Annotated in this window: 221 protein-coding genes, 6 tRNA genes, 1 other RNA gene and 2 pseudogenes (2 of these 230 running past the window's edge); 104 read left to right on the forward strand and 126 right to left on the reverse strand. The window is 70.5% G+C overall.

What is annotated here, in order from left to right:
• The 3 genes in view from HNP44_RS02785 to HNP44_RS02795 are tightly spaced (each overlapping or abutting the next) and all read left to right on the forward strand, a layout consistent with a single transcriptional unit that may run on beyond the window.
• Nucleotides 1-804, forward strand: the 3' portion of a protein-coding gene (locus HNP44_RS02785) for a CoA transferase subunit A (protein ID WP_259141565.1). Its footprint begins 66 nt before the window's first position; 804 of the gene's 870 nt are visible here — the last part of the coding sequence; the start codon falls outside the window, past its left edge; it ends in the stop codon at nt 802-804.
• A complete protein-coding gene (locus HNP44_RS02790; RefSeq protein WP_259141564.1) occupies nt 801-1544 on the forward strand; it encodes a CoA-transferase subunit beta in 744 nt (247 codons plus the stop codon). The genes HNP44_RS02785 and HNP44_RS02790 overlap by 4 nt, the downstream gene beginning before the upstream one ends.
• Entirely contained in the window at nt 1541-2599 is a 1059-nt protein-coding gene (locus HNP44_RS02795) for an NAD(P)H-dependent flavin oxidoreductase (RefSeq protein ID WP_259141563.1), read from the forward strand. Before HNP44_RS02790 ends, HNP44_RS02795 begins: the two co-directional genes overlap by 4 nt.
• A gap of 215 nt (nt 2600-2814) precedes the next feature.
• Here HNP44_RS02795 and HNP44_RS02800 read toward each other — a convergent pair whose 3' ends face one another.
• From HNP44_RS02800 to HNP44_RS02815, 4 genes are read right to left on the reverse strand one after another with little or no spacing between them, the layout of a single operon-like run.
• Complete coding sequence (locus tag HNP44_RS02800; protein WP_259141562.1) at nt 2815-3978, reverse strand: acetyl-CoA C-acetyltransferase; 1164 nt, start codon at nt 3976-3978, stop codon at nt 2815-2817.
• On the reverse strand, nt 3975-4580 hold the full coding sequence (locus tag HNP44_RS02805) for a TetR/AcrR family transcriptional regulator (protein ID WP_259141561.1): 606 nt from the start codon (nt 4578-4580) through the stop codon (nt 3975-3977). Before HNP44_RS02805 ends, HNP44_RS02800 begins: the two co-directional genes overlap by 4 nt.
• Complete coding sequence (locus tag HNP44_RS02810) at nt 4573-5361, reverse strand: SDR family oxidoreductase (RefSeq protein WP_374758721.1); 789 nt, start codon at nt 5359-5361, stop codon at nt 4573-4575. Before HNP44_RS02810 ends, HNP44_RS02805 begins: the two co-directional genes overlap by 8 nt.
• Nucleotides 5358-6518 carry an acyl-CoA dehydrogenase family protein gene (locus tag HNP44_RS02815; protein WP_259141560.1) on the reverse strand — a complete coding sequence of 387 codons (1161 nt, stop codon included), beginning with the start codon at nt 6516-6518 and terminating at the stop codon, nt 5358-5360. Before HNP44_RS02815 ends, HNP44_RS02810 begins: the two co-directional genes overlap by 4 nt.
• A 112-nt stretch (nt 6519-6630) precedes the next feature.
• Between HNP44_RS02815 and HNP44_RS02820 the strand changes: the two genes are divergently transcribed.
• From HNP44_RS02820 to HNP44_RS02845, 6 genes are all read left to right on the forward strand, one after another.
• Nucleotides 6631-8157, forward strand: coding sequence for a FadD3 family acyl-CoA ligase (locus HNP44_RS02820; RefSeq protein ID WP_259141559.1), 1527 nt, complete (start codon nt 6631-6633; stop codon nt 8155-8157).
• On the forward strand, nt 8154-9062 hold the full coding sequence (locus HNP44_RS02825) for an enoyl-CoA hydratase (RefSeq protein ID WP_259141558.1): 909 nt from the start codon (nt 8154-8156) through the stop codon (nt 9060-9062). The genes HNP44_RS02820 and HNP44_RS02825 overlap by 4 nt, the downstream gene beginning before the upstream one ends.
• Nucleotides 9062-10222 carry an acyl-CoA dehydrogenase family protein gene (locus HNP44_RS02830; protein ID WP_259141557.1) on the forward strand — a complete coding sequence of 387 codons (1161 nt, stop codon included), beginning with the start codon at nt 9062-9064 and terminating at the stop codon, nt 10220-10222. The genes HNP44_RS02825 and HNP44_RS02830 overlap by 1 nt, the downstream gene beginning before the upstream one ends.
• Nucleotides 10219-11232, forward strand: a complete 1014-nt coding sequence (locus tag HNP44_RS02835) for an acyl-CoA dehydrogenase family protein (protein WP_259141556.1) — start codon at nt 10219-10221, stop codon at nt 11230-11232. Before HNP44_RS02830 ends, HNP44_RS02835 begins: the two co-directional genes overlap by 4 nt.
• Nucleotides 11229-12269: an acyl-CoA dehydrogenase family protein gene (locus tag HNP44_RS02840; RefSeq protein ID WP_259141555.1), complete on the forward strand. Its 1041-nt coding sequence runs from the start codon at nt 11229-11231 to the stop codon at nt 12267-12269. The genes HNP44_RS02835 and HNP44_RS02840 overlap by 4 nt, the downstream gene beginning before the upstream one ends.
• Nucleotides 12270-12338: 69 nt before the next feature.
• Nucleotides 12339-13253, forward strand: coding sequence for a class I SAM-dependent methyltransferase (locus HNP44_RS02845; RefSeq protein WP_259141554.1), 915 nt, complete (start codon nt 12339-12341; stop codon nt 13251-13253).
• A gap of 1 nt (nt 13254) precedes the next feature.
• On the opposite strand, the gene HNP44_RS02850 is transcribed toward HNP44_RS02845, so the two are convergent.
• The 5 genes from HNP44_RS02850 to hsaA all read right to left on the reverse strand — a co-directional run bounded on the left by HNP44_RS02850 (nt 13255) and on the right by hsaA (nt 17432).
• A complete protein-coding gene (locus HNP44_RS02850) occupies nt 13255-13818 on the reverse strand; it encodes a peroxidase-related enzyme (RefSeq protein ID WP_259141553.1) in 564 nt (187 codons plus the stop codon).
• Between the two features lie 71 nt (nt 13819-13889).
• Nucleotides 13890-14462: a 3-hydroxy-9,10-secoandrosta-1,3,5(10)-triene-9,17-dione monooxygenase reductase subunit gene (gene hsaB / locus HNP44_RS02855; RefSeq protein ID WP_259141552.1), complete on the reverse strand. Its 573-nt coding sequence runs from the start codon at nt 14460-14462 to the stop codon at nt 13890-13892.
• A complete protein-coding gene (gene hsaC, locus HNP44_RS02860; protein ID WP_259141551.1) occupies nt 14462-15367 on the reverse strand; it encodes an iron-dependent extradiol dioxygenase HsaC in 906 nt (301 codons plus the stop codon). The genes hsaB and hsaC overlap by 1 nt, the downstream gene beginning before the upstream one ends.
• Before the next feature lie 17 nt (nt 15368-15384).
• Entirely contained in the window at nt 15385-16254 is an 870-nt protein-coding gene (hsaD, locus tag HNP44_RS02865) for a 4,5:9,10-diseco-3-hydroxy-5,9,17-trioxoandrosta-1(10),2-diene-4-oate hydrolase (protein WP_259141550.1), read from the reverse strand.
• A 2-nt stretch (nt 16255-16256) separates the two neighbouring features.
• Complete coding sequence (gene hsaA, locus HNP44_RS02870; RefSeq protein WP_259141549.1) at nt 16257-17432, reverse strand: 3-hydroxy-9,10-secoandrosta-1,3,5(10)-triene-9,17-dione monooxygenase oxygenase subunit; 1176 nt, start codon at nt 17430-17432, stop codon at nt 16257-16259.
• Between the two features lie 160 nt (nt 17433-17592).
• Between hsaA and HNP44_RS02875 the strand changes: the two genes are divergently transcribed.
• From HNP44_RS02875 to HNP44_RS02905, 7 genes are all read left to right on the forward strand, one after another.
• Nucleotides 17593-19074, forward strand: a complete 1482-nt coding sequence (locus HNP44_RS02875; protein WP_259141548.1) for an FAD-dependent oxidoreductase — start codon at nt 17593-17595, stop codon at nt 19072-19074.
• A gap of 219 nt (nt 19075-19293) precedes the next feature.
• Nucleotides 19294-19728, forward strand: a complete 435-nt coding sequence (locus HNP44_RS02880) for a hypothetical protein (RefSeq protein WP_259141547.1) — start codon at nt 19294-19296, stop codon at nt 19726-19728.
• Nucleotides 19729-19899: 171 nt separating this feature from the next.
• Nucleotides 19900-21621 (forward strand): 3-oxosteroid 1-dehydrogenase, encoded by a 1722-nt coding sequence (gene kstD / locus HNP44_RS02885; RefSeq protein WP_259141546.1) that lies wholly within the window; start codon nt 19900-19902, stop codon nt 21619-21621.
• Nucleotides 21618-22790 (forward strand): 3-ketosteroid-9-alpha-hydroxylase subunit A, encoded by a 1173-nt coding sequence (locus tag HNP44_RS02890; RefSeq protein WP_259141545.1) that lies wholly within the window; start codon nt 21618-21620, stop codon nt 22788-22790. The genes kstD and HNP44_RS02890 overlap by 4 nt, the downstream gene beginning before the upstream one ends.
• A 4-nt stretch (nt 22791-22794) precedes the next feature.
• Nucleotides 22795-23115: a hypothetical protein gene (locus tag HNP44_RS02895; protein ID WP_259141544.1), complete on the forward strand. Its 321-nt coding sequence runs from the start codon at nt 22795-22797 to the stop codon at nt 23113-23115.
• Nucleotides 23116-23130: 15 nt separating this feature from the next.
• On the forward strand, nt 23131-24213 hold the full coding sequence (locus HNP44_RS02900) for a ferredoxin--NADP reductase (protein ID WP_259141543.1): 1083 nt from the start codon (nt 23131-23133) through the stop codon (nt 24211-24213).
• Nucleotides 24214-24248: 35 nt separating this feature from the next.
• Entirely contained in the window at nt 24249-25106 is an 858-nt protein-coding gene (locus HNP44_RS02905; protein ID WP_259141542.1) for a MaoC/PaaZ C-terminal domain-containing protein, read from the forward strand.
• A 78-nt stretch (nt 25107-25184) separates the two neighbouring features.
• Here HNP44_RS02905 and HNP44_RS02910 read toward each other — a convergent pair whose 3' ends face one another.
• Both HNP44_RS02910 and HNP44_RS02915 read right to left on the reverse strand, forming a co-directional pair.
• On the reverse strand, nt 25185-25601 hold the full coding sequence (locus tag HNP44_RS02910) for a nuclear transport factor 2 family protein (RefSeq protein WP_259141541.1): 417 nt from the start codon (nt 25599-25601) through the stop codon (nt 25185-25187).
• Between the two features lie 9 nt (nt 25602-25610).
• A complete protein-coding gene (locus HNP44_RS02915) occupies nt 25611-26477 on the reverse strand; it encodes a TIGR03619 family F420-dependent LLM class oxidoreductase (RefSeq protein ID WP_259141540.1) in 867 nt (288 codons plus the stop codon).
• Between the two features lie 99 nt (nt 26478-26576).
• Between HNP44_RS02915 and HNP44_RS02920 the strand changes: the two genes are divergently transcribed.
• Genes HNP44_RS02920 through HNP44_RS02940 form a run of 5 tightly spaced genes read left to right on the forward strand, consistent with a single transcriptional unit; the run spans nt 26577 to nt 32122 of the window.
• Complete coding sequence (locus tag HNP44_RS02920) at nt 26577-28853, forward strand: acyl-CoA dehydrogenase (RefSeq protein WP_259141539.1); 2277 nt, start codon at nt 26577-26579, stop codon at nt 28851-28853.
• Complete coding sequence (locus tag HNP44_RS02925; RefSeq protein ID WP_259141538.1) at nt 28850-29848, forward strand: bifunctional MaoC family dehydratase N-terminal/OB-fold nucleic acid binding domain-containing protein; 999 nt, start codon at nt 28850-28852, stop codon at nt 29846-29848. Before HNP44_RS02920 ends, HNP44_RS02925 begins: the two co-directional genes overlap by 4 nt.
• 58 nt (nt 29849-29906) lie before the next feature.
• Complete coding sequence (locus tag HNP44_RS02930) at nt 29907-30323, forward strand: MaoC family dehydratase (protein WP_310437651.1); 417 nt, start codon at nt 29907-29909, stop codon at nt 30321-30323.
• Nucleotides 30320-31492, forward strand: a complete 1173-nt coding sequence (locus HNP44_RS02935) for a lipid-transfer protein (protein WP_259141537.1) — start codon at nt 30320-30322, stop codon at nt 31490-31492. Before HNP44_RS02930 ends, HNP44_RS02935 begins: the two co-directional genes overlap by 4 nt.
• 3 nt (nt 31493-31495) lie before the next feature.
• Nucleotides 31496-32122 carry a PaaI family thioesterase gene (locus tag HNP44_RS02940; RefSeq protein WP_259141536.1) on the forward strand — a complete coding sequence of 209 codons (627 nt, stop codon included), beginning with the start codon at nt 31496-31498 and terminating at the stop codon, nt 32120-32122.
• 66 nt (nt 32123-32188) lie between these two features.
• On the opposite strand, the gene HNP44_RS02945 is transcribed toward HNP44_RS02940, so the two are convergent.
• Nucleotides 32189-32932 (reverse strand): hypothetical protein, encoded by a 744-nt coding sequence (locus HNP44_RS02945; protein ID WP_259141535.1) that lies wholly within the window; start codon nt 32930-32932, stop codon nt 32189-32191.
• Nucleotides 32933-33089: 157 nt separating this feature from the next.
• Nucleotides 33090-33572: an SgcJ/EcaC family oxidoreductase gene (locus HNP44_RS02950; RefSeq protein ID WP_259141534.1), complete on the reverse strand. Its 483-nt coding sequence runs from the start codon at nt 33570-33572 to the stop codon at nt 33090-33092.
• A 275-nt stretch (nt 33573-33847) separates the two neighbouring features.
• Between HNP44_RS02950 and HNP44_RS02955 the strand changes: the two genes are divergently transcribed.
• The 4 genes from HNP44_RS02955 to HNP44_RS02970 all read left to right on the forward strand — a co-directional run bounded on the left by HNP44_RS02955 (nt 33848) and on the right by HNP44_RS02970 (nt 36301).
• Nucleotides 33848-34768, forward strand: a complete 921-nt coding sequence (locus HNP44_RS02955; protein ID WP_259141533.1) for an SPFH domain-containing protein — start codon at nt 33848-33850, stop codon at nt 34766-34768.
• The gene (locus HNP44_RS02960; protein ID WP_259141532.1) at nt 34768-35022 is read left to right on the forward strand and encodes a hypothetical protein; all 255 of its coding nucleotides are present in this window, start codon (nt 34768-34770) and stop codon (nt 35020-35022) included. The genes HNP44_RS02955 and HNP44_RS02960 overlap by 1 nt, the downstream gene beginning before the upstream one ends.
• A gap of 87 nt (nt 35023-35109) precedes the next feature.
• Entirely contained in the window at nt 35110-36099 is a 990-nt protein-coding gene (locus tag HNP44_RS02965; RefSeq protein ID WP_259141531.1) for an ABC transporter substrate-binding protein, read from the forward strand.
• A gap of 129 nt (nt 36100-36228) precedes the next feature.
• A tRNA-Thr gene (locus HNP44_RS02970) sits at nt 36229-36301 on the forward strand.
• Between the two features lie 485 nt (nt 36302-36786).
• Here HNP44_RS02970 and HNP44_RS02975 read toward each other — a convergent pair.
• From HNP44_RS02975 to HNP44_RS02995, 5 genes are all read right to left on the reverse strand, one after another.
• A complete protein-coding gene (locus tag HNP44_RS02975; RefSeq protein ID WP_259141530.1) occupies nt 36787-37791 on the reverse strand; it encodes a hypothetical protein in 1005 nt (334 codons plus the stop codon).
• Nucleotides 37792-37958: 167 nt separating this feature from the next.
• Nucleotides 37959-39185 carry an oxidoreductase gene (locus HNP44_RS02980; protein ID WP_259141529.1) on the reverse strand — a complete coding sequence of 409 codons (1227 nt, stop codon included), beginning with the start codon at nt 39183-39185 and terminating at the stop codon, nt 37959-37961.
• A gap of 5 nt (nt 39186-39190) precedes the next feature.
• Nucleotides 39191-39955, reverse strand: a complete 765-nt coding sequence (locus HNP44_RS02985; protein ID WP_259141528.1) for an acetoacetate decarboxylase family protein — start codon at nt 39953-39955, stop codon at nt 39191-39193.
• Entirely contained in the window at nt 39952-40752 is an 801-nt protein-coding gene (locus HNP44_RS02990; protein WP_259141527.1) for an SDR family NAD(P)-dependent oxidoreductase, read from the reverse strand. Before HNP44_RS02990 ends, HNP44_RS02985 begins: the two co-directional genes overlap by 4 nt.
• Entirely contained in the window at nt 40749-42173 is a 1425-nt protein-coding gene (locus tag HNP44_RS02995) for a flavin-containing monooxygenase (RefSeq protein WP_259141526.1), read from the reverse strand. The genes HNP44_RS02990 and HNP44_RS02995 overlap by 4 nt, the downstream gene beginning before the upstream one ends.
• Nucleotides 42174-42371: 198 nt before the next feature.
• On the opposite strand from HNP44_RS02995, the gene HNP44_RS03000 reads away from it, so the two are divergent.
• The 3 genes from HNP44_RS03000 to HNP44_RS03010 are packed head-to-tail and all read left to right on the forward strand — an operon-like array spanning nt 42372 to nt 44867.
• Nucleotides 42372-43007, forward strand: coding sequence for a TetR/AcrR family transcriptional regulator (locus HNP44_RS03000; RefSeq protein WP_259141525.1), 636 nt, complete (start codon nt 42372-42374; stop codon nt 43005-43007).
• A gap of 36 nt (nt 43008-43043) precedes the next feature.
• Nucleotides 43044-43613 (forward strand): TetR/AcrR family transcriptional regulator, encoded by a 570-nt coding sequence (locus HNP44_RS03005; protein WP_259141524.1) that lies wholly within the window; start codon nt 43044-43046, stop codon nt 43611-43613.
• Between the two features lie 51 nt (nt 43614-43664).
• Nucleotides 43665-44867 carry a cytochrome P450 gene (locus HNP44_RS03010; protein ID WP_259141523.1) on the forward strand — a complete coding sequence of 401 codons (1203 nt, stop codon included), beginning with the start codon at nt 43665-43667 and terminating at the stop codon, nt 44865-44867.
• A 7-nt stretch (nt 44868-44874) separates the two neighbouring features.
• Here HNP44_RS03010 and HNP44_RS03015 read toward each other — a convergent pair whose 3' ends face one another.
• Together HNP44_RS03015 and HNP44_RS03020 are read right to left on the reverse strand one after the other, a co-directional pair.
• On the reverse strand, nt 44875-45456 hold the full coding sequence (locus tag HNP44_RS03015) for a hypothetical protein (protein ID WP_259141522.1): 582 nt from the start codon (nt 45454-45456) through the stop codon (nt 44875-44877).
• 30 nt (nt 45457-45486) lie between these two features.
• Nucleotides 45487-46443 (reverse strand): arsenic resistance protein, encoded by a 957-nt coding sequence (locus HNP44_RS03020; protein WP_259141704.1) that lies wholly within the window; start codon nt 46441-46443, stop codon nt 45487-45489.
• Nucleotides 46444-46495: 52 nt separating this feature from the next.
• Here HNP44_RS03020 and HNP44_RS03025 point away from each other — a divergent pair, with 52 nt between their 5' ends.
• The 3 genes from HNP44_RS03025 (at nt 46496) to HNP44_RS03035 (ending at nt 51066) form a co-directional block, all read left to right on the forward strand.
• A complete protein-coding gene (locus HNP44_RS03025; protein WP_259141521.1) occupies nt 46496-47740 on the forward strand; it encodes a PucR family transcriptional regulator in 1245 nt (414 codons plus the stop codon).
• A gap of 130 nt (nt 47741-47870) precedes the next feature.
• Complete coding sequence (locus tag HNP44_RS03030; RefSeq protein ID WP_259141520.1) at nt 47871-49364, forward strand: flavin-containing monooxygenase; 1494 nt, start codon at nt 47871-47873, stop codon at nt 49362-49364.
• 82 nt (nt 49365-49446) lie between these two features.
• Nucleotides 49447-51066, forward strand: a complete 1620-nt coding sequence (locus HNP44_RS03035) for a serine/threonine-protein kinase (protein ID WP_259141519.1) — start codon at nt 49447-49449, stop codon at nt 51064-51066.
• Here HNP44_RS03035 and HNP44_RS03040 read toward each other — a convergent pair.
• Nucleotides 51063-52283 carry a DNA polymerase III subunit delta' gene (locus HNP44_RS03040; protein ID WP_259141518.1) on the reverse strand — a complete coding sequence of 407 codons (1221 nt, stop codon included), beginning with the start codon at nt 52281-52283 and terminating at the stop codon, nt 51063-51065. The genes HNP44_RS03035 and HNP44_RS03040 overlap by 4 nt on opposite strands.
• Before the next feature lie 52 nt (nt 52284-52335).
• Here HNP44_RS03040 and HNP44_RS03045 point away from each other — a divergent pair, with 52 nt between their 5' ends.
• Nucleotides 52336-53865, forward strand: coding sequence for an adenylate/guanylate cyclase domain-containing protein (locus tag HNP44_RS03045; RefSeq protein ID WP_310437652.1), 1530 nt, complete (start codon nt 52336-52338; stop codon nt 53863-53865).
• Here HNP44_RS03045 and topA read toward each other — a convergent pair whose 3' ends face one another.
• The 3 genes from topA to HNP44_RS03060 all read right to left on the reverse strand — a co-directional run bounded on the left by topA (nt 53866) and on the right by HNP44_RS03060 (nt 57925).
• The gene (topA, locus tag HNP44_RS03050) at nt 53866-56805 is read right to left on the reverse strand and encodes a type I DNA topoisomerase (RefSeq protein WP_259141517.1); all 2940 of its coding nucleotides are present in this window, start codon (nt 56803-56805) and stop codon (nt 53866-53868) included.
• A gap of 171 nt (nt 56806-56976) precedes the next feature.
• The gene (locus HNP44_RS03055; protein WP_259141515.1) at nt 56977-57555 is read right to left on the reverse strand and encodes a hypothetical protein; all 579 of its coding nucleotides are present in this window, start codon (nt 57553-57555) and stop codon (nt 56977-56979) included.
• Between the two features lie 166 nt (nt 57556-57721).
• Entirely contained in the window at nt 57722-57925 is a 204-nt protein-coding gene (locus HNP44_RS03060) for a cold-shock protein (protein ID WP_068523077.1), read from the reverse strand.
• 367 nt (nt 57926-58292) lie between these two features.
• Here HNP44_RS03060 and HNP44_RS03065 point away from each other — a divergent pair, with 367 nt between their 5' ends.
• Complete coding sequence (locus HNP44_RS03065; RefSeq protein WP_259141514.1) at nt 58293-60608, forward strand: DEAD/DEAH box helicase; 2316 nt, start codon at nt 58293-58295, stop codon at nt 60606-60608.
• A 1-nt stretch (nt 60609) separates the two neighbouring features.
• Here the strand turns inward: HNP44_RS03065 and HNP44_RS03070 are convergent, their stop codons facing one another.
• Nucleotides 60610-60939: a TfoX/Sxy family protein gene (locus tag HNP44_RS03070; protein WP_259141513.1), complete on the reverse strand. Its 330-nt coding sequence runs from the start codon at nt 60937-60939 to the stop codon at nt 60610-60612.
• Nucleotides 60940-61000: 61 nt separating this feature from the next.
• On the opposite strand from HNP44_RS03070, the gene HNP44_RS03075 reads away from it, so the two are divergent.
• On the forward strand, nt 61001-61489 hold the full coding sequence (locus HNP44_RS03075; protein ID WP_259141512.1) for a tetratricopeptide repeat protein: 489 nt from the start codon (nt 61001-61003) through the stop codon (nt 61487-61489).
• Between the two features lie 173 nt (nt 61490-61662).
• Here HNP44_RS03075 and HNP44_RS03080 read toward each other — a convergent pair whose 3' ends face one another.
• The 7 genes from HNP44_RS03080 to ssd are packed head-to-tail and all read right to left on the reverse strand — an operon-like array spanning nt 61663 to nt 66270.
• The gene (locus HNP44_RS03080) at nt 61663-62052 is read right to left on the reverse strand and encodes an Rv3654c family TadE-like protein (protein ID WP_259141511.1); all 390 of its coding nucleotides are present in this window, start codon (nt 62050-62052) and stop codon (nt 61663-61665) included.
• A complete protein-coding gene (locus tag HNP44_RS03085) occupies nt 62049-62426 on the reverse strand; it encodes a TadE family type IV pilus minor pilin (protein WP_310437660.1) in 378 nt (125 codons plus the stop codon). The genes HNP44_RS03080 and HNP44_RS03085 overlap by 4 nt, the downstream gene beginning before the upstream one ends.
• The gene (locus HNP44_RS03090) at nt 62381-62575 is read right to left on the reverse strand and encodes a DUF4244 domain-containing protein (protein WP_224648440.1); all 195 of its coding nucleotides are present in this window, start codon (nt 62573-62575) and stop codon (nt 62381-62383) included. Before HNP44_RS03090 ends, HNP44_RS03085 begins: the two co-directional genes overlap by 46 nt.
• Before the next feature lie 23 nt (nt 62576-62598).
• On the reverse strand, nt 62599-63201 hold the full coding sequence (locus HNP44_RS03095; protein WP_259141509.1) for a type II secretion system F family protein: 603 nt from the start codon (nt 63199-63201) through the stop codon (nt 62599-62601).
• Complete coding sequence (locus HNP44_RS03100; RefSeq protein ID WP_259141508.1) at nt 63198-63992, reverse strand: type II secretion system F family protein; 795 nt, start codon at nt 63990-63992, stop codon at nt 63198-63200. The genes HNP44_RS03095 and HNP44_RS03100 overlap by 4 nt, the downstream gene beginning before the upstream one ends.
• Nucleotides 63989-65170 (reverse strand): TadA family conjugal transfer-associated ATPase, encoded by a 1182-nt coding sequence (locus HNP44_RS03105; RefSeq protein WP_259141507.1) that lies wholly within the window; start codon nt 65168-65170, stop codon nt 63989-63991. The genes HNP44_RS03100 and HNP44_RS03105 overlap by 4 nt, the downstream gene beginning before the upstream one ends.
• Nucleotides 65167-66270 (reverse strand): septum site-determining protein Ssd, encoded by a 1104-nt coding sequence (gene ssd, locus HNP44_RS03110; protein ID WP_259141506.1) that lies wholly within the window; start codon nt 66268-66270, stop codon nt 65167-65169. The genes HNP44_RS03105 and ssd overlap by 4 nt, the downstream gene beginning before the upstream one ends.
• A 139-nt stretch (nt 66271-66409) precedes the next feature.
• On the opposite strand from ssd, the gene HNP44_RS03115 reads away from it, so the two are divergent.
• A complete protein-coding gene (locus tag HNP44_RS03115; protein WP_259141702.1) occupies nt 66410-67240 on the forward strand; it encodes an HAD family hydrolase in 831 nt (276 codons plus the stop codon).
• A 461-nt stretch (nt 67241-67701) separates the two neighbouring features.
• Here HNP44_RS03115 and HNP44_RS03120 read toward each other — a convergent pair whose 3' ends face one another.
• The 5 genes from HNP44_RS03120 to HNP44_RS03140 are packed head-to-tail and all read right to left on the reverse strand — an operon-like array spanning nt 67702 to nt 73764.
• A complete protein-coding gene (locus tag HNP44_RS03120; RefSeq protein WP_259141505.1) occupies nt 67702-68439 on the reverse strand; it encodes an oxidoreductase in 738 nt (245 codons plus the stop codon).
• Nucleotides 68440-68478: 39 nt separating this feature from the next.
• Complete coding sequence (locus tag HNP44_RS03125; RefSeq protein WP_259141504.1) at nt 68479-70257, reverse strand: dipeptide ABC transporter ATP-binding protein; 1779 nt, start codon at nt 70255-70257, stop codon at nt 68479-68481.
• Entirely contained in the window at nt 70257-71207 is a 951-nt protein-coding gene (locus HNP44_RS03130; RefSeq protein ID WP_259141503.1) for an ABC transporter permease, read from the reverse strand. Before HNP44_RS03130 ends, HNP44_RS03125 begins: the two co-directional genes overlap by 1 nt.
• Nucleotides 71200-72126 (reverse strand): ABC transporter permease, encoded by a 927-nt coding sequence (locus tag HNP44_RS03135; RefSeq protein WP_259141502.1) that lies wholly within the window; start codon nt 72124-72126, stop codon nt 71200-71202. The genes HNP44_RS03130 and HNP44_RS03135 overlap by 8 nt, the downstream gene beginning before the upstream one ends.
• Before the next feature lie 6 nt (nt 72127-72132).
• Nucleotides 72133-73764, reverse strand: coding sequence for a peptide ABC transporter substrate-binding protein (locus HNP44_RS03140; protein ID WP_259141501.1), 1632 nt, complete (start codon nt 73762-73764; stop codon nt 72133-72135).
• A 224-nt stretch (nt 73765-73988) separates the two neighbouring features.
• On the opposite strand from HNP44_RS03140, the gene acs reads away from it, so the two are divergent.
• From acs to HNP44_RS03160, 4 genes are read left to right on the forward strand one after another with little or no spacing between them, the layout of a single operon-like run.
• Nucleotides 73989-75935: an acetate--CoA ligase gene (acs, locus tag HNP44_RS03145; RefSeq protein ID WP_259141500.1), complete on the forward strand. Its 1947-nt coding sequence runs from the start codon at nt 73989-73991 to the stop codon at nt 75933-75935.
• 35 nt (nt 75936-75970) lie between these two features.
• Nucleotides 75971-76822, forward strand: coding sequence for an ABC transporter permease (locus HNP44_RS03150; RefSeq protein ID WP_259141499.1), 852 nt, complete (start codon nt 75971-75973; stop codon nt 76820-76822).
• A complete protein-coding gene (locus HNP44_RS03155) occupies nt 76815-77642 on the forward strand; it encodes an ABC transporter permease (RefSeq protein ID WP_259141498.1) in 828 nt (275 codons plus the stop codon). Before HNP44_RS03150 ends, HNP44_RS03155 begins: the two co-directional genes overlap by 8 nt.
• Nucleotides 77639-78598, forward strand: coding sequence for an ABC transporter ATP-binding protein (locus HNP44_RS03160; RefSeq protein WP_259141497.1), 960 nt, complete (start codon nt 77639-77641; stop codon nt 78596-78598). Before HNP44_RS03155 ends, HNP44_RS03160 begins: the two co-directional genes overlap by 4 nt.
• Here HNP44_RS03160 and HNP44_RS03165 read toward each other — a convergent pair.
• Nucleotides 78571-79095 (reverse strand): nuclear transport factor 2 family protein, encoded by a 525-nt coding sequence (locus tag HNP44_RS03165; RefSeq protein ID WP_259141496.1) that lies wholly within the window; start codon nt 79093-79095, stop codon nt 78571-78573. The genes HNP44_RS03160 and HNP44_RS03165 overlap by 28 nt on opposite strands.
• A gap of 57 nt (nt 79096-79152) precedes the next feature.
• On the opposite strand from HNP44_RS03165, the gene mug reads away from it, so the two are divergent.
• Nucleotides 79153-79752 (forward strand): G/U mismatch-specific DNA glycosylase, encoded by a 600-nt coding sequence (mug, locus tag HNP44_RS03170; protein ID WP_259141495.1) that lies wholly within the window; start codon nt 79153-79155, stop codon nt 79750-79752.
• Here the strand turns inward: mug and HNP44_RS03175 are convergent.
• Together HNP44_RS03175 and HNP44_RS03180 are read right to left on the reverse strand one after the other, a co-directional pair.
• Nucleotides 79709-80605, reverse strand: coding sequence for a 2-dehydropantoate 2-reductase (locus HNP44_RS03175; RefSeq protein ID WP_259141494.1), 897 nt, complete (start codon nt 80603-80605; stop codon nt 79709-79711). The genes mug and HNP44_RS03175 overlap by 44 nt on opposite strands.
• A 3-nt stretch (nt 80606-80608) precedes the next feature.
• Nucleotides 80609-81928 (reverse strand): MFS transporter, encoded by a 1320-nt coding sequence (locus HNP44_RS03180; protein ID WP_259141493.1) that lies wholly within the window; start codon nt 81926-81928, stop codon nt 80609-80611.
• 79 nt (nt 81929-82007) lie between these two features.
• Between HNP44_RS03180 and nhaA the strand changes: the two genes are divergently transcribed.
• The 3 genes from nhaA (at nt 82008) to HNP44_RS03195 (ending at nt 84804) form a co-directional block, all read left to right on the forward strand.
• Entirely contained in the window at nt 82008-83222 is a 1215-nt protein-coding gene (nhaA, locus tag HNP44_RS03185) for a Na+/H+ antiporter NhaA (RefSeq protein ID WP_259141492.1), read from the forward strand.
• Nucleotides 83223-83319: 97 nt separating this feature from the next.
• Nucleotides 83320-83814, forward strand: a complete 495-nt coding sequence (locus HNP44_RS03190; protein ID WP_259141491.1) for a phage holin family protein — start codon at nt 83320-83322, stop codon at nt 83812-83814.
• Between the two features lie 24 nt (nt 83815-83838).
• The gene (locus tag HNP44_RS03195) at nt 83839-84804 is read left to right on the forward strand and encodes an alpha/beta fold hydrolase (protein WP_259141490.1); all 966 of its coding nucleotides are present in this window, start codon (nt 83839-83841) and stop codon (nt 84802-84804) included.
• A 46-nt stretch (nt 84805-84850) separates the two neighbouring features.
• On the opposite strand, the gene HNP44_RS03200 is transcribed toward HNP44_RS03195, so the two are convergent.
• Genes HNP44_RS03200 through nth form a run of 4 tightly spaced genes read right to left on the reverse strand, consistent with a single transcriptional unit; the run spans nt 84851 to nt 88213 of the window.
• Entirely contained in the window at nt 84851-86050 is a 1200-nt protein-coding gene (locus HNP44_RS03200) for a MarP family serine protease (protein WP_259141489.1), read from the reverse strand.
• The gene (locus HNP44_RS03205) at nt 86047-86757 is read right to left on the reverse strand and encodes an NUDIX hydrolase (protein ID WP_259141488.1); all 711 of its coding nucleotides are present in this window, start codon (nt 86755-86757) and stop codon (nt 86047-86049) included. Before HNP44_RS03205 ends, HNP44_RS03200 begins: the two co-directional genes overlap by 4 nt.
• Nucleotides 86754-87446: a TlpA family protein disulfide reductase gene (locus HNP44_RS03210; protein ID WP_259141487.1), complete on the reverse strand. Its 693-nt coding sequence runs from the start codon at nt 87444-87446 to the stop codon at nt 86754-86756. The genes HNP44_RS03205 and HNP44_RS03210 overlap by 4 nt, the downstream gene beginning before the upstream one ends.
• Nucleotides 87443-88213 carry an endonuclease III gene (nth, locus tag HNP44_RS03215; RefSeq protein ID WP_259141486.1) on the reverse strand — a complete coding sequence of 257 codons (771 nt, stop codon included), beginning with the start codon at nt 88211-88213 and terminating at the stop codon, nt 87443-87445. The genes HNP44_RS03210 and nth overlap by 4 nt, the downstream gene beginning before the upstream one ends.
• Nucleotides 88214-88288: 75 nt before the next feature.
• On the opposite strand from nth, the gene HNP44_RS03220 reads away from it, so the two are divergent.
• Both HNP44_RS03220 and HNP44_RS03225 read left to right on the forward strand, forming a co-directional pair.
• A complete protein-coding gene (locus HNP44_RS03220; protein ID WP_259141485.1) occupies nt 88289-88504 on the forward strand; it encodes a hypothetical protein in 216 nt (71 codons plus the stop codon).
• A 195-nt stretch (nt 88505-88699) separates the two neighbouring features.
• The gene (locus HNP44_RS03225) at nt 88700-89374 is read left to right on the forward strand and encodes a Crp/Fnr family transcriptional regulator (protein WP_068523121.1); all 675 of its coding nucleotides are present in this window, start codon (nt 88700-88702) and stop codon (nt 89372-89374) included.
• A gap of 59 nt (nt 89375-89433) precedes the next feature.
• Here HNP44_RS03225 and HNP44_RS03230 read toward each other — a convergent pair whose 3' ends face one another.
• The 3 genes from HNP44_RS03230 to HNP44_RS03240 are packed head-to-tail and all read right to left on the reverse strand — an operon-like array spanning nt 89434 to nt 90895.
• Nucleotides 89434-90273 carry an MBL fold metallo-hydrolase gene (locus tag HNP44_RS03230; protein ID WP_259141484.1) on the reverse strand — a complete coding sequence of 280 codons (840 nt, stop codon included), beginning with the start codon at nt 90271-90273 and terminating at the stop codon, nt 89434-89436.
• Nucleotides 90270-90734, reverse strand: coding sequence for a RidA family protein (locus tag HNP44_RS03235; protein ID WP_259141483.1), 465 nt, complete (start codon nt 90732-90734; stop codon nt 90270-90272). The genes HNP44_RS03230 and HNP44_RS03235 overlap by 4 nt, the downstream gene beginning before the upstream one ends.
• Entirely contained in the window at nt 90731-90895 is a 165-nt protein-coding gene (locus HNP44_RS03240) for a DUF4177 domain-containing protein (RefSeq protein WP_259141482.1), read from the reverse strand. Before HNP44_RS03240 ends, HNP44_RS03235 begins: the two co-directional genes overlap by 4 nt.
• A gap of 139 nt (nt 90896-91034) precedes the next feature.
• Between HNP44_RS03240 and HNP44_RS03245 the strand changes: the two genes are divergently transcribed.
• Both HNP44_RS03245 and HNP44_RS03250 read left to right on the forward strand, forming a co-directional pair.
• Complete coding sequence (locus tag HNP44_RS03245) at nt 91035-92075, forward strand: ArsA family ATPase (protein WP_374758724.1); 1041 nt, start codon at nt 91035-91037, stop codon at nt 92073-92075.
• A complete protein-coding gene (locus HNP44_RS03250; protein WP_259141481.1) occupies nt 92072-93172 on the forward strand; it encodes an ArsA family ATPase in 1101 nt (366 codons plus the stop codon). The genes HNP44_RS03245 and HNP44_RS03250 overlap by 4 nt, the downstream gene beginning before the upstream one ends.
• Nucleotides 93173-93277: 105 nt before the next feature.
• Here the strand turns inward: HNP44_RS03250 and HNP44_RS03255 are convergent, their stop codons facing one another.
• Nucleotides 93278-93592, reverse strand: a complete 315-nt coding sequence (locus HNP44_RS03255) for a WhiB family transcriptional regulator (protein WP_224650628.1) — start codon at nt 93590-93592, stop codon at nt 93278-93280.
• A gap of 244 nt (nt 93593-93836) precedes the next feature.
• On the opposite strand from HNP44_RS03255, the gene HNP44_RS03260 reads away from it, so the two are divergent.
• Nucleotides 93837-96362: a penicillin-binding protein gene (locus tag HNP44_RS03260; RefSeq protein ID WP_259141480.1), complete on the forward strand. Its 2526-nt coding sequence runs from the start codon at nt 93837-93839 to the stop codon at nt 96360-96362.
• A 145-nt stretch (nt 96363-96507) separates the two neighbouring features.
• Here HNP44_RS03260 and HNP44_RS03265 read toward each other — a convergent pair whose 3' ends face one another.
• Nucleotides 96508-98157, reverse strand: coding sequence for an acyl-CoA dehydrogenase family protein (locus HNP44_RS03265; protein WP_259141479.1), 1650 nt, complete (start codon nt 98155-98157; stop codon nt 96508-96510).
• Between the two features lie 557 nt (nt 98158-98714).
• Between HNP44_RS03265 and HNP44_RS03270 the strand changes: the two genes are divergently transcribed.
• Complete coding sequence (locus tag HNP44_RS03270) at nt 98715-99434, forward strand: PaaX family transcriptional regulator (RefSeq protein WP_259141478.1); 720 nt, start codon at nt 98715-98717, stop codon at nt 99432-99434.
• Here the strand turns inward: HNP44_RS03270 and HNP44_RS03275 are convergent, their stop codons facing one another.
• The 3 genes from HNP44_RS03275 to HNP44_RS03285 form a co-directional block, all read right to left on the reverse strand.
• Nucleotides 99435-99665, reverse strand: a complete 231-nt coding sequence (locus HNP44_RS03275; RefSeq protein ID WP_224648277.1) for a hypothetical protein — start codon at nt 99663-99665, stop codon at nt 99435-99437. It lies immediately after the preceding gene.
• A 185-nt stretch (nt 99666-99850) separates the two neighbouring features.
• Entirely contained in the window at nt 99851-100618 is a 768-nt protein-coding gene (locus HNP44_RS03280; RefSeq protein ID WP_259141477.1) for a crotonase/enoyl-CoA hydratase family protein, read from the reverse strand.
• On the reverse strand, nt 100615-101406 hold the full coding sequence (locus tag HNP44_RS03285; RefSeq protein WP_259141476.1) for a thioesterase family protein: 792 nt from the start codon (nt 101404-101406) through the stop codon (nt 100615-100617). The genes HNP44_RS03280 and HNP44_RS03285 overlap by 4 nt, the downstream gene beginning before the upstream one ends.
• 90 nt (nt 101407-101496) lie before the next feature.
• Here HNP44_RS03285 and HNP44_RS03290 point away from each other — a divergent pair, with 90 nt between their 5' ends.
• Nucleotides 101497-102105 carry a class I SAM-dependent methyltransferase gene (locus tag HNP44_RS03290; RefSeq protein ID WP_259141475.1) on the forward strand — a complete coding sequence of 203 codons (609 nt, stop codon included), beginning with the start codon at nt 101497-101499 and terminating at the stop codon, nt 102103-102105.
• Between the two features lie 36 nt (nt 102106-102141).
• On the opposite strand, the gene HNP44_RS03295 is transcribed toward HNP44_RS03290, so the two are convergent.
• Both HNP44_RS03295 and HNP44_RS03300 read right to left on the reverse strand, forming a co-directional pair.
• On the reverse strand, nt 102142-103020 hold the full coding sequence (locus HNP44_RS03295; protein WP_259141474.1) for a dihydrodipicolinate synthase family protein: 879 nt from the start codon (nt 103018-103020) through the stop codon (nt 102142-102144).
• A 24-nt stretch (nt 103021-103044) separates the two neighbouring features.
• Nucleotides 103045-103824 (reverse strand): aldolase, encoded by a 780-nt coding sequence (locus tag HNP44_RS03300; RefSeq protein ID WP_259141473.1) that lies wholly within the window; start codon nt 103822-103824, stop codon nt 103045-103047.
• A 143-nt stretch (nt 103825-103967) separates the two neighbouring features.
• Here HNP44_RS03300 and HNP44_RS03305 point away from each other — a divergent pair, with 143 nt between their 5' ends.
• Both HNP44_RS03305 and HNP44_RS03310 read left to right on the forward strand, forming a co-directional pair.
• Nucleotides 103968-104537, forward strand: a complete 570-nt coding sequence (locus HNP44_RS03305; RefSeq protein WP_259141472.1) for a helix-turn-helix domain-containing protein — start codon at nt 103968-103970, stop codon at nt 104535-104537.
• Nucleotides 104534-104968 (forward strand): hypothetical protein, encoded by a 435-nt coding sequence (locus HNP44_RS03310; protein WP_259141471.1) that lies wholly within the window; start codon nt 104534-104536, stop codon nt 104966-104968. The genes HNP44_RS03305 and HNP44_RS03310 overlap by 4 nt, the downstream gene beginning before the upstream one ends.
• A gap of 21 nt (nt 104969-104989) precedes the next feature.
• Here HNP44_RS03310 and HNP44_RS03315 read toward each other — a convergent pair whose 3' ends face one another.
• The 6 genes from HNP44_RS03315 to HNP44_RS03340 all read right to left on the reverse strand — a co-directional run bounded on the left by HNP44_RS03315 (nt 104990) and on the right by HNP44_RS03340 (nt 109611).
• Complete coding sequence (locus HNP44_RS03315; protein WP_259141470.1) at nt 104990-106363, reverse strand: MFS transporter; 1374 nt, start codon at nt 106361-106363, stop codon at nt 104990-104992.
• Nucleotides 106364-106402: 39 nt separating this feature from the next.
• Nucleotides 106403-107239, reverse strand: a complete 837-nt coding sequence (locus tag HNP44_RS03320) for a hypothetical protein (protein WP_259141469.1) — start codon at nt 107237-107239, stop codon at nt 106403-106405.
• 158 nt (nt 107240-107397) lie between these two features.
• Nucleotides 107398-107628, reverse strand: coding sequence for a hypothetical protein (locus tag HNP44_RS03325; RefSeq protein WP_259141468.1), 231 nt, complete (start codon nt 107626-107628; stop codon nt 107398-107400).
• A 149-nt stretch (nt 107629-107777) separates the two neighbouring features.
• Nucleotides 107778-107915: a hypothetical protein gene (locus HNP44_RS03330; protein WP_259141467.1), complete on the reverse strand. Its 138-nt coding sequence runs from the start codon at nt 107913-107915 to the stop codon at nt 107778-107780.
• A 153-nt stretch (nt 107916-108068) separates the two neighbouring features.
• Nucleotides 108069-108584: a S1 family peptidase gene (locus HNP44_RS03335; protein ID WP_259141466.1), complete on the reverse strand. Its 516-nt coding sequence runs from the start codon at nt 108582-108584 to the stop codon at nt 108069-108071.
• Nucleotides 108585-108954: 370 nt separating this feature from the next.
• Nucleotides 108955-109611, reverse strand: coding sequence for a DUF805 domain-containing protein (locus tag HNP44_RS03340; protein ID WP_259141465.1), 657 nt, complete (start codon nt 109609-109611; stop codon nt 108955-108957).
• Nucleotides 109612-109799: 188 nt separating this feature from the next.
• Here HNP44_RS03340 and HNP44_RS03345 point away from each other — a divergent pair, with 188 nt between their 5' ends.
• Entirely contained in the window at nt 109800-110480 is a 681-nt protein-coding gene (locus HNP44_RS03345; RefSeq protein ID WP_259141464.1) for a phosphate signaling complex PhoU family protein, read from the forward strand.
• Between the two features lie 198 nt (nt 110481-110678).
• A complete protein-coding gene (locus HNP44_RS03350) occupies nt 110679-111575 on the forward strand; it encodes an alpha/beta fold hydrolase (protein WP_259141463.1) in 897 nt (298 codons plus the stop codon).
• A 21-nt stretch (nt 111576-111596) separates the two neighbouring features.
• Here the strand turns inward: HNP44_RS03350 and HNP44_RS03355 are convergent, their stop codons facing one another.
• The 3 genes from HNP44_RS03355 to HNP44_RS03365 all read right to left on the reverse strand — a co-directional run bounded on the left by HNP44_RS03355 (nt 111597) and on the right by HNP44_RS03365 (nt 113244).
• A complete protein-coding gene (locus HNP44_RS03355) occupies nt 111597-112025 on the reverse strand; it encodes a hypothetical protein (RefSeq protein ID WP_259141462.1) in 429 nt (142 codons plus the stop codon).
• Between the two features lie 139 nt (nt 112026-112164).
• A tRNA-Pro gene (locus HNP44_RS03360) sits at nt 112165-112238 on the reverse strand.
• Nucleotides 112239-112293: 55 nt separating this feature from the next.
• Complete coding sequence (locus HNP44_RS03365) at nt 112294-113244, reverse strand: metallophosphoesterase (RefSeq protein ID WP_259141461.1); 951 nt, start codon at nt 113242-113244, stop codon at nt 112294-112296.
• 53 nt (nt 113245-113297) lie between these two features.
• On the opposite strand from HNP44_RS03365, the gene HNP44_RS03370 reads away from it, so the two are divergent.
• On the forward strand, nt 113298-113762 hold the full coding sequence (locus HNP44_RS03370) for a GatB/YqeY domain-containing protein (RefSeq protein WP_259141460.1): 465 nt from the start codon (nt 113298-113300) through the stop codon (nt 113760-113762).
• Entirely contained in the window at nt 113762-114265 is a 504-nt protein-coding gene (locus HNP44_RS03375; protein ID WP_259141459.1) for a hypothetical protein, read from the forward strand. Before HNP44_RS03370 ends, HNP44_RS03375 begins: the two co-directional genes overlap by 1 nt.
• 1 nt (nt 114266) lies before the next feature.
• Here the strand turns inward: HNP44_RS03375 and HNP44_RS03380 are convergent, their stop codons facing one another.
• The 4 genes from HNP44_RS03380 to HNP44_RS03395 all read right to left on the reverse strand — a co-directional run bounded on the left by HNP44_RS03380 (nt 114267) and on the right by HNP44_RS03395 (nt 115960).
• Nucleotides 114267-114623, reverse strand: coding sequence for a fluoride efflux transporter FluC (locus HNP44_RS03380; protein ID WP_259141458.1), 357 nt, complete (start codon nt 114621-114623; stop codon nt 114267-114269).
• Nucleotides 114620-114985, reverse strand: coding sequence for a fluoride efflux transporter FluC (locus tag HNP44_RS03385; RefSeq protein ID WP_259141457.1), 366 nt, complete (start codon nt 114983-114985; stop codon nt 114620-114622). Before HNP44_RS03385 ends, HNP44_RS03380 begins: the two co-directional genes overlap by 4 nt.
• A 16-nt stretch (nt 114986-115001) precedes the next feature.
• Entirely contained in the window at nt 115002-115427 is a 426-nt protein-coding gene (locus HNP44_RS03390) for an organic hydroperoxide resistance protein (RefSeq protein WP_068525953.1), read from the reverse strand.
• A gap of 113 nt (nt 115428-115540) precedes the next feature.
• Complete coding sequence (locus HNP44_RS03395) at nt 115541-115960, reverse strand: Fur family transcriptional regulator (RefSeq protein ID WP_259141456.1); 420 nt, start codon at nt 115958-115960, stop codon at nt 115541-115543.
• 237 nt (nt 115961-116197) lie between these two features.
• Between HNP44_RS03395 and HNP44_RS03400 the strand changes: the two genes are divergently transcribed.
• From HNP44_RS03400 to HNP44_RS03445, 10 genes are all read left to right on the forward strand, one after another.
• Nucleotides 116198-117043, forward strand: a complete 846-nt coding sequence (locus tag HNP44_RS03400; protein WP_259141455.1) for a LysR family transcriptional regulator — start codon at nt 116198-116200, stop codon at nt 117041-117043.
• Nucleotides 117040-117942: a serine hydrolase gene (locus HNP44_RS03405; RefSeq protein WP_259141454.1), complete on the forward strand. Its 903-nt coding sequence runs from the start codon at nt 117040-117042 to the stop codon at nt 117940-117942. The genes HNP44_RS03400 and HNP44_RS03405 overlap by 4 nt, the downstream gene beginning before the upstream one ends.
• Before the next feature lie 72 nt (nt 117943-118014).
• Complete coding sequence (locus HNP44_RS03410) at nt 118015-119787, forward strand: penicillin-binding transpeptidase domain-containing protein (protein ID WP_259141453.1); 1773 nt, start codon at nt 118015-118017, stop codon at nt 119785-119787.
• Between the two features lie 65 nt (nt 119788-119852).
• The gene (locus HNP44_RS03415; protein WP_259141452.1) at nt 119853-120143 is read left to right on the forward strand and encodes a hypothetical protein; all 291 of its coding nucleotides are present in this window, start codon (nt 119853-119855) and stop codon (nt 120141-120143) included.
• A gap of 14 nt (nt 120144-120157) precedes the next feature.
• Nucleotides 120158-120748 carry a phosphoribosylanthranilate isomerase gene (locus HNP44_RS03420; RefSeq protein WP_259141451.1) on the forward strand — a complete coding sequence of 197 codons (591 nt, stop codon included), beginning with the start codon at nt 120158-120160 and terminating at the stop codon, nt 120746-120748.
• 51 nt (nt 120749-120799) lie between these two features.
• Nucleotides 120800-121444: a hypothetical protein gene (locus HNP44_RS03425; RefSeq protein ID WP_259141450.1), complete on the forward strand. Its 645-nt coding sequence runs from the start codon at nt 120800-120802 to the stop codon at nt 121442-121444.
• Between the two features lie 88 nt (nt 121445-121532).
• The gene (locus HNP44_RS03430) at nt 121533-123002 is read left to right on the forward strand and encodes a PepSY-associated TM helix domain-containing protein (protein ID WP_259141449.1); all 1470 of its coding nucleotides are present in this window, start codon (nt 121533-121535) and stop codon (nt 123000-123002) included.
• A 63-nt stretch (nt 123003-123065) separates the two neighbouring features.
• The gene (locus HNP44_RS03435) at nt 123066-123569 is read left to right on the forward strand and encodes a ferritin (protein WP_259141448.1); all 504 of its coding nucleotides are present in this window, start codon (nt 123066-123068) and stop codon (nt 123567-123569) included.
• Between the two features lie 96 nt (nt 123570-123665).
• Nucleotides 123666-124301, forward strand: coding sequence for a TetR/AcrR family transcriptional regulator (locus tag HNP44_RS03440; RefSeq protein WP_259141447.1), 636 nt, complete (start codon nt 123666-123668; stop codon nt 124299-124301).
• 18 nt (nt 124302-124319) lie between these two features.
• Nucleotides 124320-125834 (forward strand): ArnT family glycosyltransferase, encoded by a 1515-nt coding sequence (locus HNP44_RS03445; RefSeq protein ID WP_259141446.1) that lies wholly within the window; start codon nt 124320-124322, stop codon nt 125832-125834.
• 36 nt (nt 125835-125870) lie between these two features.
• Here the strand turns inward: HNP44_RS03445 and HNP44_RS03450 are convergent, their stop codons facing one another.
• Nucleotides 125871-127097: a Glu/Leu/Phe/Val dehydrogenase dimerization domain-containing protein gene (locus HNP44_RS03450; RefSeq protein ID WP_259141445.1), complete on the reverse strand. Its 1227-nt coding sequence runs from the start codon at nt 127095-127097 to the stop codon at nt 125871-125873.
• 142 nt (nt 127098-127239) lie between these two features.
• A complete protein-coding gene (locus HNP44_RS03455; protein WP_259141444.1) occupies nt 127240-127749 on the reverse strand; it encodes an Lrp/AsnC family transcriptional regulator in 510 nt (169 codons plus the stop codon).
• 155 nt (nt 127750-127904) lie between these two features.
• Here HNP44_RS03455 and hppD point away from each other — a divergent pair, with 155 nt between their 5' ends.
• From hppD to fahA, 4 genes are read left to right on the forward strand one after another with little or no spacing between them, the layout of a single operon-like run.
• The gene (gene hppD / locus HNP44_RS03460; RefSeq protein WP_259141443.1) at nt 127905-129149 is read left to right on the forward strand and encodes a 4-hydroxyphenylpyruvate dioxygenase; all 1245 of its coding nucleotides are present in this window, start codon (nt 127905-127907) and stop codon (nt 129147-129149) included.
• A 27-nt stretch (nt 129150-129176) separates the two neighbouring features.
• The gene (locus HNP44_RS03465) at nt 129177-130367 is read left to right on the forward strand and encodes a homogentisate 1,2-dioxygenase (RefSeq protein WP_259141442.1); all 1191 of its coding nucleotides are present in this window, start codon (nt 129177-129179) and stop codon (nt 130365-130367) included.
• Nucleotides 130364-131209, forward strand: coding sequence for a hypothetical protein (locus tag HNP44_RS03470; RefSeq protein ID WP_259141441.1), 846 nt, complete (start codon nt 130364-130366; stop codon nt 131207-131209). Before HNP44_RS03465 ends, HNP44_RS03470 begins: the two co-directional genes overlap by 4 nt.
• Nucleotides 131206-132402 (forward strand): fumarylacetoacetase, encoded by a 1197-nt coding sequence (gene fahA / locus HNP44_RS03475; RefSeq protein ID WP_259141440.1) that lies wholly within the window; start codon nt 131206-131208, stop codon nt 132400-132402. The genes HNP44_RS03470 and fahA overlap by 4 nt, the downstream gene beginning before the upstream one ends.
• Before the next feature lie 71 nt (nt 132403-132473).
• Here the strand turns inward: fahA and HNP44_RS03480 are convergent, their stop codons facing one another.
• Both HNP44_RS03480 and HNP44_RS03485 read right to left on the reverse strand, forming a co-directional pair.
• Entirely contained in the window at nt 132474-133499 is a 1026-nt protein-coding gene (locus HNP44_RS03480) for an aspartate-semialdehyde dehydrogenase (RefSeq protein ID WP_259141439.1), read from the reverse strand.
• 2 nt (nt 133500-133501) lie between these two features.
• A complete protein-coding gene (locus HNP44_RS03485) occupies nt 133502-134767 on the reverse strand; it encodes an aspartate kinase (RefSeq protein WP_259141438.1) in 1266 nt (421 codons plus the stop codon).
• A gap of 151 nt (nt 134768-134918) precedes the next feature.
• Here HNP44_RS03485 and HNP44_RS03490 point away from each other — a divergent pair, with 151 nt between their 5' ends.
• Entirely contained in the window at nt 134919-135716 is a 798-nt protein-coding gene (locus HNP44_RS03490) for a hypothetical protein (RefSeq protein WP_259141437.1), read from the forward strand.
• Nucleotides 135717-135763: 47 nt separating this feature from the next.
• On the forward strand, nt 135764-136984 hold the full coding sequence (locus tag HNP44_RS03495) for a mannosyltransferase family protein (RefSeq protein ID WP_259141436.1): 1221 nt from the start codon (nt 135764-135766) through the stop codon (nt 136982-136984).
• Nucleotides 136985-137085: 101 nt separating this feature from the next.
• Here HNP44_RS03495 and HNP44_RS03500 read toward each other — a convergent pair whose 3' ends face one another.
• From HNP44_RS03500 to HNP44_RS03510, 3 genes are read right to left on the reverse strand one after another with little or no spacing between them, the layout of a single operon-like run.
• The gene (locus HNP44_RS03500) at nt 137086-137289 is read right to left on the reverse strand and encodes an MbtH family protein (RefSeq protein ID WP_224648152.1); all 204 of its coding nucleotides are present in this window, start codon (nt 137287-137289) and stop codon (nt 137086-137088) included.
• Nucleotides 137290-137339: 50 nt separating this feature from the next.
• Nucleotides 137340-138179 carry an ABC transporter permease gene (locus tag HNP44_RS03505; protein ID WP_259141435.1) on the reverse strand — a complete coding sequence of 280 codons (840 nt, stop codon included), beginning with the start codon at nt 138177-138179 and terminating at the stop codon, nt 137340-137342.
• Nucleotides 138176-149437, reverse strand: coding sequence for a non-ribosomal peptide synthetase (locus tag HNP44_RS03510; protein WP_259141434.1), 11262 nt, complete (start codon nt 149435-149437; stop codon nt 138176-138178). Before HNP44_RS03510 ends, HNP44_RS03505 begins: the two co-directional genes overlap by 4 nt.
• 556 nt (nt 149438-149993) lie before the next feature.
• Here HNP44_RS03510 and leuA point away from each other — a divergent pair.
• Entirely contained in the window at nt 149994-151862 is a 1869-nt protein-coding gene (gene leuA / locus HNP44_RS03515) for a 2-isopropylmalate synthase (RefSeq protein WP_259141433.1), read from the forward strand.
• A gap of 394 nt (nt 151863-152256) precedes the next feature.
• Here leuA and HNP44_RS03520 read toward each other — a convergent pair whose 3' ends face one another.
• The 3 genes from HNP44_RS03520 to HNP44_RS03530 form a co-directional block, all read right to left on the reverse strand.
• Nucleotides 152257-153423 (reverse strand): globin domain-containing protein, encoded by a 1167-nt coding sequence (locus HNP44_RS03520; protein WP_259141432.1) that lies wholly within the window; start codon nt 153421-153423, stop codon nt 152257-152259.
• Between the two features lie 97 nt (nt 153424-153520).
• Nucleotides 153521-154327, reverse strand: coding sequence for an SDR family oxidoreductase (locus HNP44_RS03525; protein WP_259141431.1), 807 nt, complete (start codon nt 154325-154327; stop codon nt 153521-153523).
• Nucleotides 154324-156036 (reverse strand): FAD-binding dehydrogenase, encoded by a 1713-nt coding sequence (locus tag HNP44_RS03530; protein ID WP_259141430.1) that lies wholly within the window; start codon nt 156034-156036, stop codon nt 154324-154326. The genes HNP44_RS03525 and HNP44_RS03530 overlap by 4 nt, the downstream gene beginning before the upstream one ends.
• A 91-nt stretch (nt 156037-156127) precedes the next feature.
• On the opposite strand from HNP44_RS03530, the gene HNP44_RS03535 reads away from it, so the two are divergent.
• On the forward strand, nt 156128-156709 hold the full coding sequence (locus tag HNP44_RS03535) for a TetR/AcrR family transcriptional regulator (RefSeq protein WP_259141429.1): 582 nt from the start codon (nt 156128-156130) through the stop codon (nt 156707-156709).
• Nucleotides 156710-156841: 132 nt separating this feature from the next.
• Here the strand turns inward: HNP44_RS03535 and HNP44_RS03540 are convergent, their stop codons facing one another.
• Nucleotides 156842-157732: a LysR family transcriptional regulator gene (locus tag HNP44_RS03540; protein WP_259141428.1), complete on the reverse strand. Its 891-nt coding sequence runs from the start codon at nt 157730-157732 to the stop codon at nt 156842-156844.
• 21 nt (nt 157733-157753) lie between these two features.
• Entirely contained in the window at nt 157754-158476 is a 723-nt protein-coding gene (locus HNP44_RS03545) for an SDR family oxidoreductase (RefSeq protein WP_259141427.1), read from the reverse strand.
• 137 nt (nt 158477-158613) lie between these two features.
• On the opposite strand from HNP44_RS03545, the gene HNP44_RS03550 reads away from it, so the two are divergent.
• Nucleotides 158614-159606 carry an EamA family transporter gene (locus HNP44_RS03550; RefSeq protein ID WP_259141426.1) on the forward strand — a complete coding sequence of 331 codons (993 nt, stop codon included), beginning with the start codon at nt 158614-158616 and terminating at the stop codon, nt 159604-159606.
• A gap of 90 nt (nt 159607-159696) precedes the next feature.
• Here HNP44_RS03550 and HNP44_RS03555 read toward each other — a convergent pair.
• A pseudogene (locus HNP44_RS03555) lies at nt 159697-160269 on the reverse strand (class I SAM-dependent methyltransferase); the annotation flags it as partial.
• Here HNP44_RS03555 and HNP44_RS03560 point away from each other — a divergent pair.
• The 4 genes from HNP44_RS03560 (at nt 160268) to HNP44_RS03575 (ending at nt 163247) form a co-directional block, all read left to right on the forward strand.
• Complete coding sequence (locus tag HNP44_RS03560) at nt 160268-161509, forward strand: Mur ligase family protein (protein ID WP_259141425.1); 1242 nt, start codon at nt 160268-160270, stop codon at nt 161507-161509. The pseudogene HNP44_RS03555 and the gene HNP44_RS03560 overlap by 2 nt on opposite strands.
• Nucleotides 161510-161535: 26 nt before the next feature.
• Complete coding sequence (locus tag HNP44_RS03565; RefSeq protein WP_259141700.1) at nt 161536-162243, forward strand: type 1 glutamine amidotransferase; 708 nt, start codon at nt 161536-161538, stop codon at nt 162241-162243.
• A 306-nt stretch (nt 162244-162549) separates the two neighbouring features.
• Entirely contained in the window at nt 162550-162840 is a 291-nt protein-coding gene (locus HNP44_RS03570; RefSeq protein ID WP_259141424.1) for a type II toxin-antitoxin system Phd/YefM family antitoxin, read from the forward strand.
• Complete coding sequence (locus HNP44_RS03575) at nt 162840-163247, forward strand: type II toxin-antitoxin system VapC family toxin (protein WP_259141423.1); 408 nt, start codon at nt 162840-162842, stop codon at nt 163245-163247. Before HNP44_RS03570 ends, HNP44_RS03575 begins: the two co-directional genes overlap by 1 nt.
• On the opposite strand, the gene HNP44_RS03580 is transcribed toward HNP44_RS03575, so the two are convergent.
• Genes HNP44_RS03580 through HNP44_RS03605 form a run of 6 tightly spaced genes read right to left on the reverse strand, consistent with a single transcriptional unit; the run spans nt 163248 to nt 165954 of the window.
• Complete coding sequence (locus HNP44_RS03580; RefSeq protein ID WP_259141422.1) at nt 163248-163772, reverse strand: methylated-DNA--[protein]-cysteine S-methyltransferase; 525 nt, start codon at nt 163770-163772, stop codon at nt 163248-163250. It abuts the gene before it with no gap.
• A 1-nt stretch (nt 163773) separates the two neighbouring features.
• Nucleotides 163774-164262 carry an SRPBCC family protein gene (locus HNP44_RS03585; RefSeq protein WP_259141421.1) on the reverse strand — a complete coding sequence of 163 codons (489 nt, stop codon included), beginning with the start codon at nt 164260-164262 and terminating at the stop codon, nt 163774-163776.
• 9 nt (nt 164263-164271) lie between these two features.
• A complete protein-coding gene (locus HNP44_RS03590; protein ID WP_259141420.1) occupies nt 164272-164415 on the reverse strand; it encodes a hypothetical protein in 144 nt (47 codons plus the stop codon).
• A gap of 32 nt (nt 164416-164447) precedes the next feature.
• A complete protein-coding gene (locus HNP44_RS03595; protein WP_259141419.1) occupies nt 164448-164996 on the reverse strand; it encodes a uridine kinase family protein in 549 nt (182 codons plus the stop codon).
• A gap of 3 nt (nt 164997-164999) precedes the next feature.
• Nucleotides 165000-165653 carry a recombination mediator RecR gene (recR, locus tag HNP44_RS03600; protein WP_224650758.1) on the reverse strand — a complete coding sequence of 218 codons (654 nt, stop codon included), beginning with the start codon at nt 165651-165653 and terminating at the stop codon, nt 165000-165002.
• A 10-nt stretch (nt 165654-165663) separates the two neighbouring features.
• Nucleotides 165664-165954 (reverse strand): YbaB/EbfC family nucleoid-associated protein, encoded by a 291-nt coding sequence (locus HNP44_RS03605; RefSeq protein ID WP_259172174.1) that lies wholly within the window; start codon nt 165952-165954, stop codon nt 165664-165666.
• A gap of 111 nt (nt 165955-166065) precedes the next feature.
• On the opposite strand from HNP44_RS03605, the gene HNP44_RS03610 reads away from it, so the two are divergent.
• Nucleotides 166066-166890 (forward strand): Rv3717 family N-acetylmuramoyl-L-alanine amidase, encoded by an 825-nt coding sequence (locus HNP44_RS03610; protein ID WP_259141416.1) that lies wholly within the window; start codon nt 166066-166068, stop codon nt 166888-166890.
• Nucleotides 166891-166914: 24 nt separating this feature from the next.
• On the opposite strand, the gene HNP44_RS03615 is transcribed toward HNP44_RS03610, so the two are convergent.
• Nucleotides 166915-167673, reverse strand: a complete 759-nt coding sequence (locus HNP44_RS03615; RefSeq protein WP_310437653.1) for a pseudouridine synthase — start codon at nt 167671-167673, stop codon at nt 166915-166917.
• Nucleotides 167674-167881: 208 nt separating this feature from the next.
• Nucleotides 167882-168331, reverse strand: a complete 450-nt coding sequence (locus HNP44_RS03620) for an SRPBCC family protein (protein WP_259141415.1) — start codon at nt 168329-168331, stop codon at nt 167882-167884.
• A 135-nt stretch (nt 168332-168466) separates the two neighbouring features.
• Between HNP44_RS03620 and HNP44_RS03625 the strand changes: the two genes are divergently transcribed.
• Both HNP44_RS03625 and HNP44_RS03630 read left to right on the forward strand, forming a co-directional pair.
• Nucleotides 168467-169918: an FAD-binding oxidoreductase gene (locus tag HNP44_RS03625; protein ID WP_259172168.1), complete on the forward strand. Its 1452-nt coding sequence runs from the start codon at nt 168467-168469 to the stop codon at nt 169916-169918.
• Between the two features lies 1 nt (nt 169919).
• Entirely contained in the window at nt 169920-171221 is a 1302-nt protein-coding gene (locus tag HNP44_RS03630; protein WP_259141414.1) for a class I SAM-dependent methyltransferase, read from the forward strand.
• Between the two features lie 29 nt (nt 171222-171250).
• On the opposite strand, the gene HNP44_RS03635 is transcribed toward HNP44_RS03630, so the two are convergent.
• The 7 genes from HNP44_RS03635 to ffs form a co-directional block, all read right to left on the reverse strand.
• Nucleotides 171251-173584: a DNA polymerase III subunit gamma and tau gene (locus HNP44_RS03635; RefSeq protein ID WP_259141413.1), complete on the reverse strand. Its 2334-nt coding sequence runs from the start codon at nt 173582-173584 to the stop codon at nt 171251-171253.
• Nucleotides 173585-173673: 89 nt separating this feature from the next.
• Entirely contained in the window at nt 173674-174258 is a 585-nt protein-coding gene (locus tag HNP44_RS03640; protein WP_259141412.1) for a hypothetical protein, read from the reverse strand.
• Between the two features lie 128 nt (nt 174259-174386).
• Entirely contained in the window at nt 174387-175856 is a 1470-nt protein-coding gene (phoA, locus tag HNP44_RS03645; protein ID WP_259141411.1) for an alkaline phosphatase, read from the reverse strand.
• Nucleotides 175857-175921: 65 nt separating this feature from the next.
• Nucleotides 175922-177145 (reverse strand): threonine/serine exporter family protein, encoded by a 1224-nt coding sequence (locus HNP44_RS03650; RefSeq protein ID WP_259141410.1) that lies wholly within the window; start codon nt 177143-177145, stop codon nt 175922-175924.
• Nucleotides 177135-178439 carry a glycosyltransferase 87 family protein gene (locus tag HNP44_RS03655; RefSeq protein ID WP_259141409.1) on the reverse strand — a complete coding sequence of 435 codons (1305 nt, stop codon included), beginning with the start codon at nt 178437-178439 and terminating at the stop codon, nt 177135-177137. Before HNP44_RS03655 ends, HNP44_RS03650 begins: the two co-directional genes overlap by 11 nt.
• Before the next feature lie 30 nt (nt 178440-178469).
• Nucleotides 178470-179756: an aminotransferase class I/II-fold pyridoxal phosphate-dependent enzyme gene (locus tag HNP44_RS03660; protein ID WP_259141408.1), complete on the reverse strand. Its 1287-nt coding sequence runs from the start codon at nt 179754-179756 to the stop codon at nt 178470-178472.
• Between the two features lie 34 nt (nt 179757-179790).
• Nucleotides 179791-179885: signal recognition particle sRNA small type (gene ffs / locus HNP44_RS03665), an RNA gene on the reverse strand.
• Nucleotides 179886-179946: 61 nt separating this feature from the next.
• Between ffs and HNP44_RS03670 the strand changes: the two genes are divergently transcribed.
• Nucleotides 179947-180035: transfer RNA gene (locus HNP44_RS03670), tRNA-Ser, on the forward strand.
• A gap of 41 nt (nt 180036-180076) precedes the next feature.
• On the opposite strand, the gene HNP44_RS03675 is transcribed toward HNP44_RS03670, so the two are convergent.
• Nucleotides 180077-180256, reverse strand: coding sequence for a hypothetical protein (locus HNP44_RS03675; protein ID WP_259141407.1), 180 nt, complete (start codon nt 180254-180256; stop codon nt 180077-180079).
• 153 nt (nt 180257-180409) lie between these two features.
• On the opposite strand from HNP44_RS03675, the gene HNP44_RS03680 reads away from it, so the two are divergent.
• A complete protein-coding gene (locus HNP44_RS03680) occupies nt 180410-181945 on the forward strand; it encodes a PE-PPE domain-containing protein (RefSeq protein WP_259141406.1) in 1536 nt (511 codons plus the stop codon).
• Nucleotides 181946-181949: 4 nt separating this feature from the next.
• On the opposite strand, the gene HNP44_RS03685 is transcribed toward HNP44_RS03680, so the two are convergent.
• The 6 genes from HNP44_RS03685 to HNP44_RS03710 all read right to left on the reverse strand — a co-directional run bounded on the left by HNP44_RS03685 (nt 181950) and on the right by HNP44_RS03710 (nt 187318).
• Nucleotides 181950-182591: an SRPBCC family protein gene (locus HNP44_RS03685; RefSeq protein WP_259141405.1), complete on the reverse strand. Its 642-nt coding sequence runs from the start codon at nt 182589-182591 to the stop codon at nt 181950-181952.
• On the reverse strand, nt 182588-182938 hold the full coding sequence (locus HNP44_RS03690; protein WP_259141697.1) for an ArsR/SmtB family transcription factor: 351 nt from the start codon (nt 182936-182938) through the stop codon (nt 182588-182590). The genes HNP44_RS03685 and HNP44_RS03690 overlap by 4 nt, the downstream gene beginning before the upstream one ends.
• A gap of 73 nt (nt 182939-183011) precedes the next feature.
• The gene (locus tag HNP44_RS03695; protein WP_259141404.1) at nt 183012-184535 is read right to left on the reverse strand and encodes an esterase-like activity of phytase family protein; all 1524 of its coding nucleotides are present in this window, start codon (nt 184533-184535) and stop codon (nt 183012-183014) included.
• Nucleotides 184536-184584: 49 nt separating this feature from the next.
• Complete coding sequence (locus HNP44_RS03700) at nt 184585-185673, reverse strand: DNA polymerase domain-containing protein (RefSeq protein WP_259141403.1); 1089 nt, start codon at nt 185671-185673, stop codon at nt 184585-184587.
• Nucleotides 185673-186701 (reverse strand): ATP-dependent DNA ligase, encoded by a 1029-nt coding sequence (locus tag HNP44_RS03705; protein ID WP_259141402.1) that lies wholly within the window; start codon nt 186699-186701, stop codon nt 185673-185675. Before HNP44_RS03705 ends, HNP44_RS03700 begins: the two co-directional genes overlap by 1 nt.
• Before the next feature lie 80 nt (nt 186702-186781).
• Nucleotides 186782-187318 carry a DinB family protein gene (locus tag HNP44_RS03710; RefSeq protein WP_259141401.1) on the reverse strand — a complete coding sequence of 179 codons (537 nt, stop codon included), beginning with the start codon at nt 187316-187318 and terminating at the stop codon, nt 186782-186784.
• 61 nt (nt 187319-187379) lie between these two features.
• On the opposite strand from HNP44_RS03710, the gene HNP44_RS03715 reads away from it, so the two are divergent.
• Nucleotides 187380-188330, forward strand: coding sequence for a helix-turn-helix transcriptional regulator (locus HNP44_RS03715; RefSeq protein ID WP_259141400.1), 951 nt, complete (start codon nt 187380-187382; stop codon nt 188328-188330).
• 9 nt (nt 188331-188339) lie between these two features.
• Nucleotides 188340-189197 (forward strand): tRNA glutamyl-Q(34) synthetase GluQRS, encoded by an 858-nt coding sequence (gene gluQRS / locus HNP44_RS03720; protein ID WP_259141399.1) that lies wholly within the window; start codon nt 188340-188342, stop codon nt 189195-189197.
• Here gluQRS and HNP44_RS03725 read toward each other — a convergent pair.
• The 4 genes and pseudogenes from HNP44_RS03725 to HNP44_RS03740 form a co-directional block, all read right to left on the reverse strand.
• Nucleotides 189186-189404 carry a hypothetical protein gene (locus tag HNP44_RS03725; protein WP_259141398.1) on the reverse strand — a complete coding sequence of 73 codons (219 nt, stop codon included), beginning with the start codon at nt 189402-189404 and terminating at the stop codon, nt 189186-189188. The two genes, gluQRS and HNP44_RS03725, sit on opposite strands and share 12 nt — an antisense overlap.
• A 57-nt stretch (nt 189405-189461) precedes the next feature.
• Nucleotides 189462-190451 (reverse strand): GlxA family transcriptional regulator, encoded by a 990-nt coding sequence (locus HNP44_RS03730; RefSeq protein ID WP_259141397.1) that lies wholly within the window; start codon nt 190449-190451, stop codon nt 189462-189464.
• Between the two features lie 34 nt (nt 190452-190485).
• On the reverse strand, nt 190486-191787 hold the full coding sequence (gene tgt, locus HNP44_RS03735; protein WP_374758742.1) for a tRNA guanosine(34) transglycosylase Tgt: 1302 nt from the start codon (nt 191785-191787) through the stop codon (nt 190486-190488).
• A 555-nt stretch (nt 191788-192342) separates the two neighbouring features.
• Nucleotides 192343-194784 (reverse strand): annotated as a pseudogene (locus tag HNP44_RS03740) (MMPL family transporter); the annotation flags it as partial.
• On the opposite strand from HNP44_RS03740, the gene HNP44_RS03745 reads away from it, so the two are divergent.
• Complete coding sequence (locus tag HNP44_RS03745; protein WP_259141396.1) at nt 194775-195164, forward strand: hypothetical protein; 390 nt, start codon at nt 194775-194777, stop codon at nt 195162-195164. The pseudogene HNP44_RS03740 and the gene HNP44_RS03745 overlap by 10 nt on opposite strands.
• On the opposite strand, the gene HNP44_RS03750 is transcribed toward HNP44_RS03745, so the two are convergent.
• Nucleotides 195151-195987, reverse strand: a complete 837-nt coding sequence (locus tag HNP44_RS03750) for an arylamine N-acetyltransferase family protein (protein WP_259141395.1) — start codon at nt 195985-195987, stop codon at nt 195151-195153. The two genes, HNP44_RS03745 and HNP44_RS03750, sit on opposite strands and share 14 nt — an antisense overlap.
• 111 nt (nt 195988-196098) lie before the next feature.
• On the opposite strand from HNP44_RS03750, the gene HNP44_RS03755 reads away from it, so the two are divergent.
• Nucleotides 196099-196764 carry a DUF2306 domain-containing protein gene (locus HNP44_RS03755; protein WP_259141394.1) on the forward strand — a complete coding sequence of 222 codons (666 nt, stop codon included), beginning with the start codon at nt 196099-196101 and terminating at the stop codon, nt 196762-196764.
• Here HNP44_RS03755 and HNP44_RS03760 read toward each other — a convergent pair.
• The 3 genes from HNP44_RS03760 to HNP44_RS03770 form a co-directional block, all read right to left on the reverse strand.
• A tRNA-Ser gene (locus HNP44_RS03760) sits at nt 196746-196833 on the reverse strand. The two genes, HNP44_RS03755 and HNP44_RS03760, sit on opposite strands and share 19 nt — an antisense overlap.
• A 46-nt stretch (nt 196834-196879) precedes the next feature.
• Nucleotides 196880-197314: a nucleoside deaminase gene (locus HNP44_RS03765; protein ID WP_259141695.1), complete on the reverse strand. Its 435-nt coding sequence runs from the start codon at nt 197312-197314 to the stop codon at nt 196880-196882.
• Nucleotides 197315-197343: 29 nt separating this feature from the next.
• Entirely contained in the window at nt 197344-197862 is a 519-nt protein-coding gene (locus tag HNP44_RS03770; protein WP_259141393.1) for a tRNA adenosine deaminase-associated protein, read from the reverse strand.
• Between the two features lie 85 nt (nt 197863-197947).
• Between HNP44_RS03770 and HNP44_RS03775 the strand changes: the two genes are divergently transcribed.
• On the forward strand, nt 197948-198910 hold the full coding sequence (locus HNP44_RS03775; RefSeq protein WP_259141694.1) for a prephenate dehydrogenase: 963 nt from the start codon (nt 197948-197950) through the stop codon (nt 198908-198910).
• On the opposite strand, the gene HNP44_RS03780 is transcribed toward HNP44_RS03775, so the two are convergent.
• The 3 genes from HNP44_RS03780 to HNP44_RS03790 form a co-directional block, all read right to left on the reverse strand.
• Nucleotides 198911-199525: a putative glycolipid-binding domain-containing protein gene (locus tag HNP44_RS03780; protein ID WP_259141392.1), complete on the reverse strand. Its 615-nt coding sequence runs from the start codon at nt 199523-199525 to the stop codon at nt 198911-198913.
• A 120-nt stretch (nt 199526-199645) separates the two neighbouring features.
• Nucleotides 199646-200038 (reverse strand): RidA family protein, encoded by a 393-nt coding sequence (locus HNP44_RS03785; protein ID WP_259141391.1) that lies wholly within the window; start codon nt 200036-200038, stop codon nt 199646-199648.
• Nucleotides 200039-200040: 2 nt separating this feature from the next.
• A complete protein-coding gene (locus HNP44_RS03790) occupies nt 200041-200481 on the reverse strand; it encodes a DUF6918 family protein (RefSeq protein ID WP_259141390.1) in 441 nt (146 codons plus the stop codon).
• 243 nt (nt 200482-200724) lie between these two features.
• Between HNP44_RS03790 and HNP44_RS03795 the strand changes: the two genes are divergently transcribed.
• The 3 genes from HNP44_RS03795 to exaC all read left to right on the forward strand — a co-directional run bounded on the left by HNP44_RS03795 (nt 200725) and on the right by exaC (nt 205596).
• Nucleotides 200725-202707: a CocE/NonD family hydrolase gene (locus HNP44_RS03795; RefSeq protein WP_374758726.1), complete on the forward strand. Its 1983-nt coding sequence runs from the start codon at nt 200725-200727 to the stop codon at nt 202705-202707.
• Between the two features lie 31 nt (nt 202708-202738).
• On the forward strand, nt 202739-203971 hold the full coding sequence (locus HNP44_RS03800; RefSeq protein WP_259141388.1) for a GAF domain-containing protein: 1233 nt from the start codon (nt 202739-202741) through the stop codon (nt 203969-203971).
• A 101-nt stretch (nt 203972-204072) separates the two neighbouring features.
• On the forward strand, nt 204073-205596 hold the full coding sequence (exaC, locus tag HNP44_RS03805; RefSeq protein WP_068526037.1) for an acetaldehyde dehydrogenase ExaC: 1524 nt from the start codon (nt 204073-204075) through the stop codon (nt 205594-205596).
• Nucleotides 205597-205696: 100 nt separating this feature from the next.
• Here the strand turns inward: exaC and HNP44_RS03810 are convergent, their stop codons facing one another.
• Nucleotides 205697-206824 (reverse strand): GGDEF domain-containing protein, encoded by a 1128-nt coding sequence (locus HNP44_RS03810; RefSeq protein ID WP_259141387.1) that lies wholly within the window; start codon nt 206822-206824, stop codon nt 205697-205699.
• 404 nt (nt 206825-207228) lie between these two features.
• Here HNP44_RS03810 and HNP44_RS03815 point away from each other — a divergent pair, with 404 nt between their 5' ends.
• A complete protein-coding gene (locus HNP44_RS03815; protein WP_259141386.1) occupies nt 207229-207978 on the forward strand; it encodes a hypothetical protein in 750 nt (249 codons plus the stop codon).
• A 241-nt stretch (nt 207979-208219) separates the two neighbouring features.
• Nucleotides 208220-208930: a phosphatase PAP2 family protein gene (locus HNP44_RS03820; protein ID WP_259141385.1), complete on the forward strand. Its 711-nt coding sequence runs from the start codon at nt 208220-208222 to the stop codon at nt 208928-208930.
• On the opposite strand, the gene HNP44_RS03825 is transcribed toward HNP44_RS03820, so the two are convergent.
• The 7 genes from HNP44_RS03825 to HNP44_RS03855 form a co-directional block, all read right to left on the reverse strand.
• Complete coding sequence (locus tag HNP44_RS03825) at nt 208878-209288, reverse strand: carboxymuconolactone decarboxylase family protein (RefSeq protein WP_259141384.1); 411 nt, start codon at nt 209286-209288, stop codon at nt 208878-208880. The two genes, HNP44_RS03820 and HNP44_RS03825, sit on opposite strands and share 53 nt — an antisense overlap.
• Before the next feature lie 78 nt (nt 209289-209366).
• Nucleotides 209367-209747: a DUF779 domain-containing protein gene (locus HNP44_RS03830; protein ID WP_259141383.1), complete on the reverse strand. Its 381-nt coding sequence runs from the start codon at nt 209745-209747 to the stop codon at nt 209367-209369.
• A 163-nt stretch (nt 209748-209910) separates the two neighbouring features.
• Nucleotides 209911-211191 (reverse strand): alpha-hydroxy-acid oxidizing protein, encoded by a 1281-nt coding sequence (locus HNP44_RS03835; protein ID WP_259141382.1) that lies wholly within the window; start codon nt 211189-211191, stop codon nt 209911-209913.
• 152 nt (nt 211192-211343) lie between these two features.
• Nucleotides 211344-211416, reverse strand: a tRNA-Arg gene (locus tag HNP44_RS03840).
• Nucleotides 211417-211454: 38 nt separating this feature from the next.
• Nucleotides 211455-211546 (reverse strand) — tRNA-Ser (locus HNP44_RS03845).
• A 130-nt stretch (nt 211547-211676) separates the two neighbouring features.
• On the reverse strand, nt 211677-212198 hold the full coding sequence (locus tag HNP44_RS03850) for a hypothetical protein (RefSeq protein WP_259141381.1): 522 nt from the start codon (nt 212196-212198) through the stop codon (nt 211677-211679).
• Between the two features lie 71 nt (nt 212199-212269).
• On the reverse strand, nt 212270-212830 hold the full coding sequence (locus HNP44_RS03855; RefSeq protein WP_259141380.1) for an RNA polymerase sigma factor: 561 nt from the start codon (nt 212828-212830) through the stop codon (nt 212270-212272).
• A gap of 115 nt (nt 212831-212945) precedes the next feature.
• Between HNP44_RS03855 and HNP44_RS03860 the strand changes: the two genes are divergently transcribed.
• The 8 genes from HNP44_RS03860 to HNP44_RS03895 all read left to right on the forward strand — a co-directional run bounded on the left by HNP44_RS03860 (nt 212946) and on the right by HNP44_RS03895 (nt 217164).
• Nucleotides 212946-213422 (forward strand): Asp23/Gls24 family envelope stress response protein, encoded by a 477-nt coding sequence (locus HNP44_RS03860; RefSeq protein ID WP_259141379.1) that lies wholly within the window; start codon nt 212946-212948, stop codon nt 213420-213422.
• Nucleotides 213419-213742 (forward strand): hypothetical protein, encoded by a 324-nt coding sequence (locus tag HNP44_RS03865; protein ID WP_259141378.1) that lies wholly within the window; start codon nt 213419-213421, stop codon nt 213740-213742. The genes HNP44_RS03860 and HNP44_RS03865 overlap by 4 nt, the downstream gene beginning before the upstream one ends.
• Nucleotides 213739-213924: a DUF2273 domain-containing protein gene (locus tag HNP44_RS03870; RefSeq protein ID WP_259141377.1), complete on the forward strand. Its 186-nt coding sequence runs from the start codon at nt 213739-213741 to the stop codon at nt 213922-213924. Before HNP44_RS03865 ends, HNP44_RS03870 begins: the two co-directional genes overlap by 4 nt.
• Nucleotides 213925-213926: 2 nt before the next feature.
• Nucleotides 213927-214754, forward strand: a complete 828-nt coding sequence (locus HNP44_RS03875; RefSeq protein WP_259141376.1) for a hypothetical protein — start codon at nt 213927-213929, stop codon at nt 214752-214754.
• A complete protein-coding gene (locus tag HNP44_RS03880; RefSeq protein ID WP_259141375.1) occupies nt 214751-215341 on the forward strand; it encodes an alkaline shock response membrane anchor protein AmaP in 591 nt (196 codons plus the stop codon). Before HNP44_RS03875 ends, HNP44_RS03880 begins: the two co-directional genes overlap by 4 nt.
• A 2-nt stretch (nt 215342-215343) precedes the next feature.
• Nucleotides 215344-215553 (forward strand): CsbD family protein, encoded by a 210-nt coding sequence (locus tag HNP44_RS03885; protein WP_259141374.1) that lies wholly within the window; start codon nt 215344-215346, stop codon nt 215551-215553.
• A gap of 88 nt (nt 215554-215641) precedes the next feature.
• Nucleotides 215642-216733: a histidinol-phosphate transaminase gene (hisC, locus tag HNP44_RS03890; RefSeq protein WP_259141373.1), complete on the forward strand. Its 1092-nt coding sequence runs from the start codon at nt 215642-215644 to the stop codon at nt 216731-216733.
• Entirely contained in the window at nt 216730-217164 is a 435-nt protein-coding gene (locus HNP44_RS03895) for an acyl-CoA thioesterase (protein WP_259141372.1), read from the forward strand. The genes hisC and HNP44_RS03895 overlap by 4 nt, the downstream gene beginning before the upstream one ends.
• On the opposite strand, the gene HNP44_RS03900 is transcribed toward HNP44_RS03895, so the two are convergent.
• From HNP44_RS03900 to HNP44_RS03910, 3 genes are all read right to left on the reverse strand, one after another.
• Complete coding sequence (locus HNP44_RS03900) at nt 217137-218366, reverse strand: hypothetical protein (RefSeq protein ID WP_259141371.1); 1230 nt, start codon at nt 218364-218366, stop codon at nt 217137-217139. The two genes, HNP44_RS03895 and HNP44_RS03900, sit on opposite strands and share 28 nt — an antisense overlap.
• Nucleotides 218347-219489, reverse strand: a complete 1143-nt coding sequence (locus tag HNP44_RS03905; RefSeq protein ID WP_259141370.1) for an acyltransferase family protein — start codon at nt 219487-219489, stop codon at nt 218347-218349. Before HNP44_RS03905 ends, HNP44_RS03900 begins: the two co-directional genes overlap by 20 nt.
• A gap of 77 nt (nt 219490-219566) precedes the next feature.
• Nucleotides 219567-220532 carry a GlxA family transcriptional regulator gene (locus tag HNP44_RS03910; RefSeq protein WP_259141369.1) on the reverse strand — a complete coding sequence of 322 codons (966 nt, stop codon included), beginning with the start codon at nt 220530-220532 and terminating at the stop codon, nt 219567-219569.
• Nucleotides 220533-220560: 28 nt separating this feature from the next.
• Between HNP44_RS03910 and HNP44_RS03915 the strand changes: the two genes are divergently transcribed.
• A complete protein-coding gene (locus HNP44_RS03915) occupies nt 220561-221886 on the forward strand; it encodes an MFS transporter (RefSeq protein WP_374758728.1) in 1326 nt (441 codons plus the stop codon).
• A 52-nt stretch (nt 221887-221938) separates the two neighbouring features.
• On the opposite strand, the gene HNP44_RS03920 is transcribed toward HNP44_RS03915, so the two are convergent.
• On the reverse strand, nt 221939-222496 hold the full coding sequence (locus tag HNP44_RS03920) for a DUF6578 domain-containing protein (RefSeq protein ID WP_259141368.1): 558 nt from the start codon (nt 222494-222496) through the stop codon (nt 221939-221941).
• A 195-nt stretch (nt 222497-222691) separates the two neighbouring features.
• Nucleotides 222692-223399 carry a hypothetical protein gene (locus HNP44_RS03925; RefSeq protein WP_259141367.1) on the reverse strand — a complete coding sequence of 236 codons (708 nt, stop codon included), beginning with the start codon at nt 223397-223399 and terminating at the stop codon, nt 222692-222694.
• Nucleotides 223400-223565: 166 nt separating this feature from the next.
• On the opposite strand from HNP44_RS03925, the gene HNP44_RS03930 reads away from it, so the two are divergent.
• Nucleotides 223566-223598 carry the 5' end (the start) of a MaoC family dehydratase N-terminal domain-containing protein gene (locus HNP44_RS03930; RefSeq protein WP_259141366.1) on the forward strand. 525 nt of this gene lie beyond the right edge of the window, so the window shows 33 of its 558 coding nt (coding positions 1-33); the start codon lies at nt 223566-223568; the stop codon falls past the right edge of the window.

Genomic DNA, 223598 nt, shown 5'->3' on the forward strand with positions numbered 1-223598 from the left:
ATCGGAGGCTGGGGCTCGCGGCGCAAGCCGATGGCCCTGGTGCGCGCGATCCTGCGCTCCGACCTCAAGGACCTGACCGTGGTGTCCTACGGCGGCCCCGACGTCGGCCTGCTCGCCGCGGCCGGGAAGATCCGGAAGCTGGTCTTCGGCTTCGTCACCCTCGACACCGTGCCCATCGACCCGAATTTCGCGCGCGCCCGCCAGTCCGGCGCGATCGAGGTCGCCGAGTGGGACGAGGGCATGTTCGCCGCCAGCCTGAAGGCCGCGGTGCAGCGCCTGCCCTTCCTGCCGATCCGCGCCGGCCTCGGCTCCTCGGTCATGGACGTCAATCCGGACCTGCGCACCATCGTCTCCCCCTACGCCGACGGCGAGGAACTGGTGGCGGTCCCGGCACTGCGGCTCGACGCCGCGCTCGTGCACATGAACCGCGCCGATGCGCGCGGCAACGCCCAGTACCTGGGCCCCGACCCGTATTTCGACGACGACTTCGCGCTCGCCGCCGACCGGTGCTACGTCTCCTGCGAGCGGATCGTCTCAACCGAGGAGCTGGTGGCCGGCGGCCCCGTGCAGTCGCTCATCATCAACCGCAGCGCCGTGGCGGGAGTGGTGGAGACGCCGAACGGCGCGCATTTCACCACCGCCGCCCCCGATTACGGGCGAGACGAGAAGTTCCAGCGGCACTACGCCGCGAGCGCCAAGGATCGCGCCGCGTGGGCCGCGTTCGAGCAGCGGTTCCTCTCCGGCGACGAAGCGCGCTACCAGGCTGAGGTGGCCGCATGGGCGGCGGAGGAGACGACCAAATGACCGACATCACCCGCGCCGAGGTCTGCGTGACCGCGATCGCCGATCTGTTCCGCGGCGACGGCGAGATCACCGCCAGCCCTATGGGCCTGATCCCGTCGCTGGGCGGGCGCCTCGCGCGCCTGACCTTCGCCCCCGACCTGCTGCTCTCCGACGGAGAGGCCTACCTCGTCGCCGATGCGGCGAATCCGTCCGCCGGCATCGAGGGCTGGCAGCCCTTCAAGAAGGTGCTCGACGTGGTGGTCCCGCACGGCAAGCGCCACGTCATCATGGGCGCCAGCCAGATCGACCGGTACGGCAACCAGAACATCTCCGCGATCGGCGAGCACCGGGCGCCGTCGCGCCAGTTGCTCGGCGTGCGCGGCGGACCCGGCAACACCGTGAACAACCGGACCTCCTACTGGATCCCGAAGCACTCGACGCGCGTCTTCGTGGACACCGTCGACGTCGTCAGCGGCGTGGGATACGACCGGGCACGCGCGGCCGGGACGACCGCCTCGCGGTTCCACGACATCCACCGCGTGGTCACCGATCTCGCGGTCCTCGGCTTCGACTACGACGGCACGATGACGCTGCTGTCGGTGCATCCCGGCGTCACGGAGGACCAGGTGCGCGAAGCCACCGGCTTCGCCCTCACCGGCACCGGCGTGCCGGAGACCCGCGTGCCCACCACCGAGGAGCTCGATCTGATCCGCACCGTGGTGGACCCGAAGAACCTGCGCAGCAAGGAGGTCCCGGCATGACCTTGCGGACCCGCTTCACCGAGCTGGTCGGCGTCGAGCACCCCGTGGTGCAGACCGGCATGGGCTGGGTCTCCGGCGCCCACCTGACCGCGGCCACCGCGAACGCCGGTGGGCTGGGGATCCTCGCATCCGCGACGATGACCTACCCCGAGCTCGAGGCCGCGATCCTCAAGACCAAGGAGCGCACCGATAATCCCTTCGGCGTCAACCTCCGCGCCGATGCGGAGGACGCGCAGCAGCGCGTGGACCTCCTCATCCGCGAGGGCGTCAAGGTGGCCTCGTTCGCGCTCGCGCCGAAGCCGGACATGATCGCCAAGCTCAAGGACGCCGGGCTCGTGGTGATTCCGTCGGTGGGCGCGGCACGGCACGCGGAGAAGGTGGCCTCGTGGGGCGCCGACGCCGTGATCGTGCAGGGCGGCGAGGGCGGTGGCCACACCGGCGGCGTTGCCACCACGTTGCTCCTGCCGTCGGTCCTCGACGCCGTGGACATCCCCGTCGTCGCCGCCGGCGGCTTCTTCGACGGCCGCGGCCTCGCTGCGGCACTCGCCTACGGCGCCTCCGGCGTCGCCATGGGCACCCGATTCCTCCTCACCCGGGACAGCCGGGTCCCCGAGTCGGTGAAAGCCGAGTACCTGCAGCGCGGCCTCGGCGACACCGTCGTCACCACCAAGGTCGACGGGATGCCGCACCGGGTCCTACGCACCGCGCTGGTCGACGCACTCGAGCGTTCGCACGGCGTCGCGACGCTCGCACACGCCGCCCTCAACACAGTCCGCTTCCAGGCGCTGACCGGCATGTCCTGGAAAGGCCTCGTGGGCGAGGGACTCGCGATGAAGAAGAGCGGCGAACGCTCGTGGAGCCAGCTCATGATGTCGGCGAACACGCCGATGCTGTTGCGCGCCGGTCTCGTCGAGGGAAACACCGACGCGGGGGTCCTCGCCTCGGGCCAGGTCGCCGGGATCATCGACGACCTTCCGACGGTGGCCGACCTCATCGCCCGCATCGTCGTCGACGCGGAGTCGCGGCTCGACGAACTGGCACGACTGCGCGCCTGATCCCGCCCCGCCGCGGCGACGCGTCGGGGAACGGGGCACGGGCCGGCGGCGGATTCTGCGGAGGACCCCCGCCGCCGGTCCGGTCTCGGTATCAGGCCCCTCCCTCACCCGCTTCTCGCGGACCGCACGCCGAACGCTCCCCTGCCTTCACCCTATCGATTGCTGGGTGCACACCGGCAGGCGCACGGCGTGCGCGGGTTCAGCTATGTACCTCGTCAGATCCGCTCGATGATGGTGACGTTGGCGGTCCCGCCACCCTCACACATCGTCTGCAGGCCGTAGCGCGCGTCACGCCGCTCGAGCTCGTGCAGCAGCGTCGTCATCAATTTGGCGCCGGTCGCACCCAGCGGGTGGCCCAACGCGATCCCGCCCCCGTTGACATTGACCTTGTCGTGCGGGATTCCGAGCTCGTCCATCCAGGCCAGCGGCACGGAGGCGAAGGCCTCATTGCATTCGAAGAGGTCGATGTCACCGATGGTGAGCCCCGTCTTCTGCAGTGCGTACCGCGTGGCGGGGATCGGGCCGGTGAGCATCCACACCGGGTCCGCGGCGCGGACCGAGATGTGGTGGATCCGCGCCCGGGGCCGCAGCCCGTGGCGCTGGACGAAGTCGGCGGAGGCCACCATGACGGCGGCCGCGCCGTCGGCGATCTGGCTGGCGACGGCGGCGGTGATCGCGGACCCCTCCGCGAGCGGGGCCAGTCCGGCCATCTTCTCCAGCGTCGTTCCCCGACGGGGAGTCTCATCGATCGCGAAGTCCTCGACCGGGGCGATCTCTGCTTCGAACCTGCCCTCGTCGGTAGCGGCGATGGCCCGCTCGTGACTGGCGAGCGCGAACTCTTCCATCCGGGTGCGGGATACGCCCCATTTGGCGGCGATCATGTCGGCACTGGTGAACTGCGAGACCTCGACGTCGCCGTACCGCTCGCGCCAGCCGACCGAGCCGGAGAACGGATCGTCGAAGCCGTACTCACGGCCTGCAAGCATGGCCGCACTGATCGGGACCGCGCTCATGTTCTGCACGCCGGCGGCGACCACGGCGTCCGCCGTGCCGGAGAGGACGGCCTGTGCCGCGAAGTGGACCGACTGCTGACTCGAACCGCACTGCCGGTCGACGGTGACCCCGGGCACCTGTTCCGGCAGACCGGCGGCCAGCCAGGACGTGCGGGCGATGTTGCCGGACTGCGGGCCGATGGTGTCGCAGCACCCCATGATCACATCGTCGACGAGTTCCGGGTCGACGCCAGAGCGCAAAACCGAGGCGCGCAAGACGTGCGCGCCGAGATCGGCGGAATGCACCGTCGACAGCGAACCGCCGCGTTTGCCTGACGGGGTACGGACTGCGTCGAGGATGTAGGCGCCGGGGGCGAGGTCGGTCATGGTTGCTCCTTCTCAGGGCTGGCGATCCCGTGCTCCAGGATCGTGAGGTACTGGTCGGCGACCGTGCCTACGGGCAGCTGCCCGCCGGGTCGGTACCAGCGGACTGCGACCCAGACGGTGTCGCGGAGGAAGCGGTAGGTGACGTCGACGTCGAGATCCGCTCGGAAGTCCCCGGATTCGATACCCCGTGTGATGATTCCTCGCCACATGGAGCGGAACTCCTCCAGGAAGTCGGCGATGTAGGCGAAGCGCTCCTGCTGTGCGAGGCCGCGCGCCTCCGACTGGTAGATCGCGACGGCGTCGGGGCTCGCATCGATCGCGGCGAACGAGGCGATGACGCAGCCGCGCAGCTGGTCCCGCGCCCCATCGACGGCCGCGAGGACGGCACGGTACTCGCCGAAGAGCCGGTCGAGGAAGTCCCGGAGGATCTCGTCGATCATCGACTCTTTGGAGTCGAAGTGGTGGTACAGGCTCCCCGAGAGGATACCCGCGGCGTCGGCGATGTCTCGCACGGTCGTCGCGCGGTAACCGTTCTCCGCGAACAGTTTCGCGCTCAGGGACAGGACCTCTGCACGCCGCGCGGACGGATCCGGCTTAGGCATGCTGACTGCTCACCGAGACCACCTCGCCGGTCATATAGGAACTGTAGTCGGAGGCCAGGAAGACGATCACGTTCGCGACCTCCCAGGGCTCGGCGGCACGACCGAAGACCTCGCGGCGCGAGAGCTCGTCGAGCAACTCGTCCGAGGTGACCTTCGCGAGGAAGGCGTGCATGGCGATGCTGGGCGAGACGGCGTTGATCCGGACACCGTGCGGCGCCGCGTCGACGGCGGAGCAGCGGGTGAGCGCCATGACGCCCGCCTTCGCGGCGGCGTAGTGCGCCTGCTCGGCCTGGGCACGCCAGCCGATCACGGAGGCGTTGTTGACGATGACGCCGCCCCCGCCCTGTGCGATGAACCGGTTGATGGCGGCGCGGGTGGCGCGGAAGGTTCCTGTGAGGGTTACGTCGAGCACGCGGGACCACTGCTCGTCGGTCATGTCCTGCACGGCGACGCTGCCGCCGAGGCCGGCGTTGTTGACCAGCACGTCGATCCGGCCGTAGCGCTCGGCGGCCCCGTCGAGCATGGCCTGCACCTGCTCCTCGACGGTGACGTCGCAGGTGATCGCGTGCACTCGGTCGCCGAACTCGGCGGCGAGCTCTTCACGCTTCTCGCCGAGGCGCCGCTCGTGCCAGTCGGAGATGACGACGCGGGCACCCTCCTCGAGGCAGCGCCGCGCGGTCGCGGAGCCGATACCGGTGCCGGCGGCAGCCGTAACGACGACGACCTTTCCCTCGACGAGGTTGCGCCCCTGGGGATATGGGGGTGCTGGGATGGCGCTCACGGGCGGGCCTCTCTCGGCAGGCCGAGCACACGCTCGGCGATGATGTTGCGCTGGATCTCGTTGGAGCCGCCGTAGATCGTGTCGGCTCGGGTGAACAGGTACAGGCGCTGCCACTCGTCCAGCTCCGGGTCTGCGAGCAGGCCGGCGGCGCCGCGCACCGTCATCGCGATCTCGCCCAACCGGCGGTGCCAGTTGGCCCACAGCAGTTTCGCAACCTCGGCGGTGCCGGTCTCGGCGGAGCCGAGCGCGCGCAGGGCGTGCGCCCGCATCACGTCGAGCTCGGTCCACGCGCGACGGAGGGCATCGGCCACCTCGGGGCGGTCGGCGGCACCGGTGTCGAGGGCGAGGTCGGTGAGCGTCTGCAGTTCACGACGGAAGCCGATCTGCTGACCGAGGGTGGCGACGCCGCGCTCGAAGGCGAGCGTCCCCATGGCGACCCGCCAGCCCTGGCCGGGCTCGCCGACCACGTTGGCCGCGGCGGTGCGAGCACCGTCGAAGAAGACCTCGTTGAACTCCGAGGTGCCGGTGAGCTGCACGATCGGCCGGACCTCGACGCCCGGCTGGTCCATGGGGACGAGCAGGTAGGACAGGCCCTTGTGGCGGGCGGAGCCGGGCTCGGTGCGGGCGACCACGAAGCACCAGTCGGCGACGTGTGCGAGGGAGGTCCAGACCTTCTGTCCGGAGATGACCCACTCGTCGCCCTCGAGGCGTGCCGTGGTGCTGACGTTCGCCAGGTCGGAGCCGGCGCCGGGCTCGGAGTAGCCCTGGCACCACAGTTCGCGGACATCGCGGATGGCGGGCAGGAAGCGTGTCTTCTGCTCGTCGCTGCCGAAGGAGATGAGCGTGGGCCCCAGGAGCTCCTGGCCGAGGTGCGAGACCTTCGCGGGTGCGCCGGCGCGGGCGTACTCCTCGTGAAAGATCACCTGCTGCGCGATACTCGCCCCGCCACCGCCGTTCTCGGCCGGCCAGCCTATGCAGTTCAGCCCGGCAGCGGCCAGATGCCGCTCCCAGGCGACGCGCTCGTCAAAGAACTCGTGCTCGCGCCCTGGGCCGCCCGCGCCGCGGAGTCCGGCGAACTCGCCGGACAGGTTGGTCGCGAGCCAGTCGTGGATCCGCGCCCGGAATTCCGCGTCCGTCTCGCCGCTCGCCGTGGCCACGGCACTCCCTTCGCCATCCACCAAGCAATTGCTTGGTGGAATCAGGTTACACAGACTCGAGTCGCACTGTAACGTGTTCTACCAAGCACTTGCTAGGCAGAAGGGTTTGCGCATGTCACGCACCATTGCAGCAGCGCTGCGCGCCGCCGCGGAACAATTCGGCGAGCACACCGCCGTGGTCGACGGCGACCTGCGGATCAGGTACGCGGATCTGCACAGCCGCGCTCGCGACGTCGCCCGGGCGCTCCTCGCGGAGGGGATCCGACGGGGCGACCGCGTCGCCGTGTGCGCGCCGAACGGGCACGAGTGGATCGAGGCCGCGCTCGGCGCCGCGTACATCGGCGCCGTGCTGATCCCCGTCAACACCCGGTACACAGGCCCGGAGATCGTCGACCTGCTCGTGCGCACCCGCGCACGGGCCTTCGTGGTGGCCGGGCCGTTCCTCGGCGTCGACCGACTCGAGCTCGTCATCACGACCGCCGGCGGCCTCCCCGACGACATCGCTTCCGTCCTCCGACTGCCGGAGTGGGGCGGGGTCCCGGCGCGGGGCTCTCGGATCGCCGACACCGAGCTCGACGCGGCGGCCGCCGCGGTGACGCCCGACGACCCGTCAGACATCTTCTTCACCTCCGGCACCTCCGGCCGCAGCAAAGGGGCGATCAGCACCCATGCCCAGACCTTGGCGAACGCCGCGAACTGGGCCGAGCTGGTGGGTGTCACAGACGCGGACCGCTATCTGATCCTCAGCCCGTTCTTCCACATCTTCGGCTTCAAGGCGGGGATCCTCGCCGCACTCCAGAGCGGCGCCGCGATCTACCCGGCGCAGACTTTCGACGTCGCAGCGGCCTTCGAACTCATTCAGCGGGAGCGGATCTCGATCCTTCCTGGTGTGCCCACCGTCCACCAGATGCTGCTGGACCACCCCGATCGTGCGCAGTACGACCTGTCGAGCCTGCGGGCCGCCACCACCGGCGCGGCCACGATCCCCGTCGTCCTGATCGAGCGCATGCGCGCCGAACTGTACGAGCGCGTGCTCACCGCCTACGGCCTCTCGGAGGCCCCCGTCGTCACGATGTGCCGGGCGGACGACGCCCCCGAGGTGATCGCCGCGACCTCCGGCCGGGCGGTGCGCGACATGGAGGTGCGGATCGCGGACGACGGCGAGATCCTGGTACGCGGGCCCAACGTGGTCGCCGAGTACTTCGAGGATCCCGAGGCGACGGCCAAGGCCTTCGACGCCGACGGCTGGTTCCACACCGGCGACGCCGGATCGATGGACGATGCGGGGAACCTGCGGATCACCGACCGCATCAAGGACATGTTCACCAACGGCGGGTTCAACGTCTACCCGGCGGAGATCGAGCAGGTGATCGCCCGGATCCCGGGCGTCGCCGAGAGCGCCGTAGTCGGCGTCCCCGAGCCGCGCCTCGGCGAGGTCGGCAAGGCCTTCGTCGTGCTCACCGCCGGACGTGATCTGACCGAGGACGCCGTGATCGAGCACTGCCGGGAGTTCCTGGCCAACTTCAAAGTCCCCCGCAGCGTGGAGTTCGTGAGCGAGCTACCGCGCAACGCGACCGGAAAGGTGCTCAAGCGCGTCCTGCGCGGCGAGAGCGACCCTGCAGCAGGAGAGAAGCGATGACCGACAGCACACCCGCCCCCGACGCGACCCCCGAGGCGGAGGTGGTGACCTACGAGGTGCGCGGCCCCGTCGCCGTTGTCACCCTGAACCGTCCCGAGTACCGCAACGCGCAGAACTCGGCCATGACCTACGCGCTCGACGCGGCCTTCGTGCGCGCGGTGGAAGACCCGGCGGTCAAGGTGATCGTGCTGGCGGGCAACGGGAAGCACTTCTCGGCCGGGCACGACATCGGCACTCCGGGCCGCGACGTCAACCAGCACTTCGAGAACAAGGCCGTGCTCTGGTGGGACCACGTGGGTCGCGAGGGCGGCGACCAGCGCTTCGCGCGCGAGTCCGAGGTGTACCTCGGCATGTGCCGGCGCTGGCGGGAGATCCCGAAGCCCGTGATCGCCTCGGTGCAGGGGGCCTGCATCGCGGGCGCGCTGATGCTGGCGTGGAGCTGCGACCTCATCGTCGCCTCCGACGACGCCTTCTTCTCGGACCCCGTGGTGCGCATGGGCATCCCCGGCGTCGAGTACTTCGCGCACCCGTGGGTCATGGGTCCGCGGGCCGCCAAGGAGTTCCTGTTCACGGGTGACCGCTTCTCGGCGCAGCAGGCCAAGGAGTGGGGCATGGTCAACCGCGTCGTGCCCCGCGGCGAGCTCGAGGAGGAGACACTCGCGCTCGCCGAGCGGATCGCGGAGATGCCGAGTTTCGGTCTGGCCCTGACGAAGAAGGCCGTCAACCAGTGCGAGGACCTCATGGGCCTGCGGGCCGGCATGGACTCGGTGTTCGGCCTGCATCACTTCGCGCATGCGCACAACGCCGAGGTCTCCGGCGGCGACTCCCTCGGCGGGCAGAGCGCCAAGTCGATGGCGTCCGGGGCGCGCAGCGCGACCGGCGACTCCGCGCGGAAGGCCGAGTAGTGGACCTCGAGTTCGGCGACGCCGACGTCGCCTTCCGCGACGAGGTGCGCGCCTGGCTCGCCGCGAATGTGCCGGCCGAGCCCCTCCCCTCCTTCGACACCGCCGAGGGCTTCGCCGCGCATCGGGCGTGGGAGGCGAAGCTCGCCGACGCCGGGCTGGCCGCGGTCTCCTGGCCGGCCGAGTTCGGCGGGCGCGATGCGACGATGCTGCAGTGGGTGATCTTCGAGGAGGAGTACTACGCCGCGGGTGCAGCGCTGCGGGTGAACCAGAACGGACTGTTCATGCTGGCGCCCACCCTGTTCAATCACGGCACCGACGAGCAGCGCGCCCGGATCCTTCCGGCGATGGCCCGCTCGGAGCGGGTGTGGGCGCAGGCCTGGTCGGAGCCGGAGGCGGGCAGCGACATCGCCTCACTGCGCTCGACCGCGACGCGCGTCGACGGGGGCTGGAAGCTCTCGGGTCAGAAGACGTGGAGCTCCCGCGCCGCGTTCGCCGACGGTGCCTTCGGCCTGTTCCGCAGCGAGCCCGGGTCGGAGCGCCACCGCGGTCTGACCTACCTGATGTTCGACCTGCGTGCGCCGGGGGTGACCGTGCGCCCGATTCCCCAGCTCGACGGCCAGCCCGGCTTCGCGGAGATCTTCCTCGACGAGGTCTTCGTGCCCGACGCCGACGTGATCGGCGAGCCCGGCCAGGGCTGGCGCGTCGCGATGACGACGGCCAACAACGAGCGCGGTCTCTCACTGCGCAGCCCGGGTCGCTTCCTCTCGGCCGCCGACGCCCTCGTCGACCTGTGGGAGCGCGAGGACGGCGACACCTCCAGCGCCGACGCGCAGCGCGTCGCCGACGCCTGGATCGGGGCGCGCGCGTACCAGCTGTACACCTTCGGCACCGTGACCCGGCTGCAGGACGGCGGCGAGCTCGGCCCGGAATCGAGTGTGAACAAGCTGTTCTGGAGCCACCTGGACGTGGCGCTCCACGAGACTGCCCTCGATCTGCTCGGCCCGCGCGGCGAGCTCACCGGCGATTCCGCTCCCGACGCGGGGCGTTGGCCGGCCGGCTACCTGTTCTCGTTGGCGGGCCCCATCTACGGCGGCACCGACCAGATCCAGCGCAACACCATCGCCGAGCGTCTCCTCGGCCTACCCCGGGGAGCCCGATGAGATTCGCACAGTCCGACGAGAACGTCGCCTTCGGACAGTCGCTCGACGACCTGATCTCGCGGGCCGGTGTCGTGGCAGCTGCCCGTGCCTGGGCCGACGGCGACAGCGGGCCCGGCCGGAAGGTCTGGGCGGCGCTCGCCGACCTCGGCGTGACCGGCCTCGCGATCCCGGAGGAGCACGGCGGCGTCGGCGGCGACCCCGTCGATCTCGCCGTCGCCTTCCAGGCCTTGGGCTATCACGGCGTGCCCGGACCGGTCGTCGAGTCCATCGCCGTGCTGCCCGCGCTGCTCAGCGACCCCGGGCACCTCCGTGCCCTCGCGGGCGGCGCGATCGGCACCGTCGCCCTCGCGCCGCGCACCCCGTTCCTGCTCGACGCCGACGTCGCGGACCTCCGCTTCGTCGTGGGCGCCGACGGCGCGATCGCGACCGTCGAGGCACCGTCGACCGGGCCCCTGGGTTCGGTCGACCCGACCCGTCGCCTCTTCCCCACGGGATTGAACAACGTTCTGGAGGGAGAAACCCCAGGTCGCAATCTCCAGAACGTCGTTCAATCGGCGGAGGTGGCCGGGGCGCTCGCCGTGGCGGCACAGCTGCTCGGCGCGGGGCGGCGACTGCTGGACGACACCGTCGAGTACGCGAAGGCCCGCGCCCAGTACGGGAAAGCGATCGGCGAGTATCAGGCGATCAAGCACCTCCTCGCGGACGTAGCGACGCGGCTCGAGCTCGCGGCGCCGCTGCTGAGCGGGGCCGCCGTGGCCCTGTCGGGGAACGCCTCCCGCGGCGTCGATCTCGATCCCGCGCGCGACGTCGCGGCGGCGCGGGTGGCCGCCGCGGACGCCGCCTATCTGGCCGCGCGGACCGCGCTGCAGGTGCACGGCGCCATCGGCTACACCGCGGAGTACGACCTGGGCCTGTGGATCACGAAGGTCCGAGCCCTGCAGTCGGCGTGGGGCACCCAGGCCGAGCACCGCGCGACGGTGCTCGACGCGGTCCGGAAGGCAGCGCGATGAGTTCGGAACTCGACGATCTGGCCGGTGCCGTCCGCAGCGTCGTCGACCGGCGGTGGTCGGCGGCCGCTCTGCGCGCCGCGATCGCGGCCCCCGAGGGGTTCGACCGCGGCCTGTGGTCGGTGTTGTGCGAGCAGGTCGGCGTCGCCGCCCTAGCTGTCCCCGAGGCGCACGACGGTGTCGGCGCCGGGGTGCGCGCGCTGCAGACGGTGGCGGAGGAGCTGGGGCGACACCTGATCCCGTCGCCCTTCCTCGGCTCCGCGGTGCTCGCGACCGCGCTGATCGCCGACACCGACGAGGCCGAACTGCTGGCAGACCTCGCGAGCGGCGCGCGGATCGCGGCGGTCGCCTTCGCCGGCGAGGACTTCGCATCGCGCCCGGTGACGGCGACCGACGGCGCGCTCTCGGGGAGCGCGCGATTCGTGCTCGACGGCGACCTCGCCGACGATCTGCTCGTCGTCGCAGGCGACGAGCTGTACCACGTCGACGGCCCGGCGGCGGCCCGCCGGCACACCCCGTCGATGGACCCGACCCGGCGGTTCGCCGAGGTCGTCCTCGACGGCGCGCCTGCCCGCCTCCTCCGGGACGGCGCCGGAGCCTCGTTGGGCCGAGCGCTCGACGCCGCGTGCGCGGTCCTCGCGGCAGAGCAGGCCGGCGCAGCGGCACAGGCCCTCGCGATCACCGTCGAGTACGCGGGCAACCGGATGCAGTTCGGCCGGCCGATCGGCTCCTTCCAGGCGCTCAAGCATCGGATGGCTGACATGGTGGTGCTCGTCGAGTCCGCTCGGTCCGCGGCCCTCGCTGCGGGCGAGGCGCTCGACCGCGGCGACGACGATGCGGCGCTCGCGGTCGCGACGGCGAAGACCTACTGCTCCGACGCGTTCAGCGCCGTCGCGGCGGAGATGATCCAGCTGCACGGCGGCATCGGCATCACCTGGGAGCACGACGCGCACCTGTACTTTAAGCGCGCGCACTCCTCGTCGCAGCTGTTCGGCGACCCGGCACACCACCTCGCGCGGCGGGAACTCACCCATTCCTGAAACATGTTCTTGCCGAGGCGCGGCGCCCGGAGTACTTTCGTAGGCGAACTACTTGCGAAGGGGACGAACATGGCGGACACCGCGCGCACCGACGGCGACACCTGGACGATCACGACCGGCGTGGGCTTCACCGCGCTGCTGGTCGCCGCGGCGCGAGCCGTCGAGACCGAGCGCGCCGACGCACTCGCTCAGGACCCGTTCGCGCGGGTCTTCCTCGAGGCGGCCGGCGATCCTCGCGCCATCGCACTCGCGGACGCCGGTGACGGCGCGGGCAATCCGATGGCCGCGACCCGCCACCTCGGCGTGCGCACCCGGTACTTCGACGACTTCGTCCGGGGCGCCGTCTCCGCCGGCGTCCGGCAGGTCGTCATCCTCGCAGCGGGGCTGGACTCCCGCGCGTACCGGCTCGACCTCCCGGCGGGCACCGTCGTCTACGAACTGGACCAGGCGGAGGTCCTGTCGTTCAAGGAGGAGACGCTCGAGGACCGCGGAGCGGCGCCCGCGGCGGCTCTCCGACACGTCCCCGTCGACCTGCGTGACGACTGGCCGGCCGCGCTGCAGTCGTCCGGGTTCGACGGTGCGGTACCCACCGCCTGGCTGGTCGAGGGCCTGCTCCCCTATCTGCCCGCCGCAGCGCAGGTGCTGCTCTTCGAGCGGATCGTCGAACTCTCCGCGCCGGGGAGCCGGGTCGCCGTGGAGGGCCAGAACGGGCCGCTCGACCTCAACGGCTTCCGCGCGATCACGGAGAAGTACTCGCAGAAGGGGAATCCTCTCGGCAACTTCGACGTGACCTCGCTGTTCGTCGCCGACGAGGACCGTTCCGATCCGGCCGAATTCCTCACCGCGCAGGGGTGGACCGTCACCCGGGCGGGGAACCCGGTGGAACTGGGCCGCAGCTACGGCGTGCAGGACACCGTCCCCGCGGACGCGTCGCTCATGGCAGACACGATCGGCTACTTCACCGCTGCGCTGCCCGCCGACTGAGTCACCGTGCGGCGGAGTGGTACTCCGGGTTCGGCCGCATGTCGATCGCCGAGGCCAGGCGGTTGGTCATGTTGAAGAAGGCCGCAGTGTCGGCGATATCGTAGACGTCGCGGTCGCTGAACCCGGCGTCGCGGAGCCGCTGCCGGTCCGGCTCGTCGATCTTCGACGGCGCCTCCGTGAGCTTCTCCGCAAACTCCAGCATGGCCCGTTGCCTCGGCGGCAGCTGCGCAGCACGGAAGTTCATCACCAGTATCTCGCCGAGCACCGGATCGCCCGACAGCTCCCGCACCGCGGCGCCGTGTGCGGTGAGGCAGTAGAAGCACTTGTTCACCGACGAGACCACGACGGCGATCATTTCCCGCTCCAGCTTGCACAGGCCCGAATCGCCGAGCATGAGGTCGTTGTAGGTGTCGCTGAAGGCGCGCAGCTTCGCCTCATCGAAGGACAACGACTGCAGGACGTTCGGCACCATGCCGAGCTTCTCGCGGCAGATCTCGAAGTACTTCCGCGTGCCCTCGCTCAGCTCGCCCGTGGGCAGGTCCAGCGCGGTGATCCGCTCCGTCATGTCATCTCCTCGTACGCACGCCAGTGCCTTCCTGACTACCAGGAAGGGCACTGCGCCACGGCGGGTTCGGGTCAGATCCAGTCGTCGCCCACCGGCCACGTGAGGAACGAGTCGAGCGACAGAGTGCGCGGGAGCGCCTCGCCGGGCTCGGTCACCGTCTGCGTGTACCGGCCCTTGTAGAAGAGCAGCGGACGACCCGCGTTCGGCGCGCTCAGCTCGAGCACCCGGCCGATCACGATGTGATGGTCGCCGCCGTCGTGCACCGTCTCAACGGCGCAGTCGATCCAGCCGAGCGCGCCGTCGAGCAGCGGCGATCCCGTGCGCGAGGGCTTCCACGCGACCGCCCCGAACTTGTCGGAATGCCGCGAGCCGAAGATCGAACTGACGTCCTGCTGCCCCTCGCCGAGCACGTTGACAGCGAACCGACCGGTGCGCTCGATGGTGCGCCAGGCGCCCGAGGTCTTCATCGGGCAGAACAGGACCAGCGGCGGGTCAAGGGACAGCGCCGAGAAGGACTGGCAGGCGAAGCCGACCGGGCCCTCCTCGTCGGCGGCCGTGATCACCGTGACGCCGGTGCAGAAGTGCCCCATCGCCGTCCGGTAGTCCAGCGGTTCGATGGGCGCGGACGCCGACTGCGCGGTCATCACTGCTCCTTGAAGCCGACGGTGAAGTCGTGGCCCCAGAGGCTGACCGCGGTGGACTCCCGCGCGATCCAGTCGTCGTTCTCGACTTCCAGCCCCTCGCAGCCGAACTCGATGTCGAAGCCACCGGGCGTCTTCATGTAGAAGGAGAGCATTTTGTCGTTGATGTGCCGGCCCAGGGTGGCGGACATCTTGACCTTCTTGCGATTCGCACGATCCAGCGCGAGCCCGACGTCGTCGGAGTTCTCCACCTCCACCATGAGGTGGACGATCCCCGTCGGGTTGGACAGCGGCAGGAAGGCGAGCGCGTGGTGGCGCGGGTTGCAACCGTAGAAGCGCAGCCACGCCGGGTCACCGTCCGCGGGTCGCCCCACCATCTGCGGGGGCAGGCGCATCGAGTCGCGGAGCCGGAAGCCGAGCACGCCCTGGTAGAACTCCTGCGCCGCAGCGTCGTCCGTGCACGTGAGCACGACGTGCCCGAGCCCCTGCTCGCCGGTCACGAACCTGTGGCCGTACGGGCTGACGAAGCGCCGCCCGAGGTACTGCGCACCGTGGAAGGCCTCGAGCGTGTTGCCCGCCGGATCCTGGAAGCGGATCAGGCCCTCGACGCGGCGCTCCGCCTTCTCCTCCTTGGTGCCCTCCTCGAAGGTGACGCCCGCAGCGGTGAGGGTGTCGCGGAGCTCCTGGAGACCGAGGGCATCGGTGACCTCCCAACCGGAGACCAGGAGCCGGTCCTTCTCGCCGGCCACGATCACGAGGCGGGCCGCGAAATCGTCCATGCGCAGGTAGAGGGAGTCGGGATCGTTGCCCGTCCCCTCCATCATCCCGAGCACCTTCAGCCCGTACTCACGCCAGGCCGCCATGTCGGTGGCCTCGATGCGCATGTAGCCGAGTGCCTTGATCGCCATGTACCTACTTCTCCTTTTCAGCCGGCGAGGAAATCGGCCGTGAGCCGGTTGAACTCGTCGAACTTCTCGAGCTGCGCCCAGTGGCCGCACTGCCCGAAGACGTGCAGCTGGGCGCGTGGGATCTGCTTGAGCGCGAGGAGGGCACCGTCGAGCGGGTTGACCCGGTCCTCCCGGCCCCAGATCATGAGCACGGGTTGGCGCAGCTTGTAGGCGTCGCGCCAGAGCATGCCCTGCTCGTAGTCCGCGGAGGCGAAGGACTTGCCCATCGCCTTGAACGCAGCGATCGCCTCGGGGTCGAGTGCGAGCTCGAAGCGCTCCTCGACGAGTTCGGGTGTGATCATCTTCTGGTCGAAGACCATGATCCGCAGGAAGTCCTCGAGCCGCTCCTTGCCGGGTGCGGCGTAGAACCGCTGCAGGGTGCGCAGGCCCTCGGTGGGGTCCGGGGCGAAGGTGTTCACGCTGAGGCCGCCCGGGCCCATGAGCACCAGCCGGCCCGCCCGCTCCGGGAAGTCGAGGGCGAACCGCACCGAAGTACCGCCACCGAGCGAATTGCCCACCAAGTGCACGCGTCCGGCAACCCCGAGGACATCGAGCAAACCCGCGAGAGCGGTCGCGCTGTGCACGAAGTACTGCGGGTGCTCAGTCGGCTTATCGGAGCGTCCGAAGCCCGGTTGGTCGACGGCGAGTACGTGGAAACGCTCAGCCAAGACCGGGATGTTCCTCCCGAAGTTGCTCCACGAGGAGACGCCGGGACCACTGCCGTGCAGGAGCACGACGGTGCCGTTGGCGCGGTTCTCCTCACCGGCCTCGTGGTAGTGCAGTGTGAGACCGGCTGCCGTGGTGGCGAACTTCCCCTCCTTGAGGACGTCCACATCGAGGTCCGGCACGGCTAGACCATCCCGTCCATGACTGGCAGGCCGAACTCGCCGGTGCCGAACATCTTGTAGGCGCGCTCAGGGTCGTTCGCGGCGTGCACGCGGCCCGCGTGGGCGTCGCGCCAGAACCGTTGGATCGGCGTGCCCTCGGCCAGAGCTCGACCGCCCGAGTTCTCGAACATGCGGTCCACGGCGAAGATCGCGCGCTCGGTGCCGCGCACCTGGTCGCGACGGACCTTGAGGCGCAGGTTGAACGGGATCTTCTCGCCGGCCTTGACGAGCGCGTACTCCTCGTTGATGTTGGAGGTCAGCTGGAGCCAGGCGGCGTCAATCTCGCTGCCCGCCTCGGCGACGCGGACCATGGCGAACGGGTCCTCCTTCGCCGTCTCGCCGGCATAGGCGGCGCGCACGCGGTTGCGCTGGTGCTCGACGTGGGCGTCGTAGGCGCCCTGTGCCATGCCGATGATCGGGGCGGTGATGGTGGACGGGTGCACCGAACCGAAGGGCATCTTGTAGAGCGGGCTGGTGTTGACCTCCTGGCCCGGGCCTTTGCACTTGCTGACCAGTTGGAAGCTGAGTGCGCGGTGCGCGGGGACGAAGACGTCGTCGACGACGATGTCGTTGCTGCCGGTGCCGCGGAGGCCGACGGTGCGCCAAACGTCGTTGATCGTGTAGTCACTGATCGGCACGAGGTAGGTCAGGAAGTCGACCGGCTTGCCGTCTTTGTACGCCGGTCCGCCGAGCAGCACCCACGTACCGTGGTCGCAGCCGGAAGAGAAGCTCCACTTGCCCGAGAGGCGGTACCCGCCCTCGACGACCTCCGACTTGCCCATCGGGGCGTACGACGAGGAGATCAGGGTGTCCTGATCCTCGCCCCACACTTCCTGCTGCGCGCGGTCGTCGAACAGGGCGACGTTCCACGGGTGGATACCGAGGATGGACGAGACCCAGCCGGTGGAGCCGCAGGCGCTCGCCAGCATCTTCACCGCGGTGTAGAACTCCACCGGATCGGCCTCGAGGCCGCCGTAGCGCTTGGGCTGCAGCAGGCGGAAGAAGCCGCTCTTCTGCAGCGCCTTGATGGACTCGGCCGGGATCCGGCGCGCGTCCTCCGTCTCCTGCGCCCGGTCCCGGAGGGTGGGCAACAGCTCCGCCACCTCAGCCAGCACCGCGTCGACGCTCTGATCGCTCATCTTTCCTCGCCTCCTGAAGACCCTCTGACGAACCCCGAAGCCCGCCGTTGGAATCGATACTAGAACACGTTCTCATTTTCTGACGCGAAATGCTACATCAAAGGTTCGGATCCATCTATCTTGCTGATGTAACCGGTTTCGAGACCGTCCGAGGAGAGCTATGCCCGAGAGCCGCCGCCCCGTCCCCGCCGCCGAAGTTCCGACCTGGGATCTGGAGGCCGACGTGGTGATCGCCGGGTACGGCGTCGCGGGCGTCTGCGCCGCGATCGAAGCGGCCCGCGCCGGCGCCGACGTCCTCGTCCTCGACCGCACCGGCGGTTGGGGCGGCGCGGCCGCCTTGTCCGGCGGATGGATCTATCTCGGCGGAGGCACTCCGTTGCAGCGCGCACTCGGCTTCGAGGACAGCGCCGAGAACATGGAGACCTTCTTGACCGCCGCGCTCGGCCCCGGCGTCGACGGGGCGAAGATCCACGCCTACGCCCACGGCAGCACCGACCACTACGACTGGCTTACCGGCTGCGGCGTGGTCTTTAAGGAGGAGTTCTGGGGCGAGCCGGGCTGGGAAGTGCCGCACGACGAGGGCCTCGGCTACTCCGGCGGCGAGAACGCCGCCCCCTTCAACACGGTGGCGACGCCGGCACCGCGCGGGCACGTCCCGCAGATGGCCGACAAGCGGACCGGCGTGCGCGGGGCGGGGTACATGCTGATGAAGCCCCTGGTCGAGACCGCCGAGGCGCTCGGCGTGCGCGCCGAGTACGACATCCGCGCCCGGGCGCTGGTCACCGGCCCGGACGGGCGCGTGGAGGGCCTCGCCGCCCGGCGCTTCGGCCGGGACCTGCACGTGCGGGCCCGACGGGGCGTCGTCCTCGCCACCGGCAGCTTCGCCTACAACGCGGAGATGATCGAGACCTACGCGCCGCGGCTGATCGGGCGCCCGGCCGCGGCGATCGAGGAGCACGACGGGGCCGGGATCCTCATGGCGCAGGCCGCGGGCGCCGCGCTGGCCCACATGGACGCGACCGAGGTCGCCTTCTTCGGCGACCCCCAGATGATGGCCCGCGGGATCCTCGTCAACGGCCGTGGCCAGCGATTCATCGCGGAGGACACCTATGGCGGGCGGATCGGCCAGGCCGTACTGATCCAGCAGGACAACGCGGCGTACCTGGTCATGGACATGGACGCGCACGAGGAGGCGCTCGCCACCGAGACGTCGACGCCCTACTTCCGGCAGCCGCCGGCCTGGGCCGCCGAGACGGTCGCGGAGCTCGAGTCCGACATGGGCCTGCCCGCCGGCGCGCTGACGAGCACCGTCGACACGTACAACCGACACGCGGAGAACGGCACCGATCCCCTGCTGTGCAAGAAGGAGCAGTGGGTCCGGCCACTCGCCGGACCGGTGGCCGCCTGGGACATGCGCGGCTTCACCGCCGGATTCACCCTGGGCGGGTTGCGGACGGACGTCGACGCGCGGGTCCTGCACGCCGACGGTGCGCCGATCCCCGGCCTGTTCGCGGCCGGTCGGTGCACGTCCGGGGTGTGCGCGGGCGGCTACGCGAGCGGGACCAGCCTCGGTGACGGGAGCTTCTTCGGCCGTCGCGCCGGACTGGCCGCCGCAACTGAGCAGTCCTTCGATTTGCGGTGACGTCGAGGGTGTAATGCACCCCTACCTGGCGATCGTCGGAGTCGCAAAGAACCCGATCGATTCATCATCGTGCAACATCGACATCGCATTGAACTCCCTGTGCGCCAACACCACTCGGATCTCGATCACCTTCCCCCGCGACGACTCGTGCTGCGAAGATGGAGGCATGACTGCGACAGCGGCCGCCGCGCCCGCGAACGATCCGAACGGGGCCAGGTCATGACCCACCGGGCGGACACATCGAGTTCCGCGCGCATCGGCGGGTTCACGGGCCGGGTGCTCGCGATCGCGGCCGCCACGGCGCTTTGCGTCGCCGCGATCGCCGTCAGCGTGAGCATGTGCAGCGGACCTTCGACGGACCCGCGCCCCGTGGTGGCACCGTCGGGATCCGTCCCGTCGAACAAGGTCGCACCCAGCAGCACCGAACCGGCGGCGGCTCCGTCGAGCGTCACGACCCCGAGCCCCGCGCCGTCGTCGATCCCGGCGCCCCGGGCGACCACCACGGTCGCACCGCCGCCACCCGAGACGACCGTCGCCGCGCCCGTGCGCACCGCACCGCGGGTCACGACACCCGCGCCGCGGTGCACGCCGCAGACGAAGTGGGTCTTCCGGCCCAGCACCGGGACCTACGAGCGGATCACCATCCCCTGCTGACCTGAGGACCGGGCCGTCCGGCGCCGGTGCCCCGCGGGGCGCCGGCGTCCGATCACCGCCGAACCCTGGCAAGTGGAACCTGTTCTAGTCTATGCTGCAGTTCTAGCGCGTACCTGCTGCCCATCGCCGCAGGTGAGGCTAGAGAACTTGTTTCATCAGCGAGGAGAGTCGATGACGGCGGAAACCACCGAATACGACGTGATCGTGGTGGGTAGCGGCGCAGCGGGCATGACCGCCGCGCTCAAGGCGGCGGACAGCGGGCTCAGCGTGCTGGTCGTGGAGAAGGCGGCGCACTACGGCGGGTCCACCGCCCGCTCCGGCGGCGGCGTCTGGGTGCCCGGGAACGAGTCGCTCGTGAAGGCGGGCGTCAAGGACACGCCCGACGAGGCGCGCAAGTACCTGCACTCGATCATCGGCGACGTGGTGCCGGCCGAGCGGATCGACACCTACATCGACCGCGGCCCCGAGGTCATCTCGATGGTGCACCGCATGAGCCCGCTGGAGCTCACCTGGGTGCCGGGTTACTCCGACTACTACCCGGAGGCGCCGGGCGGCCGGGCGCACGGTCGCTCGTGCGAGCCGAAGCCCTTCGACGGCAAGCAGCTGGGCGAGGAACTGAAGAACCTCGAGCCCGACTACACCAAGGCCCCCATGAACCTGGTGGTCACGCAGGCCGACTTCAAGTGGCTTAACCTGATCATGCGCCACCCCAAGGGGCCGCTGCGCGCGCTCCGGGTGGCCGGTCGCTACTACGGTGCCCGGGTTCGCGGCAAGCACCTGCTCGGCCGCGGCCAGGCACTGATCGCCGCGCTGCGCGTCGGCCTGCAGCGCGCGAACGTGCCGCTGTGGCTGAACACCTCCCTCATCGGGCTCACCGAGGAGGACGGCCGGGTCACGGGCGTCACCGTCGACCGCGACGGCACGCAGGTGCACCTCACCGCCCGGCGCGGCGTGATCCTGGCCGCCGGCGGCTTCGAGTCCAGCGCCGAGATGCGCGCGCAGTACCAGCGCGCACCCATCGGCACCGAGTGGACCAACGGCGTCCCCGCCAACACCGGGGACGCGATCCGCGCGGGCGCGGCCGTGGGCGGCGCCCTCGAGTTCATGGACGACGCCTGGTGGGGCCCGTCCATCCAGCTGCCGAAGATGGCCTGGTTCGCCCTCTCCGAGCGCTCGCTGCCCGGCAGCGTCATGGTGAACACCGCGGGCGAGCGTTTCGTCAACGAGTCCGCTCCGTACGTGGAGGCCGTGCACGCGATGTACGGCGGCCGGTACGGGCAGGGCGAGGGCCCCGGCGAGAACGTGCCCTGCTGGCTCGTCTTCGATCAGCGCTACCGCAACCGGTACATGTTCGCCGGGCAGCCCCCGCGCCAGCCGCTCCCCAAGCGCTGGTACGAGTCCGGCAACATGGTCCGCGCGAACAGCCTGGCCGAGCTGGCCGAGAAGATGGACGTCTCGGCGCAGGCCCTGACCGCCACCGTCGAGAAGTTCAACGGCTTCGCCCGGGCCGGGCGCGACGAGGACTTCCACCGCGGCGAGAGCGCCTACGACCACTACTACGGCGATCCGCGGAACAAGCCGAATCCCAGTCTCGCGGAATTGACCACCGGGCCGTTCTACGCTGCACGTATGGTCCCCGGCGATCTCGGCACGAAGGGCGGCCTGCGCACCGACGTCGCGGGCCGGGTCCAGCGCGCCGACGGCACCGTCATCGACGGCCTGTACGCCGCGGGCAACACCAGCTCGCCCGTCATGGGCCACACCTACGCGGGCCCCGGCGCCACCATCGGGCCCGCGATGGTCTTCGCCTACCTCGCGGTCGAGGACATGGCCGGTAAGGAATCAGCCCCCGCGGCGGTAGCCCCCGCCCGCGCGGAAGAGGAGATCGCATGAGCACCAGTACCGAGGCGACAGCCCGCCTCATCGACAGCGGCACCGCGCCCACCCGGTACGCCCGGGGCTGGCACTGCATCGGCCTGCTGAAGGACTTCGCCGACGGGAAGCCCCACGCCGTCGAGGCCTTCGGCACCAAGCTCGTCGTCTTCGCCGGCGAGGACGGGAAGGTCAACGTCCTCGACGGCTACTGCCGGCACATGGGCGGCGACCTCACGCAGGGCACCGTCAAGGGCAACGAGATCGCCTGCCCGTTCCACGACTGGCGCTGGGGCGGCGACGGCAAGTGCAAGGGCATCCCGTACGCCAAGCGCGTGCCGCTGCGGGCCCGCACCCGCACCTGGCCCACCATGATCGAGAACGATCAGCTCTTCATCTGGCACGACGTGGAGAACTCCACGCCGCCGGCGGAACTCGACATCCCCAAGATCGACGGTGACGTCGACGGGCCCGAGTGGTCGAACTGGGTGTGGAACGAGATCATCATCGAGGGCAGCAACTGCCGCGAGATCGTCGACAACGTGGTCGACATGCCGCACTTCTTCTACATCCACTACGGCCTGCCCACGTACTTCAAGAACGTCTTCGACGGGCACGTCGCCTCGCAGTACCTGGATACCAAGGGCCGCAACGACGTCACCGATATCGGGCTCTCCGGCGGCGACGACGTGCTGCTCAAGTCCGAGGCGCATTACTTCGGGCCGTCGTACATGATCAATTACCTGCACAACGACTACAAGGGCTTCCAGATCGAGAACATCTTGATCAACTGCCACTACCCGATCGATCAGCACTCGTTCAAGCTGATGTACGGCGTGAAGGTCAAGAAGCTGCCCGGTTTCGACGACGAGAAGTCCGATTACCTGGCCGGCAAGTTCGCGAAGAACGTGGGCCTGGGCTTCCTGCAGGACGTGGAGATCTGGAAGAACAAGACCCGGATCGACAACCCGCTCCTGTGCGAGGAGGACGGCCCCGTCTACCAGCTGCGCCGGTGGTACGAGCAGTTCTACGTCGACGCGGCCGAGGTCTCCGAGGACATGACCCAGCGCTTCGAGTTCGAGATCGACACCTCCCACGCCGTCGAGGCGTGGGAGGCCGAAGTCGCGCAGAACATCGCACGCCAGGAGTCCGAGAAGGCCGCCGCGGACGCGTCCGGGGCAGGAGCCTGATCCCATGTCCCCCACGGTGACGATGTTCGGCGAGCCGGTCACGCTGCCGTCGACGGTGTCCGATCGGGAGGGCTTCCTCACCGACGGTTTCACCCCGCTGAACTGCGGCACCTGCGGCGTCGCGGTGCAGGTCCGCAAGAACAGCCGGGAGCACACGTCGATCCAGTGGTGCGGTTCCGCGCGCGAATGCACGGTCTTCGCCACCGACGGTGCCGGGTCCGCTCTGCGGGCGACCTGCCCGCGCCTGATGGAATCAATCACGCGCGCTGCGAAACTCGGCGAAGTACCCGTGCCGACGGACGTCGCTCCGCCGGACACCGACTAGGAGAGTGACGACGAAGTGAGCATCCACCGACTACTCGTCGCCAAGGTGGTCTCGGAGACGCAGGACGCGCACTCCATCGAGTTCGAGGTGCCCGCCGAGCTGGCGGACAAGTTCACCTACAAGCCGGGCCAGTTCCTCACGCTGCGCGTGCCGAGCGACGAGACCGGCTCGGTGGCCCGGTGCTACTCGCTGTGCAGTGCGCCGCACGACGAGGGTCCGCTGCGCGTGGCGGTCAAGCGCACCGCCGACGGCTACGCCTCGAACTGGCTGTGCGACAACGCGACGCCCGGTATGGAGATCGATGTGCTGGTGCCCGCGGGCATCTTCACGCCGAAATCCCTCGATGTGGACATGCTGCTCTTCGCGGGCGGCAGCGGCGTCACGCCGATCCTGTCGATCCTGCGCTCCGTGCTGGAGACCGGCAGCGGCTCCGTGACGCTGATCTACGCGAACCGGGACGCGCAGTCGGTGATCTTCGCCTCGGCACTCGCCGAGCTCACCCGGCGGTACCCCGACCGCCTCGTCGTGGTGCACTGGCTCGAATCGGTCCAGGGCCTGCCCAGCGCGGCGAACCTCGCCGCGCTCGCCGCGCCGTACGCCTCCCGCGAGGTCTTCGTCTGCGGCCCCGGCCCGTTCATGGACGCGGTCTCCGAGGCCATGACCTCGCTCGGCAAGGGCCGGCGTGAGGTGCACATCGAGAAATTCCGCTCCCTGCCGCGCAACCCCTTCGAGGTGGAGGCCGCCCAGGAGGAAGCGGAGGAGAAGGCCGCGATCGCCGAGGCGGAAGACATGCCCGTCGACGACGCACCGGCGCCCACGGACGACGGGGGCACCGTCACTGTCGAGCTGGACGGGACGACCACCGAGCTCGCCTGGCCCGCCGAGAAGAAGCTGCTGGACGTGATGCTCGAGGCCGGCCTCGAGGCGCCGTACTCGTGTCGCGAGGGCGCGTGCAGCGCCTGCGCGTGCCGCATCGTCGAGGGAGCGGTCGAGCTGGCCCACAACGAGGTGCTCGACCAAGAGGACCTCGACGACGGGCTCATCCTGGCCTGTCAGTCGATGCGCCGCACACCGTCCGTCCACATCACCTACGAATAGTCCGTCCTCGACGGACCCACTGCTGAGGGAGTCCCATGCCCATCGACCCGTCGGTCGCGATCGGTGCCGAGCTCGGCGCCGCCGAGTTCTCCTGGAGCACGTCCGACGTGCTGCTCTACCAGCTGGCGCTGGGCGCGGGGGCGGATCCGCTCTCGGCCCGCGAGCTGCAGTACGCCACCGAGCAAGACACCGTCGTGCTGCCGACCTTCGCCACGGTGGCGCAGAACTTCCACGCCACCGAGCCGCCGAAAGTCTCGTTCCCCGGCGTCGAGATCGACCTCGCCAAGGTGGTGCACGGCAGCCAGTCCGTCACCGCGCACCGGCCGCTGCCCACCTCCGGAACCGCTGTGGCCCGCACCAGGATCAGCGATGTGCACGACAAGGGCAAGGCCGCGGTCATCTGGCAGGAGACCGAGGTGGTCGACGGGGCCGGCGAGCCGCTGTGGACAGCGCGGTCATCGATCTTCGCCCGCGGCGAGGGCGGTTTCGGCGGGGAGCGCGGGCCGTCGGAGAAGATCGAGCTGCCCGAGCGGGACGCCGATGTCACCGTCGACGTGCCGACCCTGCCCCAGCAGGCACTGCTCTACCGGCTGTGCGGTGACCGCAACCCGCTGCACTCGGACCCCGTGTTCGCACGGGGGGCCGGCTTCGACGCACCGATCCTGCACGGACTGTGTACCTACGGGATCGTCGCCAAGGCCGTGACCGACGCCGTGCTGGACGGGGATGCATCCGAGGTGGGGTCCTGGTCGGCGAAATTCGCCGGGATCATGCTGCCGGGCGAGACACTGCGCGTGCGGATCTGGCGCGACGGCGATCGACACGTGGTGACCGCGGAGTCAGTGGAGCGCGCCGCCCCGGTGCTCGCGGACGCGGTGTTCACCGCACGATAGTTTTCTCGAAACCGGGCGATACTCGGTCAGGACGATGCATTCCGCATCGTGACCGAGAAATCGCCCGGCCCCGGTTGCTCAGGACTCGACGGGGCGAGCGGTAGCCATGGCGCGGTCGACCTCCCAGAAGGCGCGCAGCGCCGCGATCTTCCCCGCCTCGTCGACCTTGTAGGTGAAGACGCCCTCCGCGTCGATGACGTGCCCGCCGATCACGGTGCGGATGAGGCCTGTGAAGGCCACCTCGTTGCCGCATGCGAAGCCATCGCCGAAGAGGAACTCCAGCGACGCCGCGACACCGATCGTCTTGTCGTAGAAGGCCGCGATCTCCGCACGGCCGTGGTGTCCTTTGCCCTCGGGGTCGAACCCGGAGGGGCCGACCGGGTCCTCGACCACGCCGTTTGCGGCGAACAGGTCAAGCCACTCCTCCTTGCGGTGGCCGCTCGCGGCGGCCTGGGAGGCGCGGCCGGCAACGACTGCTGGGTGATCGTCTCTCATAGCGAACTCCTAGAACTTGCTGATCACGGAATCGGCGTAGCGGCGCAGGTGGTCAATCTTCGGCTGCAACGGCTCAGTGTCCGGCCCCACCTGGTAGGGCAACCGGAACCCGACGATCACGTCGGTGACGCCCTTGTCCTCAAGGCGCTTGATGCCGTCCACGGTGTAGGCGTCCAGCGAGATCACGTGGATCTCGAACTCCTTCTTATCGCGCTCAGCGCGCAGCTCGTCGATCCGCGCCAGCATCCGATCCAGCTCCTCTCCGTCGCCGCCCGCGTGCATCCAGCCGTCGCACAGCCGGACGGCGCGGCGCAGCGCCGCGTCCGCGTGGCCGCCGACCAGGATCGGCAGCGGCTCCGTGGGCACCGGGGCGATCTTGATCGACGGGATGTCGAAGAACTCGCCGTGGTACTCGAAGTATTCGCCGGTCGAGAGCCCCTTGATGATCTCGATGCACTCGTCCATGCGTTTGCCGCGGCGCTCGAAGGGCACGCCCATGATCTGGAAGTCCTCGGGCCACGGGCTGATTCCCACGCCGAGCGAGAAGCGATTGCCACTCAGGTAGGCCAGGGAGGCGGCCTGCTTGGCGACCAGCACGGGCGGCCGGATGGGCAGCTTCAGTACGAAGGGGGTGAAGCGGAGCGTTGTGGTGGATGCGGCCAGGGCCGACGACAGCACGAACGTCTCGACGAATTCTTTGCCGTCGAGGAACTCCCGGCTCCCGTCGGGCGTGTACGGATACGTCGAGTCCGAGACCTCCGGATACGCGACGCTGTCGGCCACGCACATGCTGTGATAGCCCGCCTCTTCGGCCGCCTGCGCGAGCGGAACGTAGAACCGGGGATCGGTCATCGCCTCGGCGTACGTGAATCGCATGGTCACCCTTTCCTCGAACTGCTTGCGGGCGTGCATCCCACTTGCTAAAAATAGAACACGTTTCACCGTTTGTACGCGGTATCGAGATCAGGAGTGCGCGTGGACTTCCGTCCGGACGAGAACCAGGTGGCCGTCGCCGGCCTCGCGGCCGACGTGCTCGGGCACGCCGCCGCGCGCGAGACCGGAGGCGCCGACACCGAGGACTGGCGCGCGACGTGGGCGGACCTCGCGCAGGCCGACCTCCTCGGCCTCGCCGCCCCCGAGAGCCTCGGCGGCGCCGGACTCGGCGCCGAGGAGGTCGCCGCGGTGCTCACCGAGGCTGGACGCCTCGCGATCGCCGCACCGCTGCTGCCCGCACTGGCCCTCGGAATCCTGCCGGTCGCGGCCCACGGCACCGCCGAGCAGCGCGATCGGCTGCTCCCCAAGGCCCTCGCGGGGAAAGAGTTGATCGTGGGCGCACTGAACGAGACCGGCGCCGCCGTACCGGCGGTACCGGCGACGCGCGCCGTGCGCACCGCGAGCGGCTGGGCCCTGACGGGCCGGAAGGTGGCCGTCGGCTACGGCCAGCACGCCGCTCACCTGCTGGTCAGCGCCGCCACCGACGACGGCGCCGCGGTCTTCGTGGTATCCGCGTCGGCGCCGGGTGTCACCGTGACGCCGAGCCCGACGTCGGCCGGCACGCCGGAGGGCACCGTCGACCTCGCGGGCGTCGAGGTTCCGGCGGACGCCGTGCTGGGGGCTTCCGTCGACGGAACCGTCGCGCAGGCGGTGCGGGAGTGCGGGCTGGCCGGTGCCGCCGCCGTGGCCGACGGTGCGCTCGCCGGGGCCCTGGCACTCACCGTCGACCACCTGCGCAAGCGCGAGCAGTTCGGGCGCCCGCTGGGGGCCTTCCAGGCCGTGGCGCAGCAGATCGCCGATGTCTACATCGCGTCCCGGACGCTGCACCTGGCCGCGGTCTCGGCCGCCTGGCGGATCGGCACCGGCTCCCCCGCCGACGAGGCCTCCGCACTCGCCGCGCACTGGCTCGCGGCGGAGGCACCGTCGGCCATGAGGACGTGCCACCACCTGCACGGCGGCATCGGCGTGGACGCGACCTACCCGCTGCACCGGTTCTACTCGACGATCAAGGACCTGACCCGCTTCGTCGGCGGCGTCCCGCAGACGGTGCGAGCGCTGGCCACCGCGCACCGCGACGACGCGACGAGCGCGGACGAGTCGGGACGGTTCCTCGCCCTCACCACCGCGCAGCGGGCCCTGCAGGCCGAGCTGCGCGACTACTTCTCGACCCTGATGACGCCGGAGGAGCGCGCCGCGATGCTGGTGCAGCGGCACGGCGACGTCTTCCGGGACGTGGTGCTGCGCATGGGCCGCGACGACCGGCTGGGCGTCGGCTGGCCCACCGCGTTCGGAGGCAAGGGCTTCGGGCCGATCGAGCAGTATCTCTTCGTCAACGAGGCCTCCCGCGCCGACGTGCAGCTACCGTCGGTGACGCTGCAGACCGTCGGGCCGACGCTGCAGGCCTTCGGCACCGAGGAGCAGAAGGCGAAGTTCCTGCCGAAGATCCTCTCGGGCGAGGTGCATTTCGCGATCGGATACACCGAGCCGGAGGCGGGCACCGACCTCGCCTCGCTGCGCACCACGGCGGTCCGCGACGGCGACCACTACGTGGTGAACGGGCAGAAGATCTTCACCACGGGCGGCCACGACGCCGACTACGTGTGGATGGCGGTCCGCACCGACCCCGATGCGCCCAAGCACAAGGGCATCTCGATCCTCATCCTCGACACCAGGGATCCCGGCTACAGCTGGACGCCGATCATCACCGCCGACGGGGCGCACCACGTGAACGCCACCTACTACAACGACGTCCGGGTGCCGGTGGACATGCTCGTCGGTGTGGAGAACGAGGGCTGGAAGCTCATCACCACCCAGCTCAACCACGAGCGGGTCATGCTCGGCCCGTCGGGCCGGATCGGCGCACTCTACGACCGGGTCGACGCGTGGGCCCAGGAGCAGGATCTGCTGGGGGTTCCCGACGTCGCCGAGGCGCTCGCCCGGGTGCGGGCGGCGGAGCTGATCAACGAGTTGCTCAACTGGCAGGTCGCCGCCGCGGAGGCGGGAGGCCCCGTCGACGTCGCCGACGCGTCCGCCACCAAGGTCTTCGGCTCCGACCGGATCCAGAGGCTGACCGCGCTGCTCGAGGAGACCGTCGGGACACACGGCGACCCGGCCGAGCCGGCCACGGCCGAGCTACTGCACTGGCTCGACGTGCAGGCCAAGCGCCACCTGGTGCTCACCTTCGGCGGCGGCGTCAACGAGATCCAGCGCGAACTGATCGCCCTCATGGGGCTGCAGCTGCCGCGGGTGCCGCGATGACCGCGGCCGACACGACGGCGGGCACGACCGCGGCCGTGCTCGCCGCGGCGGAGCGGATCCGCGCGCTCGGCGATTCCACGCCGCGCGCCGGCCGGGACCCCGTGAACCAGCCGATGATCAACAACTGGACCGAGGCGATCGGCGACGCCAACCCGCTGTACTCGGACCCCGCGTTCGCGGAGCAGTCGGTGTTCGGCGGGCCCGTGGCGCCGCCCGCGATGGCGCAGGTGTGGTCGATGCGCGGGCTGCACCGCGTGCGCGCTGGCGACGATCCGCTCGGCCTCATGACCGAGGCCCTGGACGAGCTCGGCTTCACCTCGGTCGTCGCCACCAACTCGGATCAGACCTACCACCGGCACGTGCGCCCGGGAGAGGAGATCACGGCCTCGTCGCGCCTCGAGGACGTGGTGGGCCCCAAGAAGACCGGGCTCGGCGAGGGCTGGTTCTTCACCACGCGCACGCTGTGGCGCGTGGGCGACGAGGTAGTGGCCGAGATGGTCTTCCGGATCCTCAAGTTCCGCCCGCCGTCGGCTGATGCGCCGCCCGAGGACGCCGCGCCCGACGCCGGGCCGAGCGGCCGCATCGTGGACGCCTCCGCCTACGCGGGCGGCGTGCTGCGACCCGTGATCTCGCGCGACACCGCCTTCTACTGGGAGGGCGCCAAGGCCGGGGAGCTGCGGATCCAGCGCTGGGGCGAGACGCTCCGGCACCCGCCCGGTCCGATGGATCCGGGCGGCGACCTGAGGCTCGTTCCCGATTATGTGGTCTCCGCCGGTACCGGCACCGTCTTCAGCTTCGTGGTGCACCACCACCCCCAGGTTCCCGGCAAGCGCCTGCCCTTCGTGGTGGCGCTCGTGGAGCTCGACGAGGGCGTGCGCGTGCTCGGCGAGCTCATCGACGTTGACCCAGCCGCCGTCGAGATCGGCATGCCGGTGCGGGCCGTTTTCCTGCGGGTCGACGACGACTTGACCCTGCCCGCCTGGGAGGCCCGGTGACGTACCCCGTTTCGCTCCGCGTGAGTGACGACCTGACCCTGCCCGCCTGGGAGGCACGATGACGTACCCCACCACCCTGCGCGCGGACGGGGTCACCGTCGGCACCGCGTTGCCGCCCATGACGATCCACGCGAGCACCACCTTCGTGGCGACCACGGCCATCGCGACGCGCGACTTCCAGGACGTGCATCACGACCGCGACGCGGCGCACGCCCGCGGCAGCAAGGACATCTTCGTCAACATCCTCACCGACAACGGCCTGGTCCAGAAATACGTGACCGACTGGGCGGGCCCGGAGGCCTTCGTGCGGAACATCTCCATCCGGCTCGGGGCGCCCTGCTACGCGGGCGACACCCTGCACTTCTCAGGCGCGGTCACCGCGGTCCACGGTGCCGCCGTGACCGTCGCCGTGACCGCGAAGGACAGCCTGGGCGACCACATCTCGGGCACCGCGACCGTGGTTCTACCGGCATGAGCGGGCTGAGCGGCAGGGCCGCGATCGCCGGGATCGGCACCACCGAGTTCTCCAAGGACTCCGGTCGCAGCGAGCTGCGGCTGGCCGTGGAGTGCGTGCGAGCGGCGCTCGACGACGCCGGCCTGACGCCGCAGGACGTCGACGGCCTGGTCACCTTCACCATGGACACCAACTCCGAGATCGCCGTGGCCCGCGAACTGCAGATTCCCGAACTGAAGTTCTTCAGCCGCATCAACTTCGGCGGCGGAGCCGCGGCCGCGACGGTGCAGCAGGCGGCGATGGCCGTCGCGACCGGTGTCGCCGACGTGGTGGTGGCCTACCGCGCCTTCAACGAGCGGTCCGGACACCGGTTCGGGCAGGTCTCGGGCGCCGCCGCGCAGCAGGTGAACACGAACGGCATCGACAACGCCTTCCACTACCCCGCCGGGATCGCCACGCCCGCAGCCACCGTCGCGATGGCCGCGCGCCGCTACATGCACGACTTCGGCGCCACCAGCGAGGACTTCGGTCGCGTCGCCGTCCTCGACCGCGCGCGGGCCGCGACCAACCCGAAGGCCTGGTTCTTCGGCAAGCCGATCACGCTGGAAGAGCACCAGGCGTCACGTTTCGTCGCCGAGCCGCTGCACCTGCTGGACTGCTGCCAGGAGTCGGACGGCGGTGTGGCGCTGGTCATCACGAGCGCCGAGCGCGCCCGCGACCTGAAGCAGACACCCGCGGTGATCGCCGCCGCGGCGCAGGGCAGCGGACCCGACCAGTACGTCATGACCAGCTACTACCGCGACGGGCTCACAGGCCTGCCCGAGATGGGCGTGGTGGGCGGTCAGCTCTGGGCGCAGGCGGAGATGGCACCGTCGGACATGGACCTCGCTGTGCTCTACGACCACTTCACCCCCTACGTGCTCATGCAGCTCGAGGAGCTCGGCTTCTGCAGGCGAGGCGAGGCACCGTCGTACCTGGCGGCCGGGACGTGCGAGCTCGACGGGGCCCTGCCCCTCAACCCGCATGGCGGGCAGCTGGGCGAGGCGTACATCCACGGGATGAACGGCATCGCCGAGGCGGTCCGCCAACTCCGCGGCACGGCCGCGAACCAGATCGTCGGCGCCGAGCGTGCCGTGGTGACCGCCGGGACCGGGGTTCCGACCAGTGGTTTGGTGCTGAGTAAGGTCTGAAGGATGACGGAGTCGGATTCGGAGAAGGTGGACCTGCGGAGCGAGATCCCGCGCTTCCGGGAGGCCACACCGCCGCCCGCGTTCGGCGAATTCGTCGAGAACATGCGGCGCCTGCAAGACCTGGCGGTGTGTGTCGACGCCCCCGACGAGGTGTACGCCGCCGCGCGCGACCAGGCCGCAGAGCTCGTCGGACTGCTGGCGCCCCATGCCGCACGCGAGGGTAAGGGACCCGCGAACCGCAGTATGTCGCTGCCCGGGCGCGGCAGCCTGCTGATGCCACCCTTCCGCGTGGAGAAGTTCGACGAGGAGTCCGTACTAGCCCGGGGCGTACTGCGCCGGTACCACCTGGGCGGCGGCGGCGTCGCGCACGGCGGCGTGCTGCCACTGATCTTCGACGACAACTTCGGCAACGTGATCTTCGCGGCGAGGCGGCCCATCAGCCGCACCGCGTACCTGCACGTGAACTACCGCAAGGTGACTCCGTTGGATGTGCCGCTCGTCATCGAGGGCAAGGTCGATCGCATCGACGGGCGGAAGACCTTCATCACCGCCCGGCTCACCGAGGAGGACGGCACTCTCCTCGCCGACGGCGAGGGCCTCATGGTGCAGTTGCTGCCCGGCCAGCCCTGACCAGCAGCACCGAGACCACCCAACGGCGCGGACCTTCCGGTCCGCGCCGTTGGGTGTGGGGCACCGCTATTTGCCGGACAGGGCAGCGTCCATACCGCGCACGTCGCTGATCTTCCAGTCCTGCTTGGTGTCGATCGTGAGCGTGTAGGTGGCGGTCGAGGGGATCCCCTCGGGGCGCTGGGTGCTCTTGGTGATCATGTTGACGAAGACGTTGACCGTGATGAGGCCGTCCTTGTTGGACGCGACGATCGTCCCGAGCGGCGTCGCGGTGGACTGCCATTGCAGCGGCACGACGACCTGCTCGAACTGCGTGGACGCCTCGCGGAGCTGGTTCGCCAGCTCGTCCGTGGTGCCGGCGGTGAGCGCGGTGCGCCACGCGGTCAAGTTCTGGTAATCGATGGTGGCGGCGCCGATCGCGTACTTCTTCGCGATGTCCTCGGCGCGCGCGTCCGTCTCCTGCATCTCGGTGACGGCGGCGAGCTGACTGCGCGCGTCGTCCCGGTCGGACGCGGCTGATTGCCAGAGGAAGCCGAAGGCCGTGGCGGCCACCGCGAGCAGCACGACGACGGCCGAGAGCGCCAGCATGAGCGGGGTGACGACGATGCCGCGCGGCGAGGCCTCGTCGGCCTTCTCCGCCACCGGCCGCGCCTTCGCGGGTTTCGGCGCGGGCGGGGGAGCCTTGGCAGTGGTGTTCTTCGCCGCGGTCTCGGACGCCGCCGTCTCGGACGGCTCGGACTCGTTCGCGCCGGCGGCGGGCTCGCCGACGGACTCGACGGTCATGTCGGCGGTCTCGGGCTGTGTTGTCGCCATGGTGCTACCCCTCTCCCGCAGCGCCGTCGGAAAAGCCCAGGCAGGACAGCTCGACGCTCACGGTTTCGTGGGCGAAACTGTAACACGTTCCATTTTTTCCGGGAGCCGATCGCGCGATTGCACGAGCGGCGCGTCACCGTCGAACGACGACCGAAGGCTACCCGGCGCGGCGGTGCTGCGCCGCCGGATCGTCGAAGATCGCCGTGGACTGCGCGGCGGCGATGCGCCAGGCCCCGTCATCCTTGGACAGCACGTACAGCGGCGCGGCATCCGGGACCGCGGGGTGCGGCGCACCGTCGGGCCCGAGGGGCCGGACTCGGACGCTGACCGCGGCGACATCCGGGCGAATGAACAGGACCCGCTCAACGACATAGTCGGCGCCACCGCGGGACATCGAGCCGTGGACGGTACGCGCGAGGAAGGCGTCGATCGCGGTGCGCCCGTGGAGGCGGCGGCCGTGCGCCGTGGTCCAGACCGCGTCGTCGCGGAACAGCGAGCGCACCCGCGAGGCGCTGCCCGCGCGCTGCGCCTCGAGCACCTCGGCGACGAAGTCCACGATCGCCGTGGCGTCGCCGGGTTCGCCGTCGCCGAGGATGTCCGGAAGGTCGCGGGAGGGATCCCGCGAGAGGTCGTCAGCCATGCCTCCAGGCTCGCTTATCAACCCCAGTTGAGGTCAAGCCTTCGGTTCAGCGCGATTCGATCGGAAGACGATCGACGCGGCGATAGTACAGCTCGTTGACCAGGCGCAGGAGCAGCAGCACGCCCGTCACGATCAGCAGGAAGGTCATGGCTCGGAACGCTATTGCCGGCTCGATCCGGCCGGAAGGGCCATTGACGGGTCCCTGACGCGTCCTTGACGTCGCGAGCGGAAAACTGATATCACTTAGTTAAGTGATATCAGAATAAGGAGGGGTGATGGCAGGCATCGTTCAACCCGAGGACACCCAGGTGGCGATCACGGAGCGGGCGGCGTGGCACGCCGGCGCCGGCGCCGCGGTGGCCGCGTTCGTCGGCTTCCTCGCGCTCATCGCCGGGGCCGTCGGCCTCGTCGTGCTGTCGATCTCCGCGAAGGCGCCGGCGCTCATCGTGGTCAGCGTGCTGCTCGGCATCGCGGCACTAGTGCTCATCAGCATGGTCGTCGTGGTCGCGCCCGGGCACACGCTCGTCGTGCAGCTCTTCGGGCGGTACGTCGGAACGGTGCGCCCACAGGGCCTCGGCCTCGTGCTGCCACTAACCACCCGGCAGCGGGTCTCGGTGCGCGTCCACAACTTCGAGACCGCCGAGCTCAAGGTCAACGATTCGACCGGCAACCCGGTGAACATCGCGTCGATCATCGTGTGGCAGGTCGCGGACACCGCGCGCGCCACGTTCGCGGTGGAGGACTACGAGGAGTTCATCGTCTCGCAGGCGGAGTCGGCGCTGCGGCACGTGACCACGAGCCACCCGTACGACGCCGACGATGCCGTCGCCGGTGCGACCTCGCTGCGCGGGTCCACGGACCAGGTGGCCGCGGAGCTGGCGGAACAGGTCGCCGCCCGCGTCGAGCTGGCCGGCCTGGAGATCCTCGAGGCCCGTATCTCGTCACTGGCCTACGCACCCGAGATCGCGCAGGCGATGCTGCAGCGGCAGCAGGCCTCCGCGCTGCTCGCCGCACGGGAGAAGATCGTCGAGGGTGCCGTCGGCATCGTCGAGAACGCGCTGACCCGGCTCGAGGAGAACGGCACCGTCGAACTGGACGACGACCGACGCGCGGCCATGGTCTCGAATCTGCTGGTGGTGCTGTGTTCCGACAGCCGCACCACGCCCGTCGTGAACACGGGGAGCCTGTACAGCTAGTGGGCTCGACCGACTCCCCCGAGCGCCCCACCGCGGGCGACCGACCGGAACGGGGCCGCAAGGCGGTCCCGCTCCGGATCGATCCCGCCGTCTACCAGGCGCTCGCGAAATGGGCCGCGGACGATCTGCGCAGCGTCAACGCGCAGATCGAGTTCGTGCTGCGCCGGGCTCTCGACGACGCGGGCCGGATGCCCCGGAAGGCGCAGCCGATGCGCGGCCCCGGGCGGCCGCCCGCAAACCCTGACCAGCGCTAATCACTGTTGTATTCGGCACTAAGGCCAGCGTAACCTTCCCTCTCGCGATCCTCGCGATGCCCGCGGGGAGGAAGGAACCCGGTACCCATGAAGCTCTCCCTGGCGCGCGTGACGCTCGCCGCGCTCACGATCGGCGCGCTCACGGCGTGCGGCAGCGGCGCACCGTCGGACACGGCGACCAGTAGCAGCGCGGCCGGCGGGTTCCCGCGGACCGTCGAGCACGCGATGGGCAGCACGACCATCCCGAGCCAGCCGCAGCGCGTCGCCGCGCTGGACGCCTCCTTCACCGACGCGACGCTGATGCTCGACACCCCGGTGGTCGCGTTCACCGAGTACAACACGCTGGGCAGCAAGCTCCCGGACTACCTCGGGGCGTCCGCGACGAACTACGGCGCCCAGGCGCAGAGCGTGGGCAAGCTGGCCGCGCCGTCGCTCGAGAAGATCATCGCCACCAAGCCCGACCTCATCGTGAGCGCCAAGGTGCGGCACGCCAAGGAGTACGCGCAGCTCACCGGCATCGCGCCGACGGTCTTCAGCGAGACCACCGGCCCGACGTGGAAGGACAACATCCGGCTGCTCGCGAAGGCCCTCGGCAAGGAGACGCTCGCCGAGCAGCGCCTCGCGGAGTACGAGGCGCAGGCCCGCCGCGTGGGTGACGCGGTGAAGGCGAAGTCCGGCCCCGAGACCACCATCTCCGTGGTCCGCTTCCTCGACGGCCCGACCCGCCTGTACGCGAAGAAGTCCTTCTCCGGCATCGTGCTGCAGGACGCCGGCCTCGCACGCCCCGCATCGCAGAACATCGACGAGTTCATGACCGAGATCAGCGCCGAGCGCATCCCCGAGGCCGACGGCACGAAGATCTTCGTGACCTCCAACGGCGACAAGGGCGTCGACTCGCTCAACACCTACCGGCAAAACCCGCTGTGGGTGCCGCTCGAGCCGCGGACCGTCGAGGTCAAGGACGCCGAGTGGATGAGCGCCGTGAGCGTGCAGGGCGCGTACCACATCCTCGCCGACATCGCGAAGGCCTTCGACGTGCCCGGCCCCGTGATCCCGTCCTGGATCTCCGGGAAGTAGCCCGACAGTGCCGGGGCGGGCGGGAACGCGGCCCGCTCCGGCGCCAAGGCCCCAGTTGAGCGGTGCATTTGGTGGTCGCCGGGCCGGTCAGTACACTTGGTCCTCGGTCACGCGTTCGCGCGAGGCCACGCTGCCTTAGCTCAGTCGGTAGAGCGCTTCACTCGTAATGAAAAGGTCGCGAGTTCGATTCTCGCAGGCAGCTCAAGAAACAGGCCGGGTGCATGCACCCGGCCTGTTCCTCTTTCCCCGCTCCGACTGCGCGGGCATCGTCGCAATGCCGCGGGCCCGCCCGAGTCACCGCAGCGCGGGCAACGATGGCAGCGGCAGCTGCAGCGCATCGGAACGAAGCACCGCAGCGGCGGTCTCGAGGTCGCGAACAAACAGGTCCGCGCAGGAAGCGCGGAGTCGCTCGCCATCGACCATCGACGGCGGCGTCGCGGTGACGGCGTGCCGATAGGCATCGTGGGATGCCCGGCATCCGCGGGCCACCGTGGAACAGGTCCGTGCGACGTCCTCGATCAGGTTCCGTACCGACGGCCGCACCCCGTCGTGGGGGGCTGGCCTCCGTCGCGACTGCGGTGTCCGTCAGGGCATCACGCGAAACGCGTCAGGAAGACGACGACGGTTTCGAGGGCGACGGCGTGGGTGATCAGTGGGTGGGGCGACGATTCCATGGCTCGACCCGGTTCAGCTGGAGCGGTGGGTGATCCGGCGATGCGTGAACGTCGGCGAGGTGCCGGGGTTCATCACGTTCGCGGTCAGCTCGCTCGACGGGAAGAACTGCAGGAACCGGCTGTCCCGCTGCGACCGATCGACCAGGGTCTTCTCGATGACCACGGAGTTGTACTGCTCGAAAGTGGTCTCGAGGGTGTTGCCGTTGATGATCACTTCGTGACCCCACGACCGCGCGGACCGCGCCAGCCCGGGGATCCTCGACGCGTCGGGCGTGAGGCACTCCGTCGCGATGGCGTTCTCGCTCACCGCCCAGATGCCGGTGTCGGTGTTGAGGACGAGGGACTGGTTGCCGACCGCATGGCCCGGCGTCGCGATCAACCCGACACCCGGCCCGAGGACGACGCTGCCGTCGAGCGCGAGGATCTTCTCGGGCGGCAGGTCGACGAACGTGCGCGGCTGGTACCACGGGCGCTGGAAGGGATGCAGGTCCGCCATCGCGTCGAGCTCCACGCGCTGCGCGAGCAGCCTCGCGTTCGGGAACGCCGCCGGTACCGGGGTTTCCGGGCTGATGTCGGCCTGCGGCCGGGTGGTTCCCAGCCAACGGCGCACGTCTTGGGTGTGCAGGTGGTCGAAGGCCAGGTAGTCCACCTCCTCGGGCGCGATCCCCGCCTCCCGGCACGCGGTCAGGACGTCGTTGTGCTCGGTGACGTAGAGCCGGCGGGCCACGCTCGGGGTGTACCGCTCCAGCTCGGCGAAGTACGGCGTGTAGGAGTCGAGTTCGTGATCGCTCGGCTCGAACAGCAACGTCCTGGTGGCGCCGTCGGAGTCGGTCCAGCGGATGATCAGCATCCGGTTGGTAATGCTCAGGAACGGTGTGGGGACGAAGGATCCGCGGAACAGCCCGTACCGGGTGGGGTAGGGCAGCGAGATGAGATCCTTCGTCGCCACGAGGTCCGGCGTGCCCGAGGTCAGGAAGTCGGCGCGGAAGGCCGTGGCCGCATCTCGCGCCAGGCGCAAACGTGCACCGAAACCGCCGGCTGCCGAGTGTGTTCGATCGAAATGATCGACCGGGGTGAATCCTGCCGCGGAATCGGACCGCGGGATGGAGAGAACATCGGTCGCGATGAACTCGGCGATGGCCACGTCGAAACTCCTGGGGTCGGGCGGACGGATGGGTGCTGCGGCTAGCGCGGGATGGACATCTGCTTGCCCGCCGCGACCGTGATGCGCGTCAGCGACTGGGCGAGCGTGCGGATACCGGGACGACGCTGGGGCGTCTTGCCGGCCGCGATCCGGTGCAGCTGGTTGTTGTGCCAGGCCAGCTCGAGGTAGCCGTTCGCGGGCCGGTAGCCCACGCGCGGCGCGCTCTTGGGGAGTTCGGGGGCGTGACCATTGAGCAGCTGTCGTGGGTAGTCAGGGACGAAGGTCAGTGGGCGCCCGATGCCGATCACGTCGATGACGCCGCCCGCCAAGATCTCCTCCATCGCCGCGGGATTGCGCAGCCCGCCGGTCAGCATGATCGGCACTGGCGACACGGCGCGGATCCGCTGCGCGAAGTCGAAGAAGTAGCCACGCCCGTCGGCGCCTGTGCCCTGCCCGGCCGCGACGCCGGTCATGGCGGGCTGCTCGTAGCCGCCGCCGCTGATCTCAAGCAGGTCGATTCCGGCCTCGTCCAGTGCGAGTGCCACGTTCAGCGCCTGCTCGGATTCGAAGCCGCCGCGCAGGAAGTCGGTGGAGTTCAGCTTGACCGAGACAGGTACCGTGTCGCCGACGGCGGCGCGCACCGCGGCGACTGTTTCCAGGAGAGCACGCATGCGCCGGGTCTCGTCGCCGCCCCACTCGTCGTTGCGCTGGTTCGACAGCGGGGAGAGGAACTGCGAGAGCAGGTAGCCGTGAGCAGCGTGCACCTGCACGCCGTCGAAGCCGCCGGCCACGGCCAGTTCGGCGGTCCGGGCGTACTTGGCGATCATGTCCTTGACCTGGCTCGACGAGAGCTCGCGGGGCTTGCGGATGTTGTAGCCGGGCACCGTGCTGCGGCGCGCCGAGGGGGCGACGGGGCGCCGGTTGAAGGGCGAGACCGCGACCTTGCCCGGGTGGTTGATCTGGGCCCAGATCTTGGCATCGGTGCCCTTGGTGGCACCGGTCCAGGCGCGGATCGCGTCCAGGTCGCGGGCGTCGTCGAGGATCACGTTGCCGGGCTCGGTGAGCGCGTCCCGGTCGATCATGATGTTTCCCGACAGGAGGAGTCCGGCGCCGCCGCGGGCCCAGACGGCGTAGAGCCGGCGGAGTTCGTCGCTCGCGGTGCCGTCGCGCTTGGCGAGCTGTTCACTCATGGCGGCCTTGGCGATGCGGTTGGAGAGGGTCTGCCCGCAGGGCAGCTCCAGGGATTCGGACAGGAGGGATTCGGTCATGATGCTCACAGCACTCTCGGTCGCAGGCGGGTCAGGGAGAACAGGGGGGTCAGGGGGCGCAGCGGGATCGGGGGGATTCCGGCCGACAGATCCACCCGGTGCAGGCGGGCGTCGACGACCTCGCCGAGGCCCATCCGATCGATGGGGTCGCGATCCGACCCGGCGATGCGGAACTCGTCGAGGTGCACCGCTCGGGTCTCGATCGGATGCTCGCCCGGGGTGAATCCGATCACCCGGGGCAGGGCCGCGCCCATGGTGCCGGTGACATTGCGGTGCGGGCGGCCGAGGATCGGGGGTGCATCGTCGACGACGTCCCCGAGGCGGCCGCTCATGGCGATCACCTCGGTTCCCCGGCGGGCGGCCTTGGCGGAGATGAAGGGCTCCTCGAGGTTCCATTCGATTTCGCCCAGCTTCTTCGGGTAGCCCAGGAGCTCGCGCCCGAGGATCAGGGCGACGTCGTCGTCGAGGATCATCCACGGGCAGTGGATGCCGGTCTTACCTCCGATCGTCTTGATGTGCACGAAGATTCCGGCCTCGTGGTAGACGGATCCGTAGGTGCAGTCGGGGAACCAAGCGGTGAAAACATCGGCGCGGCCCGGCGTGACCGCGTGGACGCCCGCGGGGAGCCAGGACTGCATCGTCGGTACGTCGACCTGGACCGTCGCGGTGAAGTAGTGCGCGTCGCGGTACAGCATGCCGCGCGGGGGCGCGAGCTTCAGCGCCTGCCGCACGCTGCCCCGCAGGCCGTACTCGGACCCGCGGCTGCTCATCGGAGGTCCCCGTAGGCCTTACGGAGGATCGGGTTGAGGATGGTCCGCGGCGTGTACTTGCCGCCGAAGTCCTGCAACTTCGCCGTCGCACCGGGAACCACCCGGCGGCGCCCGGCGGCGGCGCCGCGCACAGCGGCCTCCGCCGCGTCGTCTGCACTGACCCAGGCAAACCCGGGGAGGCGCTGCTCGATGGCGCCGAGGTTCGAGACCTCGGCGAACTCGGTCCGGACCGGTCCCGGGGCGAGCAGCGTGCAGGTCACGCCGGTGCCCGCAAGCTCGCCGTGCAGCGACTCGGACAGAGTGTTCGCGAAGGCCTTGCTCGCCGCGTACGTGGCGTTGTTCGGGCTGGGCTGGTTGCCGGCCGTCGAACCGGTCACCAGGATCACGCCCGAGCCCCGAGCGACCAGGGCGGGCAGGAGCCCGACCAGGAAGTCGTGGACCGCTACTACGTTCAGCTCGACCTGCTCGCGCTCGCGGTCGGCGTCCAGCTCGAGGATGCTGCCGTAGGTGGCGAAGCCGGCGTTCAGGCAGAGCCCGTTGACGTCGACCGCGCCCAGGCGGCGGATCAGCTCGGTGCGCTGGGCGGCGTCGGCCAGGTCGCAGGGATCGACGTCGACCTGCACCACGTAGCGAGCGGCCAGACGCTCGGCGAGGGCGCGCAGCCGGTCTTCGCGCCGCGCGACAAGGATCAGCGAGTACCCGCGGCGGGCGAAGGATTCGGCGAGTGCCTCGCCGATTCCGCTCGAGGCGCCGGTGACGACGATCCGGGAATCCGGTGTGGGAGTGGGAAGGCTCATGACGGGATGCTCTCCTTGGGCGTGGAATCGACAGGCTCGACGGCCTGAGGCGTGGCCGCCCGGGCCGCGGGATTCGGGTCGAGCGGGACGTGCGCCGTGACCGGCTGCGGCGCGGACGGCTGCGGAGCAGGGGCCCGGAGCCCGGGGACCTGGGGGCGGAGCACCGACTTCGCCACCAACAGCCGAAGCGCCTGGCGCAACAGGCGGACGCGGCCGAGGATCTCCGCCGAGCCGGCGAGCATCGAGGAGTGCGCCGGAATCCAGCGGGCGACGACGTCGGACAGCGGCTCGGCGAAGTGCGCCTGCGCCGGGATCGCCTCGGCGAGGAACGCCGAGCCGTGCGAGATGATCCGGCCCGCCCCGGAACGCGGGGCGACCAGGCCCATGAGGTAGAGGTTGGCGAACCGGGGCGCGAGCACATGCTCGATCAGGACGGGATCGCCGTTCTCCCAGACGAACATCGACTCGTCGAGCATGGGGAACCGGGTGTGGAATCCGGTGGCCCACACCACGGTGTCGTAGTCCGCCGAGGTGCCGTCGGTGAAATACACAGTGGCACCGTCGAATCGCTCGATCTCGGGTCGCGGCCGGACCTTGCCGTGCTGGAGCGCGTACATCAGTGAGGTGTTGACGGTGACATCGCGGGTGAACAGCTTGTGGTCGGGCCGCTTGAGGCCGTAGCGCTTGTAGTCGCCGTAGCTCAGGCGCAGCATGACCTTGAATCCCGCCCGCTGCAAGGGCATCGGCCACCACACGCGGTCGAGTTCGGAGACCGGGACGCCGAACATGGCCTTGGGAATGAACCAGTAGCCGCGGCGCATAGAGATATCGGCCGAACCGAAGGTCGCCGAAGCCTCCACTGCGATGTCGCTGGCCGAGTTGCCCGCGCCCACCACGAGCACCCGGCCGCCCTCGGCGAAGTCCGAGGGTCGCTTGTAGTCCTTCGAGTGCAGCTGTGTGCCGGTGAACTCTCCGGGGTACTGCGGCAGGTTGCGCTCCCAGTAGTGGCCGTTGGCCACCACCACGGCGCGGTAGCGTCGCACCTCACCGGAGGCCAGTCGGACGAACCAGCCCGCCATGCCGTTTCCGTCCACGGGGCGGACGTCGACGACCTCGGTGCCGAACTCGATGTGCTCCGCGAGCCCGTAGTGGTCGACGTAGGACTGCAGGTAGGCCAGCATCTGGGCCCGACTGGGGAACGTCGGGTAGTCGGCGGGCATGGGGAACTCGACGTACTGGGTCGACGACTTCGAGCTGATCAGGTGCGTCGAGTCGTAGACCCCGTGCGACCAGTTGCCCCCGATCCGGTCGGTGGCCTCGATCTGGTCGTAGGGCACTCCGGCCCGCTTCAGGGCGCCGGCAACACCGTTGCCGACGTAGCCGGCCCCGATCACGCAGACGCGATCACTTCGATTGTCCACTGCAACAAGCTCCTCATCCGGTGAACCGAACGAAGTTCGGTCGGATCCGGCGGATCCGGGAGTGGGAATCGCGATGTGAGCCAAGCTCCAAAGCTACACCCACTGTAGCTACAGATAATGTAGCTACAGTGGGTGTAGCTACGCAAGCCGTAGGATTGCCCGAGATTCCCGACACGACCGAACGAGAGGGGCGGCGTGGTGACAGATGTGGCGAAGACGGAGGCCAAGCGCCCGTACGCCCCGAGAATGACGCCGGCGGAGCGCCGGGAGGACCTGCTGGACGCGGTTCTCCGCGTGGTCGTCGAACGCGGCGTGCACAAGGTCTCGATCGAATCCGTGGCCGAGGCCGCCGGGGTATCGCGACCGGTGGTCTACAAGCACTTCGACGATTCCACGGCACTCCTTCGGGCCTCGCTGGCCCGGGAGGAGCGCCGCGCGATCGCGCAGTGCTACGACGCCGCGACGCGGGCGAAGACCCAGGAGAGTCGGCCTGACGTCGCGATGGCGCTGTACGCGAACCTGTTGGAGATGTTCGAGGAGTCGCCCGACCTGTGGAGCGCGATCCTGCAGCTCGTCGACAGCGCGACCCCGGAGTTCCGCCGGACGCTCGACCGCGGGCGCGAGCAGGCCGCCGAGATGGTGACCCACATGCTGTCGATGACCGCGGGCGACGAGGACGCGCGCGACCCGCGTCGCGATCACGAGCTGTACGCCCGGATGATCGTCGCCTTGGTGATCGAGTCCGGCAGGCTGCTCCTGTCGCAGCCGGACGTGTTCACCCGCGCGCGCCTCATCGCCGGCGCCCGCGTCGCGATCGACTCCTTCGGAGCCTGATCCGCCGGGACGGCGCATGGACTAACGTCTGGACGCATGTCCAGCTCGACGGACCTCCCCCGCAGGCGACTGTCCCCCACCCAGGCAGACACCGTGACCAAGCTGTGCGCCGCAGTGCCGGCCGCGCTCGCCGAGCACGGCGTCGACGGGTTCACCGTGCGCCTGGCGGCGCGGGCCGCGGGCGTCTCGCCGGCGACGGCGTACACGTACTTCTCGTCGAAGAACCACCTGATCGCTGAGGTCTTCGCGCGACGGGTGGAGGCCGAACTCGTCGAGCCCGACCCGGGCGCCACACCGCGGGACCGGGTGCTGCAGGTGCTCACCGGCCTCGTCGAGCTGGTGCTGATCGATCCGCAGTTCGCGACCGCGGTGAACACCGCACTCCTCGGCCACGAGGCCGACGCGCAGTCCGCGCGGCTGCGGGTCGGCCTGCTCATCCGCGCCCGGCTGACGGAGGCCCTGGGGCGCGGCGCACCGTCGGGCCTGGTGGAGTCGGTCGAGCTCGCATACTCCGGCGTGCTCGTCCAGGCCGGCATGGGGTACCTCGACCTCGAGGCCTCGAAGGCCGCACTGGCCCGCGCCGTCGACCTGATGATGTCGCACTGACGAACAAGAACCTGTTCCCTTCCGGACATCTCTGGACTACTGTCTGGACACATGTCCAGTCAGCTTCTCGATCCCTACTCCTACGCCTTCCACGACGACCCGTACCAGGTCTTCGAGCGGCTGCGCGCGGACCAGCCGGTGTACTACAACGCCGAGCGCGACTTCTGGGCGCTGTCGCGGTACGACGACGTCCGCGCCGCCTTCCGCGACACCGAGCGCCTCTCCAGCGCGTGGGGCGTCACGCTCGAGCCGGCGGCGTACACCCCCGACGCGGAGTACGCGATGAGCTTCCTCGCGATGGACGACCCGCGGCACCTGCGGATCCGCCGGCTCGTCGCCAAGGCCTTCACCCCGAAACGCGTCACCGCGCTGCGGCCGTGGATCGAGCAGCGGGTACGCGAGCACTGGGCGGCGTGCCTGGACCGGACCGAGTTCGACTTCGTCGCCGACTTCGCCGCGCTCGTCCCGATGGAGGTGATCTCCGAGATGATGGGCGTCCCCATCGCCGACCGCGACGAGCTGCGCCGCCTCGGCGACGTCCTGATCCACAGGGAGGACGGCGTTTTCGACGTGCCCCAGCCGGCTGCCGAGGCGTTCTTCGGGCTGTACCAGTACTACGTCGACCTGGTCGCCTCGCGTCGCGCGCGGCCGGCCGACGACCTGATCTCCGCACTGATCGCCGCGCAGGTCGAGAACGAGAGCGGCGCAAGGGAATCGCTCACCGATGCGGAGATCGTCGGCATCCTCATCTTGATGATCGTCGCCGGGAACGAGACCACGACGAAACTCCTCGGCAACGCGATCTACTGGGGTGCACGACATCCCGACGAGGGCGCGAAGCCATTCGGCACACCGTCGGCCGTGCCGGACTGGTCAGCGGAGACCCTGCGCTACGACACGTCGACGCAGATGCTGCTGCGGCGCGCCACCGTCGACGTGGCGTTCGCGGGAACCGTGATCCCCCAGGGGGATCGGGTGCTGCTCCTGGTGGCGTCGGCGAACCGCGACGCGGACGTGTTCGACGATGCCGCCGCCTACCGGATCGGGCGGGACACGTCGGCGTCCCTGAGTTTCGGCTTCGGTAGCCACTTCTGCCTCGGCTCGCACCTGGCGAAACTGGAGGCGAACATCGCGCTGGGCGAGGTGGTAGCGACGGTGCGGAGCTACGACGTGGACTTCGAAAACATCGAGCGGGTGCACTCGCTCAATGTGCGCGGGCTCTCGTCGTTGCCCGTCCGCGTCGCGCGGCGGTAACGCCCCGCTAGTCGATGAGAACGAGCCACCAGTTGTCGGACAGACGCCGGCACCATGTTTCGGCGCACCGCTCCGGACGGCTCCCCTCCGGGCGAAACACAAGGGTCGTGATTGTCATGAACCCTCCGCCGTGCACAGCGAAGGTGACTGCCCCGCCGGACTTACTGGTGGAGTACACGTCCTGACTGCCGATCCTCCGATCGCTCGGGTCATTGAACTCTGTCCGCGGATCGGCCAGCACCGCTTGGGCCGCCGCGGTGAACCGGGGCTCGTCGTAGGCCCAGCGCGCTTTGTGCGGCAGACCGGTGACCGCAGCCGTGATCCCGAGCAAGCCGATCGCCGGGATGATCAGCAGGTGCCAGGCGAACCGCTTGCGGCGGGCCACCCAGGTCACCAGATAGATGAGCCACGCCACAACGAGCACGCCACCGACCAACAGGGAAAACGCCTGCCAGAGCAGGTCCGTGCCAACGGTCTGTCCCCACAGCCAGGCGAGCACCTCGATCGTGACGAGAACCGTCAGAACCGCACCGACCACGCCGAGCGGCGTCACCCGCCGAACGGTCGCCTGACCGGAATCCGCATCCATCACGTCAGGATAGCGATCGGCGAACCCCGGCTAACGGATCAATCGCGGGATCAGGCGGACGAAGAGCACCATCACCACCAGCTCGACGAGGGTCTGCGTCACCACCACCAGCGGCGCCAGCGCGTACTCCGTCGGGAGGGCGAGGACCAGCGGGAGGATCACCAGTGAGTTCCGCGTGACGCCGCTGAAGACCACGCTCCGCCGGCCCGGCACGTCCAGACCGGCGAACCGGCCCGCGACCGCGCCGACGGGCGCCATCACCGCCGCGAACAGCACGTACACGGGAACCGCGAGCAGCAGCGACGAGAGCTGGTCGCGCACGCCCGCGATCTGCGAGGCCACCACGACGGCCAGCGTCAGCACCATGATCGGCACCATCGAGGCGGCCACCCCCGCCGCGAGCTCAGCGCCCCATCGGGTCCGCGCCGCCGCCCACTGCGTCGCCCCCGCGAGCAGGAGCGGCACCACGATCACCCCCACGAAGGCCTCCGCGAACGGCCCGTACTCGACGGTCCGCACCACGTCCGCGCCGACGAACAGCCACAGGTACACCGGCAGCAGCACCATCTGCACGAGCATGAGCAGCGGCGCTGCGGCGAGCAACCGGTCCTTCGCGCCACCGGCGAGACCGCTGAACACGATCACGTAGTCGACGCACGGCGTGAGCAGCACGAACAACACCCCGACGAGCAGCACCCGGTCATGCGCGACGATCCGCGACAGGGCGAAGACCACGACCGGCACCGCCACGAAGTTCACCGCCAGCACCGTGCCGAGGAAGCGCACGTCCCGCAGCGCCTCCCCCATCCGCGCGAACGGGATGCCGAGGAAGGTCGCGTACAGCAGCAGCGCGAGCACCGGGTTGATGACGGCCTCGGCCGGGCCCGCCACCGTCGGGACGGCGAGCCCGAGGACGGCCCCGAGAACCAGCCCGGCGACATACAGCGGGACCTGATGGGCCTCCGCCCAGCCGACCGCCGACCGCATTCCCGTCACGCGCACACCCTAGTTCCGACCGCGGGTCAGTAGGGTTCCACCCATGGGTGCGCCGACGGAACAGACCTGGCCCGAGCCCTCGGACCGGGTCAAGGAGCTGATCCGCCGCGCCGCAGAGTTCGCGAGCAACGCGCCCGAGGAGTGGGTGACCGCGCTGCAGGACGCGACGCTGACCGGCGTCATCCTCTCCCCGATCGCCTCCGACCCGACCCTCGCCGAGCTGGTCCGCCACTCCGACACCGCCGTCATGCTGCACTGGGCGGCGCACAACCTGGCCCAGCCCGGCCGCCGAGTGCCGCCGAACATCGACTCCGCCGACGCCCTCGCCGTCGCCCGCGACCTGGTGCGACGGGGCCTCGACCTGCACGGGATCGACACCTACCGCAAGGGCCTCAACACCGCCTGGACGCTCTGGATGAACGTCTGCTTCGAGCTCACCGACGACCCCGCCGAGCTGCGGGAGCTGCTCGCGGTGACGTGGGCGTCGATGTCGACGTACGTCGACGACACCATCGACGCCATCACGATCCGGATGGCAGGCGAACGCGAGCAGCTGACCACCGGGACCAACGCGGACCGTCTGGCCGCGGTCTCGCTGATCCTCGAGGGCGCGCCGATCACCCGGCCCCGCGCCGAACAGCAGCTCGGCTACCGGCTCACGGGGCCGCACACCGCGGCAGTCATCTGGACCACCGGCACCGTCGGCGACCTCGACGCGGCCGCCCACGCCCTGGCCCGGCGCGCAGGCACCCCGCGGCCGCTGACCGTGGTCGCGAGCGCCTCGGCGCTGTGGCTGTGGCTGCCCGGCACCGTCGACCTCGATTCCGGCGACCTGGCCCGGGAACTGGCCGACCATCCCGAGGTCCGGGTCGCGATCGGGCGGCCCGGCGAGGACCTCGACGGCTTCCGCAGCAGCCACCTCGACGCCGGCACGACGCAACGCCTGATGGCGCGGCTGCGCACCCGGCGACGCGTCGCGCGGTACGAGGACATCGCGCTGATCTCCCTGGTCACCAGCGACACGGGCAAGGCCGACGAGTTCGTCCGCGACACCCTCGGCGAACTGATGACCGCCGATCAGGAGACCCGGGAGACCGTCGCCGCGTACGTCGACGAGCAGTTCAACACCTCGCGGACGGCGGAGCGCCTCTACACCCACCGCAACACCGTGATCCGCCGCCTGACCAGGGCCGACGAGCTGCTCCCCCGCCCGTTGGCCGACAACCCCACCGGGGTGGCGGTCGCCCTGGACGTGCTGCGCTGGCTCGGGCCCGACGGCCCTGCGTGACGATCTGCACCACACCGGGAGGCAACCGGGTGCACTCTGCGCTGGCCGCGACGAGCCGTCGGGCGAGAGAGTAGGTCATCGGTTCTATCACTGAGCCCAGCCGATCCGTCGGAGACCAGGAGAGACAAGCATGACGAGCACCACGCCCGAGCACCTCGACATCATCGTGATCGGCGCCGGAATCTCCGGCATCGGCGCCGGCCACTACATCACCGCAGAGCTGCCCGGAAAGTCCTTCGCGATCCTCGAGGGCCGCGCGACCTTCGGCGGAACCTGGGACCTGTTCAAGTACCCCGGGATCCGCTCGGACTCCGACCTGCACACCTTCGGCTACGAGTTCAAGCCGTGGGAGTCGAAGGACTCGATCGCCGACGCGCACAAGATCCTCGACTACCTGCACGAGACCATGGAGGAGAACGACCTCCTCGACAAGGTCCGCTACGACCACAAGGTGGTCTCCGCGGACTGGTCGAGCGAGGACGGCCGCTGGACCGTCCAGGTCGAGCACGCCGGCGAGCGCATCGCGCTCACCGCGAACTGGGTCCTCTTCGGCAGCGGCTACTACGACTACGACCAGGGCTTCACGCCCGAGTTCGCCGGCCGCGAGAAGTTCGCCGGGCAGATCGTCCACCCGCAGTTCTGGCCCGAGGACCTCGACTACAGCGGCAAGAAGGTCGTCGTCATCGGCTCCGGCGCGACCGCGGTGACCCTGGTCCCGTCTCTCCTGACCAGCGCGAAGCCTGCTGGCCACGTCACCATGCTGCAGCGCACACCGACGTACATCATGCCGGTGCCCAAGCAGGATCCGATCACGAACACACTGCACAAGGTCTTCGGCCACAAGATCGGTCATGACCTGAGCCGCAAGCGGTTCATCTGGCAGCAGCGCGGCGTGTACGTCTTCGCCCAGCGCTTCCCCGACCTCGCCCGCAAGATCATCCGCAACGAGAACGCCAAGCGCCTCCCCAAGGGCTACCCGGTGGACGTGCACTTCAACCCGCCGTACAACCCCTGGGACCAGCGCCTGTGCGCCGTCCCCGACGGGGACCTGTTCAAGGCCATCCGGTCCGGCAAGGCGGACGTCGCGACCGACAAGATCGCGACCTTCGACGAGACCGGCATCGAGCTGGCGAGCGGCGAGCACCTCGACGCCGACATCATCGTGACCGCGACCGGCCTCAAGCTGAAGCTGCTCGGCGGGGTGACCCTGTCGGTCGACGGCCGCGACGTCGACGTGCCGAACGCCGTCATCCACCGCGGCGCCATGCTCTCCGGCGTCCCAAATGCGGCGCTCGCCATCGGCTACACGAACTCCTCGTGGACGCTCAAGGTCGGGATGCTGTGGAAGTACATCACCCAGCTCATCGGGACGATGGACGCGAAGGGCCTGGACACCGCCGTCGCCGTCGCCGATCCCGACATGGCGACCCGCCCGGCGCTCGACTTCGAGGCCGGCTACGTCCAGCGCGCCCTGAAGGAGCTCCCCCGCCAGGGCGAGGCTGAGGACTGGCGCATGTCCATGAGCTACTTCGAGGACGCCAAGCGCCTGAACAGCGAGCTCTCCTTCGGCGAGGAGTCGGGCCTGCGCCTGAGCTCCAGCAAGCAGGCCAAGGTCACTGTCTGATCTGCAACGATCGCCGCGTCCGCCCGTCTACCGCTACCGTTGATTCGGTGCGGCCGACGGGCGGACGCGTTTGAGGGAGCGGATGAACGAGCAGCAGATCGCGGGCTACCGGGTGGTCCGCAAGCTCGGCGGCGGCGGAATGGGCGAGGTCTACCTGGTCCAGCACCCGCGCCTGCCCCGGCAGGACGCGCTGAAGCTGCTGCACACCTCCGTCAGCAGCAACCCGCAGTACAAGGCGCGGTTCGACCGCGAGGCCTATGTCCTCGCGCAGCTCAACCACCGCAACATCATCCACCTCTACGACCGCGGCGAGGTCGACGGTCGGCTGTGGATCACGATGGAGTACGTCGCCGGTCCCGACACTGCGCGGATGATCGCCGAGCGAGGCCCGATGCCACTGTCGCTCGCGATCGACATCGCCGACGGTGCCGGCGCCGCCCTCGACTACGCCTACCGTCGCGCGAACATCACCCACCGCGACGTCAAGCCCGCCAACATCCTCGTCGCCTTCGATTCCGACGGTGCGCCACAGGTCAAGCTCGCCGACTTCGGCATCGCCAAGGCCGCGGGCGACGCGGTGGGCGTCACGTCGACCGGCATCACGGTCGGGACCATGTCGTACATGTCGCCCGAGGCCTTCGACAACAAGATCCTCGACAACCGGGCCGACCTCTACTCGCTCGGCTGCACCGTCTTCGAGCTGCTGACGGGCGAGCCGCCCTTCCCCGGAGACTCCCCCGCCGCCGTGATCGCGGCGCACCTGAACCAGCCCGCACCGAAGATCACCGCCCGTAACCCGTCGCTGCCGGGCCATCTCGACGCCGTCTTCCGCAGGGCCCTCGCCAAGCGCCCCGAGGACCGCTACGCCACGTGCGCGGAGTTCGTCGCCGGGCTGCGCGGGGAGGCACCGTCGTCGATCCCGGCCGGCACCGCCCAGCAGCCCGCGTACCCGGGCGAGCACACGGGCGCCCACGCCGGTCCCGGCACCGCGCCCTACCCGGGGCCGCCGACGGGGCAGTACGTCCCGACCGGCGAGTACCCCGGCCCGCACACCGCGGCCCAACCGGCACCCACCCGCGCCGAGCAGCTGCCCGCCTCCGCGCGGCAGGAGGGGCCCGTCGCGCCCCCGCCCGCGCCGCCCCGCAGGTGGGGCCGGGCCGTCGCGGCGCTCGCCGCCGTCGTCATCATCGCCCTCGCCGCGGGCGTCGTCTACCTGGTCACGCCGTCCATCGGCGACCTGGGCGGGTCCGGGGGAGGTTCGACGGTGACCGCCTCCTCGGTCAAGCAGCTGTACTTCCAGGGCGGCGCGGAGAAGTCCTCCAGCGCCGCGAACGTGCTCACCGGGGACAAACCCTCGTGGCGCACCGACTACTACTTCTCCGGCCCCGGCTTCGGCGGTCTCAAGCAGGGCACGGGGCTGCTCATCACCCTGGACCAGGCGACGAGGATCACCTCCGGCATCATCACCTCGCCGAGCTCGGGCTCGACGGTAGAGATCCGGATAGCGGACTCGGCGTCGCCGAGCTCGATCGACGACACGCAGCAGGTGTGGAGCGGGACCCTGTCGAACGGCGATACGGAGTTCACCGCGAGCGACGCACCGTCGTCGAAGTACGTGCTGGTGTGGATCACCGGGCTGGTCAAGGTCGACAACGGCCAGTGGTCGACGACCCTCGAGCAGGTGCAGCTCAAGGGCGACTAGCGGCGGTTCTCCCGGAGCGCCGACGAGACGCCCGCGGCCATCGCGTCCAGGGCGACGACGGGCTTGACGTTGAGGTCGATGGCCTCGCGGCACTGAAGGACCGATTCGACGCAGCGCAGCAATCCCTCGGGCCGGGCGTACCCGGCGAGCCGGCGGGTCTGCTCGGCCTCGTCGGGGTGCATGAGCGTGACCTGCGCTCCCGCGCCCTGCACCAGCGCGTCACGGAAAAGCGCAGCGAGGTCGATGAGGGCGCGGTCAAGGGCGTCACGCACCGCGCGGGTGCCGCGGGCCTTCTGCCGTTTCTCCAGGTCCTTGAGCTGCCCGGCCGATCCGCGCATCACGCCCGCGGTGCCGCGGCCCACGCCGCCGGCGCCGAGCGCCGTCTTGAGGTCCTCGGTCTCCCTCTCGTTGAGGTCGGCGTTGAGTTCCTTGGCGGTGCTCTCCGCGTCGCGCAGCAACTGCTCGACGACGCCGTAGACGCCCTCGGACGTGGCCGCCCGCGCCAGGCTGAGTGCCTGCTTGCGCTGCTTCTGCGCCTCCGGGTCCGTCGCGAGGCGCTTGGCCCGCCCGACGTGTCCACCCGCAACGCCCGCCGCCCAGGCCGCGCGCTCGGCGTCGATACCGTCCCGCTCCAGTACGGCCTCGATCGCGGGCGCCGACGGCGTGACGAGCGGCACGTGGCGGCACCGGGACTTCAGCGTGACGGAGATGTCCTCCGGGTCGACGGTCGGCGCGCACAGCAGCACGATCGTCTGCGCGGGAGGCTCCTCGACCATCTTCAGCAGCGCATTGCCGGCTTGCTCGGTGAGCCGGTCGGCGTCCTCGATGAGCACGATCTGCCAGTGCCCGACGGACGGCCGCCGCGACGCGTCGGCCACCACCTCGCGCATCTGCTTGACGGCGATGGACAGCCCGTCGGGGGCGATAGCGCGCACGTCGGCGTGAGTGCCGGCCAGCACCGTCGTGCAGGCGCGGCAGCGGCCGCAACCGGGCTCGTCGGGATCGTCGCACTGCAGTGCGGCGGCGAGCGCGCGGGCCGCAACCGACCGCCCCGAGCCGGGCGGGCCCGTGAACAGCCAGGCGTGCGTCATGGACGATCCCGCCAGATCGGCGACGGTGCCCCCGCTCGCGACGACCTCACGCGCGGCGTCCGCGGCGGCGCGCAGGCCCACCACCACCGCTTCCTGCCCCACCAGGCGATCGAACACTGAGCTCACCCCCACACCCTAGCCCTCCCGTCCGATGCCAAGCGCACGCTAAGTTGGAGCGGTGGCAGCACCGAACAGCAGACTCAGTCGCGCTATGCGACTGGCGCGGTGGCTCGCCAGGACCCCCTGGCCGATCTTCGCGCTGGACATCCTGCGGTCGAACATCCTGGGTGCCGTCTTCGTCTTCGGTTTCCTCCGGTTCGCGCTGCCCGTGCAGCAGTCCGTGCAGCTGCAGGAGATCAGCGGCGTCAACCTGCTGGTCTTCATCACCTACCTGGTGGTCGCGAGCGTGCTCGGCATGCTGATCGGGCTCAAACTGGTGCTCCCCGTGCTGCGCTGGCACCGGCGCAGCGCCCCGTACGACCCCAAGATCTCCCGGCGCGCCCTCGCCATTCCGCTGCGGATGGCCCTCATGCAAGCGATCTTCTGGCTCATCGGCGGCGCCATCTTCGTGGTGATCAACTACAACTCGCCGGGCGGCATCCGGATCGTGGTGGCGGTGACCGTGCTGCTGGGCGCCACCACGACGTGCGCGCTCAGCTACATGCAGACGGAGCGGGTGCTGCGGCCCATCACGGTCGCGGCGCTGGCGCAGGAGCCGCAGGGCTCCGCGGGCCTGTCGGTGACCACCCGCATCCTGCTCAGCTGGGTCCTCGGCACAGCCACACCGATCGTCGGCATCATCATGGTCATCCTGTCGCAGGAGACGGGCATCATCGACCCGGAAGCCCCGACGCTGGTCAATCCGGTGCTGTTGCTGTCGGTGGTGGCGCTCGGCGCGGGCCTGCTCGGCACGGTCCGTGCCGCGAAGTCCATCGGCGACCCGATCCGCGACCTCTTCCAGGCGCAGCGCAAGGTCCGCGACGGCGACTTCTCCGCGTCCGTGAAGATCTACGACTCCAGCGAGCTGGGGCTGCTGCAAGCCGGCTTCAACGACATGGTGCACGACCTGGCCGAGCGGCAGCGGATGCGCGACATGTTCGGCCGGTACGTCGGACAGGACGTCGCGCGACAGGCCCTCGAGCACGGCACGCACCTGGGCGGCGAGGTCAACGAAGTCAGCGTGCTGTTCGTCGACCTCGTGGGCTCGACGAAGATCGCCGTCACCGAGGAACCCGCCGCCGTCGTGGACCTCCTCAACGACTTCTTCAAGGTGGTCGTCGACCTCGTCGACCTGCACGGCGGCTTCGTCAACAAGTTCCAGGGCGACGCGGCGCTGGCCATCTTCGGCGCCCCGCTCCCGCACCCGGACGCCGCGGGCGCCGCGCTGGCCGCGGCCCGCGAGATGCGGATCCAGCTCGGCGACGTGCTCGGCGGCACCGGCTTCGGCATCGGCGTCTCCGCCGGTCAGGTGGTCGCCGGACACATCGGCGCGAAGGCCCGGTTCGAATACACCGTGATCGGCGACCCGGTTAACGAGGCAGCGCGGATCACCGAGATCGCGAAGTCCGAGCCCTCGTCGCTGCTCGCCGCCGGGCGCGCCGTCGAGGCCGCGACGCCTGCCGAGCAGGCCCTATGGGTGCTCGGCGAGGCCATCGAGCTGCGCGGGCGCGGCCAGCTCACGCGGCTGGCGCGCCCCGTCGACGACTGATCAGACGGTCTCGTCCGCGGGCGCCGCGGCGGGCGCCTTCTTCGCGGGCGTGGTCTTCTTGGCGACAGTCTTCTTCGCGACGGTCTTCTTGGCCGCCGTCTTCTTCGCGGCGGCCTTCTTGGCCGGTGCCTTCTTGACGGGCGCCTTCTTGGCCGCCGCCTTCTTGGTGGCCTTCTTCTTCACCGGACCCCGGGCGCGACGGTCGGCGAGCAGCTCGGAAGCGCGCTCGTCGGTGATGGTCGCGACCTCGTCGCCCTTCCGGAGCGAGGCATTGGTCTCGCCGTCGGTGACGTACGGACCGAACCGGCCGTCCTTGATCACCATCGCGGTGCCGGAGACGGGGTCGTTGCCCAGCTCGCGCAGCGGCGGCGCGGCGGCGGCACCGCGACCCCGTCGCTTGGGCTCCGCGTACAGCTTGAGCGCCTCCTCGAGGGTCACCGTGAACATCTGGTCCTCGGTCGCCAGCGAGCGGGAGTCGGTGCCCTTCTTCAGGTACGGCCCGTAGCGGCCGTTCTGGGCGGTGATCTCCTCCTTGGACTCGGGATCGACGCCCACGACGCGGGGCAGCGAGAGCAGTCGCAGCGCGTCCTCGAGGGTCACGGTCTCGACGTCCATGGTCTTGAGCAGCGAGCCGGTGCGCGGCTTGGGCGCATCGGCCTTCTTCTTGCGGGTCTTGGGCTTCGCGGCCTCGGCGTCCAGGTCCTCCGCCTCGGAATCCTTCTCGGGCTCCGGCAGGATCTCGGTGACGTACGGGCCGAAGCGGCCCTCCTTGGCGACGATCTCGTGCCCCGTCGCCGGGTCGATACCCAGCGGGCGACCGTCCTGCGGAGTCGCGAACAGCTTCTCCGCGACCTCCTCGGTCAGCTCGTCGGGAGTCATCGACGCCAGGATGTTGGCGCGCTGGACCTCGGGCTCACCCTTCTCGCCGGTGACGGTGCGCTCCAGATACGGGCCGTAGCGGCCCACGCGCACGTAGACGACGTTGCCGTCCGGGTCGGTGTAGAGCGGGATCGAGTTGACCGCGCGCGCGTCGATGGCATCGAGGTTCGCGGCGACGAGGTTCTTCAGGCCGGGACTGTCCGGGCCGGGGCCGTCGGCACCGGCGACTGCGGCCCCGTCTCCCTCGGGCCCGCCGTCGCCGAAGTAGAACCGGGTGAGCCAGTCGACGCGGCCCTCGCGGCCGCCGGCGATCTCGTCGAGATCGTCTTCCATCGACGCGGTGAAGTTGTAGTCGACGAGGCCGCCGAAGTGGCCCTCGAGCAGGCCGATCACCGCGAACGCCACCCACTGCGGGACGAGGGCGTTGCCCTTCTTCACGACGTAGCCGCGGTCCTGGATGGTCTTGATGATCGAGGCGTAGGTCGACGGTCGGCCGATGCCCAGCTCTTCGAGGGTCTTGACCAGGGAGGCCTCGGTGTAGCGGGCGGGCGGGCTGGTGACGTGGTCGGCGGCGGCCAGCTCGGCGGCGGTGATGGCCTGGCCCTTGACCAGCTGCGGGAGCCGTGACTCGGCGTCGTCGGCCTCGCCGCCGGCCTGGTCGTCGACGGTCTCGACATACGCGGAGAGGAAGCCGGGGAAGGTAATGGTCCGGCCCGAGGCGGCGAACTCGACGCTCTCGCCGGTCGAAGCCGCTCCGCCGATGCGCAGGCTGAGCGTGGTGCCCTTGACGTCGGCCATCTGCGAGGCGACGGTGCGCTGCCAGATCAGCTCGTAGAGCCGGAACTCGTCGCTGTTCAGCACCGACGCCAGCGCGCCCGGCGTCTGGAAGGTCTCGCCCGCGGGGCGGATCGCCTCGTGGGCCTCCTGCGCGTTCTTGACCTTGCGGGTGTACTGCCGCGGGGTCGGATGCACGAACTCGGGGCCGTACAGCTGCCCGGCCTGCTCGCGGGCCGCGGTGATCGCGGTCTCCGACAGCGTGGTCGAGTCCGTACGCATGTAAGTGATGTATCCGCCCTCGTAGAGGCGTTGCGCGATCTGCATGGTGCGGTCGGTGTTGAACCGCAGCTTGCGGCTCGCCTCCTGCTGCAGGGTCGAGGTCATGAACGGCGCGTAGGGCTTGCGGGTGTACGGCTTCTCCTCGACGGAGGTCACCGTCAGGCTCGCACCCTGCAGGCCGGCCACCAGGGCGTTCGCCCGGGCACCGTCGAGCACGGTGATCCCGGTGGGCTTCTTGAGCTGCCCCTGCGCGTCGAAGTCGCGGCCGGTGGCGACGCGGTCGCCGTCGACGGTCACGAGGCGCGCGCCGAAAGTGCGCGGGGAGGCCTGCGCGCCGGCGTCGAGCTGCGCGGCGATGTCCCAGTACCCGGCGGTGCGGAAGGCGATGCGCTCGCGCTCGCGGTCGACGATGATGCGGGTCGCGACGGACTGGACACGCCCGGCGGACAGGCCCTGGTTGACCTTGCGCCACAGCACGGGGCTGACCTCGTAGCCATAGAGGCGGTCGAGGATGCGGCGGGTCTCCTGCGCGTCGACGAGGTTCATGTCGAGCTCGCGCGGCTCATCCGCCGCGGCCTGGATGGCCTGCTGGGTGATCTCGTGAAAGACCATCCGCTTGACCGGGACCTTGGGCTTGAGCACCTCCTGCAGGTGCCATGCGATGGCCTCGCCCTCGCGGTCACCGTCCGTCGCGAGGTAAAGCTCGTCGGCCTGCTTGAGCAGGGACTTCAGCTCGGACACGGTGGAGCGCTTGCTGGCGGACGTGACGTAGTGGGCCTCGAACTCGTGGTCCACGTCGACGCCGAGGCGGGCCCAGGGCTTGCCCTGGTCGGCCTCGGGCAGCGGGTTATCGCGGCTCGGAAGGTCGCGGATGTGGCCCATCGACGCGCGGACCGTGTAGTTCGGGCCGAGGAAGTCGCCGATCTTCTTGCCCTTCGCAGGAGACTCCACGATCACCAGGCGATGCAGGCCGTCTCCAGCTGCTGCCTTCCCTCGTGCCGCCATGGACCCTCCTGATCTGTTCCGGTGGCACCTGTGTCACCACCTCGACCCCTCACGTCACTTCCGACGTAGGCGGCCACTCCGGTGCTCATTCTGCCGCACCTCGGGCCCCACCTTATATACAGGGGCCGCTGCACGCCTCACGGATTCCTCCGGACGGGTCCGATCCTGCCCTCAGGGCTGCGGCCAGTGTGCGGCCGCGTCGGCGTGCGCGGGCGGGTCGCCGATGCTCTCCCGCAGCCGCAGGAGGCGACGGTGCCCGGATACCCGCAGCGCCGGTTTCGTCCCTCGCGTACCCACCAGGGTGGGCGCAACGCCGGCGCGCATGAGGGCGGTCGCGAGGACGGGCGCGCTCTCCGGCGCATGCTGGTCGAGCGCGAGGAGGTAGTGCACGCCGTCCACGTCGCCTCCCGCGAGCGCCCAGGCCCGCAGCGCGCGCGGGCCGGGGACCCAGGTCGACGGTGCCGTCTTGGCCGCGCCACGCGTCCAGGCGACGGCCATCGGCTGCAGTTCCGGGGCCGCGAGGGTCCGGACCAGCGGATTCCCCTCCTCGGAGGTGTCGAGCTGCGGCCGCAGGCCGGCCTCCTCGATCATCACGGCGATCGCCTCGGCGCGCCACGGGTCGGGGACGACGACGGACACGCGTGCACTACCGCCCACCTGCACGATCTGCCCCGTCGTCGCGAGCAGACCAGCGAGGTCGCGGGGCGACGGCTCGGTCTGCTCGGCGGAGAAGAGTGACAGTTGGGACACGTGATGAGCCTAGAGGGCCGTGGTGCGGCGACGCCGTCGACACGGCGAACGAGCCGGAAGTGGGCCGCACTGCAGTCGTGGCGAACGGCCGGGAAATGCACAGCACCCCTCCACCCGAAGGCGGAGGGGTGCTGCGAGAAACTCGTATCGCGTGGTGCGAGGTTTCTTAGAGAGCGCGGACGCCGGTGGCCTGCGGGCCCTTGGTGCCCTGGCCGACCTCGAACTCCACGAGCTGGTTCTCCTCGAGGGTACGGAAGCCGTTGCCCTGGATCTCCGAGTAGTGGACGAACACGTCATCCGAGCCGTCGGCCGGTGCGATGAAGCCGAAGCCCTTCTCCGCGTTGAACCACTTCACAGTTCCCTGTGCCATTGAGATGTTTCCTAACTTGTCTACCTACCGGTGTAGGAACCGTTCCCCCTGTGGGGCGCGATTCCTGGCCGGTTCCGGCCGCCATACTTTCTGGAGCCGTTTGCGGAGACCGCACACAAAAACCTTCAGTACCACGCCCGCAACATCGATCCCCCGATGGTCCCTTCGGACCCCCGGCGGGAGCTGCGACCGCTTACAGTCAATCACGATTTCCCATCGAGCGACAGCGGGCGGCGCGATTTCGCCTTCCGTTCACCCGCCGTCCCACCGGACGACGGTCCGTTCTCGGCGCGGCTAGACTGGTCGACCAGCGCGTCCACCGTCCCTGCGGCCATGCGGACGCCGGGTCGATGCGGGGGCTATCACGGTGGAACACAACACCTTCGGCAGGGAGCTACTGGCCCGTGTGATGGCCGGCTCGGGCTCCGGTACCGAGAGCCTCACCCACGTGGCGGATATCCCGTCACGCCGAGCCGAATTCGCCCCGTGGCCCGAGTGGGTCCCGCCGCGGGTGCGAGAGGGACTCATCGAAGAGGGCGTCCGGGAGCCCTGGCGGCACCAGGCGGCGGCCGCGGAGCACGCCCACGCGGGGCGGCATGTCGTGATCTCGACGGGGACCGCCTCCGGCAAGTCCCTCGCCTACCAGCTGCCGGTGCTCGCGACGCTCACCGAGGACCCCCGGGCGACGGTGCTGTACCTGTCGCCGACGAAGGCCCTCGGCACGGACCAGCACCGGGCCGCGGTGCGCCTGACCACCGACTACGGCCCGAACGACGCCTCGCCCGCCATGTACGACGGCGACACCTCGCAGGAGATGCGGCGGTGGGCGCGCTCCGACAGCCGGTGGGTGTTCACCAACCCGGACATGCTGCACGTGGGACTGCTTCCGCGGCACGCGAAGTGGGCCCGGTTCCTGCGCGGCTTGCGGTACGTGGTGGTCGACGAGTGCCATCACTACCGCGGGGTCTTCGGCTCGCACACCGCCCTCGTCCTGCGGCGCCTACTGCGGGTGGCCGCGAAGTACGGCAGCACCCCCACGGTGATCTGCGCGTCCGCGACCACGTCCGATCCGGCGGGCGCGGCGTCGCGGCTCATCGGCGCGGACTGCGTTGCCGTCACCGAGGATTCGTCCCCGCACGGACCGCGGACCGTCGCCCTGTGGGAGCCGCCGCTGCTGCCCGACCTGGAGGGTGAGAACGGGGCGCCCGTGCGGCGCCCCGCCACCACGGAGGCGGCGCGGATGTTGTCCGACCTGGTGGTCGAGGGGGCGCGCACACTCGCCTTCGTCCGGTCCCGACGGTCCGCCGAGACGGTCGCGCTCTCGGCCCGGCGGATGCTCGCCGAGGCGACGCCCGAGCTGGCGGAGCGGATCGCCGCTTACCGGGCCGGGTACCTCGCGGATGATCGCCGCCGGCTCGAGCAGGGCCTCAACGACGGGGCGCTGCTCGGCGTGGCGACGACGAACGCGTTGGAGCTGGGCGTGGACATCGCGGGCCTGGACGCGGTGCTGATGGCCGGCTTCCCCGGCACCGTCGCCTCGTTCTGGCAGCAGGCGGGGCGCAGCGGGCGGCGCGGGCAGGGCTCCCTGATCCTGCTGATCGCCCGCGACGATCCGCTGGACACCTACCTGGTGCACCACCCCGAGTCGCTGCTGGGGCAGCCGGTGGAGGCGACGATCACCGACCCGTGGAACCCGTACGTGCTCGGCCCGCAGCTGCTGTGCGCGGCGAGTGAGATCCCGCTGGCTCGCGCGGAGGTGGCGTCGCTGGGTGCGGTGGACGTGGTCGGGCGGCTGGTGGCCGACGGGCTGCTGCGCGAACGGCCCGCCGGCTACTTCCTGGCCGCCGGGATCGATCCGCATGCGGGCGTGAACATCCGGGGCGGCGCGGGCAGCGAGATCCTCATCGTGGAGGAGGCGACCGGGCGGCTGCTGGGCACGGTCGATTTCACCCGGGCGCTCTCGACGGTGCACCAGGGCGCGGTGCACGTGCACCAGGGCGAGTCGTACGTGGTGGACGAGCTGGACCTCGACGACGGGCTGGCGCTCGTGCACGCGGAGGAGCCGGACTGGAGCACGTCGGCGCGCGAGGACCTGGACGTGCATGTGACCGGGGTGCACTCGACGGAGGTGCTGGGCGACGTCACCGCGCGGTTCGTCTCCGTGGAGGTCACCAGCCGCGTGGTCGGCTACCTGCGGACGCTGCGCAGCGGCGAGGTGCTGGACGCAGTCGAGCTGGACCTGCCGGAGACCACGTTGGCGACCCGCGCCGCCCTGATCACCCTGACCCCGGAGGTGCTCGAATCGGCGGGGCTGGTCCCGGAACGCTGGCCGGGGGCGCTCCACGCCGCCGAGCACGCGGCAATCGGGCTGCTGCCGCTGGTCGCGTCGTGCGACCGGTGGGACATCGGCGGGCTCTCGACGGCGCTGCACGACGACACCGGCCTGCCGTCGATCTTCGTCTACGACGGCTACCCCGGCGGGGCCGGCTTCGCCGAACGCGGCTACGAGTCCCTGGCGACGTGGCTCGTGGCGACGCGGGACGCCGTCGCCGCCTGCGAGTGCCCGTCGGGCTGCCCGTCGTGCGTGCAGTCGCCCAAGTGCGGCAACGGGAACGACCCGCTCGACAAGGAGGGCGCCGTCCTCGTGCTCGACCTGGTGCTCGCCGGGGTGGCCGCGGGTTGAGTCATTTGAGCGGCAGCGACCGCGCGTAGTCGACGGTGCGCCGCACCCACTCCGCGAGCTCGGTGTCCGACGCCGTCGCCTCCGCATCGAGATCGAGCCAGCCGCGCATCTCGCGCCCCCGCATGACGGTGCGCGTCACGTGCGGCCCGAGCAGTTCGTCGGCGACGTCGGCGTCCAGGTGCACCATGGCCTCGCCCTTGCTGTTCGCGGCGATCGCCATGTGCCCGTCGACGAGGAACGCCAGCCCGCCGAACATGCGCTTTTCCACCACGCCGGGCTGCCCGTCGATCGCGTTCCGGATCCTGTCCGCCAGCCCCTCGTCGTACGCCATGAGACTCAGTGTGCGCGCTGCGACCCCAGCGCCGCAGTTTTCGGGCTGTTAGGTTTCGGGAATGACCTTCGAGGACGACCTGGCCGCCGCCTGGCGCAGCGCGCCGGAACTCTCGGACTCCGACCTACGCGCCCGCATCGACCGGATCGTCAGCGCACCGGGCGTGCCCTCATCGATCGCCGCGTTCGAGCGCGCCGGCGCTGATGATTCGACGGGGCGTCCCGACCTCGCGGTGAGCGGCTACCGCCGCGCATTGGAACTCGGGCTGGACGACGATCGTGCTCGACAGGCCACCATCCAACTCGCGAGCTCGCTACGCAACCTGGGCGACCCAGCGGGCGGGCTCACACTGCTCGGCGAGCTCGACGCTGCCCGAGGCGACGGGCTGGACCCGGCGATCGCGATCTTCCGCGCCCTGTGCCTGACCGACCTGGACCGCAGCACCGACGCGGTGGCCCTGCTCATCGATGCGCTCGCCGATTCCCTCTCTCGGTATCAGCGGTCGTCTCGCGGATACGCCGCCGAACTGCGCTCCCGCGCCAGGCACTGAGGGTCGGCCGCAGCGGGCGGACGGAACGCACTGGTCGGGCATCGGGGCGATGTCCGCACAGACCGTCCTGGCCAGGCCGACCGGCTGGTGGTGCTCATCGACGGCGGATCACCGCGACCGGGCCGTGGTCCGAGCTCGCCTCGGACTGAGGATTCCTCGGCGGCTGAGGCCGCTCACTCCGGGCCCGCCCGGGCGACCGCGACGGCCTCGTCGGGTCCGAAGACCGACAGGGAGACCGGGACGCTCACGCGCACCGTCACCGCGAAACCATCCACACCGCACGCTCGGAGCGATCCCGCGTTCGCCCGGGCCAGACGTTCCGCCGCCCCGCACGCCTCCTCCGCGTCGATCGCGCTCGCCGCACCGGAGAGCGCCGCCAGGTCGGCCGCCGCCTGCGCACGGTGGCGAGCGGAGACGGCGGCACCCACGTCGACCAGCATCACCGCCACCACGACGATTGCGGCGACCATCACCGCCGCAAGCACCGTCGCCACTCCGTCGTCCCGCCCGCCGAGCGAACGGGCCCATTGATGCGGAGGGCCCGCACGCTCGTACGCCGTCACGGCGCCGTCCCCGGTTCCGCGGCGGCGACCGCCGTAGCGGCGACCGTGAGCCCGGGCAGCAACGCGACCGGGGCCCGGACCTGCACCGTCACCGTGTCGCCGTCGCGGCTGACCGAGGACGTCGCGCCAGGCGGGCCGACCAGCTCGACCGCGCGGGAGGCCCGCGCGTCGTCGCCCCGAGCGCTGAGCCGAGCCGCCTCGCGAGCGGCGTCCACGCACCGCACGTGCGCGGTGACGCCCACTACCGCCCCCATACTGAGCACCAGAACGGTGATCAGGCTGGCGACGGCGAACGCGGCCTCGACGGTGACCGCGCCCGCCTCGCTCGCTAGCCGGTCGAGGTACCCAGCGCCTTGCCGATGATGTCCGTCAATCCGCTGACGATGTTGTCGCCGGTGACGACCCCGTACAGCACCGCGCCGAACGCGGCCGCCGCAATAGTGCCGATCGCATACTCCACGGTCGACATTCCGTCGTCCTCCAGCATCAGCTCGGTCATCCTGCATCGCAATCGAATCCACATTCCATCCCCCTTCCGTCGGACCGCTACAGCAGTCCCTCTCCGAGCACCTTGCCCGCGAGTCCCATCACGACCGGCACGATGCCCAGGCACACGAACGCCGGTAGGAAGCACAGCCCGAGCGGTCCCGCGACCGCGACGCCCGCCCGCTCGCCCGCAGCGACCGCTCGGTCCTCCGCCTGCGCCCGTTCGGTGCGCGCGAGGTCCGCCAGCCCGGCGGCCGGCGACGAACCCGCGCGGGCGGACCGTCGGAGCATGCGGCTGAGCCCAACGACCTGCGGGTCCACCGACTCCGTCCGCCACGCGGTCTCGGGGTCGGAGCCGAGGGCCAGCAGTTCCGCCGCGCGGGTCAGCACCTCCGCGAGCGCGGGCGGCGCGCCCGCGGCGGTGGCGCGGGCCGCGTCGGCGGTCGGCATACCCGCGCGGAGGCAAACGGCGAACAGGTCGTAGGCCGCGGCGGCCTCGAACGGGTCCGGCGCCGCGGCCCGCCGCGGCAGTCGCAGCCCGCGCAACCGCGCCGTCTCCCCGGAGGCGGTGGCCGCCACCGCCGAGCGCGCCGCCACCGGCAACACGAGCAGCGCCGCCGCCAGCAACGCGAGCGCGGCGGCGAGCGGGCCGTACCCGCTCACGACCGATCCCCCGATCCGGCGGCACCGTCGGCGATGGCGCGGGACCAGAGCAGGCCCGCGCACGTCAGGCACGTCCCGACCACCAGCAGGATGCCGCCTGCGCCGGTGCCCAGCAGTGTGCCGAGCGGATCGGCGCCGATCAGTTGGCCCATCGCCACGCCGAGGACCGGCAGGGCGGCGAGCACCTGCGCCGTGGCCCGCGCCCCGGCCAGCGACGAGTGGGCCCTCCGCTCGTACCGCTCGCGCGACCTCAGGTCCTCCCGAACGGAGGCCAGCAGCTCGCCCATCCCGATGCCGTGCCGTGTGCCCGTCTCCCAGGCCGCGGCGATCCGCGACCAGGCGGAGCTGTCCCCCGCGTGCGCCCGGAGACCCATGGCCACGTCGCCGCCGAGTTCGGCCCGGCCGGCCATCTCCGCGAAGACGGCCCGGACGCGCGAGTCGTCGGCGTCGCGGCCCGCGGTGGTGCAGGCGGCAGCGGGATGGGCGCCGACGGAGAGCTCGGCGACCATCGCCTCCACGCCGGCGAGGATCGCCGACAGTCGGGACATCCTCTCCCGCGCGACGCGATTCCGCGCCCGAAGATCGCGGACCGTTCCCGCGGCGAGTGCCGCCGCCAACGCCTGACCGGGGCCGATCAGAAGCGCACCAAGGGGCACCGCGACGACCAGCCACCCCCAGCGCAGCGCGACCGGCGAGGCCACGGGCGCGTACCGCGTCCGGAGCCGCGCGGCGGCGGGACCGCCGGGCCAGGCCAGCGCCGCCGCGGCGAGCAGGAGGATCGCAGCAGTCACGGGACACCCCGCTCCGCAAGCAGCGCGTGCATGCGCTCCGCCTCCGCCGTGAAGCCGCCCTCGCGGTCCCACGCGGGCAGCACCCGCACGTAGCCGTCGTCACCCCGGTCGACGACGCCGATGCTCCGCAGCCCGCGCAGCCCCGAGGGCCAGCGGTGCACCGCGAACACCACCTGGAAGGCCGCGGCGAGCTGGGCGTGGAGCGCCTCCCGGCCCAGACCTCCGAGCGCCGCCAGGGCCTCCAGGCGTGCCGGCACCTCGCGCGGGGAATTGGCGTGGACGGTGCCGGCGCCACCATCGTGGCCGGTGTTGAGGGCGGTGAGCAGATCGACCACCTCGGCGCCGCGGACCTCGCCGACCACGATCCGGTCGGGCCGCATCCGGAGCGCCTGTCGCACCAGGTCCCGCACCGTCACCTCACCGACGCCCTCGACGTTCGCGCCTCGCGCCAGCAGCGAGACCACGTGTGGGTGCACGGGATCGAGCTCGTGCGCGTCCTCGACGCACAGCACCCGCTCGGCCGGATCCACAACACCTAGCAGGCCGTTGAGCAGCGTCGTCTTGCCGCTGCCCGTGCCGCCGACCACCAGGAAGGCCAGCCGAGCCGCCACCACCCGTCGCACGAGGCCCGCCACCTCGTCGGGCACCGCCCCCTTGTCGACGAGTGTGTCGAGCGTCTGGGTGGCCGGTCGCAGCACGCGCAGCGAGATGCAGGTGCCTCCGTGCGCGAGGGGCGGCAGCACCGCATGCAGCCGGATCCCGCTCCCCGCGCGGCCGCCCGGCCCGGCGGGGAGATGTCCGTCCACCCAGGGCTGCGCGTCATCCAGCCGCCGCCCCGCCGCCAGCGCGAGGCGCGCAGCGAGGCGCCGCACGGCGGCGTCGTCCTCGAAGACGACGCCCGCGGCTTCGAGCCCTCGACCCCGGTCGACCCACACCTTCCGCGGGCCACAGACCAGCACGTCCGCGACGTCCGGATCCGCGAGCAGGGGCTCGAGCCGGCCCGCGCCGACGAGCTCCGTCTCGAGGTAGGCGAGCCCGTCCAGCAGATCCGTATCGCCGAGCACTCCCCCGCATTCGGCGCGGAGCGCAGCCGCCATCACGTCGGGCGTGAGCACCTCGGCCGTGTGCGCGAGCCGCTCCCGCACCCGGGCCAGGAGATCGCCGTCCGGGGACGTCACGCCGCACCTCGCCGCACACCGTCGAGCACGCGGCCCGCCGCCACCGCCAGTGGCGTACCCCGACGCAGCCGCAGGCCACCGTCGTCGAGCTGGGCGGCCAGGCCCGGCTGCGGGCGCATCGACGCCAGCAGCGGTACGCCGACGGCCTGCTCGACATCGCGTGCCGAGAGGCCGCCCGGCGCGGGACCGCGCACCACCAGTCCGACCTGCCGAGCATGTCCCGCCACCCCGTCAGCGACCGTGCGCGCGGCGGCGCACCCCCGCACCGTGGCAGCGGCGACGACGACCACCACGTCCGCGACCTCGAGGCACGCGGCGGTAGCCGGGTCGTCCCGCCTGGGCAGATCGACGACGGTCACGCCCACGCTGCGGCGGCCCGCGTCGATCACCGCGAGCAGGCCCTCGACCGGGATCACGGGCGACGGGACCCCGCCCCCGGCGTCGCGCGCCCTGGCCGCGACCGATCCGCCCGCCGACAGCACCGCCACGGCCCCGGCACGCCCGGGGAGGGCAGCGACCAGCGCCTCGGACGGCACGTGCCCGCCGCGCAGAGCCAGGTCGCCCCATCGCAGGCCGGGCATGTCCGCGCAGCCAAGCAGGAGGTCGAGCCCTCCGCCCCACGGGTCCGCGTCGACGGCGAGCGCCGTGATGCCTCGGCTCGGCGCCGTCACCGCGACGGCGGCCGCCAGAACGGACGCACCCGCTCCGCCGTGCCCGCCGACGACGGCGACGACGCGGGAGCGCGCCCCGTCGTCCTGCTCGCGGTCCGCGAGGAAACGGGCCAGGTCGCGCACCTGCGTAGGCAGCACGAAGACCTGCGCCGCCCCGACCTCGACGGCCGCCGCCAGCTCCGCGATCCCCACCTCGGCCGCGACGATCGCCACGCCCTCGCGGCGCGGAAGGCCCCCCGCCCGGGCGGCCTCGGCCATCGCCTTCGCGGCCGCGAGGTCGAGTACCAGCCCCGCGGCCGAAGCCCAGCCCGCGCGGGGCCTGCCCCGGTCGATGTCCGTCACCGACCGCGCGGCCGCGGCCGCAGCGCGCCGCACGTTGTCGGCCAGCGCACCGTCGGCCACCGCCATCCCGATCTCGATCCCCCGCATAGGCAGAGCATCACCCGAAGGCCTGTCCGGTTCGTCCGGTCCGTGCCCAGCCTGTGGATGACGCTGTCCAATTCGAAAAAGGTGTGGAGGAATCCAGGGTGCGCTCTTGCAGGGTGCGCAGCGGTGTGACACCGGTACGCTGATTGGTGTGAGCCCTACCGCGCCCGACGAGGCCCCGGTGCGCCGGGTCGCCGCCTTCTTCGACCTGGACAAGACGATCATCGCGAAATCGTCCGCGCTGGCCTTCTCACGTCCCTTTTTCGACGAGGGGCTGCTCAACCGCCGTGCCGTCCTCAAGTCGAGCTACGCACAGTTCCTCATGATGCTCACGGCCGCCGACCACGACCAGATGGAACGCATGCGCGACCACCTCACGCAGATGTGCGAGGGCTGGAACGTCGAACAGGTGACCTCGATCGTCCGTGAAGCGCTGCACGACGTGGTGAACCCGCTCGTCTTCGCGGAAGCCTCGGAACTCATCGCCGGGCACCACGCACGCGGGCACGACGTGGTCATCGTCTCGGCCTCCGGCGAGGAGATGGTGAGCCCCATCGCCGAGATGCTCGGCGCCGACTACTCGGTGGCATCGAAGATGAAGGTCGAGGACGGCAAGTACGCCGGCGAGGTCGAGTTCTACTGCTACGGACAGAACAAGGTCGTCGCCATGGAGGCGCTCGCGGCTGAGCACGGCTACGACCTCGAACAGTGCTTCGCCTACTCGGATTCGATCACCGACGTACCTATGCTCGCCGCAGTCGGGCACCCTACCGCGGTCAACCCCGATCGCGGGCTGCGCAAGGAGGCCGCGGAGCGCGGCTGGCCCGTCGTCTCGTTCTCGAACCCCACACCGTTGCGCGACCGGATACCCACACCGTCGCGCAAATCCGTCCTCGCCAGCGCGGGCCTCGGCGTGGTCGCCGCGGGCGCCGGTATCGCGACTTACCTTGTGCTGCACCATAAGAAGCACTGATACCGACCGGTAGCAACTGGTCCGAGAAATTTCCCGTCTACCCCTTGCTGTGACGCCGCTCACAGGGTAGAAAGGAGTCACGGAGCGGCGCAAAGCCAAATCCTCACCGGAAGAGAAGGTCGAGGATTCCTGAGCGTCAAGGCTCCCAGCACGGACACCAGGCACCCACGCGGAGCTCGCCACCTATGGCGGAAAGCGCTGTGAGCCTGCGTCACCGGGGAATTTCAGTGGTCAGCACAAGATCCGCGGATAGTGGATCTCTCCACCGGTGAACGCCGAGGCCGTAATACAGCCCACCCTCACGCACGCTTGGTAACCGGGATCCGTGCTAGCGAACGGCGATTCGGACCCGTTCTGAGGAAGGCACCGCGAGTGCCCTTCCTCAGCGCAGGCCGGGTCGCCGTTGCGCATGTCCGGGCACAATGCTGTCGGATGCCGGACCGCAGCAGCTGGTTCCGAGGTCAGCGCTCCGCGAGCGCCAATGCCTCCCTGCCTCCGGCCTCCAACGCCTGACAGCACAGGACCACCCACGCCACCACGCCGTCGGGCTCGCCCATCCCGAACGCGTCCGCGGCGTCGGCGTAGCTGGGCGCGAACTTCAGCCACGTGGTCTCGGGGATGCCGAGCGCGTGCGGATCGAGGCCGGACGCCACCGTCACCAGCCGCGACGCGGCACGGGCGACCACGCCATCGGCGACCTCGAAGGGCCGAAGCGAGAGCAGCTCCCCGTGCACGATCGCCGCGAGCACAGGTGCGGGGGCCTCCGTGCCGCCGGTCACGAGCTGCGCCAGCAGCCCGAGTCGCTCTCCCGCGCCGGCGCGGGGCCGGCCGAGGCGGGAGTCGTCGCCGTCGACGAGGTCCGCCGCCGCCAGGGTGTGCAGCCGGGCGAGCACCTGGAGCGGCGCGCGCCTCCACACGCCGACCGAGGCGTCGAGCAGATCGCCGTCGATCGCCTGGTAAGCCCGCATCGCCCCCGCGAGCACCGGATCATTGATCAGCTCGTCCCGGCTCAGCGCCACGGCCGCGCCGTCGAGGGCCGCCGAGGCGCGGGCACCGCGCAGCGACGATTCCGTGGCGGTCGCTCGCCACTCCCTGCGGTTCGCGGGATGACGGTGCACCTTCGCGAGCGCCTCGCGCGCGGCGGCGGCCGCCTCCGCGACGGCGGGGACGGCGACGAGCGGGCTCAGCGGGTCGGTCACACGACCCACCCTAGCCCGCGCGCCGCGCGTCCCTGCCGGTCAGCCCGCTAGCTCGATGGAGCCGCCGGGGATCGCCTCGATCAGCCTGCGCGTGTAGTCCGACGACGGGTTGTCGTAGACCTGATCCGTCGGGCCCTGCTCCATCACCTTGCCACCCGCCATCACGAGCGTCTGGTGCGCGATCTGCTTGACCACCGCCAGGTCGTGCGTGATGAACAGGTACGTCAGCCCCAGCTCCTGCTGCAGACCCTCGAGCAAGTTCAGGATCTGCGCCTGCACCAGCACGTCGAGTGCGGAGACCGCCTCGTCGAGAACGATGACCTCGGGGTTGAGTGCCAATGCCCGCGCGATGGCGACGCGCTGCCGCTGCCCGCCCGACAGCTCGTTCGGGTAGCGGTGCATGGTGTCCACCGGTAGCGCCACCATCTCGAGCAGTTCCTTCGCACGGTCCACACGCGAGGCCTTGTCGCCGATGCCGTGCACCACCAGCGGCTCGGTGATCGCCCGGTAGATCGAGTACATCGGATCCAGGGAGCCGTACGGGTTCTGGAAGACGGGCTGCACCCGGCGCCGGAACGCCTTCGCCTCCGCCCCACGGAGGGTGGTCACGTCCCGGCCGTCGAATTCGACGGTGCCGCTCGTCGGTTCGAGGAGACCGAGCACCATGCGTGCCACCGTCGACTTGCCCGATCCGGACTCGCCGACCACCGCGGTCGTCGTCCCCCGCAGCATGGTGAAACTGACGTCGTCGACGGCACGGAAATCGCTGCTCTGGAAGGGCAGCGAGCCGCGGATCGGGAAGTCCTTCACCAGGTTCGCGGCGACCACGACCTCCGCCGGACCCTTCGCCGCGGAATCCCGGAGCTCGGCCTTGACCGTCTCCAGTGCGACGTCCGCGCCGTCGGCACCCGCCTCCACGACGTGCGTCACCGCGGCCGCGACCGGCGGGATCTCGGCCCGGTGGGCCGAGAGCGACGGCGCCGCCGACACCAAGCGCCTGGTGTACTCGTGCTGCGGATCCTGCAGGATCTCGAGCGCGGGACCGGATTCCACGACGCGGCCCTTGTACATCACGACGAGGTGGCTCGCACGCTCGGCGGCCAACCCCAGGTCGTGCGTGATGAGCAGCACCGCGGTGCCGAGGTCGGAGGTGAGCGTGTCCAGGTGATCGAGGATCTGCCGCTGCACCGTGACGTCGAGCGCCGAGGTCGGCTCGTCGGCGATGAGCAGCTTCGGCCGGCAGGCCAGTCCGATCGCGATGAGCGCGCGCTGCTTCATGCCGCCCGAGAACTCGTGCGGGTACTGGTTCACCCGCTTGTCCGGATCCTTCATCCCGGCCTCGGCGAGCAGCGCGATCGCCCGCTTCTTGGCGTCGCCCTCCTCGGCATTGTTGGCCTTGAGGGTCTCTCGGATCTGAAATCCCACGCGCCACAATGGATTCAGGTTCGTGTTCGGGTCCTGCGGGACCAGGCCGATGCCGTTGCCGCGGATCTTCTGGAAGTCCTTCTCGGAGGCCTTCGACAGGTCCTGACCGTCGAAGACGATCTGCCCGCTCGCCACTGTGCCGGTGCCCTGCAGCAGGCCCATCACGGCCGCGGCCGTGGTGGACTTGCCCGAACCGGACTCGCCGACGATCGCAACCGTCTGACCCGGGTAGACCGTGAGATTGGCGCCCCGGACCGCGGGAACCGGCTTGCCCTGGACCTCGAATTCCACGACCAGGTCGCGGATCTCGAGGAGCGGCGACGGCGAACTACCGTGCGCCGAGGCGACCTTGTCCTTGACCTCGCTCAGGCCATGCTCGTGCTCGTCGGACATCAGCGCTTCCTCGCCTTCGGATCGAGTGCGTCGCTCAGGACGTCACCGAGCATCATGAACGTGAGAACAGTAATGGCCAGCGCAGCGGCCGGATAGAACAGGATGGGCGTGCCCTCACGCAGGAGTGTCTGTCCCGCGGAGATGTCCATGCCCCACGAGACCTCAGTCGTCGGGAGTCCGATACCGAGGTACGACAGCGTGGCCTCCGTGACGATGTAGATACCGAGCGCGACGGTGGCGACCACGATCACGGGCCCGAGGCAGTTCGGAATCACGTGCGTGAACAGCGTGCGGACCTTGGAGGCACCCAAGGACTTCGAGGCGTCGATGTACTCCTCGTTGCGGATCGAGATCGCCGCCGACCGCGCGATGCGGGCGATCTGCGGCCAGCTGAAGATCGCAAGTACCAGCACCACGGAGTACACGGTGCGCGAACTGACCATCTGCATCACGACGACGGCCGCCAGCATGAGCGGCACGCCGAAGAAGACGTCCGACAGCCGCGCGATCAGCGAGTCGAGCCAGCCACCGTAGAACCCGGCGGTAGCGCCGAGCAAGCCGCCGACGACGACCACCGCCGCGGTGGTGAGCACCCCCACGATGACCGACGCCCGAGCGCCGTAGATCGTACGCGCGAAAATGTCGTGGCCCTGCAGATCGGTGCCGAACCAGAACTCGCTGCTCGGCGGGAGCAGTGAGCGATCCAACGACGCGAAGTAGGGATCCTTGCCGAAGGCGAAGACACTGGGAAAGAGCACGACCAGCACGATCAGCGTCAGCAAAGCGACGCACACCCAGAACAGCTTTTTGGCGCGTAGTTCGATCCATGCGGTCTTCCAGAAGCCGGCCGGCTGAGTCTTCTGGTCGACAGCGTCGATCGCGCCGACCACGACGTCGTCGGCTGCGGCAACGAAGCGTTCCTGTCCGGGATAGGTGTGATTGTCAGGCATAGCGGATCCTCGGGTCGAGGGCGGCGTAGAGCAGGTCGACCACCACGTTGGAGATGAGATAGATCAGAATCAGAACCGTGACGAAGGAGACGACCGTCGGCGCCTCACCACGAATCACCGCCTGGTAGATCGTGCCGCCGACGCCGGGGATGTTGAAGATGCCCTCGGTGACGAGCGCGCCGCCCATCAGCGCGCCGATGTCGGCGCCCAGGAAGGTGACCACCGGAATGAGTGAGTTCCGCAGCACGTGCACCAGCACGACGCGCGAGCGCGGCAGGCCCTTGGCCGTCGCGGTCCGCACGTAGTCGGCGGTGAGGTTCTGCGAGACCTGCGATCGGGTGAGCCGCACGACGTACGCGAAGGAAACCAGACCGAGCACGATGCCTGGTAGCAGCAGGTGATAGAAGTCCAGGTTGCCGCCGACGGTGACCGGGAACCACTGCAGTTTCACGCCGAAGACGAACTGGGCGATGAACCCGAGCACGAAGATCGGCACCGCGATGATGATCAGCGAGACGAACAGGATCGACGTATCGAAGAGCTTGCCCTTCTTCAGGCCGGCGATCACGCCGAAGAAGATGCCGAGCACGGCTTCCACCACCAGTGCGATGAGCGCGAGGTTCACCGTGACGGGGAAGGCCCGCTTCATCACGTCCCATACCGGCTGCCCGGAGAAGGAGGTGCCGAAGTCGAGCGAGAAGACGCCCCGGATGTAGTACCAGTACTGCACCAGGAAGGGCTGGTCGAGGTGGTATTGCGCGCGCAAGCCCTCAACCACCTCGGGTGGGAGCTGGCGGTCGCCGCCGAGCGCCGCGATCGGGTCGTCCGGAATGAGGAAGACCAACGCGTAGATGAGCAGGGTGGCTCCGAAGAAGACGATCACCAGCTGCCCGATTCGACTGAGGAGATATCGCAGCATTTTCTGTTACTCCTTTGTGGTGTTCGCGTAGTCGGCCTCGCCGTTCCACGTCAGCGAAGACTGCACGCCCTCACCGCGGGCTCCGACCGCGAAGTAGTCCCACAGGGGCACGACGGGCAGGTCACGCAGAAGGATCTGCTGCGCTTCGTTGGCAAGCCTGTTCGAAGCGGCCGGATCGATCACCTGCTCCGCAGCACGGATCTTCGCGTCGTACTCCGGGTTGTCGTACACCGGATCGTTCGAACTTCCCGTGCTCAGATACTGCGGGCCGAGGAAGTTGAGCAACGACGGGTAGTCCGCCTGCCAGCCCGTACGCGCAGCGGACGTGAGAGACCTCGCAGTGACCTCGGTCCGGATCTGCTTGAACGTGGCGTAGGGCTTGCCGATGGCCTCGATACCGAGGGTGTTCTTGATCTGGTTGGTCACCGCCTCGACCCACGTCTGATGACCGCCGTCAGTGTTGTAGGCGATCGGCAACGTCCCGCTCCAGGGCCGGATGGTGTTCGCCTGCGCCCAGAGTTGCTTCGCCTTCTCAGGGTTGTACTTCACGGTGTCGTTGCCCGGGATGTTCGGGTCCCACCCGGGGATCGACCGTGCGGTGAACTCCAGGGCCGGTTTACGCGAACCGAAGAACACCTTGTCGATGATCAGTTGTCGGTCGATCGACATCGAGATCGCCTGGCGTCGGAGCCGACCCTCCTCGTCGTTCCTGAAGTGATCGAGGTACTCGGGGATGGAGAAGGCTTGGGTCTGTGCCGTGGACCGCTCCATGGCGCGGTTCCCGAGGACCTTCTTGTAGGAGCGTTGCGCGCTGGGCGGCAGGATCTCCATCACGTCGAGGTTGCCCGACTCGAGGTCGGCGTACGCCGCGTCCTGGGTTGCGTACAGGACGAACGACAGTCCGCCGTTCTTCGGCTTCTCGCCCTTGTAGTCATCGTTGCGGACGAAGTCCGCCTGAACGTTGTGCCGCCACTGGGTCATCTTGTACTGACCGTTGCCGATCGGGCTCTGACCGAATTTGTCCTTGCCCTCGGTGAAGAAGACGTCGGGAAGGGGCATGAAGGGGTAGTGCCCCAGGCTCAGTTTGAAGTCGATGTTCGGCTCCGTCAGGTCGACCGTGAAGGTGTAATCGTCGATCACCTTCAGACCGCGCATATCCTCGACGGTGGAGCCCTTCTTGGCCACGTCCTCGAAACCGTCGATGGCGGCAAAGAAGTCCTGCTGCTTCTGCAGGTTCTTGACGTTGGCACCGAAGTTCCAGGCGCGCACGTAGTTCGACGCCTTCACCGGCGTTCCGTCGGTGAACTTCCAGTCACGCTTGAGTTTGACGGTGAAGTGCTTGTTGTCCGTCGTGTCGACCGACTCTGCATTCGCCAGCTGCGCGGTGCCGTCGGCCTGATACTCGTACAGCCCGGTGAAGAGCGCACGCAGCATGCGCCCGCCCATCTGCTCGTTCGTGTCCGTGGGGACCAGCCCGTTCTGAGGCTCACCGGCGAACGCGCGGATCACCGCGTCCGGCCCCGTCTTGTTGACGGTTCGCGCGCCGTCCATGCTGCACCCGGACACCGCCAGGCTCGCGGCGACCGTCGCCGCGAGGATCGCCCGCGTCGTCGACCACCGCTTACTTCGTATTCTCACAACTACCTCCGCCGGAGTTGGCCAGTTCAGTGCTCAGCACTTTAAGCGCACCTCAGTACTCTGTCCCGGCAATGCGCGCCGCCGGGCCCGCTCGCGGCGAGTCCGGCCCGAACATCGTCGCCTCGGGGTATAAGCGGAGGGCAACCCCGTGCAACCCCGCTGCGCCACGCCCCAGATTCGGGAAAGCTCTGTTCGGGTCGTGGCGGGATCCCTACGATTGACCCATGACTGATTCCGCGACAGCCGCCTACCCGCCCTCCGCTGAATTCGCAGCTCAGGCCAACACGCAGGGGCGTGACCTGTACGACCGTGCCGAAACGGACCGTCTCGGGTTCTGGGCGGAGCAGGCGAACCGGCTGCACTGGGACACCCCGTTCGGCGAGGTCCTGGACTGGAGCGGCGCCCCCTTCGCCAAGTGGTTCGTGGGCGGCAGGCTCAACGTCGCGTACAACTGCGTCGACCGCCACGTCGAGGCGGGCAACGGCGATCGCGTCGCGATCCATTGGATCGGCGAGCCCGGAGACAGCCGCGACCTCACCTACAACGACCTCAAGGACGAGGTCAGCCGCGCGGCCAACTACCTGAGCTCGATCGGCCTGCAGCCCGGCGACCGGGTCGCGATCTACATGCCGATGGTGCCCGAGGCCATCGTCGCCATGCTGGCGTGCGCGCGCCTGGGCCTGACGCACTCCGTGGTCTTCGGCGGCTTCTCCGCCACCGCGCTGCGCTCGCGCGTCGACGACGCCGAGGCGAAGGTCGTCATCACCACCGACGGCCAGTTCCGCCGCGGCAAGCCGACGCCGCTCAAGGCCAATGTCGACGAGGCGCTCGACATGGACATCGACGGCGCGACGGCCACGTCGGTCGAGAAGGTCATCGTCGTCCAGCGCTGCAAGAACGACATCGACTGGCACGACCGCGACGTCTGGTGGCACGAGTCGGTGGGCGCGGCATCGTCGGGGCACACCCCCGAGGCTTTCGACGCCGAGCACCCCCTGTTCCTGCTGTACACGTCGGGCACCACGGGCAAGCCGAAGGGCATCGTGCACAGCTCGGGCGGCTACCTGACCCAGGCCGCGTACACGCACTACTACCTCTTCGACCTCAAGCCGGAGAAGGATGTGTACTGGTGCACGGCCGATATCGGCTGGGTCACCGGCCACACCTACATCGTCTACGGGCCGCTCGCCAACGGCGCCACACAGATCGTCTACGAGGGCACCCCGAACTCGCCGAACGAGCACCGCCACTTCGAGATCATCGAGAGGTACGGCGTCTCGATCTACTACATCGCGCCCACGCTGGTGCGCACGTTCATGAAGTGGGGACGCGAGATCCCCGACGCGCACGACCTGAGCTCGATCCGCGTGCTCGGCTCGGTGGGCGAGCCGATCAATCCCGAGGCCTGGCGCTGGTACCGCGACGTCATCGGCGCCGGCACGGCCCCGATCGTCGACACCTGGTGGCAGACGGAGACCGGCGCCGCGATGGTCGCGCCGCTCCCCGGCACCACCACGCTCAAGCCCGGCTCGGCGATGGAGCCCGTCCCCGGCATCAGCGCCAACATCGTCGACGACGATGGGAACACCCTGCCCCGCGGCGAATCCGGCCTGCTCGTGCTCGACGAGCCCTGGCCGGCCATGCTGCGCGGCATCTGGGGCGACCCGGAGCGCTTCGTGGACACCTACTGGTCACGCTACGCCGATCAGGGCTGGTACTTCGCCGGCGACGGTGCGCGGTACGACGAGGACGGCGCCCTCTGGGTGCTGGGCCGCGTCGACGACGTCATGAACATCTCCGGCCACCGCATCTCGACCGCCGAGGTCGAATCGGCGCTCGTCGGGCACCCCGCCGTGGCCGAGGCGGCCGTCGTCGGCGCCTCCGACGCGACCACGGGCCAGGCCATCGCGGCGTTCGTCATCCTGCGCCAGGGCGTCGACGACTCGGACCCGGACAAGCTCATCGCCGAGATGACGGCGCAGGTCTCGAAGGACATCTCGCCGATCGCCAAGCCGCGCGAGATCAACATCGTGCCCGAGCTGCCGAAGACCCGCTCCGGCAAGATCATGCGCCGCCTGCTCCGCGACGTGGCCGAGGGCCGCGAGCTGGGCGACACGTCGACGCTGGTCGATCCCAGCGTGTTCGAGAACATCCGCAAGCAAAAGAGCTAGCAGCCGACTGACGAGGGCGGTAACGTCCGGTAGCTGTGTCGTCGACCACCGCGGCCGCAGTTCCCGGGCGTGCCGCCCTCCTCGCCGTTCTCCGCCCCTACGTCCGCCTGACCGTGGCCGGATTCCGCCAGCAGTCCACGTATCTGGGCGCGGCGGCCGCCGGCGTGTTCACCAACGCCGTCTTCGGCTTCGTCAAGATGGCGATCCTGCTCGCGACGCTCGCCGGCGCTGGCGGCGTCGCGGGCGGGTACACGCCGGAGCTGATGGTCAGCTACATCTTCCTGTCGCAGGGCATGCTCACGGCGATCGGCGCCTTCGGCGGCGACGGGTCCCTCGCCGAGCGGATCCGCACCGGCGACATCGCCGTCGACTTCCTCCGACCGCTCAATGTGCAGTTCGCCACGCTGGCGACCGTGCTCGGCGGCGCGGTCTACTCCCTGATCCCGCGGGCCCTGCCCCTCGCGGCGATCGGTGTCGCGACCTCGATGATGGCGTGGGCGAGCGAGTCCGCCGCCTACCCGCTCGCCGCCGTCAGCGTCGTGCTGTCGATCGCCCTGGCACAGGCGCTGCTCTACTGCGTGCAGATCCTCGGCTTCTGGGTCGTGGACACGCGCGGCATCCAGATGTTCTACGTCGTCGCGGGCACGTTCCTCATGGGCATGTTCGTGCCGGTGGGCCTGTTTCCCGGCTGGCTGGCCCGGATCGCTGAGTTCACGCCGTTCGGGTGGATCCTCATGCCGCCGTGCGACATCCTGTCCGGGCGCATCGACGCCGCGGCGGGCCTGACCGCCGTGGGGATCCAGGCGGGGTGGACGGTCGCGGTGCTCGCAGTGGGCGGACTGCTCACGGCGGCGGGCCGCCGCCGTCTGGAGGTGCAGGGTGGCTGACACCGCCGCCCAAACCCGTCCCGGCCCGCTCGCGCCGTACCGCGCGGTGCTGAGCTCGCGCGTGCAGGCGCAGGTGAGCTACCGCGCTTCACTCGCGATGGACCTGTTCGCGGCGCTGCTGCTCGGCCTCGTCGAGCTCGCCGAGGTGTGGCTACTGTTCCACAACGCGAAGATCATCGGCGGCCTCACCTTCTCCGCGGTGCTTCTGGTCTTCGCGCTCGCCGATCTCTCCTTCTGCGCGGCGGACATCCTCTTCGGACACCTGGACAAGCTGCCCCGGTACGTGCGGGCCGGGACCATCGACGTCTTCTATCTGCGCCCGCAGCCGATCCTGCTGCAGCTCATGACCAGTGACATCCGCATCCACCGGCTCACCCGGCCCGCGGTCAGCCTGTTCGCGCTCGGCTACGCGCTCACGCACAACGCGATCGCCTGGGGCCCGGGCACCGTCGGCATGCTCGCCCTGGCCCTGATCTGCGGGCCGATCATCTACTCGGCGGTCTTCGTGATCGCCGCGGGGCTCCAGTTCGTGCTCGTCAACGGAGCGGAGTTCACCAGCTCCTTCGTCTACGGCGGTCGCTACGCCGCCTCGCAGCCGGCGTCGGTCTGGCCGGGCGCGATCAAGGTGACCTTCGGATTCGTCCTGCCGCTCGCCTTCACCGGCTACCTTCCGGCCCTGTACATTCTGGGTCTGCCCGGCGACGGCATCTTCCGGCCGGAGCTGGCGTGGGCGCTGCCACTGGCCACCGCGTGGGTGGTGTTCCTGGCCGGCGCGACGTGGCGCTGGGGACTGCGGCACTACCGGGGAGCGGGCGGATGACCGAGCACATCATCGAGACGCGCGGCCTGACGCGCACCTTCGTCAAGCGGGGCTGGAACGGCCGTACCAGGACCGTCACGACCGCCGTCGACCACCTGGACCTGCGGATCGCGCCGGGCGAGTCCGTCGGCTACATCGGCGCGAACGGCGCCGGGAAGTCGACCACGATCAAGATGCTCATGGGCATCCTGGTGCCCACGTCGGGGACGGTGCGCACCGTCGGGCTCGATCCCCTGGCCCGGCGGCGCGACGTGGCCAGGCGCGTGGGCGTCGTCTTCGGGCAGCGCTCGCAACTGTGGTGGGACCTGCCCACCGGCAGGTCGCTGGAGATCCTGGCCGCCGTACACCGCCTGCCCGACGCGGTGGCGAAGGAGCGCTCGGACCGGCTGATCGGGCAGCTGGAGCTGGGCGCGTACCTCGACCGGCCGGTGCGCCAGCTCAGCCTGGGCGAGCGGATGCGGGCCGAAGTCGCCGCGTCGCTGATCCATTCGCCGGAGCTGCTGATCCTCGACGAGCCCACGATCGGCCTCGACGTGCTCAGCAAGCAGCGGCTGCGCGAGTTCCTCATCGCCGAGCGCGCCGAGCGCGGCCTCACGCTGCTGCTCACCACGCACGACATGGGCGATGTGGAGCGGCTGTGCGAGCGCATCCTCGTCGTCGACCACGGGCGCACCGCCTTCGACGGCACGCTCGACGGGCTGGTCGGCACCGTCGGCGCGGCGCGCGTGCTCGTGCTCGACCTGGACCGGCCCACACCGGATCTCGAGGTCGACGGTGCGCGGCACCTCGCCAGCGAGGGCGGAGGCCTGCGCCAGCGGCTGGAGCTGAGCGCGCCGCTGCCCCAGGTGCTCGCGGCCGTCGCCGAGCGGGCGACGGTGCGCGACCTCACGGTCGACGAGCCCGACATCGAGGACGTCGTGCGGCGGCTCTACGAGCGCTCGCGCCCGAACACCTGAGCCCGCAGCGCGTCGACCGGATCGCGACCGCCGCGCGCGGGCGGCGGACCGGCCTCGGGGACGCCGAGCGGCCCCGTCAGGTCCTTCTCCCATCGCGTCCAGTCGGTGACCGCCCAGCGCTCGGCGATCGCCCACCGCCCGTCCCGGCGCTCGAACCGGTCGACGTAGCGCAGTCCCAGCGTCAGATAGGCCTGCAGCTCGGCGTCCGGCGCGGACCAGTGCGTTGCGGTGCAGTAGGTCTCGACCACCGCGACGTCGCCCGCGATCTCGGACAGGTGGTTGCCGATCTGGTGGTGTGTGCCGCCGAGCGACTCCAGCTGCCCGCGCACCCAGGGCACGTACTCCTCGACGGGGCCGTCGAAGCCGGTGTGGTGATCGACGGCGCCCGGGTGATAGCAGGCGCGCACCACCTCCCGATCGAGGCGATCGATGCCGCGGCAGTACCGCAGCACCACGTCCTCGATCTCGCGCCGGGCCAGGAGTTCGTCGACCGTCATGGCGACAGTGGACCACGGGAGGTGGACCACGCGGGCACGAACCGGTAGGCAGTATCCATGGGTTTCACCCGCGAGCAGCTGCTCGCCTACTCGGATACGACGGTGCCCGACCTCATCGGTCCCGGCTGCCGGCTGCTGTTCTCCGGCATCAACCCCGGGCTGTGGACCGCGGCGACGGGCGCGCACTTCGCCCGGCCGGGCAACCGCTTCTACCCGGCGCTGTACGAGGCGGGCATCGTCGACCACGTCATCGACGCCGCCGACGGGATGAGCTTCGCCGACCGGAACGCGCTGGTGGACGCCGGGATCGGCATCACCAACGTCGCGCCGCGGGCGACGGCGAAGGCGAGCGAGCTGACCGCGGAGGAGCTCCGGGAGGGCGGCGAGGCACTGGTCGAGCGGGTGCTCCAGGTGGCGCCGCGCATCCTCGCGGTCCTCGGGATCACCGCCTACCGCACCGCTTTCCACGAGCCGAAGGCCGTGCCGGGACCGCAGGACCGCACCATCGGCGCAACGGAGGTGTGGGTGCTACCGAACCCGAGCGGGCTCAACGCCCACGAGACCGTGCCGACGCTCGCGGCGGCGTACCGTCGGGCCGCCGAGGCGGCAGGGATCACCCTCGCTGCACCGCGTCCGCCCGGACCTGCACCAGCGTGAGGTCCAACAGCGGCGTCGCCACGCCCAGCTCGCGGGCGCGCGCCGCGAGGTCGCCGAGGATGTGCCCGGCTTCGTTCGGCAGGCCGGCTAGCAGGTCCCGGTAGAGCGAGGAGGTCATCGCCGACTCCGGATCCAGCAGCGTCGCAGCGGTCCGCTCGTGGGATTCCGCGGGCACGGGGTGGCCGGCGGCGGCCGCAACGGCCTCGGTCTCCGCGATGATCGCCCGCACGTGCGGCCCGCCGCCCGCGGCGATGACCGGCCCGACGGGGCTGCGGAACAGGCAGCAGAGGATGCCCGTGGCCGCGATGAACGCCCACTTCGCCCATAGCGCGCCGGTGACGTCGTCGCTCACCGCGAGCCGGATGCCGGGCACGTCGAGCGCCCGGGCGACGTCGGGCGCACCGTCGCCGATGGTGAGGGCGGACCAGTCGGTCATCTGGACCACCGCCCCGTCGTCCAGCGTGGCGACGATCATCGCGAGCGCGCCCAGCACTCGCGGCCCGAACGCGGCCTCGAGCCGGCCCAGGTGCGCCATCCCGTTGAGGATCGGCAGGACGATGGTGCCCTCCCCCACCGCTGGGCGCAGGTCGGCGATCGCGGCGTCGAGCGCCGGCGCCTTGACCGTGAGGATCACCAGGTCGAAGTCCTGCGGCGCGGCCGCGAGCTCGTCGGCCGTGAGCACCGCGATGTCGAGCGTGCGGGTGCCCTCCGGATCGGTGAACCGCAGCCCGTCGCGGCGCAGTACCGCGGCCCGGGCCGGCCGGACCAGGAAGGTCACGTCCCGGCCCGCCTCGATCAGGCGGGAGCCGAACGCCCCGCCCGTCGCGCCCGCACCCACGATGAGGATCCGCACGAGCTACACCTCGTCGAGTTCCACGTCGCGCGTCTCGTGCATCACGAGGAGGGCAATCAGCGTGGCGCCGCCCGCGAGCGCGAGGTAGACGCCCACCCAGCCGACGCCGTACGAGCTGACCAGCCAGGTGGCGATGAACGGCGCGATGGCGGCGCCGAGGATCGACGCGAAGTTGTACGAGATGCCGCTGCCCGTGTAGCGGACGTTGGTGGCGAAGAGCTCCGGGAGGACGGCGCTCATCGGGCCGAAGGTGAGACCCATGAGTGTGAGGCCCGCGATGAGGACGGCGAGCATCGTGCCCTGCGTGGTGGTCGACGGGTCGAGGATCCACTGGAAGGACAGGCCGTAGAGGATGATCGCGATCGTCACGCCGATGAGCAGCTTGCGGCGGCCGACGCGGTCGGCGAAGTAGCCGGATACCGCCACGAAGACAGCGAAAAAGAGCACCGCAATGAGTTGCATCTCGAGGAAGTCGATGTACGAGATGCCGAGCTTGATGCCCGACTTGTCGACCACCTTGCCCGTGCCGTAGGAAACGATCCACGTGGTGACCAGGTAGAACAGCGTGTAGGTGGCGACCATGACGAAGGTGCCGATGATGAGCGGCCGCCACGCGGTGCGGAGCACCTCGCCGAGCGGCGTCTTGACCTTCTTGCCATCCTTGACGGCCTTCGCGAAGACCGGCGTCTCGGTCAGCTTGAGACGGACGTACAGACCCACGATCACCATGACGGCCGAGGCGAGGAACGGGATGCGCCAGCCCCAGGTCATGAACGCGTGGTTCGAGGTGGACGTCTTCGAGTCGAACTCCATCAGCTGCATGATCACCAGGAAGGTGCCGTTGGCCAGGAAGAAGCCGAACGGCGCGCCCAGCTGCGGCCACATCGCCGCCCAGGCGCGCTTACCCGGCGCGGCGGTCTCTGTCGCCAGCAGCGCCGCGCCCGACCACTCGCCGCCCAGGCCCAGGCCCTGCGCGAAGCGCATCAGTGCGAGCAGCGCCGGGGCCCAGTAGCCGACCTGATCGAAGGTGGGGAGCACGCCGATGAGGAAGGTCGCGACGCCCATCGTGAGCAGCGAACCCACGAGGGTCGCCTTGCGGCCCACCCGGTCGCCGAAGTGGCCGAACAGGATCGAGCCGAGGGGTCGCGCCGCGAAGGCGAGGCCGAAGGTCGCGAACGAGGCGAGCAGCGCCGCCGTGTCGTCCCCCTTGGGGAAGAACAGGGTGGGGAAGACCAGCACTGCTGCGGTCGCGTAGATGTAGAAGTCGAAGAACTCGATGGTGGTACCCACCATGGAGGCGACGACGATTCGCCTGCGATTCATTGGCCAGAGATTACGCGGAGCGGCACCGGCCGGATGCGGTGACCCGGGTCACCCTCGCCACCTGCGGTACGGTCGACCGATGAACGACGCACCGCCCCGGTTCCGGGCCTCACGGGCGTTGATCCGCTTCCTGCGCACCGAGACCGTCGGCGGCACAGCCCTTCTCGTTGCGGCGGCGATCGCGCTTCTGTGGGCCAACTCGTCCTGGTCGGAAGGCTACGCCCACCTCGCCGAGATCAAGATCGGCAGCGACGACTGGACGATCTTCGGACAGTCCCTTCACCTCCGGCTGACGCTGGCCGACTGGGCCAAGGACGGGCTGCTCGCGATCTTCTTCTTCGTCGCCGGCCTGGAGCTCAAACGCGAACTCGTCGTCGGCGAGCTGTCGACCGTGCGCGGCGCCGCCCTGCCGGTGTTGTGCGCGGTCGGCGGCGTGGTGGTGCCCGCGATCATCGCGTTCGGCATCGCCCGCGACAACCCGTACATCGGCAGTGCCTGGGCCGTGCCCATCGCCACCGACATCGCCTTCGCCCTCGGCATCCTGTCGCTCATCGGCTCCCGCCTCCCGTCGGGGGCGCGGGTCTTCCTGCTCGGCCTGGCGGTGGTCGACGACCTCATCGCCATCGCGGTGATCGCCGTGCTCTTCGCAGGCGACCTCAAGGTCGGGTGGCTGGCCGTCGCCGCCGTCGGCAGCGCGCTCTACTGGTTCGGGCAGCACCGTCGGATCACCACGCCCCTCTACTACGTGCCCATCGCGATCGTCGTGTGGGTCGCCATGCTCCAGTCGGGCGTGCACGCGACGATCGCGGGCGTCGCGCTGGGCCTGCTGACCCGCGTGAAGCCGGACCGGGGCGAGCACGAGTCGCCCGCGGAACGACTCGAGCACCGGATCCAGCCGGTCTCGGCCCTGTTCTGCGTGCCGGTGTTCGCCTTCTTCGCCTCCGGCGTCGCCGTGAACGGCGAGGTCTTCCGCGAGCTGTTCACCGACGAGCTGGCGTTGGGCATCATGATCGGCCTGTTCTTCGGCAAGATCATCGGCATCTCGGGCGCCAGCGTGATCGCGGTCAAGCTGCGACTGGCGGAGCGCCCCGAGGGCCTCGACAACCGGGACATCCTGGCGCTCAGCGTGCTCGGCGCGATCGGCTTCACGGTAAGCCTCCTCGTCGCGGAGCTCGCGCTGCCCGAGGGCGAGGCCGATCTCGCCAAGGCGGCGGTCCTGCTCACGTCGGTCGCGGCGTCGGTGATCGGGGCGTTGTTGCTCATGCGGCGTGGGAGGGTGCACGAGGCCAGGTGACTGGCCGTGCGCGCGGCGCAGAGGTCGACACGTCGTGGTCGCGCGGACACGCCGGGGTGACCTCTGGCACGATGACTGATAACTAGAGGAGGACCAAGTGAGCTTGGACAGCACACCCACCGGCGGGACCCCGCGGACGCTCTCCGCGATCCCGCTCACCGATCCCAACGTGACCGCCTCCGGCGATCCGACGATCGGCAGTCTCGTCCGTGACGCCTCGACGCAGGTCTCCTCGCTGGTCCGCGCCGAGGTCGAGCTCGCCAAGGCCGAGACCATGCGGGACGTCAAGAAGGCGGCCACCGGCTCGGCTTTCTTCGCCATCGCGGGCGTCGTGGCCCTGTACTCGTCGTTCTTCTTCTTCTTCTTCCTCACCTGGCTGCTCAACGTGTGGCTGCCGATGTGGGCCGCGTCGCTCATCGTCTTCATCCTCATGTTGCTCGTGGCCGGTGCCGCGGCGTTCCTCGGCTACCTCAAGGTCAAGCGCATCAAGGGCCCGCAGAAGACGATCGCCTCGCTCAAGGAGTCGCAGTCCCTGCTCTCCGCCGGAGAGCGCGAGGCGGCGGGCGCACCGTCGACCGTCGCGCGACGCTAAGGGCACGACCCTGAGGCACCACCGGTGACCACTCCCGATCCATCGAGCGTCCGGTTCCCCGGCCCGTGGGAGCACCTCGACGTGCGCGCCAACGGCATCCGGCTGCACGCCGTCGAGTACCGGCCCGAGGGCACCGAACCCGTCCAGGACCGACAGCTCGTGGTGCTGATGCACGGATTCGGCGGCTTTTGGTGGAGCTGGCGGCACGTGCTGCCGCAGCTGCACGACGCCGGCTACCGGGCCGTCGCCTTCGACCTGCGCGGCTACGGAGACAGCGACAAGCCGCCGCGCGGCTACGACGGCTGGACCCTCTCCGGCGACGTCGCCGGGCTCGTTCGGGCGCTCGGCCACACGTCGGCGGCGCTCGTCGGGCACGGCGAGGGCGGCCTCGGCTGCTGGGCCACCGCCACCCTGCACCCGCGGGTGGTCTCCGCGATCGCGGTCATCTCGTCCCCGCACCCGATCGCGCTCAAGCGCTCCGCGCTGCGCAACAAGGAGCAGCGCTCGGCGATGCTCGGACCCATCACCTTCGCGCAGCTTCCCCGCGTCGCGGAGGACCGCATGGTCCGGGACGACGGTGCCGAGATCGGCGCCGTGTACGCCGCCCGCAGCGGCGCGACCTGGCGGCGCAGCGCCGACTACGCCGACGCCCTCCCGCGCTACCGCAACGCCATCCAGATCCCCGGCACAGCGCACAGCGCCCTCGAGTACGCCCGCTGGGCGTGGCGCAGCCAGTTCCGCCCCGACGGGGCGCGGTTCCTCAGCAGCATGAACCAGCGGCTGCACATCCCGGTGCTCGCCTTCCGCGGCGAGGTCGACCCGTATGTGCTGCCGCAGCCCGTCTACTCCAGCCACGACTGGGCGACCGACTACCGCGTCCGCGCCGTCGAGAACGCCGGGCACTACGCGCACGAAGAGGCTCCCGGCACCGTCGGGCCGCAACTCGTGGACTTCCTGGCGGGCCTGCCCGGGCCCCGCCTGCTCACCTGACCTCTTCGCGCCCGACGGTGCCGCCGGCAGGGCGGCGCGACGCGGCCTACCGGTTGACGCAGGCCCCCGTCGAGACGCCTGCGGTGGCGGTGGCGCCCGATTGCAGCGCCGGCTCGACCTGCTTGGCGGTGAGGGCGAAGGCGGTGTCGGCGTCGTCGACGGCCACGCCGAAGATCACTCCCACCACGTTGCCCTCGCGGTCGAAGACAGGGCCGCCCGAGTTGCCGGGCCGCACCTGGCCGCGGAGCAGGTAGACGTCGCGGCGGACCTGCGCGTCGCGGTAGATGTTGCGGCCTTCGAGGGTCTGCTGGCTGCGCACCCGCGACGACGACAGCGTCAGCGGCCCACCGCCGGGGTAGCCGAGCACGAAGCCGGGATCGCCGGGCTTGGCGCCGTTGAAGACGATCCGCAGCGGCTTCGCCTGCAGGCCCGGCACGTTCAGCACCGCGACGTCGGTCTGCGCGTCGAAGTAGACGACCTGCGCGCTGTACTTCTTGGTTCCGTCGACGGTGACCTGCACGCTGCGGGTGCCCGCGACCACGTGCGCGTTGGTGACCACCCTGCCCGGCGCCGCCACGAATCCCGAGCCCTCGAGGGCGCGGCTGCACGACGGCGCCTGGCCGTCGACGCGCACCACGGACGGACGGACGCGCTGCACCACCGGGTCGGTGAAGTCGACGCGGTCGGGCGTCTCGACGCTGACGACCGGGGTGTTCACGAACGGGCCGAGCGCCTGCGGTAAACCGGAATCGTCGATGATCGCGGAGAACTTCTGCGGTAGGCCGTCAGCACCGACCACCTTCGAGAAGTCGTTGACGGCGCCGAGCACCACCGAGCCGTTGACGGAGCGGGAGACCTGCGGCGCGGCCGCCGAGGTGAGCGGGATCGCCACCAGCCAGGCCGCGACGAGCAGCGCGCCGACCTGTACGACGGCGCCGACGCCGGAGTCCACGGTCCGCAGCCCGGTGCTGCGGATCGAGCTGCGCACCGCGCGCCCCAGCACCATGCCGGACAGCTCGCCGATGATCACCAGGCCGGCCAGCAGGCCCACGCCGAGGAGGACCCGGCCCTTGGCGTCGTCGACCGAGTCGAGGACGTGCGGGGCGAGCAGGACGCCGGCGGCGGCGCCGAGCACCACGCCGATGAAGGCGAGCACGGACGCGGCGGCACCTTGCCGGTAGCCGGAGATCGCAGCCAGGATCATGAGGACGACGACGATCACGTCGACCCAGGTCGAACCGGTCATCGAGCGCTCTCCTGCCAGGTCTGGGCGCGGGCGGCCGCGGCGCGCACCTCGTCGGTGAGCGGCCGCACGTCCTCGGTGTCCCAGGGCTGCTCCCAGCCCGCGGCGCCGATCAGCGCGTTCACGAGGCCGCCGGTGAAGCCCCACACCAGCATCGGGCCGGCCGCGAAGGCCGGGCCGCGGTAGAAGGACTTGCGCACCATGAACCTGTGCGCAGGGTCGATGAGCTCGGCCAGCGGTACCCGCCGCACCAGCGCCGTCTCGCCGGGGTCGACCGCGCGGACCTCGGGCGGGCTCGCCGCGTATCCGATGACGGGGACCACGCGGAAGCCCGAGACGGGCACCTCGATCGGGTCCAGTTCGGCGACGATCTCGACCGAATCGGGGTCGAGGCCCGTCTCCTCCCACGCCTCGCGCAGCGCGACGGCCACGTCGTCGGCGTCCTCGGGGTCGCGGGCGCCGCCGGGGAAGGCGACCTGCCCCGCGTGCTGCCGCATCGCGGAGGCGCGCTGGGTGAGCAACACCGTCGCGTCCCCGGGCGGCGTGGCGCCGGAAGCGCTCGGGTCACCGTCGAACAGGATGAGCACGGATGCGCGACGCGGGTTCCGCACGCGCTGCAGGGCGGCGACGGCGCCGCCGCGCTGCTCGATCTCGCCCGCGATCCCGCCGAGATTCCCGAGCAGCGGGTCCAGCCACCGCGGCGCGCTCACAGGGTCACCCCGAGCTCGGTCCGCAACAGGGCGGACACCTCGTCGACGGATGTGAAGGGTTGGGCGTGCACACCGGCCACAGTGCCATCGGAACGCAACAGAACGGTCACGGGGTAGGCCCGCGGCGCGCCGAGGGCCGTCGCGACGACGCCCTGCGGATCCTGCACGGTGGGCAACGCGACCTTGAGCTCGGCCAGCAGGTCCAGGCCCGCGACCGCGTTGGGGTCGGCGTGCACGCCGAGCACCGTCAGCCGGTCGCCGGCACGCGCCGCGACGTCGGCGAGCACGGGCAGCTCGACGCGGCACGGCCCGCACCACCAGGCCCAGACGTTGAGCAGGACCGGCTTGTTGCCCGGAACCGCCAGATCGACGGGGGCACCGTCGCCGAGGCAGGTGAGGTTCCTTCCGTTGAGTGCGGTCGCACCGATGCCCGCGGGACAGGGCGGCAGGGCCGCCCGGGTCCGCGCGTCCGCCAGCTGGCCGGGACTCGCACTGGTCGACGGTGCTGCCGCCGGCGTGGTCGGGGCCGCGGCACCGTCGTTCCCGCGTGGCCAGATGGCCACAGCCAGGGCGACGGCGACGATCCCGCAGACGATGAGCCAGCGCACGCCTGCGGGGATGCGGCTCCGCTCGCCCGGCAGCAGGGGCGCGGGCTCACGCCCGGCGTCGGGCTTCTCAGGCTCGGTCACCGGGCGGCCTCCGGCTGGACGCGCCGGCGCCGCGGCGGGGGCGGCGCGATCTCGAGCAGGTGGTCGCGCTCCGGCCCCTTGACGAGGTCGGCGGCCTCGGCGGGGTCGATCGGCCCGGTCCCGAACGAGGGACAGTCCTTGGCGAGCACGCAGACGCCGCACGCGGGCTTGCGGGCGTGGCAGACGCGGCGGCCGTGGAAGATCACGCGGTGGCTCAGCAGGGTCCATTCCTTGCGTGGGATCAGCTCGCCGGCGGCGTGCTCGATCTTCACCGGGTCGTTCTCCTCCGTCCACTCCCAGCGGTGCACGAGCCGTGAGAAGTGCGTGTCGACGGTGATGCCGGGGACGTCGAAGGCGTTGCCGAGGATCACGTTGGCGGTCTTACGACCGAAGCCGGGCAACGTCACCAGCTCCTTCATGGTGCGCGGAACCTCGCCGTCGAAGCGGTCAACGAGGGCCTGGCCGAGCCCCATGATCGACGTGGCCTTGTTGCGGTAGAAGCCCGTCGAGCGGATGTACTCCTCCAGCTCCGCTCGGTTCGCGCCGGCGTAGTCGGCGGCCGTCCGGTAGCGCGCGAACAGAGCCGGTGTGACTTGATTCACGCGCACGTCGGTGCACTGTGCGGACAGGATCGTGGCCACCGACAGCTCGAGCGGATCGGTGAAGTCGAGTTCGCAGTACACGTGGGGGAAAGCGGTGGCGAGTGTCCGATTCATCCGCCGGGCACGGCGCACCAGTCCGAGGTGGGTTTCCGGCTGCGGGGGCATGGGAACCGATTCTAACGACGGCGACGTGGCTCGTTCGTTGCCGTATCGAGACCTTGGCTGTGTTTACTGTCCGGCATGCAAGGATTGCTCGGGTTGCTGTTCCCGGTGGTACTGATGCTCTTCGCCCTGGCCATGGAGCGGATCGAGACGCGCGTGACGGCCGAGCCCGTCGCGCCTGCCGCCACCAGCGACGACGAGGCCCCCGACGTCGAGACGCTGGCGCGGATCGGCCTTCCCAAGGCCGTGGACAGCCTCGACCTCGACGGTGGAGCGGAGCGCCGCGCCAGCTGACCCGGAGGCGTACTGGGAGGGCCCGAGCGGCCCGAATGCGGAACGCCGGCGTGCCCTTCGATATGCGAACGGGTAACCTTTCCAGTAGCCGTCTGTGCGATTTCCCACATCCGCACGGAACGCTGCATAAACTCACACTTCAGGTCGCGGCGATGTCCGCCTGCGACGGTCGTCGATCAAGGAACGAGGTACCCCGTGGACGAGGTCCTGGCGCGGGCCGGCATTTTTCAGGGTGTCGAGCCGGGCGCGGTCGATGCGCTCACCAAGGATCTGCACGAGGTCGACTACCCCCGTGGGCACGTCATCTTCAACGAGGGCGAGCCCGGTGACCGGCTGTACATCATCCTGTCCGGCAAGGTGAAGTTGGGCCGTCGCTCCCCTGACGGCCGCGAGAACCTGCTGTCGGTGATGGGCCCGTCGGACATGTTCGGTGAGATGTCGATCTTCGACCCGGGCCCCCGCACGTCGAGCGCGACCTGCATCACCGAGGTCCGCGCGATGACGATGGACCGCGAGGCCCTGCGCGCGTGGATCCGGGACCGGCCCGAGATCGCGGAGCAGCTGCTGCGCGTGCTGGCCCGCCGCCTGCGCCGCACCAACAACAACCTGGCCGATCTCATCTTCACCGACGTCCCCGGCCGCGTCGCTAAGCAGCTGCTGCAGCTCGCGCAGCGCTTCGGCACGCACGAGAACGGCGCACTGCGGGTGACGCACGACCTCACGCAGGAGGAGATCGCGCAGCTCGTCGGCGCCTCCCGTGAGACCGTGAACAAGGCCCTGGCTGACTTCGCGCACCGCGGCTGGCTCCGCCTGGAGGGCAAGTCCGTGGTCATCACCGACTCCGAGCGTCTGGCACGCCGAGCCCGTTAGTCCTGTACGAGAAGAGCCTCCCCGAGACGACGATCGGGGAGGCTCTTCTCGTTCGACGGTCAGCCGTGCTCGGCGAGGTACTGCAGCTGGACCTTCACGGACATCTTCGCCGCGGGCCAGGCCTTCTTGTCGACGTCGCGGTAGACGTGTTTGACGACCTTCATCGGCTTGGCGTCGGCGGCGCTCACGCCCATCGCCGTGAGCCCGTCGCGGACCTGCTGCAGCCGGTCCTGACGGTGCGCGGCGTACGCGGCGACCACGGGCGCCGCGTCGGGCAGGTCGGGGCCGTGGCCGGGCAGCAGGACACGGCCGGCGGCCACCGTCGACAGCGTCTTCAACGAGCCGAGGTAGTCGGCGAGGGTGCCGTCGCTCGCGTCGAGCACCGTCGTGCCGCGGCCCAGGATGGTGTCGCCCGAGACCAGTGCGCCGGGCTCGCCCCCGGCACCGTCGACCAGGAAGCTCAGCGAGTCGGCCGTGTGCCCCGGGGTGTGGAGCACCGTGATCCGCAGGCCCGCGACCTCGATGACTTCGCCGCCGGTGAGCGGCGTCGCGGTGTTGATGCAGTACGTCGGGGAGAAGGCGCGGATGGGGCTGCGGGTGAGCTCCTCCCAGCGCTTGAGGCCGCCGGTGTGGTCGGCATGGCGGTGCGTCACCAGGGTCAGGGCGACCGTGCCTGCCGCCTTGGCGACCCGCTTCAGGTGCTTCTTGTCGCCCTTGGGCCCGGGGTCGACGACGACGGCCTCCTCGCGGCCCGGCGCGCGCAGGATCCAGGTGTTGGTGCCCTCGAGCGTCATCACCGACGGGTTGTCGCAGAGCAGCACCGCCGCGTAAGGGGTGACCTGCCGTAGCTTCCCCGGCAGCGGGTGGCCCGGGTGGGAATCTGCCGGGTGCTCGGTCATACCTGGACCGTGAGCTCGACCTCGACGGGGGCGCCGAGCGGAAGCTCCGCGACGCCGACGGCCGACCGGACGTGCACGCCCGCGTCGCCGAAGACCTCGCCGAGCAGCAGCGACGCGCCGTTGAGAACTTGCGCCTGGTTGGAGAACCCGGGCGCGGAGGCCACGTAGCCGGTGACCTTGACGATGCGCTTGACCGAGTCGATGCCCACGAGCGCATGGATCGCCGCGAGCGCGTTCAGCGCGCACTGCCGGGCCGCGAACTGCGCGTCCTCGAGGTGGACGATGCCCTCGCGGTTCTCGCTGACCTTGCCCTGCGCCACGAGCTCGCCGTCGCGCATCGGCAGCTGGCCGGAGGTGTAGACGAAGTCACCGACCTGCGTGGCCGGGACGTACGCGGCGAGCGGAGGCACCACGTCGGGCAGGACGATACCCAGTTCGGCGAGGCGCGCGGAGGCGGTCACGACGTGGCCCGCTTCATGTACGCGACGTGCTGCTCCCCGGTCGGGCCGGGGAGCACGGTGACGAGCTCCCAGCCGTCGGAGCCCCAGGTGTCGAGGATCTGCTTGGTGGCGTGGGTCAACAGCGGGATGGTGGCGTACTCCCAGGTGGTCTTCTCGCTCATGGCATCACCCTATCCACCGCGGGCGCGGCGCGACAGGCGCGATCCCGACGCCGCCGGAGAACGTGTTCTCGGTCGCATTGCCGGTGAAGGTTCACGTTAACGGCCCGGTCGTGTCCAGAGGTATGGATATGCTCCGAACGTGGTGGTGAGTGAGGCGGACTCCGGCGGGGTCGCGCAGGACGCGGGGACGACCTGGCCGGAAGGGCTGCGGGAGTCCCGGCTGCACTTCGTGTCCGGCAAGGGCGGCACCGGCAAATCGACGGTGGCCGCGGCGCTGGCCCTGGCCCTCGCCTCCGGCGGCAAGAAGGTCCTGCTCATCGAGGTGGAGGGTCGTGGCGGGATCGCCCCGACGTTCGAGGTGGGCGAGCTGCCCCCGACCGAGACTCGGATCGCGACGGCCGACGGCGGCGGGGAGATCCACGCGCTGTCCATGGATGTCGAGGCGACCTTCCTCGACTACCTCAAGACGAACTACGGCATGGGCCTCGCGGCTCGGGCGCTCAAATCGATCGGCGCCATCGAGTTCGCGACAACGCTCGCGCCGGGCCTCAAGGACATCCTCATCACCGGCAAGATCATGGAGTGCACCCAGCGCCGCGCGCGCGACGGCCGCTACACCTACGACGCGATCGTGGTGGACGCCCCTCCCACGGGCCGGATCGGGAAGTTCCTCGACGTCACGCGGGCGATGAAGGAGATCGCGAAAGCAGGGCCGATCGCCGGCCAGGCCGACCGCGTGGTGCGCCTGCTGCACTCGCCCGACACCGTCGTGCACCTGGTGACGCTGCTCGAGTCGCTGCCGATCCAGGAGACCGCGGAGGCCGTCAAGGAGCTGCACGCGCTGGACCTCAAGGTCGGCGCCGTGATCGTGAACCGCTCGCTGCCGCCGTTGCTCTCCGACGCGGAGCTCGACGCCGCCGCCGACGGGGCCGTGGACGGGCCGGCCGTGCGGGCCGCGCTCGACGGTGCCGGGCTGCCGCTCTCCGACGATGACCTGGCCGGCCTGCTCACCGAGACCATCCAGTTCGCGCGGACGGTGCGCGGGCAGGACGAGGCGCGTGCCGACCTGGACGCGATCGACGCTCCGGGCCGACTGGAGCTGCCGCTGCTCACCGGCGGCGTAGACCTGAACGGCGTCCGCGAACTGTCGGGCGACCTGGTCGAGGCGGGGGTCCGATGATCGACCTGAAGCTCGGGCCGCAGCTCCTGGATCCGGGCACGCGCGTGGTCGTGTGCTGCGGCAGCGGTGGCGTGGGCAAGACGACGACGGCCGCGGCGATGGCGCTGTGGGCGGCGGAGCACGGCCGCCGGGTCGTGGTCCTGACGATCGACCCTGCGCGCCGGCTGGCGCAGGCGCTGGGCGTCGCGGATCTGACGAATGAGCCGCAGGCCGTCGCCGTCCCGGGCGACGGGACGCTGCACGCCATGATGCTCGACATGAAGCGGACCTTCGACGAGATGGTCACCTCCAACGCCGATCCCGTTCGGGCGCAGGAGATCCTGGCGAACCCGTTTTACCAGACGGTGGCCTCGTCGTTCTCCGGCACGCAGGAGTACATGGCGATGGAGAAGCTGGGCCAGCTCACCGCCGACGACCGCTGGGACCTCGTGGTGGTCGACACCCCGCCGTCGCGCAACGCCCTCGACTTCCTGGACGCCCCGAAGCGCTTCGGCTCGATGCTGGACTCGCGCCTGATGGGCCTGATCGCGGGCCCCACCCGCGGCATCGGCCGGCTCGTCTCCGGCGGCATGGGCATCGCGTTGAAGCTCGTGTCCACGATCGTGGGTAGCCAGATGCTCTCGGACGCTTCGACGTTCGTCTCGCAGATGGATTCCCTGATCGGCGGCTTCCAGGAGCGCGCCAACCAGACCTATGCACTCCTTGCCCGCCCCAGCACCCGATTCGTGGTGGTCGCCTCGCCCGAGGAGGACACGCTGCGCGAGGCCACCTACTTCGTGGAGCGGCTCGCCGGCGAGTCGATGCCACTGGCCGGGCTGATCGTCAACCGCACCCATCCTGGCCTGGCGGCGATCGGCACGGAGCAGGCCCGGGAGGCCGCGAGCCGTCTCGGGTCCGACGGTGCCGCCCGCACGGCGGAGGGCCTGCTTCGGGTGCACGCCTGGCGCGCGGAGATCGCGGCGCGGGAAGTGCAGGTGCTCGGCACCTTCGTCGGTCGCTGCCCGACGGTGCCGGTGGTCGGGGTGCCCTCACTCCCGTTCGAGGTGGCGAACCTCGAGGCACTGCAGGCCGTCGCCGAGCAGATCGTCGGGCCTTGAGCCCGGTCTGCTCCCCACGACGAAATCTGTAGCTGGACAAACGAAAGGGCCCCGCACCGTCGAACGGTACGAGGCCCTGGTCTCTCCCGGACGGGAGCCGGGGAATCAGCCCGCGGCAACGCGCTTGCGGTCGCGCTGGGCTTCGAAGAAGGAACGCCAGCTGGTGACCTCGGGGTGCTGCCGCAGGAGGGCGCGGCGCTGACGCTCGGTCATGCCGCCCCAGACGCCGAACTCGACGCGGCTGTCGAGCGCATCGGCGCCGCACTCGAGCTGGACGGGGCAGTGACGACAAATGGTCGCGACCTTGCGCTGCGCGGCGCCGCGGACGAACAACTCGTCGGGATCGACCTCGCGACACTTGGCCTTGGAAACCCAAACCAGGCGATCCTCGTCGTCGACCAGAACGCGTGCACTTGTCATGTGACTCCCCTTTCCCGTGGTGCGGCCCGGACCGGCGACGGCCCATCCCGGAGGTGTGCAGGGGGCCAATCGAGGTGTTCGCCACATCGTCTGCAATAGTGTTACCTGAATCACACGACGGACACAAGTCGAGGGCCGAGGGAAATCGAACAGTGGTCCAAGAAATCCAGCACGCCCGTACCGATCACCTGGTCGGCGCGTCGGGACCGGGTTTCACAGCGGGTCGGCACGTATCCTGGTGACCGTGTCGAAACCCGGAGTGATCGCGAAGCTGGCCGGCTGCATCCTGCTGGCCGGACTGCTGGTCGCCGGCGTCCTGTTCCCCTACATCGGCGGGCTCGGCCTGATCTCGAACCGGGCCGCGGACACCGTCGACAACATCAGTTCCGAGCTGCTGGAGGGCCAGGTCCCGGAGGTCACGACGGTCACCGACGCCACGGGTGCGCCCATGGCCTACCTCTACGACCAGCGCCGCATACAGGTCCCGTTCGATCAGATCTCGCCCGACATGGTGCGCTCGATCATCTCGATCGAGGACAAGCGCTTCATGGAGCACGACGGCGTCGACTACCAGGGCACCGTGCGCGCCTTCCTCAAGAACCAGTCGGCCGGCGAGGTGCAGCAGGGCGCGTCCACCCTCGATCAGCAGTACATCAAGAACTACCAGCTGCTGGTCCTCGCGAAGTCGGACGCCGACCGGCGGGCGGCGGTCGCCACCACCCCGGCGCGCAAGCTCCGCGAGGTGCGCATGGCGCTCACCCTCGAGCGCACGCTCACCGAGCGTGCCAAGCAGGAGCACGGGGTCGACGACGCCCGGGCCAAAGTGATCGCCAAGGAGCAAATCCTGGCCCGATACCTCAACCTGGTCCCCTTCGGCAACGGCGCCTACGGCATCGAGGTGGCCGCGCAGACCTACTTCGGCAAGCGCGCCGCGCAGCTGAACATCCAGGAGTCGGCGATGCTCGCCGGGATGGTGCAGTCGAGCTCGTCGCTCAATCCGTACGCCAACGCGCAGGGCGTGATCGAGCGGCGCAACACGGTGCTCGACACCCTCGTCGCGAACTTCCCGGACAAGGCGGCGGAGTACGAGGCCGCGAAGCGGACGCCGCTCGGCGTGCTGCCGCGCCCCAACACCCTCCCTGGCGGCTGCATCTCCGCGGTCGCGAACCGCGGCTACTTCTGCGACTACGTGCTGCAGTACCTCTCGGAAGCGGGCATCCCGAAGGAGACGGTGATGCGCGGCGGGTACACGATCCGCACCACGCTGGACCCGCGGGTGCAGGACTCCGTGCAGGCCGCCCTCAACGCCACCGCCAGCCCGACGCTGTCGAACGTCGCGCAGGTCATGAACGTGATCAAGCCGGGCGAGAACTCGCACGACATCGTCGCGATGAACTCCTCGCGGGTCTACGGCCTGGACGTCGGCAAGCGGCAGACCGTCCAGCCCGAGCCCTTCGCCCAAGTCGGTGACGGTGCGGGCTCGACGTTCAAGATCTTCACCGTCGCGGCGGCGATGGAGAAGGGCATGGGCCTGGACACCAACGTGACGGTCCCGTCCACGGTGCAGGTCAAGGGCATGGGCCACGGTGGCTACGCCGGTTGTCCGTCGGACTCCTACTGCGTGAAGAACGCCGGCCCGTACCCGTACTCGATGTCGCTGACGCAGGCGCTCGCCACATCCCCGAACACCCCGTTCATCAAGCTGATCGAGCAGGTGGGCGTGACCCCGGTCGTCGACATGGCGGTCAAGCTCGGTCTGCGCTCGTACACCCAGCCCGGCAGCTCGGGCTTCGGCACCGACAGCCTCGCCGACATGTTCAAGAAGCAGAACCTCGCGTCGTTCACGCTCGGCCCGACCGCGGTCAACGCGCTGGAGCTGACCAACGTCTCAGCCACACTGGCCTCTGGCGGCGTCTGGTGCCCCGCGAATCCGATCCAGTCGATCACGCAGCCCAAGCGCAACAGCGACGGCATCCAGACCGTCGGGCCCGACGGTAAGCCGGAGACCACGCCGGTGCCCTTCAAGTCGGAGAAGTGCGAGCAGGTCATCGAGAAGGGCCTCGCGAACACCCTCGCCAACGCGCTCAGCGCGGACGATCGCGGCGCGGGCACCTCGGCCGCGGCGGCCTCGCGCGCCGGCTGGACGCTGCCGCTCTCGGGCAAGACCGGCACCACGGAGACCTTCCGTTCGTCGGCCTTCCTCGCGTACACGAACCAGTACGCCGGTGCCAGCTACGTCTACAACGATGGCAACTCCCCCGGGCCCATCTGCACCAGCCCGCTGCGTCCGTGCGGCGACGGCAACGTCTACGGCGGCAACGAGCCGGCGACGGCGTGGTACACCGCGCTCAAGCCGATCTCGACGATCTACGGCCCGGTCTCCCTGCCGCCCGTGGATCCGAAGTACAAGGACGGCTTCGGCCCGGGCAAGATCCCGAACGTCATCGGGCTCACGCAGGCGGCGGCGAAGTCCCGCGTCGAGGCAGCCGGCTTCAAGACAACGGTGGCATGGGTCAACAACTCCGCGGCGAACGGCACCGTCGTCTCGACGTCGCCGTCGGGATTCAGCCAGCCCGGCTCGACGATCACGCTGAACCTGTCGAACGGGATCGCGCCGGCACCGTCGAACCCGTCCGCGCCGGGCGTGCAGACGGGGCCGGGCGGCACCACGATCACGATCCCTGGCTTCGGCCAGTTCACCATCCCCGGCGCAGGCGGCCGGGGCGGCGGCCCGGTGGAGACGCCGGCGCCGGAGCCTCCAGGGAACTGACCGTCGTCACGCCGGCACAGTGTGGGCGCTTCGGGTGCGGATGCGCATCCGCACCCGTTTCGCCCGGTCGCACCCGGCGTGCGGGGTGCGCTGACGCATTTCGGGTGCGGATGTGCATCCGCACCCATTCTGCGACAATCGCGCGTCAGCCGATCTTGGGCGTCGCGCGATCGAGGATCGCCGCGGTGTCGACCCCCTGTGGGAGGGTGCCGAAGACATCGCCGCGATCGCCGGCAAGGCGGGTGCGGGTGTAGGCGTCCGCGACGGCCGGATGCCCGAAGCGCACGAGAAGCGAACCCTGCAGCGCGGCCGCCATGTCGCCGACGAGGCGGCGCGCACCGAACTGCAGCGCGACCTGGTCGGTGAGGTCCAGCGCGCCGAAGGAGCCTTTGAGCTTCGCGACGGCCTCGTCGTAGAACGAGTCGGCGCCCGCGGCGGCGTCGAGCTCGGCGAAGAAGGCAGCGACGGCCTGCGGCTCGCGGGCCATCGCGCGCAGCACGTCGAGGGCGGCGACGTTGCCGGAGCCCTCCCAGACCGAGAGCAGCGGTGCCTCGCGGTACAGCCGCGGCATCCGCGAGTCCTCGATGTAGCCGTTGCCGCCCAAGCACTCCAGAGCCTCGGCGGCGTGGATGGGGCCGCGCTTGCAGACGTGGTACTTGGTGACGGCGAGGGCGATCCGGCGCAGCAGGGACGCGTCCTCGTCGCCGGCGACGGACCGGTCGGTGAGGCCCGCGAGCCAGAGCCCGGCGGTGGTGGCGCCCTCGGCCTCGACGGCGAGGTCGGCGAGCACGTTGCGCATGAGCGGCTGGTCGATGAGGTCGGCGCCGAAGGCCGTGCGATGCGCGGCGTGGTGCGCGGCCTGCGCGAGCCCGGCGCGCATGCCGGTGGCGGTGCCGAGCACGCAGTCGAGGCGGGTCATGTTGACCATCTCAACGATGGTTCGAACACCGCGGCCCTCCTCGCCGACCAGCCAGCCGACGGTGTCGTCGTACTCGACCTCACTGCTGGCATTGGAGTGGTTGCCGAGCTTGTCCTTCAGCCGCTGCAGGGCGAAGACGTTGCGCGTCCCGTCGGGCAGCACGCGCGGGATGAAGAAGCAGGAGACGCCGGACTCGGTCTGCGCGAGCGTGAGGAACAGGTCCGACATGGGCGCGGAGGTGAACCACTTGTGGCCTGTGATCCGGTACGTCCCATCGGATTGCGGGATTGCGCGCGTGGTGTTGGCCCGGACGTCGGAGCCGCCCTGCTTCTCCGTCATCGACATGCCGGCGATGAGGCCGCGCTTGCTCAGGGGTGCCCGCAGGCCGAAGTCGTACTCGGTGGCGGTGAGCAGCGGCTCGTATTGCGCCGCGAGCCCGGCATTGGCGCGCAGCGCCGGCACCACGGCGTAGGTCATGGAGATCGGGCAGCCGTGCCCAGCGTCGACGTGACCCCACACGCTGAACTTGGCAGCGCGCACCAGGTGCGCGTTCGGGTCGGTGTCGGCCCACGGCGCGGCGTGCAGGCCGTGCTCGACGGCGACCTGCATGAGCCGGTGGTAGGCGGGGTCGTAGACCACCTCGTCGACGCGGTTGCCGTACCGGTCGTGAGTCTTCAGGACGGGCGGGTGCGCCTCGGCGAGATCGCCCCACTCGAGCGCCTCAGCCGTGCCGCCGAGCACACCGAGCGCGTGGATCGCATCGAGCTGCGCCGCGTCGACGTGGGCGCGTCGCAGCGCGTCGTCGATCATCGGGGTTTCGGCGGTGTTGAAGCCGAGCAGTGGTGGCACCTGGTTGGTCACTTCGTGGGTGGGCACGCCTGCTCCTTCGTTCGACGGTGCGCGGCCCCTCCGGGCCGTACCTCCTAGTGTTGCATATTCCGAACAGTCGCACCAGATTCGCAATAAGCTCGTGCGCGGCGGACCCACCCGACCGCCCGACGGGCCGCGAGGGAGCGCGGGGCCGCGCCCTTGCCTCTGGCGTTCACGCCACTCTCGGAATCTGTCCGATTCGGACACTGCGCCGTCTTCACGCCTGGAGCATTCGGACGAGCTGAGCGTTGCCCCGCGGGGAACGACGGAGACTGGGGCGACGGCACCCGGCAACCTGAACCGCGAAACCCACATGCGGAGCCAACCGATCGACTGCCGACGCTCGCTCATCGGGCGGCCCGAGGAGTCGGCCCGAGGAGCCGTCGCGCATGAGGCCGGGCGCAGCGCCGTCCCGCGCGGCGCCCCGTCCGAGCCGGACGGAATCCGAGAGTCACGACGACGCAGCACCCTCAGCCCCCATCCCACCGCAGCTCCGCGAGCGCGTCCCGTCGGGCACGCTGCTGACCCGGCGACCACGCCACCGCGGTGTAGCGTCGACGCCGATGTCCACGCCCCTCACCTCCACGGTCTCGGCACGCTCGGCCGTGCTGAGCCTGCTGTTGGGCGCGCACCCGCCGGAGCTGGAGGGTCGCGAGATAGTCGCCGCGATGCGGCTGTTCGGGGTCTCCGAATCCACGACGCGAGCGGCGATGTCTCGCATGGTGTCCGCCGGTGATCTGGTCCGCGACGGCGGGCTCTACGCGCTGTCGGACCGTCTCGCCCAGCGCCAGGCGCGCACGGACTCCCCCGCGACGCTGCCCTGGGACGGGACCTGGGAGACGGCGATCGTGACGACCAGCGGACGCAGCGCCTCCGACCGCGCCGAGCTGCGCACGGAGATGACCAGGCTGCGGCTCTCCGAACTACGCGAGGGCGTCTGGATGCGGCCCGCGAACCTGGACCGCACGTTCCCGGCGACAGTGCGGCAGGTGACCACGCGCTTCACCGCACGGCCGGACGACGACCCCGTCGACCTGGCGAGCACGCTGTGGGATCTACCGGAATGGTCCCGGCACGGGCATGCGCTGCTGGGAGCGATCGCCGACGTCGGCGACGACGGGCAGGCACGCTTCCTGACCATGGTCTCGGTGGTACGGCACCTCTACCGGGATCCGCTGCTCCCGCCGGAGCTGCGGCCGGCGGACTGGCCGGCGGACGAGCTCACCGCCGCCTACGCGGACTTCCGCGCGTGGCTGGCCGCGATGCGGATCGGCAGGGGCTGATCAGGCGAGCGAGTCGACCACCTTCGTGATGCGCGCCTGCAGTCGCCGCAGCTGCAGCCCCTGGTCGTCGAGGCGGCGGGCGATGGAGTTGACCGCGTCGCACGAGCCGGTCTCGTGCAGGCTGCGGGCATCGATCTGGAGGTCATCGCCGGTGCGGCCGATGGACGCGGCGATGGTCGTGAGCTGGGTGGTGAGATCGTCGAGTTCGCTGCGGACGCCGGCGAGCCCCATGGTGTTCCCTACTTTCCGCCGCAATCGGGTGTGCGGCAATGCGCCGCGGTGCGGCTCTCGACGACCCACCCGCTTGACCCTAGGTGGACCGTTCACCTGCACAGTAGGTGGCGGCTGTGACCGGTGTGACTAATTGCAGGTGACCGTCGCGTGTCCGTTACCCGACGATTCGGCTGTCGCACAGGTTATTCGTCGCGGAACGCGCCGTGCCGCCCCGCACCGTCGGAGAATCGGGTGGCGCCCGCGACGGCGCCGTCTGCGAGGGAGGCGAGCCCGTACCGGTACTCGATCGCGAGGGCCTCGGCCTCGGACTCCGCTTCCCCGTCGAGCATCGACAGGCGATCGTTGCGCAGGCAGGTCTGCGGGAATCCAGCGAGCTGCTGTCCGAGCTCGACGGCGGCCTCCAGGGCCGTTCCGGGTTCGACGGTGCGGTTGACCAGGCCGATCGCCTCGGCCTCGACCGCGTCGACGGGGCGCCCAGTGAGGATGAGGTCCATCGCGCGGCTCGCGCCGATGAGCCGGGGCAGTCGCACGGTGCCGCCGTCGATGAGGGGCACTCCCCAGCGGCGGCAGAAGACGCCGAGAACCGCGTCGGTGGCCGCGACCCGCAGGTCCGCCCAGATGGCGAGTTCGAGGCCGCCGGCCACGGCGTGCCCCTCGATCGCGGCGATGACCGGCTTACTCAGCCGCATCCGCGAGATGCCCATCGGCGCGTCCCCGTCAGGCTCCACGCGGTTCGGGGTACCGGCGGCGACGGCCTTGAGATCGGCTCCTGCGCAGAAGATCCCACCCCGCCCGTGCAACACGGCGACGGAGGCGTCCGGGTCGGTGTCGAAGGCGCGGAAGGCCTCGGCGAGGGCCTCGGCGGTGGCGCGGTCGACGGCGTTGCGCACGGCGGGGCGGTCGATCTCCACGACGGTGACCGGTCCGCGCCGGCTGACGACGACGCTCATGACGACGTGGGCCCGTGAACGGCGGAGCCGGTGGCGATCCCGGTGACCGTGCAGACACCGAACCGGCCCTCGCGGTCGAACATGCTGGCCGAGGAGATGCTGATGCCGTCGACGATGACGAACTGGTCCGCCTCCAGGCCGATCTCGTCGCCGCGGGGGGCGCGGGCGATGGCCATGGAGACGTCGCCATTGATGGTCTCGACGCCGCCGGTGCCCATGCCGGTCACCAGGTTGGTGCAGTCGGAGACCATCGCGGCGCGGGCGAAGGGCGTCGTCTCCTCGCCGTCGAGAACGCGCCACCCGCGGGTCCAGACGCGCTTGCGCTCGGCCGTAGCCCAGCGCTCCGGGGTGTCCGACGAGACGTACTCCCCGCTGCCGCCTGCCATCGCGAGCCGCGGGGCGCCGGGTGGAGGCGGGGCGGGCAGGTGCGGATCGGACCAGACGACACCGTCGGGCTGCGGGGCCCGGTGGTAGAAGGTGACAGCGGCCCGGACGACGGTCTTGTCGTTCTGGATGATCTCCGCTTCCGCGACGCGGATGCGACGGCCCGAGCGGACCAGGCGGGTGCGCACGTCGACGTGGCCCGAGCGGACCATGCGGAACATGTCGCAGTGCCAGCGGGTTCCGACGAGGCCCTCTCCGAACTCGGAGTCGAGGACCTGCGCGAGCAGGCCCGCGATCGCCGGCCCTGACAGGGTGCCGGGCGCCCAGCGGCCCTCCGCGGCGGGCAGCGAATCGAAGCCGCCGCCGCTGCGGGCGAACTGCGCGGATACCTTCGGGGTGGTCATTCCATTGGGTTTACCAGGCGCCGCCGCGAGCCCTGTACCCGCATCCATCGGAACGCCGCCGCGGACGTCGCCATGCGGTACTGATGGAGCATGGGCGATTCGTTCTTCGTGAAGATATGGCCGCGGCTGGTGCGCAACGAGCCGCCACTGCTGACCGAGCTGCGGCGACGCAACCTGGCCGGGCTGTCGGGCCGGGTCCTGGAGGTGGGCGCGGGCACCGGCACGAACTTCGCGCTTTACCCGCCGGAGGTCACGACGGTGGTCGCGCTGGAGCCCGAGGACGCCCTGCGCTCGGAGGCCGCGCAGGGCGCCGACACGCGCATCGAGGTGCGGCCCGAGCGGCTCGACGAGTACGTCGCCGCTACGCCCTTCGACGCCGTCGTCTTCAGCCTGGTCCTGTGCTCGCTGCCCGATCCGGAGGGCGCGGTCCGGCAGGTCCGCGGGTTCCTGCGGCCCGACGGCGAGCTCCGCTTCCTCGAGCACGTCGCCGCGCGCGGCGGGATGCTGGAGGGCCTGCAGAAGGCGGCCGACGCCACCGTCTGGCCGCGGCTGTTCGGGAACTGCCACGCGCATCGCGACGCCGTCGGGCTCATCAGCGGGGCCGGCTTCGCCGTAACGACGGTCGAAGACAGGATGCTGGCGCCCGCGTGGGTGCCGATCCCGACGTCGCCACTGGTCCTCGGCCGCGCGCACGCCTGAGGATCTGCGCAGTCGCGTCAGCGACGATCGCTGCCCTCACCCCCGCGCGGATTCGATCAATCGCACCAGCGTCGCGGCCTCGTCGCCGTCCAGTTCTAGGAGCGGCCGACGGGGCGTACCGGCTGGAATCCCCGTTCGAGCGAGCCCGGCCTTCACCGTCGTCGGCAGGCCGCGCGCCACGATGAACTGCAGGAGCGGCTCGATCCGAGCGAAAACCCCCTCGGCGGTGGAGATATCACCGTCCACGACTGCGGCGTGGAACGCCGCGATCTGCTCGGGGATCAGACACGGTGCAGCGGTACACCATCCCGCCGCGCCCGCCCGGAAGGCCTCGAGAGCGAGCGGGTTGCTGCCGTTGAAGAACGGGAGCGAACCACCACTGAGCTCGCGGAGGCGATGCATCCGCTCGACGTCTCCGGTCGATTCCTTGACCATCGTGATGTTCTCGACGTCGCGCACCAATTCCCAGAGCTGTTCCGGGGCGAGATCGATACCCGCCGTGGCGGGGTTGTTGTAGACCATGACGGGAATGCGCACGGCCCCGGCGATCGACTCGAAATGGCGCTGCACCTCGAGCTCGGTCAATCGCCAGTACGAGACCGGCAGCGCCATGATCGCATCCGCGCCGAGGGACTCCGCGATCCGTGCACGGCGGACCGCACCGTCAGTGGTCAGGTCCGAGACACCGACCACCGTCGGAGCGCGACCGGCGACGTGGCGAATGGTGCTCGCGGCCGTCTCGGTCCATTCAGTGAGGTCCAAGTAGGCCGCTTCGCCGGTACTCCCGAGCGGCGCGACGGCGGACGCGCCTCCGTCGAGCAGTCGGTCGATGATCGCGTGCAGCGCTGTGTGGTCGATGCGACCGCCCGCCGTGAACGGCGTGACGGGATAGGCGACGATGCCGTGGATGGTCATCAGATCTCTCCTCTGGTAGGTCGGTCAGACGGTGTCGGGGTGATTGCGCAGGGCGCGCCGGGCGTAGTACTGGAAGTTGGCCTCACTGCGGCGCGGGCTGAGCGTCCAGTCGTGGGCCTCCTGCGCGAGTCGCGGTGGCAGAGCCTTGATCTCGCCCGCGCTCATCGCGAGTAGCTGGAGCCGGGCGGCACGTTCGATCAAGTGCGCGAGGGAGCAGGCCTCCTCGATGGTCGCGCCGACCACGAGCTGTCCGTGGTGCGCCAGCAGGATCGCCCGCTTGTCACCGAGCGCGGCCGAGATGATCTCCCCCTCCTCGTTGCCCACCGGAACGCCCGGCCAATCGGGAAGGAATGCGCAGTCGTCGTACAGCGGCGCGATGTCCATTTGCGAGATCTGGAGGGGCACCTCCAGCATCGACAGCGCGGCGACGTGCAGCGGATGGGTGTGGATGATGCAGTTGACGTCCGGCCGGGCGCGGTAGATCCAACTGTGGAAACGGTTGGCGGGATTCGCCATCCCCTCTCCCTGTAGGACGGTGAGGTCCTCGTCCACCAGCAGGAGATTGCCGCTGGTGATCTCGTCGAAGCCGAGTCCCAGACGCTGGGTCCAGAACGTCGCTGCCGCCTCGCCCCGCGCCGAGATCTGGCCCGCCAGGCCGGCGTTGTGACCGTCGTCGAAGAGCGCCCGACAGGTGAGCGCGAGCTTCTCTCGGTCATTCCACTCGCGAACGGCGATCTCGGATCGCATCGCTGCGTGCGCGGTGTCCATCAGTTCCTGCTTGCCGAGCTTCATCGTTGACGCCATGGTCTATTCCGCCTCTCCGGTGGTGCATCGTTCGACGAAACCCACGATAGGACACTTGTGTCCTATCGTCAACTTGAGTCTTATGCAGCACGTGTTGCCGCGGCGTGTACCCTCCAAGGGGCCGTCGACCGAGAGGTACACCCATGTCTGCGATGCTCCGCGCGCACCGCCTGAGCGCCGGAATGACACTGGAAGCCCTCGCCGACCGGGTCGGCGTCACGAAGAGCTATCTGTCGAAGGTCGAGCGGGGAAAGAGCTCGCCGTCGATCGCGATCGCTCTGCGGATCGCCGAGACGCTCGGCGTGGACGCCGCCGATATCTTCGGCACCCCGGACGCGGAACAGCCGGGCACCGTCACCGTCGAACGCGCTGCGCAGCGGATCGACCCGGCGTCCGCCCCACTGCCGATCCACGACCCCATCGCGGCCGTCGTCCCGGGCAAGCAGATGCACCCGTTCGTCGTTTACCCGACTCAGATCGGCGGCAGTCCGGTGCACCACGAGGGGGACGAGCTGGTGTACGTCACCGCGGGCTCCATCAGACTCATCGTCGACGACGAGACCACGGTTCTGCACGTAGGCGATTCGGCCTACTTCGACGCCCGGCGCCCGCACCGCCTCACGGCCGAGCCCGGCACCCCCGCTACGGCCTTGGTCGTCACGACGATCGGCCACCACCACCCGCACTCGCACGACGGAACCGAGGACGCATGACGATCGACGCCGCCGCGCTGGGCCTCGACACCCGGCTGACGCTGCTCGCCTCCGGCCTGGTCTTCCTGTGGGCGCTGGCGCTCGGAGTGTGGAAGTACCACGGGATCATGACTTCCCCGGGGCACCACGCGCACATCTACGTGGACATCGCGCATCGCGCCGCGCTGCTCTACTCCTTCGCGATCGCGCTGGCTGCGGTCTTCGTGGAGCTCAGCGCGTGGCCGCAGTGGGTGGACTTGACGGCTGCCGCGATCCTGGTGTTCTTCTTCGTCGCGGCGATCGCCAGCTACTGCTGGCACGGTGCGCGCCGCGACACCGAGAACCAACTCGCCCCGCCCGGCCCCGGAGTGCGAGGCTTCATGGTGGCGCTCATCGTCGCCGAGATCGGAGCCTTCACGGTCCTGCTCACTGGATTCGTCGCGGCCTGGTGACCGCCGCCGGTGCAGCGGCGGTCAGGCGGCCTGCCCGCACGTGCACTGGCATTCGGTGAGCGTGCCGCCCGCCGCAGCTGCGTGCCGCCACGCCGAGCTGCCGGCCACCAGGGCGGGCTCGCGCTCCGGAGTACGGTCCTCCGCGGCCGACGGTGCCGCGCCGGCCGCGTCCCCGTCCGCGCCCACCGGCACGGCGAGTGTCGACGGCGTGCGGCGCCACAGTGCGGGCGCGAGGACCGCTCCGGCAGCGGCGATTCCGGCGAGAAGAGCCCAGGCCGGGACCAGCCCGAAGCGGTTCGCGCCCCAGCCCGAGATCGGGTAGGCGATGAGCCAGGCGAGGTGTGAGAGGGAGAACTGCGCGGCGAAGACGGCGGCCACGTCGCGGGGTGCCGCGGCGGCACGCAGGGCCTTTCCGGTGGGCGTGATCGCCATGGCGGAGCCGGAGCCGCTGGCGAACCACACCATTGCGGTCAGTGCCCACGACGGGGTGTCGGCGACCGCCATCGCGACGGCACCGGCGGCCGAGGTGGTGAGCAGCGCTGCGCCCGTGAGCATCACGGACCGCTCGGAGAACCGGTCCAACAGGCGCGGGACGGCCAGCGCCACGAGCAGGGTGCCGCCGCCGGAGGCGGCGAGCATCCAGGCGACCTGGGATTCGCTGCCGCCGAGGCGGTCGCGGACGTAGTTGACGGTGTTGACCACCACGATCGAGCCGGCCGCAGCCACCGCGAAGTTCACCGCGAAGACGCCGCGCAGGCTCGGGGCGCCGGCGAACAGCCGTACCCCGGACAGGATCCGCTCAGCGGGGCCGCCCGCGGGCGCCGAGCGCGCGTCGGGCACCGTCGCCCGGAGCACCAGGAAGGCGGAGACGACGAATCCGACTGCGGTGCCGAGGAACAGGACGTCGAAGTCGATGAGCAGGAGTGCGAGCGCGGCGACGACGGGGCTGACCAGGCTCTCCATCGTGTACGCGACCTGCGACGCGGACAGCGCCGTGGTGTAGTCGCGCTCGTCGGTGATGATGTCCGGAATTACGGCCTGGAAGGTCGGCGTGAACGCCGCCGACGCCGCCTGCAGGGTACCGATGAGCACGTAGATCTGCCAGACCTCGGTGACGAAGGGCAGCGCGAGGACGATGCCCGCGCGCACCACGTCGAGCGCCACCAGGAAGGCCCGCCGCGGGAGCCGGTCGACGTAGGCCGCGGCGATCGGAGCGATGACCACGTACAGCACCATCTTGATGGTGAGCGCGGTGCCGAGCACGACGGCGGCCGACGACCCGGCGATCTCGTACGCGAGAAGGCCCAGCGCGACGGTGGTCAAGCCGGTGCCCAGCAGGGCAACGACCTGCGCGCTGAACAGCAGCCGGAAGTCGCGGTTGGCGAAGGGACCCACGGTATCTCCTGAGTTCGATTCGGGCGTAGTGGAATCGGATCAGTGGTGGTGCGCAGCGTGATGACTGCTGTGCGGGCCGGCGTGCGTGACGGGCTCCGCACCGTCCGCGGGCTCCTCCGGAGCCTCGGTAGCGGCGGGCTCGCCCGCGACGAGCGTGAAGTCCGCGGTCCGGACGGTGCCGGCGTGCTGGAAGTCGAGGAACAGCCGGTACGTGCCCGCCGACGGAGCCGTGGCGTGGAACCGGATGTCGGGGCCCGCCGGAGTGGCGGGGTCCGAGGGGTCGCCCTCGGGGTGGACGTGCAGGAAGGCGAGGTCGCCGGCGCGCAGCGCGACGAGGTGGCCGTAGGCGGCGAGGTAGGGCTCGAGGTCGGTGACGGGAATGCCGCCGCGGGCGACCCGGGCGCGAAGCTCGGCGCCCTCGCCGGGCAGGAGCGCACCGTCGAGCGTGACGACGTAGTCGTCGACCGTCGAGACCGTGCGGCGCTCGAGCAGGTCGCGGGGCCGGTAGTCGCCGGGAACGGTGACGTCGGCGCCAAGAACGATGCCCACGCCGAGGGCCGTCGGGGCGATGTCGGCGAAGAAGCGCCACACGCCCGGCGTCAGGTCCAGCTCGACCGACCAGGTACCGGCCGCGTCCATGACGGGGTGCACGTGCTGAAAGCCGCTGGTGTCGCGCTGGACGGCGATGAAGTGCAGCCGCTTGTCGTGCTGCTCATCGAACGCGGTGACCGGCGCATCGTCGGGTCCGAGGATCGCGAACTCGACACGGATACGGCCGGCATCGTGGATCGTCAGCGACGGAGTGATGCGGTAGCCCCTCTCCGCGGTCTGCAGCCCCTGCGGAAACGGTGCGGTGGCGTGTGCGCTGTGGTCCATGACGTGCTCCTTCGGCGTGCGTGCGCGGCGGATCAACCGTCGTGCGGGTACCCCCTGAGGGTACTTGGATTTATACCCCCTGGGGGTATCTACGTCAACCGTCTTCACGACACGGACACACCGATGGGTTCGTCCGCCTGCGGCGGATTCGCGCGGCGTCAGTCGTTGGGCACCGCCGCGAGGCGCGGCTTGGAGTAGTACAGCGTCAAGCTCAGCCAGCTTCCGTCCTCGGTGATCTCGTCGTGCATCACGAGGTCCTCCACCTCGATGGTGCCCAACGCCTCGACGGTCTCAGCGAACCGACGCAGCAGCGCCGGCAGGTCGTCCTGGCCGGCGCCCCTCGGGTTCCCCTGCGAGATGGATCTCAGCAGCGTGCGGTCATCAGCCATACCGCGATGGTGCCACGGTCATCGCGCCTGATCGAGCCTGTTTCTACCCAGGTATCTTCGCCGAAGCCCGCACGAACGCGATGTGGCCGCCCCGGATCGCTCCGGGACGGCCACATCACAACTGCTGCTTGCTCTGAGCGCGTGTCCGACTAGTACTCCCCGAGCGTGACGGTCTCCGTCACGGTGAGCAGTTCCTGATCCTCCTGAGCAGGATCCGACGCCTGCTGCTGCACGGGCCCGCCGACCGCCAGGCGCAGGCCGCCGGCTCGCGCGAAGGCGTCGCGCACACTCCAATAGGTGCTCGTCTTCGGCGTTCCCGCCGGAGCGTTCTCGGACTCAACCGTCCGATGGCCGCCCTCTGTTCGAGCGCGGCCATCGAACTTCCTGCAGCTTCCCGGGAGCAACGCTTCGTGCGCGACCAGGCCGGTCGGTACTGTTTGTTAATTGACGACCGTGGTCGGCGCGGTGGGCATCACTGCGGGGTCCGACGTGAACACTGCGATCTCCTCGGCTGCGACCGCACGTCGCGGATCGACGCGACCTCCGCCCTTGTTGGTGGTCGCCAGCCGCAGTCCGCCGCCGGCGCGGGCCAGTACATCCCGCAAGCTCACATACAAGGTCGCCTGTCGGGTGGCCGGTACACGGTCGTCGGTCGCCTCGGTAGCGATCGCCACTGCTGCGCCATCGGACAGGCGCACCAACGGGCCGCCGCTGTCACCCGGGCGCGACCTGATGTCGGTCAGAATCCGGTTCGGTGTCACAGCGCGCACGACGCCGCAACGCCACCCCGAGCTGATCCCCTGCTGGCACACCCGATCTCCCACGCGGGCATCGCCAACCACGCTCTGCCGCACAGGCCCGCGCGTCGATACTGTCGGCACCGACGGCAGCAGGTCCACTACCGCCCAGTCCGGCGAGGTGAAGTCGTCCTCCGCCGGGTTCGACGACTGCGACACCACTCCTACCTGGCGTAGTGCACCCGCGCGTCCCGGCGTCGGAGCGCCCACCAGCTGTCCCCGACGACCACAATGCCCCGCCGTCACGGCAACCCGACGACCATCAGGCCGCTCCGCCACGAAGCCCACCGTGCACTCGCGCGTGCGAACGCGCCCGTCCGCACGTCGCTCCTGCACCACACCAATCTCCGAACCGGGCCCCACCACCGGCATCGCCACGCGTGCACCACCAGGAGAGGGCGCGGGAGCGGCAGACGCCGTACCCGGAACGGTAAGGCCGACAAGTGCAGCAGGGACTGCTACCGCCAGCACGGCGGAGCGAGAGAGGTGTCGCATCAGTTTTTCTCCAGTCATCGAATCGACAGTTGAGTCAAGAACGGCGATCGAATCGCGCGCCGAGCGGGTTCGTGTTCAGCACACCGAAGACGATCCAGGTGAAGTAGTTAACCAGCGGAACGAAGGAGAGTAGGTACAGCCAGCCGGAGAGGTTCGCATCGTGCAGGCGGCGCACCGACACTGCGATCCACGGCACCAGCAGCGCCAGGCCGACCACAACCATGATCAAACCGACGACGCCTGCGGCGGCGTCTCCGTCACCACCGGTCGCAGTGGCAATGATGCCTGCAATGAGCGCGACCACGATGACGAGCAGGAAGTTGACCAGGGCGGCCCACCAGTACTCGCTCTTGGACGCTCGCCCCGAGAAGTTCGTGTAGTTGCGGAAGAACCGGCTCACGCCCTGGCCGAACGTCGCACCGTAGAGCGGCAGCGTTAGGTCATCGGGGTCCTGGGCACCAGGGTTCGCTCCCGGACCGGGGAACCCGCCGTAGCCTCCCGCCGCGGGATACGCGGGCGGGTAGGGCTGACCCGCGAATGGATACTGCCCCTGCTGCGGTTGTCCGCCGCCGAACTGCTGCCCGGGCTCACCTTGGCCGCCGCACGGCGGTTGTCCATACGTCACTAGCATTCCCCCCTGAGGTGCGTAATCCTCCGTGCAAGCTGCGGCGAGACCGAGGTGGATGACCACGCCGTGAAGCCACATCCGCAATGTAACACTTAACCACAACAAATCGCGCGCCAGTGTCCCCGGCGCACCGCCCCAGCCGACAATGCGACCCGCACGGCGGAACGCGTTCTCGTTCTGTCCGGAAATGAATACGGCAAAACCGACGCTTTGATTTCTCGCACAACGGGTGGGTGGGTGATGATGGCGGCATGCGTGCCGACTTCCATCAGCGCCTCAACGAGCTGGGTACCACTCTTGTTGCGATGTGCGGTGTTTCGGCCGACATCCTTGCTGCGGCCAACGCCGCATTCAATGACACTGATCCGATCGCAGCAGACCGGGCGATCGCGCAATCCAAACGGCTGACCGACATGCGCGAGCCGGCCGAGTCCCAGGCAATGTCGTTGTTGACGCTCCAGGCGCCAGTGGGGCGGGACCTACGCCAGGTCGTGGTGAGTATTCACTTGATCGGCGACCTGGTTCGGATGGGGCAACTGGCCAGACATGTTGCCGAGATAGTGCACCGGAACCACCCAGTCGAGTCTGCGGGCGCTGGGCGACCAATACTGACGCGGATGGGGCAGGCGGCTCTCGAGCTCGCGACGACTGCCCGCCGCGCTCTCGTCGCGCAGGATCCGGAGACCGCAGCCGCGATCGACATCGGCGACGAGCTGATTGATTCACTCGCGGCGGAGTTGGCGACCGTCCTCACGACAGATAGTGAGGTCGCGGTTCCCGAGGCGGTCGATGCGATCCTGTTGTGCCGGTTCTATGAGCGCTACGGCGACCATGCGGTCGCGGTCGGCAGGCGCATCGCCTTCCTGGCGACCGGAGCGTTCCCGGAGGTGGACCGGCCGAACCACCCTCGTCCAGGCGGTGCAGCCACATGACGATCGCCAGTTGCTCAACCGCATGTAACCGACGAGCGGGCATCACGGACCGGGGTCAAACCCTAGTGCGGGACCGGCCGCGCTCGGTGATCACGATGCGAGATCGCAGCAGGGTCGCCTGATACGACGCGCGCAGAACTTTGGATCAGGCCAAGTCAGAACCTGGCAGGGCGACAGGTTCACTGCTGAACTATGCCGATGGGATCACCCGAGCCAGACGACGAAGACGGAGCGGTCGAATCTGCGATCGAGTGGATCGACGCGTCCAGCCACCTGGACGTTGGGGAAGGCCTCCGGATCGCCTACCGCCGTCGCGGGGAGGGGCCGGCGATCGTCCTGCTTCATGGATTCCCGACATGGTCGTACGACTATGCGATCGTCGCTGACGACCTCTCGCGTGACCATACGGTGATCACGCTCGACTTCTTGGGCTATGGCGCGTCGGACAAGCCCCGGAATCACCAGTATTCGGTGGCTTCGTCAGCGGACGCCGTCGCCGCGGTCCTTGCTACGGAGCAGATCACGGCGGCGTGGTTGGTAGTCCATGACTACGGATCGATCGTTGCGCAGGAGATTCTCGACCGCCGCCGCCGCGCGGTGCTGCCCTACTCGATCACCGGTGTCGATGTGCTCAACTCCGGAATCGTTTACGCCGCATACCGGCCCACACAGACACAACGCGCACTGAGCGCCCCCATCGTAGGTGCTCTCCTGGCCAGGCTGGTCAGCCGACGAACCCTCAAGCACGCCGTCGACGGTGTCCGGGCGCATCCCACATCGGAGGCTGAATTCGACGAGCTCTGGGTGGGGATCGCACGCTTCCAAGGGCACCGGATCACAGACCGGCTTCTCGGCTACAACGCCGAACGAGCCGTTCACCACACACGATGGGAGACGGCCCTCAAAGCTTGGGAGGGCCCACTTCACCTGATCTGGGGCCTCGAGGATCCCGTGTCCGGTGCCCATGTGCTCGCAGCCGCGCAGGAACAACTGCCACAGGCGAAGATCACCCGCCTTGAGGGTGTCGGTCACTTCCCCCAGTCCGAGGCACCCGCAGCTGTCTTGGCCGCCCTCCGCTCACACCTCTACCACTAGCCGCGTGCGAGACCGCCGCGATCACCCCCGCCGCGGATCGGTCCCCGTCACGGAGAACCCACCCATCTCCTGCGGCTCATCAAGGCTCGCGCCAAGCTCAGACAGCCAAACATCGCCGTCCGGATCTGCATTTTGCGTGCGCGAACCCCAGTGTCCATACATCGCCAGCAGGGCAGCGCCGACGCAGAGAGCAGCGAGCAATATCGATGCGGCCACGTGTCCGAGCGCCAGCTCCCACGCCGCCAACCCGAAAAGCACAATCGGCGCACCGACGAACAACGCCTGCCAGGCCCGAGTCCGCCTCGGGCGGTCCGACTGATCCCACAGGCTTACGCACACCGCCGCAGACAGGCCCGCGATGACAAGTTGCCCGAGAGCCAGCGTGAGCACCGCCAGCGCGCCTGCAACAAGGGCAGGCGCGTCCCACCTGTTTCGATTTCGCGAATCCATAGTGCTTGATCTTAAACACTGCGGGCACTCGCCTCACTCCGACGCGCTCTTGCCAGCAATCCCAGCCCCGCCCGACAAGTAAGGCCCCTGGCCAGCATCTCTGCTGATCAGGGGCCCTGCTGTCGTCTCAACCAACGAGTCGGGGTGGCGGGATTCGAACCCACGACCTCTTCGTCCCGAACGAAGCGCGCTACCAAGCTGCGCCACACCCCGTGGTGACAACCTGCAATAGATTACTACAGCCACCGTCGGGCGGGAAATCCGCAGGTCAGGCCTGCACCGCCTCCGGGGCGATGACGGGGCCCAGCTCCACCTCCCGGTCGCGCACCGGCGCGCCGACGAGGGTGAGCAGCGAGGCCTCCGGGCGGCAGAAGGTGCGGAACGGCGCCCACGGCGACGTGCCGAGCCCCGCGCTCACGTGCAGCTTCATGTGCGCGCCCCACGCGGACGCGCCCTTCACGCGCGACCGGTCCAGCCCGCAGTTGGTGATCAGGGCGCCGTACACCGGCAGACACAGCTGCCCGCCGTGGGTGTGGCCGGCGAGCGCGAGATCGTAACCGTCGTCGGCGAACCGGTCGAGCACGCGCGGCTCCGGCGAGTGGGTCAGGGCGAGCCGCAAGTCGACGGACTCGTCGGCGCGGCCGGCGATGGTCTCGTACCGGTCCCGCTCGATGTGCGGATCGTCGACGCCTGCCACCTGGATCGTGACCCCGCCTGCCTCGAGCCGCCGTCGCTGGTGCGTCGCGTCCAGCCAACCGCGCTCGGCGAAGGCGGCCCGCAGGTCCTGCCAGGGCAGAGGCTCGCCGTGCTTGCGCTCGTGGTTCTTGTCGAAGTACTTCGCCGGGTTCTTCGGCGTCGGCCCGAAGTAGTCGTTGGAGCCGAACACGAATAGACCAGGAAGGCCCAGCAGCGGGCCCAGCGTCTGCACCACCGACGGAACGGCACGCGGGTGCGAGAGGTTGTCGCCGGTGTTCACCACCAGGTCCGGCCCGAGCGCGGCCAGCTCCTGCACCCATGCCTGCTTGCGCCGCTGGCCTGGCGTCATGTGCAGGTCCGAGATGTGCAGGATCCGCAGCGTGGGCGTGCCGGGCGGCAGGATCGGCAGCGTGTGCTCACGCAGCGTGAAGGCGTTGCGCTCGAAGACTCCTGCGTAGGCGACAGAGGCGACGCCCGCGCCCGCCAGCCCGGCGCCGGCCTTGAGAAGAGGATGAACTGCCATTCCCCCAGGATACTCAGCTGCCGCACCCTCGCACACTGCGTAACGTAGACCTCATGTCAGAAGTGAAGGCCGCGATCCGTGACGACCTCAAGACCGCGATGAAGGCCAAGGACGTGCTGGTCACCGGCACGCTGCGTATGCTGCTGTCGGCGATCCAGAACGAGGAGACCTCCGGCACGGCGCACGCGCTGACCGACGAGGAGTTCCTCAAGGTGGTCGCGCGCGAGGTGAAGAAGCGCGGCGAGGCCGCCGAGATATTCGAGGCCAACGACCGCGCCGAGCTCGCCGCCAAGGAGCGGGCCGAGGCCGAGGTCATGTCCCGCTACCTGCCGAAGCAGCTCGGCGACAACGAGCTGGCGTCCCTCGTCGACGCCGCGGTCGCCGAGGTGACCGCGGAGCTCGGAGAGGCGCCGACGGTACGCCAGATGGGCCAGGTCATGAAGGTCGCCAACGCGAAGGCCGCGGGCGCCGCGGACGGCAAGCGGCTCTCCTCCGCCGTCAAGGCGAAGCTCGCGTAGTGGCAAAGGTGCGCCGCCCCGGCGCAATCTGGCTGTGGTTCCTCGCCTCGCTCGCCGCGGGCGCGGGGGCCATCGCCCTGTATGTGACGGCGATCATCCAGTGCTCGGCTCTGCTGGGCACCACCGGCTACCCGGGTAACTTCGCCGCGTCGCCGCTGGGCATGCGCACGATCACGATCCTGGTCATCGCGATCGCCGGGCTGGTGATCGTCGCGGCGATGGCCTTCACGGGCCTGTTCGCGCTGTTCGGGCAGCGCTGGGCGACGGTGCTCTACGGGCTCGCCGTGTTCGTCGGTTTCCTGTGCGCCGCCGCGGCGGTGCTGCTCGGCAACGAACGCGACTACAGCGATCCGGTGAGCCGGTTCGGTGTCGACCACAACGGCGCACCCCTGGCGGGCCTGCCCATGTGGGGCGCCCTGATCGTCATGTTCCTGATGCTGTTCTCGCTGGCACTCACCCGCCCGGTGTACCGGTACGCGGTGGAGCGCAGCGGCGGGGCGTGACTCAGAGCGCGCCGAGGGCGTAGCCGCCCCACACCGCGACGACGCTCGCGCCGAGCGTCATCAGCCCGTACACCGCACCGTCGCGGTACTGCTTGTCCCGCAGCAGGATCAGGGTCTCGACGGTGGCCGTGCTGAAGGTCGTGTAGCCGCCGCACACTCCGGTGCCGAGCACGGCCAGCGCCGTCCCACCGAGCCCTCCCCCGGCGACGAGTCCGGCGAGGAGGCCCAGCACGAACGAGCCGGAGATGTTGATCGCCGCCGTGGCCCAGAAGGACAGGCGGGCGCGGAAGGCACCGTCGACGAGGTAGCGCACGACGGCCCCGAGGCCACCGCCGAGGCAGATCAGCACGGTGGTCATCGGCGCACCACCGCTGCGCCGGCCAGGGCCGCGACGAGGCCGAGGAGCACCGACGCACCGGCGTACAGGGCACCGACGGCCGGGGCCGCGTCGTGGATGTCCAGCGCGAACGCGCTGTAGGTGGTCAGGCCCCCACAGAAGCCGGTGCCGAACAGCAGCCGGATGCGACGGTGCCGCTCGTCGTCAGGCCGCTGGGACAGAGCCTCGACGATGCCGCCGAGGAGGAACGCGCCGACCATGTTCACCGTGAACGTGGACCACGCAAAGGGGCTGTGCGGCAGCCAGTGCCCCACCTCGGCTCGGACGAAGGTGCCGGCCGCACCGCCCAGGAAGACCAGTCCCAGGGCGGCGGGCCGCAGCAATGCGCTCAGCTGTCGGTCAGACCGCGGTGGTCAGGTCGACGTCGATGTTGCCGCGCGTGGCGTTGGAGTACGGGCACAGCTGGTGCGCCTTGGCCACGAGGGCCTCCGCGTCGGCCTGGGCGAGGCCGGGCAGCGTGGCCTTGATGGCGGCGTTGATACCGAAGCCGGACTCGGTCTTGCCGAAGCCGACGGTGACGTCGACGGTGGTGTCGTCCGGGACGGCCACCTTCTCGTTGCGGCCGACGGCGCGGATCGCACCCAGGAAGCAGGCTGCGTAACCGGCGGAGAACAGCTCCTCCGGGTTGGTGCCCTCGCCGTTGCCGCCCATCTCCTTCGGGGGCCGGGTGTCCAGGTCGATGCGGCCGGTGGCCGACTTCACGTGCCCGTCGCGACCGCCACCGGTGGCGGTCGAGGAGATGGTGTAGACGACGTCCAAGCTCATATCCGGCGCTCCTTCGCGTTGTGCCCGCCCGGTCGGGCGGGGTTCCCTCTCGACAGTAGTCCGAGTCACAGCCGGTCTCCGGCCGATGTCCTTATCCGCAGCCGGGCGGTCGCTCAGGGCGCGCAGTCAGGGCAGTATCCCCAGAAGGTGACCTCGGCCTCGTCGATGACGAAGCCGTGGTCGTCGTCGGCGGTGAGACAGGGCGCGGCGCCGACGGCACAGTCGATGTCGACGATCGTGGCGCACGACCTGCACACCAGGTGGTGGTGGTTGTCAGCGACGCGGGCCTCGTACCGGACGGCCGAGCCCGCGGGCTCGATGCGGCGGAGCAGCCCCTTCTCGGCACACACCCGCAGGACGTCGTAGACGGTCTGCGTGGCGACGGTGCCGAGCCTGCCGCGCAGGTACTCGGCCACATCGTCGGCGGTGGCATGCGGGTGCCCGTCGAGGTAGCCGAGCGCGGCGACGCGGGGCGCGGTGATCCGCAGCCCCACGGCCCGCAGCCGGTCCTCGGCGGTGTCCACCTCACTCATGCGAACTAGACTACGCCCGATTTTGGAATGATTCCAGGGTCGATCGACAGGTGTGAGCAGCAAGGGGATCTGACGCCGGATCGACGCCACGGGGGAGATGGTGACCTCCCCCGTCCACGCGGTCAGGGGCGTCCCTGATCTGCGCGAGCTCGGCGGCGACGGCTTCCACTCACGCCCGCCGATTGTGCCGCTTCCCGTCGCGGCTGCGGCGCGATGAGGCTGGCTAGACTCCGGCGCATGGACCTCATCCGGCACCTGCGCTTCTTCGTCGCGGTCGCCGAGGAGCAGCACTTCGGCCGCGCCGCCGACCGGCTCGGGATCACGCAGCCGCCGGTCTCGGCGGGCCTGCGCCGGCTCGAGGAGGCCCTGGGGGTCACCCTCATCGACCGGAGCCGACGGGGCACCGACCTCACCCCCGCGGGCCGCGAGCTGCTCCCCCGTGCCCGGGTCATGGTCCGCGACGCCGACCGGTTCGTGGCCGAGGCTGCGCGCCTCGGCGCTGGGACCGGGGAACGCCGAGTCGCCCTCTGCGATGCGCTCGGCGGAGCGGTGGCCGCCGCCTGCGCCGCCGCGTTGGCGCCCGGGGTCGACGGTGCGCCGCTGACCCTCTCGGCCGGAGCCTCTCCCCAGCTGGCGCGAGCCGTCGCCGAGGACCTGCTGGACATCGCCGTGGTAGAGCACCCCGTACTCGGGGACGGCGCACCGTCGGGGCCAGTGATCGCACTGCCGCGGGACTTCCTGGTGCCCGAGGGTTTCCGGTCGCCGCGCCTGCGCGATCTGTCGGCGCTCGCGGTCGCGCTGCCGCCGCGCGCGGCCAATCCGCCCGCGGCGGACCTCCTGCTGGACCGGCTGACGGCGCGGGGCATCACGTCGACGGTGCTCATCACAGAGAACGAGGCCGCAGCGCACGCCGCCGTCGCCGCGGGCCTGGCGTTCACGCTCGTCGCCGCAGGGGACGGTAGTCCCGCCGGGACCGCGCGCCGCTCGGCGACCGACTTCCCGTTGCGGGTCAAGGTCCTCGGCCGCCGCGACCACCCGGACGCGGCACGACTGGAGTCGGTGCTGTGGCGGTTGGCGCGATGACCGCGGCTGAGCGGATCGACGCCGTCTTCGCCGACGCGGGGTGCAACGGATGGCTCCACGCGCGCGTCGTGGGACACCCGTCCGGCCCGGCGGCCGCTTTGTCGCTCGGCGGCGAGCAGCCGGTCGTCCCCGCGTCGGTCTACAAAGTGGTGCTCCTGGTCGCGGCAGCGCGCGCCGTCGACGCCGGGCGGCTCGATCCCCGTGCGCGGGTCCTCGTCGATCCTGCTTCCTCGACGCCCGGGCCGACGGGGATCGCGACGCTGTCGGACCCGGTCGAGATGAGCGTGCGCGACCTGCTGCGCTCGATGGTCGCGGTCTCCGACAACGCGGCGGCGGGCGTGCTCATGCGGCTCGTGGGCCTGGACGCCGTGCAGGCGACCGCCCTCGACCTGGGGCTGCGCGGCACGCGGATCGTGGGCGGCGACGCCGAGATCCAGGCCGCGATGATGGCGGAGACCGACACGCATACCGTCGCCGAGGCGTTCGCGGCACTGGCGGACGACGACCTCGCGCGCCCCGCGCGCGCCTACGATCCGACCTTCGGCAGCGCGACCACGGCCGCGGACATGACCGCGCTGCTCGCCGCGATCTGGTCGGACACCGCGGCGTCCGCCGACCAGTGCGCGTTCACCCGCTCAGCGCTCGCGGGGCAGGTCTTCCGGCACCGCGTCGCCTCGGGCTTCGGCTCTGCACCGTCGATCGCGGGCAAGACGGGCACCCTGGGCGCGCTCCGCAACGAGGTGGCCGTGGTCGAATACCCCGGCGAGCATCCCGTCGCGGTGGCGGTGTTCACGCACGCGGCGCGCAACGATCCGAGCCTGCCCCGCGTCGACGCGGCCATCGGGACCGTCGCGGCGATCGCCGTCGACGCGCTCCGCGTACCGATCGACCTGCACTGATAGCGAATCGCTATCGTCTGCGCCGGTTTCGCTGTTTGGCGGGTATCACCGCGCGCCGGTTGACTGAGGCGCATGCGTTCCACCTTGCTCCCGTCCGCCCACCCCTCCCGCAGCGGCGCGGCGGTCCTCGCGATTGCCGCCCTCGCGGCTTCCCTCGTCGCCTGCTCCGAGGATGACGTGGTGACCAAGTTCGCGACCGCGCTCTCGGCGCGGGACGCCTCGCAGGCCGCAGGCGTCACCTCCGATCCCGAGTCCGCCACGACCGCGCTCCAGGCCACCTTCGACGGCATGGGCGATGCGAAGCCGACCGTCACCGCCGGCAAGGACGGGGAGGACCGGACACTCACGTGGTCGTGGGCACTGCCCCGCAAGCACGGCGTGCGTTTCACTACCAAGGTCGCGGCCGGGGGCGGCAAGGTCACCTGGAAGCCCTCCGTCGTGCATCCCGACGCGACATCCGAGGGCGCGCGGCTGCTCTACGCGGACGAGAAGCCGTACAGCACACCGGTCGTGGACCGGAAGAACGCGCCGTTCTTGACCTGGCAAACGGTGACCGTCGTGAACCTGGACCCGGCGAAGGCCGCCTCCGCGGACGCACTCGCCACCCGGCTCGCCGCCGCCGACCCGACGGTGACCGCCGCCGGCCTGCGGAAGACGGTGGAGGGCAAGGACTCCCCCACGGCCGTCATCTCGCTACGTGCCGCCGACGCGAAGAAGGTCGGGAAGCTCAGCGGGATCGACGGGGTGACCGTGCGCGAGGAGGGACGCCTGCTCACCGCGGCGCCGGTGCTGCGGTCGCCCGTCGTCGCGGGCCTGGAGGAGAAGTGGCGCAGCGCCGTCGACGCCGCGGCCGGGTCCTCCGTCACTGTCGTCGACGGCAACGGCAAGCCACTGCGGCTCGTCGACTCCTTCCCCGCCGCGCCGGTGCAGCCCGTCCGGACCACGCTGGACGCAGGGCTGCAGCGCGCCGCCAACGCCGCCGTCGCCGGCGAGAAGCGCGCGACGATGCTCGTCGCGATCCGCCCGTCGACCGGCGGGATCCTCGCGGTCGCGCAGAACGCGGCCGCCGACAAGCAGGGCCCCGTCGCCCTGACGGGCCTGTACGCGCCCGGCTCGACGTTCAAGACCATCACCACCGCCGCCGCTCTGGACGCGAAGATCACCACGCCCGACGCGCAGCTCGCCTGCCCGGGCCGCGCCACCTTCGGCGACCGCACGATCCCCAACGAGAACGAGTTCGCGCTCGGCACCGTGCCGTTGCACACCGCCTTCGCGAAGTCCTGCAACACGACGATGGCGGGCCTGGGCACGCGGCTCGGCGACACCGCCCTCGCCGACACGGCGAAGCGGTTCGGGCTGGGCGTGGACTTCACCATCCCCGGGATCACGACGGTGACCGGCTCGGTCCCCGCCGCCCGCACCCCCGCCGAGCGCGTCGAGGAGTCGATCGGGCAGGGCCGGGTCACCGCGTCACCCTTCGGCCTGGCGGTCGTCGAGGCCTCGCTCGCGAGCAGCACCATGGTCCGGCCCGCGCTGTTCGAGGGTGAGCCCGCCCCGGCGAACACGCAGCCCCAGCCGATCGACGCCGGCGTCGCGGACGCGCTGCGCACCGCGATGCGCGAGACGGTGACTTCGGGAACCGCGACGGCGCTGCGCGACATCGAGGGTCTCGGGGGCAAGACCGGCACCGCCGAGTTCGGCGACAACACCCACGCGCACGGCTGGTTCGCCGGCATCGTCGGCGACCTCGCCTTCGCGACACTCGTGGTCTCCGGCGAAAGCTCCGGGCCTGCCGTCGCCGTGAGCGGCGCCTTCCTCCGCGGCGCGGGCGGCGACCTTCCCTGATTCGGCTGTGCGATCGCAGTGAACATTGCTAACCTGAAACCCGCATTCGCAAAGAAGGGATTCTCATGGCGCATCGACGATCGCTCGGCAGTCGAGCACTGGCCACCGGCCTCGCCGCGTTCGGCCTGGTCTCGGCGACCTTCGTGTCCCCGATCGCCATCGGCGCGGCAAACGCACTCGAGCCGTGCCCTCAGGGGCAGGCGCCCTTCTGGAACGGCAAGAACTGCGTCCTGCAGCTGTGCACACCGCCCTACAACCCGACGTTCCCGCCGTGCACGATGCCGCCGCCCACCGCTGCGCCGACGGCCGTGCCGACCGCTCCTGCGGCTCCCGGAGCCGTCCCCGGCATGCCGTGACCTAGTATCGGCCCGTGTTCGTCAAGGTGTGTGGGCTGCGGACGCCCGAGACCGTCGACGCCGCGGTCGAGGCGGGCGCCGACGCGATGGGTTTCGTCTTCGCGCCCGGCAGCGTCCGGCTGATCGGCCCCGTCTCGGCCAGGGAGCTGATCGCACGGGTTCCGGACCGCATCGAGACTGTCGGCGTCTTCCGCGGCCAGGCGATCGACGAGGTGCTGCGCCTCGCCCGGGACTCCGGCGTCGACACCATCCAGCTGCACGGCGACGAGCCCGCCGAGCACTTCGCCCGCGCCGCCGAGGGGGGATTCCGCACCATCCGCGCGATCTCCGCCTCCCGATTCACCGCCTCGGGCCACACCGGTGACGGGCGCCTGCTCATCGACGCGACAGTGCCGGGCTCCGGCGCGACCTTCGCCCCCGCGGACCTACCCGTGCCGCCGACCGTCGACTGGCTGCTTGCCGGCGGCCTGCGCCCGGACAACGTCGCCGCGCTGATCGCCGCCTTCGGGCCGTCGGGCGTGGACGTCTCCAGCGGCGTCGAGTCAGCACCCGGGGTGAAGGATCCTGCGCTGATCCGCGCGTTCGTCGCCGCCGCCCGGTCCTGACCTGCGGTTCCCGGTCCGAAGCCATCCCCTACGGGGAGTAGTATTCCGCCTGTGTTCCGCCCCGCCCACCCCGAAGCCGCGCTCCGTGGCGCCGCGGTGGGCACGGTCTCCTTCGCGGCGAGCCTGACTGCGCACGCGTTCGCCATGCGCGGCGGAGGTTCCGCGATGTCGGGCCATTCGATGCCCGGCCACGACATGAGCGCCATGCCGGGACACGACATGTCGACGATGACCGGGCACGCCATGGCCGGGCACGCGATGCACTCGATGCCGGCGATGGACGCGCCCGCCGTTGCTGCGACACCGTCGATCCCCACGACCTCGGTACTGCTCCTCGCCGTCGTGTGCGCGCTCCTCGGGGTGCTCGCCGCGCGGCCACGCACGGCCGGGCCGCGGGCCGCCGCCGCACTGTTGCTGCTCGGCCAGGGTGCGGGCCATCTCGCGCTCGGTGTGACGATGGGCCATCTCGCTGTGAGCCCGACCATGGCCGCCGCGCACCTGGTGGCTGCGGTCACCGCGGGCGCCGCGATCGCCGGAGCCGAGCACGCGCTGCGCGTCGCGCTGGCGACGCTCGCACCCCTGACCCCGACCTGGCGGGAGCGGTCGCGCACCGTCGTCACCCCGGTCTGGACATTCCGCGCCGTCCCGCTCCCCGTGCTCGCGCGGCACGGGGCGCTGCGCGCGCCGCCCGCCTGACACCCCACACCCCGCATCACCCACCCGGATCGGCCCTGCGCCGCCCGGGCTTCCCGCGCGTACGCGCACTACCTCGTGAGGTGTTCCCATGTCAGTGACCGATTCGGCGGCCGAGAACGCGCCGCCGACCGAATCCACTCCACCCGCCGCCCCGCCCGCCCGGGCCCGGCCCGGGTGGCGCGCCGCGATCCTGCGGCTCCACTTCTACGCGGGCCTGCTCGTCGGCCCGTTCCTGCTCATCGCGGCGATCAGCGGCGGCCTGTACGCCGCCGCACCGACCGTCGAGAAGTTCGTCTACGCCGACCAGCTCAAGACGCGGACGGACGGCCCCGCCCGGCCGCTGGCCGAGCAGGTCGCCGCGGCGCAGGCCGCCCGCCCCGGCCTGCAGGTGACGGCGGTACGGACCGGCGACGGCCCCGGGCTCACCACCCGCGTGCTGTTCGACGATCCGGCGCTCACCGCCGACGGCCGCCAGCTCGCCGTCTACGTCGACCCCGCGTCGGCGCAGGTCCAGGGCGCGCTGCCCGTCTACGGCTCCGTCGAGGCGTTGCCGATCCGGTTCTGGATCGACCGGCTGCACGTCGACCTGCACCTCGGCGACGTGGGGCGCTTCTACAGCGAGCTCGCGGCGTCGTGGCTGTGGGTCGTCGCGCTCGGCGGCTTCTACCTGTGGTGGCGGCACCGGCGGGGAAACCTGCGGCGGATGCTGGCCTACGACCGCAAGGCCAAGGGCCGGGGCGGCCGGATGAGCCGGCACGCCGCCGTCGGCACCTGGCTGCTCCTCGGACTGCTGTTCTTCTCCGCGACCGGTTTGACCTGGTCGAAGTACGCGGGCGAGAACATCGGCCAACTGCGCGCGGAGCTGGGGTGGACCAAGCCCGCACTGTCCACGTCACTGACGCCGGGCGGCGAGCACGGCGGCGGCGGTGAACACGCCGATCACCAGATGCCCGTCGCTGCCCCTGCGGTGGCGCCGGAGGTCGCGGAGCAGACCAGGGCCCGCAACATCGCGGTCCTGGACCGGGCCGTCACGGAGGCCGCCGCCCGCGGGGTCGACGGTGCCGTCCAGGTCTCCATCCCGAAGGATCCGAACGTCGCGATCACGGTGGCCCAGACCCGGCAGCCGTGGCGGATGGGGATCGACTCCGCCACCGTCGACCCGAACACCGGGCAGGTGATCACGGTGCTCGCCTTCGCGTCCTGGCCGCTACTGGCGAAGGCGACGGAGCTGCTCATCAACACCCACATGGGCTGGCAGTTCGGTCTGCTCAACCAGATCGTATTGGTTGCGTTCGCAGCACTTCTCGCCACGGTGATCGTGCGCGGCTACCTCATGTGGTGGCAGCGGCGGCCGAAACGCGGCGGGCTCCCGAAGCCGCCGGCGCGGGGCGCGATCCGGAAGGTCGAACCGTCGCACGCGATTCCGGCGATTCTGGGCATCGCGTTCCTCGGTTGGTTCTTGCCGGTGTTCGGCGTTTCGCTGCTGGCGTTCGTGGTCCTCGATCTTGCGATAGGCGTGGCTAAGAGGGGTAGGGCTAACCTAAGAAATAGCCCCTGACCTGCGGAAAGGGTCGCCTTGCCTGCGTTGCGCGGCAGCTGGAACGGTTCTAGAGTCGAGCCCATGAAGCTCACGGATGCACTCGAAGAGAAGTTCAACGATCAGATCACGCTCGAGTTCGAGGCCTCGCTGGTCTACCGCCAGCTGGCCATCGAGATGGAGATCCGGGATCTGCCGGGCATCGCCGCCTGGCTGCGCCATCAGGCCGACGAGGAGATCGTCCACGCCAACAAGTGGATCGATCACCTCTCGGACCGCGACAACCACCCGAAGATCGGCGCCTCGGCGGCCCCGAAGGTGGACGTGCAGACCGTCCTCGACGTCTTCAACGTCGCGCTCGAGCACGAGCGTCGCGTGTCGGACTCGATCCGCGACCTGTACCGGGCCGCGAACGACGACATCGACTCCAAGAGCCTCATCCAGTGGTTCGTCAACGAGCAGGTCGAGGAGGAGGCCACGGTCAGTGAGATCGTCGGTCGCCTCAAGCTGATCGACGGTGACGGCCCCGGCCTCCTGCGCCTCGACGAGGAGCTGGGCTCACGTCCGACGCGCACCACCGAGGCCTGATCAAGCCACCTATTGCAGCCCGGGAAACGGGGTCCTCCGCCAGGAGGGCCCCGTTTTTCGCGCGTTGGACTTGACCGCCCGTGCTAATTTTTGACCATGCGGCCAGAAAACGAGTCGACCGGCCAACGGTCGTTCATCGAGGAGGCACGCCGCCGACAGATCCTCGATGCGGCGGTCGAGGTGCTGGCCGAGGCCGGCTTCGGCGGCGCCTCCCTCGCCCGGATCGCCGAGCGCGCCGGCATCTCGAAAGGCGTCATCTCGTACCACTTCGACGGCAAGGACGAGCTCCTCCGGCAGGTCGTGATCTCTCTGTACGAGGACGGCGCCGCAGCGATGATCCCTCGGATCGAGGCGGAGCCGACCGCGCTCGGCCGGGTGCGCGCCTACATCGCGTCCAACCTCGAGTTCCTCGACTCCCACCGCGTGCACATCACGGCGATGATCGAGGTCGTCTACGGCCTCCGCGACGCCGCCGGACGCCCGGTGTTCGGTGTGACCGACGCGGACGATCCGTCCGTCGGCCCGCTGGCCGAGCTGCTCGCGGACGGCCAGGCCTCCGGGGAGCTCGGCGAGTTCGACGTCCGGTTCATGGCGCAGCAGATCCGCGACTCCATCGACGGGGCCGGCAACCGCGCATCCCGCGACCCCGGTCTCGACCTCGGTCCGTACACCGCACGCATGCTCGACCTCTACCTCACCGCGGTGCAGCCCTCGCCGCGCGACCCCGCCTGACCCTCTCGGAGGCGCACCATGACGGAGACCAGCACGGCATCCTCGGCGGACCCGACGCCCACTGACCGCCACGACCTCGCCCCGATCGCATGGATCCTGCTGCTGCCGATCCTGGGCATCAGCGCCGGCGCGGCACTGTTCGGCGCGAGTAGGTACCACCTCTTCGGCGACGAGCTGTACTTCATCGCCGCGGGCCACCACCTGTCGGTGAGCTACGCCGACCAGGGGCCGATCCTGCCGCTGCTCGCGCTCCTCGGCGACGCCATGCCCGGCGATTCCCTCGTGCTGTTCCGGCTGCCCTCGGTCCTGATCACGCTCGCCGGGATCCTGGTGTCGGCGTTGATCGCCCGCGAGCTCGGCGGCGGTCGCTTCGCGCAGTCCCTGGCCGCGGGCGCGTACGCCACGTCGACCTTCCTGCTGCTGCAATCCTCGCTGCTCGCGACCAACGCGATCGACACCCCGCTGTGGGTGGCGATCACGTGGCTGCTGGTGCGCTGGGTGCGCACCCGGCAGGACCGGCTGCTGTTCGCGGTAGGCGTGGTGACCGCGATCGACATGCAGGTCAAGTGGCTGATCCCCGTGTTCTGGGTGTGCACGATCGCGGCATCCCTCGTCTGGGGCCCACGGGATCTCGCGCGCCGGCCCGCGCTGTGGGCGGGCGGCGCGTTCACCGTGGTCACGATGGTCCCCGCCCTGCGGTGGCAGGCAGAGCGCGGCTGGCCGTACCTCCAGCTCACCGATCAGGTCGCCGAGGAGAGCCAGTACGCGGGCGGGCGCATCGGCTTCGTCCCGATCATGCTGCTCACCGCGGGCGTACTCGGCGCACTCCTGCTCCTCTACGGCCTCTACGCCCTGATGCGGTCGGATCGGTTCCGCCCGTACCGGTTCCTGGCGCCCGCCTTCGTGCTGCTGGTGATCGTCTTCATCATCACGGCCGGTCGCCCGTACTACCCCGGCGGGATGCTGCCGGTGATCATCGCCGCCGGCGCCGTCGCCTTCGAGGCGCTGCCGAAACTGAAGGTGGCGCTGACCGTGCCCCTGTCGATCCTCGCGGTGGCCTCCATCGTCGTGAGCCTGCCCCTCACGCCCGAATCCGAGATCAAGCCGGCGAAGTCCCTGGAAGAGGCCGGACCGCAGATCTCGGTGTACGGCCAGTTCGGCTGGCCCGAACTGACCCGGACGGTCGAGCAGTCGATCGCGGAGCTGCCGGAAGGCGAACGGCCGCAGGCGATCGTCGCCAGCTCCTACTGGCAGGCGTCGGCTCTGCAGTACTACGGGCACGGCCTGCCTCCCGTCTACAGCCCCAGCCGAGGCTACGGATACTTCGGCGAGCCCGCGGATTCGGCGACGACGGTGCTCCGCGTCATCAACTCCGACGCCGAGCTGCGGGACGACATGTGCGACCGGGCACGCACGCTCCGGCGCTTCGACCACCGGATCGGCTTCCCGACCGCCTCGACCGGCGTGGACATCCGGCTGTGCCACCCGCGTGCGCCGTGGTCGAGGCTGTGGCCGGAGCTGCGCCGTATGTGAGACGCCGGACCGGGCCCTGGGCCCGGTCCGGTCTCGTCAGACGAGCTGGTCCAGCGCGATCTCGAACGCGGTCGCGGCCACCAGCGTCGAGCTCGCGGAGCGCGCACGACACCGCTCGAGCGCGGTGCCGATCGTGCGCGAGACGTCGCCGAAGATCACCTCGTCGGACACCTCGACCTCGCCCTCCATGAGCATCGCGAACGCGCGGGCCATACCGCAGTTCGCGATGAAGTCCGGAATCACGGCGACCTGCCGATCAGCGTGCTCGTACACCGGGCCGTAGAAGATCTCGGGGTCGGCGAACGGGACGTTGGCCCCCGAGGCGACGACCTCGAGGCCGACGCCGATCATCGCATCGACCTGTTCGCGGGTGACGAGACGCGAAGCAGCGCAGGGCAGGAAGACCTCCGCGCCGACCGACCAGATCCGCTCCGCGGCCTCGTCGAACGGAAGCAGATCGTCCGCGACCAGCTGGTTGCCCCGTTTCGCCAGGAACAGGTCGGTCACCTCGTCGGCGCCGAACCCCTCATGCCGGACGAGGCCGCCGTCACGGTCCAGAATTCCGACGACGAGCGCCCCTGCCTGCGCGGCGTAGAAGGCCGCGGCAGCGCCCACGTTGCCCCAGCCCTGCACGATCACCCGCTTGCCCGCGAGCGAGCCGCCGTAGACTCGGTAGAAGTGTCGCACCGATTCGGCGACGCCCCAGCCGGTGATGAGATCGGAGACGCTGTAGCGGCTCCCGTGGTCCGGCGTGAACCGCGGGTCCTCGACCATCTTCGCGACGCCGAGCCGGAGTTGGCCGACCCGCTGCACGTGATCACGGCCGTCCGCGGCGAAGTGACCGTTCACCACGCCCTCCTGCGGGTGCCACAGGCCGTAGCTCTCGGTGATCGGCACGACCTCCGACTTCTCGTCGACGTTGAGGTCCCCGCCGGTGCCGTAGTAGGCCTTGAGCAGGGGCGTGACCGCCTTGAACCAGCGCCGCAGCACCTCGTCCTTACGCGGGTCCGTCGGATCGAAGTCGATCCCCGACTTGGCGCCGCCGATCGCCGGCCCGGCGACGGTGAACTTGACCTCCATGGTCTTGGCGAGCGATTCGACCTCGCGCCGGTCGAGACCGCGGCGCATGCGGGTGCCGCCGCCGGCCGCGCCGCCGCGCAGGGAGTTGATGACGGTCCATCCGCGGGCGGAGGTCTCGGGATCGTGCCATTCGAAGACCACCTCGGGCGCCTTCGCTTCGAACCGGGTGAGCAGCTGCTTCATGTCGCTCCTGAGGACTGCGGGATACCGATGTGAACGGCATCACTGTGGAACTCACAGCACCTCGCAGGCAACGATCCGCCGGACGATCACACAGAATGCGCACCGAATGCGCAGCCCCGGGATGCGGAGCTGTGCAATCTGCTCAGGCGCGGTACCGCGGCGAGCGGGACACCGGTCGTGCGTCCAGCGTCCGTAGGAGCGGCATCGCCCGGAAGGGCACGATCTCGGACAGCACGACGATGCTGATCGACCGCGCGACGAGCGGGGAACGCCCGATCCGGAGCAGGGTCTCCTGCAGTCCCTCATGCGATTCGGCTGCCACCCGGCACAGCACGTCGCTCCCGCCGGTGGTCGCGAAGGCCTCGAGGACGTTCGGGACGTCGGCGAGCGCCTCGGCGACGGCGCTGAGCTCGCCCTGCGCCGTCTCGAGCTGGACGAAGCACTGCACGCCGAAGCCGGCGGCCGCGACGTCGAGGTGCGGCTGATAGCCCGCGATGACACCCGCGCCCTCCAGCTTCTTCAGCCGCGCCTGGACCGTCGCGCGGGCGACCCCGACTCGGCGCGAGGTCTCGAGCACCCCGATCTGCGGGTCGCGGTGCAGCGAGTCGAGCAGCGCGAAATCGACGTCGTCCAGTTTCACGGGTTCCAACATTGCACGATCTTCCTAGTCGATCTGCCTACATCTTCCGCCAGCGGGGCCGCCGTTCGGAGCAGTTTGGGCAGCCGGAGCTGTCGCTGTTGTCACCGGCCCCGCGCGGGCCGATGGTAGTGATGCACGTTACATCCGGCCCGGAAGGCGAGACGACCATGACCACGAAGACCGCGCCCGAGCAGACCTCCCTCGAGCAGACCCTGACCGACGAGGAGAAGCTGGCGGGCCTCGGCGCCGAGCAGTTGCACCAGCTCGTCGGGCTCGTCTCCTACGACGCCACACGCGACGCCTTCCCGGTCAACGGCTGGGACGCGATCGTCTTCGTCGTGGGCAACGCCACCCAGACCGCGCACTACTACCAATCCGTCTGGGGCATGGAACTGGTCGCGTACCGCGGCCCGGAACAGGGCGCACGCGACCACAAGTCGTACGTGCTGCGGTCGGGGTCGATCCGGTTCGTCGTCCAGGGCGCCGTCGGCCCGGACAGCCCCCTCGTCCGGCATCACGCCCTGCACGGCGACGGCGTCGTCGACATCGCGCTCGAAGTGCCCGACGTGGACCGGTGCATCGCGCACGCCCGGGCCTCCGGCGCGACCGTGCTCGAGGAGCCCCACGAGGTGACCGACGAGCACGGCACCGTGCGCGTCGGCGCCATCGCGACGTACGGAGAGACGCGGCACACGCTCGTGCAGCGCGTCGTCGACGGTGCCCGGTACGACGGGCCCTACCTCCCGGGTTACGTGCCCGCCACCAGCACCTTCCGTAAGCGCGACGGTGCGCCCACGCGCATCTTCCAGGCCCTCGATCACATCGTCGGCAACGTCGAGCTCGGCCGGATGGACGAGTGGGTCGGCTTCTACAACCGCGTCATGGGCTTCACCAACATGGCGGAGTTCATCGGCGACGACATCGCCACCGACTACTCCGCCCTCATGTCCAAGGTGGTCGCGAACGGCAACCACCGCGTGAAGTTCCCGCTCAACGAGCCGGCGATCGCCGCGAAGCGCTCGCAGATCGACGAGTACCTCGAGTACTACCGCGGCCCCGGCGCGCAGCACCTCGCCGTCGCGACGAACGACATCCTCACGGCGGTCGATTCCCTGCGCGCGGAGGGCGTGGAGTTCTTGAACACCCCCGACGCCTACTACGACGATCCGGAGCTCCGAGCGCGGATCGGCCAGGTCCGCGTCCCCGTCGAGGAGCTGCGCGCGCGGGGCATCCTGGTCGACCGCGACGAGGACGGCTACCTGCTGCAGATCTTCACCAAGCCGCTGGGCGATCGCCCCACTGTGTTCTTCGAGATCATCGAGCGCCACGGCTCGCTCGGCTTCGGCAAGGGCAACTTCAAGGCCCTCTTCGAGGCCATCGAGCGTGAGCAGGACCGCCGCGGCAACCTCTGACGCGACACCGGATCCAGGAGGAATCCCATGGCCTACTACCGCAGCGTCGGAACGATCCCGCCCAAGCGCCACACTCAGTTCCGGCGCGAGGGCGGCGAGCTACACTACGAGGAACTGGTCGGCGAGGAGGGCTTCTCGTCCGACTCGTCCCTGCTCTACCACCGCGGCATCCCGTCGGCGATCACCTCCGCCGAGACGTGGGAGCCGGGCGACCTGAGCCTGACGCCCAACTCGCCGCTCCTGCCCCGGCACCTGCGCCTGCACGACCTGTTCGACGGCGCAGCCGCCGCGGACCCGGTCACCGGGCGGCGCCTGGTGCTGGGCAACGCGGACGTGCGGATCTCCTACGTGGTCGCCTCGAATCCGTCGCCGCTGTACCGCAACGCGATCGGCGACGAGTGCGTGTTCGTCGAGGAGGGTTCCGGCGTCGTCGAGACGGTGTTCGGAGCCCTCGACTTCCGCGCCGGCGACTACGTCCTGATACCCCGCGCGACCACCCACCGCTGGGTTCCCGCCACGGGGACGACGGTGCGCGCCTACGTGATCGAGGCGTGCGGCGGGGGCGGCGGGCACATCGCCCCGCCGAAGAGGTACCTCTCGCGGTACGGCCAGCTGCTGGAGCACGCGCCGTACTGCGAGCGGGACCTGCACGGCCCGTCGGAGCCCCTGCTGCGCGAGGGCACCGACGTGGAGCTGCTGGTCAAGCACCGCGGCGCGGGCGGCGCGACCGGCACGCGCTACGTGCTGCCGACGCACCCGTTCGACGTCGTCGGGTGGGACGGGTGCCTGTACCCGTACACCTTCAACGTCGCGGACTTCGAGCCGATCACGGGCCGGGTGCACCAGCCGCCGCCGGTGCACCAGGTGTTCGAGGGGTCGGGATTCGTCGTCTGCAACTTCGTGCCGCGCAAGGTCGACTACCACCCGCTGTCGATCCCGGTGCCGTACTACCACTCGAACGTGGACTCCGACGAGGTGATGTTCTACGTCGCCGGCGACTACGAGGCGCGCAAGGGCACCGGGATCGGTCCGGGTTCGATCTCCCTGCATCCCGGCGGTCACGCGCACGGCCCGCAGCCGGGCGCGATGGAGGGCAGCATCGGCATGGAGCGGTTCGACGAGCTCGCGGTCATGGTCGACACCTTCGCCCCGCTGCTACTCGGCGAAGGGGCACGAGCCGTGGACGACGGTGTGTACTACCGCAGTTGGTCGCGATGAGCTCACTCCTGGCCGGGCTCGTCGACGACGCCGGCCTGTTCCCGCCGACGGCGCTGTCGATGGGCGAGGCGCTGGCGCGGCACCGCCGCGACCTCGCCGGGGGCGACCCGATGCTCACGCACCGGTTCCTCTGCCCGGTCGAGCGGATCGACGAACTGCGCGCCGGTCTCGCCGATGAGGACCGGATCGCGCTGGGCCTCATCGCTTCCGCAGGAACGCCCGACGGTGCGCTCGCAGCCGCTTCGGCGACGGTCGACGCCGACCCGCGCCTGCGGCTCGCACTCGTGGAGATCGCCTGCGATCCCGCTGATCTGGGCGCGGCACTCCCGTCCGCGACCGCCCTCGGCACGCAGGTCTTCGTCGAAGCTCGCGACCGCGCGGACACCCCGCGCCTCGCCACAGCCCTCGCGGGACGCGCAGCGGGGCTGAAGATCCGGTGCGGCGGAGCCCGCTCCGATCTGTTCCCCCACCCCGACGAGGTCGCGGCCGTGCTCGTCGCGGCCGCAGCCTCGGGGGTCCCCGTCAAGGCGACGGCCGGCCTGCATCACGCGGTGCGGCACCGCGATCCGGCGACCGGTTTCACCCACCACGGCTTCCTCAACCTGGTGCTGGCCGCCGCGCGTGCCGCGGCCGGCGCACAGCACGGAGCCGTCAGCGCCGCGCTGGCGAACACCGACGGCCCGGCGCTCGCCGCCGAGGCGGCGGGCCTCTCACCCGCCGGGACCGCGGCGGCCCGTCGGCTCCTGCGCGCCTACGGCTCCTGCAGCACCGCGATCCCACTCACCGAGGCCGCCGCACTCGGCCTCGCCCCCGCACCTCTCACCGAAGGACAGCGATCGTGACCACCACCTGGGCGCCCGTGCCCGCCGGCTCCGGCTTCGGCGTCGAGAACCTGCCCTACGGCGTCTTCCGTCCTGCCGACGCCGCACCCCGCGCCGGCGTGCGCATCGGCGAGCACGTGCTGGACCTCTCCGCGGCACTCGGCGATCCGGTCTTCGCGGCGCCGTCGCTGAACGGCTTCCTCGCGCGCGGCCGCGCCGACTGGCGCCGGGTGCGCGCCGAGATCATCGCGCTGCTCACCGATCCCGCGCGGGCGGCCGAAGGCACCGCCGCCCTGCATCCCGTCGCGGAGGTCACGCTGCTGCTGCCCTTCGAGGTCGCCGACTACGTGGACTTCTACGCCAGCGAGCAGCACGCCACCAACCTGGGCCGCCTCTTCCGCCCGGACTCCGCGGCGCTGCTGCCGAACTGGAAGCACCTCCCCGTCGGCTACCACGGCCGTGCAGGCACCGTCGTCGCCTCGGGAACGCCGATCGTGCGGCCGGCCGGGCAGCGGAAGGCACCGTCGGACGAGATCCCCGTGTTCGGCCCGTCCGTGCGCCTGGACATCGAGACGGAGCTCGGCTTCGTCGTCGGCGCGGGCAGCGACGCCGGGAAGCCCGTCGGCACCGGGGGTTTCGCCGAACACGTCTTCGGTGTCTGCATCGTCAACGACTGGTCGGCGCGCGACATCCAGGCGTGGGAGTACGTGCCCCTCGGCCCCTTCCTCGGGAAGAGCTTCGCCACCTCGGTCTCGCCGTGGATCGTGCCGCTGGAGGCGCTGGAGGCCGCGCGCATCGCGACGCCCCCGCAGTCCCCCGAGCCGCTCCCCCACCTGCGTGACGTCGAGGACTGGGGTCTGGACATCGAGCTGGAGGTCGAACTCAACGGGGAGACCGTGTCCCGCCCGCCGTACGCGCCGATGTACTGGTCGCCCGCGCAGATACTGGCGCACATGACGTCGAACGGCGCGCGGCTGCGGACCGGCGACCTGTTCGCCTCCGGCACCGTTTCCGGCCCCGAGCGCGACCAGCAGGGCTCGTTGATCGAGCTCACGTGGAACGGCGCCGAGCCGCTGCGCCTGGCCGACGGTTCCGAGCGCACCTTCCTGGCGGACGGCGACATCGTCACCCTCCGCGCCACCGCGCCGGCCCCGGGCGGCGGCCGCATCGACCTCGGCGAGGTGACGGGGCGGATCGCCCCGACGCCCGCCTGACCCCGGGGGAACGACGAACGGCCCACGGATTCCTCCGTGAGCCGTTCGATCCGTTCCGTCGAGCAGCGTCGCTAGACCAGGAGCTCCGCGATCTGCACCGTGTTCAGCGCGGCACCCTTGCGCAGGTTGTCGCCGCTGATGAACAGCGCGAGTCCGCGGCCCTCGGGCACGCCCGGATCCTGGCGGATGCGGCCGACGAGTGAGTCGTCGGCGCCCGCGGCAGCGAGCGGCGTCGGCACGTCGACCAGCTTCACGCCGGGCGCTGCGGCGAGCAGCTCCTGCGCCCGCGCCACCGACAGCGGCGCGGCGAACTCGGCGTTGATCGACAGCGAGTGGCCGGTGAGCACCGGCACGCGCACGCAGGTGCCACTCACGAGCAGCTCGGGCAGGCCGAGGATCTTGCGCGACTCGTTGCGCAGCTTCTGGTCCTCGTCGGTCTCACCCGAACCGTCGTCCACGAGCGCGCCGGCCAGCGGCAGCACGTTGAACGCGATCGGCGCGACGTACTTGTTCGGCGCGGGGAAAACCACGGCCGAGCCGTCGTGCACCAACTTCTCGGCCTCGGACTCCACGGCGCGGACCTGGGAGACGAGCTCCTCCACGCCGGCCAGGCCGGAGCCGGAGACGGCCTGGTACGACGAGACGATGAGCCGCTGCAGGCCCGCCTCGTCGTGCAGCACCTTGAGCACCGGCATCGCGGCCATCGTGGTGCAGTTGGGGTTGGCGATGATGCCCTTCTTCAGGTCGCGGACCTGCTCCGGGTTCACCTCCGAGACCACCAGCGGCACGTCCGGGTCCTTGCGGAAGGCGCTCGAGTTATCGATCACGGTGACGCCGGCGGCGGCGAACCGCGGCGCCTGCACCCGCGACATCGTCGCGCCAGCGCTGAACAGCGCGATGTCGAGCCCCGTCGGATCAGCGGTCTCGGCGTCCTCGACGACGACCTCGCGGTCACCGAAGGGCAGCTTCTTACCCGCGGAGCGGGAGGACGCGAAGAAGCGCACCTCGTCGGCCGGGAAGTTTCGGTCGAGCAGCAGCTGCCGCATGACGGCGCCCACCTGGCCGGTGGCGCCGACGACTCCTACGCGTACGCCCATGACTACCGCCCCGTCCCGCCGTAGACGACGGCGTCCTCGTCGGCACCCAGGCCGAAGGCCTCGTGCAGCGCCTTGACGGCCTCGTCGAGCTCGGTGTCGCGGATGAGCACCGAGATGCGGATCTCCGAGGTGGAGATCAGCTCGATGTTGATCCCGGCCGTGGACAGTGCCTCGCAGAAGGTGGCGGTGACGCCGGGGTGGCTCTTCATGCCGGCGCCGACGAGCGAGACCTTGCCGACGTGATCGTCGTAGACCACCGAGTCGAAGCCGATCTCCTTGCGCAGGACCTCGAGCTTCTCGACGCCCAGCGGGCCGAGCTCGCGCGGCAGCGTGAACGTGATGTCGGTGCGGCCCGTGTCCACCTTGGACACGTTCTGCAGCACCATGTCGATGTTGATCTCGGCGTCGGCGATCGCGCGGAAGACGCGGGCGGCGTAGCCCGGCTTGTCCTCGAGGCCGACGACGGTGATCTTCGCCTCGCTGCGGTCGTGGGCGACGCCGGTGAGAATTGCCTCTTCCACGGGGATGTCCTCCATAGATCCGTTGACGATGGTGCCGGGCTTGGTCGAGTACGACGAGCGCACGTGGACCGGGACGTTGTAGCGGCGCGCGTACTCCACGCACCGGAGCATGAGCACCTTCGCGCCGCACGCCGCCATCTCGAGCATCTCCTCGAAGGAGACGGTCTTGAGGTGCTTGGCGTTGGGCACGATGCGCGGGTCGGCGGTGTAAATGCCGTCGACGTCGGTGTAGATCTCGCACACGTCGGCGTTGAGCGCGGCCGCGAGCGCGACGGCGGTCGTATCAGAACCACCGCGGCCGAGCGTGGTGACGTCCTTGGTGTCCTGTGACACGCCCTGGAAACCGGCGACGAGGACGATCTTGCCGTCGTCGATGGCGGCCTGAACACGCCCGGGCGTCACGTCGATGATCTTCGCCGCGCCGTGCCTACTGGTGGTGATGACGCCGGCCTGCGAGCCCGTGAAGGACTGCGCCTCGGCACCGAGCGAGTGGATGGCCATCGCTACGAGCGCGTTGGAGATGCGCTCGCCCGAGGTGAGCAGCATGTCCATCTCGCGGGCGGGTGGCGCGGGGCACACCTGGTTGGCGAGATCGAGCAGCTCATCGGTGGTGTCACCCATCGCGGAGACGACGACGACGACGTCGTTGCCCGCGCGCTTGGTCTCCACGATCCGTTCGGCCACGCGCCGGATGCGCTCGGCGGAGGAGACGGAGCTGCCTCCGTACTTCTGGACGACGAGTGCCACGTGGAACCTCTCCGTTGCGGGCTTCGATGTGCGCCTCGATCGTACCGACCTGGGTTCTTCGGCCCGGAGGGCACCGCTCCAAGCGGTGGGCAACCCACCGTTCAGCCGGATCACGGATAATCGGTGGGAACGCGAACATCAGGAGATCCCCATGAATCCCTACGGCGGCCAGAACCCCGGCGGACGCCCCGCCGGGCAGCCGGGCGGACGGCCCGGCGCCCAGCCCGGACCGTGGCAGGGCGGCTACCAGCAGCCCGGCCGTCCGCAGGCTCCTCAGCAGGGCGGCTACCCCGCCCCCCAGAGTGGTCCCGCGGGCCCCCAGGGCACGCAGGGCTTCGGCCAGCCGGGGCAGCCGCAGGGCGGGTACCCCGCCGGCCCGCCGCCGTACGGGAACGGCCCCGTCGGCGGACGGAACGGCGGCGGGAACGGCGGCGGCAACAAGGGCCTGATCATCGCACTGATCTCGATCGTCGCCGTGGTCCTCGTCGCCGGCGCGGTCGCCCTGGGCGTGAGCCTGCGCAGTGACGACACGTCGACGGCGTCGCCCGTCACCTTCTCGGCGGGCGCCACCACAACGACGGCGGGCGCCCCGTCGACGGGCGCGGTCGTACCGCCCACCGAGCCCGCCACCCAGTCCGACGGCTTCCTCACCACCGCCCCGAAGACCACTACCGGCTCGTCGACGGGCCAGACGGTGCGCCTGAAGCTGTCGGCCACCGGCAGCGGCGCGGGCGCGGTGCTGGTGGTCGGTGTGCAGGGCAACACCATCCCGAAGGCGTCCACGCTGCCGTGGGAGTGGCAGGGCACCGCGACGATCGGCGACCGGATGTCGCTGCTCGTCACCGGCACCGGCCCGGTGACCTGCACCATCGTGGTCAACGAGCAGGAGTTCACCCAGTCCGGGACGAACACCGTCGACTGTACGATCACCCGGGTCGCCGCGCCGTGACCGCGGTCGGCGCGCGCGGGAACGCCGTGCCCGACACCGTCGGTACGATGCAAGCCGTGCCGACCGCCCCCGACCTCGCCGACTCCGGAGCCGCGACGGCACCGTCGTCCCTGCTGGACCGCACCCGCGACATCTGGCTTCCGGTCGTGCTCTACCTCGCGATCCGCGGCATCGGCCTCGCGGTGCTGGCCCGGTTCGCACAGCTCCGCAACCAGAACCTCGCCGACCTCCTGACGGCCTGGGACGGCAAGTGGATGATCGGGCTGGCCACCTACGGCTACAACGACATGCCCTGGCGGTTCGTGGACGCGCGGGGCGAGCACACCGCCGACACGGCGTACGCCTTCTTCCCCGGCTTCCCCATGCTGGTGCGGGCCGTGGCGCAGCTGCCAGGCTTCGACGCCTACCGCGCCGCCCTCACGGTGAACGTGGTCCTCGGTTGCGTGGCTGCGGTCGCGGCGTACCGCCTCGGGCGGTTGTGCGTCGAGCACATGCCGAAGGTGCCCGTCCACCTCGCCGACCGCGCCGGCCTCCTCACGACCGTGCTGTTCGCCGCGGCCCCGATGTCCATCGTGCTGACGATGGCCTACACGGAGGCGTTGTACTGCGCGCTGGCCGGCTGGGCCCTGGTGGGCGTGATGGAGCGCAAGTGGATCCTCGCGGGGATCTGCACGGCCCTGGCCGGCTTCTGCCGCCCCACGTCGGTGGTCCTCATCGGGGTGGTCGCGCTCGCGGCGCTCCTCGCGGTTCTCTCGTCCGACGGTGCCGAACGCGTCAAGGCAGCGACCTGCGTACTGCTCACGCCGCTGGGATGGCTGACCTACCTGCTGGTGGTGGCGCACCACACCGGGAGCCTGACGGGCTGGTTCCGGATCCAGACGGAGGGCTGGGGCACCACCTTCGACCTGGGCGTACAGACGTGGCAGTTCGTCAACTACACGCTGATCAACGGATCGGACATCGCGGACCTGTCGGTAGTCGCGCTCCTCGCGGCGTCGATCGTGCTGATCGTGCTCGCGGTCCGCGCGAAGATGCCGTGGCCGGTCACGCTGTACGGCGCCCTCGTCGTGATCTCGCTGCTCGGCTCGGGCGGGCTCATGATGTCGCGCCCGCGCCTATTGCTGCCTGCCTTTGTGCTGCTGATCCCGATCGCCATCGCCCTGGCGAAGGCCTCGAAGCGGGCGCAGGCCTGGACCTGCGTCGGCGTCATCACCGTCACCTGCTGGTACGGCGCGCACATGGTGAGCGTGTACCCGCACGCGATGTAGGACGGCGCACCGTCGGGCGCGACACGACGGGCCCCAGGGCCGGACGTACGCCGAGGGCCGGCAGGGCTGAGCCCGGCCGGCCACGGCGGTGGGGGGTGAGGTCAGGCGCGCAGGCTGAGCGGACGGATGTCCGACCAGGCCGACTCGATGTACTCGAGGCACTCCGCCCGGGAGCGGCCGCCCTCGCCGAAGGCGACGGTCCAGCCGCGCGGGGCGTCGCGGAACGTGGGCCACAGCGAATGCTGGCCCTCGTCGTTCACCAGCACGAGGAACTCGCCGGACTCGTTGTCGAAGGGGTTGTTCATATTCGTTTCTCCTTGTTGGAGGGATGGTGGGTCGGTCGGTCTGTCGGCCGTCAGTGCTTCATGTAGGCACGGGCGGCGAGGGGCACGATGATCACGATCATCGCGAGGGAGACGAGGGCCGAGTACGCGGTCGCGTGCTGCGCGGCCCAGTTGATGGGCTCGTCGACGATGGGCTTCGGGCTCAGGGGATTGCCGAAGGCCTCCCGCAGCGAGCGCGCCATCGAAGTCACGGGGTTCCAGGAGGCGATCGTGCGGAGCGGGCCGGGCAGGTCGCCGGAGGCGATGAACGCCGAGGAGATGAAGGCCATCGGGAACATGACGATCATGCACAGCGCCTGCGCGGACTCCGGCGTCGAGACGGACAGGCCGATGAGTGCACCCAGCCAGGACATCGCGAGGCCGAAGAGGAACAGCGCGGCCAGGGAGACCACGGCGTCGACCCAGCTGCCCCGCATGCGCCAACCGACCGCGAGGCCGACCAGCAGCATCACGGCCACGCTGATCACGTTGACCACGAGGTCGGACGTGGTGCGCCCGACCATGACCGCGAGGCGCGACATGGGCAGTGAGCTGAAGCGGTCGATGATGCCGTTCTTCATGTCCGACGCCACGCCGATCGCGGTGGGGCCCGAGCTGAACGCCACGGTCTGCACGAGGATGCCGGCGAGCAGGAACTCGCGGTAGCGGTCGCCGCCCACCTCTCCACCGAGGGCCGACCCGAAGACGTAGCTGAACAGCAGCACGAACATGATCGGCTGGACGGTCGCGCCCAGCAGCAGCTGCGGGATCCGGACCAGCGTCGTCAGGTTGCGGCGGGTCATCACCGCGCAGTCGCTGAGGAATCCGCCCAGCGACGGCTCCCGCTCCCGCGGGAAGATGATCGCGGTCATGCGTTGTTCTCCTCGGTCTTGTTCGCGTCCTCGCCGGTGAGGGCGAAGAAGACGTCGTCCAGGGTGGCCTCGCGCAGCATCGCTGACTCGACGTAGACACCGGCCTCCCGTAGGTCATTGAGCACGGCGACGAGCTTGTGCTGGCCGTCGGCCACGCGGATCGCGCTGAGCCCGGAGGCCTCCCGGATCGCGGTGCCGTCGATGGCGTGCCGGGCCAGGATCGGCCAGGCGGTCACTCGGTCGCGCTCGCGCAGGCCGATCTGGATCAGGTCCGCCGCGGCGGCCGACTTCAGCTCCGGCACCGTGCCGGACCGGATGATCCGGCCCTGGTCGATGATCGTGACCAGGTCCGCCAGGATCTCGGCCTCGTCCAGGTACTGCGTGGTGAGCAGCACCGAGATGCCGTCCTCCTTGCTGAGCCGGGCGATCACGTCCCACACGTCCTTGCGGCTGCGCGGGTCGAGGCCGGTGGTCGGCTCATCGAGTACCACCAGGCGCGGGCGGGCGACGATCGCCCCGGCCAGGTCGAGACGCCGGCGCATGCCGCCCGAGTACGTGCCCGAGGCGCGATCCGCCGCGGCGGTGAGCCGGAACTGCTTGAGCAGCTCGTTCGCGCGGGCCTTCGCCGAGATCTTGTCGAAGCCGTAGAGGCGGGCGAACATCTCGAGGTTCTCGCGGCCGGTCAGGTTCTCATCGACCGCCGAGTACTGGCCCGAGAGGCCGATGATCGACCGGGCGCGGCGCGGATCGGCCAGGGCATCGACGCCGTCGATGGTCACGGACCCCTCGGAGGGCTTCATGAGCGTCGAGATGATCTTCACCGTGGTCGTCTTGCCCGCGCCGTTCGGGCCGAGCAGCGCGTGCACGCTGCCGGGCGCGATGTCGAGGTCCACGCCGTTGAGCGCGTACACCGCCTTCTTGCCGCGACCGTACTTGCGCGCCAGGCCCCGGACGCTGACCAGCGGCTTGGTGTCGTCGAGCGTCTTGCTCTTCGACTTGACCACCGCGGTGTAGTTGCCGGTGAGGAAGGCGTTCATGGTGCGGGCGACCTCGTCGATCGCCGGCGACGAGCCGAGCTGATTGTGCGTCGCCTCGATGTCGTGCACCTGTACCAGGCCGGTCACGTACGGCCGCCACAGCTGCGGCACGAGGCCGCCCGTGGTCTGCTCCGTCGCGCGGAAGACCAGCATGTTGCCGTCGTACTCGCGCGGGCGGTGCGAGTAGCCCAGCGTCGTGTTGTGCCGATAGTTCGCCAGCAGCCGCTCCATCTGGCCGCGCGAGAGCTCTCGCGCCGGGCCGCCCGCCGAGGCCAGCAGGTCCAGGGCGTGGTCGGTGGTGAGCTCGGCGTCGTCGTCGACGTCGAGGCCCACGAACTCACGCAGCAGCGCCGCGATCGACATCTCCTCGCGTGGACCGCGGTATTCGCCCAGCGGGTAGGCGTCCATGAGGGCCAGGTTGACCTTCTCGCCCAGCTCCCGCAGTTCGACGGCCATCTCGTGCGCAATGAGGCCGCCGAGGGACCAGCCGAGCAGGCTGTACGGGCCGTGCGGTCGGCTCGCCCGGATGTTGCGGACGTAGGTGCGCGCCAGCTCGCGGATCGAGTCGGCGGGCGGCATCGGATACGAGATTCCGGGCGCCTGCAGGCCGATGATCGGGATGCTCGGGTCGAGCTCGCCCGATAGGCCCAGGTAGTTCCACGCGAGCCCGACGGCCGGGTGCACGCAGTACAGCGGTTCGACGCCCGGGGTGCCCGCGCGCAGCGGCAGGATCGGGTCGGTGATCGCGGTATCGGAATCTGCTGCCACGCCGGTGATCACGGCGGTGGCGGACACCGGCGCCGGGGCGCCCGCGATCCGGGCCGCGATCGTGCTGACCTTGGCGTCCTCGAAGAACCAACGGATGCTGGCCTCGTCGGAGTTGAACCGCTCGCGCAGCCGATCGACGGCGATCGCGGCCTGCAGCGAGGTGCCGCCGACGGCGAAGAAGTCGTCGTCCATGCCGAGGGAGGCGACGCCGAGGACGTCGGAGAGGATCTCCGCGACGGCACCCTCGAGGCTGGCCGCCGAGACCGCGCGCCGCGTGGGCGACGCGGGCCTCACGACGGCCGCCAGCGGCGTGGCCGGGGCGTCGTCGGCCTTGCCACCGGACACCGGGCCGACGGGCGGCAGGGCCTTGATATCGGTCTTCCCGTGCGCCGTGACCGGCACACTGTCGATCTCGTGGAAGACCGCCGGGACCATGTGCCGCGGAAGGCGATCGCCCACCCAGGTCCGGAGGTCCCCGACGGTGACGGCGCGCTCGGTCACGTAGTACGCGACCAGGCGAGCCGCGGCCTGCGCTTCGATCGATCCGTCGCCACGGTCAACGACCACGACGGCCTGCCGCACGTCCGGGTGGCTCTCGACGGCCGTGGCGACCTCTCCCGGCTCCACGCGGAAGCCGCGGACCTTGAGCTGATCGTCGCTGCGCCCGACGAATTCGAGCACCGGCTCCCCGGAATCGGAGGCGCGCCAGCGCACCAGGTCGCCAGTGCGGTACATGCGCTTGTAGCCCTGCGCATCGTTGTACGGGTTCGCGACGAACCGCGATGCGGTGAGTTCCGGACGGTCCAGGTAGCCGTGCGCCACACCGGGTCCCGCGACGTAGAGCTCGCCGACGGTGCCGGGCGCCACCAGGTTGAGACGCTCGTCGCAGATCATCAGCTGCGCGTCGGTCACGGCGCTGCCGATGCCCACGTTATCGGGGTCGACGGCGCCCATGGTCGCGGCGATCGTCACCTCCGTCGGGCCGTACGCGTTGATCAGGATCCGGCCGTTGGACCAACGGCGCGCCAGCTCGGTCTGCAGCACGTCCCCACCCACACTGAGCGCCTCGAGCAACGGCAGGTCACGGTCGGGGATCGTGGCGAGCGCCGCCGGGGTGATGAAGGCGTGCGTGACCTCGTTCTCGGCGAGGAAGTCGCCGAGCGGAGAGCCGCCGTAGAGCGTGACCGGCGCGATCACGAGCTCCGCACGCGACCAGGTCGCGAGCAGCAGCTCGAGAATCGAGGCGTCGAAGCTGGGCGAGGCGAAGTGCAGCACCCGGGCGCCGGCGCCGACAGCGTGCTGGCGGACCAGGGTATCGGCCATGGAGGCGAGGCCGCGGTGCGGCACGACGACACCCTTGGGCTTACCCGTGGACCCGGAGGTATAGATGACGTACGCGGGGTCGTCGACGCCCACCGGCGCGACCTCGGCCGGCGGGTGCTGGACGCGCGAGGACGTGAGGTCCACCGTGGTCCAGTCGACGGTCTTCGGCAGCCCCTCCAGGACCTCGCGGACCGCGAGACCCACAGCGGGTTTGGCGTCGTCGAGGATGTAGCCGATCCGCTCCGTCGGGTAGTTCGGGTCGACCGGCAGGTACACGGCGCCGAGGCGGGCGACGGCCCAGAAGGCGACGACCGAGGCCGCGGACCGCGGGATCGACACCGCCACTCGGGTCGCGGTGCCCACGCCGAGCCCGGCGAGGCGGTTGGCGAGCGCCGAGACGGCCGAGTCCAGCTCCGAGTAGGTGTACTGGAAGTCTCCATCGCGCAGTGCAGGAGCACCCGGGCGCTGCCGCACGGCCCGCGCCAGGATCTCCGCCATGGTGTGCGGCTCGATCGTGGTGGAGGCGCGCTGGAACAGCTCCTGCTCCTCCGGCAGCAGCACCGGGAGGTCGGCCACCGGGGTGTCCGGCGACGCGACGCCGGCCGTCACCAGCCGCGCGAGTCGGCCGACGATGCCTTCGGCGGTCCCGGGCCGGTACAGGTCGGTGCGGTAGCGCAGGTTGAACCGGAGTCCCTCCTCGACCTCACGCACCTCGAAGGTGGCGTCGAAGGTGGTGGTGGCCGCGGCCAGCGGCAGCGGCTCCAGCTCGAACATGCCGCCACCGTCGGAGGTGATGACGCTGAGCGGGTCGCCCAGGTTCTGGTGGCTCAGCACCACCTGGAAGACGGGGTGGCGATCGCGGCTGCGTGGGGGCTGTAGTGCCTCGATGACCCGCTCGAACGGCGCGGTCGCGTGGACCAGGTCGTCGAGGTCGCCGCTGCGGATCCGGTCGACGAGGGCGTTGAAGCTCTCGGTACCGGTCACGGCGGTACGCAGCGCCACCGTGTTGACGAACATGCCCACCACGTCGCGCAGGCGGCGGTCGGTGCGGCCGATCACCGGCGTGCCCACGACCACGTCATCGGCGCCGTTGACGCGGTGCAGCAGAGCCGCGAGACCTGCGTGCAGCACCATGAACATGGAAACGCCTCGCTTGCTGGCGAAGTCCGCCAGGGCGTCCCGCTCGGCCTGCGGCAGCACGATGGCGACCTCGCCGGCGTCGGTCGAACCGATCGTCGGGCGCGGGCCGTCGGCCGGGAAGGAACTCTCCTCCGGTACGCCCGCGAGCCGCTCTGCGAAGTAATCCACCGCGCCGGCGTCCTTCTCCGCCTGGCCACGCTGCCACACCGCGTAATCCGCGTACTGCAGGGGCAGTTCGGTCCACTGCGGCTCGGAGCCGGTGCTGCGGGCCAGGTACGCGGCCATGAGGTCGCGGGTCAGCGGCACCACCGAGGCGCCATCGGCCGCGATGTGGTGCACCGCGATCGCGAGGATCGAGCCCTTGCCGGTGGGTGCCGTCATGACACGCAGCGGCACGTCGCGGTTGAGTGCGAAGGGTCGGGCAACGAACTCGGCGATCGCCGACTCCTGGCCCGCGACGTTGGAGGTGGCGATGCCGAAGTCGGCGGCGAAGTCGCGGACCTCGGGCGCATCGGCGGGCAGGATCTCCTGGTACGGGCCCTCGGCAGAGGACGGGTACCGAGTGCGCAGGCTCTCGTGCCTGGCGAGCAGGTCGCGCAGGGCGGCGTCGAGCACAGCCTTGTCGACGGGGCGGCTCGCGAGGAAGGCCGCGCCGATGTTGTAGGTCGGGCCCGGATCGATCTTGTTCTGCAGCCACATCCGCTCCTGCGCGGACGACAGCGGCATGCGGTCGCCGCGTTGGACGCGACGCAGACCCTGGTCCTCGAGCGCGGACTCGTTGGAGATCCGGTCCGGATCGCCGGTGAGGGCGGTCGCGATGGCAGCGGGGGTGCGCAGGTCGAAGACGGTGCGCGCCTCTATCCCATTGCCCAGCAGACCCACCAGCTCGTTCGCCGACAGCGAGTTGCCACCGAGGTCGAAGAAGTCGTCCTCGACGCCGATGGCGTCACTGCCGAGCACCTTGCGGAAGGCCTCGACGACGCGGCTCTCGCCCGGGGTCGTGGGCTTTGCCGCGGCGTTGCCGGTGCCGCCGAAGTAGGGCTCCGGAAGGGCGGCGTTGTCGAGCTTGCCCGTGCTGCCCATCGGCACCGAGGCGATGATCATCACCGCGGCGGGAACCATGAAGCCGGGCAGGCGGGTCCGGACGTGAGTGCGGACCGCCGACGGGTCCACGTCGCCCTTGACGTAGGCGACGAGGGCGGGCGCGCCGTCGGGACCGGGGCGCACCTGGGTGGAGACGAAGTCGACGCCGGGCATCGTGTCGATGGTCGCGTCGATCTCGCCGAGCTCGATACGGATGCCGCGGATCTTCACCTGGAAGTCGTTGCGGCCCACGAAGTCGACGATCAACGGACCGCTGTCGCTGCGGGTCCAGCGGACCACGTCGCCGGTGCGGTACATGCGAGCGCCGGGCTCGCCGTACGGGTTCGCGACGAACCGGGACGCGGTGAGCTGCGGGCGGCGGTGGTAGCCGCGCGCCAACTGCGGGCCGGCCACGTAGAGCTCGCCGGGCATGCCGACGGGCACGGGGCGCAGACCGTCGTCGAGCACCATGAGCCCCTGGCCGCGGACGGGCGGGCCGATCGGCACGCGGCCGTCGCCGGACAGGGCGTCGGAGATCGCGGTCATGATGGTTGTCTCGGTGGGACCGTAACCGTTGTGCAGGCGGCGGCCGACGCTCCACTTCTTCGCCAGGCCGGGGCCCAGCGCCTCGCCACCGGCGAGGACGTGCGTCCACGACGGGACCACGTCCGGGTTGACGGTCGCGAGCGTCGACGGGGTCAGGAAGCCGTGCGTCACGCCGTGATCGGCGATGATCTTCTCCAGCTCGCGGCCGCCGGTGGTGCCCGGAGGCACCACGACGAGCGGCGCGCCCACGCGGATCGCCATGAGATGCTCGAGCACCGTCGCGTCGAAGGCGGTGGAGGCGAAGGCCATCACGCGGGTGTCGGCGCCGGTCTGCAGGCGCACGTGCAGCTCCTCGGCGAAGTTGCCGAGGCCGCGGTGGGTGACCACGGTGCCCTTCGGCTGGCCGGTGGAGCCGGAGGTGTAGATGACGTACGCGGCGTCGTCCAGGTTCGGGACGATCTGCGGGTCGTAGCCGTCGCCGTCCAGGTTGTCCATCGCGACCCAGTTGACGCCCTCCACACCGGTTCCGGTGGCGGTCACGCCCACGCGGGCACGCACGTCGTTCGCGATGTAGTCGCGGCGGTCCTGCGGGTACTTCGGGTCCACGGGTGCCACGGCGGCGCCGGCCAGGGTAATTCCCCAGAAGGCGGTGATGGACTCCGCCGAGCGCGGCAGGTCGGTCAGTACGGCCTCGCCCGGCCGCGAGCCCGCGGCGAGCACGGCCGCGGCCACCTTGCGGGCATCGGCGTAGAGCTCGCGGTAGCTGAGCGTCCGCTGCCCGTCGACCACGGCGGGACGGTTCGCGTACGTGCGGGCGGCCTCGCGCATGAGCTGCCCGAGCGGGGTGTGGAAGTCGGCCTCCACGCCGCGCACTGGGGTCAGCTCGGCGAGCCGCTCGGCCGACATGATCGGCAGCTCGCCGATAGTGGTCTGCGGGTTCGGGCCCACGGCGGTGAGCACGGCGACGAGCGCGTCGAGGATCGACTCGGCCTGCTCTACGCGGTACAGCTCCGAGGCGTAGCGCAGCTCGATGGTGCCGTCGGCACCGAGGGTGAACTCGAGATCGAAGCGGGCGATCGGCACGTCGACGGGGACGACCTCGACGTCGACGCCGGCCATCGGGAAGTGCTGGGTGTCGAAGGGCCGCTGGTTGAGCATCACCTGGAAGATCGGGTGCCGGCCGGCGGCGCGCGGCGGGTCGACAAGCTCGAGCACCGATTCGAAGGGCAGGTCCGAATGGTCCAGTGCGTCGAGGTCGCCGTGGCTGACAGCGGCCAGGTGCTGCGCGAAGGTACGGTCGTTCGCGGTCCGGGTGCGCAGCGGGATCGAGTTCACGAACATGCCCACGAGGCCGTCGAGTTCGGCCTCGCCACGCCCAGCGACGGCGGTACCGACCACCAGGTCGCTCTGGCCGGACAGGCGCGAGATCGTCGCCGCCAGGGCCGCGTGCACCACGATGAACGGCGTGGTGGTGTGGGCCCGGGCGAGGCTGGCCACACCGGCCCACACCTCAGGCGCGACGCGGGTGTCGATCGCGCGCGCTGCGGAGACGATGCCGCCGGAGCGCGGCACCGCCGCGGGCGGCACCGACTCGGCCGGCGGGTCCGCCAGCACGTCGGACCAGAACCGGTCGAGCGCCTGGCGCGGCGCTCCGGTGAGACGATGCTTGTAGGACCGGGCATGCTCGGTGTACGTGCGCGGCAGCGGCGGGAACTTCGGCGCCTTGCCGCTGGTCCGCGAGGCGTAGGCGGTGGCGAGATCACCGGCCAGCGGCATCATCGACCAGCCGTCGGCGGCGATGTGGTGAATCACCAACACGAGCACCTGGTGCCGGCCGTCGATGCGGTAGAGCCGTGCGCGGATCGGCACGTCGGCGGCCAGATCGAAGGGCTCGCCCGCGTAGTCCGAGGCGGCCGACATCAGCTCGTCGAGCGCCACGGAGCGCTCGGTGAAGGGCACGAGGTTCGGGCCGGCGGGCAGCACCTGGACCTCGGGCTCGCCGGCAGTGGGCCCGTTGCGGTACACGGTGCGCAGCGGGGTGTGGCGTGCCACGACGTCGCCCAGGGCGACGCGCATGGCGGAGACATCCACATCGCCGCGCAGGTGCAGCGCAACCGGAATATGGTACGAGCCATCGGGACTCACGCGATTGCGGACCCACATCTGATGCTGGGCGGGAAGCAGCTCGGCCGCCTCCTCCGGGTCCGACGGTGCTGCGAACTCGAGCTCCGGCTCGACGGCGACGGCCGCGGTCTCGGCCGCCGCGGCGATGGCCGCTGCGGGCACGGGGGCGCCGCCGATGGCGGCCGCGAGACTCTCGACCGTGGGGTTCGCGAAGACCGTCGCAACACTGACGCGGGTGCCGGTCGCGGAGCCGAGACGCGCCGCGATGCGGGTGGCGGAAAGCGAGTTGCCGCCCAGGTCGAAGAGTGTGGTGGCGACGTTGAGGTCATCGATGCCCGCACCCGGAATCACCTCGGCGAAGGCCGCGGCGACGAGCTTCTCGGCGTCCGTCTGCGGCCCGCGGCCGGCGGACGCGTCGACGGCGACGCGCTGGGGCTGCGGCAGCTGCTTGTGGTCCACCTTGCCGTTGACCGTGAGCGGGAACTCGTCGAGGGCGACGATGTGCGCCGGAACCATGTAGGCCGGCAGCTCCGCGGAGATGCTCGCGGTGATTGCGTCGACCTCGGCGGTGCCGGTGACGTAGGTGACCAATTCCGCAGTGGCGGAGACGTCGCCGTGGACGACGGTGACAGCGCGCTCGGTGCCCGGTACTCGCATGACGGCGGCGTCGACCTCGCCGAGCTCGATGCGGAACCCACGCAGTTTCACTTGAGAGTCGACCCGGCCGAGGAACTCGAGCTTGCCTTCGGAGTCCCAGCGGACCAGGTCGCCGGAGCGGTACATGCGCGCACCGTCGGCCTCGAAGGGGTTGGCCACGAACCGCTCCGCGGTGAGGAGCGGGTTGCCGTGGTAGCCGCGGGCGATGCCCGGACCGGAGATGTACAGCTCGCCCGCGACGCCGGCGGGCGCCGGGCGCAGGTACGGATCGAGGACGTACAGCCGGGTGCCCGGAATGGGCCCTCCGAGACGGACGGGCTCGTCGCCCGCAAGCGCACCGAGCGTGACGGCAATGGTTGTCTCGGTGGGTCCGTAGACGTTGACGAGGGTGCGCCCCTTGGCAGCCCACTTCTCGGCGAGGGCCTGCGGCACCGTGTCGCCGCCCACGCCGAGCGAGGACAGTGCGGGCAGCCTCGCCGGGTCGAGCGTGGCAACGGCAGCCGGAGTGATGAAGCCGCCGTTCACCTCGCCCTGCGCCAGAACGTCTTCCAGCTCCTCACCGCCGTAGACATCCGGCGGGACCACGACGAGCGCGGAGGAGCTCTCGACGGCCATGAGGAGCTCGAGGACCGAGGCGTCGAAACCCGGCGACACGAAGTGCATCACGCGCGAGCCCTCGGCGAGGCCGTGCGAGCGAACCAGCTCGACGGCCAGACTCGACAGGCCGGCGTGGGTCACGCTGACACCCTTCGGCCGGCCTGTGGAACCGGAGGTGAAGATCAGGTAGGCGGGGTGCGCGAGGTCGATCGCAGGCCAATCAGCCTCACTGACACCGGCGTTCGCTCCGGGCCCCCACACGCGGGCGAGGTCCGCGGGCGTGAGGGTGGCGACGGGGGCAGCGGCGGAGGCAATGTGCTCGGCACGCTCGGCGGGCAGCTTAGGATCGATCGGTACGAAGGCGGCGCCGGTCTTGACGACGGCCCAGACAGCGATCACGGATTCGAGCGAGCGCGGAATACGGAGTGCCACGCGCTCTTCGGGGGCGGCGCCGACCGTCATCAGGTACCGCGCGAGGCGGTCGCTGTACTGGTCCAACTCGCCGTAGGTGATGCTGCGGTCACCGTCGACCACCGCGATCCGGTCGGGATACGCGGCGGCGGAGCGGCGCAGCAGGGCGGGCATCGGGACGGATGGCGCGGCGGCCGCGGGGGCGCCCGCGGCGGCACCGGCGAAGCGGTTCCACTCGGCGGCCTCGGCGGCGGTGACGACGTCGAGCGCGGAGAGGGGTGTTCCTCCCGGCGCGGCGGCGAAGCGCTCCAGGTACTCCATGAAGCGCTCGAAGTGGGCGTCCAGGTCCGCCACGGAGTAGGCGGCCGGGTTGGCCTCCATGTCGATCCGCAGGGCGCCCTGCTCGGACTCGTAGACGGTGACCGCCACGTCCTCGGCCGGGCCGGACGTGAGCAGGTTCAGGGTTCCGGCGGCCTCGCCCAGCGTGATCGCCGAGGAGAACATCATGATGTTGATGGTGTCGCCGAAGGTGGAGCCCACGACGCCCTCGCGCAGCGTGGGCGCCTCCATCCGGGCCGCAGGGTAGAGCTGGTGCCGCAGGCCGTTGCGCAGGTCGAGGCCGGTGCCGTCGATGATGTCGGAGACGGTGGCTCCGGCGCCAGCCCGGACCGGCACGGGGAGCACGTTCGCCGTCATGCCGGTGGAGCCCCGGAGCGCGGCGGTGGTACGGGCAGCCACTGGTACCGAGACCGAGATCTCCTCGCGGCCCGAGACGGCGGCCACGTAGGCGCCGAAGGCGGCGATCACCAAACCGGTGCGATTGGTGCCCAGCCGCTCCGCCGCGGCCTCCAACCGGGCGCCCGCCTCGGCACTGGGGACGCCGTTGCGGCGCCGATTCAGGCTCGACGGTGCCGCGACGACGCGGCTGAGACCCGCCGCCTCGGGAAGAGTCGTGACGACCCCCGCCCAGTACTCGGCGTCGCCCTCCGCGCGCGCCGAAGCGAAGTACTTCTCCTCCGCCCTGACGAAGCCCTCGGGGGCGAGCGGAGCGGGCTTGAGGGGAGGAACCTCGGCGCCGGTGACGCGGGCCGTGTACAGCTCGGCGACGCGACGCTGGAGGATCGAAGCACCGTAGCCATCGATGACTGCGTGGTGCGCGCGGGCGTACCAGAGCCAGCGCCCCTCGGAGACGCTGATCAGGCGGTTGATGATCAGCTCATCGGTCGCCAGGTCGATCGGACGCGAGTACTCGGCGCGCATCCACGCGACGGCGGCGTCGATGCGTTGATCCTCGGGCAGGTCCGCCAAGCCGAGATCGATGACCTGCGCGGCGCTGTCGATGCTGCGATCGATCCACTGCACCGGGGCGCCGGACTCGTCGACCTCGATGCGGACGTACGGGGACAGGAACTCGTCGCTGGCCTCCCGAGTCGCAGCCTGCATGGTCTCGACGTCGAACGGACCACTGATGTCGACGTACTGCGCGACCGTGTAGGCGACGTCCGGGGACATCTGCTGGCCAAGCCACATTCCGTACTGGGCTCCGGTCAGGGAGTGCACCGCGTGGTCCACCAAGCTCTCCTCTACATCACGATCACAACGCAGAACGGTTGCAATCGCAGAATTGTAGGGATGCCGCGCTTGGAATTGCAACATCTTCAACCGGAATTCCCGTGAGCGAAGGTCACAGAAACACCGCAGGTGACAACGGGCATACGCAACGGCGATCACCGACGGGCCGCCATCCAGCGGATTTGCGACCCGCAAGGCCGTATTGCCCAGGTTGGGATTCGCCATCTCAAATTCTGCGCAACGACTCCTCACTGAGAATTCATGAAACGTGTTCTACATCACAGCGGAGCCCCTGGTCGCGGACAGGGTTCCCGACACCGTGCCCGGGCCATTCCCTGCGGCGGGTACCGGAGCAGCACGACGGTGCGCTACATTCGAGACGTGCAGTGGCGCGCCCTTCTCCTCGGTTGCCGCGGCGGGGTCTGATCCAGACCGGCTCCCCGTCGCGGGTTGAGCCGTGCAGTCGCGGCAGCGCCGGTCGAGTCCTCCCGGCCCCTTCGCGGTCGAACCGTCCCTGCCTTTCGCAGGGGTGAACCCGAGAAAGTAACCTCGACACATGAGCCCTGCAGCCGATTCCTACACCTCCGGCGTATCGAAGATCACCGCTCCCGCCGGCCCCCGCAACCCGGGTCAGCCCGCGTGGAACCAGCAGCGCGGAAGCGCCATGCCCGCCCACCGCTACCGCTCCTTCGGCGACGAGGTCGAGCAGATCGCACTCCCCGATCGCACGTGGCCCGACAACGTCGCCACCACGGCCCCGCTGTGGTGCGCCGTGGACCTGCGCGACGGCAACCAGGCCCTCATCGATCCCATGAGCCCGGCCCGCAAGCGCCGCATGTTCGACCTGCTGGTCCGGATGGGCTACAAGGAGATCGAGGTCGGTTTCCCGTCCGCCAGCCAGACCGACTTCGACTTCGTCCGCGAGATCATCGAGGACGGTGCCATCCCGGACGACGTCACGATCCAGGTGCTGGTGCAGTGTCGGGACGAGCTGATCGAGCGCACATTCGAGGCCTGCCAGGGTGCGAAGAACGTGATCGTGCACTTCTACAACTCGACCTCGGTGCTGCAGCGCCGCGTCGTCTTCCGCGCCGACAAGGCCGCGATCAAGAAGATCGCCACCGACGCCGCGCACAAGGTGCTCGAGGAGGAGAAGAAGTACCCGGACACCGCATGGCGCTACGAGTACTCCCCCGAGTCCTACACGGGCACCGAGCTCTCCTTCGCCAAGGAGGTGTGCGACGCGGTCACCGAGATCATCGCGCCCACGCCCGAGAAGCCGATCATCCTGAACCTGCCTGCCACCGTCGAGATGGCCACGCCGAACGTCTACGCCGACTCGATCGAGTGGATGAGCCGCAACCTGGCGCGTCGCGAGAGCGTCATTCTGTCGCTGCACCCGCACAACGACCGCGGTGAGGGCGTGGCCGCGGCCGAACTCGGCTACCTGGCCGGTGCGGACCGGATCGAGGGCTGCCTGTTCGGCAACGGCGAGCGCACCGGCAACGTCTGCCTGGTGACGCTGGGCCTGAACCTGTACAGCCGCGGCATCGACCCGCAGATCACGTTCTCGGACATCGACGAGATCCGGCGCACCGTCGAGTACTGCAACCAGCTGCCGGTGCCCGAGCGGCACCCCTACGGCGGCGACCTGGTGTACACCGCGTTCTCGGGCAGTCACCAGGACGCGATCAACAAGGGCCTCGACCAGATGAAGATCGACGCCGACGACGCCGACAAGGACATCGACGACATCCTGTGGCAGGTGCCCTACCTGCCGATCGACCCCAAGGACGTGGGGCGCAACTACGAGGCAGTGATCCGCGTCAACAGCCAGTCGGGCAAGGGCGGCGTCGCGTACATCATGAAGGCCGACCACGGCCTGCAGCTGCCGCGGCGCCTACAGATCGAATTCAGCCAGTCGGTGCAGAAGATCACCGACGGCGAGGGCGGCGAGGTCACGCCCAAGGAGATGTGGGACGTCTTCGCCGGCGAGTACATCGATCCGATCCTGCCGCTGGAGCGCATGCGCCAGAAGGTGACCGCCTCCGAGGTCGACGGCGGCGTCGACCGCATCGACGCGGTGGTCAAGGTCGACGGCAAGGAACAGGAGATCTCGGGCGAGGGCAACGGCCCGCTCGCGGCCTTCGTCGACGCGATCGGCACCGTCGGCTTCGAGGTCCGGGTCCTGGACTACAGCGAGCATGCGCTCTCCGCCGGCGACGACGCGCAGGCCGCCGCCTACGTCGAGGCGATCGTCCGCGTCGGCGACGAGGACCGCACCGTCTGGGGCGTGGGCATCGCCCCGTCGATCACCACCGCCTCGCTGCGCGCCGTCGTCTCCGCGGTCAACCGCGCCAACGGCAGCCGCCGCATCGCCCAAGAAGCCGTCGGCGCGGCCTCGACGCGGACCTGGGCGCCGTAGTCGTTCTGGGATGTGATGGGTGCTAGACCGCCGAGGACCGTCGACCGGCCGATCGACTCGCCGAGAAGGAGGGCACCGGCCTGGCGCACCCACCTACGCCGGCTGGGCAGGCAACTGGGCGACCGACGCGATCTGTTGCTCCGCTCCCTCCACGAACATGCGCCCGCGGTGACCGTGGACGCGGTGCCGCGCGGCGGCCTCGCCCTGTGGGGCGCGGCTGCCCGGTGACGTGGACCTCGGCGCAGTGGTGGATCACTGCCGTCGCGACGGCCTCGTCGTGGGTCCGGGCGACGAGTGGTTCCTCACGGAACCGACGGAAAAACACCTCCGACTCGCCTGCGCCGGGCCGCAGCCGGAACGCCACCCGAGGCGGCGCGGATTCTTCAGGCCGCGATCACACGGACGGCGTGAAGGCCTCGAACCACACCCGCTCGCGCGGGACGCCGGCATCCTCGAGTTGCCTTGCCGCGCCGGTCATGAACGGCAGCGGGCCACACAGGTAAGCGTGAGCGTCGGGCGGGATGGGGAGGCCACTCAGGTCGATCCGGCCGCGGGACTCCCCTTCGCCCAACGGGTATCCGTCGGGGAGCGCGTCGTACCAGGTGTGCAGCGCAGCGCCGGGAATCCGGTCGACGAGCTCGCTCAGCTCAGCCCGATGCGCATGGGTCGCTCGGGTGCGATCCGCGTGCGCCACGATCACTCGGCGCGCGCCGCCCTCTTCGGCGAGGTGGTGGAGCATGCCGAGGACGGGAGTGATCCCGATACCCGCCGAAGCGAGCACCAGGGGGGTGGCGGGGCCGCTGTCGAGCACGATGTCGCCGAAGGGCGGCGAGACCTGCAGGCACGTGCCCTCGAAGGCGTACTCGTGGAGGTACGACGAGACCTCCCCATCGCGCCGCACACCGATCCGCCACCGGCCCGCACCCGCGCCGGACAGGCTGTACTGCCGGATCTGGCGCGCACCGTCGGGCAGCCGGACCGCGATCGAGACGTATTGCCCAGGAGAAAATTCAGGCAGCGCATCACCGGACGGATCGGCGAGCACGAAGGCGACGGTGTGCGGAGTCTCCTGGCGACGCTCGTCCACGACCACGGTGCGCCACACCGTCTCGGGGCTCACCCCGGCCGCACTGTAGAGCCCCTTCTCCAGGGTGATCAGCTCGTCGGCGAGCTGCCAGTACAGCGCGGTCCACGCCTCCGCCACCGCGGGCGTGACGGCATCCCCGAGCACCTGCACGATCGCCGCGAACAGGTGCTCGTGGACGACCGGGTACTGCGCCGGGGCAACGCCCAGTGAGGCGTGCTTGTTCGCGACCCGCTCGAGCATCGACCGCGCGGAGAGCTCGTCGTCGACGACGGCGGTGGCGTACATCGCGATCGATGCGGCCAACGAGCGCTGCTGGGCACCCACCGCCTGGTTGCCGCGGTTGAACAGGTCGCGCTCCAGGTCGGGGTGCGCCTCGAACAGGCGGCGGTAGAAGATCGGGGTGATCTCGTCGATCGCGGCGCCCACTGCGGGCAGGGAGTCGCGGATGACGGCGATCTGGGCTTCGGTGAGCATGGGCATCGGTCCTCGGGCAGAAGGAGTGTTCTACTACGACGTTATGTAGTAGTTCCTTGCCGCCGCCAGGGACGGATGTCCCGAGGATCCGGGACGTCTACCGCCGGAGGCCGTGCCGCCGGGCAACGATACTGGAGACCACCTCGACCGGGACCAGCCGTTTGAGGAGGAAGACGAGGGGCGCGTTGCTGCCCACTGCGTAGAACTCGCGCGGCTTATCGGACTCGATCGCCTTCACGATCACCTCCGCTACCTGTGCCGGGGTGATGCCCGCCCGCTCGTTGGCGTCGAGGTTCTCGATCATGGTGTCGAAGTCAGCGCGGTACACGGAGTCGTCGGCGACGTACTTGGTCCGCCGCTCGCCGATGCCCGTGGCGATCGAGCCGGGCTCCACCGTGGAGACCCGCACCCCGAAGGGCGAAAGTTCCTGACGCGCTGCCGAGGCGAAGCCCTTCAGTGCGGCCTTGGCCGCGACGTAGGAGCCGCGGTACGCGAGCGGGAAGCTGGCGAGCATCGAGCCCACCATGATCACGCGGCCGTAGCCGCGCTCCCGCATCGCGGGCAGCAACCGCTGGGTGAGCTGCACCGCGCCGAAGACGTTCGTTTGGAAGAGCCGGTCGACCGCGTCCGGGGGGAGCTCCTCGAGCGGCCCGGATTGACTCTCGCCTGCGTTGTTCACGACGACGTCGACGGTGCCTGCGGCCGCGGCGCAGGCGGCGACCGAATCACGGTCGGCGAGATCGAGAGCGAGGTACTCGACGCCGGGGATCCGCTTGTCTACGGGGATCACCTCCGGGTTGCGGCTGGTACCGAGGACTCGGTAGCCCTTCTGCGCCAGCAGCTTCGCCGTCTCGTAGCCGATGCCGGAGGTGGCTCCGGTCACCAGTGCCGTGCGTTCACTCATGCTCGTGCGCCTCCGGTTCGATCGCTCGTCGCGAGGGCCGCTGCGCGGCCCGCCGTCATGCCCGAGAAGATGCACCCGCCGAGGAAGGTGCCCTCCAGGGCGTTGTATCCGTGCACCCCGCCGCCGCCGAATCCGGCGACCTCACCCGCGGCGTACAGGCCGGGAACGGGCACACCGTCGGGCCCGAGAACGCGCGCCGAAAGGTCTGTCTCGAGCCCCCCGAGGGTCTTGCGGGACAGGATGTTCAAGCGGACGGCGATGAGCGGCCCATGGTCGGGATCGAGAATGCGGTGCGGCTTGGCGACGCGCACCACCTTGTCGCCCAGGTAGTTCCGAGCGTTGTTCATCGCCTGGAGCTGCGCGTCCTTACTGAAGGCGTTCGCCGTCTCGCGGTCGCGTGCCTCGATCTGGGTGCGCAGGCGCTCGGCGTCGACGTGCCCGCCGCGGCCGATGCGGTTCATCCCCGCCACGAGCTCTTCGAGCGTATCGGCCACGACGAAGTCCGAGCCGTGCTGCTTGAAGGCCTCGACAGGACCGGGCGCGCCCTTCGACTTCACCCGACCCAGAGCGAGTTTCAGGTCCTTCTCGGTGATGTCCGGGTTCTGCTCCGAACCGGAGAGTGCGAACTCCTTCTCAATGATCGTCTGAGTGAGCACGAACCACGAGTAGTCGTAGCCTGTCTCGAGAATCGTCTTCATCGTCGCGTTGGTGTCGAAGCCGGGGAAGTTCGGGGCGGCGAAGCGCTCGCCGTTCGCATCGAACCACAGGGAGGACGGGCCGGGGATGATGCGGATCGCGTGGTTCGGCCAGATCGGGTCCCAGTTGTGGATGCCCTCGGTGTACGCCCACACCCGGTCGCGGTTCACGATGTTCGCGCCGGCCGTCTCCGAGATCGCGAGCATACGGCCGTCCACGTGCGCAGGCACGCCGGCGATCATGTGCTGCGGGAACGGGCCGAGCCGCTCGGTGGGCCAGTACTTCTCCATGAGCTCGAAGTTGTGGCCGATCCCGCCGGAGGTCACGAGCACCGTCGGTGCGCGGAACTCGAACGCGCCGACCGTCTCCCGGCCGCTCGCGACGCCGCGGTCCAGGTCGGTGGGCTCGAGCACCGCGCCACGGACGCCGACGACGACACCGTCGTCGGTCAGGAGCTCGTCGACGCGGTGTCGGAAGGCGAAGCGCACGAGGCCCTGCGCCTCAGCGCGCTCGACGGGCTCACGGAAGACGCGGACCACCTCGGGGCCGGTGCCCCAGGTGAGGTGGAAGCGGGGGACCGAGTTGCCGTGGCCGTCGGCCGCGCCGCCGCCCCGCTCTGCCCAGCCGACCACCGGCGTGAAGCCCAGACCCAGCCTGCGCAGATAGTCGCGCTTGCGATGCGTCGCGAACTCGACGTAGGCGCGGGCCCACTGCCGCGGCCAGTGATCTTCGTCCTCGCGGTCGAAGCCGGCGGAGCCCGTCCAGTCCTGCCACGCCAGCTCGAAGGAGTCCTTGATACCCAGTCGCCGCTGCTCGGGCGAGTTCACGAGGAACAGGCCGCCGAGGCTCCAGAACGCCTGCCCTCCCAGGTTGTTGCGGTTCTCCTGGTCGAGCACCAGCACGCGGCGACCGGCCCGGCTCAGCTCGTACGCGGCCACCAGGCCCGCGAGCCCCGCACCGACCACGATCGCGTCTGGTTCGAACCCTGCGGTGTGCGATCGATCCCCGCTCACGCCGCCTCCTCATTGATAAATAGACTGGGTGGTCTAATTATCGCTATCCTTGCACGGAGCAACGGCGCGGTCAACGGATTCGAGGCGGAACATGGCGAAGGGCGAACGTACGCGCGCACGGACCGTCGAGAAGTTCCTCGACGTCGGGCTCGCGGTCTTCGCGGACCGCGGCTTCCACGCCGCCTCGATGGACGAGATCTGCACCCGTGCGGCACTCTCCCGCGGCGCGTTCTACTCGAACTTCTCCGGCAAGGAGGCGCTGTTCTTCGCCTTGTTCGACCGGCACGCCGAGAACCAGGTCGGACGGATCACGGCGGTGATCGACGGAGCCGACTCGCTCGATGCGGCCATCGCCGGTGCCGCGCGCGCGGCGGCAGCCGACGACCCCGACGAGCGCCGGTGGGCCCTGCTCTCCACGGAGTTCACCATCTATGCCGCCCGCGATGCAGAAGCCGCGCGCCGTCTGACCGACCGCGACGTCGTTCTCCGCGAGCGCCTCTCCGCCGCGCTCGCCCGCTTCATCGAGCCCCACGATGCCGCGGCGCTCGCCCGCTACGCGATCGCTCTATACGAGGGAGCGCAGCTCACGCACCTCGTCGACCGGGACTCCGCCGCCGCGCGCGAATTGCTTCTGCGATTCCTACCAGCCGGCCTCCACACCGTCGGGGGCTGACTGCCCCGCCGCGGTCCGATCGCCGTCGAGACCGCACAGCAGGAGGTGCACCGGGACTGATCGGAGGAGGCCCAGTCCCCACGCACGCCGTGCAGCACACCCCGAAATCATGGGATGATTTTGCCGCCCGTATCAACTGACCGCCGCGACCTCCTCGTCGAGCGCGCGGAGCACGGCGGCCACGGCGGGCCGGCGCTCGGCGCCGGGCCGCGTCGCCACCTCGAGGATCCGCGCGGCCAGGACACCGACGATTTCGAGGCTCCGTACCCCGGGATGGGTCACCGCGTGCCGCGCGACCAGCGCCACACCGAGGCCGGCCGCGACCATCGCCTGAATTGTGTGGAAGTCGTTGATCCGCTGCACCACCCGCGGCTGTACACCCGTGATCGTCGCGAGGGAGCGGAGCACGTCGTCAACGGGAAAGCCGTCCCGGACGCTGATCCAGTCGAGATCGGCGAGCTGCGCGGCGTCGACCCGCCCCGCCGCCGCGAGCGGGTGACCGACCGGCACCACCAGGTCGATCGGCTCGCGCATCAGTACGCGGGACGCGATGCGAGGGCCGCCCAGTGGCGCGGCGCGCTCGTCGCGGTGTGCCACCACCACGTCCGCGTCCGCGAGCATCGCCGGCAGCTCCGTGCCGGGTAGGTCCGCGTCGGCGGCCGCCACCTGGATCCCCGCCGCCGCGGTGCGGCACAGCACCCCGGGCAGGAGCAGCTCCGCCGCGGACGGAAAGAGGGTCAGCCGGACCACGCCGATCGGCGTCGAGCGGTAGCGATCCATCTCCGCCCGCGCGCGATCCAGCTCGCCCAGCACGGATTCCGCGCGGACCACCAGCGCCAGTCCCGCGTCCGTCAGGCGCACGCGACGACCGTCGGGTTCGAGCAGATCGACACCCGCCTCACGCGCGAGAACCTTGAGCTGCTGGGACACCGCCGAGGGCGTCATGTCCATCGCCCTGGCCGTTGCCGCGACCGTGCCACGGTCGGCGAGCTCACGCAGGATCCGCAAGCGGTGCACGTCCATGCGCACCGAGAGTACGCGGGCTCACCGCAAGGCGTACCCGCCGTCGACGTACAGCGTCGAGCCCGTGGTGTAGGTGCTCGTGAACAGGTGGACCACCGCGGCGGCGATCTCCTCCTCGGTCCCCGGCCTCCCGAGCACGGCCTCGCGCTCGATGTGCGCGAAGGCCGCCTCACGCGCCTCTGTGGGCCTCCCCGCCCACAGGTTCCCGTCGACGGTGCCGGGCGCGATCGCGGTGACCCGCACCGGCGCCAGCTCGACGGCCAGCCCGCGCGCGAGCCCTTCGATCGCGGCGTTCGCCGCGACGTACGGCGCCGCCGGCCCCGCGGGACGCACACTGGCCGCGCCGGAAGTGAGCACCACCGCAGCGTCGGCGGTCAGCTTCGGGAGCGCCGCCTTAACCACCCGGTACTGGCCCCAGAACTTCGATTCGAAGGGACTGCGCGCATCCTCGACGGGCAGATCCCGGAACGACCCGACGGTGTAGGTGGCGGCCGTGGTGAAGAGCGCGTCGACCGCGTCGACCCCGGCGAAGAAGTTCTCCACCGAACAAGGATCCGCGGTGTCGACGGTCCGCGCACGAGCGGCGGGTCCGAGTTCGGCAACGGCACCGTCGAGCCGCACCTGCGAGCGTCCCCCGAGCACGACCCGGGCACCCTCTGCCACGACGAGACGAGCGACGGCCAGCCCGATTCCACTCCCTCCCCCGATGAGGACGACGGTGCGGTCACGCAGTGCGAAGGTCATGCCGCGAACCTAACGACCGCGCCCAGCGACGGGCAGTGCTCCGCGCCGCATGATTCCAGGTCGATGTAGCACAGCTACATGGCCGCTCAAGAAGTATTCGATTGTTCTTCCGGTCCGCGGCCGGAACAGTGGAGTGCATGAGCCCCCGTCACCGCCTCGTCGCACTCACTGTCGTCGTGCTGTGGGGCCTCAACTTCCTCGCCATCCGCTACAGCCTCGACTACTTCCCGCCGCTGTTCCTCGGCGCGCTGCGGTTCCTCGTCCTGGCGCTCCCCGTGCTCCTCTTCGTGCGCCCGCCGAAGGGGCCCGTGAGGTGGCTGCTGCTCTACGGCATCGGCTCCGGCACCTTTCAGTTCGGCCTGCTGTTCACCGCGATGCACATCGGGATGCCCACGGGCCTCGCCTCGTTGGTGCTGCAGTCGTCGGCGCCGTTCACCGTGCTCCTCGGGGCGGTGCTGCTGCACGAGAAGCTCACCGTGCGGCAGGTCGCGGGCATCGGCATCGCCGTCGTCGGCATGGGCCTGATCATCGCGGACCGCGCGGACGCCGCCGCCGGCGTCGGGGTGCTCGGCGTGATCCTCACCCTGCTCGGCGGCCTCAGCTGGGCGTTCGGCAATATCGGACAGCGGCTGGCGGCACCGTCGGAGCCCTTCCGCTTCACGCTCTGGATGTCGGTCATCCCGCCCCTGCCGATGCTGGCGCTCAGCGCCGCGGTCGAGGGCCCCACCACCGGCTGGAAGGCCCTGGCCCACAGCCTCGACGCTGCCGACGGGCGCCTCGCTCTCCTGGGCGTCGCCTACATCGCGATCCTGAGCACCGTCGTCGGGTACGGGCTGTGGGGCGCGCTGATGGCCCGGTACCCGGCGTCAACGGTCGCGCCCGCAACACTCCTCGTGCCGGTCGTCGGCATCGCCGCGAGTGCGATCGTGCTCGGCGAGCACCCAACGGCGCTCGCCCTGGCGGGCGCCGGGGTAGTGATCTTCGGCTGCCTGCTGGGGATGCTGCGGCCGGCGCCGCCACCGCTCGGCGATGAGGGCGATGGTGCCGGCGGCGAGCTCGACGTCACCGTCGCCGATGACCTCGGCGAGCGCGGCGCGCAGGGCAACCCGGCGGTCCTCCGGCAAGGTTGAGTGGCCCGAGTAGGTGAAAACCAGGTCCAACCACCGGTCCTTCTCCTGGGCCTCGGTCCACGAGTCCTCCCGCTCGCTCACCGTGAACCCGACCGCCTCGAACCGACCCCGCAGCGCGGCCATCGCGAACATCTGGTCGTGCGCGGTGCCCGCGCCCGCTGCCTCGACGTTGATGTAGTCCTCGCTCGCGGCCCGCAGGTCGTCGTTCGCCGGCCGGGTCGGGCGCAGCTTGTTCCAGAGCAGCACGACGCGGCCGCCCGGATTGAGCAGGCCGGCGAGTCGCGGGACCGCGGTCTCGGCGTCGACCCAGTGCCAGGACTGGCCGAAGGTGACCAGGTCGAAGGTGCGGCCCCGTGCGTCCCACTCCTCGAAGGTCGCGACCTCGGCGGGCACGCCGGAGGCGCGCGCGACGTCGGCCATGGCACCGTCGGGCTCGACGGCGAGCACGTCCAGCCCGCGGTCCCGGAGCTGCCGAGCGAGGATCCCGGTCCCGGCGCCGACGTCGAGGGCGGTGCCGCCGGCCGCGATCGCGTCGAGGGTGACGTCGCTGTAGCGCGGCCGGAGCCGGTCGTAGTCGTCCGCGATCGCCCCGAAGGAGAGCGCGCGGCGGCGATCTTCGTGCAGTTCAGCCATGAATCCAGCTTGCCCTATCCTGGAGCCCATGCCCGGACTCCCCCTCCGCGCCCGCGCGGCGCTGCTCGCCGCCCGATCCGCAGCCTGGGCGTCGCAGCGCGCCGGGCGCGGCAAGGGCTCGATGATCGGCGGCCTCGTCGCGCTCAAGATCGAGCCGAACCTGATGTCCCGGCTCGCCGCTGGCAAGCGCACCGTGGTGGTGACCGGCACCAACGGCAAGTCCACGACGACCCGGATGACCGCCGCCGCGCTCAGCACGCTGGGCCGCGAGGTCGCCACACAGGCCGACGGGGCCAACATGGACGCCGGCATCGTCGCCACGCTCACCGCCCACCAGCGCGCGCCGTTGGCCGCCCTCGAGGTCGACGAGCTGCACGTCCCGCACGTCCTCGACGCGACCGCAGCCGAGACGCTGGTGCTGCTGAACCTGTCCCGCGACCAGCTCGACCGGGTCGGCGAGATCAACGCCATCGAGCGCCGGCTGCGCGCGGGCGTGGACGCGCACCCCGAACTCACCGTGATCGCGAACTGCGACGACGTGCTCGTGACGTCTGTCGCCTACGACGCGAAGAACGTCGTCTGGGTCGCGGCCGGCGCGGGCTGGACGAGCGACTCCACCTCGTGCCCTCGCTCGGGCGAGCCCATCGTCCGCGACGGCGCGCACTGGTACTCGACGGGCACCGACTTCTCCCGTCCGGAGCCCGACTGGTGGGTGGACGACACCTCCATCCACGGGCCGGACGGCTTCGTCGCGCCGCTCGGTCTGCAGCTGCCCGGCCGGGCGAATCGCGGCAACGCCGCGCAGGCCGTGGCCGCCGCGGTAGCGATGGGCGCCGACCCGGTCGCCGCGGCCGAGGCCGTGGGCACCGTCGGCGAGGTCGCCGGACGGTACGCAACGGTGACCGTCGGCGAGCACACCGTGCGGATGCTGCTCGCGAAGAACCCGGCCGGCTGGCAGGAGGCCATGTCGATGATCGACGGCACCGCCGAGGGCCTGGTGATCGCGGTGAACGGGCAGGTGCCCGACGGCGAGGACCTCTCCTGGCTGTGGGACGTGCAGTTCGAGCGGTTCGAGAACGGCAAGGTCGTCGCGTCGGGCGAGCGCGCCGCCGACCTCGCGGTCCGGCTGACCTACGCGGGCGCCGAGCACTCGCTGGTCGCCGACCCGCTGGCGGCGATCGCCTCGTGCCCTCCCGGGCGCGTGGAGGTGCTCGCGAACTACACGGCGTTCCGCGACCTGAACACAGCTCTCGAAGGACGGCGCGCGTGATCGACTTCTCCGGATCCGAGTCCCGGATCACCGATTCCACCCTGGTCATCGGCCTGGTGCTGCCCGACGTGATGGGCACCTACGGCGACGGCGGCAACGCCCTGGTCCTGCGCCAGCGCGCGCGGCTGCGTGGCATCGACGCCGAGGTCCTGCCGATCACGCTCGCCGACCCCGTGCCAGCGACGTGCGACATCTACACACTGGGCGGCGCCGAGGACTACGCGCAGCGGCTCGCGACCCGCCATCTCACGCAGTACCCGGGCATGCAGGAGGCCGCCGGTCGTGGTGCGCCGGTGTTGGCGATCTGCGCGGCGATCCAGGTGCTCGGCCACTGGTACGAGACGTCCGAGGGCGAGCGCGTGGACGGCATCTCGCTGTTCGACCTCACCACCACCCCGCAGGCGACCCGCTCGATCGGCGAGATCGAGGGCGTTCCGCTGGTCGACGGCCTCACCCAGCCTTTGACCGGGTTCGAGAACCACCGTGGCGGTTCGGCTCTCGGCCCCGACGCCGCGCCGCTGCAGCGCGTGGTGCGGGGCACCGGCAACGGTGCGGGCGCCGCGGTCGACGGAGTGGTGCAGGGCAGCGTGCTCGGCACCTACATGCACGGCCCGGCGCTCGCGCGGAACCCGGAGCTGGCCGACTACCTGCTGGCCCGCGCGACAGGGCGTTCGCTCGAGCCGCTGGATCTCCCGGACGTGGGCCTGCTGCGACGCGAGCGCCTGCGGAAGTAGGACCGCCGGGGCTGTCCACGGTCCGCGTGGGGTCTGCTGGTCGCGCGGGGCGGGTGTTTCTCTCCACGAAGTCATGCGTGCAATGCATGGCTTCGTTCGGCCAGTTCAACGCACTCTTGACACGGAGGCGATGCGTGGGACGCATAGCTGCATTCACCGTCGCGCTGGATCCCGGTGGCGCCCGCGTCGTCGACGAAAGATGTCGGTGCGGCGTCCTACCCTGTCTCATCATCGAGAGTTCGGGGGACATCGTGAGTCGGAAACAAGCACGACATGAGTAGCACATCGAGTGCTACCTTTGATCACATGGAGCAGATCGGGGTCCGTGAGCTGCGGCAGCACGCGTCGAAGTACCTCGCCCGCGTGGAAGCCGGCGAGGAGATCGAGGTGACCAACCACGGCAAACTCGTCGCAAGACTCGTCCCGGTCAGCGACAGGGAACGCCGGTACCGCGAGCTGGTCTCGTCGGGCCAGATCATTCCCGCCGAGCAGCCACTCGACCTGGCCACGATCACAGCGATGCGGAACGCTCGCCGACCGCGCGAACCGGGCGATAAGTCGTTGACAGAGATCCTCATGGAAATGAGGGATGAATAGTGATCTATCTCGACACGTCCGCACTCACGAAGATGCTGAACCCAGAGAACGAATCGGATGTGCTCACCGCATGGATGGCTGCACAAGCTGACGGAGGAAAGGAGCTGACCACGAGCGTCATCGGCCGGATCGAAATAGCGCGTGTCGCCGCGCGGTCATCCGATCCGGATGACGTTCCGCAAGCACAATTCCTCGGATCCCGGCTGGTGACGGTTCCGCTGACCACAACAATCGCTCGAGCGGCGGAGAGCGTGGGCCCGGCGCACCTGCGCTCTCTCGACGCCATTCATCTGGCGTCGGCCGTGAGCATCCGCGAGCTGGTCAGTGCGTTCGTCAGCTACGACAAGCGACTACTGGCCGCGGCGCGAGCGGAAGGACTGCCGGTCGTCTCGCCTGGCGCGGAATAGTCACCAGAGCCCCAGAACTGCCTGCTCGGTCGCGAGCAGGCGCATCTTGGTCTCCACGCCGCCGCCGGCGGAGAAGCCGCCGGTACGGCCGTTCGCCGCGGTGACGCGGTGGCAGGGCACGACGGGAGGATAGGGGTTCTCCCCCAGAGCTCGGCCGACGGCACGGGCGGATCCGGGAAGGCCTATCGCCGTGGCGATCTCGCCGTAGGTGCGGGTCGATCCGGGTGGTATCCGGCGCGCCACCTCGTAGACGGCGCGCTGAAAATCGGTGAGCCCCAGCATGTCCAGGGGCACCCAGGCCAGATCGTCGTCGAGGTTCTCGCCGGAGACCAGGGCGACGATCGCTGCGATCACCCCCTCGATCGCCGGCGGCGGGTCGGCGGGTGCCGCATCGTCGCCCAGATACCGCGCAGTGGCCTCGTCGGAGTCCTCCGGCAACCGGACTGCGGTGACGGCACCGTCGGCGCCCCAGGCGATCCCGCACCGGCCGACGGCGGTGTCGAAGAGGGCGTACCCGGCGGCCACGTCAGCCCACCTCCCGCACGAGCAGATCGAGGTTGGCCTCCATGTAGTCGTGCCAGAGGCCGAGGCGGAAGTCGATGATCTGCGCCTCCTGCTCCGGATGCTGCGCGATGTACTCGCTGAGCGGCGAGGCGCCGGTGCCCGCCCGCGCCCACTGCCGGACCAGCGTGCCGCCCTCGGCGCGCTCGACCTCGAATCCCCACGTGGCCAGCGGATCACCCGCCGGACCCACGCGCCAGACCCAGCGCCGCCCGTCCTCGAGCTCGGTGACCTCAGGGTCGGTGAACCACTCGCCGATCTCGGGATCGGCGTTATAGCCGCGGAACCGCGCTCCCACCGCGACGCCGTCGGCACCGTCGAGCCATTCGGCCCGCTGCAGCTCCCCCTCGGCCCGAGTGGGGAGCGTGATGTCCGCGACGAGGCGCCACGCCTCCTCCGGCGAGCAGGGCAGCTTCCGGGAGACCTCGATGATCGGGTGGTCGCGCAGGCGCATGGGGCGATCCTATTCCGCCGCCCGCGCGGCGGCTTCGACCTTCGCGCGGTACGCGACCCGGTCCGCCCCGTCGGGGAGCAGCGCGTCCCGCGCGCGGTCCAGGTAGTGCTGAATATCGGCCTTGGGGGCCGCGTCGAGCGACAGGACGTCCATACCTCGACGGTGCCACAGGGCACCGACAGGTTCTATGCTCCGACCGCCCGCGGCTCGACCACGACGCAGCGCCCACGCGTCCCGTCGACTGCGAACCAGCCGCGCTCGAACTCCTGCCAGCGCATGAGCTCGGCCCGTGATTCCTCGCCGTCGCGCGTGACGGCCCGCTCGAGCCGCTGCTCCGCCGAGCCGCCGTCCAGCCAGAGCCCCAGCGACAGCCGGTCGGCGAACGAGCGGCGGGCGCTGGAGACCCCCTCGATCACGATGAGCGACGCCCGGGGCACGCGCAGCTCCTCCCCCGGCGTCGGCACGCCGTCGCGCCAGACCATGGGGCGGTAGAAGGCGTCACGGCCACGAACCAGGGGTTCGATCACCTCGTCGACGAGCTGCGGCCACCACGACACCGGGTCGTCCCACGTGGCGTAGTGGTCCGTGCGGATCAGGGCGACCCGGGCACCGTCGGCCCGGAGGTCGCCGACGAGCCGCTGCGCGTAGGTCGACTTGCCGGCCCCGGAGGGACCGTCGATCGCGACGATGCCCTCGGGGCCGCCCATCCGGGCCAGCAGTTCGGAGGCCTCCATGCCTCACCCGCCTGCGGGCGGGAATTCCTCGAGCACGCGCGGCGGCTCGGACAGGGCACGGCGGCCGCTCATGGCGCGGCCGAGGGTGAGTTCGTCGGCGAACTCGAGCTCGGCGCCCATCGGCAGGCCCGCCGCCGGACGCGTGACGGTCAGCCCGGGGAAATCCTTGAGCATCCGCACGAGGAAGGCCGCGGTGGCCTCGCCCTCGGTGTTCGGATCGGTCGCGATGATCACCTCGTCGACGTCGACTCCGTCGACCGACGTGCCGAGGCGGACGAGCAGCTCCCGGATCCGAAGCTTGTCGGGCCCGATCGACTTGATCGGGTTCAGCGCCCCGCCGAGCACGTGATAGAGCCCGCGGTACTCGCGGGTGCGCTCCACTGCCTGGACGTCCTTGGCCTCCTCGACCACGCAGATCTTGGAGGCATCGCGCCGCGGGTCCGAGCAGATCCGGCACCGGGTTTCGGCGGAGACGTTGCCGCACACCTCGCAGTAGCGCACGTCGTTGCGCACGCGGGTGAGTGCGTTCGTGAGCCGATCGATGTCGGTGGGCTGCACACCCAGGAGGTGGAACGCGATGCGCTGCGCGCCGCGCGGCCCCACCCCCGGGAGCTTGGCCAACTCGTCGATCAGCTCCTGAACGGGTCCTTCGTACACGTGCCGACCGTCAGAAGGGCAGGCCGCCGGCCAGCGGACCCATCTTCTGCTGCGCCACGGCGGCGGTGTTGTTCTGCAGGTCTGCGAGGGCGCCCAGAACCAGGTCCTGCAGGGTCTCCACGTCCTCCGGGTCGACCACCTTGGGGTCGATCGTCACAGACGTCACCTGGCCGTCGCCGGTGCCCGCGACCTTGACGAGGCCGGCGCCGGCCTGACCCTCGATCGTCGTCACCGCGAGTTCCTGCTGCGCCGCCATGAGCTGCTGCTGCATCGCGCCGACCTGGGCCATCAGGTCTTCCATCGAGCCTCCGGGCTGCATACTTCTCTCCCTACGCCGGTCGAGTGACCCGCTATGTCCGATTCGTGTTACTTGTGTTACCGCTGTGCCGCTTGGGGCGGTACAGTGCGATCCGTGACGAACCGCCGTTCCACCCTCTTGGCCGCGACCGTGCTCTCCGCACTGGCCCTCTCGGGCTGCACCATCGGTGACGCCGGACAGCAGCGGAACGCGGCCGCACCCACCAGCCTATCGCCCGTCGGCCCCGCCCTCGTGAACAACGCGGCGCCGCTCGTCGCCGGCGCGCTGAGCGGGAAGAAGATCTTCGTCGACCCGGGCCACAATGGCGCGAACGACGCCTCGATCAACAAGCAGGTCCCGACGGGCCGCGGCGGCACCAAGCCGTGCCAGACCACCGGAACGACCAGCGTGAACGGGGTACCCGAGCACACGTTCAACTACGCGGTGGCCTACAAGCTCTACCAGGCGCTCACCGCCGCCGGCGCGCAGGTGATGCTCTCCCGCACCGACGACACGTCCGTCGCGTCGTGCATCGACGCCCGCGCCGCGGCCGCGAACTCCTGGGGCGCCGACGCCGCCGTGAGCATCCACGCCGACGGTTCAACCCCCGGTAACCGAGGGTTTCACGTGAATCTTTCCTCGCCGCCGCTCAACCCCGTGCAGCAGACGGCGAGCCCTGCGTACGCCGCGACGATGCGCGACGCACTCGTTTCCGGCGGCTTCACTCCGGCGACCTACATCGGCTCCGGAGGACTCTACCCTCGCTCCGACCTCGCCGGGCTCAACCTGGCGACGGTCCCGTCCGTGTTGGTGGAGGCGGGCAACCTCCGCGACGCGACCGAGGCCAAGGTCCTCGAATCCGCCGACGGCCAGCAGCGGCTCGCCGACGCGATCGCTGCGGGGATCGCCGCATACCTGGGCTCGCCTGCGACGCGATAGGCGTGAATCCGGCCGAATTCGGGGCTACGAAGCCGAATCCGGCTTGCTGATGCACTGAGCCGCCGAATTCGCGACCGCCAGCTCACGCCCGCTCACGTATTCGCGGTCTGTGCCGTCCACCGGGTCGGCGAAGGCGAGCGTGCGCGCCAGCAGGCGCAGGGGGTCGGAGAAGTCGCCGTCCACGAACTCCTGCGGCTCCGGGTACAACGGATCCCCCAGGATCGGCACGCCCAAGCCCGACATGTGCAGGCGGAGCTGGTGGGTCTTGCCCGTCTCCGGGCGCAGCCGGTACCGCCCGACGGTGCCGCCCCGCCCGTCCGGGACCTCGGCTTCCAGCGCGACGTGCGAGCGCGCGTTCACCGGGCCGTCCACCTCGTAGGCCCGCATGATGCCCGGCGTCTTCTCGATCCGGGACTCCACGACCGTCGGCAGCTCGAGGCTGTCGCACAGAGGCGCGAGGGCTGCGTACTCCTTACGCGCCCGCCCGGTGGCGAAGAGCTGCTGGTAGGCACCGCGCACCGCCGGGTCGCGCGTGAACAGCAGCACGCCGGCGGTGAGCCGGTCCAGCCGGTGCGCGGGCGAGAGCAGCGGCGCATCGAGCTCGCGGCGCAGTCGCACCAGGGCGCTCTGCACTACCCGCGCGCCGCGCGGCATTGTCGCGAGGAAGTGCGGCTTGTCCACGACGACGATCCGCTCGTCCTCGTACAGGATCGGCATCGGGAAGGGCACGTCGACCTCATTGGGCAGCTCGCGGTACATCCACACCGCCTGCCGGGCGGTCACGATCGTCGCCGGGACGAGGCACGCACCGTCGGAGGAAAGGACGCGTCCGGCCGCGCTCTCCCGCGCGACGTACTCCGCGGTACCCGGGAAGCGGGCCTCGAGGATTTCCCCGAGCGTGCGTCCGGCCTCCTCCTCGGCGATGACGAGCCGCGTCGGGTCGATCCCGTCGCGCAGCGGGAGCGGCGCGACGGGTGCGCCCCGGTGCCGCCTAGCCGTTGGACTCGACCTGCACCTTGAGGTTGGTCAGCAGTTCGTCGTAGATGCGGCCGAGACCCTTGGGGGCGAAGGTCTTCTCGAAGAAACCGCCGATGCCGCCCGCGCCCTTCCAGGTGGTGGTGACGGTGACGGTCGTCGCGTCGCCCGCGCCGTCGGCGGCGACCGCGCGGTAGGTGGTGACCATCGAGCTGTTCGCATCGGTCTCGGTCACGGTGTCGCCGTCCACTGCAACGGTCGCGCGCACGTTGCGCGAGCGCTTCTCGGTGGCCTGCAGCACCCACTCGGCAACGGTGCCGGAGCCCTGGCCGCCCTCGACGACGCGGTACTCGCGGTAGTTCGGGGGCAGGATCTCCGCGCGGCGGGTGTAGTCGGAGATGGCCGCCAGGACCTTCTCGGGCGCGACGGCAATGGTGATGGACTTTGTGGCGGTTACCTGGGCCAACGTACTTCGATCCTCTGAGTATCGGTACCTCCGAGCAGGTCGGAGGTGTGGATGCCGGCACCGCCGACGAGTTCGATGCCAGCCTAACCAATCGGTAACGACCCGCGCGCGTCGCGCCCGAGAGGTATAGCGTCGATGATTGTGAGTGCTCGCAACGAAACGCCGGCGCGAACCCCGACGACGGTTCCGATCGCAGGCGAAGCCGCCTACCAGCTGGGCCTCGCGCGGCTTCGCGACAGCTACGGCGCCATCCCGCCGAACGCCCGGGTCCGTCTGGCCAAGAAGACCTCCAACCTGTTCCGGGCCCGCGCGGCCACGGACGCACCCGGACTCGACGTCTCCGGCCTCGCCTCGGTCATCTCCGTCGACCCCGAGGCACGGACCGCCGACGTGGGCGGCATGTGCACGTACGAAGACCTCGTTACAGCGACGCTGCCCTTCGGCCTCGCCCCCACCGTCGTCCCACAGCTGAAGACCATCACCCTGGGCGGCGCGGTAAGCGGCATGGGCATCGAGTCGAGCTCGTTCCGGGCGGGACTTCCGCACGAGGCGGTGCTGTCGATGGACATTCTCACCGGCAGCGGAGAGGTAATCACCGCGACGCCGGGCGGGCCGGACGCGGAGCTCTTCTTCGGCTTCCCCAATTCGTACGGCACGCTGGGCTATTCGACGCGGCTGACAATCACTCTGGAGCCCGTCACGCGGTACGTGGAGCTGCGGCACGTGCGCTTCCACGCGCTGGACGACCTGCAGGAGGCGATGGCGGACATCGTCGATGCGCGGGAGTACGACGGCGAGCCCGTCGACTACCTCGACGGGGTGGTCTTCTCCGCGGCGGAGTCGTACCTGGTCCTCGGCCGCAAGACCGACGAGCCCGGACCGCTCAGCGACTACACGGGCCGGGAGATCTTCTACCGGTCGATCCAGCACGCCGACGGGGTGACGCGCGACCGACTGACCACACACGACTACCTGTGGCGCTGGGACACGGACTGGTTCTGGTGCTCGCGCGCGTTCGGCGCCCAGAATCCGAAGATCCGCCGAGCATGGCCGAAACAGCTGCTGCGCAGCAGCTTCTACTGGAAGTTGGTGGCGCTGGATCGCCGATGGGACATCGGTGACAGGCTCGCCGCACGCAAGGGCGAGCCGCCCGGCGAGCGCGTGGTGCAGGACATCGAGGTGCACATCGACGAGATGGTCGAGTTCCTCGAATGGTTCCTGGAAGAGATCCCCATCGAGCCGATCTGGCTGTGCCCGTTGCAGTTGCGTGACCCGCTGCCTACCGGTGCCGATCCGGACCGGCCGTGGCCGCTGTACCCGTTGGCACCTCGCGAGACCTACGTGAACGTCGGTTTCTGGTCCGCGGTCCCGAAGCAACCCGGTCAGATCGAGGGCCGGGCGAACCGCCTCATCGAGGAGAAGGTGTCGGAGCTCGGGGGGCACAAGTCCCTGTACTCCGAGGCCTTCTACGAGCGCGCCGAGTTCGACGAGCTCTACGGCGGAATCCACTTGGAGAAGTACAAGTCCCGCTACGACCCGGAGGATCGTCTGCTGGGGCTGTACGACAAGACAGTCAGGAGGCAGTGAATTGACGCGATCCACTGAGCATCTCCCCAAGCTCAGCCTCGCCGAGATCATCGAGAAGGTGGCGGGCGGGAAGCTCGCCATCCGGGTGAAGGCCTACGACGGCTCGTCGGCCGGCCCGGACGATGCGCCGTACGGCCTCGACCTGCTCACCCCGCGCGGAACCACTTACCTAGCAACGGCACCCGGCGACATGGGTCTCGCCCGCGCCTACATCGCGGGCGACCTGGAGCTGACCGGCGCGCCTCCCGGCGATCCGTACGAGGCGCTGCGCGCGCTCTCGGACGACCTGCAGTTCGCCAAGCCGGGGCCCCGGTTGATCGCGCAGATCGCGCGGTCGGTGGGCGCGGAGCACATGATCCCGATCGCCCCGCCCCCGCAGGAAGCGATCCCGCGCTGGCGCCGGATCGCGGAGGGTCTGCGGCACAGCAAGACCCGCGACGCCGACGCGATCCACCACCACTACGACGTCTCCAACCGGTTCTACGAGCTGGTGCTCGGCCCGTCGATGACCTACACGTGCGCCTGCTACCCGGACGCCGATGCAACCCTCGAGGAGGCGCAGGAGAACAAGTACCGCCTCGTCTTCGAGAAGTTGCGTCTGAAGCCCGGCGACCGGCTGCTCGACGTCGGCTGCGGCTGGGGCGGCATGGTGCGCTACGCGGCCCGGCGCGGCGTGTACGCCATCGGCGCGACGCTGTCCAAAGAGCAGGCGGAGTGGGCGCAGGCCGCGATCGAGGCCGAAGGCCTCGGCGAGTTCGCCGAAGTGCGCTACAGCGACTACCGCGACGTGGCCGAGGGCGACTTCGACGCGATCAGCTCCATCGGGCTCACCGAGCACATCGGCGTGCACAACTACCCGGCGTACTTCACGTCGCTGCGCGAGAAGCTGAAGACCGGTGGGCTGCTGCTGAATCACACGATCACGCGACACGACAACAAACTGTCGGGCAAGGGCGGCCAGTTCATCGACCGGTACGTCTTCCCCGACGGGGAGCTCACCGGCTCCGGCCGCGTGATCGCCGCGATCCAGGACATCGGCGGGATGGAGGTGCGACACGAGGAGAACCTCCGCGAGCACTACGCACTGACCCTCGCTGAATGGTGCAAGAACCTGGTCGACAATTGGGATGAGGCCGTCGCCGAGGTGGGCCTGGGCACCGCGCGTGTCTGGGGCCTGTACATGGCCGGCTCGCGACTCGGCTTCGAGCGCAACGTCGTCCAGCTGCACCAGGTGCTGGCGGTGAAGCTCGACGAGAAGGGCGGGGCCGGCGACCTGCCGCTGCGCCCTTGGTGGGACGCCTAGCACCACACTCGACCCGGCGCTCGCCCCGATCAGATGGGGCGGGCGCCGAGTTCGTTCTTGAGGAGCTCCAAGGCGATCTCGTCCGGGTCGCGGCGGGGGGCAGTAGTGCCGCCCGAAACGGCGTCCTCCCGGTGCGCCGCGTCGATCATCTCCTCCTCGGAGATCTCCTCGACCGGCGCCGGCTCGGGGTCCGGCTCGGGCGGGAGCGGGATGTCGTCGTGGTGCGATGGCGCGCGGTTCTCCCGGCCCGCCGGGCGCGGGTCCGGCCGCTGATCGCCTGCGCGGCTCCGCCGCTCGAAGGTGGGCGGCGCCTTGCGCGGCTCGCCCGACGGACGCTGCTGCTGTGCCGGCGCCGCGGAGGCGCCTTGCGGGCGGGCGCTGCCATCACCGACCTCCACGTTCCACTGCGTCCCGAAGACCTCGCGGACGGCGTCGCGCAGGTTGCCCACGTGCTGTTGATCGCTGAACCTGCTCAGGAGCGCGGGGATCGGCAGCGCGAGATGCAGGACGTCGCCGGCGAGGCCGAGCACCTGGACGTTCGGCATCAGCGCGAACGTCACCGTGCTGCGGTCCTTGACGGCCCGCAGGACCTTGGGCCACGCCGTGCGGACCTCGTCCACGGACGGGCCCGACGGTGCCTGCGCCGCGGGGGCGACGGGCGCGGGCTCCGGCGCCGTAGCGGTCTCGGGTGCCGGAGGCGCAGGAGTAGGCGTCGGCTCAGCGGTAGCCGGCGGCACCGGCTCGGCCGCAACTGCCTGCGGGGCGGGCTCCGCGGCGCGCTCCGGCGCGACGGGGTCCGCGAGACGCGGAGGCGCAACAGCTTCCGGGTCCGGCTCGGGCCGGTGCAGTACGGGCTCGGATTCGACGGCGTGCGCGGGATCGGCCGTAGCGGCGGGCTCCGGCTCAGCCGCGACGGCGGGCTCCTGCTCAGCCGGAGTGGACGGCGGCGCGGGCTCCGCAGGCGCGGCGACCGCGGCGGGCGCGACCGGTTCCGGGGCGACGGGCTCCGGCGCAGACGGTGCCGCCGGAGCAGGTGCAGACGCAGCGACCGGCGCCGACTCGGCCGGAGCCTCCGCCTGCCGCTGGCTCGGCCGGACGAAGCGGGACGGCGGACCGTCGGACGGCGGCGTGCTGCCAGTGGCAGGGCCCGGCGCACCCGGGACCGCGGCGGTCGCCGGCACGGAGGGCGCGGCACCGTCGACGGGCGCGCCCGCGGGGCGACGCTCCAGCGCCTCGATGCGCTGGAGCAGGGCGGCCTGCGAATCGTCCGCGGCGGGGAGCAGCATGCGCGCGCACATGACCTCGAGCAGCAGGCGCGGCGAGGTGGCGCCGCGCATCTCGGCGAGCGAGGCGTGCGTGACCTCGGCGCAGCGCGTGAGGGTGGCGAGGCCGAGCTTCGCCGCCTCCCCGCGCATGGTCTCGAGCACGTCCTCCGGCACGTCGATGAGGCCGCGGTCGGCGGCGTCGGGGACGGTGTGCAGGAGGATCAGGTCGCGGAGGCGCTCCAGCAGGTCGGTGGCGAAGCGGCGGGGGTCGTGCCCGGCCTCCATCACCTTCTCGACGGCGCCGAAGAGCGCCGCGCCGTCGGCGGCGGCCAGCGCGTCGACCGCGGCGTCGATGAGCGCGGTGTCGGTGACCCCGAGCAGGCCGAGGGCGCGCTGGTAGGTGACGCCCTCCGGCCCGGCGCCGGCGAGCAGCTGATCCATGATCGACAGCGAGTCACGCGGCGAGCCACCGCCGGCGCGGATGACCAGCGGATACACCTGGGGCTCGACCGTAACGTGCTCGGCGCCCGTGATCTTCTCCAGTAGCGGCCGCATCACGTTGGGCGCGAGCAGCCGGAACGGGTAGTGATGCGTGCGGGAGCGGATGGTGGTGAGGACCTTCTCCGGCTCCGTGGTGGCGAAGATGAAGATGAGGTGCTCCGGCGGCTCCTCCACGATCTTCAGCAGCGCGTTGAAGCCCTGCGGGGTGACCATGTGCGCCTCGTCGACGATGAAGACGCGGTAGCGCGACTCGGCAGGGGCGTAGAAGGCGCGGTCGCGCAGCTCACGAGCGTCGTCCACGCCGCCGTGGCTGGCGGCGTCCATCTCGGTGACGTCGAGGTTGCCGGGCCCGCCCGGCGCGAGCGCGACGCAGGAGTTGCAGACGCCGCACGGCGTGCTGGTGGGACCCTGCTCGCAGTTCAAGGAGCGGGCCAGGATGCGGGCCGACGAGGTCTTGCCGCAGCCACGGGGGCCGGAGAACAGGTACGCGTGGTTCACGCGGCCCGAATCGAGCGCGGTGCTCAGCGGCTCGGTGACGTGCTCCTGCCCCACGACCTCGGCGAACGTCGCTGGACGGTACTTGCGGTAGAGAGCCACGGTGCCAGGCTACCGGCAGGGTCCGACAGCGTCGCAGCTCGCTCCGACCCCGTCCGCGCGCCCGGCGTGCGCCACGGGACGGGGATCCGTCACGGCCGCTTCTCCCCCTGCGGCGGGATCGCCGAGAACTGGCCCGACGGGTGCGGCGGGTCGACCGGGAACTGGCCCGTCGGATGGGGCGGCACCGCGGGGAACTGCCCCGTCGGGTACGGGAGCGGCGGCGCGAACCGCCCCGGTCCGGGACCCGGGATCGGCGGCGGGAGCGGGCGGCCCCCGCCGAGCCGGTCGGCGAAGGAGAGCGCGAGAAGCATGCACAGCGCGACGAACAGCACCAGGACATAGGCCGGGTGCACCTGCACCGCGACGAGCCCCAGCAGCATGAGCACACCCCAGATGCAGCAGCTGGCGACGCGGGCCGGAAGCGACCCGCGCGCGACGAAGACCGCGAGCCCGATGAGCGGCACGAACAAGAGCGCCACCTGGATCAGTGTGGGCGCCAGCAGGATGAACATCATCCCGCCGAGACCCAGGTCGTTCTCGTAGTCGCTCCCCATCGACGAGTACGACGCCATCCACCAGATGACCAGCCCCACCAGGGTCAGGGCGGCCATGACCGCCTGGATCAGTGCGAGCGCGCGGTGGATGCGCGGAACCGGTACTGCGTTCGGATACATGTGGGCCCTCCCCCTCGACGTTTGCGTCTGCACCCACGGTAGCGGGCGCACCGTCGGCGGAGAAGGGCGAAAGCCGAGCTCGGCGGCCCGGGAACCGATCCGGGCCGCCGCTCAACGGACTACTACTTCTACTTCTTGTCGCGGTCCAGGCCGAGAACATCCGTGATGTAGAAGAACGGGTCGGTCTGGTCGGTGAGCCCCACGACGTTCGCGGAGCCGGGACCGTACGCGGCGATGCGGACCTGGCCGCCGGTGTGCTGCTCCTCGCCCGGCTCGAGTGAGGTGCCGTAGTTGACGGTGAGCAGACCGCCGTCCTTGGTGTTCAGCGTGCGGGTCAGGCCGGGCGTGACGGTGCCCGCCTCGATGATCTGGCTGGTGTGCGCGTGATCGCCGGTCACGATGACGAGGGTGTCCTTGTCCTGCTTGGCGAACTCGAGCGCCGCGGACACCGCCTCGGAGAGCTGGACCGTCTCGCCGATCTGGCCGCAGGGATCGGCGTCGTGGTTGGCCTTGTCGACGGAGCCGGACTCCACCTGGAGGAAGAAGCCCTTGTCGCCCTTGAGCAGGTCGATGGCCTTCTTCGTCATCGACACGAGCTTCGGGGTGGCACCGAAGGCGGGGTTGGGCGCGCAGGTGACGGCGGGCTCCCGACCGCCGTCCTTAGTGGCGGTGGCCTTGTCCCACAGGCGCGGGAGGTTGCCGTCGGCGAAGACGCCGAGCACCGGCTTGTCCTGGTTCGCGGTGGAGATCGCGTCGAGTTCGGAGCCCGACCGCACGATCTGGTAGCCGCGCTCCTTGGCCTGCGCCTCGAGCGTCTTGTCCCGGTACTCGCCGGCGGTCGCGGTCTCCTGGAAGGTCTTCCAGCCGCCGCCGAGGGTGACATCGGCGCGAGCGGCGATCAGCTGCTCGGTGATCGACCCGAGTCCGCCGGTGTCCAGCGCGTCCGAGCTGCACTTCTCCTTGGTGGCGACGGGGCCGTAGCACTTGCGCTGGGCGACGTGCGCAACCTGCACCGCTGGGGTGGCGTCCTGCAGCTCAGTGGTGGTGACGTTGCCGGTCTTGCGGCCGTTGGCCCTGGCGATCTCGAGGATGGAGCGCTGCGGCTTGCCGTTCACGTCGACGCCGACGGCGCCGTTGTAGGTCTTGGTGCCGGTGGACCACGCCGTGCCGGATGCGGCGGAATCAGTGGTGTAGTCGGGCTTCTTCGTCGTCTTGTCCAGCGCGTACGTGGTGTAGTCGCCCGACAGCGGCAGCTCGTCGATGCCGGGGATCTTCCCGCCGGCACCCCACTGGTAGTCCCGTGCGAGGGTGAGCTCCTGGTTGGCGGTGCCGTCGCCGATCACGAGGATCACGTTCTTGGCCGTGGACCGCTGGATGGACTCGGCAATGGCCTGTGTCTGGTCGCCGACGAGGCGCTTGGCGCCACCGTGCGTGGTGATGTCGCCGGCGGCCTGGCGCTTGATCTCCACCCTGGAGGCGGTATCGCCGGACGCACCGGGGCCACCGTCGTTGCTGCCGCACGCGCCGACCACGCCGAGAACCGCCACCGCACTGACGGCCAGCGCCGTCCGGGCCTTACCCCTACCGAGATTCGTCATGACTGCAGCGAAACATGCGCATGTGAACATATCTCCATGCGCGGGTGAACTCCCCGTGATCGCGGCTAGCGAACCCGCTCGGCGCGCCCGATCATCGCCTGCGCGAGCGCCGAGCCGAACAACAGCCCGAGCGCGAGGGCACAGATCACGGCCGCGACGTCCACGACGGTGCGCGCACCCTGTTCAGGATCGATCCCCACCGATGTGACGGAGAGCAGCCCGAGGCTGCCTGGCACGAGCACCCAGAACGCAGGCAGGAAGACCACCAGGCGCGGGAGCTGCGGCCGCACGTAGGCGACCAGCGAGGCACCGAGACTGCCCGCGATCGCCCCGAGGAAGCCGCCGAGCACGGCACCGGAGACGTGCTGCCCGGCGAGCTGCGCCCCGAACGCGGCCGCCACCACCAGGCCGATCGCCGGGAACAGCCGCATCGACGCGCCCTCGTTGAGGCACACGCCCACGCAGATCAGAGCAAGCCCGACAGGCGGCCCCCACCAGCCGAGTTGGTTCACCCGCTCGTTGACCATCAGCTCCGGTCCGACGCCCAGTGCGGTGGTCGCGGCGAGGATGCCGAGCGAGAACATCAGCAACTGGACGGTCCCGAAGGTGAGGCGGGCGCTGCCCGCGACCATCGCACCGGCGGCGAGCTCCGACATCCCTGTCACCATCAGCGCGCCGGGGAGGAGCACCGCGAGCGGCGCGAGGAGGGTGCGCAGCGGACCGTCGAGCCAGCCCGCCTGCGCGGCGGCGAAGACCCCCGCGCCCACCGTGAATGCCGCGATCGTAGGCAGCAGCGTCGCGGCGAGCCGCACCCGCCCGGCGAGCTTGACCAGCAGCATCACGACGACTCCGCCGATCGCCGCGGCCGCGATGTTGGGCCACCCGGGCTGTAGCAGCATCGCGATGCCGATGGCGATCACCGGCCACGAGACGTCCTGCACCCACTGCGGGTAGTGGTGCGGCAGCGAGCGCAGGGTGCCGAGTCGCGCGAAGGCCTCATCGACGGAGAGCGTCCGCGCGACGAGGCCGCGGCGCACGTCGGCGACGACGGCCGACTGGTCGAGCCGCATCGGTCCGTCGACGGACTCGAAAGTGGCGGCAGCCCCCGGCTCGAGGCCCAGCGTGAGCCCGGTGGGGGTCGCGCCGATCTGCGCGAGCGGATGCCCCATCGCGGTGGCGACGCTCTTGAGCTCGTCCTCCACTTCGTGCACGGGCTGGCCGCCCGCGATCATCGCGGCGCCGAGGTAGGCGAGCAGGCGACGGTCGTCGGCGACCCGGTCAGGCTGCACGGCCGGCCGGCTCCACGCTCGCAGGCACAGACCCCTCCGTGCTCCGGAGGTACCAGGCCGACCCGATCAGGGTGGCGACGAAGATCCACACGTAGACCCCGCCCCCCAGGGCCTTGAGCACCGGGTTGCCCACCGGTCGCAGGAAGATGCCGATCGCGTAGGTGTCGTGGACGTCGTCGACGCCCGTCGGCTGCAGCGTCGGGAAGTAGGTGACCCAGATGAAGGTCGCCGCGACGAGCCCGGCCGCCGCGACCAGCGCAGGCACCCGCCGGCGCGGGTCGTCAGTGAGCATCGCCAGGGCGAGGAGGAGAACCAGTAGCGGCACGATCCACACCCAGTGATGCCCCCACGAGAAGGGCGAGACCGCGCAGGCGGTGAGCCCGACGACGGTGACCGCCAGCAGGATCACGCCGCGCCGGTACGCCCACGCCGCGACCGCGAGCCCGGCGAGTGCGGCCGGCACTGCGACCGCGAGCCACAGGACCGTCGACGGCTTCTCGGCGTTGGTCAGGTAGGCGATGAGGCCGTTGATGGACTGGTTGCCGACCTGGTTGGGCTCGCCCACGCGGTTCGCGTCGAGGAACGTGCCGGACCAGTACTTCCACGACTCCTGCGGGATCACGAGGAAGCCGATCACGACGGTGCCGGCCAGGGTGAGCAGGGCGGTGCGGGCCTCGCGCCACTGCCGCGTGACCACGAGGTAGGCGAGGAAGAACAGCGGGGTGAGCTTGATGCCGGCGGCGATGCCGATGCTGAAGCCCTTGAACCGCGACCCCGCGGGCCGGCCGAGGTCCCACAGCAGGAGCAGCATGAGGAAGACGTTGATCTGGCCGAACCACAGCGTGGTGCGGACGGGCTCGAGCACCGTCGCCACCAGCGTCAGGCAGATCGCCGCGAACCACACCCGCCCGTCACGGACGAAGCCGACGAGCCGGAGCGCGATGAGGATGCAGGCGAGCAGCGCGAGCATCACGGCGATCGACCACACCCACCGCAGCACGTCGGTCGACATCCAGCTGAGCGGCACGAAGAGCACGCCGGCGAACGGGGTGTAGGTGAAGGGCAGGATCTCGTTGAGCAGCGGACCGTCGTACAGCCCGTCGCCCCCGTGCGCGACGATCTCGCCGCCCTTGCGGTAGACCTCGGCGTCGATCTGATTGTGGAACAGCCCGTACATCGGCGTGGAGAACGGGATCCGGACGAACTGCTGCCAGACGGCGACGCCCGCGGACACCGCGAAGAGGGCCAGCACCCACCACTGCCGGGGGAACCGCCGGCTGTTCTCGTCCGCCACCGGCGCGATCCTCCTGCTCAGGCGCGGCCCCTATTCGGGCTGCGACATCAGCTTTTCAGCAGAAGCCAAGAGTACACAGGTCGCCACGCCGTCCATTGCGGTCTCAAGCTCCGCGATGGACGGGAAGGTCGGCGCGAGCCGGATGTTGCGGTCGTGCGGATCCTCGCCGTGCGGAAAGGTGGCACCGGCGGCGGTCAGGGCGATGCCCGCCTCCTTCGCCAGCGCGATGGTCCGCTTCGCCGTCCCGTCGAGCACGTCGAGGCTGATGAAGTAGCCGCCCGTGGGCTCGCTCCAGGACGCGACCTTCGCCGCGCCGAGCCGGTCCTCGAGGATCTGAAGGACCCGCGCGAACTTGGGCGCGATGAGGTCGCGGTGCCTGCGCATGTGCGCGCGCACGCCCTCGGCGTCGCCGAAGAAACGGGCGTGCCGCAGCTGGTTCACCTTGTCCGGGCCGATCGAGGTCAGGCCCGTGTACTTGCCGTACCAGGCCAGGTTCTCGGCGGAGGCGCCGAGGAAGCTGACGCCGGCGCCCGCGAAGGTGATCTTCGAGGTGCTGGCCAGCACGTACGGCCGGTTCGGGTGGCCGGCCTCGGCGGCCAGGCCCAGGATGTCGGGGTCCGACGGTGCGTCGCCCACCAGGGCGTGCACGGCGTAGGCGTTGTCCCAGAAGATCCGGAAATCGGGCGCGGCGGTCGGCATCGACGCCAGCTCGCGGGTGACTTCCTCGGAGAACACCGAGCCCGTCGGGTTGGAGAACTTGGGCACGGCCCAGATGCCCTTGATCGCGGGGTCGTTCGCGACGAGCTCCTTGACGACAGCCATGTCGGGGCCGTCCGGGTTGAGCGGCACCACGATCATTTCGATGCCGAACTCGGCGGTGATGGCGAAGTGCCGGTCGTAGCCGGGCGCGGGGCACAGGAACTTCACCGTCTCCTCGGCGCCCCACGGGCGCTCGCCGTCGACGGTGCCGTGGATCCACGCCAGGGTGATCAGGCGGTGCATGATCTCCAGGCTGGAGTTGTTCTGCGCGTACAGGTTCGCGACGGGGATGCCGAGCAGCTCGCCGAAGATGGCGCGCAGCTCGGGCAAGCCGGGGAGGCCGCCGTAGTTGCGGGTGTCCGTGCCGTCGGCGGCGCGGTAGTCGCCCTCGCCGGGCAGTGCTAGCAGCGCGTTCGACAGATCCAGCTGGTCGGGGGCGGGCTTGCCGCGGGTGAGGTCCAGCTTCAGCCCCTGCGCCTTCAGCGTCTCGAACAGCCCCGTCAACTTCGCGTGGACGTCGGCGAGTTCGGACTGACTCAGGGACACGTACGTGGACATCGGATGCGCCTCCGGCGGAATTCGGGTCCGGACATAAAGGGGACTCCGCGCACCCGCCAGAGCCCGTTGACCCTTGCTGCGTTCCCGCCCTGGGGGAGTTCACAGGATGGACGCCGCGCGGAGTCCGTGGACCAGTATACGGGTCCGGCCCCGTTTGGGTCGACGGGGGCCTTCGTCTACAGTGGTCCACGGAGGATTCGCCTAGTGGCCTATGGCGCTCGCCTGGAACGCGGGTTGGGTTAATAGCCCTCAGGGGTTCAAATCCCCTATCCTCCGCCACGGGACGGCCCGTGACCAGCACTGTTGGTCACGGGCCGTTCCTATGCCCGAGGGGAGTCGTCAGTCGTCGAGGCCGAGCGCGGCGTCGGGCGGGCGTCGAAGCCCGTCATGACGACGCAGGCGTCCCCGCCCCTCTGGGACCAGCCGCCGATCCACGACAGCGCGCGGGCCGGGTCGGTGTAGCTGTGGGTGTCGCGCTCGCCGGCGACGTCAGCGGTCACCCTGCCGGCCCCGGCGGGCCCTCCCACGCGACCGCGCAGGTCGGGTGATCGCGGCACCGGACGGCCGCGCGAGCGGGCCTGTTGAGTTCGCAAGCAGGACTGCGCTCGGCATGTGAAACTGTGAGCACCCTGAAGACGAGAGGTCGCACGCACATGCGCAATACCGTCCGCAAGCTCGGCTACGCCGTGGCCGCAGTCCTGATCACCCTCGCGCTCGCCGTGGGGTCGACGTTCGCGTCCGCCCTCGTATGGGCTGCGACGACGGTTCTCGTGGTCCCGGGTACCGGCACCAAGGACCCGTCCACAGTCACCGGCTATCAGGAGAACGCCGTCAACTACTACGTCGCGCCGACCGGCGCCTGCGCAGTGGCGGGCGGGTGCACTGCGACGCCGGTGCCGTACCTCGCAGAATTCTGGCCGATCCCGCTTCCGGGGTGGGGTGGTCTGCAAGGAGCCAAGTGGGACGACTCCGTGGCGAGCGGCGTCGCGAGCCTGAACGCGAAGTACAGTGCAGCAGAGAAGGACTCCCCGATCGTGATTTTCGGGTACTCGCAGGGCGGCACCGTGGTCAGCGCGGTGAAGAAGCAGCTCAGCGACCAGGGTGGCGTGCCCGACAACGTCTCGTTCGTCCTCATCGGCAATGCGAGCCGCCCCAACGGAGGGCTCTTCTCCCGTCCCTCCTTCCTCGGGCACATCCCGTTCCTCGACGTGACTTTCGGCCCCGGCACCCCGACCAACACGGGCACACCGGGAAAGATCAACACCACCGACGTGGCCTTCCAGTACGACGGTGTCACTGACTTCCCGCGCTACCCACTGAACCTGCTCGCCACCGTCAACGCCCTTGCCGGCTTCGGCTACGTCCACGGCAAGTACCTGACTCCCAAGGGGAACGACGTGGCGACGGCTACCCCGATCGGCTACACGACCGAGGAAGTGACCACCGCCGTGGCTGCGGCGACGGAGAACTGCTCGGCAGCAACGTACTGCCAGATCAGCGGGGACACCCGTTACGTCACGCTGCCTGCGAAGATCCTGCCGATCATGCTGCCGCTGCTCGACCTCGGCGCCTTCACGCACACGACCTTCCTCGTCCGGCCCCTGGTCGACCTGGTCTCGCCGATCGCACGCGTCCTTATCGAAACCGGTTACGACCGCCGCGATTACGGCGCAGCGACGCCCTTCGGCCTCTTCCCGTTGATCGACCCCTTCCGGTTCGGATCCGACCTCATCGGTGCCGCTGTACAGGGCGTCGGCGAGGCAGTCACCGGCACTGGCGACGCGTCGAAGTTCCTCGCGCCCAAGCCCACCGCGCCGGCGCCGCCCGACGCGGCGGACACCACCGTGGCGAAGACCCCGGAGCCCTCGGCGCCGCAGACGACGCAGGAGCAGGCGCCGGTGCTGCAGCTCGTGAAGAGCGTGGACCCGAAGACCGCGGAGCCGCAGTCCGATCCGTCCTCGACGACTGCACCGGCTTCGCCGACCGGCACCGTCGGGCCGAGCCAGCAGGCCGGCACGACCGAACCGGTCGCGCCCAGCACGGCGGCGGCGGAGACGAGCGCGGAGGAGACGTCCGCACCGGCCGCGAGCGCGACGGAGAAGACCACGGCGCCGACGGCGACCGAGCCGAAGCCCGAGACGGCGGAGCCCACCGCGGACGAGCCGACGGTGGCGGCGGCCGCGGCCTGAGCGACTACTCGCCCGAGAAGAAGGCGGCGGTGCGCTCGCCCTGCGCGACGGCCTGATCCGCGGGCACGCCGGCGGCGATCGTGGCCTCGGCCCACGCCCCCGCCGCCGCCGCGACGAGGTTCTTGGCTGCAGGGGTTGTGAAGAACGCCTCGGCGTCCTCCGGGCGGTCCTGCCCGGTGGTGAGGAGCGCGTTCAAACCCAGGAACGCGAGGTCCCAGCCGACGCCGGTGGCGCCGGGGCCGAACTGCTCGTAGAAGTCCCGCACGTTCTCGCCCGAGTGGGTGAGCGTGAGACGGGCGCCGTCACCGTCGGGCTCGACGACGACCTCGACCTGCGAGGTGCCGCCCATGATCTCCCAGGAAACGAGGTAGCGGCGCGGGGCGTCGCATTCGAGGACGGTGCCGGCGGCGTTGCCCTCCACCTGGAAGCGGCCGCCCAGGGCGAGCTCGCCGTGGACGGGCGCGAACCAGCGCGGCAGGCGCTCGACGCTGGTCACCGCGTCCCAGAGGTCGGCGACGTCGGTGGGGTAGGTCTGGCTGAGCGAGCCGGCGACGTAGACGTCCCCCTCGCCGCTGTCACGCACTTCGGCGCGCCGGGTGACCGCTGCGGGCTGGGCCGCAGCGAGATCGTCGATGTCGTAGGTCATGATTCGTCCTTCTCGGTAGCCGTTCGGCGCGCCTTCTTGCCGCGCGAGATCTCCGTCCCCAGGGCCCACAGCTTGGGCTCCCAGAAGTGCCGGAACGGGACCAGCCAGTCGTCGACCTCCCGCAGCGGCTCGGACTGCACCGCGTACAGGCGGCGCGTCCCCTCCGGCCGGACGGTGACGAATCCCGATTCCCGCAACACCTTCAGGTGCTGAGAGACCGCGGGCTGGCTGATGCCGAAACGCGCACGCACGTCGTCGCTGAGCTCCCCCGCCGACAGCTCGCCCTGAGCGAGGAGTTCGATCAGGTGGCGGCGGACGGGATCACCGAGGACGTCGAAGGCGTGCACGAGATCGATTATTTCACTCACTGCTTATATAAGTCAAGAGTGAAATAATTTGCGGGAGATCCGCCGGCTCGCGCTACCCGACGGTGACGGTGATCGTGCGCTCGGCGGTGGGCTCGTTCAGCTTGGTGGTGTCGACCTTGAGCACCTCGAGGCTGTCCTGAAGGCCGTTGGCGAGGATCTTCGCCTTGAGTTGGAAGGGCGTCTTCGGGCCGGCGATGCCGGCCAGGCCGAAGTCGCTGTCGTTGGCGATGAACAGCGTCTTGCCGCCGTCGGGCGAGGCGAGGCCCTCCACCTTGTCGTGGCCGAAGAACTTCCCGGCGGGGTTGAGCTTGTCGACCAGCCCGCTGAGGTCGAGGGCCACCGACTTGCGGACCGGGGTGATGCCCGCGCCCTTGAGCGCGGTCTCCGCCTCCGCGGTGCCGGTCACTCCGGCGATCGTCTCGGGGTTCTGCTCGCCGAGCGGGGTCGCGCCGTCGAGGCTGATCCGGTAGATCGTCTTGTTCGCCTTGGGCGCGGCCTTGCCGTCGCGCTCGTCGACGAGGAACTCCGTGTCGGAGATCGCGGTGATCTCGGAGACGGCCTTCTTCGTGTCCTTCGGGTTGTCCAGTAGGTAGGCGAACTGCTGCACGGCTTTGGTGGCGAGGTCGATCACGACGATGCGGGTGACAGGCACCTCCTTCGCGTTACCGCTCAGCCCGGGAACGTTCAAGGCCGACTGCATGATTCCCACGAGCCGCTTACCGTCGGGAGTCATCGTCAGCCCCTCCATGCCCTGGTTGGGCGTGCGGCTACGGAGGACCTCGGGCAGGCCCTTGCCGGGCAGGAGACGCTCGAGCTCCTGGCCGTTGGCGTCGAAGTGGATGAGGAAGGGGCCGTACTCGTCCGAGACCCAGAACGAGCCGTCGGGCAGGGCGACGAGGCCCTCGGAATCGATGCCGTGGTCGGTGGGCGGCAGTTCGGCGCCGTCGAGGTCGAGCATCTTCTCGCCCGTGGGCGCGGCCGTGTCGTTGCGTCCGTTGAGCGGACGGCCGTCGCGGCCCTTGAGGGTGATGACGCTCTGCAGGACCGCGGCGCCGTCCTCGAGCTTGAACCGGCCGATCTGCGGAGTGAAGTCCGGCGTAGCAGCGACCTTCTCGTCCTTGCCCGGGCCGTCGACGTTCGGGCCGCGGTCGGTGAGGCCGTAGAACTCGCCTGGAGCGCCCGGAACCGGCGTCCACGACGAGCCGTAGCCGCTACCGTCGATGGAGACGCCGCCGACGGTGGCGAGCGGCGGGATGTCCGACGAGTACAGCGCGACCGCCGGCGAGACGACGGCCTTCAGCTGCACCGCGCCGGTGAACCCCGCCTTGGGCTTGAAGACGAGGGCGCCGCCCTTCGCCGCCTCGACAGTGCCGTCGGGCGTGGGCTTGACATCGACGACCGCGCCGCCCTGCGCGAGCCCGGCGAGCTGCGCGGCAGTGATGGTCAGCGGCGAGTTCGTGCCGGTCTTGAGGTCGAGCTTCGCGGCGTCCTCACCCCCGCCCGAGGAGCAAGCGGCGAGCGAGCCGCCCGCGAGGACGGCGACGAGGGCAACGGCGAGGCGGCGGTTCGAGCGCATGCCCCTGTGCTTACCAGACCTCCGTGAACCGTGCGTGGACGGTGATCGGCTACTCGATCCGGTTGCCCTCGGCGTCCCAGTGCTCGGCGACCTTCTTGCTGGGCTGCACGCGCGGGGGCTCGCCGGGCATCTTCGGGTAGTCGGGCGGGTAGTTCAGCTCGACGGGGTGCTGCTCCCACAGGTCGAGCAGGGGCGTGAGGTCGTGCGCGACCTCGTCCATGTCGGCCCAGGGGTTCCCGTCGGCGAGGCGCTCGGGCACAGTGAACAGGTTGAGCTCGTGCGGGTCCTTCAACTCGGCCAGCGCATCCCAGGTGAGCGGGGTGGAGACGGTGGCGCCCTGCACGGCGCGCAGCGACCAGGCGGAGGCGATGGTGCGGTCGCGGCTGTTCTGGTTGTAGTCCACGAAGATCCGCTCCCCCCGCTCCTCCTTCCACCATGCGGTAGTGACGCCGCTGTCGCGCTTCTCCAGCTCACGACCGAAGGCGATCGCGGCGTGGCGCACGTCCACGAAGTCCCAGCGCGGCGCGATGCGGATGAAGACGTGCACGCCGCGGTTGCCGGAGGTCTTGCAGTACGCCCGGAGGCCGAGGTCGTCGGCGAGCTCGCGGGCGACGCCCGCGACCCGCACGGCATCGCGGAAGTCGGTGCCGGGCTGGGGATCGAGGTCGATCCGCAACTCGTCGGGGTGGTCGACGTCGGCGCTGCGCACCGGCCACGGATGGAAGGTGATGGTGCCCATCTGCGCGCACCACACCGGGATCGCGATCTCGGAGGGGCACAGCTCGTCGGCGGGGCGGCCGGACGGGAACGCGATGCGCACCGTCTGTGCGTATTCGGGCGCGCCCTTCATCATCCGCTTCTGATAGAAGCCGTCGGCGTCCTTGTCCTGCGGGCCCTGCGCGAGCCGGCCGCCGGGGTGAACGCCGCCGGGCCACCGCTCGAGGGCGGTGGGGCGGTCGCCGATGGCTGCGAGCAGCGGCTCGCCGACGGCCGCGAAGTACTGCGCCACCTGGAGTTTGGAGACCTCGGGCGTGAGGTCGGTGGCGGGGTAGATGATCCGGTCCGGGCTCGACACCCGGACGGGGCGGTCACCGTCGGGCCCGGGGACGATCACCTCGGCTGCCGGGGCCTTCGCCATCACTCACCCTCCTGCAGGACGTCGTCGAGGTCGTAGTTGACGGGGACCTCGAGCTGGTCGTAGCCGCAGCTCGACGGTTCGCGGTCGGGGCGCCAGCGCTTGAACTTGGCGGTGTGCCGCAGGCGCATGCCCTCCATCTGGTCGTAGTCGAACTCGACCACCAGCTCGGGGCGCACGGGCACCCACTCCCCCGTCTTCTCCGGGGTGGCCCAGCGGTTGGGCTCGCCCTGGACGGAGTCGGCGGTGCGCATGGGCTCGAGGAGCTGCAGGTACTCCTCCCGCTTGGCGGCGGTGAAAGCGCCGATGCCGCCGATCGGCAGCAGCTGCCCGTCCTGGTAGAGGCCCAGCAGCACCGATCCGACGGCGTTCGGCTGCGACTTGTGCGGGCGGTAGCCGATGACCACGGCCTCGCCCGTGCGGGCGTGCTTGACCTTGATCATCTCGCGCTTGCCGGGCAGGTAGTGGCCGTCGATCCGCTTGGAGATCACCCCGTCGAGGCCCGCGCCCTCGAACCGCTCGAACCAGTCGGCGGCGGCTTCGGCGTCGGTGGTGACGCGGCTGATCTTGCAGGTCCCGGTGCCGGCGTACGCGGAGACGAGCACCTGGCGGCGCGCGCTGAAGGGCTTGCCGGTGAGGTCGACGTCGGCCATGGCGATCGCGTCGAAGCCGATGAAGATGGCCGGAGTCTCCTCCGAGAGCTTCGTGATGCGCGACTCGGCGGGGTGGATGCGGGCAGAGAGCGACTCCCAGTCGAGCCGCTTGCGGCCCTCGCGGTGCACGGCGACGGCGATCTCCCCGTCGAGTACGCAGCGCTCGGGCAGCTCCGCCCGGGCGGCGGCGACCACCTCGGGGAAGTAGCGGCCGAGGTCCTTGCCGCTGCGCGAGCCGATGAACACCTCGTCGCCGTCGCGGAAGATCAGGGCGCGGAAGCCGTCCCACTTGGGCTCGTGAGAGTAGCCCTCGCCGGGCACCGCCTTCGCGGCCTTGGCGAGCATCGGGTCGAGCGGCGGGTTCACGGGGAGGTCCACGCCTCGATCCTAGGCGCGAGCACCGACGAAACGCCCGAAAGCGGGACCCCGCACCCGCGGGGTCCCGCTGCGGGGATCCGTCAGCCCATGCTCTTCTGGCCGTCGATGGCCTCACGGATGATGTCGGCGTGGCCCGAGTGGTGAGCGGTCTCGGCGGCGACGTGCAGGAACACGCGGCGCACGGTCCAGAACACCCCGGCGGGCTGCCAAGGCGCCTCGGGCAGCTCGTACGAGGCGTCGAGGTCGAGGGTGCGCACCAACTCATCGGTGCGGGCGGCCGCGGCGTCGAAATCGGCGAGGATGCTCGCCAGAGTCTCGCCCTCGGCGATCCGGAACTTGTCCGCCCACTGCGCGAGAACCTCGGGGCTGGGGTTCTCCCAGTCGACGTCCGCATAGGCGTTGTCGGGCTTGGCCTCCGCGAAATCTGCCCAGCTCTTCTCCACCTCTGCGCAATGCTTGATCAGTCCGCCCACGGTCAGCTCGCTGACGGTGCTGCGGGTGTTGGCCTGCTCGTCGGTCAGTCCCTCCGCCGTGTGGCGGAGGAACTGCCGGCGATCGGCGAGGAGGCTGAGGAGGTCGGCGCGTTCTCCGGTGGCTGTCTGCTGTGTCTCGGTCATGAGATAAGACTATTGAGCCAAGTGCCAGTTTCTGTCCTCAATTGAAGGAATTCTGAAAGACATGGCGAACACGAGTTCCCGAACCCTGCGGCTGCTGTCCCTCCTGCAGACCCACCGCTACTGGCCAGGCTCCGAGCTGGCGGACCGGCTCGAGGTATCGGTGCGCACCCTGCGTCGCGACATCGAGCGCCTACGCGACCTCGGCTACCCCGTCTCCGCGTCCCGCGGCGTCGACGGCGGCTATCAGCTGGCGGCCGGCGCCGCGCTGCCGCCGCTGGTCCTCGACGACGAGGAGGCGGTGGCGATCGCCGTCGGGCTGCAGACCGCGGCCCAGGGCGGGATCGCCGGCATCGCCGAGACCTCGGTGCGGGCGCTGGGAAAGGTGGCGGCTGTGATGCCACCGCGGCTGCGCAAGCGCGTCGAGGCACTGGGCGCCGTCACGCAGCCCGCCGTTCTTACCGGCGGCCCGGCCGTCGACCCGCGCGTACTCACCGGCCTCGCGGAGGCGTGCCGCGCGGAGGAGCGGATCGAGTTCGGCTACACCGCCGCCGACGGGGCGCGCACCGACCGGCTCGCCGAGCCGATGCGGCTCGTGCCGCTCGAGCGCCGCTGGTACCTCGTGGCCTACGACCTGTACCGCCACGACTGGCGCAGCTTCCGGCTCGACCGGATCAGCAGACCATCGAGCACGGGCGTCCGCTTCCGGCCGCGCGAGCTGCCCGCCGAGGACGCCGCCGCCTACGTCCGCGCGTCCGTCGGCCAGCGCACGCCCGCGCACCGGATCGAATTCCACGTAGTCGCGCCCGTCGAGCACGTGCGCCCGCTCATCGGCCGGTACGCGCGGCTGGAGGAGGTGTCGGACGGCACCGTCGTGCGGATGGAGGCCGACACGCTGGACTGGCCCGCGATGGCGATCGCCGTGCTCGACGCGGAGGTCACCGTCGTCGAGCCCGCCGAGCTGACGGCCCACCTCGCCCGCTGGGCGGGAAACCTCGCCCGCGTCCGCTCGTAAGCTGGGGCGGTGACTGCTGGACGGTACGCGCCGAGCCCGTCGGGCGACCTGCACGTGGGCAACCTGCGCACGGCCCTACTCGCCTGGCTCTTCGCCCGCTCGACGGGGCGGGATTTCCTGCTGCGCGTCGAGGACCTGGACACCGGGCGCACCGCCGACGGTGCCGAGGCGCGCCAGCTCGCCGACCTCGCCGCTCTGGGACTGGACTGGGACGGCGAGACGGTGCGCCAGTCGTCGCGGACGGAGCGCTACGCGGCCGTGCTGGAGCGGCTCGACGTCTACGAGTGCTACTGCACCCGCCGGGAGATCCTCGCCGCCCCGTCGGCGCCGCACGCCCCGGAGGGCGCCTACCCGGGAACGTGCCGCGACCTCACCGAGGCCGAACGGGAAGTGCGGCGGCGGGAGCGGCCCGCGGCGGTGCGCCTGCGCGCGACCGTCGACGAGTTCACGGTGACCGACGTGCTGCACGGCGAGTACACCGGCACGGTAGACGATTTCGTGCTCCGGCGGGGCGACGGCATGTACGCCTACAACCTCGCCGTCGTGGTCGACGACGCCGCGCAGGGCATCGACCAGGTGGTGCGCGGAGACGACCTCCTGCCGTCGGCACCGCGGCAGGCCTACCTGACGCGCCTGCTCGGCGGCATGCCGCCGACCTACGCCCACGTACCAATAGTACTGGGGCCCAACGGCATTCGGCTCGCCAAGCGCGACGGTGCCGTCACCCTCGCCGAGCGCGGCGGGCCACCGGTGGTGCTGCCCGAGCTGGCCGCGAGCCTGGGGCTGCAGGGCCGCACGCCGCGAGAGATGCTCAACGACTTCGACCCCGCGCGGCTGCCGCGCGCACCCTGGACGCTACCGCTCTGACGCGGGCCGCTCCGCCGGCGCGGGCCCCAGCCTGGGCCGCTCGCAGATCCGCGAGCCGTGCGCGCCGGGGACGCCGGCGCCGTGGCGGACGAGGTTGCCCGCCGCGATCCCGGAGGCGAACTCCCGCAGCCATCCCGGGGACCGGTTCGTCGTCGTCGAGGCCGCCCGGGTGCCGCCGAAGACCTTCCTCATCTGCTGAATCCTCATGTCCGAAACGCTATCCGGGGTGCGCCGCGCCGCCCAGGTGTGCGGTGCCGGAATTCCTCAAGATCCGGCCACGGGCCGGGTGGAGCTGCGCCCCACCTCGCTGCCGCGGAAGCGCTCACGGTAGGCCGTCGGCGCGAGTCCGGTCTGTCGTTTGAAGTGGTAGCGCAGCGTCTCCTCGGCGTCGAAGCCCGCGCGGCCGGTGATCACGGTGACGGAGTCGTTGGTCGTCTCCAGCAGCCGCATGGCGCGGTAGACCCGTTGCCGCATCAGCCATTCCAGCGGCGCGATGCCGGTGTACTGACGGAACCGGCGATGCAGCGTGCGGCGGGAGACGCCCGCACGGGCCGCCATGTCGTCGAGGCCCGCGACGCCGCCGATGCCGTGCGCGAGCCCCTGGAGGAAGTCGGCGAAGCGCTTGTCCATATCCGGCCGCAGCGTATCGATGTTCACGAACTGCGACTGGTCGCCGTCGCGGTGCGGCGCGACCACCAGGCGACGGGCCACCTCGTTCGCGGTGCCGGCGCCGTGATCGGAACGGATGAGGTGCAGGCACAGGTCGAGACCCGCCGCGGAGCCCGCGCCGGTGAGCACCGGGCCGTCCTGGATGTACAGCTCCGACGGCGTGACGTGCACCCGCGGGAAGCGGTACTGCAGCAGCCCCGCGTGCCGCCAGTGCGTCGTAGCTCGCCGGCCGTCGAGCAGGCCCGCCGCCGCCAGCGCGAAGGCGCCGGTGCATATGGAGACGATCCGCGCACCGTTCGCCGCGGCCGCGCGCAGCGGTTCGTGCCACTCTGGGTTCGAATCGGTCCGCGGGTCCGAGACCGCCGTGATGATGACGGTGTCGGCGCCCGCGATCTCGTCGAGGTCGTACGCCGGCCGCAGCACGGCACCGCCGAGCGTCCGCACGCCGTCGGCGGGCCCGCAGCCGCGCACGTCGTACCCGAGGGACGGAAGGTCGTGCCACTCGAAGCTCAGCGCCTCGACCACGGCGCCGTACTCGAGCAGGGTCATCCCATCGCAGACGGGCAGCGCCACCACGTGGGACATGTCCGAATCCTACGGGGCGACGGGCCTCCGCGGCCTAGTCGGACTTGGCGAGGTGCTGCTGAGTGCCCTTGTAGTAGCGACCCAGGAACTCCTCCTTGAAGTCCCAATACGTGCCGTCGAGCATCGACTGCCGAATCTTCGCGACCAGGGAGACGATGAACTGCTCGTTATGGATGGTGGCCAGCGTGGCCGCGAGACCCTCCTTCGCCTTGAACAGGTGATGGATGTACGCGCGGGTGTACTGCGAGGTGTAGTTCTGCGTCTCCGGATCCAGCGGGCGGAAGTCCGTCTTGAACCGCGAATTGGTCACGTTGTAACGGCCGTCCAGCGAGTAGATCGCGCCGTTGCGGGCCACCCGAGACGGGGAGACGCAGTCGAAGGTGTCGATGCCCTGCTCGACCGCGGCGAAGATGTCATCCGGCTCGGAGATGCCCAGCAGGTGCTTCGGCCGGTCCTCCTCGAGCTCCTGGTTCACCCAGCGCACGATGGTCGACAGGTTCGCCTTCTCCAGCGCGCCGCCAATGCCGTAGCCGCCGAAGCCGAGGCCGCCGGAGAGCCGGTCCTCCTCGCTCAGCGCGCGCAGGTCGCGGGCCGCCTTGCGGCGCAGGTCCTCGTACTGCGCGCCCTGCACGACACCCCACAGCGAGATCGCGTCCCGCCGTTGCGCGGTGAGCCAGTTGTGCTCGGAGAGGCAACGCCGCGCCCACAGGCGGGTGCGCTCCAGCGACTCCACCTGGTAGGCGCGCGTGTTGTGCAGGGTGGTCAGCTCGTCGAAGGCGAAGATGACGTCGGCGCCCAGCTGATGCTGAATCTGCATCGAAACTTCGGGCGTGAACCGGTGCTCGGTGCCATCGAGGTGGCTCAAGAAGGTCACGCCGTCGTCGTCGACGCGGGAGAGGCGGTCCTTGCCCTCGGCGATCGCGTCGTCGCCCTGGAGTTCCTCGCCGCCGGTCATGTCGATGACCTTCTTGAAACCCGAGCCGAGCGACATCACCTGGAAGCCACCGGAATCGGTAAAGGTAGGCCCGTCCCAGTTCATGAACGCGCCCAGGCCGCCGGCCTGCTCCACGATCTCCGGGCCGGGCTGCAGGTACAGGTGGTAGGCGTTCGCCAGCACCGCCTGCGCCCCCAGCTCCGAGACAGCCTCGGGCAGAACCGTCTTCACCGTGGCCTTGGTGCCGACGGGGATGAAGGCGGGGGTGAGCATCTCGCCGTGCGGCGTGAGCAGCCGGCCGGCACGGCCGAGCGGACCGTCGGGGCCCTCGAGGCGCCCCTCGATCTCGAACCGCGTGGGGTCGCTGATGTGCTCGCTCTGGAGCCGGGTGCGGCTCGTCATCGAGCGGTAGTCGGAGCGCAGCGCGCTCAGCTCCGCCGCGATCGCCTTGTTCTGCTCGCGCAGCTGGGCGATCTCGTCGCGGGTGCGATCCCGGGCGACGATCGGGCCGGTCGCGGTCTGGTCCGGGCGCGGGACACCGGGCCGCGCGACGGGGTACTCGGCGGTGTCCGGCGCGACGGTATCCGCCGCCGTGGCCATCTGTTCCGTGTCGGCGTACACGGGCGCCTGCTCGGTCACGTGCTCCTCGTCCTTGCCGAGGGGCACCAGTGGCACCGTCGGCGCGGCCGTGGGGAGCTCGACGCCGTTGGCAGTGCCGTTGGCGTGGCCGTTCACGCCGGCATGCGCGACCCGCTCCGTGCCGCGGGCGGGCACGTCGGTCGCGCCGGCAGCGACGAGCTGCTCCGCCGGCACAGGAATCTCGGCCGTGACCGGCGCCGGGATCGCGGCGGTGTCGGCGTTCGCGTCGCCGCGGCCGAGCTGGGCGACGAGCGCCTCGCCCTCGATATCGACGTTGGGCAGGATCTTGTCGAGCCACGTCGGCAGCCACCACGCCCACTTGCCGAGCAGCACCATCACCGACGGGATGAGCACCATCCGGACGATGAAGGCGTCGAGCAGCACCGCGGCGGCGAGACCGAAGCCGATCTCCTTGATGAAGACCTGCTCGTTGAGCATGAACGACGCGAAGACCGAGATCATGATGATCGCGGCCGCAGTCACCACGCGGGCGCCGTACTGCACGCCCGTCACCACGGACTGCGTCGCGTCGCCGGTGTGCACGAACTCCTCGCGCATGCGGGAGACCAGGAACACCTGGTAATCCATCGCGAGGCCGAAGACGATGCCGATCAGGAAGATCGGCAGGAACGACACCAGCGGCTGGGTGTTGTCGATGATGCCGAGGGCGCCGTCGGTGAAGATCGCGGAGGTCACGCCGAACGTGGCGACCACGGACAGCAAGAAGCCGAGAACCGCGGTGAGCGGCACCAGAATCGAGCGGAAAGCGACGAGCAACAGCAGGAACGCCAGGCCCACGACGATCCCGAGATAGATCCACAGCGCGTCACCGAGCTTCTCCGAGATGTCCATCTCGATGGCGGTGCTACCCGCGACGCCGAGGTCCACGCCGAGGCGCGCCTTCGTGCCGGCGTCACCGTTGACCATCGTGCGGAGCTTGGTCACCAGGGTCTTGGTGTCTTCGTCGTTGGGGCCGGACTTGGGCGTCACGACGATGGTCGCGGCCTTGTTGTCCGCCGCGAGCTGCGCGAGCTGCGCGTTCGCGATGAGCGGCGCGATATTGGGGTTCGTGTTCAGCTGATCGACGATCTGCTTGTAGGCGCCCAGGCGCTGGTTGGGCTGGGCCCCGGCACCGTCGACCGCGACGAGGAGGGTGCCGTTGGCGCCCTTGCCCCAGGCGTCGGAGATCAGGTCGTAGGCCTGGCGCTCCGACGTGCTCTTCTCGCTCATGCCCGAGCCGGGCAGGGCGGTCTTCATGTCCTTCATCGGGATCGCGAGGATGCCGAGCACCGCAACGCCTGCGACAAGGGTGACGACGGGGACCTTCTTCACCAGATTCGCCCAGCGGAGGCCATTGGCGACGCGGCCCTCACCCTGGTCGGTGTCCTGCGGATGCAAGCCCTTGACCCGGCCGGCGAAGACCTTGGAGCCGAACAGGCCCAGCACAGCCGGCAGCAGGGTCAGCGCGACGATGACGGCGATGAACACGCCCCATGCGGCGGCGACACCCATCTGACCGAGGAAGTCCATGCCGATGAAGGCCAGCGCGGCGAGCGCAATGATCACCGTCAGGCCGGCGAAGATCACCGCGGTGCCGGCCGTGCCCACCGCGATGCCTGCGGCCTCGGCCCGCTGTTCCTTGGTGGTGGCGCCGAGGCGCCGTAGTTCGTGCCGGTATCTCGAGACGATGAACAGGGCGTAGTCGATGGTCACGGCCAGGCCGATCATCGACGTCAGGACCGTGGGGAAGGTGCCGAGCTCGACGAAGTGCGACGCGATCATGACGCCGCCGATGGCCACCGGGACCGCGATGATCGCGTTCAGCAGCGGGAGGCCCCACGCCACCAGCGAGGCGAAGGTGATGACCAGCACGATCGCGGCGACGATCATGCCGATGATCTCGCTGGTCATGCCCATGTCCTCGGCGCCGCGCGCGGCGGAACCGTCGGCCTCGACCTGCAGGGTGCCGTTCGACGCGGCTTCGCCGGCTTCGCGGGCCTTCTTGATGTCCTCGGACAGGGTGTCCGGCAGATCCGTGACCTTGCCGAGGAAGTTCACCGTGATCTTGGCGGTCTTGCCGTCCGGGCTGACCGACGAGGTGGCCGCCGCGTCGGCGTCCTTCTGCGGCTGCGTCTTGGTCGACGCGATGGTCTTGCCCTGCTCGGTGACCGTCTCGAGCTTCGAACGCTGATCCGGGGTCAGCGCGTTCGTGTCCAGCTTGCCTGTCGGATTGTGCAGCAGCTCCGGGTCCTGGACGACGGAGACCTTCGTGCCGTCCTGATCCTTGGTGAGGTTCTTGATGTCGGCGATCGTGCGGTCGATGCCCGCCGCGGCCGCGGGGTCGGTGAGCTTGCCGTCCTTGGTGTGGAAGACGATGGTCGCCGAGGCGGTGGTGAACGGGTCACCGCCGCTGTCTCCGAAGTTCTCGGAGACGATGTCCGTCGCCTTCGCCGAGGGGAGGCCCGGCAGCGAGAAGTTGTCGACCGTGGCGCCCTTGAGGGCCACGCCGCCGCCGAGCACGCCGACGAAGATCAGCAGCCAGGCCGCGATGACTTTGAAACGATTGAGGTAGGCGAACCTCCCCAACCGGTACAGGAACAGTGCCATGCGAGTCACTCCGAGTCGTCGAGGCGCGGCGGGCTGCGCGATACAGGTCGTGTTCGAGTGTACCGATCGTTGCCGCCCGCAATAATGTCGCTGACCGGCACTTTTGTGAGGCTCATCACCGAACCGGGGGTACCGTGCAGGACATGACCGCATTTCAGCACTTCGCAACGCCTGTCACAGCCGTCGCGACCGCAACAGTGTGCGGCCTGCTCCTCGCGGGCTGCGGCAATTCCTCCGACCCGGTCCCTGCGCCATCAGGCACGCCGACGGCCACCGCGACGGCGGCCCAGACCCGAGCCGAGATGTGCGGCCAGACCCGCGGCCCCGACGGGGCGCTGTACGTCCACGCGCTGGGCACCGTGAAGGTCGACTGTGCCGAGGCGATGCGCGTCGCCAACGCCTTCGGCCCGCAGATCGCGCAGGCGAAGCCCGTCACCGTCGAGGCCTGGAACTGCACCTTCCCGCAGACCCCCGGCATGCTCGCGCGCTGTGACAGCGGCGACAAGGCGATCGGCTTCTTCAGCTCCCACTGACGGCCGCGAGCGCCGCGGCCTCGTCCTCGGGCAGGTCGATCGCGAAGGTCTCGGCGAGGATCGCCCGACGGTCCGCCGCCATGTACGGCACGGACTCCTTGAACCCGTCGGGGCGCGTCGTGATCACCGCGTCGCGCGTGAGCACATGTCGCTCGCCGGGCCGGTTGACCACAGCCATGAGCCGCCCGCGAAACGGCGAGTGCGGCGAAGCCGCGACGTAGAAGTTGGTCATCCGCAGGTCCGACCACGTGCGGTCGGTGAGCGCGAACCGGTACTGCGGCCGCCACTCGGCCGAACTCGGGTCGAGGAAATCCAGCTGCCACTCCTCGCCGAAGCCGACGGTCGACGCGGTGAGCCGGTAGCGCCAGCCGTCGGCGTCCTGTTCGAAGCCGCTCTCGAGCCGCAGCGGCGCGAGCGGGACGGCACCGAAGCCGACCTCGGCGAGGTGCGGCGCACCGTCGACCTCGACGAGTAGCAGGGCGTGCGTGCTCGCCGACGGGCGGCCGTCGACCAGCACGCGACCGGACGCCGCCCCGAATCGGAAGCCCGTGCGCTGCAGCACCGCGGCCAGCAGCGGGACGTGACCCGTACAGCCGTAGCCGCGGCGGCCGTCGATCATGCGACGCTGCAGCGCGTCGACCGTGAGCTCGCCCGGAATGCCGCGGACGGCGTCGAAGTTCTCCCACGGCAGCGTGGTCGCATGCGCCTGGACCAGCGCTGACAGGCCGTTGAGGTCGGGCGCAGGCGAGGCGCTCAGGCCGATCCGCTCCAGGTACCGCGGCAGGTCGAGGGCGGGCGCGCCCCAGGCACCGTCGTCGTTCATTCGTTTCCTCCTCGCAGAACCCCCGATCATCGTGCCTCACCCGCGCGGACTACGCAGGCCCACTCGCGCGGGTGATCCGCCGCCGCGGGTTCCGTCCCTAGCGTTCCCCGTATGAAGAAACTGCTGGTGGGCGCCCTGCTGGTGCTCGTCTTCCTCGCCTACTCCCTGCCTCCCTACCTCACGGGCGGGAGCCGCGTCCCGCTCGACGGTCAGCCGAACTGGTACTACGGGCTGCTCGTCGGGCACATCCTGCTCGGGTCGGTGGCGATGCTCGCCGGGCTGGTGCAGCTGGGCCGCCGCTGGTTCGCGAAGTACCACTGGATCGCCGGCCGGATCTACGTCGCGTGCGCGCTGCCGGTGGGGCTCGCGGCCATTGCGATCGGCACCGTCACGCCCTTCGGGCCGGCGAACGCCGCCTCCAACGTGACGCTGGGCTCGCTGATGCTGCTTTTCACGGCACTCGGCGTCCGCGCGATCGTGGGCGGCGACGTGGCCTCCCACCGTCGCTGGATGCTGCGCAGCGCGGCACTCATGTACTCGGTGATCATCAACCGGATCCTGGGGCCGGTCGTCTTTCTGGTCCTCGACGCCGCCGGTGCGCCCAGCTCGATGACAGACGCCGTAGGACCCGCACTCGTCGCGTGGCCGAGCTGGCTGATCGCGATCGTCTTCTGCGAGTGGTGGCTACGGCGCGGCACGCATCGGCCCTGGAACGGGAGAAACCCCCTCCGATCGGAATCGGAGAGGGTTTCCCTCAGCGGTGGCGGGGGGATTTGAACCCCCGGTACGGGGTTACCGCACACAACATTTCGAGTGTTGCACCTTCGGCCGCTCGGACACGCCACCGTCGGAGTACTTTACCGGAAGTCGCCCTCGACGCTAAATCGGCAGGTCAGTACCGGTGCGGTTGGAAGAAGTCGTGCAGCAGGGCCGCGCACTCTGCCGCCCGGACCCCGCCGCGCACCGTCACCCGGTGCGCGACGCGAGGGTCGCGGACCACGTCCCACACCGAGCCGACCGCACCGGTCTTGGGCTCGAAGGCACCGAAGACGAGGTGGCCGATACGCGCAGAGACCAGCGCGCCGGCGCACATGGCGCAGGGCTCCAGGGTGACGGCCAGGGTGCAGCCCTCGAGCCGCCAGCCGTCACCGAACCGCGTTGCGGCCTCTCGAATCGCGAGGATCTCCGCGTGCGCGGTCGGGTCGCCCAGCGCTTCGCGGCGGTTCCCCGCGAGCGCGAGCACGGCACCGTCGGGCCCGATGACAGCGGCGCCGACGGGGACGTCGTCGGGGCCCGCGAGGCCCGCTGCCTCGAGCGCGAGGCCCATCGCCGCGCGTTCGGCGTCCAGCAGCGCCACTAGCCCAGCGAGTCGAGGATCGCACCCAGCTCGGTATCGAACTGGAGCCGCTCGGCGATCACCTGGAGCTGCTCGTCGGGGTAGAGGTCCGGGTCGGCCAGCAGCACGCTGAGCTCCTGCTCGCCGAGGCCGAGGTCGGCGAGGATGCCGAGGTCGCCCTCGGGCCAGGGGTCGGTGTCCTCGATCTCCTCGGGGTCGATGTCCGGCACGTCGATGTTGAGCCGGTCGAGCGCCTGCACGGCGAGCTCGTCGAAGACGGCGGCCGTCGCGTCGGAGAGCAGCAGCCGCGAGTCCGAAGGCCCAGGGCGCACGATGACGAAGTACTCGTCGTCCACGTTGAGCAGGCCGATCACGGCGCCGGTCGCGCGCAGCGCCTTGAGTTCCTGCTCGGCCTTGGCGATGCTGCCCAACGCGGCGGGGTCGAGCAGGTGCACCGTCCAGGCGGTCTCCCCGCGGATCACGGCCACGGCGTAGCCGTCGGTGTCGTCGTAACGCTCCGGTGAGGTCTCTGCGGCCATGCAGAGAACCGTATCCGTAAACGCGCGTCCGCGACACGTCTCATACGGCTTCCTCACGCCGTTGTGGAACGCTGTCGGGGTGTCCGTGCAGCGTGCTCCTCATTCAGGCGTACCCGTATGCGTCCTCGGCCTCGGCCTCATCGGTGGCTCGATCCTCCGTGCGCTGGGGCGCGCGGGGCGTCCCGCCTACGGCTGGAACCGTTCGGCCTCCGCCGTCGACGATGCAGGGGCCGCGGGCTTCGACGCCTCGTCGGACCTCGCGGCGACGCTGCGCCGCGCGGAGGAGGGCGGACACGTCATCGTCGTCGCGGTGCCCGTCCCCGCGCTCGACGGCGTGCTCGCGGCCGTCGCCGAGCACGCCCCGAACGCCTGGCTGACCGACGCGGTGAGCGTGAAGGGCGCCGTCGCGCGGCGGGTCGCCGCCGCCGGCCTGACGGGGCGGTACGCGGGCGGCCACCCGATGGCCGGAACCGCCTTCTCCGGCTGGGAGGCCACCGACGCCTCGCTGTTCGACGGCGCGACCTGGGTGGTCACCGCCGACGCGGAGACCCCCGCGGCGGCCTGGCGCCTCGCGGCCTCCGTGGGCCTGGACTGCGGTGCAGTGATCGTGCCCGCCGGCTCCACCGAGCACGACGCGGCGGTCGCGCGGATCTCGCACTCGGTGCATCTGGTGGCCGAGGCCGTCGCGATCACGGCGGAGCTCGACCCGGCCGCGAAGCAGCTGGCCCTGTCGCTGGCCGCGAGCAGCTTCCGCGACGTCACGCGGGTGGCGGGCACCGCACCGTCGCTGGTGAACGCGATGTGTGAGGCGAACGCCGAGGCCCTGCTCGACGCGCTAGACGACACCATCGCCGAGCTGATCGCCGCCCGCGCCGAACTCGCCGTGCAGGGCACCGTCGGCGACATCACCGAACGCGGCTACGCGGCCCGCAGGCGGTACGAGAACGCCCGCCGCACCCCCTTCACCCCCGTGCTCGACGGGGCGGGGTGGCAGCGGGCGCTGCGCGAGGCCGGTCACGCCGGCGGCGTGATCACAGCGCTCGACTGACTACTCGACACGGCGCGAGAGCCCCGGGTAGTCGACGACGAATCCGTCGGCGTCGACGGAGATCTTCGAGCTGCTGATCGGGGAGATCACCGTAATGCCGTCGGCGGCACCGTCGTAGTTGATGACCGTCTCCTTGACCGCGAGCGTCGGCAGGTCGACGTACACGACCGGCACGTCGATCTCCTCCGGGTGGCTCTGCAGGTCGAATCGGCGGATCGTGAGGGCGTTGAAGAACGCGGATCTGAGCACGTCGACGCTGAGCGCACCGGAGAAGAAACCGCGTTCCGCGCCCTGTGCGCCCTGGACCAGCCAATGGTTCTCGCCGTCGCGGGCGATCGTCACCTGCGACTCGCCGGCCGCAGTGAGGGCGTGCACGGAGAGGCGCTTGGTGACGCCCTCGTCGTCGGTGACCAGGTCGTACGAGGCGTTGAAGGCGGGGCCGTCGGCCGACGGGGCCGCGATGATCCGGCCGTAGGCCTTGATCCGGTCGCCCGTCAGCTGCACGCGGACCGACTCCAGGAGGTTCCCGTCCTCGGAACGCCAGGTGAGGATCCTGGGCCAGCTCGCGCCGGTGATCACGGTGGCCACTGCGTCTGCGGATGAAGGGGTGCTCACGCCCCTACGGTAACCCCTCGCATCCGGCGCGAACGAACCCCTGTGGCCGCCACTCGGTCAGCGCTATCGCTGTGCCGGCGCTCACAGGGGCTCTGCGTCACGCGAGCCCGTCGCGCCCGCTCAGAGTGCCGCGACGGCCTCCAGCTCGACCACCTGATCGTCGTACCGCAGCCGGCTGACGCCGACGATCGACACGGGCGGCAGGTCCACGAAGACCTCGGCCAACGTCTCGCCCGCGACCTGCAGGTCCACCTGCAAGTGCTCGGCGACGAACACCGTCAGTCGCGCGACGGCGGACAGCTGTGCACCGCGCTCACCCAGGATCACCCGGAGGTTCGCCACGGCCGCGCGGACCTGCCCCTGGACGTCGCCGGGGGCGACGGTCGTGCCGCCCTGGTCGAGCGGCGCCACACCCGCGACGTGCAGGGTGGCGCCCGCGGACACTGTCGCGCTGTAGGCGTGCTCGACCGCGGTGGTCAGCTGGTCCGAGCCGTGGAGCTGTACGTCGCCCATGATCAGGCGGCGTTCTTCTGGACGGCCGCGCCGACGCGCGGGAGCGCCGCGACGACGTTCTCCTTGGCCTTGCCGCGCAGGCTCGAGTAGGCCTTGCGGAGCGCGGGCTGGCTGGTGGACTCGGCCTTCTTGTCGGTGACCGCAAGCAGCGCGTCGCCGACCGCGTCGCCGCGGGCCGCGAGGAACTGGCCGAAGTCGCCGGGGCCCTGGGCCTGGAACTCGGTCCAGAACGGGTCGAGCGCGGCGGCGAAGTCGGGGAGCAGCTTGGTCAGCGCCGACTCGATGACGGTCGGCGAGACCTTCTTCACCGCGGCGTACGCGGTCTTGATGACGGTGCCCGACAGGCCGCTCTTGTCGCCCACCTCGGATTCGACGACCGACGCGAAGTCGGCGACGACGGCCGGCTGGCGCGCGGGATCGAGGAGCGTGGTGGTCAGCGACATGGGGTACCTCCGGGTCTTGCGGTCGATTGCGATAACGAGCTTATCGGGCCTCACGGCGGCGTGCGGAGTGCTGAATCCACGCTGAGCCGGACCCGCCGGGAATGCAACCGTTCTGCATCGGATCTGCAACAACCGCACCCGCGGTTTGTGAGGTATGTCACCCGTGATCTAAGTTGACGATTGAAGGAAGGGGTTGCAATGGTGACCAGCCGATCCGGTAGAGCGAACGCACGACTGTCCGGCGTGCGCTTCCCGCTCTGGGACCGCAGCCCCTCGCTGCCCGCCCCGTCGGGCGGCGAACACCACCCACGCGTCGACCACACGCTCCCCCTCGGCGACCCCACCGGCGGCGCCGACGCCCTCGCCTGGCGCGAGGCCGTCGACGGCCGGCTCACGTATCCGCGCGTCCACATCGACCGCAACGTCGACATCCGCATGTCCGACGGTGTCGTCCTGCGCGCGACCGTCGTGCGGCCCGCCGAGCTCGACGGGGTGCCCGTCGAACGCCCCTACCCCGCGATCCTCAACCTCAACCCGTACAACCGGATGATCGTCGACGCGATCGACGAGACCACGCACGCCGCCTTCGTCGGGCCGGCGCTGACCAACGCTTCGAAGGCGCTCACGGGCGGCACCGTCGACTTCTCGGGCGGCCTGCTGCAGGGCTTCGGCATCAACCGTCGCCTGGTGCGCAGCGGCTACGTGCAGGTGATCGTCGACGTGCGCGGCACGGGCACCTCGCACGGCGTGTGGCAGATCCTCGGCCCGCGCGAGCAACAGGACTCCGTCGAGGTGCTGGGCTGGGCCCGCGCGCAGAACTGGTGCGACGGGAAGCTCGGCATGGGCGGCTGGTCGTACTCCGCGATCAACTCGCTGCAGGCCGCGGGCCATGCGCCGGAGGGCCTGGGCGCGGTCTTCGCGATCGAGGGCAGCGAGGACATCGTCCGCGACATCTACATCACCGGCGGCCTCCCGTCGGTGTTCATCCCGCTCTGGCTCGGCGCGGTGAACGCGCTCAAGTGGCTCTACAACCCCCGCACGCTGCTCCGTGACACCGTGAACGGCAACGTCTTCCGCTGGTTGCACAGCCGGATCGTCTCGCCCGCCACGGAGATTCCGTCGGTGGTGAGTGGCGTGCTCACCGGCCGCGATCCCCGCGTCAACGACAATCCTTACTTCACCGAGCGGAACGCGAGCATCGAGTCGATCACCGCGCCCACCTTCCTGTTCGGCGGCTGGCACGACCTCTTCGGGCGCAGCACGCCCCGGACCTTCGACCGCCTGAACCTGCCGGCGGGGCGCAAGCAGATGGTGATCACCGACGGCTTCCACGTCGACATGGGCGCCGGCTTCGGCGGCACCCAGGCGCCGCCGCGCATCGACGTCCTGGAGCGGGCCTGGTACGACCGCTGGCTCAAGGACATCGACAACGGCGTCGACCGCTACGGCCCCGTCACCCTGCAGCAGCAGGGCGGTGGCTGGACCGCCGGCGAGTCCTTCCCCCGCCCCGGCGCCCGCACCCGGCGGCTCTACGCGACCCCGGCACCGTCGGGCACGGCGGAGCACGCGAAGTACGACGGTGGCCTCGCGACCTTCCCGGCGCGCCGGCAGGCGTCTGCGTCCACGCGGATCGACCTCCGCGGCCTGGCCTCGCCCGACCTGACGCAGGTACTCGCGGGCCTGACCAAGGCCGTCCCCGCGCTGGCGCACGCCGGCGTGCAGGAGCGCGGCGCGATCTCCTTCACCTCCCCTCCGGCCGCGGTGCCGGTGCAGCTGAGCGGCGCGATCAACGTGCACCTCGTGACGCGGTGCGAGGGCGAGGAGGCGATCTGGGCGGTCACGGTCAACGACGTCGCGCCCGACGGCACGTCGACGGTGCTCTCGGGCGGCGCCCTCATGGCCTCGAACCGGGCGCTCGACCCCGCGCGCAGCACCTACGATCTCGACGGCGAGCTGCTCGGCGCCTTCCACCCGCTCACCTGGTCGGCGAAGCAGAAGGTCGTGCCGGGCGAGACGATCGAGCTCGACGTCGACGTGGTGCCCACCGACGCCCTGCTCGAGGAGGGCCACCGCCTGCGCGTGGACGTCTACGCCGGCAGCGTGCCGCGCTACCTGGCGACGGTCCCCGATCTGGTGAAGACGCGGTTCGGCAAGCAGACGGTGCTGCTCAGCCCCGAGCAGCCGTCGTACGTGAGTCTGCAGATCGTGGGCGATCCGGGCTGGTGACGGCCCGTCGAGGGCTATCGTCGAGTCCACGATGGTGACCGGTTCCCGAGCCGTCGCGTCCGCGGGTGCGGCCGCGCGGCTGCACAGCATGTTCGTCGACGGTGCGGTCGACGAGTCGACGCTGCGCGCGTCCCAGCTACGGCATCTCATCGCGGAGAGCTGGCAGCGCAGCCGCGACCTGGGCGTGAACCCGGACGGGGAGGCACCGTCGGGCGACTGTGCGCTCGACGCCCTGCGCGCCCGTAACCCGCTGTCGGGCGTGATGCCCGTGATCCGCAGGCTGCTCGTCGACGATTCCGCCGGCGCGATGGTGGCCGTGGGCGACCGGGACGGGACGCTCCTGTGGGTGGAGGGCGACGGTGCCGCCGTCCGCCGGGCCGCCGCCATGAACTTCATCCCCGGCGCGAACTGGAGCGAGACCGCGGCCGGCACGAACGCGCCCGGCACCGCGCTCGCGCTCGACACCGAGGTGCAGATCGCCGGGTCGGAGCACTTCGCCCGGCGCGCGCACCGGTGGAACTGCACCGCCGTCCCGGTGCACGATCCGGTGACCCGCGCGCCGATCGGCGTGCTCGACGTGACCGGCGGCCCCGAGGTGGCGACGCCGCAGGCCCTGGCCCTGGTGCGGGCCGCGGCGATGGCCGTCGAGGGGCAGCTGGCGATCCTCCGCCTGGCCCCGCCCGCCCCCGCGGCGGGCCCGCGGTTGCGGCTGCTGGGCGGCCGGCCGGTGCTGGAGCGGGACGGCCGGGAGGCGCCGCTGACGGGCCGGCACGCCGACATCCTCGCGCTGCTCGCGCGGCATCCGGAGGGCCTCACCGCCGACCACCTGGCTCTGCTTCTCGACGAGCGCGACCTCGACGTGGTGACGGTCCGCGCGGAGGTCTCCCGGCTGCGCAAGACGGTCGGCGCCGACCTGCTGGGCTCGCGCCCGTATCGGCTGCTGCGCCCGCTCGCCTCCGACGCCGACGACGCCGCGCGCGCCATCCGCGCGGGCCGCGTCGGGGACGCCCTCGCCGTCTACCGCGGGCCACTGCTCCCCAACTCCGCGGCTCCCGGCGTCGCGCGCCTGCGCACCGAGCTGGCGGGGAGTCTGCGCTCGGCCGTGCTCGCGAGCCGGGACCTGGGCCTGCTCCGACGGTGGCTCGACCTGCCCGACGCGCGCGACGACGAGCACGGCTGGCGGGTGCTGCGCGCGCACGGCGATGCGCGGGCGCGCGCCGAGGCCGACGGACGGCTCGCGGCGATCGCCATCGACCTGGCCTAACCTGGGCGGATCGACGCTGCAACCGACTGCAACGGTGTTGCAACGGTCACTGCGTAGGGTGAACTGTGACTGATATCACGCCACTCATCTGGAGGTCCCCCATGACCGTTTACGCACGCCCCGGCGCGGCCGGCTCGCTCATGAGCTACCAGTCCCGCTACGACAACTGGATCGGCGGCGAGTGGGTCGCCCCGGTCAAGGGACAGTACTTCGAGAACGTCACCCCGGTCACCGGCCAGGGCTTCTGCGAGGTGGCGCGGTCCACCGCCGAGGACATCGAGCTGGCGTTGGACGCTGCGCACGCGGCCGCTCCCGCCTGGGGCAAGACCGCGCCGGCCGTCCGCGCGGGGATCCTGCTCAAGATCGCCGACCGGATGGAGGCCAATCTCGAGTCGATCGCCCTCGCCGAGTCCTGGGACAACGGCAAGCCGATCCGCGAGACCCTCAACGCCGACATCCCTCTCGCCATCGACCACTTCCGCTACTTCGCGTCGTGCCTGCGCTCCCAGGAGGGCGGGATCTCGGAGATCGACGAGAACACTGTCGCGTACCACTTCCACGAGCCGCTCGGCGTGGTCGGCCAGATCATCCCGTGGAACTTCCCGATCCTCATGGCGGTGTGGAAGCTGGCGCCCGCGCTGGCCGCCGGCAACGCGATCGTGTTGAAGCCCGCCGAGCAGACCCCGGTCTCGGTGCTGTACCTGTGGTCGCTCATCGGCGACCTGCTGCCCGCGGGCGTGGTGAACATCGTCAACGGCTTCGGCCTCGAGGCCGGCAAGCCGCTGGCCTCGTCGAAGCGGATCCGCAAGATCGCCTTCACCGGTGAGACCACCACGGGCAAGCTGATCGCGGGCTACGCCGCCGACAACCTCATCCCCGTGACCCTGGAGCTGGGCGGCAAGAGCCCGAACGTCTTCTTCAAGGACGTCATGGCTGCGAACGACGACTACCAGGACAAGGCCCTCGAGGGCTTCACGATGTTCGCGCTGAACCAGGGCGAGGTGTGCACCTGCCCGTCGCGCGCGCTGCTGGAGAAGCCGATCTTCGACGAGTTCCTCGAGCTCGGCTCCATCCGCACCAAGTCGATCATCCAGGGCGACCCACTGGACACCGACACCATGATCGGCGCGCAGGCCTCGAAGGAGCAGCACGAGAAGATCCTGTCGTACATCGAGATCGGCAAGAACGAGGGCGCGACGCTGGTGACGGGCGGCGAGGCGGCCGACCTGGGCGGCGACCTCTCCGGCGGCTACTACATCCAGCCGACCATCTTCTCCGGCACCAACGACATGCGGATCTTCCAGGAGGAGATCTTCGGGCCCGTGCTCGCGGTGACGTCCTTCGACGGCTACGACAACGCGATGGAGATCGCCAACGACACCCGCTACGGCCTCGGCGCCGGCGTGTGGTCGCGCAACGGCGACGTCGCCTACCGCGCGGGCCGCGACATCCAGGCCGGCCGCGTCTGGACGAACACCTACCACCAGTACCCGGCGCACGCGGCGTTCGGCGGCTACAAGGACTCGGGCATCGGCCGTGAGAACCACAAGATGATGCTCGATCACTACCAGCAGACCAAGAACCTGCTGGTCTCCTACGCACCGGGCGCTCAGGGCTTCTTCTGATCCCCTGCCCGGGCAACGCCTGGGGTGTCCGCGGCGCCGTCCCCGATATCCGGGGGCGGCGCCGCTCGCACGTCCGGGCGGACCTGCCCGACGGTGCCCGTCAGGCTTCGGCGGTCGCGTCGTCGACCGCCACTGCGTCCGTCGGATGCCGCTTCGCCCGATACATCAGCGCGTCCGCCCGTCCGGACAGTTCCTCGAGCCGGCCGGACCACGTCTCGGCCGAAACGACGACGACCCCCATGCTGCCGCGGATCCCGGCACCGTCCGGGGCCGCTCGCGGCGCCATCAGCGAGCACAATCGGTCGACCAACAGCTGCGCTTGAGCGTGTCCATCACGGATCGCGAAGATCCCGAACTCGTCACCGCCCCACCGGGCTCCGAGACTCTTGGGAATGTTCTCGCGCAGCATCGATGCGACGGTGACGAGCAACTCGTCGCCGCCGACGTGCCCGTGCGTGTCGTTGAACGTCTTGAACCCGTCGAGGTCAATCGCAGCCATGACCAGCACCGCGTCGCGGTCCGTCCGGGTAGCCACGGCCCGGCGCATCGCGAGCCCCATTCCGCGGCGGTTCAGCAGCTTCGTCAGCGGATCGATCGACGATTCGTTGGCGAGCGTGACGAACCCTCGGCGACCGACCTCGATGGCGAACTGCGCGGCAACGGGCACCCCCACGACCGTCGCGATCACAGGCGTTACGACCACATACATCGCCGCGGGGGCGATTCCGTCGTGGACCACGGCCGCCACCACGAGCGACAGGATCAGCACGAGCGAGTAGGCGCAGTGCAGCAGCAGGACTCGCCATCCCAGGAAGAAGGCCGCGAACAGCCCCATCATGGCAAGGTGCAGGGTCCCCGTGATCCGCACGTACGGGCCGCTCATCACGACGGCCGCAACGGTGAAGCACACATCCGAGAGCACGAGGAACCAGAGCGCTTCGGTGGCCGTCGGCCACGGACCGAACCACCACCGCAATCCCAGCAACGCCCCACTGATCGCGGCGGCGAAGTAGAACGCCGACTTGAGCGGGGTATCGGGTCCGAAGGGCACGTTGTTGGCGACCACGGCGATTGGAAGAAAGGACAATCCCAACGCCCCGAAGATCTTCCGCAGCGTCGCCTGCGCACGCGCGGCGCGGAGCGCCGCGCTGATCCTCCGATACTCGCTACGACCGGCAACGCGCCACGCCCGCGCGTTGAGCAATGCCCGCACCATGAACGTGGACATTACCTGCACACTACGCTGGTCAGGCCGAAGCCGGACGGCCTTCTCGACCTGCCGGATCTCCTGGCCCGACGGTGCCGCTTTCACACCGTCCGGTAGGCGGCCCCGACCGCCTCATAGGTGCGCGGGGCCCGCAGGTCAGCGGTCAGGAGGGTCATCCCGGTGATGCGCCGCGATTGTGCCCACCAGCGCGTCGTACGTCGCGCCCCCACCGATCCCTCGCGCCCCCAGAGCCGCGACCACCCGTCGGTGCTCAGTGACGGGAAGGTTGATCAAGGGTGCGTCGATGCCTGCGATGAGCGCGGCGGCGCATCACGATCCGGCCCGCTCCGTCGATGGTAGTTCTCCTACCATCGCTCCTGCCATATGTCGATGCGTTCGCACACTCACCCACGTAACCTGGGCAGATGCCCGATAGCCCGCTCGTTCCGGATCGCGTCCTGCACGTGTACCCGGACCTCGAACCCTCGCCTCTCGTCGGTGTGGACAACCTGCGCCCGCTGACCGGCGCGGACCTGGGTCTGTCCGCCGGGCTGGCGGACCGCGTGGATGCGTGGCACGCGCTCTTCACGAGTGACCACCTGGGCCACGAGGGCTGGCGCTCCGATGGCGCAGCGGCTGAGTACGCGCGCGAAGCGGACGCGATCCTCGAGTCCCTGGTAGCGGAACTACCGGGCTTCGTCATCGACTACCGGCTCTGGCCGATCGCGGCGCGCGGCTACACCGGCGGCTGGGCGACGGGGTGGTCCCCCTCGGGCGCGACCCCGCTTCCCGTGGGCACCGAGGTACGCCAGTTCGACGCGGCGCCCGAACGCTGGATCCGGCTCATGAACGACTACTCGGGCCCGCCGCTGTGGGCGACGTACGGCGGCATCGGGCCCGAGGACCTCGACCTGCCCGAGGACCTGGGCCGCGAGCTCGACGCCTGGCAGGCGGCGTTCGATCGCGGGTTCCACTGGGAGACCGGTTGGCGGACGGACGATCTCGCGGCGACGCACGCCGTCGAGGGACGACAGCTCCTGCCGCTCGTCGCCGCGGAGCTCCCCGGCCACCTCGTCGAACTACGGATCGGCGACGAGCACGCCTACGCGGGCGCCTGGGTCGACGGCTGGTTGCCGACGCTGCCAGACGTGGCCTTCACGCCGTGGAGCGACTGACTCAGTCCACCGGGATCGTCGTGGTGCCGAGCAGATCCCCGAGTTGCCACGGATCGAGCCCGTTGGCGGCGTTCATGTCGCACCGCACCCTGCCGTAGCCCTCCGGCAGTCCGCCGCCGTAGCCGCTGCCGCCTCAGCCTCTTCCGCATGCGCTCACGCTATGCGGGAACCCCCGGTCATGAGGGGCGCTTTACCCGGTCTTGGGTTGCGCGAACGACTTTCGCGCAGGCAATCTGGTCGGATGCTCACCTTCTCCCGACCCAGCAGGAACTACCTGGCCGGCGCGGTCGCGCTCGTCGCAGCCGTCGTCGCGCTTGGCCTGCTCGTCGGGTGGAAGCCCGTCACCGAGGCCGACGGCGAGGTGCTCGAGGAGATGATCGAGCACCGCGACTCGGCGACAACTTCGGTGATGACGCTCATCACCGACGTCTTCTCCCCGGGCGGCACCATCGCGATCGGTATCGCCGTCGCGGCGCTCCTGGCCTGGCGCCGGTCCGCGGCATCGGCCGTCTTCGTGCTCGGCAGCACCGCCGTCGCCTCCGCGGCGACCCTCGCGTTGAAGTACGCCTTCGCGCGACAGCGACCCCCGCTGATCGACCACCTCGCCAACGAGACCGACTACGGCTTCCCGTCGGGGCACGTCACCGGCACGACAGCCCTGCTCCTGGCCACGACGGTGGCAATCACCGCCGGTTGGACCGCCCGGCGGCGACTGCTCGCACTCCTCGTGCCCGCCGCGGTGATCGGCGCCGTCGCGGCGAGCCGCCTTTACCTGGGCGTGCACTGGTTCTCCGACACCGCGGCCGGCTTCGCGATCGGCCTCGCTGGCGTCGCCGTCGGGCTGGCGCTGCTCCCGCCCGCGTCGTGGTCGCGCTGGGACCGCAGGCTGGCCGACACCCTCAGGAGTCGTCGCGCTCCGCGAACACGTCCCGTCCGACCAGCGTCGCATTGATGGCGCGCGGGAAGCCCGCGTACGGCGCGACGTGCAGCAGCGCCTCGACGACCTCGTCGCGGGTGATCCCGACGTTGAGCGCGGCGTTGATGTGCACCCGGAGCTGCGGCTCGGCGCCGCCGAGTGCGCTGAGCACGCCCAGCGTCACCAGTTGACGGCTCCGCGGGTCGAGACCGGGCCGCGCGTAGACGTCCCCGAATCCCCACGCGGCCACGTGGTGGGCGAGGGCGGGACTGATCTCACCCAGGGAGTCGATGACGGCCCGGCCGGCCTCGCCGTCGATCGTCTCGAGGACCGCGAGCCCCGCTTCCCGTCGGGCGATCGATTCGGCGCTGTCGATGTCGTACTGCTCGGGCATGGCGCTTCCCCTTCCGACGGCCCGTCGTTCGCGGGCCTCACGGTCGAGGCTAGGACTTCGAGCGCGCTCGAACACAAGTCACGTCTGTGGGACGACGGGGCAGGCGGCACCGTCGGCGCCCGTGATCCGCACCCGGGAGACGAACCGCTTGCCCGTGGAGCCCTCGAGCGAGAAGCCGGCGGCGCGGCCGGGCGCGAGGTCCAGGACGAGCACGCTGTTCGCCCACACCCGGGCCTCGCCGTCAGAGACCCAGACCGGCACGTCGCGCCCATCCCCGAGTTCGACGGTGCCGAGCCGCACGGTGGCATCACCCACACGGAACTCGTCGACGGTAAAAACCATGGGCGCCGAGCCGTCGCAGCAGCCGCCGCTCTGGTGGATCAGCAGCGGGCCGTTGCCGTCCCACAACTCGCCCAGCATCTCCCGCGCCGCCTGCGTCGATTCCACCCGCTCGTCCATACCGCTCCCATCGTCTCCCTCGACGGTAGCCCAGCCCGATCGCGGAAGCGCCGGGTCAGATGAACCGACTGGGAAGTGCACGCATCACATTCGCGTCGACTTCGGAGTGACTGCTGGGCTCGCCGGATCCGAAGGAGTCCCCAGGTCTGTGCAGCCGCATCGGTCAGTTCGTGCGCCGCAGCTCGAGATCGGCCGCCGCCCTCACACCGCTCAGACTCAACGTCAGATCGAGTTCGGCCAGGATGTGGTTGAGAACCGCAGTCACACCGTTCGCCCCGGCGATCGCGAGTCCGTACGTCCACGGTCGCCCGATCGCGACCACGTCTGCTCCAAGAGCGAGCGCCTTGGCGACGTCGGACCCGGTGCGTACGCCCGAGTCGAAGATGATCGGTGCTCCGCCCGCGGCCTCCACGATCTCGGGAAGCATCGTCAGCGAGGCGACCGCACCGTCGACCTGCCGGCCGCCGTGGTTGGACACCCACATGCCGTCGGCGCCGGAGTCCAGAGCGAGCCGCACGTCCTGTGCGGACTGCACGCCCTTGACCAGGACCGGCAGCGACGTGTGCTGCTTGAGCCAGGTGAACCGGTCCCACGTGAGGTCCTGCCGCGAGAAGCCCTCGAGGAAGGTTTCGACTGAGGCACGAGGCACCGGCGAGGCCAGATTGCGCACGAAGCCACCGGGCACGCGCTTCGCCATACCGAACAGCGCCCGCACTGCTTGCGGACGCGGGAACGGATCCTTGGGCTTCTCGACTGCGGCGGGTGCGGCGATCCGGTCGCGCACCTGCTGTCGGAAGACGGGGTCCGAGGTGTACTGCGCGATTCCGAGCGCGCGAGCGAAGGGCAGGAAGCCGCGATCGAGATCCTCTGTGCGCCATCCCAGCGAGGTGGTGTCGAGGGTGACGACGATCGCCTTCGCACCGCACCGCTCAGCGCGTTGGACCAACGAGACCGCGAGCTCGTCGCTCTGCGGCCAATACAGCTGGTACCAGAACGGAGTGTCGCCGAGCTCACGGGCGATGGCCTCCATGGGTGCCGCGGCCTGGCTTGAGATCGTCATCGGCACTCCGGCTTGCCGGGCGCCGCGGGCCACGCCCACATCCGCCCGAGAACGCACCAGATCCAGCGCGCCAACCGGCGCAGTGATCACAGGGTGCGGGTGCACGGTGCCGAACATTCGCAGCGAGAGGTCCCGGTCGGCCGTATCGCGGCCCATCCGAGGGACGATGCGCCACCGATCGAAGGCCTCACGGTTCGCTCGCATCGTCGCGCCCGAACCTGCGCCCCCGGCGATGTAGCCGTACGCCTCCCGGCCCAGCTTGCGCTTCGCGGCGGCCTCCAGACGTGCCGTCTCAGTGGGGACAGTGGGTCGGTATCCGAAGGTGCCGCGGCGGTAGATCCGATCCTGCGCAGCACGGCCAATCGATACGAAACCTGTGGTCATGGAGAGAAATCTACTGAAGCCGAGCGATGAAGGCCTGCCCGAGCGCACTCGCGTCCGTCTCCGGGGAGAACGCGATGATGGTGCCGTTCAGCGACCAGACGAGTCAGGGCCGGAATCCTGTATCGGAAACCGGCCCTGACCTGTATTTTCTGTGCGCCCGAAGGGATTCGAACCCCTGACCTTCTGATCCGTAGTCAGATGCTCTATCCACTGAGCTACGGGCGCATACCCATATTCAATTCTCGCCGGTCCGAAGACCGACGTGGCGGAGGCGAGAGGATTTGAACCTCCGGTCCGGTGTTGGCCGGACAACTCATTAGCAGTGAGTCCCATTCGGCCGCTCTGGCACGCCTCCAAATCGGACGCGCTGCGCGAGCGATCCTTACGGGTCACGCGCAACCGCCGAGCAGCTACATTACACAACGTCTCCGCAACCCACAAAACCGCTGGTCATCTTCCGTTCACGTGCGGGCCGCGTGGCGCGCTCAGATCGGCTCCGGCGTGAGCACGTCCTCCCAGGTGAGATCGATGCGCACATCGACGGTGCCGACCATGCGCCGCACGACGTCGGCCGCCAGGGCCCGCAGGCGCTCGCCACCGTCGAACAACGTGTGCGACCGGCCGTCCGCCCCCACCGCGACGAGGTGGACGTGGATCGCGGCCAGTGCGCCGCCGGTGAGATCGAGCGCGACATCGGCGACGGCGGCGGACTCGGCGGCGGCGGCGTCGGAGAGCGCCGCCGTGATCGCCTTCGAGAGAGCCAGCTCGGTCACGGCGATCCCCTGCCGCACCGTCGAGATCGGGCGGGACCGCCGGGGCAGCGCGGAGACCTGCTGGGCGACGGCCTCGCGCAGCCGGTCGATGGCGTCAGCGCCCCAGCGCGGATCGACCTCGGGCGTCTCGGCATCGGGTCCGGACAGCCCGGCGAGCCGACGCGTCGCGTCGGCTATCCAATCGGTGGCCTGCGCCGGTTCGGCGTCGCCACTCTCCAGTCGCCTGAAACTCATCGCTCCCCCAGTGTGACCACGTCCTGTCGGATTGCACAACGGTCCGGCCTTCGTGGGCCGCGTCGGATCGCTCATGGCCAGTACTCCCCCAGCGTCTCCGCGAGGCGCTGCCGCGTCCGCTGGAGGTGGCCGCGCACCGACCCCTCCGTCGTCCGCAGAACGCCCGCGATCTCGGCGATGGAGAGCCCGTCCACCTCGCGGAGCCACCAGGCCGCACGGGCCGGGTATGGCAGGCGCCCCAGCTCCCGGGCGAGCGCGTCGAGGAAGTCCCTGTCGGTCGCCTTCTCACCGGGGCCAGGCTCGCGCGCGACGGCCTCGTCGACGGCCTCCGAGTCGACGACGGGCGCGCGGCGACGCAGCACGTCAGCGGTCTTGCGGGCAGCGATCGAGAACAGCCAGGTCCGCAGGCTCGAGCGGAAGGCGAAGCTCGGGAGCGCCTTCCACGCGGCGATGAGCGATTCCTGCACGATGTCGTCGCAGTCGCTGCGTTCGGGCATCGTCCGCGCGACGAACCGATGCAGCGCGGGGGCGTGCCGCTGGACGAGCACGTCGAAGGCCGCGGCGTCGCCGCGCTGGGCGCGCCTCGCCAGGGTCTCGTCGGGCAGCGACGGCAGCAGCTCCGATTCGAACAACCACCCTCCAAGTGTGAGATGGATCACAATCGCGTGCCGATCTCCGAGAGACGGCGACTCACCAAGTGTGCCGGAACGGATCCCGGTACATCAGTCGACACAAGGGAGACCGAAGATGACCTCGACCACCACCAAGCCCGCCCCGACCGCCGACGAGTCGACGGCGACGAAGCCCGGCACCGCGGTCGCGACGCAGGTCGGGCGCGGCAGCACCAACATCGCCGACGTGGTCGTGTCCAAGATCGCCGGCATCGCGGCCCGCGAGGTCGACGGCGTCTACGACCTCGGCGGCCAGGCCGCCCGCGTCGTCGGACGCATCCGCGAGACCCTCCCGGGCGCACCGGACCTCACGCAGGGCGTCACCGTCGAGGTCGGCGAGCGCCAGGCCGCGGTCGACGTGACGATCGTCGCCGAGTACGGCGTCGCGATCCACGACCTGGCCGCCGGCATCCGCAGCAACGTCATCGACGCCGTCGAGTCCATGACCGGTCTCGAGGTGACCGAGGTCAACGTCACCGTCCACGATGTCCACTTCGCCGACGACGACGATGTCGCCACCGGCGAGACGTCGACGGAGTCGCGGGTCCAGTGAGCGCCGCACGCGCCGCCCGGGTGGACGGGGTCGTGGCCGCCGTGACCGCGATCGACGGGGTCGTGGGCGTCCACGCTGGCGGCCCCGGCGCCCCCGCCACTCACCTCCCGGGCCGGACGGTGCGCGGCATCCGGCTCGACGACGACGGCGGGCAGGTGGCCGTCGTGCTCGAGTTCCGCCGCGACCTCGACCTCGTCGACCTCGCGGATCGCGTCCGTACGGCCGCCTCCGACGCCGCGGGAGTCCCCGTGGACGTCGTCGTATCCGATATCGCGGTGTCCGAGCAGGGCACCGCAGCACCGAAGGAGTTCACCGCATGACGCCAGGACACTTCACCGTGTGGGGAGGCGTGATCGGCCTGCTCGTGGCGATCGCCGTCGTGGTCGGCGGCCTGGTCGGCCTCCTGCTCGCGATCGTCCTCGGCACGGCCGGCGCGGCCGTGGGCGCACACCTCGACGGGCTGATCGACCTCACCGCCCTGCGGCGCCGCGACCGGAGCTGACAATGACCACCGAATCGGTGACCCCCGACGGCCCGCTCGCCGCGGCGGTCACGGCCGACACCGTCGCCGCGGCGACCGGAGCCGATACCGGTGACGAGCGGCCCGCCGACACCGCGGGCCGGGGCCGCACCGTCATCGACGACCGCGTGCGGCGCCGGTTGGTCGAGCACGCAGCGCTCTCGGTGCCGGGCACCGAGCGGGTCCGCGGGCTCACGACGCGGCAACTGCCGTCCGTCCGCTTCGCCGACCGCGCCCGCAGCGAGCTCGATGTGCAGATCGCCGCGCAGTGGCCGCTCGACTCCGCCCGCCTGGTGCCCGCGGTCCGCTCCGCCGTCGACGACGAACTCTCCCGCAGCCTCGGCACGGCCCCGAAGGAGGTGCACGTGCACATCACCCGGATCAGTGAGGACCGCACGGATCCCCGCGCCACCCAGGCGCTAAGCACCGTCGCCGCCGCGACCGACGCGCCTTCCACGGCCCGCGACCTGCGCCGCCACGCACCGCGCCGCACGGCCGGTGCCAGCATCGCAACGGTGCCGCTGCTGCTCGCCGTCGTCGCGCTCGGCGTGGTCGCGGTCCGCGACGCCCTGGTCTCGCTCGGCTGGGTCGCCGGGAGCCGTTGGATCGACGCGGTGCCCCGCATCGCCGACGACGTGCGCTGGTCGTGGTGGGCCTGGCCCGCGACGGTCGGCGCCATCGTGCTGGGCCTGCTGCTGCTCATCGCCGCGGTGAAGCCGCGCCGCCGCAGCCACACTCCCGTCTCCGACGAACTGTGGTTCCACCGGCGGATCGCCCCCGACCGCCGCAGCGCCGAGGAGGTGGCCCGATGAAGGGCTCGACCCGCGTCATCGACCGGCTGCTCGCCGGCCTCGTCGGCCTCCTGCTGCTCGGCGGCGGCCTGTGGGCGCTCGGCGACCGGCTCGGCCAGCGGACCGCGACCGACGCCGCCGACCGTGTCTCGGTCCCGACGATCGTTCACCTGCCCGATCAGCCGTGGTGGCCCGCCGTCACCGGCGCCGCCGGCGCGGTCCTGGTGCTCGTGGCGCTGTGGCTGCTCGTCCGGCACCTGCGCAGCTCCGCCTCGCGGACCGCGCACACCCCGGGCGACGGCACCGTCGACCTCGGGCGCGTGGCCGATGCGGTCGCCGCCGACCTGGGGCGCAGCCCGCTGATCCGGCGCGCCCGCCCGTCGACCGTGATCGAGAAGGGGCGGCCCGTCATCCGGGTTGCCGTAGCGATCTCCCCCGGCGCAACCGTCGACGAGCTCGCGGCACTGGCGGCCGCCGCCCGCAACGACGTGGCCGCAGCGACCGGACCCGACGTTGCGTTCCAGGTCCTCGTGAACGACCGGCGCGGCGACAGAAGACTTGGGGAGCACCCCCGAGAAGAAGATCCAACGACCATCGAGAGGATGTGACCATGGGCATCGCAGACGACGCCAAGAACAAGGCGGAGGACCTCAAGGGACGCGCCAAGGAGGCCGCCGGCGCGGCCACGGGCAACGACGACCTCAAGGCCGAGGGGCAGGCGGATCAGGGCCTCGCCGCAGCGAAGGAGAAGATCTCCGAGGCCGCGGACAAGATCAAGGAGGGCGTCGACGCCGTCAAGGACAAGCTCTCGGGCAAGTGATCCGCTGCACCGACGGTCATCGGGCCGGTCCCATGCGGGACCGGCCTCGGTGGCCCCGGGGGCCGGGTCGTCGGTCTACCCTGGCCGGGTGGCCCTTGAGAACTCCCCCCGCCCCACGCCGCTGAGCATCCGCTCCGATCTCGACGCTCTCCCCGCGTACGTCCCGGGGAAGTCCGCGCCCGGCGCGATCAAGCTCGCCTCCAACGAGATCGTCGACGGCCCCCTGCCGTCGGTCGCCGCGGCCCTTGCCGAGGTGCTGCGCAGCGCCAACCGGTACCCCGACAACGGCGCGATCGCGCTCAAGGCCGAACTGGCGAAGCTCACCGGCGCCACCGAGGACCAGCTGCACGCGGGCTGCGGCTCCGTCGCCCTCTGCCAGGACCTCGTACAGGTCACCTGCCGCCCGGGCGACGAGGTGATCTTCGCGTGGCGCAGTTTCGAGGCCTACCCGATCGTGACCCGCGTCGTCGGCGCTACTCCGGTCCAGGTCCCGCTCACGGCCGATCACGCGCACGACCTGGACGCGATGGCCGCCGCGATCACCGACCGCACGCGCCTCATCTTCGTGTGCAACCCGAACAACCCCACAGGCACGACGGTCTCCGAGGAGGCCCTCGAGACGTTCCTGCAGAAGGTGCCGCCGCACGTGATCGTCGCCCTCGACGAGGCCTACTACGAGTACCACCGCGCCAACGAGCAGACCGGCGAGCGCATCGACGGCGCGGCCCTGATCTCCCGGCACCGCAACGTGATCGCGCTGCGCACTTTCTCCAAGGCCTACGGCCTCGCGGGCCTGCGGGTGGGCTACGCCATAGCCGACCCGGAGCTCATCGCCGCGCTCACCAAAGTGCACCTGCCCTTCTCCGTCAGCGTGCCCGCACAGGCCGCCGCGATCGCCTCGCTGCAAGCCAACGACGAGCTGCTCGCCCGCACCGAGGCCGTCGTCGCCGAGCGCACCCGCGCCCGGGACACGTTGCTGCAGGCCGGATTCGAGGTACCGCATACGCAGGCCAACTTCGTCTGGCTCCCCCTCGGCGCCGACGCCCTACGTTTCGCCGCTGACGCCGCCGAGGCCGGCCTCCTGGTCCGGGGCTTCGACGGTGCCGGGGTCCGCATCACCGTCACCACTCCCGAGGAGAACGACGCCTTCCTCGCCTTCGCCACGGGGTGGCGGCGGTGAGCCTCGGCAAGTACGAGTTCGCCTTCACCGCACACGTTCCCGTCCGCTGGTCGGACATGGACGCGCTGGGCCACGTGAACCACGCGCGGATGGTGACACTCCTGGAGGAGGCCCGCATCCAGTGGTTGCTCTCCGCAGGCGAGAAGTACGCGCCGCTGATCAAGAGCGCCTTCATCGCCGACGTCGCGATCAAGTACAAGGCACAGCTGTACCACGAGGATTCGCCCGTCCAGGTGGGCATGTACATCGCGTCGAACCGCAGCGTCGACTTCACCATCGGCTACGAGGTCCGCGCGAAAGAATCTGCGCCCGAGTCGAAGCCGGCGATCCTCGCGACCACGCAGATGGCGGTCGTCGACATCGAGAAGCGCAGCCTGCGCCGCCTGACCGACGAGGAGAAGACCTACCTCGCGTCCTGGTCGCGCGGCTGAGCAGGCGCGGGCTTCCACGCCTTCGGCGCCTCCCCCGGAAGTGCCGCACCCGGCCGAGCCGAATCCGTTAGTTCCGATGCGGATCCGGGCCGCGCCCCCGCCGCGCCGGGCAGAGCGCGCCGCACACCGTCGGGCAGCGCCGGCGGGAGGTCGCCCCGGGCGCCCATGATCTGCCCGGCGACGCGACGCGCGCTCTGCGTGGAGATCTCGCGCTCCCCGGAGCGCTGCACCAGCTCGTGGATCTGCTGGTCGATCGACTCGATCGACAGCCGCCGCGGCCGCTTGGAGTCGGCGACGTCCACGAGGTCGCCGACGCGCGTGAGCGCGGTGACTCGGTCGACCAGCTCGTCCCACACCGTGTCCAGCTCGCTCGATCGGGTGCCGTCGGCGAGGCCCGGCGCGTACCGCAGCTGACCCCAGACGCACTTGAGCTGCATCACGTCGACGGAGATCTGCACCAGGTCGGTCGGCAGGTCGAGCTGACCGAGCTGCTCGTCGAACTCGCCGGCGCTCACCGACCGGGAGTAGCTGACCTTGTCGTAGACCAGGCCGGCGACGAAGAGCAGCACGTCGTAGCGGTTCTCGAAGACGAGCAGGCCCTCGTCGGGGGCGCCGTGACCGTCGACCCAGCCCGCGAGCTGCGGGGCGAGCCGCAGGGCCGGTCCGGCCACCCGTGCGACGGTCCGCGCGGCGACCGCTGCGGCCGACGGGGTGAGCGGCAGCGGCGTCAGGCAGAGCGCATCGAAGAGGGCGTCGCGCTCGTCGAGATCGAGGTGCACCGCGTCCTTGCGGGCGCGCCGCACGGCGCGGACGCCCGCAGCGAAGGAGATGCGGTTGAGCGTGAAGGCGTGTCGGAAGCCGGCGAGCTTGCGCCGCGCGTCAGCCCCGCGGACGGCATCGGCGGCGGCCTTGGCCTGCTGCAAGGGGTTGGCCGGGACACCGTCGGCCGAGGGTGGCGGCGCCTCGTGCTCGGCGATCCGGCTGAGCCGGCGCAGCTTGGCGTACCCGCCGATGTCCGGGAACGCACGCTCGGTGTCGAACCGGTTGAGCACCACCTCGCGGGCGGCGGGTTGCAGGTGCCCCGCGGCGATGAGCAGCGCAGCCTCGTCGGAGAGTTCGCGCCGCGGCATGGGGATGGCGCGCGCGTCGCACCAGCGACGCACCGGCGCCTCGATGTGCACTTCAGGCTCCTGCGCGGACATCCGTCACCTCCTTCTGCGTCGACGTGCGGCCTTCATCATCCCCGAAGGGCAGGGCGGCGCGCAGCGCCCACGCGAGCACGACGGTGACGACCGAGGTCGCAAGGAAGGCGACGGCGATGTTCCCGGTGAACGGCCCCCAGCCGAAGACGTCGAGGAGCAGCACGTCCATGACGATGAGGTGCACCAGGAAGTACTCGTAGGAGATCCCGCCCAGCCACACCATCGGACGGCTGCCGAGCAGCCGGTGGTACGGAGACCGCGCGCCCGGCGCCAGCCCGAGCGGGGCGATCAGCGCGGTCGCGATCAGCAGGTACAGCGCCGACTTCACCAGGGCCTCCGCCTGGCTCGCCGGCACCATCGTGGGCGGGCCGCCGATCACCGGCAGGGCGGAGACGACGAACCCCGTAAGGGCGACGGCGAGGCACGCGGGCGTGGCCCACCGCGGCCACTGTCGGACCAGGGGGACTGCCACCGTCAGGGCCATGCCGCCGACGAACCACCACAGGTAGGCGGGCGGCCACATGCGGGCCGTGCGCTCGATGCCGGGGGCGATCATGATCCACACGGGCGTGATCGCGGCCACGGCGGCGAGGCCGGCCAGCAGCCGCGCGGGCCGCCACCGATAGCGGCAGAGGACCACGGTGAGCGCCCAACCGATCAGCGGGAGCGCCAGGTAGAAGACCACCTCCACGGCGAGGCTCCACGCCTGCGTGAGCCCCACCCGCAGGTGCCCGAAGCCGTAGATCTGGGTGAAGGTGAGGTTCCGCAGCAGCCCGTCGACGCCCCGGCCCGACGGGTTCGGCTCGTGCCGGACGAGCCCCAGCGCGTACACCACGACCACGACCACCCAGTACGCCGGCACCACGCGCCGGAACCGGTGCCAGGCGTACCGCCGCAGGTCGGGCTGGTGCCCCGTGCCGTCCTGCAGCAGGCGCACCCACGGCCGGAACAGCAGGAAGCCCGACAGCGCGAAGAAGATGGGGACGCCGATCTCGAACCGCGCCCACAGGTGCCCGGCGAAGTCGTCGGTGTAGTGCCCCGTCGAGAACGCGGCGTGCGTCAGGCACACCGTGGCCGCCGCGACGGCACGCAGCCCGGTGAGCGGCGCTACCCGACTCTGCATCCGTTCATTTTGCCCGGTGACCCCCGGGCCCCGTCCAGCCGCCCGCCGGCGGTCGCCCGGGCCCGACGGTACGCCGCTCACGCGACCGGGGCGTCCCGGAAGACGCGACGGTAGCCGAGCGGCGTCATGCCGGTATCGCGGCGCAGGTGCGCCCGCAGGCTGGCGCCGGTGCCGAGGCCGGAATCCCGTGCGACGGCGTCGACGGACAGCTCGCTCGTCTCGAGCAGCTCACGGGCGCGGTCGAGGCGGCGGCGCAGGATCCACGCGCCGGGCGTCTGCCCCGTCTCCTCGCGGAACCGCCGATTGAAGGTGCGCACCGACATCCCCGCGCGCCGCGCGAGCACCTCGACGGACAGGTTCTCGTGCAGGTTCCGGACGGCCCAGTCCCGCGGTTCGACGGTGCTGCCCGCCCCGCTGACCGGCACGGGGACGTCGACGAACTGCGCCTGCGTGCCCTCGCGGGCGGGCGGCACCACGCAGTGTCGCGCGACCTTGTTGGCGACGGCGGCGCCGTGGTCGCTGCGGATCAGGTGCAGGCACAGGTCGAGGCCGGCGGCGAGCCCGGCGGAGGTGAAGACGTCTCCGTCGTCGGTGAACAGGACGTGATCGACGAGGCCGACGGCGGGGTAGAGCTTGCGCAGCTGCGCGCCGTACTTCCAGTGGGTGGTCACGCTCCGCCCGTCGAGCAGGCCCGCGGCGGCGAGCACGAAGGCGCCGGTGCAGATGGAGACGACGCGTGTGCCCGGACGGATGGTGGCGAGGGTGGCGCGGATGTCGTCGGGGAGGGTGCCGTCGAACCGGGGGCCATTGATCTTCGTACCGGGCACGATCACCGTGTCGGCGAGGGCGAGGGCCTCGGGGCCCGCCTCTGGCGTGATCGCGTAGCCGCCCGTCGCGCGGACGGGACTCCGATCGACGCCGCAGGTGATGACGCGGTAGAGGGGCCGGTCTGCCTCGTCGGTGGCCTCGGAGAAGCACAGCGGCGGGATCGCGGCATCGAAGCCGACGATGGGTTCCAGCAGCAGGACGGCGACGGTGTGCATGGCACGATTCTTTCATATCTTGTCATTAATGCCACTGGTTCGCGCCCGCGGAATCCGGGAATCTAGTCCGGTGACTACTCCGCCGAGGCGCCTGCGCGCGCCCCACTACGCCTGGATCGTGGCCGGCGTCGCCTTCGTGACGATGCTCGGCGCGGCCGGTTTCCGGTCCGTGCCCGGCGTCATGATGGACCCGCTGCACATGGAGTTCGGCTGGTCGCACGCGACGATCGGCGCGGCGATGTCGGTGAACATGGCGCTGTTCGGGCTCACCGCGCCGTTCTCCGCCGCGCTCATGGACAAGCTGGGCGTGCGGCCCGTGGTCATCGGCGCGCTGACGCTCGTCGCCGCGGGCACCGGGCTCGCGGTGTTCATGACCGACGCCTGGCAGCTGATGCTGCTGTGGGGCGTGCTGGTCGGCCTGGGCACCGGCTCGCTGTCGACGGCCTTCGTCGCCACCATCGCGATGCGCTGGTTCGTCGCCCGACGGGGCCTGGTGACGGGCGTCCTGACCGCCGCCAGCGCCACCGGCCAGCTGATCTTCCTGCCCGTGGTCGCGGCGCTCTCCGAGGCGCACGGCTGGCGAACGGCGACGCTCGTGGTCACCGCCGTGGCGGTCGCGGTGATCCCCGTCGCCGGACTGTTCCTCCGGTCATGGCCGGCGCAGCTGGGCCTCCCGCCCTTCGGCGCCGACGAGGTCGCACCCCCGCCCGCCCCGACGCGCGGCGCGGTGCGTGCGGCTTTCGCGGGGCTCGTGATGGGCGCCCGGCGACCCGCCTTCTGGCTGCTCGCCGCGAGCTTCGCGATCTGCGGCGCGACGACCAATGGCCTGCTACAGACGCACTTCATCCCCGCCGCGGGCGATCACGGGATGCCCGCGACCACGGCCGCTTCACTACTCGCGGTCATCGGCGTCTTCGACGTCGTCGGCACCATCGCGTCGGGCTGGCTCACGGACCGCGTGGATTCGCGGATCCTGCTGGTGGCCTACTACCTCGGCCGCGGCCTCGCGCTCGCGCTGCTGCCCGCGCTGCTCTCGCCCAGCATCGCGCCCGGCCTGCTGGTCTTCATCCTGTTCTACGGCCTCGACTGGGTCGCGACGGTGCCGCCGACGATGGCCCTGGCCCGCGAGCACTTCGGCGAGTCGACGCCGGTGGTCTTCGGTTGGATCTTCGCCTCGCACCAGTTGGGCGCCGCGGTCGCGGCATTCGGCGCCGGCTACATCCGCGACGCCTCGGGCGGCTATGACCCGGCCTTCTACACCGCGGGCGCGCTCTGCGTGGGCGCCGCCGCGATGTGCTGGGTGATCCCGCGCGCCCGCGCCCGCGCGGCCGAGCCTGAGCCCATCGCGGCCTGATCGCCCGACCGCGGCCGCATCGGCACGCGGGGTGGGGACGTGGACCGTGGGATCAGACGACGGCGTCGGTGAACAGTCGCAGGCCCTCGGCACGGACCTGCGCCGGATCCACGGCCGGGACGACGCCAGCGAGCCGGACCCCGGCGATCACGCCCGCTGCGGCGGGCCCGCCGACCTCGGGCCGGTCCTCGGGCCAGATCGTGGCCTCGCGCACCTCTCGGTACTCCACGGAGGCGGGGTCGATGTCGAGTTCGCCCGAACGCTCGCGCGCGTACGTGCCGATCTCCTCAAGCAGCACCTCGACGGTGCCGAGCACCGTGGGCGCCGGCCCGGCGTCGTGCCAGCCCAGGCTCACGATGAGATCGGTGCGATAGGGGTCGGTCACCGAGAACCCCAGCTGCGCGTACAGGTCGCCCACCCGGACCAGGCCTGTCGCCGGCTCCCAGTCGAGCACCTCCGGCGCCGGGTAGCCCGGCCGCCGGCTGGGGTGCAGGGTGAGCGAGCCGCGCACGGCGCCGCCGACGCGAGGTACCGCGCCGCAGCACTGGTACTCCCAATTCGAGACGTGCACGTACAGCAGCGATACATCCAGCGACAAAGGAGAATTCACGACTCTGCACCGAGCGTTCGACGATCCGCAGGAGTGGTTCCGCGGGGTCCCGGCGTACCTCCGCGGCTATCGTAGCCACGCCCCAGCCGGACCGATGCGATTGCACTCGCCGTGGCGCTGAAATGTGCGCTTCAACGGCACGGGTCCGGCGACCCGGCGTTCAGTGTAGCGAACAACGAACGCGGGATGGAGGATTCAGCAGAAGCCGCACTCGCCGTTGGCGGCGAGCTGGGTGAAGCAGTGGGGGCACAGCTTCGCCGGGCGGGGCTCGGGCTTGGCGGGCGCCGCCTTGGTCGGCCGCGCCGACGGTGCCTTCGTGGCCCGCGGCGCCGCAGGAGTGCGAGCCTTGACGACGCGGCCGTTCGAGGCGGCCTTCGCGGGCTTCACCTTCGCGACGCGGGCCGCGGCGGCCCGTCGGGCCTCCTCCAGCTTGGGAGTGAGCTGCGGTGCCGCGCCGGCGGGCATCGTCGCCCCGAAGTGCAGGTAGCAGGCGAAGCGCGCCGCGGCCGCATGCTGATCGAGGTTCTCGGGAACGGGCAGCCCCGCCGCGGCGACGGCGTAGGCGTAGCCCTCGCCGACGGTCTGGTCGTGCGCGACCATCAGCGCGACGAGGGGCGGCTCCCCCGCGGCCTCGCAACGGTCCGTGACGCGGCGCTGCAGCGCGGCGACCCACAGGCGCACGGGGGCGCGGGTGGCGACGCCGGCGTCGGCCTGCGCGCGGGCAGCGAGTTCGGCGAAGGAGATGAACGATCCGTAGCGACCTGCCAGCTCGACGAGGGCGGCGTGCGCGGTCTCCGCCCACAGATCCAGCGCCTCGGAAAAGGGCACGGACAGTTCGTTGGCAGTACGCCACGCTTCGAGGTCGGTCGGGTCTTCGGGGACTGCACCACCGGCTTCACTCACCGACTCATTTTACGGCGATCCATGGGGTGCAACGCAAACCGTCGACGTCGACGTGAACTCGGCCACACCTCGGCGAGCCCGCCGCGACCACGGCGACCAAGGCGGAACAGGAATCGTTGGAGGTTCGGACAAGTCATCCGCGCGCCTACGCCGATACCGTGGTCGGATGCCCAATGACACCGCCGCCACCCCGCTGACC

This window comes from Tsukamurella ocularis (assembly GCF_024807615.1).
Lineage (GTDB): Bacteria > Actinomycetota > Actinomycetes > Mycobacteriales > Mycobacteriaceae > Tsukamurella > Tsukamurella ocularis.

Excerpts from the sequence above, each read along its gene's own strand:
- HNP44_RS02790 (WP_259141564.1), top strand. The coding sequence starts at position 801 with ATGACCGACATCACCCGCGCCGAGGTCTGCGTGACCGCGATCGCCGAT.
- HNP44_RS02795 (WP_259141563.1), top strand. The coding sequence starts at position 1,541 with ATGACCTTGCGGACCCGCTTCACCGAGCTGGTCGGCGTCGAGCACCCC.
- HNP44_RS02800 (WP_259141562.1), bottom strand. The coding sequence starts at position 3,978 with ATGACCGACCTCGCCCCCGGCGCCTACATCCTCGACGCAGTCCGTACC.
- HNP44_RS02805 (WP_259141561.1), bottom strand. The coding sequence starts at position 4,580 with ATGCCTAAGCCGGATCCGTCCGCGCGGCGTGCAGAGGTCCTGTCCCTG.
- HNP44_RS02820 (WP_259141559.1), top strand. The coding sequence starts at position 6,631 with ATGTCACGCACCATTGCAGCAGCGCTGCGCGCCGCCGCGGAACAATTC.
- HNP44_RS02825 (WP_259141558.1), top strand. The coding sequence starts at position 8,154 with ATGACCGACAGCACACCCGCCCCCGACGCGACCCCCGAGGCGGAGGTG.
- HNP44_RS02835 (WP_259141556.1), top strand. The coding sequence starts at position 10,219 with ATGAGATTCGCACAGTCCGACGAGAACGTCGCCTTCGGACAGTCGCTC.
- HNP44_RS02840 (WP_259141555.1), top strand. The coding sequence starts at position 11,229 with ATGAGTTCGGAACTCGACGATCTGGCCGGTGCCGTCCGCAGCGTCGTC.
- HNP44_RS02845 (WP_259141554.1), top strand. The coding sequence starts at position 12,339 with ATGGCGGACACCGCGCGCACCGACGGCGACACCTGGACGATCACGACC.
- HNP44_RS02850 (WP_259141553.1), bottom strand. The coding sequence starts at position 13,818 with ATGACGGAGCGGATCACCGCGCTGGACCTGCCCACGGGCGAGCTGAGC.
- hsaB (WP_259141552.1), bottom strand. The coding sequence starts at position 14,462 with ATGACCGCGCAGTCGGCGTCCGCGCCCATCGAACCGCTGGACTACCGG.
- hsaC (WP_259141551.1), bottom strand. The coding sequence starts at position 15,367 with ATGGCGATCAAGGCACTCGGCTACATGCGCATCGAGGCCACCGACATG.
- hsaA (WP_259141549.1), bottom strand. The coding sequence starts at position 17,432 with ATGAGCGATCAGAGCGTCGACGCGGTGCTGGCTGAGGTGGCGGAGCTG.
- HNP44_RS02875 (WP_259141548.1), top strand. The coding sequence starts at position 17,593 with ATGCCCGAGAGCCGCCGCCCCGTCCCCGCCGCCGAAGTTCCGACCTGG.
- HNP44_RS02880 (WP_259141547.1), top strand. The coding sequence starts at position 19,294 with ATGACCCACCGGGCGGACACATCGAGTTCCGCGCGCATCGGCGGGTTC.
- kstD (WP_259141546.1), top strand. The coding sequence starts at position 19,900 with ATGACGGCGGAAACCACCGAATACGACGTGATCGTGGTGGGTAGCGGC.
- HNP44_RS02890 (WP_259141545.1), top strand. The coding sequence starts at position 21,618 with ATGAGCACCAGTACCGAGGCGACAGCCCGCCTCATCGACAGCGGCACC.
- HNP44_RS02895 (WP_259141544.1), top strand. The coding sequence starts at position 22,795 with ATGTCCCCCACGGTGACGATGTTCGGCGAGCCGGTCACGCTGCCGTCG.
- HNP44_RS02905 (WP_259141542.1), top strand. The coding sequence starts at position 24,249 with ATGCCCATCGACCCGTCGGTCGCGATCGGTGCCGAGCTCGGCGCCGCC.
- HNP44_RS02910 (WP_259141541.1), bottom strand. The coding sequence starts at position 25,601 with ATGAGAGACGATCACCCAGCAGTCGTTGCCGGCCGCGCCTCCCAGGCC.
- HNP44_RS02915 (WP_259141540.1), bottom strand. The coding sequence starts at position 26,477 with ATGCGATTCACGTACGCCGAGGCGATGACCGATCCCCGGTTCTACGTT.
- HNP44_RS02925 (WP_259141538.1), top strand. The coding sequence starts at position 28,850 with ATGACCGCGGCCGACACGACGGCGGGCACGACCGCGGCCGTGCTCGCC.
- HNP44_RS02930 (WP_310437651.1), top strand. The coding sequence starts at position 29,907 with ATGACGTACCCCACCACCCTGCGCGCGGACGGGGTCACCGTCGGCACC.
- HNP44_RS02935 (WP_259141537.1), top strand. The coding sequence starts at position 30,320 with ATGAGCGGGCTGAGCGGCAGGGCCGCGATCGCCGGGATCGGCACCACC.
- HNP44_RS02940 (WP_259141536.1), top strand. The coding sequence starts at position 31,496 with ATGACGGAGTCGGATTCGGAGAAGGTGGACCTGCGGAGCGAGATCCCG.
- HNP44_RS02945 (WP_259141535.1), bottom strand. The coding sequence starts at position 32,932 with ATGGCGACAACACAGCCCGAGACCGCCGACATGACCGTCGAGTCCGTC.
- HNP44_RS02950 (WP_259141534.1), bottom strand. The coding sequence starts at position 33,572 with ATGGCTGACGACCTCTCGCGGGATCCCTCCCGCGACCTTCCGGACATC.
- HNP44_RS02955 (WP_259141533.1), top strand. The coding sequence starts at position 33,848 with ATGGCAGGCATCGTTCAACCCGAGGACACCCAGGTGGCGATCACGGAG.
- HNP44_RS02965 (WP_259141531.1), top strand. The coding sequence starts at position 35,110 with ATGAAGCTCTCCCTGGCGCGCGTGACGCTCGCCGCGCTCACGATCGGC.
- HNP44_RS02980 (WP_259141529.1), bottom strand. The coding sequence starts at position 39,185 with ATGACCGAATCCCTCCTGTCCGAATCCCTGGAGCTGCCCTGCGGGCAG.
- HNP44_RS02985 (WP_259141528.1), bottom strand. The coding sequence starts at position 39,955 with ATGAGCAGCCGCGGGTCCGAGTACGGCCTGCGGGGCAGCGTGCGGCAG.
- HNP44_RS02990 (WP_259141527.1), bottom strand. The coding sequence starts at position 40,752 with ATGAGCCTTCCCACTCCCACACCGGATTCCCGGATCGTCGTCACCGGC.
- HNP44_RS03005 (WP_259141524.1), top strand. The coding sequence starts at position 43,044 with ATGTCCAGCTCGACGGACCTCCCCCGCAGGCGACTGTCCCCCACCCAG.
- HNP44_RS03010 (WP_259141523.1), top strand. The coding sequence starts at position 43,665 with ATGTCCAGTCAGCTTCTCGATCCCTACTCCTACGCCTTCCACGACGAC.
- HNP44_RS03015 (WP_259141522.1), bottom strand. The coding sequence starts at position 45,456 with ATGGATGCGGATTCCGGTCAGGCGACCGTTCGGCGGGTGACGCCGCTC.
- HNP44_RS03020 (WP_259141704.1), bottom strand. The coding sequence starts at position 46,443 with ATGCGGTCGGCGGTCGGCTGGGCGGAGGCCCATCAGGTCCCGCTGTAT.
- HNP44_RS03025 (WP_259141521.1), top strand. The coding sequence starts at position 46,496 with ATGGGTGCGCCGACGGAACAGACCTGGCCCGAGCCCTCGGACCGGGTC.
- HNP44_RS03030 (WP_259141520.1), top strand. The coding sequence starts at position 47,871 with ATGACGAGCACCACGCCCGAGCACCTCGACATCATCGTGATCGGCGCC.
- HNP44_RS03035 (WP_259141519.1), top strand. The coding sequence starts at position 49,447 with ATGAACGAGCAGCAGATCGCGGGCTACCGGGTGGTCCGCAAGCTCGGC.
- topA (WP_259141517.1), bottom strand. The coding sequence starts at position 56,805 with ATGGCGGCACGAGGGAAGGCAGCAGCTGGAGACGGCCTGCATCGCCTG.
- HNP44_RS03060 (WP_068523077.1), bottom strand. The coding sequence starts at position 57,925 with ATGGCACAGGGAACTGTGAAGTGGTTCAACGCGGAGAAGGGCTTCGGC.
- HNP44_RS03070 (WP_259141513.1), bottom strand. The coding sequence starts at position 60,939 with ATGGCGTACGACGAGGGGCTGGCGGACAGGATCCGGAACGCGATCGAC.
- HNP44_RS03075 (WP_259141512.1), top strand. The coding sequence starts at position 61,001 with ATGACCTTCGAGGACGACCTGGCCGCCGCCTGGCGCAGCGCGCCGGAA.
- HNP44_RS03090 (WP_224648440.1), bottom strand. The coding sequence starts at position 62,575 with ATGTGGATTCGATTGCGATGCAGGATGACCGAGCTGATGCTGGAGGAC.
- ssd (WP_259141506.1), bottom strand. The coding sequence starts at position 66,270 with ATGCGGGGGATCGAGATCGGGATGGCGGTGGCCGACGGTGCGCTGGCC.
- HNP44_RS03125 (WP_259141504.1), bottom strand. The coding sequence starts at position 70,257 with ATGTCCGACGAGCACGAGCATGGCCTGAGCGAGGTCAAGGACAAGGTC.
- HNP44_RS03130 (WP_259141503.1), bottom strand. The coding sequence starts at position 71,207 with ATGCCTGACAATCACACCTATCCCGGACAGGAACGCTTCGTTGCCGCA.
- HNP44_RS03135 (WP_259141502.1), bottom strand. The coding sequence starts at position 72,126 with ATGCTGCGATATCTCCTCAGTCGAATCGGGCAGCTGGTGATCGTCTTC.
- acs (WP_259141500.1), top strand. The coding sequence starts at position 73,989 with ATGACTGATTCCGCGACAGCCGCCTACCCGCCCTCCGCTGAATTCGCA.
- HNP44_RS03160 (WP_259141497.1), top strand. The coding sequence starts at position 77,639 with ATGACCGAGCACATCATCGAGACGCGCGGCCTGACGCGCACCTTCGTC.
- HNP44_RS03165 (WP_259141496.1), bottom strand. The coding sequence starts at position 79,095 with ATGACGGTCGACGAACTCCTGGCCCGGCGCGAGATCGAGGACGTGGTG.
- mug (WP_259141495.1), top strand. The coding sequence starts at position 79,153 with ATGGGTTTCACCCGCGAGCAGCTGCTCGCCTACTCGGATACGACGGTG.
- HNP44_RS03180 (WP_259141493.1), bottom strand. The coding sequence starts at position 81,928 with ATGAATCGCAGGCGAATCGTCGTCGCCTCCATGGTGGGTACCACCATC.
- nhaA (WP_259141492.1), top strand. The coding sequence starts at position 82,008 with ATGAACGACGCACCGCCCCGGTTCCGGGCCTCACGGGCGTTGATCCGC.
- HNP44_RS03200 (WP_259141489.1), bottom strand. The coding sequence starts at position 86,050 with ATGACCGGTTCGACCTGGGTCGACGTGATCGTCGTCGTCCTCATGATC.
- nth (WP_259141486.1), bottom strand. The coding sequence starts at position 88,213 with ATGCCCCCGCAGCCGGAAACCCACCTCGGACTGGTGCGCCGTGCCCGG.
- HNP44_RS03220 (WP_259141485.1), top strand. The coding sequence starts at position 88,289 with ATGCAAGGATTGCTCGGGTTGCTGTTCCCGGTGGTACTGATGCTCTTC.
- HNP44_RS03230 (WP_259141484.1), bottom strand. The coding sequence starts at position 90,273 with ATGACCGAGCACCCGGCAGATTCCCACCCGGGCCACCCGCTGCCGGGG.
- HNP44_RS03240 (WP_259141482.1), bottom strand. The coding sequence starts at position 90,895 with ATGAGCGAGAAGACCACCTGGGAGTACGCCACCATCCCGCTGTTGACC.
- HNP44_RS03250 (WP_259141481.1), top strand. The coding sequence starts at position 92,072 with ATGATCGACCTGAAGCTCGGGCCGCAGCTCCTGGATCCGGGCACGCGC.
- HNP44_RS03255 (WP_224650628.1), bottom strand. The coding sequence starts at position 93,592 with ATGACAAGTGCACGCGTTCTGGTCGACGACGAGGATCGCCTGGTTTGG.
- HNP44_RS03270 (WP_259141478.1), top strand. The coding sequence starts at position 98,715 with ATGTCCACGCCCCTCACCTCCACGGTCTCGGCACGCTCGGCCGTGCTG.
- HNP44_RS03275 (WP_224648277.1), bottom strand. The coding sequence starts at position 99,665 with ATGGGGCTCGCCGGCGTCCGCAGCGAACTCGACGATCTCACCACCCAG.
- HNP44_RS03280 (WP_259141477.1), bottom strand. The coding sequence starts at position 100,618 with ATGAGCGTCGTCGTCAGCCGGCGCGGACCGGTCACCGTCGTGGAGATC.
- HNP44_RS03285 (WP_259141476.1), bottom strand. The coding sequence starts at position 101,406 with ATGACCACCCCGAAGGTATCCGCGCAGTTCGCCCGCAGCGGCGGCGGC.
- HNP44_RS03290 (WP_259141475.1), top strand. The coding sequence starts at position 101,497 with ATGGGCGATTCGTTCTTCGTGAAGATATGGCCGCGGCTGGTGCGCAAC.
- HNP44_RS03295 (WP_259141474.1), bottom strand. The coding sequence starts at position 103,020 with ATGACCATCCACGGCATCGTCGCCTATCCCGTCACGCCGTTCACGGCG.
- HNP44_RS03300 (WP_259141473.1), bottom strand. The coding sequence starts at position 103,824 with ATGGCGTCAACGATGAAGCTCGGCAAGCAGGAACTGATGGACACCGCG.
- HNP44_RS03305 (WP_259141472.1), top strand. The coding sequence starts at position 103,968 with ATGTCTGCGATGCTCCGCGCGCACCGCCTGAGCGCCGGAATGACACTG.
- HNP44_RS03310 (WP_259141471.1), top strand. The coding sequence starts at position 104,534 with ATGACGATCGACGCCGCCGCGCTGGGCCTCGACACCCGGCTGACGCTG.
- HNP44_RS03320 (WP_259141469.1), bottom strand. The coding sequence starts at position 107,239 with ATGGACCACAGCGCACACGCCACCGCACCGTTTCCGCAGGGGCTGCAG.
- HNP44_RS03325 (WP_259141468.1), bottom strand. The coding sequence starts at position 107,628 with ATGGCTGATGACCGCACGCTGCTGAGATCCATCTCGCAGGGGAACCCG.
- HNP44_RS03345 (WP_259141464.1), top strand. The coding sequence starts at position 109,800 with ATGCGTGCCGACTTCCATCAGCGCCTCAACGAGCTGGGTACCACTCTT.
- HNP44_RS03350 (WP_259141463.1), top strand. The coding sequence starts at position 110,679 with ATGGGATCACCCGAGCCAGACGACGAAGACGGAGCGGTCGAATCTGCG.
- HNP44_RS03355 (WP_259141462.1), bottom strand. The coding sequence starts at position 112,025 with ATGGATTCGCGAAATCGAAACAGGTGGGACGCGCCTGCCCTTGTTGCA.
- HNP44_RS03365 (WP_259141461.1), bottom strand. The coding sequence starts at position 113,244 with ATGGCAGTTCATCCTCTTCTCAAGGCCGGCGCCGGGCTGGCGGGCGCG.
- HNP44_RS03370 (WP_259141460.1), top strand. The coding sequence starts at position 113,298 with ATGTCAGAAGTGAAGGCCGCGATCCGTGACGACCTCAAGACCGCGATG.
- HNP44_RS03380 (WP_259141458.1), bottom strand. The coding sequence starts at position 114,623 with ATGACCACCGTGCTGATCTGCCTCGGCGGTGGCCTCGGGGCCGTCGTG.
- HNP44_RS03390 (WP_068525953.1), bottom strand. The coding sequence starts at position 115,427 with ATGAGCTTGGACGTCGTCTACACCATCTCCTCGACCGCCACCGGTGGC.
- HNP44_RS03395 (WP_259141456.1), bottom strand. The coding sequence starts at position 115,960 with ATGAGTGAGGTGGACACCGCCGAGGACCGGCTGCGGGCCGTGGGGCTG.
- HNP44_RS03400 (WP_259141455.1), top strand. The coding sequence starts at position 116,198 with ATGGACCTCATCCGGCACCTGCGCTTCTTCGTCGCGGTCGCCGAGGAG.
- HNP44_RS03405 (WP_259141454.1), top strand. The coding sequence starts at position 117,040 with ATGACCGCGGCTGAGCGGATCGACGCCGTCTTCGCCGACGCGGGGTGC.
- HNP44_RS03410 (WP_259141453.1), top strand. The coding sequence starts at position 118,015 with ATGCGTTCCACCTTGCTCCCGTCCGCCCACCCCTCCCGCAGCGGCGCG.
- HNP44_RS03415 (WP_259141452.1), top strand. The coding sequence starts at position 119,853 with ATGGCGCATCGACGATCGCTCGGCAGTCGAGCACTGGCCACCGGCCTC.
- HNP44_RS03430 (WP_259141449.1), top strand. The coding sequence starts at position 121,533 with ATGTCAGTGACCGATTCGGCGGCCGAGAACGCGCCGCCGACCGAATCC.
- HNP44_RS03435 (WP_259141448.1), top strand. The coding sequence starts at position 123,066 with ATGAAGCTCACGGATGCACTCGAAGAGAAGTTCAACGATCAGATCACG.
- HNP44_RS03440 (WP_259141447.1), top strand. The coding sequence starts at position 123,666 with ATGCGGCCAGAAAACGAGTCGACCGGCCAACGGTCGTTCATCGAGGAG.
- HNP44_RS03445 (WP_259141446.1), top strand. The coding sequence starts at position 124,320 with ATGACGGAGACCAGCACGGCATCCTCGGCGGACCCGACGCCCACTGAC.
- HNP44_RS03450 (WP_259141445.1), bottom strand. The coding sequence starts at position 127,097 with ATGAAGCAGCTGCTCACCCGGTTCGAAGCGAAGGCGCCCGAGGTGGTC.
- HNP44_RS03455 (WP_259141444.1), bottom strand. The coding sequence starts at position 127,749 with ATGTTGGAACCCGTGAAACTGGACGACGTCGATTTCGCGCTGCTCGAC.
- hppD (WP_259141443.1), top strand. The coding sequence starts at position 127,905 with ATGACCACGAAGACCGCGCCCGAGCAGACCTCCCTCGAGCAGACCCTG.
- HNP44_RS03465 (WP_259141442.1), top strand. The coding sequence starts at position 129,177 with ATGGCCTACTACCGCAGCGTCGGAACGATCCCGCCCAAGCGCCACACT.
- HNP44_RS03470 (WP_259141441.1), top strand. The coding sequence starts at position 130,364 with ATGAGCTCACTCCTGGCCGGGCTCGTCGACGACGCCGGCCTGTTCCCG.
- HNP44_RS03480 (WP_259141439.1), bottom strand. The coding sequence starts at position 133,499 with ATGGGCGTACGCGTAGGAGTCGTCGGCGCCACCGGCCAGGTGGGCGCC.
- HNP44_RS03490 (WP_259141437.1), top strand. The coding sequence starts at position 134,919 with ATGAATCCCTACGGCGGCCAGAACCCCGGCGGACGCCCCGCCGGGCAG.
- HNP44_RS03495 (WP_259141436.1), top strand. The coding sequence starts at position 135,764 with ATGCAAGCCGTGCCGACCGCCCCCGACCTCGCCGACTCCGGAGCCGCG.
- HNP44_RS03500 (WP_224648152.1), bottom strand. The coding sequence starts at position 137,289 with ATGAACAACCCCTTCGACAACGAGTCCGGCGAGTTCCTCGTGCTGGTG.
- HNP44_RS03505 (WP_259141435.1), bottom strand. The coding sequence starts at position 138,179 with ATGACCGCGATCATCTTCCCGCGGGAGCGGGAGCCGTCGCTGGGCGGA.
- leuA (WP_259141433.1), top strand. The coding sequence starts at position 149,994 with ATGAGCCCTGCAGCCGATTCCTACACCTCCGGCGTATCGAAGATCACC.
- HNP44_RS03520 (WP_259141432.1), bottom strand. The coding sequence starts at position 153,423 with ATGCTCACCGAAGCCCAGATCGCCGTCATCCGCGACTCCCTGCCCGCA.
- HNP44_RS03525 (WP_259141431.1), bottom strand. The coding sequence starts at position 154,327 with ATGAGTGAACGCACGGCACTGGTGACCGGAGCCACCTCCGGCATCGGC.
- HNP44_RS03535 (WP_259141429.1), top strand. The coding sequence starts at position 156,128 with ATGGCGAAGGGCGAACGTACGCGCGCACGGACCGTCGAGAAGTTCCTC.
- HNP44_RS03540 (WP_259141428.1), bottom strand. The coding sequence starts at position 157,732 with ATGGACGTGCACCGCTTGCGGATCCTGCGTGAGCTCGCCGACCGTGGC.
- HNP44_RS03545 (WP_259141427.1), bottom strand. The coding sequence starts at position 158,476 with ATGACCTTCGCACTGCGTGACCGCACCGTCGTCCTCATCGGGGGAGGG.
- HNP44_RS03550 (WP_259141426.1), top strand. The coding sequence starts at position 158,614 with ATGAGCCCCCGTCACCGCCTCGTCGCACTCACTGTCGTCGTGCTGTGG.
- HNP44_RS03560 (WP_259141425.1), top strand. The coding sequence starts at position 160,268 with ATGCCCGGACTCCCCCTCCGCGCCCGCGCGGCGCTGCTCGCCGCCCGA.
- HNP44_RS03570 (WP_259141424.1), top strand. The coding sequence starts at position 162,550 with ATGGAGCAGATCGGGGTCCGTGAGCTGCGGCAGCACGCGTCGAAGTAC.
- HNP44_RS03585 (WP_259141421.1), bottom strand. The coding sequence starts at position 164,262 with ATGCGCCTGCGCGACCACCCGATCATCGAGGTCTCCCGGAAGCTGCCC.
- HNP44_RS03590 (WP_259141420.1), bottom strand. The coding sequence starts at position 164,415 with ATGGACGTCCTGTCGCTCGACGCGGCCCCCAAGGCCGATATTCAGCAC.
- HNP44_RS03595 (WP_259141419.1), bottom strand. The coding sequence starts at position 164,996 with ATGGAGGCCTCCGAACTGCTGGCCCGGATGGGCGGCCCCGAGGGCATC.
- HNP44_RS03605 (WP_259172174.1), bottom strand. The coding sequence starts at position 165,954 with ATGGAAGACCTGATGGCCCAGGTCGGCGCGATGCAGCAGCAGCTCATG.
- HNP44_RS03625 (WP_259172168.1), top strand. The coding sequence starts at position 168,467 with ATGATTGTGAGTGCTCGCAACGAAACGCCGGCGCGAACCCCGACGACG.
- HNP44_RS03640 (WP_259141412.1), bottom strand. The coding sequence starts at position 174,258 with ATGTATCCGAACGCAGTACCGGTTCCGCGCATCCACCGCGCGCTCGCA.
- phoA (WP_259141411.1), bottom strand. The coding sequence starts at position 175,856 with ATGACGAATCTCGGTAGGGGTAAGGCCCGGACGGCGCTGGCCGTCAGT.
- HNP44_RS03660 (WP_259141408.1), bottom strand. The coding sequence starts at position 179,756 with ATGTCCACGTACGTGTCCCTGAGTCAGTCCGAACTCGCCGACGTCCAC.
- HNP44_RS03680 (WP_259141406.1), top strand. The coding sequence starts at position 180,410 with ATGCGCAATACCGTCCGCAAGCTCGGCTACGCCGTGGCCGCAGTCCTG.
- HNP44_RS03685 (WP_259141405.1), bottom strand. The coding sequence starts at position 182,591 with ATGACCTACGACATCGACGATCTCGCTGCGGCCCAGCCCGCAGCGGTC.
- HNP44_RS03695 (WP_259141404.1), bottom strand. The coding sequence starts at position 184,535 with ATGCGCTCGAACCGCCGCCTCGCCGTTGCCCTCGTCGCCGTCCTCGCG.
- HNP44_RS03700 (WP_259141403.1), bottom strand. The coding sequence starts at position 185,673 with ATGGCGAAGGCCCCGGCAGCCGAGGTGATCGTCCCCGGGCCCGACGGT.
- HNP44_RS03710 (WP_259141401.1), bottom strand. The coding sequence starts at position 187,318 with ATGACCGAGACACAGCAGACAGCCACCGGAGAACGCGCCGACCTCCTC.
- HNP44_RS03715 (WP_259141400.1), top strand. The coding sequence starts at position 187,380 with ATGGCGAACACGAGTTCCCGAACCCTGCGGCTGCTGTCCCTCCTGCAG.
- HNP44_RS03725 (WP_259141398.1), bottom strand. The coding sequence starts at position 189,404 with ATGAGGATTCAGCAGATGAGGAAGGTCTTCGGCGGCACCCGGGCGGCC.
- HNP44_RS03730 (WP_259141397.1), bottom strand. The coding sequence starts at position 190,451 with ATGTCCCACGTGGTGGCGCTGCCCGTCTGCGATGGGATGACCCTGCTC.
- tgt (WP_374758742.1), bottom strand. The coding sequence starts at position 191,787 with ATGACGAGCCGCACCCGGCTCCAGAGCGAGCACATCAGCGACCCCACG.
- HNP44_RS03745 (WP_259141396.1), top strand. The coding sequence starts at position 194,775 with ATGACCGCATTTCAGCACTTCGCAACGCCTGTCACAGCCGTCGCGACC.
- HNP44_RS03750 (WP_259141395.1), bottom strand. The coding sequence starts at position 195,987 with ATGAACGACGACGGTGCCTGGGGCGCGCCCGCCCTCGACCTGCCGCGG.
- HNP44_RS03755 (WP_259141394.1), top strand. The coding sequence starts at position 196,099 with ATGAAGAAACTGCTGGTGGGCGCCCTGCTGGTGCTCGTCTTCCTCGCC.
- HNP44_RS03765 (WP_259141695.1), bottom strand. The coding sequence starts at position 197,314 with ATGGGCCTCGCGCTCGAGGCAGCGGGCCTCGCGGGCCCCGACGACGTC.
- HNP44_RS03770 (WP_259141393.1), bottom strand. The coding sequence starts at position 197,862 with ATGGCCGCAGAGACCTCACCGGAGCGTTACGACGACACCGACGGCTAC.
- HNP44_RS03785 (WP_259141391.1), bottom strand. The coding sequence starts at position 200,038 with ATGGGCGACGTACAGCTCCACGGCTCGGACCAGCTGACCACCGCGGTC.
- HNP44_RS03790 (WP_259141390.1), bottom strand. The coding sequence starts at position 200,481 with ATGTCGCTGACCACCACGCTCCTCGATCCCGCGCGCCAGCCGGCCGTC.
- HNP44_RS03800 (WP_259141388.1), top strand. The coding sequence starts at position 202,739 with ATGGTGACCGGTTCCCGAGCCGTCGCGTCCGCGGGTGCGGCCGCGCGG.
- exaC (WP_068526037.1), top strand. The coding sequence starts at position 204,073 with ATGACCGTTTACGCACGCCCCGGCGCGGCCGGCTCGCTCATGAGCTAC.
- HNP44_RS03810 (WP_259141387.1), bottom strand. The coding sequence starts at position 206,824 with ATGTCCACGTTCATGGTGCGGGCATTGCTCAACGCGCGGGCGTGGCGC.
- HNP44_RS03815 (WP_259141386.1), top strand. The coding sequence starts at position 207,229 with ATGCCCGATAGCCCGCTCGTTCCGGATCGCGTCCTGCACGTGTACCCG.
- HNP44_RS03820 (WP_259141385.1), top strand. The coding sequence starts at position 208,220 with ATGCTCACCTTCTCCCGACCCAGCAGGAACTACCTGGCCGGCGCGGTC.
- HNP44_RS03825 (WP_259141384.1), bottom strand. The coding sequence starts at position 209,288 with ATGCCCGAGCAGTACGACATCGACAGCGCCGAATCGATCGCCCGACGG.
- HNP44_RS03830 (WP_259141383.1), bottom strand. The coding sequence starts at position 209,747 with ATGGACGAGCGGGTGGAATCGACGCAGGCGGCGCGGGAGATGCTGGGC.
- HNP44_RS03835 (WP_259141382.1), bottom strand. The coding sequence starts at position 211,191 with ATGACCACAGGTTTCGTATCGATTGGCCGTGCTGCGCAGGATCGGATC.
- HNP44_RS03850 (WP_259141381.1), bottom strand. The coding sequence starts at position 212,198 with ATGAGTTTCAGGCGACTGGAGAGTGGCGACGCCGAACCGGCGCAGGCC.
- HNP44_RS03860 (WP_259141379.1), top strand. The coding sequence starts at position 212,946 with ATGACCTCGACCACCACCAAGCCCGCCCCGACCGCCGACGAGTCGACG.
- HNP44_RS03870 (WP_259141377.1), top strand. The coding sequence starts at position 213,739 with ATGACGCCAGGACACTTCACCGTGTGGGGAGGCGTGATCGGCCTGCTC.
- HNP44_RS03875 (WP_259141376.1), top strand. The coding sequence starts at position 213,927 with ATGACCACCGAATCGGTGACCCCCGACGGCCCGCTCGCCGCGGCGGTC.
- HNP44_RS03880 (WP_259141375.1), top strand. The coding sequence starts at position 214,751 with ATGAAGGGCTCGACCCGCGTCATCGACCGGCTGCTCGCCGGCCTCGTC.
- HNP44_RS03885 (WP_259141374.1), top strand. The coding sequence starts at position 215,344 with ATGGGCATCGCAGACGACGCCAAGAACAAGGCGGAGGACCTCAAGGGA.
- HNP44_RS03900 (WP_259141371.1), bottom strand. The coding sequence starts at position 218,366 with ATGTCCGCGCAGGAGCCTGAAGTGCACATCGAGGCGCCGGTGCGTCGC.
- HNP44_RS03905 (WP_259141370.1), bottom strand. The coding sequence starts at position 219,489 with ATGCAGAGTCGGGTAGCGCCGCTCACCGGGCTGCGTGCCGTCGCGGCG.
- HNP44_RS03910 (WP_259141369.1), bottom strand. The coding sequence starts at position 220,532 with ATGCACACCGTCGCCGTCCTGCTGCTGGAACCCATCGTCGGCTTCGAT.
- HNP44_RS03915 (WP_374758728.1), top strand. The coding sequence starts at position 220,561 with ATGCCACTGGTTCGCGCCCGCGGAATCCGGGAATCTAGTCCGGTGACT.